The organism is Dickeya oryzae (genome assembly GCF_020406815.2).
GTDB classification, from domain to species: domain Bacteria; phylum Pseudomonadota; class Gammaproteobacteria; order Enterobacterales; family Enterobacteriaceae; genus Dickeya; species Dickeya oryzae.
In genome coordinates, this window is sequence record NZ_CP162670.1 from 980415 (window position 1) to 1211100 (window position 230686).

General features: G+C 53.3%; 197 protein-coding genes, 17 tRNA genes, 7 rRNA genes, 4 pseudogenes and 1 other annotated feature (2 of these 226 only partly in view). Of the genes and pseudogenes, 135 read left to right on the top strand and 90 right to left on the bottom strand.

The annotated features are described in order from the left end of the window. On the top strand, positions 1-971 hold the 3' portion of the coding sequence (locus LF929_RS04115; RefSeq protein WP_110371370.1) for an MFS transporter. It extends 604 nt beyond the left edge of the window; only the last 971 of its 1575 coding nucleotides appear in the window; its start codon lies off the left edge, out of view; the stop codon is at positions 969-971. Between the two features lie 93 nt (positions 972-1064). Beyond that, on the top strand, positions 1065-2204 hold the full coding sequence (locus LF929_RS04120; RefSeq protein WP_019846161.1) for a glycoside hydrolase family 105 protein: 1140 nt from the start codon (positions 1065-1067) through the stop codon (positions 2202-2204). Positions 2205-2658: 454 nt separating this feature from the next. On the opposite strand, the gene LF929_RS04125 is transcribed toward LF929_RS04120, so the two are convergent. Beyond that, complete coding sequence (locus LF929_RS04125; protein WP_038908891.1) at positions 2659-3633, bottom strand: MBL fold metallo-hydrolase; 975 nt, start codon at positions 3631-3633, stop codon at positions 2659-2661. A 254-nt stretch (positions 3634-3887) separates the two neighbouring features. Between LF929_RS04125 and queE the strand changes: the two genes are divergently transcribed. Further along, positions 3888-4559 (top strand): 7-carboxy-7-deazaguanine synthase QueE, encoded by a 672-nt coding sequence (queE, locus tag LF929_RS04130; RefSeq protein ID WP_038905467.1) that lies wholly within the window; start codon positions 3888-3890, stop codon positions 4557-4559. A gap of 36 nt (positions 4560-4595) precedes the next feature. On the opposite strand, the gene queD is transcribed toward queE, so the two are convergent. Beyond that, complete coding sequence (gene queD, locus LF929_RS04135; protein ID WP_012885957.1) at positions 4596-4964, bottom strand: 6-carboxytetrahydropterin synthase QueD; 369 nt, start codon at positions 4962-4964, stop codon at positions 4596-4598. 233 nt (positions 4965-5197) lie between these two features. Beyond that, on the bottom strand, positions 5198-6532 hold the full coding sequence (locus LF929_RS04140) for a glycoside hydrolase family 28 protein (protein ID WP_210174513.1): 1335 nt from the start codon (positions 6530-6532) through the stop codon (positions 5198-5200). Positions 6533-7066: 534 nt separating this feature from the next. On the opposite strand from LF929_RS04140, the gene LF929_RS04145 reads away from it, so the two are divergent. Continuing rightward, positions 7067-8368: an ABC transporter substrate-binding protein gene (locus LF929_RS04145; RefSeq protein ID WP_210174512.1), complete on the top strand. Its 1302-nt coding sequence runs from the start codon at positions 7067-7069 to the stop codon at positions 8366-8368. A gap of 17 nt (positions 8369-8385) precedes the next feature. Here LF929_RS04145 and LF929_RS04150 read toward each other — a convergent pair whose 3' ends face one another. After that, a complete protein-coding gene (locus tag LF929_RS04150; protein WP_226092479.1) occupies positions 8386-10098 on the bottom strand; it encodes a hypothetical protein in 1713 nt (570 codons plus the stop codon). 313 nt (positions 10099-10411) lie between these two features. Between LF929_RS04150 and cysJ the strand changes: the two genes are divergently transcribed. From cysJ to rpoS, 15 genes are all read left to right on the top strand, one after another. Continuing rightward, a complete protein-coding gene (gene cysJ, locus LF929_RS04155) occupies positions 10412-12232 on the top strand; it encodes an NADPH-dependent assimilatory sulfite reductase flavoprotein subunit (protein WP_226092478.1) in 1821 nt (606 codons plus the stop codon). After that, positions 12232-13947, top strand: a complete 1716-nt coding sequence (cysI, locus tag LF929_RS04160) for an assimilatory sulfite reductase (NADPH) hemoprotein subunit (protein ID WP_038905461.1) — start codon at positions 12232-12234, stop codon at positions 13945-13947. Before cysJ ends, cysI begins: the two co-directional genes overlap by 1 nt. A 12-nt stretch (positions 13948-13959) precedes the next feature. Next, positions 13960-14694 carry a phosphoadenylyl-sulfate reductase gene (locus tag LF929_RS04165; RefSeq protein ID WP_226092477.1) on the top strand — a complete coding sequence of 245 codons (735 nt, stop codon included), beginning with the start codon at positions 13960-13962 and terminating at the stop codon, positions 14692-14694. 313 nt (positions 14695-15007) lie between these two features. Further along, positions 15008-16429, top strand: coding sequence for a siroheme synthase CysG (gene cysG / locus LF929_RS04170; RefSeq protein ID WP_226092476.1), 1422 nt, complete (start codon positions 15008-15010; stop codon positions 16427-16429). Positions 16430-16439: 10 nt separating this feature from the next. Continuing rightward, the gene (gene cysD / locus LF929_RS04175; RefSeq protein ID WP_016940408.1) at positions 16440-17348 is read left to right on the top strand and encodes a sulfate adenylyltransferase subunit CysD; all 909 of its coding nucleotides are present in this window, start codon (positions 16440-16442) and stop codon (positions 17346-17348) included. Between the two features lie 11 nt (positions 17349-17359). Then, entirely contained in the window at positions 17360-18787 is a 1428-nt protein-coding gene (cysN, locus tag LF929_RS04180; RefSeq protein ID WP_226092475.1) for a sulfate adenylyltransferase subunit CysN, read from the top strand. A 1-nt stretch (position 18788) separates the two neighbouring features. Next, a complete protein-coding gene (gene cysC / locus LF929_RS04185; RefSeq protein WP_226092474.1) occupies positions 18789-19421 on the top strand; it encodes an adenylyl-sulfate kinase in 633 nt (210 codons plus the stop codon). Between the two features lie 136 nt (positions 19422-19557). Next, positions 19558-19956 carry a DUF3561 family protein gene (locus LF929_RS04190; RefSeq protein WP_226092529.1) on the top strand — a complete coding sequence of 133 codons (399 nt, stop codon included), beginning with the start codon at positions 19558-19560 and terminating at the stop codon, positions 19954-19956. Positions 19957-20154: 198 nt separating this feature from the next. After that, positions 20155-20508 (top strand): cell division protein FtsB, encoded by a 354-nt coding sequence (gene ftsB / locus LF929_RS04195; RefSeq protein WP_016940404.1) that lies wholly within the window; start codon positions 20155-20157, stop codon positions 20506-20508. A 2-nt stretch (positions 20509-20510) separates the two neighbouring features. After that, on the top strand, positions 20511-21218 hold the full coding sequence (gene ispD, locus LF929_RS04200; RefSeq protein WP_038905453.1) for a 2-C-methyl-D-erythritol 4-phosphate cytidylyltransferase: 708 nt from the start codon (positions 20511-20513) through the stop codon (positions 21216-21218). Positions 21219-21242: 24 nt separating this feature from the next. Beyond that, positions 21243-21740, top strand: coding sequence for a 2-C-methyl-D-erythritol 2,4-cyclodiphosphate synthase (gene ispF / locus LF929_RS04205; RefSeq protein WP_012885943.1), 498 nt, complete (start codon positions 21243-21245; stop codon positions 21738-21740). Beyond that, positions 21734-22795: a tRNA pseudouridine(13) synthase TruD gene (truD, locus tag LF929_RS04210; protein ID WP_226092473.1), complete on the top strand. Its 1062-nt coding sequence runs from the start codon at positions 21734-21736 to the stop codon at positions 22793-22795. The genes ispF and truD overlap by 7 nt, the downstream gene beginning before the upstream one ends. Positions 22796-22923: 128 nt before the next feature. Continuing rightward, entirely contained in the window at positions 22924-23550 is a 627-nt protein-coding gene (locus LF929_RS04215) for a protein-L-isoaspartate(D-aspartate) O-methyltransferase (RefSeq protein ID WP_226092472.1), read from the top strand. 405 nt (positions 23551-23955) lie between these two features. Then, complete coding sequence (gene nlpD / locus LF929_RS04220) at positions 23956-25182, top strand: murein hydrolase activator NlpD (RefSeq protein ID WP_226092471.1); 1227 nt, start codon at positions 23956-23958, stop codon at positions 25180-25182. Between the two features lie 53 nt (positions 25183-25235). Further along, positions 25236-26228, top strand: coding sequence for an RNA polymerase sigma factor RpoS (gene rpoS, locus LF929_RS04225; RefSeq protein ID WP_012885939.1), 993 nt, complete (start codon positions 25236-25238; stop codon positions 26226-26228). Positions 26229-26321: 93 nt separating this feature from the next. On the opposite strand, the gene proS is transcribed toward rpoS, so the two are convergent. The 6 genes from proS to metN form a co-directional block, all read right to left on the bottom strand. After that, complete coding sequence (gene proS, locus LF929_RS04230) at positions 26322-28040, bottom strand: proline--tRNA ligase (protein ID WP_210176169.1); 1719 nt, start codon at positions 28038-28040, stop codon at positions 26322-26324. Positions 28041-28155: 115 nt separating this feature from the next. Then, entirely contained in the window at positions 28156-28863 is a 708-nt protein-coding gene (gene tsaA, locus LF929_RS04235) for a tRNA (N6-threonylcarbamoyladenosine(37)-N6)-methyltransferase TrmO (RefSeq protein ID WP_038905446.1), read from the bottom strand. Positions 28864-28876: 13 nt separating this feature from the next. After that, on the bottom strand, positions 28877-29284 hold the full coding sequence (rcsF, locus tag LF929_RS04240) for an Rcs stress response system protein RcsF (RefSeq protein WP_012885936.1): 408 nt from the start codon (positions 29282-29284) through the stop codon (positions 28877-28879). Positions 29285-29398: 114 nt separating this feature from the next. Next, positions 29399-30214 carry a MetQ/NlpA family lipoprotein gene (locus LF929_RS04245; protein WP_038905445.1) on the bottom strand — a complete coding sequence of 272 codons (816 nt, stop codon included), beginning with the start codon at positions 30212-30214 and terminating at the stop codon, positions 29399-29401. Between the two features lie 64 nt (positions 30215-30278). Next, positions 30279-30932: a methionine ABC transporter permease MetI gene (locus LF929_RS04250; RefSeq protein ID WP_012885934.1), complete on the bottom strand. Its 654-nt coding sequence runs from the start codon at positions 30930-30932 to the stop codon at positions 30279-30281. Beyond that, positions 30925-31956 carry a methionine ABC transporter ATP-binding protein MetN gene (gene metN, locus LF929_RS04255; protein ID WP_038908876.1) on the bottom strand — a complete coding sequence of 344 codons (1032 nt, stop codon included), beginning with the start codon at positions 31954-31956 and terminating at the stop codon, positions 30925-30927. Before metN ends, LF929_RS04250 begins: the two co-directional genes overlap by 8 nt. 179 nt (positions 31957-32135) lie before the next feature. Between metN and gmhB the strand changes: the two genes are divergently transcribed. The 9 genes from gmhB (at position 32136) to LF929_RS04300 (ending at position 40146) form a co-directional block, all read left to right on the top strand. Beyond that, a complete protein-coding gene (gmhB, locus tag LF929_RS04260; protein ID WP_038908875.1) occupies positions 32136-32702 on the top strand; it encodes a D-glycero-beta-D-manno-heptose 1,7-bisphosphate 7-phosphatase in 567 nt (188 codons plus the stop codon). Positions 32703-33069: 367 nt separating this feature from the next. Continuing rightward, positions 33070-34611, top strand: a 16S ribosomal RNA gene (locus tag LF929_RS04265). Between the two features lie 69 nt (positions 34612-34680). Next, a tRNA-Ile gene (locus LF929_RS04270) sits at positions 34681-34757 on the top strand. Between the two features lie 117 nt (positions 34758-34874). Further along, positions 34875-34950: transfer RNA gene (locus LF929_RS04275), tRNA-Ala, on the top strand. 167 nt (positions 34951-35117) lie between these two features. Next, a 23S ribosomal RNA gene (locus LF929_RS04280) occupies positions 35118-38024 on the top strand. A 131-nt stretch (positions 38025-38155) separates the two neighbouring features. Beyond that, positions 38156-38271, top strand: a 5S ribosomal RNA gene (gene rrf / locus LF929_RS04285). 14 nt (positions 38272-38285) lie between these two features. Beyond that, positions 38286-38361: transfer RNA gene (locus LF929_RS04290), tRNA-Thr, on the top strand. Between the two features lie 42 nt (positions 38362-38403). Beyond that, positions 38404-38519: ribosomal RNA gene (gene rrf / locus LF929_RS04295) — 5S ribosomal RNA — on the top strand. Together the 16S, 23S and 5S rRNA genes with 3 tRNA genes alongside form the textbook arrangement of a ribosomal RNA operon. Before the next feature lie 328 nt (positions 38520-38847). After that, positions 38848-40146, top strand: coding sequence for an MFS transporter (locus LF929_RS04300; RefSeq protein WP_038905440.1), 1299 nt, complete (start codon positions 38848-38850; stop codon positions 40144-40146). 161 nt (positions 40147-40307) lie between these two features. Here LF929_RS04300 and pssA read toward each other — a convergent pair whose 3' ends face one another. The 4 genes from pssA to trxC all read right to left on the bottom strand — a co-directional run bounded on the left by pssA (position 40308) and on the right by trxC (position 45763). Continuing rightward, complete coding sequence (gene pssA / locus LF929_RS04305; RefSeq protein WP_210175500.1) at positions 40308-41663, bottom strand: CDP-diacylglycerol--serine O-phosphatidyltransferase; 1356 nt, start codon at positions 41661-41663, stop codon at positions 40308-40310. A 154-nt stretch (positions 41664-41817) separates the two neighbouring features. Then, on the bottom strand, positions 41818-44484 hold the full coding sequence (locus LF929_RS04310; protein ID WP_038905436.1) for a bifunctional acetate--CoA ligase family protein/GNAT family N-acetyltransferase: 2667 nt from the start codon (positions 44482-44484) through the stop codon (positions 41818-41820). Positions 44485-44517: 33 nt separating this feature from the next. Further along, a complete protein-coding gene (locus LF929_RS04315; RefSeq protein ID WP_038905434.1) occupies positions 44518-45234 on the bottom strand; it encodes a tRNA-uridine aminocarboxypropyltransferase in 717 nt (238 codons plus the stop codon). Positions 45235-45337: 103 nt separating this feature from the next. After that, complete coding sequence (gene trxC, locus LF929_RS04320; RefSeq protein ID WP_226093609.1) at positions 45338-45763, bottom strand: thioredoxin TrxC; 426 nt, start codon at positions 45761-45763, stop codon at positions 45338-45340. Positions 45764-46005: 242 nt separating this feature from the next. On the opposite strand from trxC, the gene LF929_RS04325 reads away from it, so the two are divergent. Continuing rightward, positions 46006-47121 carry a tRNA/rRNA methyltransferase gene (locus LF929_RS04325; protein WP_038905432.1) on the top strand — a complete coding sequence of 372 codons (1116 nt, stop codon included), beginning with the start codon at positions 46006-46008 and terminating at the stop codon, positions 47119-47121. A 105-nt stretch (positions 47122-47226) separates the two neighbouring features. Here LF929_RS04325 and emrB read toward each other — a convergent pair whose 3' ends face one another. From emrB to LF929_RS04385, 12 genes are all read right to left on the bottom strand, one after another. Continuing rightward, a complete protein-coding gene (emrB, locus tag LF929_RS04330) occupies positions 47227-48759 on the bottom strand; it encodes a multidrug efflux MFS transporter permease subunit EmrB (RefSeq protein WP_038905429.1) in 1533 nt (510 codons plus the stop codon). 18 nt (positions 48760-48777) lie between these two features. After that, positions 48778-49953 carry a multidrug efflux MFS transporter periplasmic adaptor subunit EmrA gene (emrA, locus tag LF929_RS04335; protein WP_038905428.1) on the bottom strand — a complete coding sequence of 392 codons (1176 nt, stop codon included), beginning with the start codon at positions 49951-49953 and terminating at the stop codon, positions 48778-48780. A 170-nt stretch (positions 49954-50123) separates the two neighbouring features. Next, positions 50124-50636: a transcriptional repressor MprA gene (gene mprA, locus LF929_RS04340; protein ID WP_038905426.1), complete on the bottom strand. Its 513-nt coding sequence runs from the start codon at positions 50634-50636 to the stop codon at positions 50124-50126. Between the two features lie 174 nt (positions 50637-50810). Next, complete coding sequence (ygaH, locus tag LF929_RS04345) at positions 50811-51152, bottom strand: L-valine transporter subunit YgaH (RefSeq protein WP_038905425.1); 342 nt, start codon at positions 51150-51152, stop codon at positions 50811-50813. Further along, positions 51149-51934, bottom strand: coding sequence for an AzlC family ABC transporter permease (locus LF929_RS04350; protein WP_226093608.1), 786 nt, complete (start codon positions 51932-51934; stop codon positions 51149-51151). Before LF929_RS04350 ends, ygaH begins: the two co-directional genes overlap by 4 nt. A gap of 58 nt (positions 51935-51992) precedes the next feature. Then, a complete protein-coding gene (locus LF929_RS04355; RefSeq protein WP_226093607.1) occupies positions 51993-53195 on the bottom strand; it encodes an MFS transporter in 1203 nt (400 codons plus the stop codon). Positions 53196-53475: 280 nt separating this feature from the next. Beyond that, positions 53476-54486, bottom strand: coding sequence for a glycine betaine/L-proline ABC transporter substrate-binding protein ProX (gene proX, locus LF929_RS04360; protein WP_210175494.1), 1011 nt, complete (start codon positions 54484-54486; stop codon positions 53476-53478). Between the two features lie 146 nt (positions 54487-54632). Continuing rightward, positions 54633-55823 (bottom strand): glycine betaine/L-proline ABC transporter permease ProW, encoded by a 1191-nt coding sequence (proW, locus tag LF929_RS04365; protein WP_038908866.1) that lies wholly within the window; start codon positions 55821-55823, stop codon positions 54633-54635. Beyond that, entirely contained in the window at positions 55816-57018 is a 1203-nt protein-coding gene (gene proV / locus LF929_RS04370) for a glycine betaine/L-proline ABC transporter ATP-binding protein ProV (protein WP_226093606.1), read from the bottom strand. The genes proW and proV overlap by 8 nt, the downstream gene beginning before the upstream one ends. Before the next feature lie 652 nt (positions 57019-57670). Further along, on the bottom strand, positions 57671-58387 hold the full coding sequence (locus tag LF929_RS04375) for a GntR family transcriptional regulator (RefSeq protein WP_210175492.1): 717 nt from the start codon (positions 58385-58387) through the stop codon (positions 57671-57673). A gap of 17 nt (positions 58388-58404) precedes the next feature. Then, on the bottom strand, positions 58405-60246 hold the full coding sequence (atzF, locus tag LF929_RS04380; protein WP_226093605.1) for an allophanate hydrolase: 1842 nt from the start codon (positions 60244-60246) through the stop codon (positions 58405-58407). Positions 60247-60428: 182 nt separating this feature from the next. After that, positions 60429-61913 (bottom strand): NCS1 family nucleobase:cation symporter-1, encoded by a 1485-nt coding sequence (locus tag LF929_RS04385; protein ID WP_102802243.1) that lies wholly within the window; start codon positions 61911-61913, stop codon positions 60429-60431. A 154-nt stretch (positions 61914-62067) separates the two neighbouring features. Here LF929_RS04385 and LF929_RS04390 point away from each other — a divergent pair, with 154 nt between their 5' ends. The 3 genes from LF929_RS04390 to puuE all read left to right on the top strand — a co-directional run bounded on the left by LF929_RS04390 (position 62068) and on the right by puuE (position 64569). Further along, the gene (locus tag LF929_RS04390; protein WP_038905412.1) at positions 62068-62811 is read left to right on the top strand and encodes a GntR family transcriptional regulator; all 744 of its coding nucleotides are present in this window, start codon (positions 62068-62070) and stop codon (positions 62809-62811) included. Beyond that, entirely contained in the window at positions 62808-63545 is a 738-nt protein-coding gene (gene hpxA, locus LF929_RS04395) for an allantoin racemase (protein WP_023640595.1), read from the top strand. The genes LF929_RS04390 and hpxA overlap by 4 nt, the downstream gene beginning before the upstream one ends. A 76-nt stretch (positions 63546-63621) precedes the next feature. Further along, the gene (gene puuE, locus LF929_RS04400; RefSeq protein WP_226093604.1) at positions 63622-64569 is read left to right on the top strand and encodes an allantoinase PuuE; all 948 of its coding nucleotides are present in this window, start codon (positions 63622-63624) and stop codon (positions 64567-64569) included. A 210-nt stretch (positions 64570-64779) separates the two neighbouring features. On the opposite strand, the gene hpxZ is transcribed toward puuE, so the two are convergent. From hpxZ to LF929_RS04420, 4 genes are read right to left on the bottom strand one after another with little or no spacing between them, the layout of a single operon-like run. Next, positions 64780-65175, bottom strand: a complete 396-nt coding sequence (hpxZ, locus tag LF929_RS04405; RefSeq protein WP_226093603.1) for an oxalurate catabolism protein HpxZ — start codon at positions 65173-65175, stop codon at positions 64780-64782. Beyond that, on the bottom strand, positions 65172-66584 hold the full coding sequence (locus LF929_RS04410) for an AtzE family amidohydrolase (RefSeq protein ID WP_210177454.1): 1413 nt from the start codon (positions 66582-66584) through the stop codon (positions 65172-65174). Before LF929_RS04410 ends, hpxZ begins: the two co-directional genes overlap by 4 nt. Further along, the gene (gene hpxX, locus LF929_RS04415; RefSeq protein ID WP_210177455.1) at positions 66581-66778 is read right to left on the bottom strand and encodes an oxalurate catabolism protein HpxX; all 198 of its coding nucleotides are present in this window, start codon (positions 66776-66778) and stop codon (positions 66581-66583) included. Before hpxX ends, LF929_RS04410 begins: the two co-directional genes overlap by 4 nt. A gap of 27 nt (positions 66779-66805) precedes the next feature. Next, complete coding sequence (locus LF929_RS04420; RefSeq protein WP_226093602.1) at positions 66806-68395, bottom strand: gamma-glutamyltransferase family protein; 1590 nt, start codon at positions 68393-68395, stop codon at positions 66806-66808. Positions 68396-68621: 226 nt separating this feature from the next. On the opposite strand from LF929_RS04420, the gene LF929_RS04425 reads away from it, so the two are divergent. The 8 genes from LF929_RS04425 (at position 68622) to LF929_RS04460 (ending at position 76821) form a co-directional block, all read left to right on the top strand. After that, on the top strand, positions 68622-69461 hold the full coding sequence (locus LF929_RS04425) for a MurR/RpiR family transcriptional regulator (RefSeq protein ID WP_038905406.1): 840 nt from the start codon (positions 68622-68624) through the stop codon (positions 69459-69461). Between the two features lie 275 nt (positions 69462-69736). Beyond that, the gene (locus LF929_RS04430; protein ID WP_019845236.1) at positions 69737-70528 is read left to right on the top strand and encodes a transporter substrate-binding domain-containing protein; all 792 of its coding nucleotides are present in this window, start codon (positions 69737-69739) and stop codon (positions 70526-70528) included. Between the two features lie 9 nt (positions 70529-70537). Further along, positions 70538-71203, top strand: coding sequence for an amino acid ABC transporter permease (locus tag LF929_RS04435; RefSeq protein WP_168366313.1), 666 nt, complete (start codon positions 70538-70540; stop codon positions 71201-71203). 2 nt (positions 71204-71205) lie between these two features. Next, entirely contained in the window at positions 71206-71859 is a 654-nt protein-coding gene (locus LF929_RS04440) for an amino acid ABC transporter permease (protein WP_306763233.1), read from the top strand. After that, entirely contained in the window at positions 71840-72571 is a 732-nt protein-coding gene (locus tag LF929_RS04445; RefSeq protein ID WP_016941697.1) for an amino acid ABC transporter ATP-binding protein, read from the top strand. The genes LF929_RS04440 and LF929_RS04445 overlap by 20 nt, the downstream gene beginning before the upstream one ends. A gap of 62 nt (positions 72572-72633) precedes the next feature. After that, positions 72634-73878, top strand: coding sequence for an alanine--glyoxylate aminotransferase family protein (locus tag LF929_RS04450; RefSeq protein WP_038905404.1), 1245 nt, complete (start codon positions 72634-72636; stop codon positions 73876-73878). Next, the gene (gene hpxK, locus LF929_RS04455; protein ID WP_226093601.1) at positions 73875-75140 is read left to right on the top strand and encodes an allantoate amidohydrolase; all 1266 of its coding nucleotides are present in this window, start codon (positions 73875-73877) and stop codon (positions 75138-75140) included. The genes LF929_RS04450 and hpxK overlap by 4 nt, the downstream gene beginning before the upstream one ends. Before the next feature lie 532 nt (positions 75141-75672). Then, positions 75673-76821: a glycerophosphodiester phosphodiesterase family protein gene (locus LF929_RS04460; protein ID WP_226093600.1), complete on the top strand. Its 1149-nt coding sequence runs from the start codon at positions 75673-75675 to the stop codon at positions 76819-76821. Between the two features lie 113 nt (positions 76822-76934). Here LF929_RS04460 and LF929_RS04465 read toward each other — a convergent pair whose 3' ends face one another. Both LF929_RS04465 and LF929_RS04470 read right to left on the bottom strand, forming a co-directional pair. Next, on the bottom strand, positions 76935-77702 hold the full coding sequence (locus tag LF929_RS04465) for an amidohydrolase (protein ID WP_210177461.1): 768 nt from the start codon (positions 77700-77702) through the stop codon (positions 76935-76937). Continuing rightward, the gene (locus LF929_RS04470) at positions 77690-78847 is read right to left on the bottom strand and encodes a pyridoxal phosphate-dependent aminotransferase (protein ID WP_226093599.1); all 1158 of its coding nucleotides are present in this window, start codon (positions 78845-78847) and stop codon (positions 77690-77692) included. The genes LF929_RS04465 and LF929_RS04470 overlap by 13 nt, the downstream gene beginning before the upstream one ends. Positions 78848-79048: 201 nt before the next feature. Here LF929_RS04470 and LF929_RS04475 point away from each other — a divergent pair, with 201 nt between their 5' ends. Genes LF929_RS04475 through LF929_RS04485 form a run of 3 tightly spaced genes read left to right on the top strand, consistent with a single transcriptional unit; the run spans position 79049 to position 80909 of the window. Next, entirely contained in the window at positions 79049-79663 is a 615-nt protein-coding gene (locus tag LF929_RS04475; protein ID WP_210177463.1) for a methylthioribulose 1-phosphate dehydratase, read from the top strand. After that, complete coding sequence (mtnC, locus tag LF929_RS04480; protein WP_210177464.1) at positions 79660-80370, top strand: acireductone synthase; 711 nt, start codon at positions 79660-79662, stop codon at positions 80368-80370. Before LF929_RS04475 ends, mtnC begins: the two co-directional genes overlap by 4 nt. Beyond that, complete coding sequence (locus tag LF929_RS04485; RefSeq protein WP_038908843.1) at positions 80367-80909, top strand: acireductone dioxygenase; 543 nt, start codon at positions 80367-80369, stop codon at positions 80907-80909. The genes mtnC and LF929_RS04485 overlap by 4 nt, the downstream gene beginning before the upstream one ends. Before the next feature lie 81 nt (positions 80910-80990). Here the strand turns inward: LF929_RS04485 and mtnA are convergent, their stop codons facing one another. Further along, positions 80991-82022, bottom strand: a complete 1032-nt coding sequence (gene mtnA / locus LF929_RS04490; protein WP_210177465.1) for an S-methyl-5-thioribose-1-phosphate isomerase — start codon at positions 82020-82022, stop codon at positions 80991-80993. Between the two features lie 185 nt (positions 82023-82207). On the opposite strand from mtnA, the gene mtnK reads away from it, so the two are divergent. After that, entirely contained in the window at positions 82208-83410 is a 1203-nt protein-coding gene (gene mtnK / locus LF929_RS04495; RefSeq protein WP_038908842.1) for an S-methyl-5-thioribose kinase, read from the top strand. A gap of 61 nt (positions 83411-83471) precedes the next feature. On the opposite strand, the gene fadE is transcribed toward mtnK, so the two are convergent. Continuing rightward, a complete protein-coding gene (fadE, locus tag LF929_RS04500) occupies positions 83472-85922 on the bottom strand; it encodes an acyl-CoA dehydrogenase FadE (RefSeq protein WP_210177466.1) in 2451 nt (816 codons plus the stop codon). Between the two features lie 355 nt (positions 85923-86277). Between fadE and lpcA the strand changes: the two genes are divergently transcribed. Together lpcA and LF929_RS04510 are read left to right on the top strand one after the other, a co-directional pair. Continuing rightward, positions 86278-86859, top strand: a complete 582-nt coding sequence (lpcA, locus tag LF929_RS04505) for a D-sedoheptulose 7-phosphate isomerase (RefSeq protein WP_012885889.1) — start codon at positions 86278-86280, stop codon at positions 86857-86859. 75 nt (positions 86860-86934) lie between these two features. After that, positions 86935-87702 (top strand): class II glutamine amidotransferase, encoded by a 768-nt coding sequence (locus LF929_RS04510; protein ID WP_016941707.1) that lies wholly within the window; start codon positions 86935-86937, stop codon positions 87700-87702. Here LF929_RS04510 and dpaA read toward each other — a convergent pair. After that, positions 87673-88398 carry a peptidoglycan meso-diaminopimelic acid protein amidase gene (gene dpaA, locus LF929_RS04515; RefSeq protein WP_016941708.1) on the bottom strand — a complete coding sequence of 242 codons (726 nt, stop codon included), beginning with the start codon at positions 88396-88398 and terminating at the stop codon, positions 87673-87675. The two genes, LF929_RS04510 and dpaA, sit on opposite strands and share 30 nt — an antisense overlap. 322 nt (positions 88399-88720) lie before the next feature. Between dpaA and dinB the strand changes: the two genes are divergently transcribed. After that, positions 88721-89779: a DNA polymerase IV gene (gene dinB / locus LF929_RS04520; RefSeq protein WP_210175477.1), complete on the top strand. Its 1059-nt coding sequence runs from the start codon at positions 88721-88723 to the stop codon at positions 89777-89779. Positions 89780-89851: 72 nt separating this feature from the next. Here the strand turns inward: dinB and pepD are convergent, their stop codons facing one another. Next, positions 89852-91312 carry a beta-Ala-His dipeptidase gene (gene pepD, locus LF929_RS04525; protein ID WP_226093598.1) on the bottom strand — a complete coding sequence of 487 codons (1461 nt, stop codon included), beginning with the start codon at positions 91310-91312 and terminating at the stop codon, positions 89852-89854. Between the two features lie 270 nt (positions 91313-91582). Continuing rightward, the gene (locus LF929_RS04530) at positions 91583-91777 is read right to left on the bottom strand and encodes a hypothetical protein (protein ID WP_038908838.1); all 195 of its coding nucleotides are present in this window, start codon (positions 91775-91777) and stop codon (positions 91583-91585) included. 230 nt (positions 91778-92007) lie between these two features. On the opposite strand from LF929_RS04530, the gene gpt reads away from it, so the two are divergent. The 6 genes from gpt (at position 92008) to LF929_RS04560 (ending at position 97294) form a co-directional block, all read left to right on the top strand. Beyond that, positions 92008-92466 carry a xanthine phosphoribosyltransferase gene (gpt, locus tag LF929_RS04535; protein ID WP_013319164.1) on the top strand — a complete coding sequence of 153 codons (459 nt, stop codon included), beginning with the start codon at positions 92008-92010 and terminating at the stop codon, positions 92464-92466. Positions 92467-92694: 228 nt separating this feature from the next. Then, entirely contained in the window at positions 92695-93945 is a 1251-nt protein-coding gene (gene frsA, locus LF929_RS04540) for an esterase FrsA (protein ID WP_038906445.1), read from the top strand. Positions 93946-94209: 264 nt separating this feature from the next. Next, entirely contained in the window at positions 94210-94569 is a 360-nt protein-coding gene (crl, locus tag LF929_RS04545) for a sigma factor-binding protein Crl (RefSeq protein WP_038908836.1), read from the top strand. A gap of 127 nt (positions 94570-94696) precedes the next feature. After that, on the top strand, positions 94697-95800 hold the full coding sequence (gene proB, locus LF929_RS04550; protein WP_012885880.1) for a glutamate 5-kinase: 1104 nt from the start codon (positions 94697-94699) through the stop codon (positions 95798-95800). Between the two features lie 10 nt (positions 95801-95810). Beyond that, complete coding sequence (proA, locus tag LF929_RS04555) at positions 95811-97064, top strand: glutamate-5-semialdehyde dehydrogenase (protein WP_038926498.1); 1254 nt, start codon at positions 95811-95813, stop codon at positions 97062-97064. Positions 97065-97218: 154 nt separating this feature from the next. Continuing rightward, positions 97219-97294, top strand: a tRNA-Thr gene (locus tag LF929_RS04560). Between the two features lie 107 nt (positions 97295-97401). Here LF929_RS04560 and LF929_RS04565 read toward each other — a convergent pair. Continuing rightward, positions 97402-97590, bottom strand: coding sequence for a DUF2213 domain-containing protein (locus tag LF929_RS04565; RefSeq protein WP_268906130.1), 189 nt, complete (start codon positions 97588-97590; stop codon positions 97402-97404). 469 nt (positions 97591-98059) lie between these two features. Here LF929_RS04565 and LF929_RS04570 point away from each other — a divergent pair. From LF929_RS04570 to LF929_RS04580, 3 genes and pseudogenes are all read left to right on the top strand, one after another. After that, positions 98060-98346, top strand: a pseudogene (locus LF929_RS04570) (hypothetical protein). A 90-nt stretch (positions 98347-98436) separates the two neighbouring features. Beyond that, positions 98437-99666: a GIY-YIG nuclease family protein gene (locus tag LF929_RS04575; RefSeq protein WP_226093597.1), complete on the top strand. Its 1230-nt coding sequence runs from the start codon at positions 98437-98439 to the stop codon at positions 99664-99666. A 242-nt stretch (positions 99667-99908) separates the two neighbouring features. Further along, positions 99909-101062, top strand: a pseudogene (locus LF929_RS04580) (IS256 family transposase). A gap of 137 nt (positions 101063-101199) precedes the next feature. Here LF929_RS04580 and LF929_RS04585 read toward each other — a convergent pair. Then, complete coding sequence (locus LF929_RS04585; protein ID WP_226093596.1) at positions 101200-101667, bottom strand: hypothetical protein; 468 nt, start codon at positions 101665-101667, stop codon at positions 101200-101202. 300 nt (positions 101668-101967) lie between these two features. On the opposite strand from LF929_RS04585, the pseudogene LF929_RS04590 reads away from it, so the two are divergent. Both LF929_RS04590 and LF929_RS04595 read left to right on the top strand, forming a co-directional pair. Continuing rightward, positions 101968-102187 (top strand): annotated as a pseudogene (locus LF929_RS04590) (antitoxin of toxin-antitoxin stability system). 429 nt (positions 102188-102616) lie between these two features. Then, positions 102617-103824, top strand: a pseudogene (locus LF929_RS04595) (MFS transporter). Positions 103825-103838: 14 nt separating this feature from the next. Here the strand turns inward: LF929_RS04595 and LF929_RS04600 are convergent. Together LF929_RS04600 and LF929_RS04605 are read right to left on the bottom strand one after the other, a co-directional pair. Continuing rightward, the gene (locus tag LF929_RS04600) at positions 103839-104720 is read right to left on the bottom strand and encodes a bifunctional transcriptional activator/DNA repair enzyme AdaA (protein WP_226093595.1); all 882 of its coding nucleotides are present in this window, start codon (positions 104718-104720) and stop codon (positions 103839-103841) included. A gap of 31 nt (positions 104721-104751) precedes the next feature. Beyond that, positions 104752-105516 carry an SDR family oxidoreductase gene (locus LF929_RS04605; RefSeq protein ID WP_226093594.1) on the bottom strand — a complete coding sequence of 255 codons (765 nt, stop codon included), beginning with the start codon at positions 105514-105516 and terminating at the stop codon, positions 104752-104754. A 732-nt stretch (positions 105517-106248) separates the two neighbouring features. Here LF929_RS04605 and LF929_RS04610 point away from each other — a divergent pair. The 4 genes from LF929_RS04610 to LF929_RS04625 all read left to right on the top strand — a co-directional run bounded on the left by LF929_RS04610 (position 106249) and on the right by LF929_RS04625 (position 110309). Continuing rightward, complete coding sequence (locus LF929_RS04610) at positions 106249-107388, top strand: D-alanyl-lipoteichoic acid biosynthesis protein DltD (RefSeq protein ID WP_226093593.1); 1140 nt, start codon at positions 106249-106251, stop codon at positions 107386-107388. Positions 107389-107517: 129 nt separating this feature from the next. Then, positions 107518-108636, top strand: coding sequence for a cytochrome c552 (locus LF929_RS04615; protein WP_023640562.1), 1119 nt, complete (start codon positions 107518-107520; stop codon positions 108634-108636). Beyond that, positions 108633-110069, top strand: a complete 1437-nt coding sequence (locus LF929_RS04620) for an AMP-binding protein (RefSeq protein ID WP_038908827.1) — start codon at positions 108633-108635, stop codon at positions 110067-110069. Before LF929_RS04615 ends, LF929_RS04620 begins: the two co-directional genes overlap by 4 nt. Before the next feature lie 18 nt (positions 110070-110087). Next, positions 110088-110309, top strand: a complete 222-nt coding sequence (locus LF929_RS04625) for an acyl carrier protein (RefSeq protein ID WP_012885859.1) — start codon at positions 110088-110090, stop codon at positions 110307-110309. Between the two features lie 44 nt (positions 110310-110353). On the opposite strand, the gene LF929_RS04630 is transcribed toward LF929_RS04625, so the two are convergent. Further along, on the bottom strand, positions 110354-111418 hold the full coding sequence (locus LF929_RS04630; RefSeq protein WP_038908826.1) for a GlxA family transcriptional regulator: 1065 nt from the start codon (positions 111416-111418) through the stop codon (positions 110354-110356). Between the two features lie 175 nt (positions 111419-111593). On the opposite strand from LF929_RS04630, the gene LF929_RS04635 reads away from it, so the two are divergent. The 9 genes from LF929_RS04635 (at position 111594) to LF929_RS04675 (ending at position 120991) form a co-directional block, all read left to right on the top strand. Next, on the top strand, positions 111594-112367 hold the full coding sequence (locus LF929_RS04635) for an alpha/beta hydrolase (RefSeq protein ID WP_210177596.1): 774 nt from the start codon (positions 111594-111596) through the stop codon (positions 112365-112367). A 164-nt stretch (positions 112368-112531) separates the two neighbouring features. Next, on the top strand, positions 112532-113140 hold the full coding sequence (locus tag LF929_RS04640; RefSeq protein ID WP_226093592.1) for an FMN-dependent NADH-azoreductase: 609 nt from the start codon (positions 112532-112534) through the stop codon (positions 113138-113140). Between the two features lie 220 nt (positions 113141-113360). Continuing rightward, on the top strand, positions 113361-113669 hold the full coding sequence (locus LF929_RS04645) for a YciI family protein (RefSeq protein ID WP_038905369.1): 309 nt from the start codon (positions 113361-113363) through the stop codon (positions 113667-113669). Between the two features lie 241 nt (positions 113670-113910). Further along, positions 113911-115602 (top strand): sensor histidine kinase, encoded by a 1692-nt coding sequence (locus tag LF929_RS04650; protein ID WP_038925552.1) that lies wholly within the window; start codon positions 113911-113913, stop codon positions 115600-115602. After that, positions 115596-116321 (top strand): two-component system response regulator BtsR, encoded by a 726-nt coding sequence (gene btsR / locus LF929_RS04655; RefSeq protein WP_168366277.1) that lies wholly within the window; start codon positions 115596-115598, stop codon positions 116319-116321. Before LF929_RS04650 ends, btsR begins: the two co-directional genes overlap by 7 nt. 404 nt (positions 116322-116725) lie before the next feature. Then, complete coding sequence (locus LF929_RS04660) at positions 116726-118873, top strand: carbon starvation CstA family protein (RefSeq protein WP_038905360.1); 2148 nt, start codon at positions 116726-116728, stop codon at positions 118871-118873. A gap of 103 nt (positions 118874-118976) precedes the next feature. Continuing rightward, a complete protein-coding gene (locus LF929_RS04665) occupies positions 118977-119180 on the top strand; it encodes a YbdD/YjiX family protein (RefSeq protein ID WP_012768713.1) in 204 nt (67 codons plus the stop codon). A gap of 31 nt (positions 119181-119211) precedes the next feature. Continuing rightward, positions 119212-120264 carry a GTPase gene (gene yjiA / locus LF929_RS04670; RefSeq protein ID WP_226093591.1) on the top strand — a complete coding sequence of 351 codons (1053 nt, stop codon included), beginning with the start codon at positions 119212-119214 and terminating at the stop codon, positions 120262-120264. 280 nt (positions 120265-120544) lie between these two features. Further along, positions 120545-120991, top strand: a complete 447-nt coding sequence (locus tag LF929_RS04675; protein WP_038905358.1) for a hypothetical protein — start codon at positions 120545-120547, stop codon at positions 120989-120991. Positions 120992-121077: 86 nt separating this feature from the next. Here LF929_RS04675 and eutR read toward each other — a convergent pair whose 3' ends face one another. The 6 genes from eutR to ytfR all read right to left on the bottom strand — a co-directional run bounded on the left by eutR (position 121078) and on the right by ytfR (position 129659). Then, a complete protein-coding gene (eutR, locus tag LF929_RS04680; RefSeq protein ID WP_226093590.1) occupies positions 121078-122121 on the bottom strand; it encodes an HTH-type transcriptional regulator EutR in 1044 nt (347 codons plus the stop codon). A gap of 317 nt (positions 122122-122438) precedes the next feature. Next, on the bottom strand, positions 122439-123785 hold the full coding sequence (locus tag LF929_RS04685) for an aldehyde dehydrogenase family protein (RefSeq protein WP_050570864.1): 1347 nt from the start codon (positions 123783-123785) through the stop codon (positions 122439-122441). Positions 123786-124303: 518 nt separating this feature from the next. Next, entirely contained in the window at positions 124304-125725 is a 1422-nt protein-coding gene (locus LF929_RS04690; protein WP_226093589.1) for a phosphatidylserine decarboxylase family protein, read from the bottom strand. Between the two features lie 401 nt (positions 125726-126126). Beyond that, the gene (gene yjfF / locus LF929_RS04695) at positions 126127-127119 is read right to left on the bottom strand and encodes a galactofuranose ABC transporter, permease protein YjfF (RefSeq protein ID WP_038905351.1); all 993 of its coding nucleotides are present in this window, start codon (positions 127117-127119) and stop codon (positions 126127-126129) included. Continuing rightward, the gene (gene ytfT, locus LF929_RS04700; RefSeq protein ID WP_029456429.1) at positions 127106-128143 is read right to left on the bottom strand and encodes a galactofuranose ABC transporter, ATP-binding protein YtfT; all 1038 of its coding nucleotides are present in this window, start codon (positions 128141-128143) and stop codon (positions 127106-127108) included. The genes yjfF and ytfT overlap by 14 nt, the downstream gene beginning before the upstream one ends. 13 nt (positions 128144-128156) lie before the next feature. Continuing rightward, positions 128157-129659, bottom strand: a complete 1503-nt coding sequence (ytfR, locus tag LF929_RS04705; RefSeq protein ID WP_016942209.1) for a galactofuranose ABC transporter, ATP-binding protein YtfR — start codon at positions 129657-129659, stop codon at positions 128157-128159. 35 nt (positions 129660-129694) lie between these two features. On the opposite strand from ytfR, the gene LF929_RS04710 reads away from it, so the two are divergent. Next, positions 129695-129880 (top strand): hypothetical protein, encoded by a 186-nt coding sequence (locus tag LF929_RS04710; protein ID WP_226093588.1) that lies wholly within the window; start codon positions 129695-129697, stop codon positions 129878-129880. 4 nt (positions 129881-129884) lie between these two features. Here LF929_RS04710 and ytfQ read toward each other — a convergent pair whose 3' ends face one another. Then, positions 129885-130841: a galactofuranose ABC transporter, galactofuranose-binding protein YtfQ gene (gene ytfQ / locus LF929_RS04715; protein WP_016942208.1), complete on the bottom strand. Its 957-nt coding sequence runs from the start codon at positions 130839-130841 to the stop codon at positions 129885-129887. 1022 nt (positions 130842-131863) lie between these two features. Between ytfQ and mgtS the strand changes: the two genes are divergently transcribed. Next, on the top strand, positions 131864-131959 hold the full coding sequence (gene mgtS, locus LF929_RS04720; RefSeq protein WP_012885835.1) for a protein MgtS: 96 nt from the start codon (positions 131864-131866) through the stop codon (positions 131957-131959). A gap of 87 nt (positions 131960-132046) precedes the next feature. Here mgtS and LF929_RS04725 read toward each other — a convergent pair whose 3' ends face one another. From LF929_RS04725 to LF929_RS04735, 3 genes are all read right to left on the bottom strand, one after another. Further along, complete coding sequence (locus LF929_RS04725; RefSeq protein ID WP_210175858.1) at positions 132047-132640, bottom strand: ankyrin repeat domain-containing protein; 594 nt, start codon at positions 132638-132640, stop codon at positions 132047-132049. 58 nt (positions 132641-132698) lie between these two features. After that, positions 132699-134198 carry a catalase KatB gene (gene katB, locus LF929_RS04730; protein WP_210175859.1) on the bottom strand — a complete coding sequence of 500 codons (1500 nt, stop codon included), beginning with the start codon at positions 134196-134198 and terminating at the stop codon, positions 132699-132701. 561 nt (positions 134199-134759) lie between these two features. After that, entirely contained in the window at positions 134760-135533 is a 774-nt protein-coding gene (locus tag LF929_RS04735) for a (S)-acetoin forming diacetyl reductase (RefSeq protein ID WP_038908814.1), read from the bottom strand. A 336-nt stretch (positions 135534-135869) separates the two neighbouring features. Between LF929_RS04735 and LF929_RS04740 the strand changes: the two genes are divergently transcribed. From LF929_RS04740 to cybB, 3 genes are all read left to right on the top strand, one after another. After that, the gene (locus tag LF929_RS04740) at positions 135870-136523 is read left to right on the top strand and encodes a hypothetical protein (RefSeq protein WP_038905347.1); all 654 of its coding nucleotides are present in this window, start codon (positions 135870-135872) and stop codon (positions 136521-136523) included. 123 nt (positions 136524-136646) lie between these two features. Next, the gene (locus LF929_RS04745; protein ID WP_038905346.1) at positions 136647-137276 is read left to right on the top strand and encodes a LysE family translocator; all 630 of its coding nucleotides are present in this window, start codon (positions 136647-136649) and stop codon (positions 137274-137276) included. Positions 137277-137688: 412 nt separating this feature from the next. Next, positions 137689-138222: a cytochrome b561 gene (gene cybB, locus LF929_RS04750; protein ID WP_038905345.1), complete on the top strand. Its 534-nt coding sequence runs from the start codon at positions 137689-137691 to the stop codon at positions 138220-138222. Positions 138223-138276: 54 nt separating this feature from the next. Here the strand turns inward: cybB and LF929_RS04755 are convergent, their stop codons facing one another. Together LF929_RS04755 and LF929_RS04760 are read right to left on the bottom strand one after the other, a co-directional pair. After that, on the bottom strand, positions 138277-138786 hold the full coding sequence (locus tag LF929_RS04755) for an SRPBCC family protein (RefSeq protein ID WP_210177579.1): 510 nt from the start codon (positions 138784-138786) through the stop codon (positions 138277-138279). Between the two features lie 701 nt (positions 138787-139487). Beyond that, entirely contained in the window at positions 139488-139688 is a 201-nt protein-coding gene (locus LF929_RS04760) for a hypothetical protein (RefSeq protein WP_038908811.1), read from the bottom strand. A gap of 1232 nt (positions 139689-140920) precedes the next feature. Between LF929_RS04760 and pncC the strand changes: the two genes are divergently transcribed. The 13 genes from pncC (at position 140921) to luxS (ending at position 150665) form a co-directional block, all read left to right on the top strand. Further along, positions 140921-141409 carry a nicotinamide-nucleotide amidase gene (gene pncC, locus LF929_RS04765; protein WP_038905341.1) on the top strand — a complete coding sequence of 163 codons (489 nt, stop codon included), beginning with the start codon at positions 140921-140923 and terminating at the stop codon, positions 141407-141409. 109 nt (positions 141410-141518) lie between these two features. After that, a complete protein-coding gene (gene recA, locus LF929_RS04770) occupies positions 141519-142601 on the top strand; it encodes a recombinase RecA (protein WP_038908810.1) in 1083 nt (360 codons plus the stop codon). Positions 142602-142643: 42 nt separating this feature from the next. Then, complete coding sequence (gene recX, locus LF929_RS04775; RefSeq protein WP_038905339.1) at positions 142644-143132, top strand: recombination regulator RecX; 489 nt, start codon at positions 142644-142646, stop codon at positions 143130-143132. A 136-nt stretch (positions 143133-143268) separates the two neighbouring features. Further along, positions 143269-145896 (top strand): alanine--tRNA ligase, encoded by a 2628-nt coding sequence (gene alaS, locus LF929_RS04780; RefSeq protein WP_210175908.1) that lies wholly within the window; start codon positions 143269-143271, stop codon positions 145894-145896. Positions 145897-146218: 322 nt separating this feature from the next. Continuing rightward, the gene (gene csrA / locus LF929_RS04785; RefSeq protein ID WP_005972168.1) at positions 146219-146404 is read left to right on the top strand and encodes a carbon storage regulator CsrA; all 186 of its coding nucleotides are present in this window, start codon (positions 146219-146221) and stop codon (positions 146402-146404) included. Positions 146405-146715: 311 nt separating this feature from the next. Further along, positions 146716-146808: transfer RNA gene (locus LF929_RS04790), tRNA-Ser, on the top strand. Between the two features lie 7 nt (positions 146809-146815). After that, positions 146816-146892: transfer RNA gene (locus LF929_RS04795), tRNA-Arg, on the top strand. Between the two features lie 73 nt (positions 146893-146965). Continuing rightward, positions 146966-147042, top strand: a tRNA-Arg gene (locus LF929_RS04800). Between the two features lie 58 nt (positions 147043-147100). Continuing rightward, positions 147101-147177, top strand: a tRNA-Arg gene (locus LF929_RS04805). A 183-nt stretch (positions 147178-147360) separates the two neighbouring features. Next, positions 147361-147927, top strand: coding sequence for a fructose-1-phosphate/6-phosphogluconate phosphatase (gene yqaB, locus LF929_RS04810; RefSeq protein ID WP_210175788.1), 567 nt, complete (start codon positions 147361-147363; stop codon positions 147925-147927). Next, on the top strand, positions 147924-148352 hold the full coding sequence (locus LF929_RS04815; protein WP_038905334.1) for a YqaA family protein: 429 nt from the start codon (positions 147924-147926) through the stop codon (positions 148350-148352). Before yqaB ends, LF929_RS04815 begins: the two co-directional genes overlap by 4 nt. An 80-nt stretch (positions 148353-148432) precedes the next feature. Then, complete coding sequence (gene gshA / locus LF929_RS04820) at positions 148433-149983, top strand: glutamate--cysteine ligase (protein WP_226093587.1); 1551 nt, start codon at positions 148433-148435, stop codon at positions 149981-149983. A gap of 166 nt (positions 149984-150149) precedes the next feature. Then, positions 150150-150665: an S-ribosylhomocysteine lyase gene (gene luxS, locus LF929_RS04825; protein WP_038908806.1), complete on the top strand. Its 516-nt coding sequence runs from the start codon at positions 150150-150152 to the stop codon at positions 150663-150665. 108 nt (positions 150666-150773) lie between these two features. Here the strand turns inward: luxS and LF929_RS04830 are convergent, their stop codons facing one another. Continuing rightward, on the bottom strand, positions 150774-151568 hold the full coding sequence (locus LF929_RS04830; protein WP_012885819.1) for an inner membrane protein YpjD: 795 nt from the start codon (positions 151566-151568) through the stop codon (positions 150774-150776). A 172-nt stretch (positions 151569-151740) separates the two neighbouring features. Here LF929_RS04830 and ffh point away from each other — a divergent pair, with 172 nt between their 5' ends. The 5 genes from ffh to rplS all read left to right on the top strand — a co-directional run bounded on the left by ffh (position 151741) and on the right by rplS (position 155282). Then, positions 151741-153102: a signal recognition particle protein gene (ffh, locus tag LF929_RS04835; protein WP_038905329.1), complete on the top strand. Its 1362-nt coding sequence runs from the start codon at positions 151741-151743 to the stop codon at positions 153100-153102. 158 nt (positions 153103-153260) lie between these two features. Beyond that, positions 153261-153509, top strand: coding sequence for a 30S ribosomal protein S16 (gene rpsP, locus LF929_RS04840; protein ID WP_012885817.1), 249 nt, complete (start codon positions 153261-153263; stop codon positions 153507-153509). Between the two features lie 18 nt (positions 153510-153527). After that, positions 153528-154076 carry a ribosome maturation factor RimM gene (rimM, locus tag LF929_RS04845; RefSeq protein WP_016942120.1) on the top strand — a complete coding sequence of 183 codons (549 nt, stop codon included), beginning with the start codon at positions 153528-153530 and terminating at the stop codon, positions 154074-154076. 38 nt (positions 154077-154114) lie between these two features. Then, positions 154115-154864: a tRNA (guanosine(37)-N1)-methyltransferase TrmD gene (gene trmD / locus LF929_RS04850; RefSeq protein WP_038905327.1), complete on the top strand. Its 750-nt coding sequence runs from the start codon at positions 154115-154117 to the stop codon at positions 154862-154864. Positions 154865-154934: 70 nt separating this feature from the next. Continuing rightward, positions 154935-155282, top strand: a complete 348-nt coding sequence (gene rplS / locus LF929_RS04855) for a 50S ribosomal protein L19 (protein ID WP_012768745.1) — start codon at positions 154935-154937, stop codon at positions 155280-155282. Between the two features lie 76 nt (positions 155283-155358). On the opposite strand, the gene LF929_RS04860 is transcribed toward rplS, so the two are convergent. Both LF929_RS04860 and LF929_RS04865 read right to left on the bottom strand, forming a co-directional pair. Then, the gene (locus LF929_RS04860) at positions 155359-156309 is read right to left on the bottom strand and encodes a cyclopropane-fatty-acyl-phospholipid synthase family protein (RefSeq protein WP_038908804.1); all 951 of its coding nucleotides are present in this window, start codon (positions 156307-156309) and stop codon (positions 155359-155361) included. A gap of 309 nt (positions 156310-156618) precedes the next feature. Next, a complete protein-coding gene (locus LF929_RS04865; RefSeq protein ID WP_226093586.1) occupies positions 156619-157098 on the bottom strand; it encodes a DUF2799 domain-containing protein in 480 nt (159 codons plus the stop codon). Between the two features lie 501 nt (positions 157099-157599). Between LF929_RS04865 and LF929_RS04870 the strand changes: the two genes are divergently transcribed. Together LF929_RS04870 and tyrA are read left to right on the top strand one after the other, a co-directional pair. Continuing rightward, positions 157600-158664, top strand: coding sequence for a 3-deoxy-7-phosphoheptulonate synthase (locus LF929_RS04870; RefSeq protein WP_019845307.1), 1065 nt, complete (start codon positions 157600-157602; stop codon positions 158662-158664). A gap of 13 nt (positions 158665-158677) precedes the next feature. Beyond that, positions 158678-159799, top strand: coding sequence for a bifunctional chorismate mutase/prephenate dehydrogenase (tyrA, locus tag LF929_RS04875; RefSeq protein WP_038905324.1), 1122 nt, complete (start codon positions 158678-158680; stop codon positions 159797-159799). A gap of 89 nt (positions 159800-159888) precedes the next feature. On the opposite strand, the gene pheA is transcribed toward tyrA, so the two are convergent. From pheA to bamD, 3 genes are all read right to left on the bottom strand, one after another. Then, complete coding sequence (gene pheA / locus LF929_RS04880; RefSeq protein ID WP_038909650.1) at positions 159889-161046, bottom strand: bifunctional chorismate mutase/prephenate dehydratase; 1158 nt, start codon at positions 161044-161046, stop codon at positions 159889-159891. A 22-nt stretch (positions 161047-161068) separates the two neighbouring features. Then, positions 161069-161195 (bottom strand) — a sequence feature (Phe leader region). 211 nt (positions 161196-161406) lie between these two features. Then, positions 161407-161742, bottom strand: a complete 336-nt coding sequence (raiA, locus tag LF929_RS04885) for a ribosome-associated translation inhibitor RaiA (protein WP_012885808.1) — start codon at positions 161740-161742, stop codon at positions 161407-161409. Positions 161743-162029: 287 nt separating this feature from the next. Further along, positions 162030-162761, bottom strand: a complete 732-nt coding sequence (gene bamD / locus LF929_RS04890; RefSeq protein WP_012885807.1) for an outer membrane protein assembly factor BamD — start codon at positions 162759-162761, stop codon at positions 162030-162032. Positions 162762-162894: 133 nt separating this feature from the next. On the opposite strand from bamD, the gene rluD reads away from it, so the two are divergent. The 9 genes from rluD to LF929_RS04935 all read left to right on the top strand — a co-directional run bounded on the left by rluD (position 162895) and on the right by LF929_RS04935 (position 173990). Further along, positions 162895-163872 carry a 23S rRNA pseudouridine(1911/1915/1917) synthase RluD gene (gene rluD, locus LF929_RS04895; protein WP_210175786.1) on the top strand — a complete coding sequence of 326 codons (978 nt, stop codon included), beginning with the start codon at positions 162895-162897 and terminating at the stop codon, positions 163870-163872. Positions 163873-163891: 19 nt separating this feature from the next. After that, complete coding sequence (yfiH, locus tag LF929_RS04900) at positions 163892-164617, top strand: purine nucleoside phosphorylase YfiH (RefSeq protein ID WP_210175787.1); 726 nt, start codon at positions 163892-163894, stop codon at positions 164615-164617. Between the two features lie 134 nt (positions 164618-164751). Beyond that, positions 164752-167325, top strand: a complete 2574-nt coding sequence (clpB, locus tag LF929_RS04905) for an ATP-dependent chaperone ClpB (RefSeq protein WP_038908802.1) — start codon at positions 164752-164754, stop codon at positions 167323-167325. 486 nt (positions 167326-167811) lie between these two features. Further along, a 16S ribosomal RNA gene (locus LF929_RS04910) occupies positions 167812-169353 on the top strand. 86 nt (positions 169354-169439) lie between these two features. Then, positions 169440-169515, top strand: a tRNA-Glu gene (locus LF929_RS04915). Positions 169516-169708: 193 nt separating this feature from the next. After that, a 23S ribosomal RNA gene (locus tag LF929_RS04920) occupies positions 169709-172615 on the top strand. A gap of 131 nt (positions 172616-172746) precedes the next feature. Then, positions 172747-172862, top strand: a 5S ribosomal RNA gene (gene rrf / locus LF929_RS04925). A gap of 67 nt (positions 172863-172929) precedes the next feature. Next, positions 172930-173006, top strand: a tRNA-Asp gene (locus LF929_RS04930). 192 nt (positions 173007-173198) lie between these two features. Next, complete coding sequence (locus LF929_RS04935) at positions 173199-173990, top strand: endonuclease/exonuclease/phosphatase family protein (protein ID WP_038908801.1); 792 nt, start codon at positions 173199-173201, stop codon at positions 173988-173990. Positions 173991-174043: 53 nt separating this feature from the next. On the opposite strand, the gene mltD is transcribed toward LF929_RS04935, so the two are convergent. Together mltD and gloB are read right to left on the bottom strand one after the other, a co-directional pair. Then, a complete protein-coding gene (mltD, locus tag LF929_RS04940; protein ID WP_038908800.1) occupies positions 174044-175441 on the bottom strand; it encodes a murein transglycosylase D in 1398 nt (465 codons plus the stop codon). Positions 175442-175511: 70 nt separating this feature from the next. Then, complete coding sequence (gloB, locus tag LF929_RS04945; RefSeq protein ID WP_210175601.1) at positions 175512-176267, bottom strand: hydroxyacylglutathione hydrolase; 756 nt, start codon at positions 176265-176267, stop codon at positions 175512-175514. Positions 176268-176313: 46 nt separating this feature from the next. On the opposite strand from gloB, the gene LF929_RS04950 reads away from it, so the two are divergent. Then, positions 176314-177033, top strand: a complete 720-nt coding sequence (locus LF929_RS04950; RefSeq protein WP_038905317.1) for a class I SAM-dependent methyltransferase — start codon at positions 176314-176316, stop codon at positions 177031-177033. 28 nt (positions 177034-177061) lie between these two features. Here the strand turns inward: LF929_RS04950 and rnhA are convergent, their stop codons facing one another. Continuing rightward, positions 177062-177628 carry a ribonuclease HI gene (gene rnhA / locus LF929_RS04955; RefSeq protein ID WP_193744478.1) on the bottom strand — a complete coding sequence of 189 codons (567 nt, stop codon included), beginning with the start codon at positions 177626-177628 and terminating at the stop codon, positions 177062-177064. On the opposite strand from rnhA, the gene dnaQ reads away from it, so the two are divergent. After that, positions 177582-178316: a DNA polymerase III subunit epsilon gene (gene dnaQ, locus LF929_RS04960; protein WP_038908796.1), complete on the top strand. Its 735-nt coding sequence runs from the start codon at positions 177582-177584 to the stop codon at positions 178314-178316. The genes rnhA and dnaQ overlap by 47 nt on opposite strands. 130 nt (positions 178317-178446) lie before the next feature. Further along, positions 178447-178523, top strand: a tRNA-Asp gene (locus LF929_RS04965). A 157-nt stretch (positions 178524-178680) separates the two neighbouring features. On the opposite strand, the gene speD is transcribed toward LF929_RS04965, so the two are convergent. The 3 genes from speD to LF929_RS04980 form a co-directional block, all read right to left on the bottom strand. Next, positions 178681-179475, bottom strand: a complete 795-nt coding sequence (gene speD, locus LF929_RS04970; RefSeq protein ID WP_016942103.1) for an adenosylmethionine decarboxylase — start codon at positions 179473-179475, stop codon at positions 178681-178683. 30 nt (positions 179476-179505) lie between these two features. Next, on the bottom strand, positions 179506-180369 hold the full coding sequence (gene speE / locus LF929_RS04975; RefSeq protein WP_038908795.1) for a polyamine aminopropyltransferase: 864 nt from the start codon (positions 180367-180369) through the stop codon (positions 179506-179508). A gap of 108 nt (positions 180370-180477) precedes the next feature. Then, complete coding sequence (locus LF929_RS04980; RefSeq protein WP_012885795.1) at positions 180478-180825, bottom strand: YacC family pilotin-like protein; 348 nt, start codon at positions 180823-180825, stop codon at positions 180478-180480. Between the two features lie 232 nt (positions 180826-181057). Between LF929_RS04980 and LF929_RS04985 the strand changes: the two genes are divergently transcribed. Further along, positions 181058-182665 carry an iron ABC transporter permease gene (locus LF929_RS04985; protein ID WP_210175602.1) on the top strand — a complete coding sequence of 536 codons (1608 nt, stop codon included), beginning with the start codon at positions 181058-181060 and terminating at the stop codon, positions 182663-182665. A gap of 7 nt (positions 182666-182672) precedes the next feature. Beyond that, positions 182673-183740 carry an ABC transporter ATP-binding protein gene (locus tag LF929_RS04990; RefSeq protein ID WP_210175603.1) on the top strand — a complete coding sequence of 356 codons (1068 nt, stop codon included), beginning with the start codon at positions 182673-182675 and terminating at the stop codon, positions 183738-183740. A gap of 121 nt (positions 183741-183861) precedes the next feature. On the opposite strand, the gene LF929_RS04995 is transcribed toward LF929_RS04990, so the two are convergent. Together LF929_RS04995 and LF929_RS05000 are read right to left on the bottom strand one after the other, a co-directional pair. After that, a complete protein-coding gene (locus tag LF929_RS04995; protein ID WP_210175604.1) occupies positions 183862-184215 on the bottom strand; it encodes a hypothetical protein in 354 nt (117 codons plus the stop codon). A gap of 153 nt (positions 184216-184368) precedes the next feature. Next, the gene (locus LF929_RS05000) at positions 184369-184839 is read right to left on the bottom strand and encodes a GNAT family N-acetyltransferase (RefSeq protein WP_016942098.1); all 471 of its coding nucleotides are present in this window, start codon (positions 184837-184839) and stop codon (positions 184369-184371) included. 142 nt (positions 184840-184981) lie between these two features. On the opposite strand from LF929_RS05000, the gene hpt reads away from it, so the two are divergent. Next, on the top strand, positions 184982-185515 hold the full coding sequence (gene hpt, locus LF929_RS05005; RefSeq protein WP_038905307.1) for a hypoxanthine phosphoribosyltransferase: 534 nt from the start codon (positions 184982-184984) through the stop codon (positions 185513-185515). A gap of 42 nt (positions 185516-185557) precedes the next feature. Here hpt and can read toward each other — a convergent pair whose 3' ends face one another. Next, the gene (gene can, locus LF929_RS05010) at positions 185558-186199 is read right to left on the bottom strand and encodes a carbonate dehydratase (RefSeq protein WP_012885789.1); all 642 of its coding nucleotides are present in this window, start codon (positions 186197-186199) and stop codon (positions 185558-185560) included. Positions 186200-186326: 127 nt separating this feature from the next. On the opposite strand from can, the gene LF929_RS05015 reads away from it, so the two are divergent. Further along, entirely contained in the window at positions 186327-187250 is a 924-nt protein-coding gene (locus LF929_RS05015; protein WP_038905306.1) for an ABC transporter ATP-binding protein, read from the top strand. Continuing rightward, complete coding sequence (locus LF929_RS05020) at positions 187247-188017, top strand: ABC transporter permease (RefSeq protein WP_038905304.1); 771 nt, start codon at positions 187247-187249, stop codon at positions 188015-188017. Before LF929_RS05015 ends, LF929_RS05020 begins: the two co-directional genes overlap by 4 nt. A gap of 72 nt (positions 188018-188089) precedes the next feature. Here LF929_RS05020 and panD read toward each other — a convergent pair whose 3' ends face one another. The 9 genes from panD to thpR form a co-directional block, all read right to left on the bottom strand. Continuing rightward, positions 188090-188470 carry an aspartate 1-decarboxylase gene (gene panD, locus LF929_RS05025; RefSeq protein WP_012768777.1) on the bottom strand — a complete coding sequence of 127 codons (381 nt, stop codon included), beginning with the start codon at positions 188468-188470 and terminating at the stop codon, positions 188090-188092. 25 nt (positions 188471-188495) lie between these two features. Continuing rightward, entirely contained in the window at positions 188496-189350 is an 855-nt protein-coding gene (gene panC, locus LF929_RS05030) for a pantoate--beta-alanine ligase (protein ID WP_226093507.1), read from the bottom strand. Between the two features lie 15 nt (positions 189351-189365). Continuing rightward, positions 189366-190160 carry a 3-methyl-2-oxobutanoate hydroxymethyltransferase gene (gene panB / locus LF929_RS05035; RefSeq protein ID WP_168366248.1) on the bottom strand — a complete coding sequence of 265 codons (795 nt, stop codon included), beginning with the start codon at positions 190158-190160 and terminating at the stop codon, positions 189366-189368. A gap of 169 nt (positions 190161-190329) precedes the next feature. Next, positions 190330-190818 carry a 2-amino-4-hydroxy-6-hydroxymethyldihydropteridine diphosphokinase gene (gene folK / locus LF929_RS05040; protein ID WP_210175605.1) on the bottom strand — a complete coding sequence of 163 codons (489 nt, stop codon included), beginning with the start codon at positions 190816-190818 and terminating at the stop codon, positions 190330-190332. Next, positions 190815-192218 carry a polynucleotide adenylyltransferase PcnB gene (gene pcnB, locus LF929_RS05045; protein ID WP_071526209.1) on the bottom strand — a complete coding sequence of 468 codons (1404 nt, stop codon included), beginning with the start codon at positions 192216-192218 and terminating at the stop codon, positions 190815-190817. The genes folK and pcnB overlap by 4 nt, the downstream gene beginning before the upstream one ends. A gap of 68 nt (positions 192219-192286) precedes the next feature. Next, positions 192287-193195, bottom strand: a complete 909-nt coding sequence (gene gluQRS, locus LF929_RS05050) for a tRNA glutamyl-Q(34) synthetase GluQRS (RefSeq protein WP_210175606.1) — start codon at positions 193193-193195, stop codon at positions 192287-192289. Positions 193196-193287: 92 nt separating this feature from the next. After that, positions 193288-193743 (bottom strand): RNA polymerase-binding protein DksA, encoded by a 456-nt coding sequence (gene dksA, locus LF929_RS05055; RefSeq protein WP_012768782.1) that lies wholly within the window; start codon positions 193741-193743, stop codon positions 193288-193290. Positions 193744-193911: 168 nt separating this feature from the next. Next, positions 193912-194631: a DNA/RNA nuclease SfsA gene (gene sfsA / locus LF929_RS05060; RefSeq protein ID WP_038908784.1), complete on the bottom strand. Its 720-nt coding sequence runs from the start codon at positions 194629-194631 to the stop codon at positions 193912-193914. Between the two features lie 10 nt (positions 194632-194641). Then, positions 194642-195175: an RNA 2',3'-cyclic phosphodiesterase gene (gene thpR, locus LF929_RS05065; RefSeq protein WP_210175607.1), complete on the bottom strand. Its 534-nt coding sequence runs from the start codon at positions 195173-195175 to the stop codon at positions 194642-194644. A gap of 222 nt (positions 195176-195397) precedes the next feature. Here thpR and hrpB point away from each other — a divergent pair, with 222 nt between their 5' ends. Continuing rightward, positions 195398-197866 carry an ATP-dependent helicase HrpB gene (gene hrpB / locus LF929_RS05070; protein ID WP_210175608.1) on the top strand — a complete coding sequence of 823 codons (2469 nt, stop codon included), beginning with the start codon at positions 195398-195400 and terminating at the stop codon, positions 197864-197866. 103 nt (positions 197867-197969) lie between these two features. Further along, a complete protein-coding gene (gene mrcB, locus LF929_RS05075; protein WP_210175609.1) occupies positions 197970-200507 on the top strand; it encodes a bifunctional glycosyl transferase/transpeptidase in 2538 nt (845 codons plus the stop codon). 65 nt (positions 200508-200572) lie between these two features. On the opposite strand, the gene hemL is transcribed toward mrcB, so the two are convergent. Further along, positions 200573-201853 carry a glutamate-1-semialdehyde 2,1-aminomutase gene (gene hemL, locus LF929_RS05080; protein ID WP_210175610.1) on the bottom strand — a complete coding sequence of 427 codons (1281 nt, stop codon included), beginning with the start codon at positions 201851-201853 and terminating at the stop codon, positions 200573-200575. 177 nt (positions 201854-202030) lie between these two features. On the opposite strand from hemL, the gene clcA reads away from it, so the two are divergent. Continuing rightward, positions 202031-203428 (top strand): H(+)/Cl(-) exchange transporter ClcA, encoded by a 1398-nt coding sequence (clcA, locus tag LF929_RS05085; RefSeq protein ID WP_210175611.1) that lies wholly within the window; start codon positions 202031-202033, stop codon positions 203426-203428. 80 nt (positions 203429-203508) lie between these two features. Beyond that, positions 203509-203853: an iron-sulfur cluster insertion protein ErpA gene (erpA, locus tag LF929_RS05090; RefSeq protein ID WP_012885775.1), complete on the top strand. Its 345-nt coding sequence runs from the start codon at positions 203509-203511 to the stop codon at positions 203851-203853. A gap of 134 nt (positions 203854-203987) precedes the next feature. On the opposite strand, the gene btuF is transcribed toward erpA, so the two are convergent. Further along, complete coding sequence (btuF, locus tag LF929_RS05095; protein WP_226093506.1) at positions 203988-204821, bottom strand: vitamin B12 ABC transporter substrate-binding protein BtuF; 834 nt, start codon at positions 204819-204821, stop codon at positions 203988-203990. 55 nt (positions 204822-204876) lie between these two features. Next, positions 204877-205578, bottom strand: coding sequence for a 5'-methylthioadenosine/S-adenosylhomocysteine nucleosidase (mtnN, locus tag LF929_RS05100; RefSeq protein ID WP_038926526.1), 702 nt, complete (start codon positions 205576-205578; stop codon positions 204877-204879). 182 nt (positions 205579-205760) lie between these two features. On the opposite strand from mtnN, the gene dgt reads away from it, so the two are divergent. The 8 genes from dgt to LF929_RS05140 all read left to right on the top strand — a co-directional run bounded on the left by dgt (position 205761) and on the right by LF929_RS05140 (position 215784). Further along, entirely contained in the window at positions 205761-207278 is a 1518-nt protein-coding gene (gene dgt / locus LF929_RS05105) for a dGTPase (protein WP_038908777.1), read from the top strand. Between the two features lie 164 nt (positions 207279-207442). Further along, positions 207443-208894, top strand: a complete 1452-nt coding sequence (gene degP / locus LF929_RS05110; protein WP_038905290.1) for a serine endoprotease DegP — start codon at positions 207443-207445, stop codon at positions 208892-208894. A 204-nt stretch (positions 208895-209098) separates the two neighbouring features. After that, complete coding sequence (locus tag LF929_RS05115; RefSeq protein ID WP_016941782.1) at positions 209099-210256, top strand: CdaR family transcriptional regulator; 1158 nt, start codon at positions 209099-209101, stop codon at positions 210254-210256. 296 nt (positions 210257-210552) lie between these two features. Beyond that, positions 210553-211563, top strand: coding sequence for a sulfate ABC transporter substrate-binding protein (locus LF929_RS05120; RefSeq protein WP_029456390.1), 1011 nt, complete (start codon positions 210553-210555; stop codon positions 211561-211563). Positions 211564-211660: 97 nt separating this feature from the next. Beyond that, positions 211661-212473 carry a sulfate ABC transporter permease subunit CysT gene (gene cysT, locus LF929_RS05125; protein ID WP_226093505.1) on the top strand — a complete coding sequence of 271 codons (813 nt, stop codon included), beginning with the start codon at positions 211661-211663 and terminating at the stop codon, positions 212471-212473. A gap of 17 nt (positions 212474-212490) precedes the next feature. Then, positions 212491-213375 (top strand): sulfate ABC transporter permease subunit CysW, encoded by an 885-nt coding sequence (cysW, locus tag LF929_RS05130; RefSeq protein ID WP_080649106.1) that lies wholly within the window; start codon positions 212491-212493, stop codon positions 213373-213375. Beyond that, entirely contained in the window at positions 213365-214357 is a 993-nt protein-coding gene (locus tag LF929_RS05135; RefSeq protein WP_016941786.1) for a sulfate/molybdate ABC transporter ATP-binding protein, read from the top strand. The genes cysW and LF929_RS05135 overlap by 11 nt, the downstream gene beginning before the upstream one ends. Before the next feature lie 104 nt (positions 214358-214461). Continuing rightward, a complete protein-coding gene (locus LF929_RS05140; protein WP_102800868.1) occupies positions 214462-215784 on the top strand; it encodes an IS4 family transposase in 1323 nt (440 codons plus the stop codon). A 44-nt stretch (positions 215785-215828) separates the two neighbouring features. Here LF929_RS05140 and LF929_RS05145 read toward each other — a convergent pair whose 3' ends face one another. From LF929_RS05145 to LF929_RS05165, 5 genes are all read right to left on the bottom strand, one after another. After that, on the bottom strand, positions 215829-216263 hold the full coding sequence (locus LF929_RS05145) for a DoxX family protein (protein ID WP_038908771.1): 435 nt from the start codon (positions 216261-216263) through the stop codon (positions 215829-215831). Between the two features lie 354 nt (positions 216264-216617). After that, a tRNA-Lys gene (locus LF929_RS05150) sits at positions 216618-216693 on the bottom strand. Between the two features lie 7 nt (positions 216694-216700). Next, positions 216701-216776 (bottom strand) — tRNA-Val (locus LF929_RS05155). Between the two features lie 40 nt (positions 216777-216816). Beyond that, positions 216817-216892, bottom strand: a tRNA-Val gene (locus LF929_RS05160). Between the two features lie 44 nt (positions 216893-216936). Beyond that, positions 216937-217012: transfer RNA gene (locus tag LF929_RS05165), tRNA-Val, on the bottom strand. 318 nt (positions 217013-217330) lie between these two features. On the opposite strand from LF929_RS05165, the gene gltX reads away from it, so the two are divergent. After that, complete coding sequence (gene gltX, locus LF929_RS05170; protein WP_016941787.1) at positions 217331-218746, top strand: glutamate--tRNA ligase; 1416 nt, start codon at positions 217331-217333, stop codon at positions 218744-218746. 131 nt (positions 218747-218877) lie between these two features. Here gltX and LF929_RS05175 read toward each other — a convergent pair whose 3' ends face one another. Then, positions 218878-220146: an O-acetylhomoserine aminocarboxypropyltransferase/cysteine synthase family protein gene (locus LF929_RS05175; RefSeq protein ID WP_038905281.1), complete on the bottom strand. Its 1269-nt coding sequence runs from the start codon at positions 220144-220146 to the stop codon at positions 218878-218880. A 268-nt stretch (positions 220147-220414) separates the two neighbouring features. On the opposite strand from LF929_RS05175, the gene LF929_RS05180 reads away from it, so the two are divergent. Both LF929_RS05180 and LF929_RS05185 read left to right on the top strand, forming a co-directional pair. Further along, a tRNA-Ala gene (locus LF929_RS05180) sits at positions 220415-220490 on the top strand. 46 nt (positions 220491-220536) lie between these two features. After that, a tRNA-Ala gene (locus tag LF929_RS05185) sits at positions 220537-220612 on the top strand. A 122-nt stretch (positions 220613-220734) separates the two neighbouring features. On the opposite strand, the gene ung is transcribed toward LF929_RS05185, so the two are convergent. Beyond that, on the bottom strand, positions 220735-221424 hold the full coding sequence (gene ung, locus LF929_RS05190; RefSeq protein ID WP_038905280.1) for a uracil-DNA glycosylase: 690 nt from the start codon (positions 221422-221424) through the stop codon (positions 220735-220737). Positions 221425-221829: 405 nt separating this feature from the next. On the opposite strand from ung, the gene grcA reads away from it, so the two are divergent. Continuing rightward, positions 221830-222213 (top strand): autonomous glycyl radical cofactor GrcA, encoded by a 384-nt coding sequence (grcA, locus tag LF929_RS05195; protein ID WP_012885760.1) that lies wholly within the window; start codon positions 221830-221832, stop codon positions 222211-222213. Between the two features lie 254 nt (positions 222214-222467). Here grcA and srmB read toward each other — a convergent pair whose 3' ends face one another. Continuing rightward, entirely contained in the window at positions 222468-223820 is a 1353-nt protein-coding gene (gene srmB / locus LF929_RS05200; RefSeq protein WP_038905279.1) for an ATP-dependent RNA helicase SrmB, read from the bottom strand. A gap of 146 nt (positions 223821-223966) precedes the next feature. Here srmB and LF929_RS05205 point away from each other — a divergent pair, with 146 nt between their 5' ends. Next, positions 223967-224728, top strand: coding sequence for a tRNA1(Val) (adenine(37)-N6)-methyltransferase (locus LF929_RS05205; RefSeq protein WP_226092662.1), 762 nt, complete (start codon positions 223967-223969; stop codon positions 224726-224728). A gap of 104 nt (positions 224729-224832) precedes the next feature. On the opposite strand, the gene nadB is transcribed toward LF929_RS05205, so the two are convergent. Further along, positions 224833-226434 (bottom strand): L-aspartate oxidase, encoded by a 1602-nt coding sequence (gene nadB / locus LF929_RS05210; RefSeq protein WP_038906436.1) that lies wholly within the window; start codon positions 226432-226434, stop codon positions 224833-224835. A gap of 358 nt (positions 226435-226792) precedes the next feature. On the opposite strand from nadB, the gene rpoE reads away from it, so the two are divergent. The 5 genes from rpoE to lepA all read left to right on the top strand — a co-directional run. Next, positions 226793-227368 carry an RNA polymerase sigma factor RpoE gene (gene rpoE, locus LF929_RS05215; protein WP_016941793.1) on the top strand — a complete coding sequence of 192 codons (576 nt, stop codon included), beginning with the start codon at positions 226793-226795 and terminating at the stop codon, positions 227366-227368. A gap of 49 nt (positions 227369-227417) precedes the next feature. Beyond that, positions 227418-228083 carry an anti-sigma-E factor RseA gene (gene rseA, locus LF929_RS05220; protein ID WP_016941794.1) on the top strand — a complete coding sequence of 222 codons (666 nt, stop codon included), beginning with the start codon at positions 227418-227420 and terminating at the stop codon, positions 228081-228083. After that, entirely contained in the window at positions 228083-229033 is a 951-nt protein-coding gene (gene rseB / locus LF929_RS05225) for a sigma-E factor regulatory protein RseB (protein WP_038908768.1), read from the top strand. The genes rseA and rseB overlap by 1 nt, the downstream gene beginning before the upstream one ends. Then, positions 229030-229500, top strand: a complete 471-nt coding sequence (gene rseC, locus LF929_RS05230) for a SoxR-reducing system protein RseC (RefSeq protein ID WP_226092663.1) — start codon at positions 229030-229032, stop codon at positions 229498-229500. The genes rseB and rseC overlap by 4 nt, the downstream gene beginning before the upstream one ends. A 261-nt stretch (positions 229501-229761) precedes the next feature. Continuing rightward, on the top strand, positions 229762-230686 hold the 5' portion of the coding sequence (lepA, locus tag LF929_RS05235) for a translation elongation factor 4 (protein WP_016941797.1). The gene runs 875 nt beyond the window's last position; the window shows 925 of its 1800 coding nt (coding positions 1-925); it begins with the start codon at positions 229762-229764; its stop codon lies off the right edge, out of view.

Sequence of the window (230686 nt, forward strand, 5' to 3'; positions counted from 1 at the left end):
CCTGGGAGCGGTCACGCGACCAGATGTCTGAAGCTTCATTACGGGCGGAAAAAGAACGTCAGTCACTGACGCTCGGACAGAGCCTCAAGCGCCTCAATATTGAACTGCTGTCGACGCTGCGTATTCGCATCTTCCGCCAGCATTTAGGGATGTATCTGGGCGGTTACATCGCGCAGGACGTATTTAATGCTGTGTTCACGTATTACGTAGTGTTCGTGTTGATGCAAAGCCCGACGGTGGCGTCAAACCTGATGGGGACGATGGCTATCCTGCAATTTATCGCGGTGATCGCGATGATCCCGTTGTGCATCAAGTTTGGTCCGGCACCGTCTTACCGCATGGTGGTATGCCTGTTTGGTGTGAGCGCACTCTCGTATGGCTTCCTGTATTACAGCGGGATGCATTCGGCATTTTCGCTGTTGTTGCTGGTATCTGGCCTGGCCGGTCTGGGACGTGGCGGCATCAACTATGTTCCATGGAATACCTATACCTACATTGCGGATGTGGACGAGGTGATCACCGCACAACGTCGTGAAGGGATCTTCGCCGGGATTATGACCTTGACCCGTAAAGCCTCTCAGGCGGGTGCGGTGATGCTGGTGGGGATCGTTTTACAGCTATCCGGCTTTGTTTCTGGCCAGAGCGTGCAGGCACCGGGCGTCAGCCACACCATTCTGACGGTGCTGTGCTTTGGGACTGTCGCCGTACTGGCATTGGGTTTTCTGGTGTCCTTGCGCTTTAAACTGAATCTGCAAACCCATGAAGTCTTGCGGCAGGAAACAGCGAAAATGCGCGAAGCTGGCCGTATCGTACCGGAAAAAATCACGCCCGAAGCGCGTGAGACAGTGGAGATGCTGGCGGGTATGCCTTATGAGTCGCTGTGGGGGAACAACAACATTGGTTACCTCAATCGCCATAAAGCGCCAGCCCGGTCGATAGCCCGCGGAACGCCTCACCACGGCGTCCACTGAGCCTGCCGTTAACGCTGACGCGCTATTGGCGCGATGTGATTGACTGTTAAGCCATCGATTGATGGGTAATAAAACTGGAACTGGATATCTGTTATGACCATTTTTCCTGTAAAGCATAGTGCGCTGTTGCGCCAGCCCGAATACGTTATCTCACGGGACGAGTTAAAGGCATTGATTTGTCGGGTGACCGACAATCTTGTCAATATCGAAGATAAAACCGGTGAATTCCTGCTACGTCTGGATGACGGCCGGGTCATCGACACCAAAGGGTGGGCTGGTTGGGAATGGACACACGGCATCGGGCTGTATGGCATCTACCAGTATTATCGCCAGACCGGCGATGAGCGGATGCGCGCTATCATCGATGACTGGTTTACCGCTCGACTGGAAGAGGGGACGCCGACCAAAAACGTCAACACGGTATGCCCGTTTTTGACGCTGGCCTATCGCTATGAAGAAACCGGCGACAGTCGTTGGGTGCCGTATCTTGAACGCTGGGCAGAATGGGTGATGTACGATATGCCGCGTACCCACAAGAACGGGTTGCAACATATCGTCTATAACAGCGAAAACACCGATCAACTGTGGGACGATACCTTGATGATGAGCGTGTTGCCGCTGGCGAAGATTGGCAAGCTGCTTAATCGTCCTGAATTTGTGGAGGAAGCGACCTACCAGTTCCTGCTGCATGTGCAGTACCTGATGGATCGTCAAAGCGGCTTGTGGTTCCACGGTTGGACGTTTGACGGCAACCACAGTTTTGCCCAGGCGCGTTGGGCTCGCGGCAACAGTTGGCTGACCATCGTGATTCCGGAGTTTATCGAACTGCTGGATTTACCCGAAGGTAACGCCACCCGCCGTTTTCTGATTCAGGTGCTGGAGAGTCAGGTCGATGCTCTGGCGAAGTATCAGGATGATAGCGGTCTGTGGCATACCCTGCTCGATGACCCTAATTCTTATCTGGAAAGCTCCGCAACCGCCGGGTTTGCCTATGGCATCTTGAAAGCGGTACGCAAACGCTACATTGACCGTCGCTACGCCGAGGTGGCGGAAAAGGCGATGCGTGGCGTACTGGCGAATATCAGCGAGAGCGGCGAGCTGCTCAACGTCTCCTTCGGGACGGCGATGGGGAAAGATCTGGATTACTATCGCCAGATTCCGCTGACCTCTATGCCATACGGTCAGGCGATGGCGATTTTGTGTCTGTCAGAGTACTTGCGTGTTTATCTGTAAAACGGCAGGAGATGAGAGGAAGAATGGGAAGCCCACCAGATTGTTTATAAATCCTTCTGGTTACTGGTTATGGGGTTTTACAGTGTCAAAAACTGTGCTGAGGTGTGGGACTTCGCCGGATGCGCGGCAGGGAAGCCGCGCAAGCCCGTGCCGTGTTGGACAAAAACGTCGGGAACGTTTTTGAACAGCGTTTACGCTGGCCCGAAGGGTGAGCCCCAGGGATGGGGCGAGTAATCGCGTCACGGGCGGTCCGAACAGCGAAGGCTAACGCCGAAGGGACCGCGCAGCGGCACAGTTTAGCCACCAGCCAGTGGTCAAGGAGAGGCGGCGTTTGAGCCTCTCATTGTCGTGCGTGCGATGACGCGGTAAATATATGACATCGTTTATCCCGCACGAAATCATTCACTGTTCTGACATAAATTCTCCAATAACAGCACAACAGGGCTTATATGACTCACAATCCCGACAGGCTGTAATTTACCGGTAACCAGCGATAACCGTTGGTTTTACCGCTGGCGTCATGCTGTGCTGCGACGTGACCAATACCGGGGAATGGCAGGTGTGCGCCAGCCACCCAATAGCCCTGTTTCACCGTCTCTTTCAGTAATGCATCGCGGGTGCGAACCGCCTGATCGCTATCGGAGTCAAAGGTGATAGCGGTATCCGGTAGTGGCATTTGCACCGCTTCGGCATGGACGATATCTCCCCACAGCAGGATTTTCTGCCCGTCGCTGTTGACCAAAAATGCAGTATGGCCGGGGGTATGGCCTGGTGTCGGTACGGCAATGATATTGGCTGGCAGCGACTGGTGATCGGTAAATGTTCTGAGTTTGCCAGCCTCACGGATATGGCGGAACACTTCCTGCACGCGTTCAAATCCGGCTTTTTTATCTTTGGGCGCTTTTTTCAGATTATCCTGACTCAACCAGAAATCCGTGTCTTTCTGGTTCACATAAATGACGGCGTTGGGATAAACCAGCTTGCCGTCGCTAACCAGCCCGCCGAAGTGATCGGCGTGCAGGTGGGTGACCAGCACGGTATCAACCTGCTCCGGTTTATAACCTGCTGCTTTCAGGTTGGTCAGGGTTTTACCGGTGGTTTTACCCCCCAGAGCCCCGGTGCCACTGTCGACCAGAATCAGGTTTTTGCCGGTGTTGATGAGAAAGGCATTGATGGAGGTTTCCACCTGTGGCTTCAGGTAACTGGCGTCCAGCAGGCTGACAATTTTCTCCCGTGGGGTGCGGGTGAGTAGCTTGTCCATGGGCATGGTATTGGTGCCATCAGACAAAGCAGTAATTTCATATTGCCCGACCATGATACGGTAATAACCGGGTTGGGTTTTGACTTGCGCGACGGCTTCTGCATGGGCGAATGTCGACACCAGAGAAAGTGATAAACAGAAAACAGCCAGAGGCTTTAATAACGTCATCTTGCATTTCCTTATTTGAAGAAGTTCGGCCGATATATGCTGCCTGTTGATTATTAACCGGGAAGCGGGAAGGTACAAATTTCCGACAATCGTCTTTTCTCTGTAACTGCCTTTTTCTGACAACCGTTTTCAGGTAACCGTATGCAGGTCACCGTTTCATTCAGCCGTTCGGTTGGGAAGCGCACCCGGCGGTTTGGCATGACATCCACTATCGGCGATAATAGTGGTTTAGCCAGAAGGAATACTCAAACACGATGCGTTACCCGATTAACGAAATGTTCCAGACCCTGCAGGGCGAAGGTTTTTTTACCGGCGTCCCGGCGGTGTTTATCCGTCTGCAAGGGTGCCCGGTAGGGTGCAGTTGGTGTGATACCAAACACACCTGGGACACACTGCCAGAGCGGCAGATCTCACTGGCGGAGGTTCTGGTTAAGCGCGGTGAAAGTGATGCCTGGAGCAGTTCCAGTGTCGAGGAGCTGTTGCAACAGATAACGCAGCAGGGGTACAGCGCCAGACATGTGGTGATTACCGGCGGCGAGCCTTGTATTCATGACTTAACGCCGTTGACGCAGGCGCTGGAACAGCAGGGATTCAGTACCCAGATTGAAACCAGCGGCACCCATGAGGTGCGTTGCTCATCAGCTTGTTGGGTGACGGTGTCTCCCAAAGTGAATATGCGTGGCGGTCTGGCTGTGTTGGATCAGGCGTTGCAACGGGCGGATGAAATCAAACACCCGGTGGCGCGTGAGCGGGATATCGAGGCATTGGAAGGGTTACTGGCGCGACTGGATGACGATAAGGCGCGGGTTGTGGCCTTACAACCCGTCAGCCAGAAAGAGGATGCCACCCGGCTGTGTATTGAAACCTGCATCGCCCGCAACTGGCGTTTATCGATGCAGACTCACAAATACCTGAATATCGCCTGACGAGCTGGAAAATAGCGCGCGGCGTTGGGTGTGGGGTTAGTCCTCTTCGCCGCGGTAGATGCACCCGGCGGTGCAGGTTTCCTTGACGGTCACGGCGCTGAGTAACGGCAGTGTCGGTTTAAGCTGCTGCCAAATCCAACGGGCCAGCACCTCGCTGGTTGGGTTTTCAAGCCCTGGGATCTCGTTGAGGTAGTGGTGATCCAACCGCTCCCAGGTCGGCTTGAACGCCGCCTTCAATTCGGCGAAATCCATCACCCAGCCGGTATAAGGATCGACCTCACCGGTAATTTCCAGACGAACCATGAACGAATGACCATGCAGGCGGCCGCATTTATGGCCGTCCGGCACATGGGGAAGCCGGTGTGCGGCTTCAAACTGGAAGTCTTTAAACAGTGTGGTTGGCATGGTGATGCTCTCGTGTCATTCAAAAAACCGTCGCATACTACCGGAAAGTACGGTGTGAAGCACGTTTCCTGACAACCCGACTATACCTTGTGTGAGGTCTATGCCTTGTGTAAGGTCGCTATCCCTTGTGCAGTCACTGTCGCTTGTGTCTGTTGCGCCAGTCCGAAGGGAACGGCGCAATCAGGCGGTCAGGTTACGTGGTCAGTTCAATCATTACGCTGTCAGCCTAAGAGCTACTCTGCCAGTTCAATAATCGCATCGTGGTTCCAGCCGACAGGCAACGGGGAGGGGCGTTGTAGCGTCATGTTGTGCAATGTCAGCCCGTTAATGCCGCGAGCAAACAGCGCGGGCATTCCCCCCGGATAAGCCTCCACGCCATAAGCGCGCCCGGTATCGGGATTAACCAGATACGCGTTATCCAGTCCCATGCCGGTGGGGCGAGCCGGGTTACAGGGCGGGCGAACGTCGTACAGACCTTGTTCCGTACTATCGCCTGGTTGTTGTGTCAGCGTTATGTCCTCGAAATGAATATCGCGGACATAACCTGCTGGCGTACTGTGCAGATTGATAGCCCCTTCACTGACACCGGTTATCCGCACAAAGCGAACCTGCTCAATAACCCCCGGTTCGATGGTTGGATCGCGGTAGCGCACCGAGATGAATATCGGGTCTGCTTTCCCCCAATGGCACGGCGGCGCAGTGACGCATTCGACCGTGATATCACTAAAACAAATTCGACGAAACGCGCCGCCATCGCGTGAAATAAGGCCGATCCCCCGGTTGGAGTCGTAGAGAGTGCAGTGGCTGACGTTCAGGTCTTCGATATCGGCAAAGGTTTCGGTACCAATTTTTAGTGCACAGCTGCGTGAGCGTAACCGGCAGTGGCTGACGCTCATACGCTGTGCTTTATATTGCATGGCAGGGGGCTTGGCCGTGGTTTTGATGCACAAGGCGTCATCGGCAGCGCTCAAATGGCAATCGTGGACGATGACATCCTGGCAGCTGTCGAGATTGAGCGCATCGGTGTTGGCCATCGTCATGTCGTTATCCACTGTCAGGCGTTCAACGTTGACCTGACGGCAACTCACCAGATGGACGGTCCACATCGGCGCGTGTTCGATAGTGATATCCTGTATCGTAATCTGCTCACAGTCCTCCAGCACCACAATACGCGGCCGATGCTGTGCGGGTAACCGATAGCCTTGCTCATCGGGCTGTGCCGAAAAATAGGCATCGGCGCTGCCGGTGATTTTTCCTTTTCCACACAAGGTGATGTTGCGCTGCTGGCGTGCATACAAAAATGCACGATCGGAAAGCTCTGCCACGCTGAGCGTCGTAGTGTGGGCAAAATCGTCATAACAGGCGCTGGCGATAAGCTCCGCGCCTTCATCCAGTTGCAGGCAACAGTTCGAAGGAAGCCGCAGGCCCCCTAGCAAATAACGTCCCGACTCGACCACCAGCGTGCCGCCGCCCTGTGCGTCCAGGTCGTCGAGTGCTTGCTGGAGGCGTGCGGTATCCGGGGTAATGCCATCGGCGGCGGGCTGATAGGTACGAAAAGATAGCGTCATGGTGGTGATCCTGTATCGGGCAGATGATGGGCTATTCCAGCACGGCTGTTTCTCGTCAGCAGCCGTAGCGCGACGGGAAATCATTGAAGGTTAGAGCGCCTTCACAGCCTGTCTGACGCCATCAGCCGGAATGTGATCGTGATAACGTCATACCCGCCACCGCCCGAGCGTAATGTGTGTTTCATCACACTTTAATCCCTTCCGATGTCGGGCTACCGCATCAGTAACAGCGTGTGTTTTATTTTTGTTAAATAAGTGTGAAGCAGATCGCGCAAGATGTTTACTGCAGGCGATGGGCTGTGAAGTAGCAGAAGTGCCGAGCGATGAAGAGGGCACCCATGTCCATGAAATGAATGTTGTCAGGGCTGACGGTACACATTTTTTCAGCCTGCCCCGCATAACGCGTATCAGAGGCTCCCCCGGCACTGGTGAAGACAACAGCAATCTGCCTATCTTGTTTGCCAGCGGGAGGTGCTCTGTACCTGCCTGATTACCCTTCCGCCCTAAAATAACAACACCAAGAGGATCGGGGACATGATGAGATTACTGACAGGATTACTGACAGGATTACTGCTGTTGGCATTGACCTTGCTGGGCCAGGTTCAGGCTGCGGAACAGGTGACGTTACGCATGGCCTGGTGGGGAGGAAACAGCCGTCATCAGGCTACGCTGGCAGCGATTGACGCATTCCAGAAGAAATACCCGGGAATTACTGTTAAAGCAGAATATACCGGTTGGGACGGCTATCTTTCACGCCTGACAACGCAAATCGCCAGTGGTCAGGAGCCGGACGTTATGCAGATCAACTGGAACTGGATCCCGATTTTTTCCCGCACCGGTACTGGCTTTTATGACCTCAATACACTGAAAGATACCCTGAAATTGCAGGATTTCCCCGCCGATGCGCTAACGACGGTAGATGGCAAGGTGAACGCTATCTCGACCTCACTGAACGGGCTGGTGATGTACTACAACGTCGATACCTGGAAAAAAGCCGGTCTGGCGTATCCCACCACCTGGGAAGAACTATTTCAGGCTGGCAAAGTGTTTAAAGAAAAGCTCGGTGATAACTACTTCCCATTAGCGTCCCCGGCGCAAGACAGCGGGGAAGGGCTGCTGGAACTGCTCAACACCTATATGACGCAGAAATTCAATATCGGCATGATTGACGAGCAGAACAAGCGCTTTAATTACACCGAAGCACAGTGGCTGGAAGCGTTCCGTTTCTATAAACGGTTGGTGGATGAGCATGTTATTCCATCGACGAAGTACTACAACGCCTTTGGCAAGGCGGGAGTATTTGAAACCCGTCCGTGGATTAATGGTGAGTACGGCGGGGCACAATTGTGGGCCTCGGTGGTGAAAAAATATGCCGAACCGTTAGCACCGCCAGCCAAACTGGAACTGGGGCCGTACATCATGACGCCTGGCTCGGATAACCCGGGGCAGTTCTTCAAGCCCTCCATGCTGTTTGCCATCAGCAAAAACAGCGCGCACCCGAAAGAGGCGGCACTGTTGCTCAATTTCCTGATGAATGAACCGGAAGGCAGCCTCCTGATGGGGACCGAGCGCGGCGTACCGCTTAGCCGGGTGGCACGACAGACGCTACAGGATAACCAGAAGCTGGACACGCAGGATCTGGCGGTGAAAGGGTTGATGCAGGCGCTGGAAAAACCGATGCAAACCCCGGTGTCTTCGTATATTGAAGACCCGCAACTGTCCAGCCTGATTCTGCAAACGGTCGAGCAACTGGATTACGGCAACAAGACCGTGGAAGTCTCCGCCAGAACGTTTAGCGAGGCCGGTAATCGCATTCTCAAGCGCGTGATCCGCTAATTGTCGGCCCGATAGCGCTACGCTTCATGGCGTGGTGCTGTCGGGTGGTGACCAGCAATATCTTGCGTGAGCGCAGTCAGCTGCTGTTGCAGACTGTCTGCCAGCGAGCGTGGGCGATCAGCATCAAACATGACATGCATGCTGACCGGGTAATCCCGGTGTTGCAGGCTGAAATCATCCATTTCATGGGCTACGCCATAAAGCGCCTGAATATTGGTTTTGGCTATCTCACGTAGCGTCCAGTTATTTTCCACACGCTGGCAATAGTGCAACGTGAAAAAAGCTTTCTGTGCATGGACGAAAGCCCGGCAATAGAGCGCAAGCCCTCGCCATTCTTGCAGCCAGCGTTGACGTAGCGGCTCCGGCAACGGGTGGTCACGGGCAAACTGCATGGCTGCCTGTTGGCTTTGCTCGGCTAACTGCCAGGCGGTGTCTTTCTCCCGCACGATTTGGTACAGATTGTGAGAGGCCAGTTCCGGTTCCTGACGTTCAAAGGTGATATCGCGTCCGGAACCGGGGAGCCAGTGATTGCGGTTAAGCTGACCGTACAGGCTCCACACCGCCTGACCATAACTGGACGGTAACAGGCTATGGCGATGGAACACGTGGTGGCGTGCGTACAGTGATAACGACAGCGCCTGTTGTGCCTGTTCCAGCAAGGTTCGCATGGTGTGACAAACCTCATCATCCGGTTGCCATTGCCAGCATTCCGCCAGCCAGCGGCGAAAAAGGTCGCTTTCGTTCATCGGTGGCGCGTTGTCATTTAGCAGGTGCGCGCAAGCAAACAGGGTGAATTCGCTCAGCGAGCCTAATACGCTGTGGTTATCGACGCCGTCCCAACTGATGCGACAAGCTGCGCTGACGATGGCCGGATTTTTCTCCCGACACCATAACAACCGCCCTTGTACTTCGGTGTAGCGCAAAAATGGCAAATTGCCCCAGCCGACTTCTTCGCCAGCCAGATCTAACTCCACCCAGACTTCCCGATCCCCCAGTTCCAGCAGTGCCGGATTATTGGGAAATTCCGGCCAGAAGCGTTCCGGCGTCATTTTGATAGCAGCGGATACGCTAGTCGGCAGGCTGCGGATAGCGTCCAGTACACGGGACATATCCTGATGATTAGCCGGAAAGGCGCGTAATACCAGGTGGCGCTGGTGGGCGTGGATAACGCGGGCAACGGCCGCGAACAATTGCCGGTAGACCGGTTCGCTGTCTGTGGCTGGGGGGACTGTGCCGCCGCGTTGTATCTCTTCGCCGGGTGGTGGAGCGAAACGTATCAGGCTGTCGCTGTTGGAGATAGCCAGCATCAGTCCATGTAATCGCGGAATTTGCTGCATCAGTTGTTCGACTTTGGCAGCCAGATAATCACACCAGAAGTGGGTATCAATGCGGAACTGACGTGCATCGTCCAGTAAATGGGGATACTGCAATAGCAAGTCGGTGGGGAACGTCAGTTCTTTGCATTGCAGGTATAACGCTAACCCTTGCTCGCGACAATAAGCGGCAACCTGATTGAGGTAGACGCAGCGCGATCGCTGTTGACTGCTGATACGATCGTCAAAGCGGGTTGACTGATAAGCCACGGGCGTCACCAGCTTGTCCAGCAAGTCCGCCTGACCTAGCACCAGCGTATTGAAACCGTAACGACGGGCATATTCCACCAACGTGATGACCCGCTGCCAGTGCCAGATATCCTGGGTATTGAGTTCCAGTGCGCGACGCTGCCACATTATCGGTATGCTCCCTGGGTCACGAAATAGGGTTCTGCCCCCGAATTATTTAGGGTTTCACGTCTGCGCGATAGCGGAAAATAAACATCCCAATAATCAATGCAATAAATTGTGATCAATAACACTTAAAGCAATAAGTGTTATCAAAAAAACTATTTAGTCATTTTGGTTATTAAATATTGCCATCCTGTCTTTAATTGTTCAGGTAGGGATGGTTACCTTATATCCTATCTGACTTTCTATTTCATGATATTGGCTATGGCGGCAACCCGGCATTCGCGCCCGCAGCCAGAACAAGGATACCGACACCATAATGAGCATTCCGGCTTCTCCGACTCCGCAGCTCCCGTTGAGCGCGGAGCAACTTTCGCGTCTTCAGGCGGCGACCGGTGATCTTTCACCGGCGCAACTGGCCTGGCTGGCTGGCTATTTCTGGGGCGTGATTCAGCAGCAACCCGGTGCGCTCGCCGCACCGACCAGCGCGCTAGCCTCGTCAAACGCGGTACCACCTGCCGCCATTACGCTGATTTCAGCCTCCCAGACTGGCAACGCGCGCCGTGTGGCGGAGCAGGTTCGCGACGAGCTGCTCGCGGCCAACCTGCCCGTGACGCTGGTGAATGCCGGTGATTACAAGTTCAAGCAGATAGCACAGGAAAAACTGTTGCTGATAGTCACCTCGACGCAGGGCGAGGGCGAGCCACCAGAAGAAGCGGTGGCACTACACAAGTTCCTGTTCTCGAAAAAAGCGCCATCGCTGGCGGGGCTGACATTCGCGGTATTTGGTCTGGGTGATACCTCTTACGAATTCTTCAGCAAGGCCGGTAAAGATTTTGACAGCCGTCTGGCAGAATTGGGCGCTGAGCGCCTCTTGGATCGTGTCGATGCTGATGTGGAGTTCCAGCCGTTGGCGGAGCAGTGGCGACATCAGGTGGCTGAGGCATTGAAAGCGCGTTTCGCCAGCCAGACGGCAGCGGCGGTACAAACCGCTGTCACTGGTCAGGTTAACGCTGTGACCACCAGCCCGTACCACAAGGAAGCGCCTTATACCGCTTCGTTGGTAACTAATCAGAAGATTACCGGCCGTCACTCAGAGAAAGATGTCCGCCATATCGAAATCGACTTAGGGGATTCCGGCCTGCGTTATCAGCCCGGTGATGCGTTAGGGGTGTGGTATGAAAACTCCCCAGCGCTGGTGCAGGAACTACTGGGTCTGTTGTGGTTAAAAGGTGATGAACCGGTCAATGTTGGCGGCAACACCCTGCCGCTGGCCGAAGCACTACAACGCCATTTTGAGCTGACGCAGAATACCGCTCCGATCGTTGCCAGCTATGCGGCGTTGTCCCGCAACGACACCTTGTTGGGATTGGTGGCGGATAAGTCTGCCCTGCAGCAGTACGCGCAACGTACTCCGCTGGTGGATATGGTGCGCGAAGCACCGGTGGAACTGACGCCGGAACAGCTTATCGGGTTGCTGCGTCCGTTGACGCCGCGTCTCTACTCGATTGCATCGTCACAGGAAGATGTGGGCAGTGAAGTGCACATCACCGTCGGTGTCGTGCGCTATGAATATGAAGGTCGTGCGCGTAGTGGCGGCGCGTCAGGTTATCTGGCTGACCAGTTGGACGAAGAGGGCGACGTTCGTGTGTTCATTGAACACAATGATAATTTCCGTCTGCCTGCCAACCCAGACACGCCGGTTATCATGATTGGGCCCGGCACTGGCATTGCTCCGTTCCGCGCGTTTATGCAACAGCGTGAGGCCGAGGGAGCAGGCGGCAAAAACTGGCTGTTTTTCGGCAACCCCCACTTCACTGAAGATTTCCTTTATCAGGTGGAATGGCAGCGTTACGTCAAAGAGGGGCTGCTGACCCACATTGATCTGGCCTGGTCACGCGATCAAGCCCACAAAGTTTATGTGCAGGACAAGATTCGTGAAAAAGGCGCGCAGGTGTGGCGCTGGATTCAGGATGGTGCCCATATTTATGTGTGCGGCGATGCCAATCGCATGGCAAAAGATGTGGAGCACGCGCTGCTGGACGTGGTGGCTGAGCAAGGTGGGATGGACGCCGAACAGGCGGATGAGTTTTTAAGCGAGCTGCGTCTTGAGCGGCGTTATCAGAGAGATGTGTACTAATGAGCGAAAGATATTCTGGTCCGCTGGTGGTCGAGGGTACGCTGGCTGACGCCGAACGTATGAAGCGGGAAAGCAATTACCTGCGCGGTACGATTACACAAGATTTAAACGACGGTCTGACTGGTGGTTTTAACGGCGATAATTTTCTGCTGATCCGCTTTCACGGCATGTACCAGCAAGACGATCGCGATATTCGTGCTGAACGCGCCGAGCAGAAACTGGAGCCGCGTCATGCCATGATGTTGCGCTGCCGTCTGCCGGGTGGGGTGATGACGCCGCAGCAGTGGCTCGCTATCGACAAGTTTGCGGGTGAAAAAACGCTGTACGGCAGTATCCGTATCACGAACCGTCAAACCTTCCAGTTTCACGGTATTTTGAAAAATGATCTGAAATCCGCTCATCAGTTGCTGCATGACGTTGGGCTGGATTCGCTGGCAACCGCCAATGACGTCAACCGTAACGTGCTCTGTACCTCCAATCCGGTCGAGTCGGTGCTGCATCAGCAGGCCTACGAGTGGGCGAAGAAAATTTCCGAACATCTGCTGCCGCGTACTCGCGCTTACGCCGAAGTGTGGCTGGATAAGGAAAAGGTCGCCACCACCGATGAAGAGCCGATTCTGGGGCCGACCTATCTGCCGCGTAAATTCAAGACCACGGTGGTGATCCCGCCGCAGAATGATGTGGATCTGCACGCCAATGATCTGAACTTTGTCGCTATTTCAGATAACGGCCAACTGGTGGGCTTTAACGTGCTGGTCGGCGGCGGCCTGTCTATCGCTCATGGCGACAAGACCACTTATCCGCGTACGGCCAGTGAGTTGGGGTACATTCCGTTGGCGCAGACACTGGCGATAGCCGAAGCCGTGGTCACCACCCAACGTGACTGGGGCAACCGTACCAACCGTAAAAATGCCAAGACTAAATATACGCTGGAGCGAGTAGGCGTCGACACCTTTAAACAGGAAGTCGAACGTCGTGCCGGTATTGCGTTTGAAGCGGTTCGGCCGTACGAGTTTACCGGTCGTGGCGATCGCATCGGTTGGGTGAAGGGGATAGATAATCACTGGCACCTGACCCTGTTCATTGAAAATGGCCGTATTCTGGATTATCCGGGGCGTCCGTTAAAAACCGGCATGGCGGAAATCGCCAAAATCCACAAAGGCGATTTCCGACTGACCGCGAATCAGAACCTGATCGTGGCGGGGGTGGCGGCTAAGGATAAAGCGAAAATTGAGGCGCTGGCACGCCAGCATGGCCTGATCGACGATAGCCTCACCGAGCAACGGCAGAACTCGATGGCCTGTGTTTCGCTGCCAACCTGCCCGCTGGCGATGGCGGAAGCAGAGCGCTTCCTGCCGGAGTTTGTCACGCAGGTAGAAGGCATTATGCAGAAACACGGCGTGGGTGATGACCATATCGTGTTGCGCGTAACGGGTTGCCCTAACGGCTGTGGCCGCGCCATGCTGGCGGAAATCGGCCTGGTGGGGAAAGCTATCGGTCGTTACAACCTGCATATCGGTGGTAATCGCGAAGGTACGCGCATTCCGCGTATGTACCGGGAGAACATCACCGAAAAAGAGATCCTGACGGAGATTGACCAACTGGTCGCGCGTTGGGCCAGCGAACGCGAAAGCGGCGAAGGGTTTGGCGATTTTGCCATCCGTGTCGGCATCATTAAACCGGTGCTGGATCCCGCTGTTGATTTTTACGACTGACAGGAGAACCTGATGTCCAGTCTGAATCTGGAGGCGCTGCGCGCCTTGTCTCAAACGGAGCAGACCGCCGCTTTGGCGGATGTCAATCAATTGCTGGAAGGGTTGTCTGCTGAAGCCCGTGTGGGCTGGGCACTGGAAAACCTGCCGGGTGAGTTCGCGCTGTCTTCCAGTTTCGGCATTCAGGCCGCGGTGAGTTTGCATCTGGTGACCCGGCAACGGCCGGATATCCCGGTTGTGCTCACCGATACCGGTTATTTGTTCCCGGAAACCTATCAATTCATCGATCAATTAACCGAACAGTTGAACCTTAACCTGCACGTTTACCGTGCGGCGCAGTCTCCTGCCTGGCAGGAGGCTCGCTACGGCAAATTGTGGGAGCAGGGGCTGGAAGGGCTTGAACAGTACAACCAGATCAATAAAATCGAACCGATGAACCGGGCGCTGCAGGAGTTACAGGTCGGCACCTGGTTTGCTGGCTTGCGTCGTGAACAGTCAGGGAGTCGTGAAGGCTTGCCGGTATTGGCTATCCGGCGTGGGGTATTCAAGTTTTTGCCGATCATCGATTGGGATAACCGCACGGTGTATCAGTACCTGAAAGCCAATGGGCTGAGTTACCATCCGCTCTGGGAGCAAGGGTATCTGTCCGTCGGCGATACCCACACCACCCGTAAATGGGAGCCGGGCATGAGTGAGGAAGAAACCCGTTTCTTCGGCCTGAAACGCGAATGCGGGCTGCATGAGGGGTGATTCTTCCTACTGGTTCAAATGGTTTGTCACTCCTCTTCTTGTCCATGAGCGTTGTCACCAGTGGCTATTCCGGCGGCAGGTGCACAACGCTATCGCATCATCTCCGTGCTGATGTTCTCGCCTGCTTTTAGCAGGCTCAGGTGAACGTGAAGTGTAAAAATAGTCATGAAAAACCGTTATTAAGCGTTTTTATTCTTTCACGCATAGTTTGTTATTCCATTACGGAACTAATCATACTAATTCGGCATTTCATAACCCTTCTCTTCACGTTTTATAGTCGCTTTATAGAATTTTTAGCTTAGTAAAGGCATCTGTGAACTATCTCCCTATATTCGCCGATCTCCGGCAACGCCCCGTGTTGGTGGTGGGGGGCGGTGAGGTGGCAACCCGCAAAATTGACTTGTTGCAACGTGCCGGGGCGGATGTCCGGGTCGTGGCGCGGTCATTGTGTGAGCCGCTTCAGGCTTTGCATCAGGCGGGACAACTGGCCTGGGTCGCGCAGGATTTTTCCCCTGCGCTGCTGGATAATGTGTTTCTGGTGATTGCCGCTACGGATGACGGGGCGCTCAATGCCACGGTGTTTGAGCAGGCCAATCAACGCCAGCTACTGGTTAACGTGGTAGACGATCAACCCAAATGCTCGTTCATTTTCCCGTCGCTGATTGACCGCTCACCATTGGTGGTGGCGATTTCATCCGGCGGTCAGGCACCGGTGCTGGCTCGGTTATTGCGAGAGAAGCTCGAGGCGCTATTGCCAGCTCGTCTGGGACAGATGGCGGAACTGGCCGGAAAATGGCGGGGTCGCATCAAGCAGCAGTTGGCATCAATAACGGAACGCCGTCGGTTTTGGGAGCGTGTGTTTACCGGCCGTTTTTCCAGTCTGGTAGCGGCCGGTCAACTGGCTCAGGCCGAGCAGGAACTGGAACAGCAACTGTCGCAGCCTGGGGGGCAACAGGGCGAAGTCGCGTTGGTGGGGGCAGGTCCCGGCGATGCCGGTTTGCTGACACTGCGCGGCTTGCAGGTCATCCAGCAGGCGGATGTGGTGCTTTACGATCATCTGGTCAGTAACGACGTGCTGGACCTGGTGCGCCGTGATGCCGAGCGAATTTGTGTCGGTAAACGCGCCAGCGCGCACCTGCTACCACAAGAAGAGATTAATGCGCTGTTGGTGAAACTGGCGCAAGAAGGGAAACGGGTCGTGCGGCTCAAAGGCGGTGATCCCTTTATTTTTGGCCGTGGTGGCGAAGAACTGCAACAGGTGGCGCAGGCAGGCATTCCGTTTCAGGTGGTGCCGGGAATTACGGCGGCAGCGGGGGCTACAGCCTACGCTGGCATTCCGTTGACACACCGGGATTACGCGCAGAGCGTGACATTCATCACCGGACATTGTCGACCGGATGGTGATGCGCTGGACTGGTCGACGCTGGCGCGTGGCAGGCAGACATTGGCTATCTATATGGGCACGGTCAAATCGGCGGAAATCAGCCAGCAACTGATGGCGCATGGCCGGGCTGCGCAGACGCCGGTGGCGGTCATCGGCCGTGGTACCCGGCAGGATCAGGTCGTGCTGACGGGAACACTGGCGGAATTAGAAACGCTGGCGCAACAGGCTCCGACGCCTGCATTGCTGGTTATCGGCGAAGTGGTGGATTTGCATCAACACATCGCCTGGTTTGGTGAACAAGCGCGGATGACGCCCACTGATGGGCGCACGGCCGTGGTGAATCTGGCTTAAGGTTAAGGTTATGGACGAGAAAAGACTCACGCATTTAAAACAGCTTGAAGCAGAAAGTATTCATATCATTCGTGAGGTGGCGGCCGAATTCAGCAATCCGGTGATGCTGTACTCCATCGGCAAGGACTCCTCCGTGATGCTGCATCTGGCTCGCAAGGCGTTCTTTCCGGGCACGTTGCCGTTTCCGCTCTTGCATGTGGATACTGGCTGGAAATTTCGCGAAATGTACACGTTTCGCGATCGTACCGCCAAAGCCTACGGCTGTGAGTTGCTGGTGCATCGTAACCCGGAAGGGGTGGCAATGGGGATCAATCCCTTTGTGCACGGTAGCGCCAAGCACACCGACATCATGAAAACCGAAGGGTTAAAACAGGCATTGGATAAGTACGGTTTTGATGCCGCATTTGGTGGCGCTCGCCGTGACGAGGAAAAGTCCCGTGCTAAAGAGCGTATCTACTCTTTCCGTGATCGTGCCCACCGTTGGGATCCTAAAAATCAGCGGCCGGAATTGTGGAACAACTACAACGGCCAGATTAACAAAGGTGAAAGCATCCGCGTATTCCCACTTTCCAACTGGACTGAACTGGACATCTGGCAATACATCTATCTGGAAAATATCGATATTGTGCCGCTGTATCTGGCTGCGGAACGTCCAGTGCTGGAGCGCGATGGCATGCTGTTGATGGTGGATGATGACCGTATCGATCTGCAGCCGGGTGAGGTTGTCGCTAAACGTATGGTGCGCTTTCGCACACTGGGTTGCTGGCCACTGACCGGCGCGGTGGAGTCACAGGCGCAGACGTTACCGGAAATCATTGAAGAGATGTTGGTGTCCACCACCAGTGAACGTCAGGGACGGGTCATTGACCGCGATCAGGCTGGCTCGATGGAGCTTAAAAAGCGTCAAGGGTACTTCTGAGGAATCGTCAAATGAATCATAGCATTGCAAAACAGATTGCCGAGCAGGGCGGGGTTGAGGCTTACCTTCATGCACAGCAGAACAAAAGTCTGCTGCGTTTTTTGACCTGCGGCAGCGTTGACGATGGCAAAAGTACCCTGATTGGCCGATTGCTGCACGATACGCGTCAGATTTATGAAGATCAGCTCTCTACGTTGCACAATGACAGCAAACGTCTTGGTACACAGGGTGAAAAGCTGGATCTGGCGTTGCTGGTGGATGGCTTACAAGCTGAACGCGAACAGGGCATCACCATTGATGTGGCCTACCGCTATTTTTCTACTGAAAAGCGCAAATTTATTATTGCCGATACGCCGGGGCATGAGCAGTACACCCGCAATATGGCGACTGGCGCGTCTACCTGCGAACTGGCGATTTTGTTGATTGATGCGCGTAAAGGCGTACTGGATCAGACCCGGCGTCACAGCTTCATCGCTACGCTATTGGGGATTCGCCATCTGGTGGTGGCGGTTAACAAGATGGATTTGGTGGATTATCAGCAGGCGGTCTTTGAGCAGTTCAAACGCGATTATCTGGATTTCGCTGGTCAGTTACCGGCGGATTTGGATATCACCTTTGTGCCGATTTCCGCGCTGGATGGCGATAATGTGGCAACGCCCAGTTCGTCTATGAGCTGGTATCACGGCCCGACGCTGCTGGACGTGCTGGAAACCGTTAATGTTTCTGCCCGTAGCCTGAGTCAACCGATGCGTTTCCCGGTGCAGTATGTCAACCGCCCGAATCTTGATTTCCGTGGTTATGCCGGTACGGTCGCCTCAGGCACAGTGCGGGTTGGGCAGCGGGTGAAAGTCTTGCCCTCTGGTGTGGAGTCCAGCATCAGCCGAATCGTGACTTTCGATGGTGACCTACAGCAGGCGCAGGCGGGTGAAGCGGTGACGCTGGTGCTAGCCAGTGAAGTTGATATCAGCCGGGGCGATTTGCTGGTCAGCAGCGAAGAAACACTGCAGGCGGTTCGCAGTGCCAATGTGGATGTGGTGTGGATGGCTGAGCAACCCTTGGTACCGGGCCAAAGCTACGATATCAAAATTGCCGGTAAGAAAACCCGCGCACGGGTGGAAAAGATTCACTATCAGGTGGACATCAACACCTTGACGCAGCGGGTTACCGAATCGCTGCCGCTTAACGGTATTGGTCTGGTGGAGCTCACCTTTGATGAACCGTTGGTGCTGGATAAGTACCAGCACAATCCGGTTACCGGCGGCATGATTTTTATCGATCGTCTAAGTAATGTGACGGTCGGTGCCGGGTTGGTGCGTGAGCCGGTGGCACAGACTGTCATGCAGACTGGTGATTACAGCGCGTTTGAGCTGGAGTTGAACGCCTTGATTCGCCGCCACTTCCCGCACTGGGGTGCGCGTGATCTGCTGGGAGGAAAATAAGGTGGCGCAAACGCATTCCAGGCCGGTTGACGATAATAGACCGGTTGATGCCAATGTGGTGTGGCATGACCATGCAGTGGCACGTGAGGACCGGGAACGGCAACATGGTCACCGTGGTGTTGTGGTGTGGTTTACCGGGTTGTCCGGTTCCGGTAAGTCGACGTTAGCCGGGGCGCTGGAGCAGTCGCTGTTTGCCCGTGGCGTCAGTACTTATTTACTTGATGGCGATAATGTTCGGCATGGCCTCTGCCGGGATCTGGGATTCAGCGACGATGACCGGCGGGAGAATATCCGCCGGGTGGGCGAGGTCGCCCGGTTGATGGTTGATGCGGGGCTGGTTGTATTAACCGCGTTTATCTCTCCGCATCGTGCTGAACGACAGATGGTACGCGAACTGCTTGAGCAGGGGCAGTTTCTTGAAGTGTTCGTGGATACACCGCTGGCGATTTGTGAAGCCCGTGACCCCAAAGGTCTGTACAAGAAAGCCCGCGCCGGTGAACTGCGTAATTTCACCGGTATTGATGCCATTTATGAGGCACCGGAGCAGCCTGAATTGCATCTGGATGGCCAACAATTGGTAACAAATTTAGTCGACGAATTATTAGATATGCTGCATGGTCGAGCTATCATCTAAGCCTCAGATGGCCCTTCACGAGGCTGTTCACCGCCGTGGCGTAGGTGTGTTTACGTTGTTGCGCTACGGGGTGTGCGAGTGAAGGGGCAGTCTTCAGGCCAACGGTTACCCGGTGATGGGGTAAGCAGGAACGATGATGCAGAGTGTGACGCCATTACCTGATAGCAGTACGCAAACCTGTAGTAGTGCGCAAACCTATGGTAGTTCGCAAAGCTATAGCAGCACGCAGATCTTTCAAGGCGATGAGGATGTGCCTCTTGGGGCGTCCTACAGTCCGCTGATGGGCGCACTGGCCGGTTTTTGTTTCTACTGGCTGGCTTTTTCCCTGCCATTCGTGTTCTATGGCCTGAATTCCACGCTGCTGTTGATGCTGTATACCTGGCCTTTCTTCCTGGCGTTGATGCCCCTGTCGGTTCTGATCGGTATGTTGTTCCGCGTATTGTTGCCGAATCATGTGGGGTGGATGATGCTCTGCTGTGCGGTCAGCATCCCGGGTGTATTCTGGCTGGTGTTCGTATTAATCACCGGATGGTAGCCCTTCAGGCGTTATTCCCGCCACGAGACCGATTTCAGACTATTTATTTCTTTGTTAAAACTATGTCCATGAGTGAGTAACTTTATCCGTCACCGACCGGTTACGCCTGACTTTTCCCTGCCAGAAACGAATGCTGCTGGCGGAGGTGGAGTCCTGACAAAAGTTATGGGATGATTAGGCGGCTTTTCAGGGGGCTGGATGGGAAAACTTTCGCTATTATTGTTGATTCTTCTCGGTTGGTTGCAATATTCGCTCTGGCTGGGGAAAAACGGTGTTCATGATTATGTGCGGGTGAAGGATGACGTGGCGGTGCAGCAGGCCAACAACGTTAAACTGAAATCCCGTAACGAACAGCTGTTCGCCGAAATCGACGACCTCAACGGCGGTCAGGAGGCCATTGAGGAGCGTGCGCGCAACGAGCTGGGCATGACTAAACCGGGTGAAAGTTTTTATCGTTTAGTAGCAGACCAGGCTGATCGCCGTGCTGGCGGCAGCGCGTCACCTGCGCCATCCTCCCCGACGTCTTCCACTTCATCATCGATGTCTCGCTAGGTATGTCTACTCCGAATCACGCTGTGGCTGAGGTGGTCGCTGTTTTACCAGCGGCTGGTAACGGCAGCCGGATGCACAGTGATCGCCCCAAGCAGTATCTCTCCATCGGCACGAAAACCATTCTTGAACACACTGTCGCGGCGTTGTTACGCCAGCCGCGAATTCAACGGATAATTATCGCTATTAGCGCCGATGACCCTTATTTTTCTGCGCTGCCACTGGCTTCGGATCCCCGCATTCAGGTGGTGAACGGTGGTCGCCAGCGTGCCGACTCGGTGCTGGCTGGGCTGCAACAGGTACAGCAAGCCGATTGGGTGCTGGTGCATGATGCCGCTCGCCCTTGTTTGCATCAGGATGATTTATCAAGACTATTGCTCCTGACCGGGCAGAGTGAAGTCGGTGGCATTTTGGCGGCCCCGGTACGTGATACCATGAAGCGCAGCCGCGATGGACGCATTGACCACACGGTAGAGCGCGAAGCACTGTGGCATGCACTTACACCGCAACTGTTCCCGCTGGCGCTGCTGCGCTCGTGTCTGGAGCGAGCGTTGCGCGAAGGGGCAACCATAACCGATGAAGCCTCGGCGCTGGAATATTGCGGTTATCAGCCACAGATAGTTCCGGGGCGCGCAGACAATATCAAAGTCACACGCCCGGAGGATCTGGCTCTGGCGGAGTTTTATTTGACGCGCAGTCTGGATAATGATTAACACGATAATAAAGGAGCCTGAGTAATGCGTATCGGTCACGGTTTTGATGTGCATAAATTTGGCGGGGAAGGTCCGTTGGTGATCGGTGGGGTGCGTATTCCCTATGAGCGCGGTTTACTGGCGCATTCCGATGGTGATGTTGTGTTGCATGCCGTTACCGACGCATTGCTGGGCGCGGCGGCAATGGGGGATATCGGCAAATTGTTTCCCGATACCGACCCAGCGTATCGCGGTATCGACAGCCGTGAATTATTGCGTGAGGCCTGGCGTCGTATTACTGATAAAGGTTACGAGTTGGGTAACCTGGATGTCACTATCATTGCACAGGCCCCGAAAATGGCGCCGCACATCCCGCAAATGCGTGTCAATATTGCCGAAGATCTGCAATCGCATATGGATGACGTCAATGTGAAGGCTACCACCACGGAGCAACTGGGTTTTACCGGGCGTGGCGAAGGGATTGCCTGTGAAGCGGTCGTATTACTGGTCAGAAGCGATGCGGCGGGAGTCGTGGCATGGTGATGGTTCGTGAATCACTGTTTTGGCTGCATGGTGAACCTGTCGCAACAGGGGCACTCAAGGCGTCGCCAGATGATTTCTTCGTTGCCGAGGATTTGGGGTTTAGCGCAGATGGTGATGGCGAACATGTGCTGGTACGCCTTCGTAAACGAGAGTGTAATACCATTTTTGTGGCGGAAGCGCTGGCCAGATTTGCAGGTATCCCGGCGCGTTCTGTCAGCTATGCGGGACTAAAAGATCGTCATGCGGTAACCGAACAGTGGTTCTGTCTTCATTTGCCGGGCAAAGAGGACCCAGAGTGGTCCGCATTTGCGCTCGATGGGTGTGAAATTCTTGAAGCACATCGCCATCGCCGTAAACTACGTATTGGCGCGCTGCGTGGCAATGCGTTCCGATTAGTGCTGCGTGAAATTAGCGACCGTGCCGAGGTTGAGACCCGTTTGCAACAGATCGCCGCTGGGGGTGTCCCTAATTATTTCGGCAGTCAGCGGTTTGGCCGCGATGGCAATAATCTTGAGCAGGCTCGCCGTTGGGCGAATGACGAGATTCGGGTCAAGGATCGCAGCAAGCGTAGCTTCTACCTGTCGGCGGTTCGCAGTGAATTATTTAATCAGATTGCCAGCGTGCGGTTGGCGACGTATGGCCCAACACAAGTCTTGGTGGGTGATGCGCTGCAACTGACCGGTCGCGGTAGCTGGTTTGTGGTGAAGCCGGAAGAGTTGGACGACGCGCAGTCACGAGTGAATGTTGGCGACGTACAAATTACTGCGGCCTTACCGGGACAAGGCGACCCTGGCGTTCAAGCGCTGGCGCTGTCGTTTGAGCAGCAATGTTTGCAGGAGCATACTCAGCTCCTATCATTGTTGACGCGTGAACGGGTGGAGAGTGCTCGTCGCGCTATCATGTTGTATCCGCAAGAGATGCGCTGGTCGTGGCAAGATGATGCCACGCTGGAGTTACACTTTTGGTTGTCTGCGGGGTGCTTTGCCACCAGCGTGGTGCGGGAACTGCTGCTTCCTGTGCAACAGGAACAACAGGAACAACAGGAAAATAGGTAATCGGTCTGATCCGCGGTGGATTTTTCGGTCGCAGATGCCTGTGCTATGCCGGGACGGGCAGTCGGTTTCTTTGCTATCGGGAGACGGAGCGAGTTGATGAGGTGGGCTAACGCTGGAGCGGGCTGGGAATGGTGAACAAACGCGTGCAGACGCTGCTGGAACAGCTTTGCCAGCAGGGAATTCAGGATGAACGCCTGTTGCAGGCGATGGCTTCGGTTCCCCGTGAGCGCTTTGTTGACGAGGCGTTCGAGCATAAAGCCTATGATAATGTCGCCCTGCCGATAGGCTCCGGACAAACCATTTCTCAGCCATACACCGTCGCCAGAATGACGGAGTTGTTACGGCTGACGCCGGTATCTCGTGTGCTGGAAATTGGCACGGGTTCCGGTTATCAAACGGCTATCCTGGCACACCTGGTGCAACATGTATTCTCAGTTGAGCGTATTAAAGGCCTGCAGTGGCAGGCGAAAAGGCGTCTGAAGCAACTGGATTTGCATAATATTTCCACCCGCCATAGTGATGGCTGGCAAGGCTGGGCTTCTAAAGGGCCATTCGATGCCATTATTGTCACGGCGGCACCGCCAGAAATTCCCTCGGCGTTGATGGAACAACTCGATGAAGGCGGCATTATGGTGTTGCCGGTAGGGGAGCAACAGCAAACGTTGCAGGTGGTTGTGCACCGTCATGGTGAATTTATCGTCCAGACGGTGGAAACAGTTCGGTTTGTTCCGCTGGTCAAAGGGGAACTGGCTTGATACCGTGGCACCCGCGGTCATCATCTTCAATGAGATCGTCTTGATCGGCAAACCAGTACTGACTGGTAAATAATATCTATTGGTAAACAGTATCTATTGGTAAACAGTATTCATCGGTAAAACATCCGTATTTAAAATTTCAATACAACTGTCTTATGGTGATAACGGATTGATATTGATAGGCTGTGTGCCGTCGTTGTCCGTGTCTTAGCCCTGTTGGTACGGTATGACTGTCAGGCAGCACTGTGTGGTTATTGCCTGTTTGTATCGACGAAGACGATGAATGGTGGCTGCGGTTTGCGTTGCTTGGCATGCTCACTACCTTTCATCAGGGTACCCCGGACAGGAGTAAACGCCGGGGCCGGGCAGATTTCGTCATTTTTGGTTATAGGGGGAGTTTGGCGCATGGGAAGCCAAATTGTTAGCTGGCGTCAGATCGCTGTGTGTTCGATTATTACTCTGGGATTGGCTGGTTGTGCAAATGACAATAATCAGGCGGCCCCGATCAGCAGCGTAGGAGGTAACGACGCAGGAAGCCGTTCGGGCAACACGACCACCTATTCACCACCGCCGCGTATTTCGAGCGTCGGCAGCAGCATGAGCAATAATTCGCAGCCTCTTCCTTCCGCGAGTATCAGCCGTCCTTCTTCTGGCGAGGCATCGTCGGCATCCGTCACCACGCGGGAAGGGAAGATTGTCTATAACCGTAGCTATAACAGTATTCCGAAAGGCAGCTATACCGGCAATAACTACACCGTCAAACGTGGGGATACCCTGTTTTATATTGCCTGGATCACCGGTAATGATTACCGCGAGCTGGCCCAGCGCAACAATATTCAGGAACCTTATAGTCTGAATGTCGGCCAGACGCTGAGTCTTGGCAGTAACATGAATGCTTCTGGCGGTTCTCAGGGTATGGCGGTTGCTGGTTTACCTACCATGACAACGACCCCAGCACCTGTCGCCAGCAGCCCGTCTGACAGCGGCCATATGTTGCCAGAGAATGCGGCTAAAGCTTCTGGCGGTAGTCGTATGTTGTCGGGAAATAATACCGCCAACAGCAGCGGTCATATGCTGCCAGCGAACGCTGCTGCGGCCTCGCCATCGTCAACACAAATGCAAACTGCACAGGTTGATTCTCAACCAACTAATGCGTATTCTGAGGGTTCGGGTAAACAGAATGCGGGCGGTAAGATGCTGCCTGCGGCAGGGGCTGCAGCTACGTTGCCTGCTACCGAACCGACGCAAACAAACACGGCAATTGCCAGTTGGCGTTGGCCTACAGATGGGAAAGTCATAGATAATTTCTCAGCCTCAGAGGGGGGAAATAAAGGGATTGATATCGCCGGCTCACGTGGGCAATCCGTTGTCGCTACCGCTTCAGGGCGCGTAGTGTATGCGGGTAACGCGTTACGCGGTTACGGTAATCTGATAATCATCAAACATAATGATGACTACCTGAGCGCCTATGCCCATAACGAAACCATGCTGGTCCGGGAACAACAAGAGGTAAAGGCGGGTCAACAAATTGCTACCATGGGTAGCACCGGAACCAGTTCAGTACGCTTGCACTTTGAAATTCGTTACAAGGGGAAATCCGTAAACCCGCTGCGTTTTCTTCCGCAGCGATAAATCGGGCAGGGTATGTTGGTATCCTGCCATGGGATCACGGGTAGGAGCCACTTATGAGCCAAAATACGCTGAAAGTTAACGAGTTGCATGAAGATGCTGAATTTGATGAGAACGGAGTCGATGTTTTTGACGACAAAGCGCTTGCGGAGGAAGAAACCAGCGATAGCGATCTACTCGATGAGGAATTGCTCTCGCAAGGAACTGCACAGCGCGTGCTGGACGCAACTCAGCTCTATCTGGGAGAAATCGGCTACTCACCTCTTCTGACGGCTGAGGAAGAAGTTTACTTTGCCCGTCGGGCATTACGCGGCGATGTTTCTTCTCGCCGCCGTATGATCGAGAGTAACCTGCGGCTGGTGGTGAAAATCGCCCGCCGCTACAACAATCGGGGCCTGGCATTGCTGGACCTGATTGAAGAAGGAAACCTCGGTCTTATCCGCGCTGTTGAGAAATTTGACCCTGAACGCGGGTTCCGTTTTTCAACTTACGCCACCTGGTGGATCCGTCAAACGATTGAACGGGCCATCATGAATCAAACCCGAACTATCCGTTTACCTATCCATATCGTCAAAGAACTCAACGTTTATCTGCGTACTGCTCGTGAGCTTTCCCACAAGTTGGATCATGAGCCGAGTGCAGAAGAGATTGCTGAACGCCTGGATAAGCCTGTGGACGACGTAAACCGCATGCTGCGCCTCAATGAGCGCATCACGTCGGTTGATACCCCATTGGGCGGGGATTCGGAAAAAGCGCTGCTGGATATTCTGGCCGATGAGAAAGATAACGGTCCGGAAGATACCACTCAGGATAACGATATGAAGCAGAATATCGTTAAGTGGTTGTTTGAACTGAACGCAAAACAGCGTGAGGTACTGGCTCGTCGTTTCGGTCTGCTGGGATACGAAGCTGCTACACTGGAGGATGTCGGTCGTGAAATCGGTCTGACACGTGAACGGGTTCGTCAGATTCAGGTAGAAGGGTTGCGCCGTCTGCGTGAAATCCTGCAGGTGCAGGGCCTGGACATCGAAGAGTTGTTCCGCGAATAACTTCCACAATAATTAACATGGCACAAAAAATGGTGGGTTTCCCCACCATTTTTTATGTCCGACAGAGGTTTGATGTCTGAGAGATGACTTGCCTTATCGGGCACACTGAGACAACAAAAACTCAACGATATCGCCAGCTTTGATCATCTCTTTCTCGCCTTTACGACGGTGCTTATATTCGATCTCATCATTGTCGAGGTTACGATCACCAATCACGATAGTATGCGGAATCCCGATCAATTCCATATCGGCAAACATAACACCAGGACGCTCTTTACGGTCATCCAGCAGCACATCAATACCGTTTGCACGTAACTGCTGATAGATGCCTTCGGCCACTTCCTGCACACGGAAGGATTTATGCATGTTCATCGGCAGAATAGCGACCTGGAACGGCGCGATAGCGTCAGGCCAGATAATACCGCGATCGTCGTGGTTCTGTTCAATGGCGGCGGCGATCACACGAGTAACACCAATGCCGTAGCATCCCATGGTCAGCGTCTGGTTACGACCGTCTTCACCTTGTACCGTGGCTTTCAACGCTTCGGAATATTTTTTACCCAACTGGAAGATGTGGCCTACTTCGATACCACGCTTGATAAGCAGCGTGCCTTTACCGTCCGGGCTGCGATCACCTTCGACTACATTGCGGATATCAGCAACCTGCGGCAGCGCGACATCGCGTTCCCAGTTGATACCGAAGTAATGCTTACCATCAATGTTGGCACCCGCACTGAAGTCGCTCATGACGGCGACAGTCCGGTCAACGACAACCGGTACCGGCATATTGACTGGCCCCAGAGAACCTGGGCCTGCTTTTACAATCGCACGGATTTCATCTTCGGTAGCAAATGTCAGCGGGCTGGCAACCAGTTCCAGTTTTTCTGCTTTGACTTCGTTCAGTTCGTGATCGCCACGAACCAGCAGGGCAACCAGTTTATGGCCGCTTTCTTCCGTCGCTTTCACCAGCAGGGTCTTAACGGTTTTCTCTATTGGCAGAGTAAACTGTTCGACCAGCTCGGCGATGGTTTTAGCGTTCGGCGTATCTACCAGCGTCATCGGTTGAGTCGGCGCGTCCAGACCATGTTCCGGTGCAACGGCTTCTGCCAGTTCAATATTGGCGGCGTAATCCGATTCTGTAGAGAAGACGATATCGTCTTCACCGCTGCTGGCCAGCACCTGGAATTCATGGGATGCATTGCCGCCGATAGAACCGGTGTCAGCCTGTACCGGGCGGAAATCGAGGTCCATGCGACTGAAAATCTTGCTGTAGGCGGCATACATGGCGTCGTAAGTAACCTGCAAGGATTCCTGGGTGGTATGGAACGAATACGCATCCTTCATCAGGAATTCACGTGCACGCATGACGCCAAAACGCGGACGGACTTCATCACGGAATTTGGTCTGGATCTGGTAGAAGTTCAGCGGCAACTGCTTGTAGGAGCTGATTTCGTTACGGATCAAATCCGTAATCACTTCTTCATGCGTTGGGCCGAGTACAAACGGGCGGTCGCCGCGGTCAACGAAGCGCAACAGTTCTGGGCCATACTGCTCCCAACGGCCACTTTCCTGCCACAAGTCGGCGGGTTGAACCACTGGCATTGAAATCTCGATGGCACCGGCGTTATTCATTTCTTCACGCACGATGTTTTCGACTTTTTTCAGCACCCGCAAACCGGTCGGCAACCAGGTGTAAAGGCCGGATGCCAGTTTACGAATCATCCCGGCACGCAGCATTAACTGATGGCTGATGACTTCGGCATCGGCAGGCGTCTCCTTCAGCGTGGAGAGCATGTATTGACTTGTACGCATGATGTTTGAGTTCCGTCAGAACAAATAAATAGCATTAACCACAGTGTGGTTCAGGCAGAAAAAGTGGTTTAGTTTACCAGTGCAGGCGGTTCCCCAAAAGTCGCCGCCGCGTTTTTTAACTGGCATCAAGGCTGATAACTTCCGTTTGGCCGTCAACAACCTGCCATTTGACATTAAATTCCAACAACTGAGCGGCATACACTTTGGTGTCATCTTCCCCTTTGCGATACGCCGGGCGAGGGTCTTGTGCCAGCACCTGGGTAATGAAACGCCGCAAATTGGGATGAGCGTGTTGTCGCGTAATCAGTTGCTGTTCCGCCTGGGCGGAAAAGCGAACGGGCATATCGGCGTCGGGTGCCAATTGTGCAAAACCGGCACGCGCCTGAGGCTGGCTTTCGGCGAAGGGCAAATACGGTTTGATATCGACAATGGGCGTGCCATCAACCAGATCCAGACTGCCCAGCTCCAGTATGACGCCATCCCGACCTGTGCGAATGGCTTTTAGCTCAACCAGTGACATGCCGATTGGGTTAGGACGAAAGGTTGAACGGGTAGCGAATACGCCCATACGGGCATTGCCGCCCAGACGTGGGGGCCTGACCGTCGGGCGCCAGCCAGCGGAGGCTGTCTGGTGGAAAATAAACAGTAGCCACAGATGACTGAAATCTTCGAGCCCGCGAACGGCCTCGGGTTGATCATAAGGCGACAGGAGATGTAACTCCCCACCGCCATCCTTAATCAGACCGGGTTGCCGGGGTACGGCGAATTTTTCTTTGTAAGGAGAGCGGATAACGCCGATCTGATTAAAGCAAAATTGGTTCATTGCGCGGAAACTTTCATTGCGCGGAAACTTTCAATGCGGTGCCTTGGCAAACGGCCTGACGGTAGCATCCTGCGACATTGCTGATTATCTGGCAGTCATGCAGCAATACCGCGTTAGCTTTCATGGCGGTAGCGCGGTTTTGCATCTTTCTGCGGGCAGAGGGAATGCTAGGAGGCGTATCTTGCGCACTTGACTGGCAGGACGAACCCGATACTTCGCCCATATCACGGAATGGTTTACCTACCAATTCTTCGGCACTTTTATACAGCACGGCAGGTGCAGTATGTACGACCGGCTTCGGCTTCGGCGGCGGTTCTACTGCCGCAGGGGGCTGAGGTTGTGGCGTAGGCGCAGCGGGTTTGTGCAGCAGGGAACACCCTGTTAGCGAAAGTGCCAACAACAGAACAGGTACAGCACGCATAAATTTTCCTCTGGCTTGGATAAAGTGCGGTTATTGAAGCAAGCTATACAGAAAATAACAAGACGGGCTGGCGCCCGTCTTTCATCTCTTTTATGCAAGAAAGTAAGTATTAACTTACCAGCCTTTCACTGCACCACCATTAAAGACTTTCAACGCCGCCTGATTCACTTCCTCAGACTGATAGGCTTTGACAAATTTTTTCACGTTTTCTGCGTCTTTGTTGTCTTCACGAGCAACCAGCAGGTTAACGTATGGTGAGTTTTTGTCTTCTACAAACAGGCCATCTTTAGCTGGGGTCAGATTGATTTGGCTGGCATAGGTGGTGTTGATGATAGCCAGCGCAATCTGGTCGTCATCCAAAGAACGCGGCAATTGCGGCGCTTCCAGCTCAACCAGTTTCAGGTTTTTCGGGTTTTCAACCACATCCAGCGCGGTCGGTAACAAACCTACATTATCTTTGAGTTTGATTAAACCGACTTTCTGCAGCAGCAACAACGAACGACCCAGATTTGTCGGGTCGTTAGGCAGTGCTATCTGAGCGCCATTTTGCAGTTCACTCAGCGATTTAATTTTTTTGGAATAACCTGCGATCGGGTACACAAAGGTGTTGCCGACGGAAACCAGCTTGTAACCGCGGTCTTTAATTTGCTGGTCGAGGTACGGTTTGTGCTGGAAGGCGTTCAGGTCGATATCGCCTTTGCTCAGCGCTTCGTTCGGCAGCACGTAATCATTAAAGGTCACCAGCTCAACGTCCAGGCCGTATTTTTCTTTGGCGACTTTCTGTGCCACTTCCGCTACCTGCTGCTCTGCACCGACGATAACGCCCACTTTAATGTGGTTCGGGTTCTTCTGCTCCTGACCGCATCCGGCCAGCGCCAGTGCACCAATCAACGCACCCACTGCGGCGATAGATTTCAATTTAATTGCCATTTTTTACCCCTATGTAATGTTTTTAACCTGCACTGAAGAAGATAAACGCGATGCTAAAACTCAATTATTTATGAGTAACCGCGCGAACTGTTCTTTCACCAAAAAACTGAATGAGATAAACCAGCACCACCAGTAGAACCAGTACGGTATTCATCACGGTGGCGTTATAACCGACATAGCCATACTGATAGCCAATTTGCCCCAGCCCCCCCGCGCCGACTGCGCCGCCCATCGCTGAGTAGCCTACCAAGGTAATCAGGGTAATCGTCGCCGCGTTGATCAACCCAGGGAGCGCTTCAGGGAGCAAAATTTTACGGATAATCTGCATCGGCGTTGCGCCCATAGCACGTGCCGCTTCAATCAACCCGGTTGGGATTTCCAGCAAGGCATTTTCCACCATGCGGGCGATAAACGGTGCGGCACCTACCGTCAACGGCACGATAGCCGCCTGTAAGCCAATCGCGGTTCCGACAATGATTCGGGTAAATGGGATCATCCACACCAATAAAATAATGAAGGGAATTGAGCGGAAGATGTTTACCAGCGCGGAAATACTGCTGTAGAGCTTGGGATTGGCGATAATTTGCCCCGGCCGGGTGATATACAGCAGCACACCGATAGGCAAACCCAGTACAAAGCCGAAGAAACCGGACACAAATGTCATTACCACGGTTTCCCATACACCGCGGGCAAGCAACCAGATCATGGCTTCAGACATAACCCAATACCTCAATATTTACATGGTGTTGCTGCAGAAATGCGATAGCTGCCTGAGTATCAGTATCTTGTCCGTGCATTTCTGCCAGCATGATGCCGAATTTAACGCCACCGGCGTAATCCATCTGCGCACTGATAATGTTGTTGTTGACGTTGAACGTGCGAGCCACTTCGGACAGCAACGGCGCATCAACCGACTGACCAGTAAATTCCATTCTCAGCAGCGGTACGCTTCCCTGGCGAGGTGTTAGTGACAGTCGTTGCTGGTAATCATCCGGAATATCCAGATGAAGGGTAGACTGAATAAATTTCTGTGCCAGCGGCGTTTTCGGGTGTGAGAACACCTCGCTGACCGTGTCCTGCTCAATCAGTTTGCCGTCACTGATCACCGCCACCTGATCACAAATACGTTTAACGACATCCATTTCATGCGTAATTAGCAGAATGGTCAGACCCAGCCGACGATTAATGTCTTTTAGCAATTCAAGAATAGAGCGGGTAGTGGCAGGGTCCAGTGCGCTGGTGGCTTCATCACACAGCAGTACTTTGGGATTACTTGCCAACGCACGGGCGATGGCTACACGCTGCTTTTGACCGCCAGACAGGTTAGCCGGATAAGCATCATGTTTGTCCGACAGGCCGACCAAATCCAGAAGTTGATGTACCCGTTGCTTGATATCGGATGAGGGAGAGTTGTCCAGTTCTAACGGTAACGCCACGTTGCCAAATACGGTACGTGAGGACAGCAAATTGAAGTGCTGGAAAATCATGCCGATTTGACGGCGGGTGCGTGTCAGTTGGCTTTCCGACAGGCTCATCAAATCTTTCCCGTCGATCAGCACTTTCCCTTGAGTCGGTCTTTCCAACAGATTCACGCAACGAATCAGTGTGCTTTTACCCGCACCCGATGCGCCGATTACGCCATAAATCTGGCCAGCGGGTACGCGTAATGTGACGTCGTCAAGTGCAGTGACGGCGCGCCCCTTTTGCTGAAAAATCTTTGTAATATTAATTAGTTCAATCATAAGTTTTATCAAAGATGCCGATAGCTGGATTAGAAATCATGATAATCCGGCCCAATGTGGAAGGGATGTTAAGGCGTCTAGACGTCCAAGTCAATCGAGATCCTATTGGGGAGGTACTCTCTCTGATAATGAAAACATGCGATACTACGCGCAATTTACGCCATCAGGAGCAAAGGTAAGTGGCAAATAGCGTTCCAGCAATTTTTCTCGACCGTGACGGTACTATTAATGTTGATCATGGTTATGTCCATGAAATCGATCAGTTTCAATTTATCGATGGGGTCATCGAGGCCTTGCATGAACTCAAAAAAATGGGGTTTGCCTTGGTGTTGGTGACCAATCAGTCGGGGATTGCCAGAGGCAAGTTTACTGAAGACCAGTTCATGCAGCTTACCGAATGGATGGACTGGTCACTGGCCGATCGCGGTGTTGACTTGGATGGTATCTATTATTGTCCGCATCACCCTGATGCCGGTGAAGGAGAGTACCGCCAACAATGTGATTGTCGTAAGCCTCAGCCTGGCATGTTCCTCTCCGCGCAGCGTCATCTGCATATTGATATGGCTGCTTCCTATATGGTGGGTGACAAAATGGAAGATATGCAGGCGGCACAGGCGGCAGGAGTGGGAACCAAAGTCCTGGTGAAAACGGGTAAGCCGCTCACTGAAGAGGGCGAAAAATTGGCTAATTGGGTAATTAATAGTCTGGCAGACCTGCCTAAAACGATAAAACAGCATGGAAAATAGCCGTAAGGGTGGAAAAATGCGCGAACGGAAAAAAAGATTGAAAAAGTGGTTGTGTAACCCGTTCGGATCCCTATAATGCGCTTCCACTGACACGGCAACAGCGGCAACGCAGCGCGGTGTCAGGAAGTGGAAACGAAAATAATCGTTGACACTTCATGAGGAAAGCGTAGTATACGCCACCTCGCGACAGCAGGCTCAGGCCGGTCGCACTGCTCTTTAACAATCAATCAGACAATCTGTGTGGGCACTCGCAGGACACTTCACTAAAAAATTAGTGAAAGTCTTGAAGAGTGACAACAGTTAATTCATTACGAATAAACAGTAAATTCTTTGAGCACCGTTTTCTTCGGAAAACACATCAAACTTTAAATTGAAGAGTTTGATCATGGCTCAGATTGAACGCTGGCGGCAGGCCTAACACATGCAAGTCGGGCGGTAGCACAAAGGAGCTTGCTCCTTGGGTGACGAGCGGCGGACGGGTGAGTAATGTCTGGGAAACTGCCTGATGGAGGGGGATAACTACTGGAAACGGTAGCTAATACCGCATAACGTCGCAAGACCAAAGAGGGGGACCTTAGGGCCTCTTGCCATCGGATGTGCCCAGATGGGATTAGCTAGTAGGTGAGGTAAAGGCTCACCTAGGCGACGATCCCTAGCTGGTCTGAGAGGATGACCAGCCACACTGGAACTGAGACACGGTCCAGACTCCTACGGGAGGCAGCAGTGGGGAATATTGCACAATGGGCGCAAGCCTGATGCAGCCATGCCGCGTGTGTGAAGAAGGCCTTCGGGTTGTAAAGCACTTTCAGCGGGGAGGAAGGGAGCAGACTTAATACGTCTGTTCATTGACGTTACCCGCAGAAGAAGCACCGGCTAACTCCGTGCCAGCAGCCGCGGTAATACGGAGGGTGCAAGCGTTAATCGGAATGACTGGGCGTAAAGCGCACGCAGGCGGTCTGTTAAGTTGGATGTGAAATCCCCGGGCTTAACCTGGGAACTGCATTCAAAACTGACAGGCTAGAGTCTCGTAGAGGGGGGTAGAATTCCAGGTGTAGCGGTGAAATGCGTAGAGATCTGGAGGAATACCGGTGGCGAAGGCGGCCCCCTGGACGAAGACTGACGCTCAGGTGCGAAAGCGTGGGGAGCAAACAGGATTAGATACCCTGGTAGTCCACGCTGTAAACGATGTCGATTTGGAGGTTGTGGTCTTGAACCGTGGCTTCCGGAGCTAACGCGTTAAATCGACCGCCTGGGGAGTACGGCCGCAAGGTTAAAACTCAAATGAATTGACGGGGGCCCGCACAAGCGGTGGAGCATGTGGTTTAATTCGATGCAACGCGAAGAACCTTACCTACTCTTGACATCCAGCGAACCTTGTAGAGATACGAGGGTGCCTTCGGGAGCGCTGAGACAGGTGCTGCATGGCTGTCGTCAGCTCGTGTTGTGAAATGTTGGGTTAAGTCCCGCAACGAGCGCAACCCTTATCCTTTGTTGCCAGCACTTCGGGTGGGAACTCAAGGGAGACTGCCGGTGATAAACCGGAGGAAGGTGGGGATGACGTCAAGTCATCATGGCCCTTACGAGTAGGGCTACACACGTGCTACAATGGCGTATACAAAGAGAAGCGACCTCGCGAGAGCAAGCGGACCTCATAAAGTACGTCGTAGTCCGGATTGGAGTCTGCAACTCGACTCCATGAAGTCGGAATCGCTAGTAATCGTAGATCAGAATGCTACGGTGAATACGTTCCCGGGCCTTGTACACACCGCCCGTCACACCATGGGAGTGGGTTGCAAAAGAAGTAGGTAGCTTAACCTTCGGGAGGGCGCTTACCACTTTGTGATTCATGACTGGGGTGAAGTCGTAACAAGGTAACCGTAGGGGAACCTGCGGTTGGATCACCTCCTTACCGAGTAGAAGTGCCTGCGTGGTGTCCACACAGATTGTCTGATGAAGAAGATGAGCAGTAAAACCTTATAGGCTTGTAGCTCAGGTGGTTAGAGCGCACCCCTGATAAGGGTGAGGTCGGTGGTTCAAGTCCACTCAGGCCTACCAACTCTACTTGTCCTTGAAACGTTCACGAACTGCGTTGGCGATGTGCTTTTGCACGGAGCACGACAGGGTATGGAGTGTTTCTGTGGCTAAGCGGGTTGAAAAGGTTGATGCATCTATGGGGCTATAGCTCAGCTGGGAGAGCGCCTGCTTTGCACGCAGGAGGTCTGCGGTTCGATCCCGCATAGCTCCACCATTTACGAATGACTTCAGAGTGTACTGGCAACAGTATGCTGCGAAGTATTCTGCTCTTTAACAATCCGGAACAAGCTGAAAAATTGAAACGACAGCATGTGAGTGAGAATTCATGTGTTGTTCGAGTCTCTCAAAATACTCATATCCCGAGACACTTTCGGGTTGTGAGGTTAAGCGACTAAGCGTACACGGTGGATGCCTAGGCAGTCAGAGGCGATGAAGGGCGTGCTAATCTGCGAAAAGCGTCGGCAAGGTGATATGAACCGTTATACCCGACGATACCCGAATGGGGAAACCCAGTGTGACTCGTCACACTATCATTAACTGAATCCATAGGTTAATGAGGCGAACCGGGGGAACTGAAACATCTCAGTACCCCGAGGAAAAGAAATCAACCGAGATTCCCCCAGTAGCGGCGAGCGAACGGGGAGGAGCCCAGAACCTGAATCGGCTTGTGTGTCAGTGGAAGCGTCTGGAAAGGCGCACGATACAGGGTGACAGTCCCGTACACGAAGATGCACAGGTTGTGAGTTCGATGAGTAGGGCGGGACACGTGGTATCCTGTCTGAACATGGGGGGACCATCCTCCAAGGCTAAATACTCCTGACTGACCGATAGTGAACCAGTACCGTGAGGGAAAGGCGAAAAGAACCCCGGCGAGGGGAGTGAAATAGAACCTGAAACCGTGTACGTACAAGCAGTGGGAGCACCTTTAGGGTGTGACTGCGTACCTTTTGTATAATGGGTCAGCGACTTATATTCTGTAGCAAGGTTAACCGAATAGGGGAGCCGCAGGGAAACCGAGTCTTAACTGGGCGTCTAGTTGCAGGGTATAGACCCGAAACCCGGTGATCTAGCCATGGGCAGGTTGAAGGTTGGGTAACACTAACTGGAGGACCGAACCGACTAATGTTGAAAAATTAGCGGATGACTTGTGGCTGGGGGTGAAAGGCCAATCAAACCGGGAGATAGCTGGTTCTCCCCGAAAGCTATTTAGGTAGCGCCTCGTGAATTCATCTTCGGGGGTAGAGCACTGTTTCGGCTAGGGGGCCATCCCGGCTTACCAACCCGATGCAAACTGCGAATACCGAAGAATGTTATCACGGGAGACACACGGCGGGTGCTAACGTCCGTCGTGAAGAGGGAAACAACCCAGACCGCCAGCTAAGGTCCCAAAGTCATGGTTAAGTGGGAAACGATGTGGGAAGGCCCAGACAGCCAGGATGTTGGCTTAGAAGCAGCCATCATTTAAAGAAAGCGTAATAGCTCACTGGTCGAGTCGGCCTGCGCGGAAGATGTAACGGGGCTAAAACCATGCACCGAAGCTGCGGCAGCGACACTTAGGTGTTGTTGGGTAGGGGAGCGTTCTGTAAGCCTGTGAAGGTGGCCTGTGAGGGCTGCTGGAGGTATCAGAAGTGCGAATGCTGACATAAGTAACGATAATGCGGGTGAAAAACCCGCACGCCGGAAGACCAAGGGTTCCTGTCCAACGTTAATCGGGGCAGGGTGAGTCGACCCCTAAGGCGAGGCTGAAAAGCGTAGTCGATGGGAAACAGGTTAATATTCCTGTACTTGGTGTTACTGCGAAGGGGGGACGGAGAAGGCTATGTCATCCGGGCGACGGTTGTCCCGGTTTAAGCGTGCAGGTGGGTGGACCAGGTAAATCCGGTCTGCTGTTAACACTGAGGCGTGATGACGAGGCACTACGGTGCTGAAGTGACAGATGCCCGGCTTCCAGGAAAAGCCTCTAAGCATCAGGTAACATTGAATCGTACCCCAAACCGACACAGGTGGTCAGGTAGAGAATACTCAGGCGCTTGAGAGAACTCGGGTGAAGGAACTAGGCAAAATGGTGCCGTAACTTCGGGAGAAGGCACGCTCCTGTTGGTGAAGTCCCTTGCGGATGGAGCTGAGGGGAGTCGCAGATACCAGCTGGCTGCAACTGTTTAATAAAAACACAGCACTGTGCAAACACGAAAGTGGACGTATACGGTGTGACGCCTGCCCGGTGCCGGAAGGTTAATTGATGGGGTTATCCGTAAGGAGAAGCTCTTGATCGAAGCCCCGGTAAACGGCGGCCGTAACTATAACGGTCCTAAGGTAGCGAAATTCCTTGTCGGGTAAGTTCCGACCTGCACGAATGGCGTAATGATGGCCAGGCTGTCTCCACCCGAGACTCAGTGAAATTGAACTCGCTGTGAAGATGCAGTGTACCCGCGGCAAGACGGAAAGACCCCGTGAACCTTTACTATAGCTTGACACTGAACCTTGAGCCTTGATGTGTAGGATAGGTGGGAGGCTTTGAAGTGTGGACGCCAGTCTGCATGGAGCCAACCTTGAAATACCACCCTTTAATGTTTGATGTTCTAACCTGGGCCCGTAATCCGGGCTGGGGACAGTGTCTGGTGGGTAGTTTGACTGGGGCGGTCTCCTCCCAAAGAGTAACGGAGGAGCACGAAGGTTAGCTAATCCTGGTCGGACATCAGGAGGTTAGTGCAAAGGCATAAGCTAGCTTGACTGCGAGAGTGACGGCTCGAGCAGGTGCGAAAGCAGGTCTTAGTGATCCGGTGGTTCTGAATGGAAGGGCCATCGCTCAACGGATAAAAGGTACTCCGGGGATAACAGGCTGATACCGCCCAAGAGTTCATATCGACGGCGGTGTTTGGCACCTCGATGTCGGCTCATCACATCCTGGGGCTGAAGTAGGTCCCAAGGGTATGGCTGTTCGCCATTTAAAGTGGTACGCGAGCTGGGTTTAGAACGTCGTGAGACAGTTCGGTCCCTATCTGCCGTGGGCGTTGGAAGATTGAGGGGGGTTGCTCCTAGTACGAGAGGACCGGAGTGAACGCACCGCTGGTGTTCGGGTTGTCATGCCAATGGCACTGCCCGGTAGCTACGTGCGGAAGAGATAACCGCTGAAAGCATCTAAGCGGGAAACTTGCCCCGAGATGAGTCTTCCCTGGGAACTAGATTCCCCTGAAGGGACGTTCGAGACGAGGACGTTGATAGGCTGGGTGTGTAAGCGTAGCGATACGTTGAGCTAACCAGTACTAATGACCCGAGAGGCTTAACCTTACAACACCGAAGGTGTTTTGGTGAGAGAGACAGAGACGAGATTTTAGCTTGTTCGAGGATTGGATGGCGTGGTGTAGCGATACACGGCGACATGAAGAATCAGGACGTTGAACAGACGTCAAAAGAATTTGCCTGGCGGCGAGAGCGCGGTGGTCCCACCTGACCCCATGCCGAACTCAGAAGTGAAACGCCGTAGCGCCGATGGTAGTGTGGGGTCTCCCCATGCGAGAGTAGGGAACTGCCAGGCATCAAATTTTGTGTGCTGATATGGCTCAGTTGGTAGAGCGCACCCTTGGTAAGGGTGAGGTCCCCAGTTCGACTCTGGGTATCAGCACCAGTTGTTTTAAGTGATGTTCGGCAAACTGAATAAAAGAATTTGTCTGGCGGCGAGAGCGCGGTGGTCCCACCTGACCCCATGCCGAACTCAGAAGTGAAACGCCGTAGCGCCGATGGTAGTGTGGGGTCTCCCCATGCGAGAGTAGGGAACTGCCAGGCATCAAACAAAGCAAAAGGCCCGTTCGAAAGAGCGGGCCTTCTGCTTTATTCGTTATTTGTCGTCTGTTGTTTGTCGACTTTCGTTCCCGAAAGCAAGACCCATGGATCGGTATTTTGTGGATCCTTTTCGTTTACTCTCTATGTGTCACGTATTTAGCCTGCTTCAGCCATTTAGTTTTACTTCTATTGGATATAACGATCACTCCTGTTTCCGGCTTAAATAATTACATGAGCTGATTAGTCTTTGCCTGAATCCTCAAGCCTGTTTTATTGTGTCTGCTATATATAAAAGAATAATGAAATAACAGACAGAAAGGGTGAATCATACATGGTGAATACAATAAAGCCACAGGATGGAATAATGGTCAGTAGCACGCGTCAACGCATTTGGGCAATTGTCGGCGCATCCTCGGGTAATTTGGTTGAGTGGTTTGATTTTTACGTCTATTCGTTTTGCTCTCTTTATTTTGCCCATATCTTCTTTCCAACCGGTAATACGACTACGCAACTGTTACAAACGGCCGGTGTCTTTGCTGCCGGATTTCTGATGCGCCCCATCGGCGGTTGGTTGTTTGGCTACATCGCTGATAAATACGGTCGCAAAAAATCGATGCTGATATCAGTGTGCATGATGTGTCTGGGATCGTTGGTGATTGCCTGCTTACCCGGTTATGCCACGATTGGGGTGTGGGCACCATTATTACTGCTGATAGCGCGTTTATTTCAAGGGCTATCCGTGGGGGGCGAATACGGGACCAGCGCGACTTACATGAGTGAAGTGGCGCTGGAAGGGCGTAAGGGATTTTATGCATCTTTCCAGTATGTCACGCTGATTGGTGGCCAATTGCTGGCGTTACTGGTGGTGGTTATCCTGCAACATCTGCTTTCTGATGTGGAGTTGCGCGCATGGGGATGGCGTATCCCCTTTGCTCTGGGAGCGGCGTTGGCGGTGGTGGCACTGTTTTTGCGTCGTTCACTCAATGAAACATCAAATAGCGAAACCCGAGCACGTAAAGATGCCGGATCGCTGCGTGGGCTGTGGCACAACCGCAAGGCGTTTATCATGGTGCTGGGGTTTACTGCGGGCGGTTCGCTGAGCTTTTATACCTACACGACTTACATGCAGAAATATCTGGTGAATACCGCTGGAATGAATGCCAAGTCGGCCAGCGGATTGATGACTCTGGCACTGTTTGTCTTCATGTTACTGCAACCGTTGTTTGGTGCTCTGTCTGACAAAATTGGTCGCCGTAGTTCCATGCTGTTTTTTGGGTCGCTATCGGCATTGTTGACGGTACCGATTCTGTCTACTTTGCAGGGGGTGACCAACCCGGTTATCGCCTTCTCTCTGGTTATGCTGGCGTTGGTGATAGTGAGCTTTTATACCTCTATCAGTGGTATTTTGAAGGCGGAAATGTTTCCTCCGGAGGTCAGGGCGCTGGGTGTCGGGTTATCTTACGCTGTAGCGAATGCCCTGTTTGGCGGTTCTGCTGAGTATGTCGCTTTGTCGTTGAAGTCGCTGGGGACGGAGGAGTCCTTCTTTTGGTATGTATCATTAATGGGAGCATTGGCGTTTCTGGTATCGCTGGGGTTACACCATAAAGGGAAAGGCGAAAAGCTCTCATGATGTGCCAGCATCTACTATAGACAGTAGCCGACTGCAGTGGCGGCTACGCTCCAGCAGCAATATTTCCTGCCTCTAGTGAGTCTCAGTCAGACGAGGGTGAATTAAACAGATACATGCAGCGCCATTCCGGAGTGGTGAACGCCCCGGAATGGCGCGAAGGGCTACAGAATTCGACTAATCAGGCGGTCAATACGGATTCGGCGCAAGCGACGGATAAGTTTGCGCACTTTTACCGGATATTGTGCAATGCTCTGCAACTGCTGATAGTGTGTGATGACCTGGGTATGCGCGCGAATGCATTCCAGCTCCTGCTGACGCTGTGATTGCAACACCTGTTCCGGGTCATGAATCAGGATGGCGTTTTCCAGATCCAACCGCCAGGCACGAGGATTGAGGTTATTGCCCGTCAGTAATTGCCAATGATCATCTACCCACATGCCTTTAAGGTGGAAACTGTTGTCTCCATCCTTCCACAGGCGAACCACTAACTGGTTGCTGTCGATATATTTCTGCAGGCGGCTCAGGAAGCGACGCAGGTTGATTTCATACAGGTAAGGTAGCGCACCGATAATCCGAAATGGTTGATCTTCCGGGATGAAAAAGTCGTTTGCCGTTTTATCGCCAATAATAATCTCAATCTTTTTGCCGTCACGTAGCAGGCGAATAATGTTGCGCACCAGCAAGGCGGGTAGATTGAAATACGGCGTACACATCACCAGATGCTGATCGGTGCAGTACATCAAATGGTGGATGGTCTGATTCAGTGGACTCTGTTTACCCAGCCCAACCAGCGGCGTGACCGTCAACCGATTGTTGTTGTCGCCGACACCTGGTAGCAGATACGTTGCTGAACGCAGCGACTGACGGAACTGACGGATATCATTTTTAATGTCGATGGTTTTGGGACGAGAAGAGGTGTCCAGCCGTTGTACGGCAGATGACACCAGCAGGTCTTGTACATAACGCGCCATGACATCAGCCAGCACCGGGTTATGAATTAACTGATAGCGGTCATACCGGTACTTTTCATGCTGATGGAGATAGACATCATTCAGACTGGCACCGCTATAGAGTACGGTGTCATCGATAATAAACCCTTTCAGGTGCAAGACACCCAATGCCTCACGGGTATTGACCGGAATGCCATAAATCGGGAATGCGGCGTCATCGAATCGCTGCGCCATCTCGTAGTACCAGTCGGCGTTTGTGCTATCTGCCGCGACGCCGATACGACCGCGTTGAGCACGATGCCAGTCGACCAGTACATTGATCTCAAGTTCCGGGCATTGACGTTTGGCTTGATAGAGTGCGGACAAAATACCTTCGCCGCCATCATCGTGTTCCAGATACAAGGCCACCAGATAGATGCGTTTCCTGGCCTGCAGAATCAGCTCTGTCAGCGTGGTACGGAAATGCGCTGGGCTGTGAAGCGTCTGGACGTCATCGGCAGACTGAGGAATTTTAGGCAATTGTGCAAGGTGTTGTTGATATTTAGTCCGCTTTAATTTTGACAACATCACAGTGCGATTCTTCTCTCATCGTGGGATGACCACATGGTCATGAAATACATGTTAAGGCATAGCCGAATCGGGCGATGATACCACTACTTGGCAGGCGTGTGAGCAAGTTTTACTGCCGGTAGCGAGATCTCAGCCACATCTACGCACGGGGTTATGGCTGCACAGGCGTACCCAACGGCAGTTCCAGTGTGACAATGCCGTCTTCCAGTTGTACGTCAACGTTAAAGCCCAGTTTCTTCGCCAGCGAGACCATTCCCTGATTATTCGGCATCGTAATCCCGCTAAGGCGATTGAGTCCGTGGAGGCTGGCGTAGTGGATCAATTTCTCCAGCAGCTTTCTGCCTAACCCCAGTCCTTTCAGATCAGAACGCACCAGTACCGCGAATTCTGCGCTGATGTTGTCAGGGTCGGCAATCGCGCGTGTGACCCCGATAATTTCCGGCTCACCGGTGATATCAGCCCGGACAGCAATAAACGCCATTTCACGATCGTAGTCAATCTGGGTCATATTGGCTAAATCTTCATGGGTAAATTCACTGATTTCACTGAAATAGCGGTAGTACAGATCTTCACGCGTCACTTTGCCGATAAAATGAGCCAGCAGCGGTTCGTCTTCAGGCAGAATAGGGCGGAACAGGCAGGATGAGCCATCCTTGAGCAAAACGGTCTCTTCCAGTTCCTGCGGATACGGACGAATCGATAAGCGTGATTGTGGGTCGCCGCTGAAGGGGGCCAAATGTAAGGTCACATCCAGCAACGTAAACTCCTCGCCGGAAGCCAGCAGTGGGTGAATATCCAGACGCACAATCTCTGGGCAATCCAGAATCAGGTTGGAAACCTGCACCAGTAACCGGCTGAAGGCGGCAATATCTAATGGCTTGAGGGCATTTTGGCTACGGATCTTACCGCTTTTTAATGCCTGAACGATCAGGTAGCGCGCCAGTGCCATGTTGAGCGGCGGCAAGGCTACCGCGGCCTGTGTTTCCCGGTTCCATTCCGTACCGCCTTCTCCCAGCATAATGATCGGGCCGAAGATAGCATCCTGCTCGACGGCGATGCGTAGCTCCTGCGCACCGGTACGGTTGGCCATGCCCTGCACCAACAAACCGTGAACGCGTGCCTGTGGGTTGGTATGCCTGACCCGTTCCAGCATCGCTTCTGCCGCCAGTTGTACCTCTTGGGCATTTTGCAGATACAGCATAACGCCCTGAATTTCCGACTTGTGGGGAATATCTGGCGAGCGCAGTTTAAGTGCCACGGGATAGCCAATTTTTTCCGCGATGTACACCGCCTCAGTGCTATCGCTGGCAATCCAGGTCGGCAGCGTATTCAGGCCGTAGGCCTGCAGAATCGGCTGCACTTCATGGGTATCGAGCCGGGTGGCACCTTCCTGCAGCGCTTGGCTGATCAACTGGTGTGCCTGTGCGGTATTGGCGGTGAGGTCGGAAGGCAGAGCTGGGGTTTCTTTTAGCTGCTTCTGGTTGCGGCGGTATTCAACGATATGCATGAATGCCGTGACCGAACCTTCCGGCGTTCGATAGGTTGGGATACCTGCCTCGTTGAACAGACGACGCGCTTCTTGCGAGGAGAACTCGCCGCACCAGTTGGTCAGCAATGTAATACGCTTGCCGCGTGGGTGTTGCTGCAACAACTGAATCAGGCTTTCCGCGCTTTCCGTCCCCGGAGCGGCGGCACTGGGGGCGTGAATGATCAGCAGCGCATCATAATCGTCGCTATCGAGTAGTGCCGACAGCGTGGCCTGATAGCGTTGCGGGGTCGCGTCATCGCGCAAATCGAGCGGATTACCGATAGTGACATCGTCAGGCAATACGGCGCGTAACGCCTGTTGCGTTGCTTCACTTAATTTTGCCAGTTTACCCTGGCGTGCAATCAACTGGTCCAGCGCCTGGGCGGCAGGGGAGGCGCCATTGCTGACAATCAGCAAGCGCTCACCACGCAACGGGCGCAAGTGACTGAGGGTTTCCACTGCCGAAAACAGTTCGTGGGTGTCTTGCACCCGTAGCAGCCCGGCACGCTGGATAGCGGCGTCATAGGCGGCATCCAGCCCATGCTGACCGTCATACAGCAGTTGCTGCGCCTGTTGGCTGCGACCACTTTTGATAACCAGAATCGGTTTATTACGGGAAGCACTGCGTGCGGCAGAAAGAAAACGTCGGGCGTCGCTGATGTGCTCCAGATGCAGCAAAATGGCGCTGGTTTTACCGTCTCGCGCCAGAAAATCCAGCAGGTCATCAACGTCAATATCCAGGCTGTCACCCAGCGCGATAAAGTAAGAGAAGCCAATGCCGCGTTGTTGCGCCCAGTCCAGGATGGTATTGGAGACCGCCGCCGACTGGGAAATAAACGCCAGTTTGCCTTTTAAAATCGGTACTGGTGAAAAGCTGGCGTTAAGCCCCTGCCAGGGGGCTAACAGCCCGAGGCTATTCGGGCCTAACAGGCGCATCGCGTAGCGGGCGGCACAGCTTTTCAACTCGGTGAATTGCGATGGCGGAGCGGAAAGCACGATGACGGTTTTACAGCCTCGTTGTCCCAGCGCCTCCAGCAGCGATAGATTACGATCAGCACGTGTGCAGATAACCGCAAGGTCAGGCGTCATTGGCAGGCTGGCGACGTCGCGGTACGCCAGAACACCACACACTGCCTTGTATTTAGGCGTGACCGGCAGCACCGGCCCGTTGAATCCGCCGTCAAGCAGATTGCGCATCATCAGAAAACCCGCCCGTCCCGGTTTTTCCGATGCCCCGAGCACCGCGATTGAACGCGGTCGCAGCAGTGCTTCTAATCCACGCTGGCTCATCAGTTACTCCTGTTGGAATACACCTGATTGATCTTAAACGTCAGTTGCCGATTTTGCTGTGACAGTAGATGAAATTTTCTTTTTCGCATGATGGGCTTTGCCTGCCAGATAGTGGCGGCGAAAACGATCAAAATGCGCGCCCAGCGCGTTGGCGGCATCGTGGTCACCAGCCTGACGCAACAAGGCGATGGCGATTTCCGCTGTGCAGTGCTGTCCGGCGCTACTGGCTTCCCGCAGTTGATAACAGGATAACGCGTCCACACTGAGCGACAGGATCGGTAATGAATCGAGGTACGGGCTTTTGCGGAACATCTTGCGCGCTTCCGGCCAGGTGCCGTCGAGCATCACAAACAATGGCGGTTTGCCACTGTCGGGTAACTGATGACAAACCTGACGCCCTTCTTCGTCGGCGTCAGCCAGAAATACCAGCCAGGGTTGATAGTCTGGGGTTTGCAACGCATCAAGCAAGGCCGGGTCAGGTTCGGTACGAGACCACAAAAAGGCATCTGTTTGCGGCAGAATGTCGGCAATCAGACGACCGGTATTACTGGGTTTTAGCGGTTCAGTATCGAACATGACCAGACAGAAACGACTGCGAGCGGTGCTGGGTGAGAGGGTATCGCACAGACAGTGAATTTCCGGCAGCAGACAGCGCTGGCAGCGCGTCACGCGGCAACCGCGGGCGCGAAATGGGCGCGTGGAGAGAGCAAGGCGTTGCTGGCGCAGACGCAGAACAGCGTTACCGGTCATGATTTTCCGTTAAAAGCGTCATTCTAAACGACCGGGCTGCTGACCTAAAGCCCCGTGTGGCGAACGGGGCCGATTGTTGGTGATGATGCGGGTCTCGGCGTACTTAGAGCGATTCGTTGAGCCAGCTCTCAAAAGGGGCTTTAGGCATCGCGCCGTTAAGCATATCGACCATTTTCCCTTGCTTGAAGAGCATGATAGTCGGGATACTGCGGATACAAAAACGGGCACTCAGAGCCGGTTCTGCCTCAGTGTTCACTTTCACAAAGCGGATCTTGTCGGCATTTTCGTCGGCGACGCTTTCAAATACGGGTGCAAAGTTGACGCACGGGCCGCACCAAGGGGCCCAGAAGTCCACCACCACCGGCAGATCGTCCAGTAGTAATTTATCCAGCGTCTTTTCCGTGGCGTTAATCACCTCCCCATTAAACAGGGGATGACCGCAACGACCGCATTTGGCGCTCTGGTTTTCATTAATACGTTCTTCTGGCAGTCGATTCGTGGCGTTGCAGAATGCACATACCGTATTCATAAACGGGCCTCTGATAGAAAAAGGGCTGTAATCAAGTGTATTGTTGATGAAGATGCGTCCATCTGGTGCAAAAGGATCAACAACTGTGATGCGAAAACAGGATAAGTATGGATAGCCTGTGGAACACCAACAAGGCGTTTTACCCAATAGTTACAATAGTTAGTGACTTTTATGATCGGGCTGGTGGCTAACCCGGTGTACATAGGGTAATCTTCGCGCCCAGCGCGTAGGTGGAGAAGATCATGAGCGATACATTGAGTGGAAAGGGCGGCAAAGTCCGTGTCATGTACGTCCGTAGCGAGGATGGCGACGAGAAAAGCAAGTCAAAACGGACATCGGATAAGCGTCGTGGTGACGGAGATAGCCATCGTAGCGACAGCAACCGTGGTGCTCGTAAAGGGCGTGATGGTGCGCCGCGTAGCGGACGCGATCGGGATAATAAAGACAGCGCCGGGCGTGGCGGAAAATGGCGTGGTGAGTCAGCAGGACGTGAGCGTCCGGTGCGAAGTGAATCGCCGGAATATGCTGATTCTCCCTGGAAAACGGTGTCGCGTGCGCCAGGAGAAACGCCGGATCACGGCGGAATTAGCGGCAAGAGCCAGGTCGACCCAGAGCAGATCCGCCGTCAGCGTGCGGAAGAAACCCGGGTTTACGGAGAAAATGCCTGTCAGGCTCTGTTCTTAAGCCGTCCGGAAGCCATTGTGCGTGGCTGGTTTTTGCAGGAAGTCACACCGCGCTTTCGTGATGCATTGCGCTGGATGGCGGCTAACCGCAAGGCTTATCACGTGGTGGAAGACGAAGAGCTTGTTCGTGCATCCGGTACGGAACATCACGGCGGCGTGTGTTTTCTGATCAAGAAACGCCGTGGTCTGGATGTTACGGCTTACCTGCGTGAGGCGGGGGACACTGACTGTGTGCTGGCGCTGGAAGATGTGGGTAATCCACATAATCTGGGCGGGATCATGCGTAGTTGCGCGCACTTTGGTGTGAAAGGCGTTCTGGTCAATGATGCATCGCAGTTGGAGTCTGGTGCTGCGGTGCGTACTGCAGAAGGCGGTGCTGAGCACGTGAAAGCAATCAGTGCCGAGGGTCTGGTTGATGCGCTGGCGCAGTTCCGTGCTGCGGGTTACACCATCGTGACGACGTCCAGTCATAAGGGCACAACCTTATCGAAAGTCTCGCTACCCGCGAAGACGGTGATCGTGCTGGGTCAGGAAGGCGATGGCTTGTCAGACAGTGCCTGGCAGCAGGGCGATGTCAAAGTGTCGATTAATGGCACCGGCAATGTGGAAAGCCTGAATATCTCGGTGGCTACCGGGATCCTGCTGGCAGAATGGTGGCGGCAGCATCACGGTTAAGTGATGTTCGGTTCGCCGATTGAGTGAATAAAAAAAGGTGGCCTGGCCACCTTTTTTTATTCCGGTTTTTATTCCGTTTTTGATTCAGTGTCGTGTGGCATGCGATCAGTGCGCGCCACCTGCCGAGTGGCTGCCAAATGGAGGTTTGGTAAACCAGACCAGCACGATTAGCGCGACAAACACTCCCGCCGACAGCCAGAAGATTTCGTTGGCGCTAATAATCAGTCCCTGTGCGGTAATTTGCTGGGCCAGATAGCTGGACACCTGCTGTTGGCTCATCCCCATCGCTTCCAGCTGTTGGTAGGTTTGCTGTGCCAGCGGATTGTAGGGGTTGATCGCTTCCGTCAACTGTGCGTGATGCAATGCTTCCCGACGTTCCCACAATGTGGTGGTGATCGACGTGCCGATAGAACCCGCCAGTGTACGGGCGAAGTTCGACAGGCTGGATGCCGCCGCCATACGTTCCGGCGGCAGGCCGGAGAGCGTGATGGTGGTTAACGGCATAAAGAAGCAGGCGACGGCAAATCCTTGTACGAACTGCGGCCAGGCGGAAGCACCGAAATCCATGGCGGGTTCGAAAGTGTAAGCTCGCCAGTAGAAACAGATCGCATACATGATGAAGCTGAACGTCACCAGACGACGCATATCCAGCTTATGCATGAATTTGCCGATGATCGGCGAAAGGATGACTGGCATCAGCCCCACGGGGGCGGAAGCAAGACCGGCCCAGGTGGCGGTATAGCCAAACACCTCTTGTAATAACTGCGGTAACAGTACAATGGCACCGAAATAGAGCATGAATGCCAGACTGGTACACAGGCACCCGAGAGTGAAGTTCCGCATTTTAAACAACGACAGGTCAACCACCGGATGCTCGTCGGTAAGCTCCCACACGACCAGTATCGTTAGCGATACGACGGCAACGACCGTCAGCGTCACGATTTCTGTCGAGTTAAACCAGTCCAGTTCTTTTCCGCGGTCCAGCATCATCTGCAGGCTGCCGATACCGGCTGCCAGTAAAACCAACCCGACCGTATCAATCGGGCGGATCTCGGTTTGGGTCTCTCGCCCGCGCAAAATCTGCAGGGTAATCAACACGACGATAATACCCAGCGGTACGTTGATAAAGAAGATCCACCCCCAGTGGTAGTTATCACTGATCCAGCCGCCAAGGATCGGGCCGAAGATCGGAGCAACAACCACTGTCATTGACCACATGGCCAGTGCGATACCCCGTTTGGCCTGCGGGTAGTTGTTCAGCAACAGGCTTTGGGACAATGGAATAATTGGACCTGCGACCAGCCCCTGAAGCATACGACAGACGATCAACATTTCGAGGCTGGTGGATATGCCACACAGCCAGGAGGCTAAGGTAAACAGGGCGGTGGCCCAGACGAACAAGCGCACCTCGCCGAATCGTTTTGCCAGCCAACCGGTGATCGGAATGGAAATGGCGTTGGCGACCCCGAAAGACGTGATGACCCAGGTACCCTGTGAGTTAGACGCCCCCAAATTCCCGGCGATAGTCGGGATAGCGACGTTGGCAATGGTTGAATCCAGCACCTGCATGAACGTTGCCAGCGACAGGGCGAACGTCATCAGAGCCAGCGTCATGCCCTCAAGCGGTTTTCTTGTCACGCTGCTCTCCTTCTGAGGTTAGCTCGCGTTAGCGCTGATGATCTGATCGATCATCTGGTTTACTGGCGTCAGGTCGAGATCCAGTGCGTCACTCTGGTAGGCCGGTGTTGTACGGCTCGCGTCGGAAAGCACTCTACCATCGGTATTCGCGGTATCCACACTCACCAACGTCGACAAACCAATGCGTAGCGGGTTATCAGCCAGCTGTTTCGGGTCTAACTCGATCCGGACCGGCAAACGCTGTACGACCTTGATCCAGTTACCGGTGGCATTCTGGGCAGGCAGCAGCGAGAACGCACTACCGGTTCCCATATCCAGACCGACCACCTTGCCTTTGTACACCACGCTATCACCGTAAAGGTCACTGGTGACGGTTGCAGGCTGGCCGATGCGCATATTGGCTAACTGGGTTTCCTTAAAGTTAGCGTCAACCCACAGTGGTGCTGCCGGTACGACTGCCATCAGGGCCGATGACGGGGTAATGCGGGCACCCAACTGCACGCTGCGACGAGACACGTAGCCATCAACAGGACTGACGATATGTGTGCGTTTCAGCGCCAGCCAGGCGTTACGCAAGTCGGTCGCAGCTTGTGCGATAGCCGGTTGCTGCTCCAACGACGTGTTAAGTACCAGCGCCTGGGCGGCGGCATATTGCTGTTTAGTGGCTTCCAGCGAGGCTTTGGCGCTGGCGACCTGATCGCGGGCATGTTGCAAATCTTCCCGTCCGATAGCATTCGCCCGCCCCAGCACTTCACGGCGGTTCAAGTCACTGATGGCTTGATCCAGCGTAATCTGTTGCAACTCGATATTGGCTTTATACTGACGAACGTTGATCATCTGCTGATGAACCTGACGCACGCTGTTCGCCAGCGTAGTCTGAGCACGCTCAAAGGCTTGCTCGGAATCGGTTGGGTCAAGTTCAATCAGCACATCACCTTTTTTAACGAAGTCAGTGTTGTCGACGTTGACTCGAGTGACGCTGCCGTTGACCTGCGACATAATTTGAACCTGGTTGCCGGCGACATAGGCGTCATCGGTTTCCTGATGGTGCCGTAATACCAGATACCAATAAGCGAACCACACACAACCAATAAAGAAAAACAGGATCATCAGCAGGGTGAGAATTCCTTTACGCGTCTTTCCGGGCTCTGATGGCACTGTAGGTGGACTCTGCTTTTCCACGTTGGCACTCATAATTCTCTCCTAGTTAAATTTCTTTTTTTCGGCCTTTCATGGCCTTTGATTGCCGTTCATGGCGGTATTATTGCGATGGCGATTTTTTTGAAACGTACGACACCATCTGCAAACCCTGGGGTTTGCATAGCAACGAAGATGATGGTCTCTGTCAGGAATAGCGACGGAGGTTAGAAACCGTCCTGCTCCATTTCGTCAAGACGCAGTAACAACTTACGCATCAGCACTTCCAACTGATCTCTCTCACTGTCTTCAAGGGCAGAGCAGAGCGTATGCAGGTTGCGGTGCTGAGGCGGCAGCAATTCGTCCAGAAAGGTTTTGCCTTTCTCGGTCATGTACAGGTACAGACACCGGCGATCACTGTCGCTTTCGCGGCGCTCGATCCAGCCACGTTTTTCCAGTTCATCCGCGATGCGGGTGGCGTTGGTGCGCGAAGATCCTAGCGCAGCACTCAACTCAGAAGGCTGGATACAGTAGTTTTCCTGTGATTCCAGCGTAATCAGCGCCATGAACAGGGTCTCGTTGATGTCCTGCTCTTTCAGCATGTGATTGCGGTGTTCCAGTATTTTAGTTTGCATATGCATAAATAAACGCAGCAGCAAGACCTCCCGGTAAGGGAAATCCGGGCGGCGTGATGCCCGCATACGCAGCATGTCTTCGATTGGAGCAAACGAACTTTCCATAGATGTAAACCTCATTAATCACGACCTGCATAGTAACTAATGTTACTAATTAGGTAAATGCGAGAAACTTGTCGATTAGTGCTTATTTTATCACTGCTCGAACGGTGTGCAGGTGAGGCGGTCTGCCGCCGCCTGATTTTTGCTGATAAAGGGCACGATATGAGCCGGTGATACTCAGGCTATTGTCTGAACCCATTTAAATACGACGCCATAGCATAGCGCACCCAGCAGTGTCGACAGCACGATACTGCGGGTTTTGTAAAAACAAAGTGTTAGCAGGGCAAACCCCACCAGTGTCGGTAACTGTCTTTCCGGGTACTGCATGATGTCCGGCAGGGTAGAAACCACCAGCAGCGCGCAAATGGAGGCAATACCGATACTGTCGAGCAACAGGGCGGTTTTGCCCCGCCGTAAATGACCTGGAGCCCGGCCAGCTCCCAGTCGTAACGGCAGGTACCGGAATAGGAAATTAACGGTTCCCACCAGCAGACCAATCAATAATACTGATGTATTCATGGCGTCTCTTCTTTTAATCGTGCGGGTTGGTACAGTGATGCCAGGCATCCGCCGACAATACCGACCAGAATGGCGGCAGGAATAGACGATACCAGTAACCCCAGGCTGGCACCGCCTAGCGCGGTGGCGACCACCAGGCTCTGACGACGCTTGAACGACGCAAGCAGGAAGCTCAAAAACAGGGCCGGTAGCATGAAGGATAACGCTGCCTCAACCGCAGGGTATTCGTTTAGCGGGCCGTTGCCGAAGAGGGCACCGAGTATTGTCCCGGTGACCCACGACAACCAGGCGCTTATCGCCACGCCCAGCATCCATGACTCACTCCAGCGCCGGTTATCCCGTGACAACCGCACTGTGGCGGCGGCAAACACTTCGTCGGTGAGTCCAAAGGCCCACCAGACGGTCTTGCCGGTGGGGAGCCGTTGCCGGATGCGGTGACGTAATGACGGGCCGTATAAGACATGGCGCACGTCCATCGCCATGACAGTCAGTGCTGCCACCCAGATAGATGCCCCTGCACTCAGTAGCGCTGTGATGACAAACTGGCTGGCGCCAGCGTAGATAACGCAGGAAAGAAAAATGGCTTCCAGCGGCGTGAAACCCAGTTTGACCGCGTTCAGACCAAACGCAAATGCGACCGGCACGTAGCCGATGACAATCGGCAGGCTGTCGAACAGGCCTCTGACAAACGAGGCCTCGGTGGCGGTGTGTTCAGGCGTGCGCTCATCAGTCACGGTATTCACAGTATTGAGGTTATCCACGTGTTGAAAGCATAGACTCATTGAAAAATAACATCATTGACGTAAAGCAGCGCCAGCAATGGTTCTGGCTGAGCGGTATCTAGCCTGCTTCGGGTAACGATGATTCGTGATGATGGCTGCGCCACCACACCAGTAATCCTAGCAAGCTCAGTAGCCCTCCGGCGCTCGATACACCCAACCAGCCGAAATGCTGGTAAGCGTAGGCAGAGATCAGCGAACCGAGTGCGCCGCCGATAAAATAGCTGGTCATGTACCCGGCGGTGAGACGGTTACGTGCTTCTGGGTGTATACGGTAAATCACACTCTGATTGGTGACATGGGTGCCCTGAGCCGCCATATCCAGCACCACGATGCCGATGAGCAATGGCACTACGGCGGTGACGCCTGCGGCAATCGGCAACCATGACAGCACCAGCATCAACCAGCCGACGGTGGTGGTGAGCTTGGCTTTGCCTTTATCAACCAGTCGGCCTGCCCGACTGGCGGACAGTGCACCCGCGGCACCTGCCAGACCAAAAAGGCCGATAACGCCTTCGCTATAGTGATAAGGGCTGGCGGCCAGCAGAAACGCCATGGACGTCCACATGATGCTGAAGTTGGAAAATGAAATCGCACCCAGTATCGCTCGGGTACGTAGTACACGAGAGCGACGGAAGAGCTGGAAGATGGATGCCAGCAGTTGCAGGTAATTCAGATCGGTGGAGGAGTGATACTGTGGCAGTAACCGCCACATCAGTAGCGCCATCCCGGTCATTAACGCGCTGGCGACCCAATACACTGTACGCCAGTCTCCCAGTGAAGCCAGTGCGCCTGCCAGTGTTCTTGCCAGCAGGATCCCCAGCAACAGGCCGCTCATGATAGTCCCAACGACCTTCCCCCGGTTTTCCGGTGAGGCCAGTGTTGCTGCCAGCGGCACCAGAATTTGTGCGACCACCGAAAACAGTCCGGTAATAGCGGTACCTGCCACCATCAGCCATAGCGAGGGTGCAGACGCTGTGATCAGCATGCCGCCTGCGGCCAGCAGTGTCATGATGACAATTAAGCTGCGGCGTTCGAACCGGTCGCCCAACGGCACCAGAAACATCAGGCCGCAGGCATAGCCCAACTGGGCGGCGGTCACAATAAAACCGGCCTGATTGACCGATAAACGAAATGCATGGGCGATAGCGTCCAGCAAAGGTTGGGCATAATAGTTGCTGGCGACCGCCAGGCCGGTGGCGGCGGACATTAATAACGTCATTGCCGGACTCAGGCCGACGGGCTTGGTAGAAGATACAGACATGAGGCGTGTTAACTTGATGTTGCATTAAGTGATGGTTCAGTATTGAACAGTCACACCTGAGAATCCAGCAATTTGTCTTATAAATTTCCCTGAGAATAATAAGGTGTTTTATCAGCCTTTCTTGAAAGGTTCGATGATGTTTGGCTACCGGGGAAACGAAAGGTGGCAGGATGGCGAGTGAGGAAAGTGGCGCATATTTGGATGTGGTGGTGAAAGAACAGAGGATACCGGTGCGGGTATCCTCTGGGCACTAAATCCTCTGGGCGCTAAACGGGGTGACTTACTGCGCGGCAGCGCGGGCCGAATTAATCCAACCGTCAAACTGTGCCTGATGCGCTTTAATCCAGCCGTTGACGTGGCGCTCGATATCTTCCTGAGAGGCTTCACCCTGATGCATCCGCAGGTTTTGGGCGTTAATGTCGGCCAGTGGTAACGTCATGATGGCGAACAGTTTTGCCGCTGCCGGGTTTTTCTGCGCCCACGACTTATTGGCGACAATGCGCATATTATTGACGGGGAAGCCATAATTCGCGCCGTTAGGCAGTTTGGTATCGGTATCTTTTTGTTTGCCCGGCAACGATGAGAACGGGACCTGCAACCAGACAACGTCGCGCCCTGGCACCAGTACGTCGCTCACCCAGTACGGGGTCCAGGTAAAATACAGAATCGGTTTCCCCTGTTTGTAGCGGGCGATGGTGTCAGCGATCAGCGCCGCGTAGTTGCCCTGATTGTGGCTAACGGTTCCACTCAGTCCATAGGCCTGAATCTGGTGATTAATCACGCTTTCGCAGCCCCAACCGGGGTTACAGCCAGTCAGGTCCGCTTTGCCGTCGCCATTGGTGTCGAACAGTTTGGCCAGTTTCGGATCTTTTAGCTGATCAATACGGGTAATGTGGTACTGGTCGGCGGTTTTTTTATCGATCAGATACCCTTGCGCAGCACCTGAAACATAGGTTCCCTGACGGTAGAAGGCGGTGTCACCTCCGGCGGCTTGATACATGTCGTCGTGCAGCGGTTGCCAGTTGACGGCGGTAAAGGTGGCGTCGCCGTTGGCGATTGAGGTGTAACCGACGTTGTAATCGACTTCACTGGGTTTATCGACGGTATAGCCCAGTTTTTCCAGTGCTTTACTGACTAACAGTGTCTGGAAGGTCTCTTCAGAGAGTGTGCTTTGCACCGGTTTAACGGTGATGCCTTTGCCGGGAAGGTTATCGGCGGCAAACAGGCTGGTACTGAGTACCGTCGTCACGGCAAGCGTTGCCATACCGGTGACGAAGCGACGTGTACGCATACGGATGGTCCTCATGTGGATAGTCTTCATGTGGATAGTCCTCATGTTGTCATTCAATACATGGTCTGGTGCGCGCGGGCGCTGATAGCCGTGTGTGCGGCGGGCCGATGCCAGCCGCAATGTCAGGCGCTATCGTCCGAGTGGAGTCAGGCCCGAGGGGCGATGAAGGGGCGAAGCAATAGCCCCAGCGGCCCACGGTGGGACCAGTGGTGGTTGCCGCGACTGCGGGCATCCTGCCCCAGTGACTGGGTCAGCCGGTCCAGTATGATAGCCAGTATCACGATGCCGACCCCGCCGATGGACGCCAGCCCCATGTCGAGACGGCCAATACCGCGCAGTACCATTTGTCCGAGCCCACCGACGGCGATCATCGATGCGATCACCACCATGGAGAGCGCCAGCATCAGTGTCTGGTTGATACCCGCCATGATGGTGGGCATCGCCAGCGGCAACTGGACCTTAAATAGCATTTGGCGCGGGCTGGCGCCGAAGGATTGCGCCGCCTCGACCAAATCAGCCGGTACCTGACGGATACCGAGCAGGGTCAGACGGACAATCGGTGGCAGGGCGAAAATAATGGTGACCACAACGCCCGGCACATTACCAATGCCAAACAGCATCACTATCGGTACCAGATAAACGAACGCGGGTGTGGTCTGCATCGCATCCAGCAGGGGGCGCACAACACGGGCTGCCCTGTCGCTGTGCGCCAGCCAGATACCCAGTGGTAACCCGATGATGACGCAGAAGAACAAGGCGGTCAGTACCAGTGCCAGCGTCACCATCGCCTGCGACCAGGCTCCAATAGCGCCGATGGCGATGAGCGACAGCAGTGTCGCTACCCCCATGCCGAAGCTGGCGATCTGCCAGGCCAGCAGTGAGAACACCAGAATAGCGATGGGCGCGGGCACACTGATCAGCAGTTGCTGGAAACCGGTCAGGATCACATCCACCGGTACCCGAATCCCCTGAAACAGCGGGCGAAAATGCAGTACCAGCCAGTTGATACCTTCTGTCACCCAGCGATCGAGCGGGATCCAGGTATGCTGGAACGGGTCCATCAGGTTAATGTGTTCCTGCGCCGGTGCTGGGGTGTTCAGCCAGTCGCTGGCATTCTGATGTACATCACTGGCAGCAGGCGGCGGTGCCGTATTCCAGGGATCGGCGCTGGTGTCCGGTGCAGGGGAGTTACCCGCTGATGAAGCGTCTGCTGGCGAGGATGCCGCCGCCCAAGGGTCGGTAGAGGCCGGGTGGCTCGATGTATGTGGTGTGGACGTATTGGCCACCGTATCGGGTTTTTGGGGTTCTTCCAGTGAATCGAGTGTGGTATCAGCCATTGAGCGTGTTCTCCTTATCCAGTGCCTGCAGCAACATCCCTTTAGAGATAATGCCGAGGTATTCATGGTGTTCACCGACAACCGGTACGGCGCAGGGGGCTTGTGCCACCTGAGATATCAGCTCGTTAAGTGGCATATCCGCCGGAACCGGTACTGGCGCCGACAGCAAGGCCTGCTCCAGTGACAACTGCTCACGCAGTGCCTGTTTGAGTGAATCAATGGAGACTACGCCGATAAATTGGCGGCCCCGCTCCAGCACATAGCCATACTCACGATCCTCCTCTTGCAGGATCTTCAACGCTGATCGCGGGCCGACGCCCGGCGTCTTACGGATGATCGTCACCGGACGACGACGGGCGATGTCTTTGGCGCTGAATACCTGACTGATATCCACGCCTCGAAAGAAGGTGCGTACATAGTCATTCGCCGGGTTATTGAGAATTTCATCCGGGGTGCCAACCTGGATCACTTCGCCGCTGTGCATGATGGCGATGCGATCGCCGATGCGCATCGCCTCATCCAAATCGTGTGAGATGAACACGATAGTACGTTGCTGACGGGCCTGTAGCTTAATCAGCTCATCTTGCATCTCGGTACGGATCAACGGGTCGAGAGCGGAAAACGCTTCGTCCATCAGCAGGATATCGGGATCATTTGCCAACGCTCGGGCCAGGCCGACACGCTGACGCATCCCGCCGGAGAGTTCGTCCGGATAGGCATTGGCGTAAGCCTCCAGACCAACCTGTTGCAGGGCGTTGTGCGCTTTTTGCTCGCGCTCCTCACGCGGAACCCCGGCGAGATCCAGGCCGAATGCGGTGTTGTCGAGAATATTCAGATGTGGCATCAGTGCGAAAGACTGAAACACCATGCTGAGTTTCTTGCGACGTACCGCACGCAATGCGCTGTCCGGCAGGCAGGAAATATCCTCGCCATCGATCAGCACCTGGCCACGAGTGGGTTCAATCAGGCGATTGAGAAGGCGTACCAGAGTGGATTTACCGGAACCGGATAATCCCATGATCACAAAAATCTCGCCTTCTTCAATGGCCAGACTGGCGTCTTTTACGCCAACCGTCAGACCGGTTTTCTCAAATATCTGGTCTTTGTTCATCCCTTGATCCAGCAGTTTGAATGCCCGGCTGGGATGCTCGCCAAATATTTTATACAGATGTCTTATTTCAATTTTAATTGCCATGTAATTAAGGGTTTCCTGTATGGTTTGATTTTCTTATTTCTGCCTCATGGTGAACGAACCTTTTTTATACCCTAACCAGAAATGAATGGTATGACAACCCTTTGGTTATACAGTGTGTGATGCCATGGTTCATGATTTCGCTATTTTATTGTTAATGTCTTACTGATTTTTTAGGTTTTATTGTTTCGCATAACTGTCTTTTTGGTGATTTAATTATCGTTAAATTCAATGTCTTGATTATATTTATTGTTTGTTTTTACTGGTGTTTTTGTAAGGTGGGGTTTTATGTTTATAACAATGGTTTCTGTGAGGTTTTTAAGGCGATGAAATGTGTTGATTTAATCATGTTTTCATATTTATGTGAGTGGTGATAATTGCAGTGAATAGATTGTGTCTGTAGCCGGTTACCCGCTGATAGTAGAGGGATTCAGGCGGGGAAGCTATCAGGACTTTGATTGCCATTAATGCGGAATAATAGTAAATGGCGAAGCGGAATAGATGAGGGAAATAATCGGACGATTCTGATTATTTATGAAAGAAATAAGTCATGGGTGGTGGGGGAATTATCAATGCAATCGTACTCATCAAATAGCGTCTACTGCCGGGCATTACCCGGCAGTAGACACTCTCTATATAGATATCAAAAGAGGTATCAAATCACCGTCTGATCTCTGGCCTGTTGTAGCAGATGCAACGTAATGTTGCGCACCTCCGCTTTGCTATCAGCAATATGCTGCGTAAGGCGCTGACAGGCCTGCTCTGTATCCTGAATGAAGATAGCTTGCAGGATGGCGCTATGCTCCTGATACGTTGCCTGAATACGGTCCTGACGGGTGAAATCCAGCCGACGGATAATGCGGATTTTCTCCGTAACATCGCGGTGGACGCGCGCCATTTCACGGTTGCCGACGGCAGCGACCAATGCCAGGTGAAAGGCTTCATCCTGCTGTGAAACCTGCTTGCCGTCTTCCTGTTGCGGTTCGTCTATCCAGTACTGGCGCAGAGGCTGAAGCAGCGTGGTACACGCCTCTGACGGCAGCGCGCACAACCGTTGTACTGCTTCGCGCTCCAGTACGATGCGCAGGTCATATAACTCTTCGAAGTACGCGAAGTCGAACGGCTTAACCTGCCAGCCACTGCGGTAGTAAACACGCACAAACCCTTCGGTTTCCAGCCGAAACAGTGCCTGACGGATCGGTGTACGGCTGACTGACAGGCGTTCAACCAATTCGTGTTCCGTAAAGCGATCTCCCGGCAGTAACCGGAAATCGAAGATATCCTGTTTCAGCTGTAAATAAACCTGCTCTGCCAATACCAATGGCTTACTTTGGCGACGCGTTGTCGGTGTGTCAGGCGCGGCGAATTGCATGGGGTTTCCTCCCAGAGTCAGTTCGATGAACGCTGAGCGATAAAGGCACGCCAGCCGCCGAATGCGGTAATGTCCTCGGCACCGTCCAGCGCCGCGGGTTCACAGATGAACCCCTTGACCTGGCGTCCGTCTGCCAGTGTCAGCGTGCCGATGCCGAGCGGCGGCGGGATCTCGGCAACGAATTCACCGAAACGCGCCAGCGGAATATCCCACAGTTCTACCGCAATGGGTTGCCCTTGCCCGGTGTTGACCAGCCCCGGTTTGGGGGGATGGGTATTTGCCAGTGCGTACAGACGGTAGTCGGCGCTGGTGACGGTCTCTTCCACTTTGACGGCATCGCGGGTAGTCAATTGAAAATTAAGCGGCATCCCTGTTAAGTGAGCGCCCACTACAGCCAGCCGTACATGGTGGGGCGACGACACCTGTGGTGCAGACATTGGCGGCAGAGGGTGACCGGTGGCACCCAACGGCAGCGCCGTGGCAGATTGCCAGCGTTGACCAAACGCCGCCAACGCCGTGTCATGCCAGGCCGGTGCAATCAGCGTAATACCAGCGGGCAGGCCGTCTTCACGAAACGGTGCCGGTAATGCCAGCCCACACAAATCCGCCAGATTGGTGAAGTTGGTGTAGAAACCGAATTGTGAGTTGTAGAGCACGGGTTGCTGTTTCATCTCTTCTTGCGTGCGAATGGTGGGCGTGGTGGGGACCACCAGTGCATCAAACCCGTTCAGCGTGGCCGCAATGTGTCGGGCCAGTTCCGCACGCAGGTATTCTGCGGCAAACACCTCACCCGCACTGTAGTCGGAACCTTTAGCGATAATACCGCGTACCACTGGATCCATGGCTTCTGGCTGCTCATGCAGTAACGCGCCAACGGCCACGGTACGTTCTGCCACCCATGGCCCTTCATAGAGCTGGCGTGCCAGTTGTGTGAACGGGGTGAAGTCCACCGGCTCCAGCGTCGCGCCCATCGCCTGCAAACCGGATAGTGCTTGCTGGAATGCGTGCTCTGCGTGCTTGTCGCCAAAAAACTCCAGTGGATGCGGTACCGCCAGTCGTAACCGGGCGGAGACATTCGCTGGCGTGGTGCGTGGGTGGTGGCGCGAATACGCGTCATCCTCGTCATAACCGCCCGCCAGTGTGGCGACCAGCCAGGCATCCTGTACGGATAATGCAAACACTGACACACAATCGTTCAGGCGGCAGGCAGGGACGACCCCACGCGTTGACTGCCAGCCTTTGGTGGGTTTCAGCCCGACGATATTATTGAAACCAGCGGGAACGCGGCCGGAACCTGCGGTGTCGGTACCCAGCGCGAACGGTACCAGCCCGCGAGCGACCACCGAGGCGGAACCGGAACTGGAGCCACCGCTGACATACTCAGGCTTGATGCTGTTAGGCACCGCGCCAAACGGTGAGCGGGTGCCCACCAACCCGGTAGCGAACTGGTCAAGGTTGGTTTTGCCAACCACGATAGCACCGGCGGCTTTCAGGCGTGCCACCACGGTAGCGTCTTGTGTCGCGGTGTAGGTAAACGCCGTGCAGGCCGCGCTGGTGGGCCAGCCTGCAACATCGATATTGTCTTTGACCGCAAACGGAACGCCATACAGCGGCAGGTGTTTCGCGTCGGGTCGGCTGAGTAGGTCGGTGATTTGTTCGCGGACGCCGGCTTCGTCTGGCAGATAAATCCACGCCGGGTCTTCGGCGCGCAGTGAGCGCCAGACAGTCAGCAGCGTTTCAGTCACCTCGTCAGAAGCGTGCTGGTAGTGATGTTGCCACTGGGGGAGTGTCAGGCCGATATAAGGGGTGTGTGATGTCATCAATGCATTCCAGTTTGTATACAAGATGGCGTACAACATTCAAACCTTATGCCAGTTTTTTAACTGTCTGTTTCTTTGAGGTTTATGGCTAAAGGAAGAGGGGCTGTCTGTATGACACGCACCGTCGTGGCACAACCGAATGCAAGACGAGGGCGAAAGTGGGGCAAGCGGCAGGATAAAACGCCGGATCGCGATGACGCGTTGCGATCCGGCGCGGTGACTTATTCTTTACCCAGCACTAAGCCTGACAGGCTGGCCGCGGCTGGCGTACGGGCTTTTTCCCGGCGAGCCAGATAACGGTAGCTGCCTGCACCTAAGCCAACGCCGATGAACCAACTGAAATTGGCAACCTCATGCCAGGCGGGCACAAAACTGATCACCAGCCCGATCGCGACCGATGGCAGCAGCGCCAGCACCGCATTGGGGTTAATACCGTTACGGTACCAGTAGCGGCCGTTCGGGGTATCGTTGAACAGCGCGTCGACATCGATCTTGCCGCCTTTGATCAGATAAAAGTCAGCCAGCAGAATGCCGAACAATGGGCCGATAAATGCCCCCAGTACGTCGAGTGTGTAGTGGATCAGTTCCGGTGAATTGAACAGGTTCCACGGCGTCAGCAGCACTGAGCCGACGGCGGCAATCATCCCACCGGTGCGGAAACTGATGCGTTGCGGCGCACAGTTGGAGAAGTCGAACGCCGGGGAAACGAAGTTGGCGACAATATTGATGCCGATGGTCGCGACAATCATAGTCAGCAGGCCCAACGCGACCGCCACACTGTTGCCGACGCGGCTGACGGTTTCAATCGGGTCAGTAATCATTTGACCGAACAGGGACTGGGTGCCGGAGACAATCACCACGGTGACGATGGAGAACAGCAGGAAGTTGAACGGCAGCCCCCAGCGGTTACCACGGTGGATTTCCTGCATGCTTTTAGCGTAGCGGGAAAAGTCGCCAAAGTTCAGCAAGGGGCCAGAGAAATAGGACACCACCAACGCGGTCGCGGTGATCATCTGCCAGATCTGCTCGCCGCCGCTAAGCGATTTGCTGCTCAGGGTGAAAGAGATATTCTCCAGTCCGGTTTTGTATACAATCCACCCGGCCAGTGCCAGCATGACCACGTAAACCGCCGGACCGGCGACATCGATAAAGCGCTTGATGGCGCTCATGCCGTGCCAGAACACCATGGCCTGCAACAGCCACATCACGCCAAAGCACAGCCAGCCCAGCGTCGACAAGCCCAGCCAGTGACTGGTGGTCAGCGAGGTAAGAGAAGGGGCGAATTTCAGCAACACCAGCATCAACGCATTGGCTGCCAGATACGTCTGGATGCCGTACCAGGCGAAGGCGATCAATCCACGGATGACCGCTGGAATGTTGGCACCGAACACCCCGAAGGACTGACGACAAATCACCGCATAGGGCACGCCACTGAGCTGGCTGGGTTTAGCCACTAAATTGGCACACAACTGCACGATGCAAATACCGGCCAGCAAACACAGCAGCACCTGCCAACTGGCCAGGCCCAGTGTAAAGAAGCTGGCTGCTACCACGTAGCCGCCCATACTGTGAACATCCGACATCCAGAAGGAAAAGATGTTGTACCAGGACCAGTTCTGCTCGCGTGTCGGCGCCAGGTCTTCGTTGCACAGTCTCGGGCTGTAGTGTGCCGGAGCGCTTCCGGCGGGCGTCATATTTTCTGGCATGGAATCTGCTCCTTTTTTGATGACGATGAAAAATAGAGGTGAATAACCTGTCCTGTGAGGTGTTGCAGGATTTGGGCCAGATCGGTGAATTTTGTATACAATAATTTTATTTTTTGTGTACGATCTGGTGGTGACGTGATGACGGAAGAAGCCAATGAACGATATTTATGGTCTCGGACAAGAGACATTTTTCGAGCAAAAAGATGACGTTATCTATCAGGCGCTGCTAAACGCGATTGTTGAGCATCAATTATTGCCTGGGGCTCGTCTGCCGGAAGAAGCGTTGGCAGACGCGTTTGGGGTGAGCCGGACCGGGATCCGAAAGGTGTTACAGCGTCTGGCAACGGTGCAAATGATCACACTGTTGCCCAAACGTGGTGCACAGGTAGCGACACCGACGGTAGAAGAAGCGCGTGAGATCTTTCAAACCCGTAGCCTGATGGAGTGCGCTAACCTGCCTGCCGTGCTGGCTCACTGCCAGCCACCGCACCTGGCGGCGCTGGAGAAACTGATGGAGGCAGAAGAAAAAGCCCATCAGGATCGTAATGGGCCGGAGGCGATCCGCCTGTCGGCCGCTTTTCATATACAGTTGCAGGCGATTTCCGGTAACACAGTACTGACCGGCATGGTGTCGCAATTAACGCTCCGATCGTCGCTGGTGATCGCCGCGTATGGTGCGCCCTGGCAGCAAGGCTGCCGTTGTCATGATCATCAGGATTTACTGGCTCTGCTGCGTAAGGGTGACCTGCAAGCGCTGACTGCCGCCATGCAACAGCATTTCGACGACATCGTCGCCAGCCTGCGCTTTGGCGGCGACAGTGTGACCACACCGGATTTTTCACGGCTGTTTAGCCATTTCAAAGCGTCCGAACACCCTAACAAGGAGCAGGCCGAATGAGCCGATGCGTGATTCAGGTAATCAACCCTAATACCAGCCTGGCGATGACGGAAACCATCGGTGAGGCGGCACGGCGAGTTGCCTCGGCCGGTACTGAGATTCTGGCGGTGTGCCCGTCGCAGGGCGTGCCATCAATTGAAGGGCATTTTGATGAAGCGGTGGCGACGCTGGGTGTGCTGGAGCAGGTTCGGCTGGGGCGTGAGCAAGGGGTCAGCGGTCATGTCATCGCCTGTTTCGGCGATCCCGGTCTGCTGGCGGCACGAGAGCTGGCAAGCGCGCCGGTGGTGGGAATAGCGGAGGCGGCGATGCATCTGGCAACGCTGGTGGCAACGCGTTTTTCCATTGTCACCACGCTGCCGCGCACGCTCATCATCGCCCGTCATCTGTTACAGCGTTACGGTTTCGAGCACCACTGCGCCGCGCTGCACGCGATCGATTTGCCGGTGCTGGCACTGGAGGACGGGCAAGGTCTGGCACAACATAAAGTGCGGGAAATGTGTATACAAGCGAAACGGCAGGATGGATCCGGTGCGATAGTGCTGGGTTGTGGCGGCATGGCCGATCTGGCACAGGCGCTGACGCAGGAGTTGGGGATCCCGGTGATCGATGGCGTTGGTGCGGCGGTGAAAATGGTGGAGTCGCTGGTTGGGCTGGGACTGACCACCAGTAAACACGGCGATCTCGACTACCCACTCGACAAGCCGTTAACCGGCGCATGTGCACCGTTGCGCTAAGCATTGATCATGATAAGCAATGATCGCGCTAAGTAATGAGCGCGCCGTTGCCGTCATCCTTATAAGGAAAGAGACCATGACACTTTCTCAGCTCTGGGGTACAGACCCGGACTACCCGCGCGATTTGATTGGTTATGCCGGAAAACCGCCGCATGCCCGCTGGCCCGGGCAGGCACGTATCGCAGTGCAATTTGTTCTGAATTATGAAGAAGGGTCCGAAAATCACGTGCTGCACGGTGATGCCGGTTCCGAGCAATTTCTGTCCGATATTATCGGGGCAGCCAGTTACCCGGCGCGGCATATGTCGATGGATTCGCTCTATGAATACGGTTCTCGTACCGGTTTCTGGCGTATTTATCAGGAGTTTCAACGCCGTGGCTTGCCGATGACGGTGTTTGGCGTGGCGATGGCGCTGGCGCGAAACCCGGCGGTGGTCGAGGCTATCAAAGCGGCGGACTACGACGTGGTCAGCCACGGCTGGCGCTGGATCCACTACCAGAATATGGATATCGATACCGAACGGGCGCATTTACAACAGGCCATCGCCGTGCACACCGATTTATTCGGTCAGCCGCCGTTAGGCTGGTATACCGGCCGCGACAGCCCCCACACCCGACAGCTGGTGCTGGAGCAGGGCGGCTTCCTGTACGACAGCGACTATTATGGTGATGACCTGCCGTTTTGGTTGCCAGTGCGGCGTGTCGACGGCGAGGTGAAACCGCATCTGATTGTTCCCTACACGCTGGATGCTAACGACATGCGCTTTGCCTCACCACAGGGTTTTAACAGTGGCGAGCAGTTTTTCAATTACCTGAAGGACAGTTTTGACGTGCTGTATGCCGAAGGGGATGACGCGCCAAAAATGCTGTCGATTGGTATGCACTGTCGTTTGCTGGGGCGACCGGGACGCTTCCGGGCGTTACAACGCTTCCTCGATTATATCCAACAGCATGAGCGGGTATGGGTCTGTCGCCGTCAGGATATCGCCGAGCATTGGTATCGGGTCCACCCTTATCAGGGCTGATGCGATAAGGCATTCATCGTACCGGCGGCGTTACCCGTATGAGCCAGGCAATGTGACCTGTAGGTTTCATTGCCTGGTTTTTTGTCTGTGATAGCGCCTGGCTGTGTCACGACTGGGCTTGCTGGGGGCTGTGTTTCGGCTCCCACCTCTGCAGGGAAGTCGGATAGCCGGTAACCGCTACCGTCGCTATCCGACACGGATGCGCAGGGGTTACACCATCAGGCTCACATGGGCTGCTACGATGCGCCAGCCTTGGTTGGTACGCCGCCAGGTTTGCATCTGACGGCCGATTTTCTCGCTGCCTTCACGACGAAATTCGGTACTGGCGACCGCCGTATCACGGCCGTAGGTGGTGATCACAGTGTTTTGCAACTGCCTGTCCAACCCGGCGGAGGGGCGCGCTGCTCGAAATTCGCGGATCTGCTCGATGCCGTACAGATTTTCAGACGCGCCGTAACGCACTGTGCGCTCATCGTGCCAGAACAACTGGTCCAGCACGTCAACATCGTTGCCGGTCAGTGCCTTTTCGTAACGGTAAAAGGCGTCGGTGACCTCAGCCAGTACCTCGGGAATATTAATGTCAGACGGTGTGTTCTCGGATGTCATGCGGAAAGTCCTTGTGGGTAAAACGTCATCGGTGGCAGCGCCTGTGCGATGCCCTGTTGTTCAAGATGCCAGGCGGCGCGTAGCGCCACGTCTTCCCGCCAGGGGGCGGCGATCAACTGCACACCGATCGGCAGCCCGCTGGCGGTTGCTAGCGGCACGGTGACGACCGGCAGGCCGACGAACGAAATAGGCTGGGTTAACATGCCCATGCTGGCGCGGATCGGTAAATCGGTGTGATTGATGCGCATGGTTTCCTGACCGATCGGGGTGGCCGGGCACGGGGTCGCTGGCGCAATCAGCAGATCGGTGTCGTTGAATAACGCCAGCACTTCACGGCGGAAATGATCGCGAAAGCGCTGAGCCTGTACATACCAGGCCGCCGGGATCATCGCGCCAGCCAACAGCCGTTCACGGGAAAGTGGCTCAAATTGCTCCGGTGTGGCCTGCAGCGCTGGCAGGTATTGATTACCGCCTTCGCTGGCGGAAAGAATAAATGCCGCAGTACGCGCCAGCGCGGCGTTATCCAGTGTCACATCGCTGTCGGCGTTCAAGGCGTCTGCGACTTGTCGCACAGCGGCGGCGGCCTGCTCATCGCACCATTGCGCGAAGTAGCCCCCCAATACCCGACTGCGTAGCGGGGCGGTGTCAGACAATGACGGCACTGTGGATCGCAGCGGTTGATCTGCCTGAAAACGATCAGCCGGATCGCGGCCTTGCAGCACGTCATAGACCAGCGCCAGATCGTCTACGCTGCGTGCCAGCGGACCGATGTGATCGAGGCTGCCGACAAACGGCTGCGTTCCCTGACGTGATAACCGTCCGAATGTCGGCTTCAGCCCGAAAATACCGCACAACGAGGCCGGAACCCGGATCGAACCGTTGGTATCACTACCCAGAGAAAAATTCACCAGACCGGCGGCGACTGCGGCGGCGGAACCACCGGATGATCCCCCCGCGATACGGGTCAGGTCGTGCGGGTTGCAGGTCGCCCCATAGTGCGTGTTTTCGGTGGTAAAGCCGTAAGCGTAGGCATCCATATTCAGCAGGCCGGACAGCAGCGCGCCTTGTGCCTGTAGCTGGCGCACCGCGAACGCATCCTGAGTGGCAGGAGCACGCTGGCTAAATAATCTGGCCCCGGCCAGGGTGGTTTCACCGGCGACATCAAACAGATTCTTCACCGCATAGGGCACCCCGGCCAGTGCAGGCAGCGGCTCGCCTAAGCGGCGTTTCAGGTCCACACCGTTGGCTTCTGTCAGCATACGCTGTGCTGTGACGGCGGTGTACGCGTTGACAGCCGGGTTATGTTGCTCGATGCGCGCCAGCGTGTCGCGGGCAATGTCGGTGGCGGACAGGTGGCCTGCCACCAGTTCAGCCTGCAATGTGCGAATAGACAGTTGAGCAGGATTCATGGCTGATAGACTCCCGCCACTTCCTGACGCTCATCCAACGTAAACGCCATCAGCGGTTGCGCCATGGCGGCGATGCGGCTGAACTGGACGTGCAATTCCTGACGGCGAGTCTCGTCCAGCTCCAGCCCCATCAGGGTTTCCATTTGTTGCAGGTACGCGGCCAGCGTGTCCTGATCGATATCCCTGTTTTTCATAATCAGCACCTTCATCGGGTTGAAAGATTAATAACCGGCTGCGCTGCCGTTGCTGCGCGGGTCGCTGGCACCTTCCAGCATGCCGTTGACGTGGCGGACAATCGCACCGGCGTGACCGACGGTTTCGCTAAATCCGGTAAGCAGTTCCACATCGTGACCGAGGGTACGCAGCGCATCAATGGTAGCGGGCATGAACCGATCCTCCAGCTTGAGCGTATCGGTCGACTGCCCCCAGGTGCGCCCCAGCAACCAGCGCGGTGCCGTAATCGCCTGTTGCAACGGCACTCCTTGCATCACATGACGAATAAACAACGCGGCTTGTGTCTGCGGCTGGCCGTCACCGCCCATCGAACCATAAACCATCGTGCGCCCGTCAGACAGGCGCGCCGCCGCCGGGTTCAGTGTGTGAAAGGGTTGTTTACCCGGTTCCAGCGCCAGTAAGTGGTTCGGGTCCAGGCTGAAAGATGCCCCACGGTTTTGCCACAACACGCCAGTACCCGGCAGCACCATGCCGCTGCCGAATTCGTGATAAACGCTCTGAATGAACGAGACCGATACTCCGTGGCGATCGCACACGCCCATCCAGACGGTATCGCCCGGCCCTTTGCCTTCGCCCCAGGGCGCGGCGGCGCGGGTGTTGACGGTTTCCGCAAGCGCTTTCAGGTGGCTATCGGACAGCAATGCCTGAATATCCTGGGTGATCAGTGTCGGATCGGTGATGTAGGTATCGCGTAGCCCAAACGCCAGTTTGGTGGCTTCCACCACCCGGTGAATGGTCTGGCTGTCGCTGAGATCGGCCATCCCCAGCCTGTCGGTAATGCCGAGAATCGCCAGCGAGACCAACCCTTGTGTTGGCGGTGCGAGGTTGAAGACCTCGCCGTGGCTGTGTTTCAACACCAATGGCACGGTACGGCGGGCACGGTAATTCGCCAGATCTTCCTGCGTGACCGGCATGCCCAGCGCGGCCATCTGTTTTGTCATGCGTGCGGCCAGCGCACCACGATAAAAGCTGTCCAGCCCATCTTGTGCCAGTTGTTGCAGCGTATCGGCCAGATCCGGCTGGGTGAAACGGCTGCCGGTACGGGGGATCGCACCCTGTGGCATAAAGACCCGGCAGAATTCGGAGAAATCGCGCAGTTCGTGCTGGCGACTGGTGAGAGCATCTTCCTGTGACTGGGTAACCGGGATACCGTGGCGCGCATAGTGTATGGCATCGTCCAGTAACTGTGTCAGTGGCAGGGGAGCACCCAGATCCAGTTCTGCCGCGTAATTCAGTGCTTCCTGCCAGCCGCCTACCGTCCCGGCGACGGTCAGCGCGGCGTTGGGACCACGGTGCGGAATGCGGCTTTCACCGGCGTAGCGTGCGCGGGTCGCCAGCGAACCGGCGGCACCACTGGCGTCAATGGCGATAGGCTGGCCTTGCGGTGGCACTATCAGCCAGAAACCATCGCCGCCTAAGCTGTTCATATGGGGATACACCACGGCAATAGCCGCCGCCGCGGCGACCATCGCTTCGATGGCATTACCTCCGGCGCGTAACACACGTTGTGCGCTGGCGCTGGCAAGATGATGCGGTGTGACCGCCATGCCCGACGGGGCGATATTACTTTGCATCATGAGGGTAAGACTCTTGGTGGACAGTAGGGTGGTCGATGCTAAGCAAAAGCCGTTCCATCTTTTCTGCTTGCTGCCGACCGACGGTTGTATGCTATGTTCATCATAGCGTCGAAAAGATGAAACAAAAGTTACAGCGCTCAAACTTACCGCGCTCAAACTTAATGTGCTCAAACCCGACGCGCTCAAACTTATAGCGTTTAGATGTTAGATAATGACAAGGGCAGGCATGAAGCAGATTGATGAACGGTTGCGCAGCCAGTACAGCGAACTGTCGCCGCAAGAGCAGCGTGTGGCGGAGTTTATCTTTGACCACCTGGATGACCTCATCAGCTATAACAGCGCTGAACTGGCGCGGCTGAGTGGCGTTTCCAAAGCGACGGTCAGCCGCCTGTTCCGCCGCCTCGGCTACCCCAGTTACCGCGAGATGCGCGATGAACTGCGCACCTTGCGCCAGAGCGGGATGCCGTTGACCGATAACCGTGACGCGGTGCAGGGCAATACGCTGCTGGCGCGCCATTACAAGCAGGAGATGGCTAACCTGACGCAATGGGTCAACCAGATAGACCCGCAGCAGTTCGGTGCAGTGATCGGCGCGTTGCAGCAGGCCCGGCGCGTCTGCATTCTTGGGCTACGCAACAGCTACCCGGTGGCGTTACACCTGCGTCAGCAACTGCTGCAAATCCGTCCGCAGGTACCGTTACTGGCGCAGCCCGGCCAGACGCTGGCGGAGGAACTGGCGGATCTCGACGAGCAGGATGTGGTGATTGTGGTGGCGTTCCGTCGCCGTCCACGCCTGATTCAGCCTTTGCTGCAACAATTGCATACCCGACAGATTCCGGTGTTGCTGCTGTGTGAGCCGCAAGTCCATGCGTTGCCGCCGTTGGCTTCCTGGGTGTTGAGCGCACCGCTGGATAGCGTGTCGGCGTTTGACAGCTATGCTGGGGCCATGAGCCTGGTTAACCTCATCAGCAACGCGTTGCTGCACCATATGCTGGCGGAAGGGCGTCAACGTATCCACGATATTGCCGATCTTTACCTGCAACTGGACGAGCTGGAACAGCGGTAGTTGCGCGCTTCACTGGTGCAAATGTTCTGTTTTGGTGCAATTAATTCCCGTTTTAATGCCCTGTCATTGTGCGCTTCAGGTTGAAAGCCGGGCGCGTTTCCTGACGATGAAACTTGCCGTTATTCCCTGAGTCTGCCTGTACTGCTCTCTTCATATCGCCGTGTCATGCCGGTTGATTATCTGGCATGCATTTTGCTTTTTAATCTGCAACAAAGGTTTCAATATTTTTATTGAAGAATCTTTGGTTTCAAATTAACTTAACCGGGGGCACAGCAATGAAGATCGGAAAACGTGTTTTGGCAGTAGTCGGTGCAGCGCTGTTGATGGTTCAGGCTGGACAAGCGATGGCGGATCAACTGCAGGATATCCAGAAGCGCGGCGTATTGCGTGTCGCGGTGCCGCAGGATTTCCCGCCGTTTGGCTCGGTCGGTACCGATTTGCAGCCGCAGGGTTACGACATCGACATGGCCCGTTATCTGGCCAGCGAGATGAAACTAAAGTTGCAGCTGGTGCCGGTAAGCAGCGCCAACCGCGTGCCGTATTTGCAAACCGACAAGGTGGATCTGGTGATTTCCAGCCTGGGTAAAAATGCGGAACGTGAAAAAGTGATCGACTTTAGCAGCGCTTACGCACCGTTCTTCCTGGGCGTGTTTGGTCCGAAAGACACGACGGTCACGGCGCCTGACGCCTTGCAAGGTAAAACCGTCGGGGTAACCCGTGGTGCGGTGGAAGACATGGTGCTGACCGATATCGCGCCTAAAACCGCTGATATCAAGCGCTACGAAGACAACAACACCACGCTGTCGGCTTATATGTCCGGTCAGGTGCAGTATATCGCTACCGGTAACCTGGTAGTGGCGGCGATTGCCGAGAAGAACCCGGAGAAAGCGCCTGTCGCCAAATTCATGTTGAAAGACTCGCCCTGCTATATCGGTCTGAAAAAGGACGAGCCTGCGCTGAAGGCGAAAGTCAACGAACTGATTGAAAAAGCGCTCAAGGACAACACGCTTAACGGCCTGTCCGAAAAATGGCTGAAAGCGCCGCTGCCAGCCAATCTGGGTGCCTAAGGATACGCCATGACTTATCAGCTTCATTTCGCGGCGCTGTGGCCATACTGGCCGGAGTTACTGGCCGGTTTATGGGTCACCGTGCAATTGACGGTGATGGCAACACTGGGCGGGATTGCCATCGGCATTTGCGGTGCGGCATTACGCAGCGGTAAGCCAACCTTCGTCAGCCGCCTGTGGGGCCTGTACGTCGAAGTGATCCGCAACACGCCATTTGTGGTGCAACTGTTTTTCATCGTGTTCGGTCTGCCGGGGTTGGGGCTCAAACTCACCGCCGGGCAGGCCGCCCTACTGGCGATGCTGGTGAACCTGGGCGCTTACAGCACGGAGATTATTCGTGCGGGTATCCAGGTGACACCGAAGGGCCAGTGGGAAGCCGCGAGGGTACTGGGATTATCACGTACCCAGACCTTTACGCGGGTGATTTTGCCGCCCGCGCTGCAACGGATTTATCCGGCGCTGGTCAGTCAGTGCATCATCGTGATGCTCGGTTCCTCCGTGGTATCGCAGGTGTCGTACGAGGAACTGACCTTTGCCGCTAACTTAATTCAGTCACGGACGTTCCTCAGTTTTGAGGTGTATCTGGTGACCACGCTCTGCTATCTGGTGCTGTCGATGCTGATGCGTCAACTGCTGTTGCTGGTCGGGCGACGTTTTCTGGGGACAGCGCGCTGATGATGACATTTACTGACTGGGATATTGTGCGCAACCTGCTGCTGGCCGGGCGCTGGACGGTGTTGCTGTCGCTGGTGGCGTTTTTTGGCGGTGCGGTGGTGACGTTACCACTGTTGTTGCTGCGCCTGACGAAACGCCGCTGGCCGATGCGTCTGACCCGGCTGTACGCCGATGTGTTTCAGGGCACACCACTGCTGATGCAACTGTTTCTGGCGTTTTTCGGGCTGGGGTTGTTCGGTATCGATGTCAGCCCATGGACGGCGGCTTCACTGGCACTGACGCTGTTTACCAGCGCGTTCTTGCTGGATATCTGGCACGGCAGCGTACAGGCGTTGCCGAAAGGGCAGTGGGAAGCCTGTCGTTGTCTGGGGTTGACCTTCACACAGACGTTGACCCGGGTGATCGCGCCTCAGGCGATGCGTATCGCCATTGCACCGACGGTGGGGTTTTCGGTACAGGTGATTAAAGGCACCGCACTGGCGTCAATTATTGGTTTTGTTGACCTGACGAAAGCCGGCACCATGCTCAACAACGTCACGTATCAGCCGTTTAAGGTGTTCGGGCTGGTGGCGCTGGGGTATTTCCTGCTGTGTTATCCGTTGTCGTACTACAGCCGTTATCTGGAGAAGAAATTCAATGCCGCTCATCACCATTAATCAGGTTCATAAATATTACGGCCAGAACCACGTGCTGAAAGGGGTGGATCTGGATATTGATGCGGGCGAGGTTATCTCCATCATCGGCCGTAGCGGTTCCGGCAAAAGTACCCTGCTGCGTTGTATCAACGGGCTGGAAGGCTATCAGGACGGCAGTATCAAGCTGGGCGGAATGACCGTCACCGACCGCGACTCGCAAGCGCGGGAGATCAGCCGTTCTATCGGCATGATTTTCCAGAACTTCAACCTGTTCCCGCATATGACTGCGTTGGAAAACGTGATGCTGGCACCCAAGCTGGTGCTGGGGAAAAGCGCCGCCGAGTGCCGGGAACTGGGGGTGAAGATGCTGGAGAAGGTCGGGCTGGGTGAGCGTATCGATTACTACCCGTCGAATTTGTCCGGCGGCCAACAGCAGCGTGTGGCGATCGCCCGTGCGCTGGCGATGAATCCGAAAGTGCTGCTGTGCGATGAAATTACGTCCGCACTGGACCCGGAACTGGTGGGTGAAGTGCTGAAGGTGCTGGAGCAACTGGCGGCTGAAGGCATGACACTGATTCTGGTCACCCACGAGATGAATTTTGCCCGCGAAGTGGGCGATCGGGTGGTGTTTATGCATCAGGGCACCGTGTGGGAACAAGGGAGCGGCGATGCGCTGTTTGCCAACCCACAGACCGCCGAACTGAAACAGTTTATCGCCTCGGTACGGCTATAGCGCCGTGAGCGGTATCGGCTATTACGATTTTCATGTTACCAAGGACATCAGGAGTTCATCACATGCCTAACGACCTGTTTGCGCAGATCAATCCGCCCCATCGTTTGCTCATGGGACCTGGCCCGATCAATGCCGACCCGCGTGTATTGCGCGCGATGGCCAGCCAACTGGTCGGGCAGTATGACCCGGCGATGACCGGGTACATGAATCAGGTGATGGCGCTGTACCGCCAACTGTTCCGTACCGACAACCGCTGGACCATGCTGGTAGACGGTACCTCCCGTGCGGGCATTGAGGCTATTCTGGTCTCGGCGATCCGCCCCGGTGACCGGGTGCTGGTGCCGGTGTTTGGCCGTTTCGGCCACTTGCTGTGCGAGATTGCCCGCCGTTGCCGCGCCGATGTTCACACCATCGAGGTGCCGTGGGGTGAAGTATTCACGCCCGATCAGATAGAAGACGCCATCAAGCGGGTAAAACCGCGCCTGCTGCTTACCGTACAAGGCGATACCTCCACGACGATGCTGCAACCGCTGGCGGAACTCGGGGAGATCTGCCGTCGTCATGACGTCCTGTTTTACTCCGATGCCACCGCCTCGTTCGGCGGTAATCCGTTGGAAACCGATGCCTGGGGGCTGGATGCGGTCTCTGCCGGGTTGCAGAAATGCCTGGGTGGCCCGTCCGGCAGCTCGCCGGTGACGCTCAGTTCACGTATGGAAGCGGTGATCCGCCAGCGTAAATGCGTAGAGCAGGGGATCCGTACCACCGACCATCAGGACGGTGACGACGAGATGATTTATTCCAACTATTTCGACCTCGGCATGATCATGGATTACTGGGGGCCGGAGCGGTTGAACCACCACACGGAAGCTACCAGCATGCTGTTCGCCGCCCGTGAATGCGCCCGCATTATTCTGGAAGAGGGGTTGGATGCCTGTATCGCCCGTCACCAACTGCACGGTAAGGCGCTGCTGGCTGGTATTGAAGGCATGGGGTTACAGCCCTACGGTGACATCGCCAACAAAATGAGTAACGTACTGGGCGTGGTTATTCCGTCGGGTATTCACGGTGAGCAGGTGCGTAAGCTGCTGCTGGAAGATTTCGCCATCGAAATCGGCACCTCGTTCGGGCCGTTGCAGGGCAAAATCTGGCGTATCGGCACCATGGGCTACAACGCACGCAAAGACTGTGTGATGCAAACGCTGACCGCGCTGGAAGCGGTATTGAACCGTCTTGGTTTCCGTTCTGTGCAAGGGGCGGCGTTGCAGGCGGCCTGGAATGTGTACGACGCCACGCAGGCGTCGACATGAGCGAGGTGCTGATGGAAGGCATGATGACGGATTTTGATGCGCAGGCGGCCGCCCGACGGGTAATGACGCGCTGCGATCAACTGGCGGCCATCAGTGAAACCCCTGACCAGCTCACCCGCGTTTATCTGTCGGCGCAGCATATGCAGGCCAACCAGCAAACCGGCGAGTGGATGCGTGACGCCGGGATGCAGGTGTGGCAGGACAGTGTGGGTAACATCTGCGGTCGCTATGAAGGCAGTACGCCGGGCGCACCGGCGCTGCTGATGGGTTCACACCTGGACACCGTGCGTAACGCCGGGCGTTACGACGGTATGCTGGGGGTGCTGGCGGCGATTGAAACGGTGTCATTCCTGCATCAGCACGGTATTCGACTGCCGGTGGCGCTGGAGGTGGTAGGCTTTGGCGACGAAGAAGGCACCCGTTTTGATGTCACGCTGCTGGGCAGTCGTGGGTTAACCGGCACCTGGCCTGATGGCTGGCTGTCACGCCCGGATGCCAACGGCGTTACCGTGGCGCAGGCGCTGACACAGGTTGGGCTGGGCCCGGACGCTATCGCTCAGGCGGCACGACCGGTGACGGACATTCTGGCCTATCTGGAATTGCATATCGAACAAGGTCCGTGTCTGGAACAGGCTGGACTGGCGCTGGGCGTGGTCACGGCTATTAACGGTGCACGGCGGCTGAACTGCACGTTTACCGGTCACGCCGGTCATGCGGGAACCGTGCCGATGTCGCAACGCCAGGATGCCCTGGCCGCTGCGGCGAGCTGGATGACGCAGGCAGAGCAGGTGACACGCGAGAGCGACCCTTATTTGGTGGCGACCTTTGGTACATTGCAGTGCCTGCCCGGTGCCGCCAATGTGATTCCCGGTGAGGTACGCCTGACGCTGGACATTCGCGGGCCGGACGATACGCCGCTGGATGCGCTACTGCAACGGCTGCTGACACTGGCGCAGGATATCGCCATGCAACGCGGGTGTACCTTTGATGCGCAAGAGTACTACCGCATTGCTGCCACCCGCTGCGATGAGACGCTGCAACAGCGGTTGTCGGCGTCGGTGATGCAGGTACAAGGTGAGAACCTGCTGCTGCCAAGCGGTGCCGGACATGATGCCATCGCCATCGCCGAACGTTGGCCGGTGGGTATGCTGTTTATGCGTTGCAAGGGCGGTATCAGCCATCATCCTGACGAGGCAGTGTTGACCGAGGATGTGGCGCAGGCGTTGCAGGCGCTGCTACAAACGGTATGGGGATACCGCTGAGAAGTCGGTAGTACCGGAATAACCACGAGCGCTACAGCGGGCGCATTCAGTAGGGCGGGTTCATCCCGCCTTGTTTCACTCGTTATCATGCAGTCTGACATCACACCATTTTGTTCGTCGCTCGTATGGTTGCACGTCTTTTTCGAATTTATCGTCCGGGTACTATTCCATCGCTTGGGGACTATTCCATCGCTTGAGGGCTATGTATCTAAATGCATTAATTCGTATCTCATTTCATCGATATTCTTTTTTTTATTTCCCCGTTTTTAAATAAGTGTTCCTTTTCTACTTTTATAAGACTAATGCTATTGATTTTTATTTTTTTAATAAATCTGCCTCAATAGGATCATTTGATTATTATTTTCGTGACATGAATCTGTTGCCTGTTGGCCAATAAGATTGGCTGGCGTGAACAGCTATGAGTGCTGTTCATGATTTTTGTCAGTTGTTTAAATAAACGATTTTTATTTTTAGATTATGGGATGGCTTGGTTAAAGAGAGCTAACACGGTTTCTTCTTGAGGAAATACACTATGCGTTCTATTCAGTCCGTGTTTTTTGTTATCGTCACCAGTCTGTTATTTTTGTCCGGTCATGTACAGGCGGCCGAGAACTGGAACCCCGCACATATTCTGGAAGCCTTTCAATATCCTTATGCCAACGGACAAACCACTGTGGGTGTTATTGCGCACCGTGGTGTGGTTTCTGATGGCTGCCCTGAAAATTCGCAATGTTCGATTGATGCCACGGTGAATAATAATATTGAAGCCATTGAGCTGGATGTAAAACAGTCGTCTCAGGGGACGCCGTGGCTGTTTCATGATCAGAATGCCGGGAGAATGATTTACCATCTTCCTCTCTTTGATATCTTTCAGGATAGAACCCCACCGGTAGGATGGGACCCGGATTTTCGCACCATGACAGATAATCAACTCGCACACAGTTATCTGCGTGACCGGAATTTCAGTGGTACTCGTTTTCATCCCCTGAGCGTACTGGAAGCATTACGCTATATAAAAGTAAAAGCGCCACAGTTATTGGTGGTACTTGATATAAAAACAGCTGAGGCGGTTTCGCGTTGTGCTTCAATAGTCAAAGACCTGGGTATGGAAAATCAGGTGGTATTGAAAGCCAGTTCTTCTTTATATTCCAGCTATCCGCCACGATCTGGGGGGGCGCTGGCAGGCGTTCATTTTGTGCCGACAGTGTATGCAGGCAACCTTGACGATATCGCAGTGAATTTCACCAATGTTTATTGTGACATTAGTGTCGAAGTACACCATTGCCGGGTGGAGGAGTGGCTAAAGGTGGCATATGACAATCCTGATATTCCCTGGGTCGAAATTGGCAACAAAAGCCCTGATTATCCTGACCCGACTTCCAGCTTTGTGGCGCAGGCAAAACGTTATAAACATGCCATCGGCGCATTCGTGCCGGTGCCGGAATATAATTTGTCGCGGGGTAATGGTGCGTATTATGTGCGCTCCAATGCGACCTGTTGCGCCAGGCTGTCGGATTATCTGACCAAAACCCGTTATTTCGGTAATGAAACGGTGGATCGACGGGAATCGCTCGATTTACAGTTAACGAGTGGTTTTACCAATATCATTACCGACAATCCACAGCAGGCTATCAGGCTGACGTCAGATCGGGGAATGCGACACACGGAACGTTATGAATAACGTGATGAATAATAAGGTGTAGCGGGTAGTCACGTTGAAATGAGATTGCAACGATAGTGAGGCTGTTTTACCTATCCCGCCCTACGCATAAGGCTGTCGGGCGGGATAGTGAGTTACACACTGAATTTATCGGCATCAAGCCAGGCAGGGAAGGCTTCACGGTAGCTTTGCAACGCTTCCAGCGACAGCTCGGCGTCAAGACGCGCGGGTTGGTGTTCAGGCGCTGAGGCCAGAATCGCGCCTTGTGCGTCGATAATCAGGCTATCGCCCTGATAATTGTGGTCGTTGCCGTCGGTGCCGACGCGGTTGCAACCTGCGACATACGCCTGATTTTCAATTGCTCGGGCCGCCAGCAGGGTTTTCCAGTGCAGCGCGCGCGGGGCTGGCCAGTTGGCGACGTACAGCGCCAGGTCGTAATCCTGACGATTGCGGGACCACACTGGAAAGCGTAGGTCATAGCAGATCAGCGGCAGAATGCGCCAGCCGCGCCATTCCACGACTTCTCGCGTCTGACCAGACTGGTAATATTCATGCTCGCCCGCCATGCGGAACAGATGGCGTTTATCGTACTGGTATACCCGGCCCTGCGGGTCAGCCAATAGAAAACGGTTAACCGCGCCTTTGCCGGTTTGTACCGCCACGCTGCCGCCGACCAGTGCATTGCTGCGCTGTGCCCACTGTTTCAGCCAGTCTTCTACCACCGCTTGCTCCAGACTGCTTTTAGCGGCTTCCATCGCAAAGCCGGTGGTGAACATTTCCGGCAGTACAATCAGGTCACGGTCGGTAATGTCGCCTAACAGGCTGTCAAAATGGCTGAGGTTAGCGGGGCCATCCATCCAGACCAGCGGTTGTTGTAGCAGGGTTATCTTTAAAGTTGACATAAACGCTCCGCAGCAGCATCCAGGGTTGATTCCTGTTTGGCAAAGCATAACCGAATCAGCGTGTGAGGGAAGGGGGCGTCACAGAAAACGGACAGCGGGATCGCCGCCACGCCGACATGCTCGGTGAGCCAGCGACAGAAACTGACGTCATCCTGACTGGAAATGGCACGGTAGTCCGCCAGCAGGAAATAGGTGCCTTCGCAGGGCAGAATCTCCAGCCGACTGGCTGCCAGCGCGTTAACAAACCGGTCGCGTTTGGCGCGGTAAAAATCGGGCAGTTCGCGCCAGTGCTGCGGTTGGTGTTGCAGCATATCGGCCAACGCCAGTTGCGCTGGCGTGTTGACGGAAAACGTCAGGTACTGATGCACTTTACGCAATTCGGCGCTGATCGGTGCCGGGGCAACGCAATAGCCGACCTTCCAGCCGGTCATGTGGTAGGTTTTACCAAACGAGGACACCGCGATAGCCCGCTGCCGCAGCTCCGGGTGCGCCAGCACACTGGCGTGGCCGTCAGCGGCAAAGCAGATATGCTCGTACACTTCATCGCTCAGCACGTAAATAGCGCGACTGGCGATGGCCTGCCAGAGCTGGCGGAAGTCCTCCTGCTGCCAGACCGTGGCGGACGGATTATGCGGCGTGTTGACGATCACCAACCGGGTGCGCTCGTTCAGTAAGTCGCCAAACGCTGCCCAGTCGATGCGAAACGCCGGTGGTTGCAGCGCCATGCGCTTCAGCGTCCCGCCTGCCAACTGCACCGCCGGTGCGTAGCTGTCATAGCTGGGATCAAAGCAGATAACTTCATCGCCCGGGCGCACCAGCGCGCTGATGGCGGCAAACAACGCTTCAGTGGCACCAGCGGTGACGGTCACTTCACTGTCGGCGTCCGGCTGCCAGCCGTAGATCGCGGCGGTTTTTTCCGCAATCGCCTGACGCAACGGCGCCACGCCGGTCATCGGTGCGTATTGGTTCGCCCCCTGACTGACATGATAGGCCAGACGCTGTTTCAGGTAGTCGGGGCCGTCAAAATCCGGGAAGCCTTGCGACAGGTTAATCGCCTGATGTTGCTGCGCCAGGGCGCTCATCTGGGTAAAAATGGTGGTACCGAGAGAGGGGAGTTTACTGTCTGGGATCAGTGCGGCGCTCATGGCTGAAAAAGGACTCCTGCAAGGCTGTTATTGCTGCCACTATATACAGGATGCTAGTATTTGGCAATCAAGACGCTTGGACGTTTAAACGGCTAAATTCCGTAATTTGATAAGCTAGAACTAAATATAATAAGCAGGCTCATTACCCGGTTTTATCCCTGGAAATCACCGGGTGGCGCCTTCACCTGTACAGGATGAGTTATGAGTGAGATTCCACAACTGGCCGCACTGGTGGCGGCCTGCCACTGGATCGGCGAGAAAGGCTGGTGCCCGGCGACGGGCGGCAATATGTCCGTGCGTCTGGATGAACAGCAATGCCTGATTACCGAATCCGGTAAAGACAAAGGCAGCCTGAGCACGGAAGACTTCCTGTTGGTCGATATCGCCACCAACCATGTCCCGAGCGGTCGCACACCGTCGGCGGAAACCGGGTTGCATACGTTGCTTTATCGCCTGTTTCCGACGGTAGGGGCGGTGCTGCATACCCATTCGGTCAACGCGACGGTGTTGTCGCGGGTGGAGAAAAGTGAAGCGCTGGTGTTGCAGGGGTACGAAATGCAGAAGTCGCTGAGCGGCCAGCGTACTCATCTGGATGCGGTCGCCATTCCAATTTTCGATAACTCTCAGGATATTCCGGCGCTGGCGGAGCAGGTTGCCGCCCACCATGCGAACTCGTCATTGCATTACGGTTTTCTGGTGCGTGGGCACGGTCTGTACTGCTGGGGACATGATGTCAAAGACGCTCGCCGTCATCTGGAAGGGTTAGAGTTCCTGTTCCAGTGTGAATTACAACGACGTTTATTGGAGGCCAAGTGATCAAGGCGATTGTCACGGATATTGAAGGCACGACCAGCGATATTCGCTTTGTGCACAACGTGTTGTTCCCGTATGCCCGCGCGCGTCTGGCCGAAGCGGTGGCACAGGCCGGGCATGACCCGGAGATCGCTGCCGCGCTGACGCTGGCGCGTCAGGAACTGGGGCAACCGGAAGCCTCGCCCGTGCAACTGCTGGGCGCATTCAATCAGTTTATGGATGAGGACCGCAAATCACCGGCGCTGAAGCTGTTGCAGGGCATTATCTGGCGCAGTGGTTACCACAACGGTGATTTTCGCGGCCATGTTTATGAGGATGTCGCCCCGCAATTACAGGCCTGGCGTGAGCAGGGCATCGCGCTGTACGTCTATTCATCCGGGTCGGTGGAAGCGCAGCGTCTGTTGTTTGGACATAGCGACGCGGGGGATTTGACCACACTGTTTTCCGGCTATTTCGATACCGGCGTCGGTGCCAAGCGAGAGGTCGCGTCCTACCAGACTATTGCCGCTTCAATCGGCCTGACCGCGGACAAGGTGCTGTTTCTGTCCGATATTCGTCAGGAACTGGATGCGGCTGCACAAGCGGGCTGGCACACCTGCCAGTTGATCCGCGATGACGCCGATGTTGAAAGTCAGCATCGGCAGGTAAACCGTTTTGATCAGGTAGACCTGAATGCCTGTCAGAGCAACCAAACAGGAGAACCGTCATGAGTGCCTTAACTATCTTCAGTGATACGGATGCCCATCAGCCCGTCTGGCAAAGTCGCGACGCCGAGGCTATCGCCCGACAGCTGAGCGCTATCAATGTGCGGTTTGAACGCTGGCAGGCGGACAGGGATTTGGGGGCCACCCCTTCCTCTGAAGACGTGCTGGCGGCGTATCAGCATGAGATTGATAAACTGGTGGCGGAGAAGGGCTACCAGAGCTGGGATGTGGTCAGCATCCGCGCTGACAACCCACAGAAAGAGGCGATGCGCAGCAAATTCCTGTCGGAGCATACCCACGGTGAAGATGAAGTGCGTTTCTTTGTGGAAGGCGCCGGGTTGTTCTGCCTGCACGTAAACGGCCAGATTTTCCAGATACTGTGCGAAAAGAACGACTTACTGTCGGTGCCTGCCGGGGTGCCGCATTGGTTTGATATGGGCTCTGAGCCGCATTTCACCGCCATTCGCCTGTTTAATAACCCGGATGGCTGGATTGCGCAGTTCACTGGCGATGCCATCGCCGACGCCTACCCGAAACTGGCGTAATGCTGTTACAGGCCGTGGCGGAATATACCCGCGCACGGCCTGTTCTCGGTGCTGCGTTTATTACCCGCGCCCTGTCTCGCCTTATCCCGCCAGCGGTTGCTGAAAAATACCGGCGTTAACCTGCTCAGGGGTGACAACACCACTATCCAGTACCCAACCGCTGATAAGCGCAGCCGGGGTGACATCGAACGCCGGGTTGTACACCGGGGCGTTGTGCGGTGCCCACTGGCACTGGCCGAAGCTACCGGCTACCCCAGTGACTTCGCTGGCGGCACGCTGCTCGATGGGAATCGCGCTGCCATCCGGGCAGTGAGGGTCGTGGGTGGTGTGGGGTGCGGCGACGTAAAACGGAATACCGTGATAGTGTGCCAGCACCGCCAGGCTGTAGGTGCCGATTTTATTGGCGACATCGCCGTTAGCGGCGATGCGATCCGCACCGACCCAGATAGCATCAACCTGGCCTTGTGCCATCAGCGACGCAGCCATCGAGTCGCAAATCAGGTGATAGGGGATACCCAGCTCACCCAGTTCCCAGGCGGTCAAACGCCCGCCCTGCAACAACGGACGGGTTTCATCCACCCAGACGTTCTCCACCTTGCCTTGCTGGTGAGCGCGCAGGATGACGCCGATCGCCGTACCCACGCCCGCCGTCGCCAGCCCGCCGGTATTGCAGTGGGTCAGCAGACGGCTGCCCGGTTTTACCAGCCCGGCTCCGTTATCCGCGATGCGTTCGCACAGCGCTTTATCTTCTTCTATCAGTCGCAACGCTTCCTGCGCCATGGTGTTGACGAAATCGTCACTCGCCAGTGCCTGCTTCATACGGTCCAGATTGTTCATCAGGTTAACGGCGGTCGGGCGGGATGCGCGTAACGTTTCCAGCGCCTGTGCCAACTGCGGCCGCGACAAACCTTGCTCTGCCAGTAACGCCAGCAACAGGCTGGCGGACAGCCCGATTAACGGTGCGCCACGTACCCGCAGAGCGCGAATGTGCTCGACCAGTGCGTCGACATCCGGGCAGGGGCACCAGATTTTTTCCTGCGGCAGTGCCTGCTGGTCAAGGATCCACAACTGATTATCAACGAGGTTGAGGCTGGTGGTGTTAACAGTCTGCATGGGTGGTTAAATCCGTGTTGCGTTATTGCATCAGAATTCTTATTCTGCCAATATGCTTTACAGAAGTATAGACGTCCAAACGCTTTTATGTCTATACCCGCCATACTTCAAAAGATATGGCGCTGATAACACAACAAGAAATAGCAAACACATTCATCACACTAGGTAGATAAACGAGGTTGGCCATGTCACTTTACCGTACTTTTAACGCGGACGATGCCGTGCAGTACGCCCGTCAGTATGGCGGGGTTGCGGATCCGCAGTCGTTGATAACAGCCGATGAGATAGGCGACGGTAACCTGAATCTGGTGTTCAAGATCCGTGATACACAAGGCGTCAGCCGGGTGATCGTCAAGCAGGCGTTGCCCTACGTTCGCTGTGTCGGTGAGTCCTGGCCGTTAACGCTGGATCGCGCCCGTATTGAAGCGGAAACGCTGCTGGCACACGCACAGCACTGCCCGCAGCACACGGTTGCGGTGTTGCATCATGACCCGGTACTGGCGGTGATGGTGCAAGAAGACTTGTCTGATCACGAGATCTGGCGGCGTGAACTGGTGAAAGGGCAGGATTATCCGCAGGCGGCGGCACAACTGGGTGAGTACCTGGCGCAGGCGTTGTTCCACCATAGCGATTTCTACCAGTCTCCCCACGAGAAAAAGGCGGCGGTCAGTCGCTTCACCAACCCGGAGTTATGCCAGATAACCGAAGATCTGTTCTTCACCGACCCGTACAGGGAACATGAACGTAATCAGTTTGACCCGGCGCTGCTGGCCGATGTGCTGGCATTACGGGATGATCGCCCGCTGCTGTGCGCCGTTGCGGCGCTTAAGCATGCTTTCCTCAGTAAGGCGGAAGCCTTGTTGCACGGCGATATTCACAGCGGTTCTATTTTCGTGGCGGAAAACCGCCTGAAGGTGATCGATGCGGAGTTCGGTTTTTACGGCCCGATAGGGTTTGATGTTGGTACGGTGCTGGGTAACCTGCTGCTGAATTACTGCGGGCTGCCGGGATTGCTGCCGCCACGTGAAGCTGTCGATGCACGGGAACGCCGTCTGGCGGATATCGTGACGGTATGGCAGACCTTCGCTACGCGTTTTACGGCGTTGGCTCATGAAAAGAGCCGTGACCCGGCGCTGGCGGTGGATGGCTACGTTGAACAGTTTTTGCGACAGGTATGGCAGGACACGGTCGGTTATTGCGGCACCGAGTTGATTCGCCGTACCATCGGGCTGGCGCATGTCGCTGATCTCGATACCATTGCTGATGAGGCCGCCCGTCAGGCCTGCCAGCGCCATGCGATTCAGCTTGGCAAGACGCTGGTTTTGGCCGCCGCGCATATCGATGGCCCTGAAGCCTTGCTGGCGCGCGTGCGTCAGAGTGGTGCCTGAGTAGCGCACATCAATCCAGCGCCTTTTCCCGATATTTCAGTCAGAAAAGGCGCCAGACTTGTCAGGCGACGGTATCAGCATCAACCGGTAATCGTTGCCTGCTCTCTACCTTGTGTGCGCTTAGCGCGTCCGGGGCAAAGTCATCGACGTTGATAGAACGCAGCCGACTGGCTTCTGCCTGCATCAAGAGGTTGGCTTCTTCCGGCGTAATCACCCCTTCCGCCAGCCCGTGTTCCGCCAGTTTATCCAATTGCATAAACGGCAGGGGCGACGGTGCGGACTGCGAGAGCCGCTGATGAATCGGCTCGGCCGCCAGAATATCTCGCAGTGCGTGTTCCAGTTGTGCTGCCGGGTGACTGGCTCCGGTATGCAGATACAGGCCACGGCCCAACCGGCTGCGGGTCGCTGACGGCACCTGCAACAGTCGAGCCAGTTGATGGTCTAACTGGTCGCTCGGGGCCTTGCTGACCGCTCCTAGCGGGAAAATCATCACACGCAGTAACCGTGCCACCAGTTGGTTGGGGAAATTGCGCAGCAGGTCGACGATGGCGTGTTCAGCCTGATGCAGACAATCCTGCACGCCCCAATGCACCAACGGTAAGTCAGCTTGTTGGCGACCTTCCTCGTCATAACGCTTGAGCGTGGCAGACGCCAGATAGAGCTGGCTTAACACATCGCCCAGCCGGGCAGAAAGGCGTTCGCGTCGTTTCAGACTGCCCCCCAGAACTCCCATCGACACATCGGCCAGTAGTGCCAGATTGGCGCTCAGCCGGTTCAGGCGCTGGTAATAGCGACGGGTGACGTCGCTAACCGGGGCGCGACTGGTTCGCCCGTTGGTCAGGCCCAGCCACAGGCTACGCATGGCGTTGCTGGCGATGTGGCCCAGATGGCCGAACAGCGCCTGATCGAAGGCTTTCAGGTCATTGCTCTGCGCCGCGTTCATCTCTTTGAGGATGTAGGGATGGCAGCGAATCGCGCCCTGCCCAAAGATGATCATGCTGCGGGTGAGAATATTGGCACCTTCGACGGTAATGGCGATCGGTGCCCCCTGATAGTGACGGGCGACAAAATTAGACGGGCCCAGGCAAATACCCTTACCACCGGTGATATCCATCGCATCGATGATGCCGCGCTGGCCGCGATGGGTACAGTGGTACTTGACGATAGCAGACAGCACCGATGGCCGTGCGCCTTGCATGATGCCGCTGGTAATGAGGGTCGCGGCGGCATCCATCACGTAGGCATTACCCGCTATGCGGGCCAGCGGTTCTTCAATCCCTTCCATTTTGCCGATCGGCAATTTGAACTGACGGCGGATACGGGCGTAAGCCCCGGTCGCCAGCGCCACGCTTTTCATGCTGCCGGTCGAGTTGGATGGCAGGGTGATGCCTCGGCCAACGGACAGGCACTCCATCAGCATCCGCCAGCCCTGGCCTGCCATGCCCGGTCCGCCAATGATGTAATCCAGCGGAACAAAAATGTTTTCGCCCTGTGTCGGCCCATTCTGGAATGGGATGTTAATGGGGAAGTGACGACGCCCGATTTTGACGCCGTCGGTCTGCGTGGGGATCAACGCGCAGGTAATGCCGACATCGTCCTGGGAGCCCAGCAGGTGATCCGGATCGTACAGCCGGAACGCCAGCCCCAGCACGGTAGCGACCGGTGCCAGCGTGATATAACGTTTGTTCCAGGTCAGCCGCATCCCCAGCACCTGTTGCCCCTGCCAGTGGCCGTAGCACACCACGCCCAGGTCAGGGATAGCACCGGCATCGGACCCGGCTTCCGGGCTGGTCAGTGCGAAACAAGGGATTTCATCGCCACGCGCCAGTCGTGGAAGGTAGTGGTTTTTCTGCTCGTCGGTGCCGTAGTGTTGCAGCAACTCTCCGGGGCCGAGCGAGTTGGGAACGCCGACTGTAATCGCCAGAATGCCGGAGACACTCGCCAGTTTTTGCAGCACCATTGCCTGCGCGTAAGCGGAAAATTCCAGCCCGCCGTACTCTTTTTTGATGATCAGTGCGAAGAAACGATGTTGTTTCAGGAGCGCCCACAATTCTGGCGGTAAATCGGCGCGCTCATGGGTGATTTCAAAGTCGTTTGCCATGCGGCAGGCTTCTTCTACCGGCCCGTCCAGAAACGCCTGTTCTTCTGGCGTGAGCACCGGTCGGGGGTAGGCATGCAGGGTGCGCCAGTCTGGCGTGCCGCGAAACAATTCGCCTTCCCACCAGGTGGTACCGGCATCAATCGCCTCTTTTTCCGTTTTCGACATCGGCGGCATAACGCGGCGGAACGCCGCCAGCGCCGGTGCGGCTAACCATCGCCGCCGCCACGGCGTTGCCAGCAACGGCACGAGTACAAGAGCAAGCGGGAGCAGCAACCAGGCTGACCACACATGCAACGACGCCATGACGACAACCCAGAGTACAAGCGCCGCACTGCTCAGCCACAGTGAAACCCGGTGGTAGAGCAGAGCGCCGATAAGCAGCAAGACGATCAGGACACTGACTGCAACCATGATTTATTCTCCAGTCCGTTTAATCCGTTTACGTTTGTGGTCTGACCTGTTGGTATAGTGTGGTTTTAGTTCAGTGCGCTGTTTTTATCAATTCATTTACAACGCAATTACAACTTAACTCACAAACTCGCTGCCGGATGGAACCTCTGGTGCGCGATGTCGGCGTTTGGCAATTGTCTGCTTCTCGTCGTTTGGGCGATCCGCTACACTGCACGGCAACACAGGTTGCGTCTCTTTATGGCGTGGAATGGCGGGCATCGCCCGGTAACAGGGTTCATCATGGCCCGATGTTTCACCCCATGCCTCACCAGAGGCTCCGCCTACATATCATGATGTCATTGAATGAGAGGATTCCATGTACCAGGACTTAATCCGTAATGAGCTGAAAGAAGCGGCATCCACACTGAATACGTTTTTAAGTGATGATGCCAACATTCAGGCGATTCAGGATGCGGCGGTTTTGCTGGCGGATGCCTTCAAGGCAGGCGGAAAGGTGCTCTCCTGCGGTAACGGCGGTTCTCATTGTGACGCTATGCATTTCGCTGAAGAACTCACCGGCCGCTACCGTGAAAACCGCCCTGGTTACCCGGCTATCGCCATTTCTGACCCCAGCCATCTGTCCTGTGTCAGTAACGATTTTGGCTATGATTTCGTGTTCTCCCGTTATGTCGAATCGCTGGGACGTGAAGGGGATGTCCTGCTGGGGATTTCCACTTCCGGTAATTCCGGCAACATCATCAAAGCTATCAGCGCGGCCCGTGCCAAGCGTATGAAGGTGATTACACTGACCGGCAAGGACGGCGGCAAAATGGCCGGTACCGCCGATGTGGAAATTCGCGTACCGCATTTCGGTTACGCCGACCGGATTCAGGAAGTGCACATCAAGGCTATCCACATTCTGATCCAGTTGATTGAAAAGGAAATGGCGGGCAACTGATTGCCTGCCATGAGGCGCCGTCATCATACGCGCAGCAGTAACAGCAGTAGTAGTAAGTAGTAAAAGGAATCAGACATGTGTGAACTGCTTGGGATGAGTGCCAACGTCCCAACGGATATCTGTTTCAGTTTTACCGGCCTGATGCAGCGGGGCGGCCGTACCGGGCCGCACCGTGATGGCTGGGGGATTACGTTCTACGAAGGAAACGGCTGCCGTACCTTTAAAGATCCACTACCCAGCTTTACCTCGCCGATTGCCGAATTGGTGCAGAATTATCCCATTAAATCCTGCGCGGTGGTTTCTCACATCCGTCAGGCCAACCGTGGCGCGGTCGCGCTGGAAAATACCCACCCGTTTACCCGCGAGTTGTGGGGCCGGAACTGGACGTTCGCCCATAATGGTCAGCTTAAGGGGTATCGGCGTTTGAAGACCGGCCATTTTCGTCCGGTTGGGGAAACGGATAGCGAGTACGCGTTTTGCTGGCTGTTGTACCAGTTGTCGCAACGCTACCCGCGTACGCCGTCTAACTGGCCTGCCGTGTTTCGCTACATCGCCACACTGGCCGAGCAGCTACGCAAAAAAGGCGTGTTTAACATGTTGCTGTCGGACGGGCAGTTCGTGATGGGATTTTGCTCGACGCACTTGCATTGGATCACCCGGCGAGCACCGTTTGGCAAAGCGACCTTACTGGATGACGATGTCGAGATAGACTTTCAGCAGCAGACCACACCTAACGATGTGGTCACTGTGCTGGCGACGCAACCGCTGACCGGCAACGAAACCTGGCATCGGATTCTGCCAGGCGAGTTCGTGTTATTTTGTTTTGGCGAGCGCGTAATGTGATTCTGGCTGACCAACGGGCGCGGACTGGTTAACCACGTACTGCCCGTTGAGCACCGACACCGCTGGTGGCTGATGCATGCGGTTGAAGTAAGCGTAGCCCGGCTGCAACTGACTCCAGAATTTATAGTAGTTGGAGCGGCTGTGGCGCTTCATATTCTGCTCGGTCATGCGGAACGGATAAATCGCCAGCTCGACTTTCTGCTGCCCGTTGCGCAGTGCTTTCTCCACGTAAGTGTAAATCTCTTCGATGTATTTGTTGGTCATGGCGTAGCAGCCGATAGACACACACTCACCGTGAATCATCAGGTAACGACCGGAATAACCGTGCGCGCGGTCGTACTCGTTCGGAAAGCCGACATTAATGGCGCGATAATAGTGGCTGTCCGGTTTAAGCTGTTTTAAATCAACCTGATAAAACCCTTCCGGGCTTTTGAAGTCGCCTTCGGTCATTTTAGGACCCAGACCGCCGGAGTATTTACAAATCGGGTAACTCTGTACCAGTTTGTATTCGCCGCCAATCATGGCATAAAGCTCCAGCACCCGTTCTTCCTTGAAGATCTGAATATAAACCGGTGACCCGGCGACCTGCTGTTTGGTTTCTGTCGCCGCCGGAGCGACTTGATTGGCATAGCTATTGCTGATGGCGACGGAAGGTAAAAGAAACAACATCGCAAGCGAAAACGCGACTTTGTGCATTGTTAATCCTGATTATTGGCACTGTGATTCTGTCTGATACGGTGTGTGGCGGTGATGCCCCCGTATTCCCTTATCTGTCAGGCTTGGTCCTGCCATTAGGCTATGCCCCATAGCGAGGGATAGCCTGATGTCAAGTCGCGCCACCACATTATCACCGTATCTGTTTTATTCAGGAAGGAAAAAAGAATAAAAAATCGGACTATTCCGGCTGATAGCGTCAGGCTAATCGCGTTGCCGCGTTGACTGGGTGGCATCAAGTCAAACGAAGAGATTGCCTGCCCCTCCGATTAACTGTATATTTATCCAGTTAATCGGAGGGGCGATGCGAAAAATCATTCATGTCGATATGGATTGCTTTTACGCCGCAATAGAGATGCGGGATAACCCGCGCCTGCGTGATATCCCGCTGGCGATTGGCGGCAGTGCCGATCGTCGCGGTGTGATTTGCACCGCCAATTACCCAGCGCGCCGTTATGGCGTCCGCAGTGCGATGGCGACGGCTACCGCGTTGAGACTGTGCCCGCATCTGACCTTGTTGCCCGGCCGTATGGAGGTTTACAAAGCCACCTCCCTGCAGATTCGCACGATATTTTCCCGCTATACCTCGCTGATTGAACCGCTGTCGCTGGATGAAGCCTATCTTGATGTGACGGATAGCCCGCACTGCGGTGGCTCCGCCACCCTGATGGCACAAGAAATTCGCCAGACGATTTTTGATGAACTGCATCTGACGGCATCGGCAGGTGTTGCACCCATCAAATTTCTCGCCAAGGTTGCCTCTGAACAGAACAAACCCAATGGGCAGTGTGTCATTGCCCCCACGCAGATGGAGGCGTTTCTGCTGGCGTTGCCGCTGGAAAAAATTCCCGGTGTCGGCAACGTGACCGCCCGACGGCTGGCTGAGTGCGGTTTGCATACCTGTGCGGATGTCCGTCGTTACCCTCTGAGCGAATTGTTGCGGGAATTCGGTAAATTCGGTCGGGTGCTATGGGAGCGCTGCCACGGTATTGATGAGCGCCAGATCTCGCCGGATCGCCTGCGAAAATCCGTTGGCGTTGAAAAGACCCTGGCACGGGATATTCACGATTGGACTGCCTGCGAAGCGCTGATTGAACGATTGTACGACGAACTGGAGCTACGTCTGCGACGTGTTCGCCCGGATCTGCATATCGCCCGTCAGGGGGTCAAACTGAAATTTGATGATTTTCGTCAGACCACGCAGGAGCATGTCTGGCCGGTACTCAATAAGCCGGATTTACTGAGGCTGGCGCGTGAAAGTTGGGAGCAGCGGCGTGATGCACGGGGCGTGCGGCTGGTGGGGTTGCATGTGTCGTTGATGGACCCACAACTTGAGCGGCAACTGGTCTTACCGTGGGATTGACGTTTGGCTGTAAACGAACGCGTTTTGGTCTCTGGCGGTGATGCCCGCATTAGCAGGCATCACCGGCGCAGATTAGGCGCGTTCCGGAATGGCTTTCAGCAATGCTGTCAGCAGCGTCCAGTATTGACCGACGCTGGCGATATGAACCCGCTCATCCGGTGAATGTGGGCCGGTGATGGTTGGCCCAATAGAAACCATATCCATATCCGGATACGGTTTCTTGAACAAACCACACTCCAGACCGGCATGGATCACCATGATGTTGGGGGTTTTACCGAACAGCTTCTGGTACGTTTCGCGAACCAGATGCATCACAGGTGACTGCGCATCTGGCTGCCAGCCAGGGTAGCCGCCTTTGGCCTCGGTATCTGCACCCGCCAGTTCGCCCAGTGAAGTCAGCATGCTGACCACGTAGTCTTTGCCGCTATCGACCAGCGATCGTATCAGGCAGTGAATGTCTGCCTGCGTCTCAGTCATGCTGACGACGCCTACGTTCAGCGACGTTTCCACCACACCTTTGATGTCGTCACTCATACGGATAACGCCATTGGGTGTGCTGTTCAACAGCGCGATGAAACGATCCCGGCTGGCGGTAGTCAGCGCTGCCGTGGCGCTGTCTGAGGTTTCCAGCAACAAGGTGATATTTTTTTCTACGGCAGCGAGCTCGTGTTTGAGGACCGCCAGATAGGCTTGCGCGGCCTCTTTCAGGGCATCGACGTGATGAGCGGATACCGCCAGGGTCACCGCACCTTCACGTGGGATCGCGTTGCGCAGTGTGCCGCCGTGCAGGTCGATAACCCGCAGATCCAGCTCGGTGGCGTAGTGCGCCAGAAAACGCGCCAGCAGTTTATTGACGTTGCCAAGCCCCAGGTGAATGTCGCAACCGGAGTGGCCGCCTTTCAGCCCTTTGATGACCAGTTTCAGCGTCTGGTAACCAGCTGGAACGGCTTCGCGCTGTAATGGCAGACGGGTCATAAAATCGATACCACCCGCACACCCCATGTAAACTTCGCCTTCTTCTTCCGAATCGGTATTGATCAGAATATCGCCCTGAAGCCAGTTGGGTTGCAGGCCGAACGCACCGTCCATACCGGCTTCTTCCGTCATGGTCAGCAGCACTTCCAGCGGCCCGTGCTCTACGCTGTCGTCAGACAACACCGCCAGCGCCGAAGCCATGCCGATACCGTTATCTGCGCCAAGCGTCGTACCGCGCGCTTTGATCCACTCGCCATCGACATAAGGCTGGATGGGGTCGGTGGTGAAATCGTGTACCGTGTCGTTGTTTTTCTGCGGCACCATGTCCAGATGTGCCTGGATCACTACCGGTTTACGATTTTCCATGCCGGGTGTCGCCGGTTTACGCAGCAGAATATTGCCAACCTGATCGCGTTCCGTGTGAAGGCCGCGCTCCTTTGCCCATGACAGAATATACGCAGCCAGTGCTTCTTCATGGTAAGACGGATGTGGAATAGAGCAGATTTTGGCAAAAATATCCCACAGCGGCTGTGGGGAGAGTTGAGACAAAGCAGACACTATTGAACCTCTCCAGTTAGGCATTCACGCGACAAACGGCGTGTGATGCCAGAGCAACATGGTTATTGATCGCCTGAAGACGCAGGCACGTCAGTACAGAATACCACTTTCCCACGGCGGGAGAGAATGTCCACGGTATAAGGATTATGCATGGCTGACGGGGAAGAAGGCGGAATACGTGGGCGCGAATTCAGAGAATACAATTCCGGTAAGAAAGTCCCGATAAGAAAGTCCCGGGAAAAGAGTTGGCTCTTTTCCCGGTCTGCGTGATTAGTCGGTGTGGCGTGGCGAATCGGACGTAGCGTCATGCCGATGTATTACAATCGGGGTTAAGGCTGGTTGGCGTTGGCGCAACAGGCGTAAGCTGATGCTCAGTTCGAAGCAAATCACCATCAGTATGGTGATAACAAAGAAAGGGGCGAACACATCCAGTTGTGCAAGGAGGAAACTGTCAAACATCGTCATGGCTATTCTCCTGGCTATTTTCTGTTCTCCTTGTTTGTAACGCATCTGTAACATCACGTCTAATAACTTTTTCACATTACGAACGGTTAATTAATTACGGTGAGTTACCAATTGCCAGCGTGTGCATAAATACTGGTTTTTGTCTTCTCAGCTATCTATAATCTCGCGCAACCTTTTTTCCCCTTCTGACTCTGATTAAGCCGACCTCATCGTTGGCTGGGATATGTTTTATGAGTGAAAAGTACATCGTCACCTGGGATATGTTGCAAATCCATGCCCGTAAACTGGCTCAGCGCTTGCTGCCGGCCGAACAATGGAAAGGCATTATTGCCGTGAGCCGTGGCGGTCTGGTCCCGGGGGCGTTACTGGCCCGCGAACTGGGTATTCGCAATGTCGATACCGTGTGTATCTCCAGCTACGATCATGACAACCAGCGTGAGCTGAAAGTGCTTAAACGCGCTGAAGGTGACGGTGAGGGTTACATCGTAATCGATGATTTGGTGGACACTGGCGGTACTGCCAAGGCGATCCGCGACATGTACCCGAAAGCTCACTTCATCACTATTTTCGCCAAACCGGCTGGTAAACCGCTGGTAGACGATTATGAAGTTGATATCCCTCAGGATACCTGGATTGAACAGCCGTGGGACATGGGCGTGGTATTCGTACCGCCTTTGGTTGGCCGTTAATTCCATACCGCTGTTATCGTCGACGCGCCCGGTTATGCCGGGCGTGTTTGTTTTTGTAGGTTGATGGTTTTTGCTGGTTGACTGTTTTTGCCGGTTGATAGATTTTGTCGGCAAGATAATTTTTGTCGGCTGAATAGCGCGGTACTGCTATAGCCCGGTGCACGTTTGTTCGGTACACTTTTCCCACACCCTCATCGTTCTGTCGTTGATTCGTCCATGGAGGCAGCTGTGGTTCAGGCCAACCTGTCCGAAACGCTATTTAAACCATCGGTAAGACATCAGGAAACCTCTACGCTTATTCAGCGCTCCCGCAATACGCCCGGCTCGGCCGAGATGCAGTCGGCGCTGGAAGGTGAAACCACCAACAACTGGTATCGGATGCTTAACCGGTTATTGTGGATCTGGCGCGGTGTGCACCCGTGGGAAATTGAAGAGGTGCTGTCACGCATTGCCGCCAGCCAGGCGAAACGCAGCGATGAGCAGCGACTGGATACGGTGATTGGCTATCGTGGCGGTAACTGGATCTACGAGTGGGTATCACAGGGGATGCGCTGGCAACAACAGGCCAGCCAGCATTCGCAGAGCGAACAGGCCGGGCAATGCTGGCTGAACGCCGCCAACCTGTACAGTATCGCCGCCTATCCCCATCTTAAAGGGGATGAACTGGCCGAGCAGGCGCAGACGCTGGCGAATCGGGCTTATGAAGAAGCCGCTATTCATCTCTCCTACGAACTGAAAACCCTGACCTTTCCGGTAGAAGGCGGCGGGCAGTTGACCGCCTTTTTGCACCTGCCCGCGCAGGGGAAGGCACCGTTTCCCACCGTACTGATCTGCGGCAGTCTGGACATGCTGCAATGTGATTATCACCGCCTGTTTCAGGATTATCTCGCCCCGGCGGGGTTCGCGATGCTGACGGTGGATATGCCGTCGGTCGGGTTCTCTTCACGCTGGAAACTGGATCAGGATTCCAGTTTTCTCCACCAACAGGTGCTGCGGGCGTTACCGGATGTGCCGTGGATTGATCACACCCGCGTCGGTGCCTTTGGTTTTCGCTTTGGGGCTAATATCGCGGTGCGACTGGCGTATCTGGAAGCCAACCGGCTACGGGCGGTCGCCTGTTTGGGGCCGATTGTGCATCACCTGCTATCTGATGCTCAGCGTCAGCGGCAGGTGCCTGACATGTTTATGGATGTGCTCGCCAGTCGCCTTGGCATGACCTATTCCTCCGATGCGGCGTTGCTGGTGGAGATGGGGCGTTACTCCCTCAAAATGCAGGGGTTGCTGGGACGACGCTGCCCGACGCCAATGCTTTCTGGCTACTGGAAAGATGACCTGATTAGCCCGCCGGAAGAGTCGATGCTGATAGTCAATTCATCGCAACAGGGGAAATTGCTGGCACTGAATTTCTCGCCGGTGTACCAGACGTTCCATCTGGCGCTACAACAGATGACCGACTGGCTACAGCGCCAGTTGCGCTAAGCTCTCGCATCTGTAGTGCTGTCACCCCGTGGCTGGGTGTAAAGGGCGACGGGGTGCGGCGATGAATAAAAAACAACTGCAATTGATTAATTTTTCTTATAAATGTAGTCTGCATTTACCCGTATAGTGGGTGTTGGTGTGACACGGCTCGCGCCCTGAAACGACGGACGCAAAAAAACTTGAACCCGTGTCAGCAGTTCTGGCAGGTTGATTGACTCCGTCGCTGTGAATGCTTGGAAGTCTTCTGATTTAAAGGAGGGTGTCATGGCAGTGAAAAGCAGGCTCATCAAGAAATTTGCCTCATTGGGGCCGTATTTGCGTGAAGATCAGTGCGAAGAAAAGCATTTTTTCTTTGATTGCCTGGCGGTTTGTGTCAATGTAAAACCTGCGCCGGAAAAGCGAGAGTTTTGGGGTTGGTGGCTTAATCTGGAATGGCAGGAGCAAACCCTGTTTTATACCTACCGTATCGGTCTGTTTGATAAGGCAGGCGACTGGCGCGAAGAAACCATCAAAGATACTGAGGTACATGAGAAAGTGCTGGCTACCCGTGAAAATTTCCACACCCGCCTGCAGGCGCTGGTAGAACAACTCGACCCACCTTTTTCCCTCTCCGCACGACCATGATGCTCTCCGGCATCACGCCGGAGTCAGGGGTTTTCGCGTTGTGCTGGTTGGCATAGCGCGGTTCTCCTGTTACAACGTTTTTTTCATCCTTTTATTGTTTATTGTTCAACGCAACGGCAGAAAAATTATGAGTGGCAGCCAGACTTTGGTTGTAAAACTGGGTACCAGCGTGCTGACTGGCGGTTCACGCCGTCTCAACCGCGCCCATATCGTCGAACTGGTGCGCCAGTGCGCCCAGCAGCATGCCGCAGGGCATCGCATTGTGATTGTGACTTCCGGGGCGATTGCCGCCGGCCGCGAGCATCTGGGATACCCGGAACTGCCACCGACCATCGCGACCAAGCAGTTGCTGGCAGCCGTAGGGCAAAGCCGGTTGATTCAACTGTGGGAACAACTGTTTTCCATTTATGGCATCCATGTGGGGCAGATGCTGCTGACACGTGCCGATCTGGAAGACCGGGAACGCTTCCTTAATGCCCGCGATACCATGCGTGCGCTGCTGGATAACCGTATCGTACCGGTGATTAACGAGAACGATGCGGTGGCGACAGCGGAAATCAAAGTCGGGGATAACGACAATCTGTCGGCGTTGGCCGCCATGCTGGCGGATGCCGATAAGCTGCTGCTGCTGACCGACCAGACGGGGCTGTTTACCGCCGACCCGCGCACTAACCCGGACGCCGAGCTTATCCGTGAAGTGCAGGGCGTGACCGACGAACTGCGCCAGATTGCCGGTGGCAGCGTTTCCGGCCTGGGGACGGGCGGTATGTCCACCAAATTGCAGGCCGCCGACGTGGCGTGCCGTTCCGGTATCGAGGTGGTGATTGCCGCAGGCAATCGTGCTGGCGTTATCGGTGATGTGATTAACGATGTCTCGGTCGGCACCCGTTTCCACGCCATGGAAACCCCGCTGGAAAGCCGCAAACGCTGGATCTTCGGCGCTCCGCCTGCCGGTGAAATTACCGTGGATGACGGTGCGCTGGCCGCCATGCTGGAACGCGGCAGTTCTCTGTTGCCCAAAGGCATTCGCGAGGTGGCGGGTAATTTCTCCCGTGGCGAGGTCATTCGCATCCGCAGCCTGAACGGCCGTGACCTGGCCCATGCCGTTACCCGTTACAACAGTGACGCTCTGCGCATGATAGCCGGGCATCACTCCCAGGAGATTGCGGAAATCCTGGGGTACGAATACGGCCCGGTTGCTGTCCACCGCGATGACATGATCATTATTTAAGGAGCAGGCGATGCTTGAGCAAATGGGTAAAGCGGCTAAAAAAGCCTCTTATCAGCTGGCGGCGCTGAGCACCAGCCAGAAAAACAAGGCGTTGATGACGATAGCAGATCTGCTGGAAGCCCAGCATGACGCTATTCTGACCGCCAACGAGCAGGACCTGGCGCAGGCCAGAGAAAACGGCATGAGCGAAGCATTGCTGGATCGCTTGCAACTGACCCCGGCGCGCCTGAAAGCGATTGCCGACGATGTGCGCCAGGTGTGCCGCCTGAATGACCCGGTCGGTGAAATCATCGACGGTCGTATTCTGGACAATGGCCTGAAACTGGAACGTCGCCGGGTGCCGCTCGGTGTCGTCGGGGTGATTTATGAAGCCCGTCCGAACGTGACGGTGGATGTCGCCAGCCTGTGCCTGAAAACCGGCAACGCGGTGATATTGCGTGGCGGTAAAGAGACCTATCGCACCAACGCCGCCACGGTAAAGGTTATCCAGCAGGCGCTCACCGAATGCGGTTTACCTGCCGCCGCGATTCAGGCGATTGAAAGCCCGGATCGTGAGCTGGTCAACCAACTGCTGAAGCTCGATCGCTACGTGGATATGCTGATCCCGCGCGGTGGTGCCGGGTTGCACAAACTGTGCCGCGAGCAGTCCACCATTCCGGTGATCACCGGTGGTATCGGGGTGTGCCATATTTACGTTGATGAGTCGATGGAGTTTGAACCGGCGCTGAACGTGATCGTTAACGCGAAAACCCAACGCCCCAGCACCTGTAACACGGTGGAAACCCTGCTGGTGCATCAGGGTATAGCGGCGACGTTCCTGCCTGCGCTGAGCGAGCGTATGAAACAGGCAGGCGTCAGCCTGCATGCCTGCCCGGCGTCGCTGCCGTTGCTAAGCGGTGGCCCGGCCAACGTCACGGCGGTAGAGGCCGCGAACTATGACGACGAGTGGCTTTCGCTGGACCTGAACGTCAAGCTGGTGACCGATATCGATGATGCTATCGACCACATCCGTGAGCATGGCACCCAACACTCCGACGCCATCCTGACCCGTTCATTAAGCCGTGCTGAACAGTTCGTGCGCGAAGTGGATTCCTCAGCGGTGTACGTCAACGCAACCACCCGCTTTACCGACGGCGGCCAGTTTGGTCTTGGCGCAGAAGTGGCGGTCAGCACCCAGAAACTGCACGCCCGTGGCCCCATGGGGCTGGAAGCGCTCACCACCTACAAATGGATTGGTTATGGCGACGATCTGGTTCGTGCGTGATTTCCTTCCATGCCCGACAGCCGCGAGAGCGTGCCTGTCGGGCAAGACGCTTAGAAAACCATCAGACGATACGTGTAAGTATTGACTTGCCGTAATGATTTGACTAGTTTGTCACCCCGTAGTTCACGTCACGCACTCGCGGGACGATCTCAGGGCCGATATAGCTCAGTTGGTAGAGCAGCGCATTCGTAATGCGAAGGTCGTAGGTTCGACTCCTATTATCGGCACCATCATTTCATCCAATACCATCCTTAATTATCCATTTTCCCTTAAATTTCTATGGGTTGGCGTTTTTGTTCATCCAGTGCTATCCGCTTTTAGCCGTTGCAATCCAAATTTAAAACGGGTACATAGTCGGGTATCTGAGTTTGAGGCGGGTGCCGCTGGCGTCAGGCTCAAGGTCGATTTCATCCGGCAGATAAACCTGTGTACCGGTTCGCGCGATCGGCACGTCTTTGCACAGCAAGGAGCCATCAGCCTGGAGAAACCGCGTCTCACCCAGGCGGGTAGTGAAAAAATATTGCATGGGGTTACCTGCTAAATTGCGGGCCTTTTTCAGACAGTGAATCCACGTCGCCTTAACTCATCAAGAATTGAGTCAATGGCATCATGAACGATGTCGGTGTTGTAATACTGAGAATTGCCTGACTGGCATATCTCATCAAGTAATTTTCGGTTATGCCTTAAGCTGTCGATAAGGCGTTCGTTTGTTAGTGCCATAATTGGCCTCCTTTGTTTGAGTACGAGCGTTCTCGCTCACTCTTATTTATCAATCAGCAGAGGCTAAATTGCTCATTTGTTGTTTTTTTAACCAAATTTTTTGACGAAAAGTGCTATTTAGCTTACCGTCTCGGCTCAGGTATATGAACCTCTGGCCAGCAGTCACAATTAGGTAGGCATCCGGTGTGCCCGGTCATGCCATCAAGCGTTGGCGGAGCATCCCATCAAACGAATTTATCTTTCATCTTCTCGTGTGATGAGCGCGCGCCAGCACCATTACCATGCAGTGCGGTAACTTCAGGATGGGGGTCATTCCTGATTTTCTATTTAAAATCAATGGTGAAACGGTAACATCCCAAAAAATCAAGATACTTGGGGGGATAGCACTGGAATGAATATCGACATGATCCTTGTTCCAACCAGGAATGGCAGAAACTACGGTTTCCAGTACATCAACCAACCCGGTAGCGACTCGCGCTTTTTGAAGGTTGAGCTTCTGCAGGCTAGCATGGACGCTCCGCGCATCATAGGGTCGTTTCCGTGTAAGAAGTTAGAAAACTAATTCAGTAACCCCAGAACTCGTATGGTGTTCAGAAGATGAAATCATGTATATTTCGGATGATTCTCATCTTTAACTCTGGGGTAACTGTAAATGGAAGCGCTGTATCCAATATTCATCATTGCAGGTATAGGGGCCGCAATTGGCTTTTACATTACATATAGATATTTAAGCAATAAGCACAAAAAAATTATTGAGTATCTTGAACTGAGAAATCAAAGTTCTCTTGAGGCTGAGATTAACGAAAAGAAAGAGGTAATTGAAAAATACAAAAATAGGGATATTGCTCGTGAGGTGGAACACAATAATCTGAAAAATGAGCTTAGACAAGTTATTGAGTTAAATAGATTAAAAAGTAAAGAGATTCTCGGTAAAGCTGTTGATTTTGCTTTTGATTTTGAGCATATATTCCGTGAGCAGCACCATTCTGCACAGGAAGAAATACAGCGAGTTTTAGACGATACTTATCGCTATAAACGTAAAACCTTGCTGGCATCTGTGACATTAAAAAACTTTGAGAAAAAACTCGAAGATATCAGAAGAGAAAAGGCGATTTATCAGACGTTGATTACAAAATATGATTTCTTTGAACTCCGCGATCATTCTGACTGGAAGTCTGTAGAAAAAGAGTTTAGAAATAAGGTGCTGGAGCTTCAGGCCGCTCAGGATGAGCGGGATGCTCAAAACGAAATCAAACGACAGATGCGAGAAGAACGTCAGAGGGCAGAGGAGCTTGAAAGGCAGCAACAGGAAGCAGAAGCAAGAGAACAGGAACTTGAGGCTCGTCGTAAAGCTGTCGAAGAAGCTTTACTGGCCGCCGACGAAGAGCACCGGCAAGAGCTTGAGGAAACTCGCCGTCAGTTAGAACAAGAAATTGAAGATGTTCATAAGCAGTATGAGCGAGCAAAATCGATGGCTCAAATGACTAAGCAAGGGCATGTATATGTCATTTCTAATATCGGATCTTTTGGCGAAAATGTTTATAAGATTGGTATGACTCGCCGCCTTGAGCCGCTAGACCGCGTTAGTGAATTAAGCGGTGCAAGTGTACCCTTTGAGTTTGATGTACATGCAATGATTAGTTGTGATGATGCTCCTGCTCTTGAATACGCATTACATAATAAGCTGAATAGTGAGCGCATGAATAAGGTCAACCTGCGCAAAGAGTTTTTTAAAACCGATTTGAGAAAAATAATCCAATGCGTAGAGGAGCATCACGGCAAGATCGAATATGTTGCAAACCCTGCAGCACTGCAATATTACCGCTCACTAGAGCTAGCTGAAGAAACTCAAAAAAATAAAGAATCCTTAGTGGTATCTTGATTTCCCCTCATGACATAGACCCGCCTAACGCGCTGAGGAATCCCCAGTAATGGGCGGGTGAAAAAGACAGGCATAGAGTTTTGTGATCTACTGATTGTGCGACCAATTCAGCGAGATCACCTCTATGCCTGCCTATCAAGTATGTCAGAAGTTTTTCCGAAGCGCTTTAGCTAGACTGTAATTAAAATTGTGTAATTGCCTGTTTTTGATATGTTCATTCCAACACCGGAGACAGGCAAACGATGGACGAAAAGAAACTCAAAGCACTGGCTGCTGAATTGGCTAAAGGCTTTAAAACCGAAGCCGACCTCAATGCGTTTTCCCGCATGCTGACGAAGTTAACCGTCGAAACCGCGCTCAATGCAGAACTGACCGAGCATCTCGGACACGAGAAAAATGCCCCGAAATCAGGCTCTAATACCCGAAACGGTTACTCGTCTAAAACCGTGTTATGCGACGACGGTGAGATTGAACTGAGCACGCCACGTGACCGCGAAAACACCTTCGAGCCGCAACTGATAAAGAAAAATCAGACGCGTATCACGCAGATGGACAGCCAGATTTTGACCCTGTACGCCAAAGGTATGACGACCTGTGAAATCGTTTCTACATTCAAAGAGATGTACGATGCTGATGTGTCTCCCACGCTGATATCCAAAGTGACCGATGCGGTTAAAGAGCAGGTGACAGAATGGCAAAATCGTCCACTAAATTCGCTGTATCCCATTGTTTATCTTGATTGTATCGTAGTGAAAGTCCGTCATAGCGGCAGTGTCATCAACAAAGCGGTGTTCCTTGCTCTGGGTATTAACACCGAAGGCCAGAAAGAGCTGCTGGGCATGTGGCTGGCCGAAAACGAAGGCGCGAAGTTCTGGCTCAATGTGCTGACGGAGCTTAAAAACCGGGGGCTTCAGGATATCCTGATTGCCTGCGTGGACGGTCTGAAGGGCTTCCCTGATGCCATCAACAGCGTCTATCCGCAGACACATATCCAGCTGTGCATCATCCACATGGTGCGAAACAGCCTGAAATACGTCTCGTGGAAGGATTACAAGGGCGTCACCAGCCGGCTGAAAGCGGTGTATCAGGCCCCAACCGAGGAGGCGGCGTTGATGCGCTGGACAAGTTCTCCGACATCTGGGATGAGAAATACCCCCAAATCAGCAAAAGCTGGCGTGCGCACTGGGAAAATCTCAACACGTTCTTTGGCTACCCGCCGGATATCCGCAAGGCTATCTACACCACCAATGCCATCGAGTCGCTGAACAGTGTGATCCGCCAGACGATAAAGAAACGCAAAGTATTCCCAACGGATGACTCAGTTCGGAAAGTGATTTATCTGGCGATGAGCCGTTTCATTATCGAATTCGGTGACCGCCTGAGCGATCACTTTTAATACTGTATCATTTACACCGAGTTATTTATAGATCGCCGCGACAATACAATTCGGTATTAAACTGACTCATTTTGCATTCTTTTAAGTGTGTAATATTTTGTATTGATGTTTATTATATTAACATTCTAAGATGAAATTTAACTTATTGTTTTTATTGATTTTCTTTGCTCCGAGATTATTTTATTCTCTGCCTTGCCGTGGAATGTCGACATGCCCACCATTGTATTACCATCATTATAAACAGTAAATACATAGGTTCCGGTATCAAAACCAATTCCTCGTGCATCTTCGAAAATCAACGTTATCTGATTGCCACTGATTGAACCGTGGTAATTGAATTTTCTATCTGATTCTTTACCATCACGAGTTTTTGTTCTGGTACTTGTACCGTTTAGACGGCATCCTTGCTGTTTTAGGTTGAGCCGACCTACTGTTACACTATCGCCATTACGTTCTTCTATTACATCCCATGCTCCTTCAACACGAATACCCCTGTACAGGCACCTATCACTAAGGTTTGGCCAGACCCACTTGGTAATAAGGGTTATCACTGCTGCTGCGATAATGCTCCCGAGAATCCCTACAAAAAGACTCATTATATCCATCTGACATTCCTGTTATGAAGTATATAAACCCAAAATTGTAGCTTTCAAAACATCGTGTGCTTTGTCATTATATTATCAGTTTGTATCTGCTATCAAAAATACAATGAAGCCAACACGTTCTTATTTTGAGGTTTGATTGCTTTTCAACGAAAAATGCATTCATGACAATAAATGTAGTTTCTTCTTCCTGAGTTTTTGTAAGAGTGAATAGTCAAGTGTTCACTAATGGTGGGTAAGATCAATTCACTATAACAGACATTTTTTAGGTGATTTATGGAACACATTCTTGCTTAAAAATATATCAAAATCAACTAGTTAATAGAAAGCGATGAAGTATTTTATTGATGAACCTGTCGCTGTGCTGTCGAATAATCGTCCTGCTGGCTATATGATCAGGGCTAGGATGCATACCGCTGCGCGTTTTCGCCCAACCGCTGAACGGTTAAACGGGATTGCGCAGAGCGGGCAGACACTGCTGCAAAATGCTTCTGACAAGGATCTGTCCGAGTTCTCTGAATGAGTATTAGGATTTTTCCAGTCAGTACGTATTCATAGATCGTGCTGATGGCCGAAGCATTCAGAATGAAATATTGAAATAAGCACCAAGTGACTTAACACCCCCAAATAATGGCGATGAGCGAAGAGCGCGTAAAGCAAAGCGCCATTTCCACCCCATCCCAAAACACGCAGCCTACGCATACACAGCACCTCGCCGAACACATCATCCAATACAACCACAGCCTCTGCCTAATGTTACCGTTGTGTATTATACAACTGACTTGAAAGCCGATTACTTTCATTTCTCGAGGGCGGTGAGTGATGCCTGTTCTCATTATCCAGCGGGGCTTACCCCAGTGACAGGTTGGGGTGGTGCGTTTTCGGCTATGGCACAGGCCTCCCATCTCAGGCAGGCTGAACCATGATGGTTAGCAACGTAAAAAGGGTTCCGATGCCTTTACGATCACTTCAGGCGCTGTGTTTAGTGAGTTTTTTCATGGCCGATGTCAGAGATGGCCTTGGCCCTTTTTTGGGGATTTTTCTCACCGAGCATCACTGGAAAGCCGATGACATCGGCTGGATCATGACCGTCGGTGGTTTGGCGGGCCTGGTTGCCACTATGCCTTGCGGGCTGGCCGCAGATGCGTCGCGCAACAAACGGGCGGTGCTCGTTGCCTGCTGTGTGCTCATCACCGCCGCGACCTTGTTGCTTTGGTTTTTCCCGAATCGGTATGTTGTGGGGTTCTCTCAGGTGATAACTGGGGTATCCGCTACCTTTATTGCGCCCTTGTTGACCGGGATTACGCTGGGGCTGACGGGCCCGTCTGGCTTTAACCATCAGATGGGAAGGAACGAGGCGTTTAATCACGGCGGGAACATGAGCGCGGCGATGCTAGCGGGCGCGCTGGTGATCTACTGGGGAACCGATGTCGTCTTTATCCTGATGACCGGTATGGCGATATGCGCCACGCTGGCGGTTTTGGCTATCCGACATGGTGATATCGATAACCGTGTGGCCCGAGGGTTAAGCGGCGCTGACGATGCTGCCTCGGCTCCCAGGCTTTCTGTCATTATCACGCACCCGGCAGTGGTGACGACCGGGGCAACACTGATGCTCTTTCACCTCGCCAACGCCGCCTTGCTGCCGATGCTCAGCATGCGGGTGGCCGCGATGCATGATGGCGAAATGAGTGCGGCGTGTATGCGGCCGCGACCGTCATTATTTCCCAGTTGGTGATGATCCCGGTGGCGTTATTTGCCGCCGCCAAAGCAGGTAAATACGGTTACGCGGCGCTGATTACGTTGGCGTTAATCGTGTTGCCGCTGCGTGCCGCGCTGGCATCGGTATCCGCCGGGCCATTTTTTATGATACCGGTTCAGGTATTAGATGGTGTGGCGGCGGGGCTTCTGGGGGTGGCGGTCCCCGGTTATATCGTCAGGTTGCTGGAAGGCAGCGGGCATACCAATGCCGGGCTGAGTGTTGTCATGTTACTGCAAGGCATCGGGGCATCATTCAGCCCCGCGCTTGCAGGGAATATTGCTGCGGCCTACTCCTACCGCACCGCGTTTGCGGTACTTGGTGGCATCGCCATACTGGCACTGCTCCTCTGGTGGCTTCGGCGTCTGTTGGCCTGGGACCGACAACGGCAGTACGATTAACGCCGCTGCGCTGGCTACTCATACCTTTCATACCTTGCGGATTCCCAGGCGTGTATCGCGTGTTTTCGGGTTTCTCCCCAGTGGTAGCCGCCGATTTTTCCACTCTGTTGGATGACGCGGTGGCAGGGGATCAGGAAGGCGACCGGATTGGCACCGACCGCCAGTCCCACCGCTCTTGCCGCGTTGTGATGGCCGATGGCATCGGCCACCTGAGAATAGCTGACGACAGCGGCCGGGGGGATCTGTAACAGCGCTTTCCAGACGCTAATCTGAAAGTTGGTGCCGGTCACATGCAATGAAATCGGGCGATCCGCTGGTGTTTTCATGGCAAACAGGGTGTCTATCACCGTTTGTGTCCGTTGCGGATTGTTATGCATCACGGCATGTGGCCAGGTGTGATGCAATGCTGCCAGTGGTTCTCCGGCATCGTTGTTGTCCAGAAAGGAAAGGCTGCAAATGCCTCGGGGTGTCACGGCAATAAAGGCGTTACCGAACGGCGTAGCGTGAACGGCGTATTCGATGATAAGGCCCGCACCTTGTTGTTTGTATTCCCCCGGCGTTACCGCTTCGAGATGAACGAAATGGTCGTACAACCGCGAGCTACTGCTTAACCCCACGGCGTCGGCCACATCAAGCAGCGGTCTTGACTCGCGCAGTAGCGTTTTGGCCCGTTCGAGGGTCAGCACCTGTAAGAATCGTTTCGGTGTAACGCCAGCCCAGCGGCTAAACAGCCGCTGAAAGTGGAAAGGGCTCAGGTGAACGTGCGCGGCAATCTCATCGAGTGTGGGCTGGCTGTTCACACGGTTAGCGATGAACGTGATGGCATCGGCGATGCGCGCATAGTCTGAATGTGCAGCGTCTGAATGTGCGTCTTCTGAATGTGTGTGGTCTGGCATCGTCATCTTCCATCCCCGTAGTGGTCGTTATTCAGGTGCGGCAGATGGAGGCACCGCCGTCAGCCAGAAGTGCAATGCCGGTGGTGAAACTGGCGGCATCAGATGCAAGATAAAGGGCTGATGCGGCAATCTCTTCCGGCTGCGCCAGACGTTTTAAGGCATGAAGGCCCTGAACAAACGCCAGTGACTCCGGGTCGCGGGTAAAGGCCTGCCCCATCGGTGTGTCCGTTCCGCCCGGTAGCAGTGCGTTTACCCGAATCCCCTGAGCGCCAAACTCTGCTGCAAGCACCCGCGTCAGGCCGATTAACCCAGACTTGCTCGCGGCATAAGCCGCCATACCCGGCAAGCCGAGGGTATAACCCACGAAGGTTGACGTAAAAATGACCGATCCGCCACCCCGGCGGAGCATGGCCGGAATTTGGTGTTTAGCGCCAACAAAGGCGCTCGTCAAATTCGTGTGCACGGTGTCTTCCCACTCCGCAAGACTCATGTCCAGTAGGCTGCCGGTTTCTCCGGTGGTTCCGGCATTATTAACGGCGATATCCAGCCCGCCATAGCAATCCATCGCCAGCTCAACCAGCGCTTTTGCAAAACCCTCGCTTTTAACATCACCGGCTAAGGCTACCGCGTGACCGCCAGCCTGGGTTATCTCCTCAACCAGCCTGTTGAGCGCTTGCTGACGTCGGGCACCTACGATAACGCGAGCGCCTTCCTGAGCAAACCGTTTGGCCGTTGCATACCCGATGCCAGAGCTGGCACCGGTGATAATGGCTATTTTGTCAGACAAGTCAGGCATGGTGAAAACCTCCGAATGTGTCATGTTCACGTTGATGGTGTGTGGCAGGTGTAGGCGAAGTATGGGGAGTGCAGCGCCTCCCGGCGACCCGGATCTTGCTGTCTTTACATCAGGCCAGAAGGAGGGGGATGTCTTAGCGTCGACATGGTCGGATTTCGTGCGTTTGTTGATGCAGGATAATTCTGTCAGAGAAGGTGTGCACTTATCATAGGCGCGCAAATTCATCGGCGTGGTGAGGTGGCAGTTACCACAATGAATGTGCGGTGATGTCAGTTCCCGAATGCTGCGGTCGATGCTTTTTTTGCGAAAATGAAAGAGTCGGGATTATAAGGTTTTGGTGGTTATTTTCTGAGATGGTGGCTGTGATGCGTTTATTTTTATTGAAGTTCCTTTTTTATCATGATGTTAGTTAATGTTTTTCTGCGGTTTGACAACGATTCGGTTTATTCAACAATGCCTTTCAGGCCCTGATATTACCGTGCTGAATCAAAAGAAGGTCGTGCAAGTGCGAATGATAATGGTGCCTCTTCTTTCGCGTTTTAGCGTTCATTTCTGTGTGATATCAGTCTTGCCCGTTCAACCGCCTGCACACTGTACATACCGTTACACAGCAACACTCATCATCGAAGATTAGCCTGGTATATAGTGTCGTAAAAAAACAGTAATCGATGTCGTGTGAAGATAAAGAATTAACAAATTTCAAACAAATTGAAGTCATATAGTTTTACTTTTATGAAGAAACTTAAAAATACTATCTGCCTACATCTCCTGATGGCGCTGCTCGCCATTCTGGTTCTTAGCGTTCCCCCGTTGGTGACGAGCTTCGATCCGCCACTGAATTTCCAGCCATTGATTACAAGCCTGGACGGTACGCCCAAAGAACTCAAAGAGAAAATGGCGACTATTTCTCATGCATTACAAGGGAATGCGATTTTCTTTATCGGCGCGTCGGAAGTCTCTACATCCGACGATGAGCATTACGCTGTTTATAATTACTTTAATAATCAGTTGCGCCGTCCGGTAGTCGCCTATGGTGATGCGTATATCGATAATGTTGCGCATTTTCTACTGCTCTCGCGTTTTAAAAACGATCTGAACGCGAACAGTAAGGTGGTGTTGCAACTGGCACCCGATAGTTTTTACGGTGATGGTGTCCCGGGGGCGGTGTTTGCCGATAATTTCCCGCCCTCGATGTTTAATCCCCTGATGGACGATCCCGAACCGCGCCGCTTTTTGGTGAGTTATTTACAGAATCTCAACATCGACGAGGTCAGCCATTTAACCTTCGCTCAGATGCGCGTTTATGGCTGGCATCCGCAAATTATCTGGCAGGAAGTGAGCTATCAGTTTGCGATTTTCTGCGAAATGATAAAAAAAGACTGGCTGGCAAGACTGGGTATTGAGCCTCAACCTGTACGGCCGTGGCCGGTTAAGCCCTCGCCTGAAATGGTTCCCAACTGGGATAATGAATTGGCTCACGCCCATGAACTGAATAAATCTCGCCAGCAAAGTGCGGCGACATTCTGGATGGATAAGTCTGTCTATGATGACGATCCGACACAGGATGTATGGGACGACGCACCACTATTTCCCGCACAAATGGACGCGTTCCAGGCAACAATTAAGCTGCTCAAAGCGCGCCACGTTCAGGTGGTAGTGATTGTGGATGCGATTAATCCGTGGGCGATTAAAAACTCCGAGAAATTCCAGTCGATTGATAAACAAATCAGGTCAATGCTGGATGAGAATCAGGTTCCTTATCTTGATATGTACGCCATGCCTTATCAGAACGGCTGGAACTGGGACCGCCTGCATCCAACAGACCCAGCATGGGTGGTGATGGACCGTTTTATTGCTGAGAGTTTTAAATGATGAAATACGCGATTCGCCTTTTTTTTATTTATCTCTTGCTGGCGGTGACCATCGTGGCGTGGACCTCTGTTGATGACAGCATGAGTTTACAAGTGCATTTTGAATATCAAAAGTTCTGAAGGATGAATGATGTATAGCTCCGGAACATTTTTTTTCTGCCTGTTTGGATTAGCACTGTTGTTTGTGCTGATTAATCGGCTATGGCATTACCGGCTGACCTATTTATCCGCCATTTCTGCACTGGTGTTGTTAGGCTGGGGATATATTTTCCAGGGTGATTATATTGTCCCTGTGGCAGTTTTCCTGAGCTTTTATATTATTGTCACGTTGAAAGAAAAAGGCTGGTTAAAGACCTGGCAGGCGGTAACGTTGACGCTGCTGCCGTTGTTTTTGGTGAAATTACACCTGAACAACCACTGGGGGATGATCGGCTTGTCGTTTATGACATTTCGCGCCGTTGACGTATTACTGTATCGCACCAAAAAAGACGGCCAGAATTTCCTGCACTATTTCGGCTATCTCTTTATGCCGCTGGTTATTTCTGCCGGGCCGATGTATCGCTGGCGCGCCTGGGTAACGGATATTAATAAGCCGTCCTTCGTTATCACTCGCGAGCAGTTTTTACCTGCCATGGAGCAGATTTTCATCGGTATTATCCAGAAATTCCTGTTCGCTACGCTGATTGATAGCCTGGTCATTCAGTCGTGGAGTCATCGTCCGTTTACCTTAAGTGTCGGCGTTGTGATGTCGGTGGCTTACAGCGCGTACCTTTACTTTGATTTTGCCGGTTACAGCAATATGGCTATTGGGGCAGGGCGCTTATTTGGCCTTAACATCCCGGCGAACTTCAATATGCCGATCCTGGCTAAAAATCCGCAAGATTTCTGGCGTCGCTTCCACATTAGCTTGTCCGAATGGCTAAGGGATGTGGTTTTTATGCCGATTTATATGAATCTGATGAAGATCGATTTTTTCCGACAAAATAAAACGCTGGCACAAAACATTGGTATTTTTTGCACCCTGTTTTGTATGGGTGCATGGAACGGGCTTGAACGACACTATATCATCAGCGGCGCGCTGTTTGGCGCCATTTCTGTTGCACACAATATGTTGCAGTGGTCAGCCAAACGTAGTCCAACGCTCAGCAACTGGTTACAACGTCCAGTCATTGCGTTCCTGGGGCGAATTCTGACGCTGGCAAGCGCCGCTGTATCTCTTTACATCTTTAGCGGAATGTCACCTCTATGAACTATCACTCCGAGCTTAAGGAACTGCAAGATTTCTTGCATGCGGTACTACTCAAGCCCGCGAACCCACACCAGTTGGCGATTAGCGGTAGCGATGAGGCAATGACCTGGCAACAGCTCTCGGTCGCCGTTAGCGATTGGCAGCAGCGTTATCAGGATTGCCAGCAGCCTGCTGGTACACCGGTCGTGTTATACGGGCATCAACAGGCAGAATTTGCCGTGGCGATTTATAGCTGCCTGTTGCATAACATTCCCTACGTGCCGGTGGATTGCATCTACCCGCAGGAACGACTGCGGGAAATCTGCCAGCAGGCGAAAGCGCCTTACTACTACGATGTGGCCACGAAGCAGTTCATCGCCACCGGTGAGGAAGGGCAGGTGCTGGCCGAGCCGGACCTTGCCTACATCATGTTCACGTCCGGCAGTACCGGCAAACCGAAAGGTGTGCAGATTGGGCGTGAGAGCCTGTGGCACTTCATGAAATGGGTGCGTCAGGACTTTTCCCTGCCTGACGTGCCGGTATTGATGAACCATGCGGTATTCAGCTTTGATCTCTCGTTGATCCCGTTGCTGGCGAACCTGGCGACCGGCGGGCACATCGTCCTGAATGCGAAAGAGGATATCGCGGCGGAGAACTGGCTGGAACGACTGAAAAACAACGCGGTGTCTGTTTGGGTTTCCACGCCGTCTTTTGCCTATCAACGTTTGCTCTCCCCGCAGTTCAACAGTGACTATTTACCGAGTCTGAACGTTTTTGTGTTTATTGGCGAAGTGTTAAACAAGGCGCTGGTAAAACAGCTACGCCGTCGTTTCCCGCATGCCAAAATTCTCAACTCCTATGGCCCCACCGAAGCGACCATCGCCACCACGGTTATCGAAATTACCGATGAGATCCTGTGCAGTGAAAACGATGTCCTGCCGGTTGGGGCGATGATGCCGGACTCCCACATGGAAATTACCGCCGAAGGTGAGCTGATTATCTGGGGTAAGAACGTGATGCGCGGCTACCTTGGGTTAGCGCAGGAGAACGCGGCGAAATTGTTACATCGGGAGAGCGAGCAGTTCCGCGGTTATCGCACCGGCGATCTGGGCTATGAAGAAAACGGTGTCCTGTATTGCCAGGGCCGTAACGACAGCCAGATCAAGCTGAACGGCTACCGTATCGAAATCAACGAGATTGAAAATCGCCTGCTGGCGATGCCTGATATTAGTGAAGCGGTGGTGCTGCCGTTAATGAAGTCAGGCGGTGGGGTGTTGCGTATTGCCGCGTTCTGCGTCACGAAACTGGCGCCTGATGCGATCAAAACCTCGCTTTCGAAGGTGATTCCACCCTATATGGTGCCTTCCCAGATTATTATTAAAGATGCATTGCCGCTGAATCCTAACGGCAAAATAGATCGTAAACTGCTGGATACTCATGCCCGCACTAATTGATTACACCAGGAAATGATGATGGAACAAGAGATACTCGCCCTGTTTGAAAAGGTCTTATCCCGCAAAGTGGGGTTTAATGATGAACTGATTGAGTCTGATATCCTCGACTCGATTCTGGCCGTCGATCTGGTGTTGGAAGTGCAGGACGTTTACGGCTGCATGATCCCGCCAACCGAAGTCGCCACTGTTCTGAAGACCCCGGCTGATTTGGCTCGTTACATTGAAGAGCATCGCGGTTAAGAAGGACATTGCGGTTAAGCCTGGATAAACGGCGAATACTCGTCTCATTTCAAGACCCCGGATGCTGTCATTCGGGGTCTTTTTTTTTCAGCCAGATCGGGTGTTGCGGTTTTATCGTTTCTTAACATCGCCCATTTGCGGTATTGCACGGGCGTCATCCCCATCAATTGTGAAAACGCGCGTCTGAATGCCGTATCTTCACTGTAACCGCACGCCTGAGCGACCCGCTTGATGTTGGCTGCCGGGTTTTCGAGCAGCAGGCAGGCCGTTTCTATCCGCACGCGCGTAATAAAATTTTTAGGGCTTTCGTTGGTCAGCTCCTTAATCTTTCGGTGCAGCGTCCGGTCGCTGAAATTTAGCGCACGGGCTAGCTCTTCTGCTGTCATGGCCGGGTTTTCGTATCGAACCAGATGTTCAGCGCGCAGCAATAACGGGTCCACCGTATTCATAAATCCCTGTGGTGCATAAATACGTTGTGACAGCGGCTGGCTATCGGCAACGGCAATGTCTGCCGCCATCCTGGCGATGTCGGGGCCTGCCTGATGGCGAATAATATGCAGGGCAAGTTCAACCCAGGATAAGGGGCCACCGGTTGTAATGATGCCATCCTGCTCTTCCAGTGCTTTGCCCCATACCGGTTTTGCCTTCGGGTACTTTTGCTTGAAGGTGTGATAGAGCCACCAGGTGGTGCTGCAAAAGCGCCCATCCAGCAGTCCTGCTTCGCCTAAAATAAAACTGCCTGCACAGGCACCGCCTATCAGGGAACCGTGCAGGTATTGCTGTTTTAGCCAGGCTGCTGATTCTCCAACGGATGTCGCGGCCAGTGGCAGTTTATCCGGGCCGAGCATCATGCCTGTGGCCAGCACAATGTCTGACTTGCCAACCGCCTCAAACGAACTGTCGACATAGATGAGGCGGCCCTGAGCGTCGCGCACGGGGTTGCCATCAGCACTGACAATCGCGGTTTCAAATGTCACGCCAGGGGCACTGGTCGCGGCATTTCCTTGCGGGCGCGAGATCAGCGCCTGATTGACCATCCAGAACATATCGGCCAGCCCTGCGATGGCGGACGACATACTGCCCGGTAACGCCAGAATCGAGATACGCATGGGGGTGTTTTCCTGTCGGAGAAGATTGGCGAATTTTGCATGAACTATGTCAACTTTGCCATCTTACTACAAGCGCCCAGGCTGATTACACTTTAATCATCCCGTATCGCAGGGGTAACCACGCCAGGGAAAGCCCAGCGATCATCATTCATGCATATCTGCCAAAGGAGCGTCTATGACGAATTCCCGCACCGCCTGGCTACGCACACTGGCTATTGGGCTGGGGCTGCTTCTCTTTACCAGTGTTCACTCTATTGCGGAGGCCGCGAAAATTAAAAATATTGTGTTGGTTCATGGCGCATTCGCCGATGGTTCCAGTTGGTCGGCTGTCACGAGCCGGTTGCAAGGCATGGGCTACCATGTCACCGCCGTGCAAAACCCCCTGACCTCGTTGGCCGATGATGTCGGTGCTACCGAGCGTGTGTTGCAAAGGCAACAGGGTGATGTCCTGTTGGTGGGCCACTCGTGGGCAGGCGCTGTCGTTACCCAGGCGGGTAATGCGCCAAATGTGCGAGGGCTGGTCTATTTATCTGCTCTGGTGCCAGACAGTGGAGAATCCGTTGCTGATTTATTGCAGCGTCTGCATGCACCGATGGAAGGGATGTCGGCGGATTCAAACGGGTTAATCTGGCTGGATAATCCTGACCAGTATCAGGCGGTGATGGCGGGGGATGTGCCGTTAAAAAAAGTGCAGGCATTAACCGCGGTTCAACAGCCGATGGCAGCAAAAGCGTTTGGCGATAACGTGCAGCACGCTGCATGGAAAGACAAACCGTCGTGGTATTTATTAACTGAAAATGACAACGCGTTACCGCATGTTGTTCAGGAAAAAATAGCCGGGCAGATTGGCGCAAACGTGCTGTCAATAGCATCCAGCCATATGTCTCTTATTTCACACCCTGATGCTGTCGCAAATTTTATTGATAAGGCAGCCAAAGCCATTAAATGATGATGTCAGTCCTGTATTCAGGGTGATAGACGATAGCTGTCCTAATTCGCCTGTAGTGATGTATGGATACATATTACAGCGCGTAATTCGATTGCCGATGTTCTGATGCCTGAATGATTTAACGTATGAATGATGGTCGCGTTTAAATATAAAGAGAGGTTGTCGTGAATATATTACATATAGATTCCAGTATTCTTGCGGATGGTTCAGTAACACGGCAGCTTTCCGCTGAGGTTATTGAACAACTAACCCTCCGTTATCCGGATGCCGCATTGTCTTACCGTGATGTGGTGGCACAGGAAATACGCCACCTTACTGGCCCGATTGTTGCCGGTTTCCGCCAGGTAGACACCGCAACGTTGCAGGAGCACCAACTGTCTGAACAGCTCGTGTCAGAGTTTCTGGCGAGTGATGTCATCGTTATTGGTGCGCCGATGTATAACTTTTCTGTTTCCAGTCAGCTGAAAGCCTGGCTGGATAGAATTGCGCAGGCAGGAAGGACATTTAAATATACTGAAACCGGGCCTGTCGGATTATCCGCAGGAAGAAAAGTGATTATCGTTTCTGCCCGTGGCGGTTTTTATGGCAAGCCCCCTTTTGCCAGTCTGGATTTTCAGGAACGCTATCTTCAGGCATTTTTCGGGTTTCTCGGTATTCATGATGTGTATTTTATTCGTGCTGAAGGAGCATCAAAAGGCGATGAAATAAAAAATCGTGAAATTGAGAATGCCAGGTCATCCATCCAGTCAGTGATTAATACTCTCGCTGTTTAATCCATTATATACCCAAAATAATTCGAGTTGCAGGAAGGCGGCAATCGAGCGAATCCCCAGGAGCTTACACAAGTAAGTGACTGGGGTGAGTGACAAATTGGCGAAGCCGATTTGAACGCTGCTGGCAGCGGCCCCGAAGGGGCGAGGCCCATAAAATGGGCCGAGTAACGCAGCCAACACACCTGCAACTTGAAGTATGAAGGGGATAGAGGTAACTGCTATGCTATATGCCATTACTCTTGAGTATTCCAGCCCGAAAGACGAACTTGAACAGCATATTGATGCACACAAAAAATGGCTTGTGGATAATATCAAGCTCGGGAATATCATTTTTGCCGGTCCATTAGAGAACGGACTCGGTGGATTTATTCTGGCCTACGGGACGGACTCATCGGCGGTCAATGTCGCGTTGTCAGATGATCCGTTCGTCAAACTGGGGTTGGTACGGGTACTCATCAGCGCCATTGAACCGGCGATTTGCTCTGGTCACTTCCATGCTGGCTGGGCCGGGAACGCGAAAGCGTTGTAATACCCGTGTCGATTGAGGGCGGGACTTCCCATCCTTCTCCCGATGCAGTCGAGTGTGAATCCCCGCCGCTTAACGAAATAAACGGCGGGGATAGTGTGTTGATGGATTCAGATTTCGTCAACTCGTGCGCCAGTATGCAAATCAGTGAAACGCGTCAAGGTAACGCCGCGAGTTTGTGTTAGGGTATGCTCCTCGGGGGATCGTCCGATTCCCGGTTTTTTTGCCCGTCTGAGTTTTTATCATGTATGAGTTCAAACTGGTTTTACTGTTGCTCCAGCAGATGTGCGTCTATCTGGTGATCGCCTATCTGCTCAGTAAAACGCCGCTGTTTATCCCGTTGATGCAGGTAACGGTCCGTTTACCGCATAAGCTGCTGTGTTACGCCATGTTTTCCATGTTCTGCATTATGGGCACCTATTTCGGGCTACATGTGCAGGATTCGATTGCCAATACACGCGCGATTGGCGCGGTGCTCGGCGGGCTGCTGGGTGGCCCCGGTGTTGGCATTCTGGTGGGAATGACCGGTGGGTTGCACCGCTATTCGCTGGGGGGGATGACAGCATTCAGTTGTATGGTCTCGACCATTGTCGAGGGGCTTCTGGGGGGCATGGCGCACCGGTTGCTGATGCGTCGCGGCCGGGTTGACCGGTTGTTTAACCCTTTTACCGTGGCAGGGGTGACGTTTATCGCGGAACTGCTGCAAATGGCGATCATTTTGTTGCTGGCACGGCCGTTTGATGATGCGCTGAAGCTGGTAAAAGATATTGCGGCACCGATGATCGTCACCAACAGTATTGGCGCGGCGATGTTCATGCGTATCCTGCTGGACCGGCGCGCCATGTTTGAACGATATACCTCGGCGTTTTCCGCCCGGGCGTTAAAAATCGCCGCCTGCACCGAAGGTATCCTGCATCAGGGGTTTAATGAAGAAAACAGTATGCGGGTGGCGCAGGTTATCTATCAGGAGATGGATATCGGTGCGGTGGCGATCACCGATCGTGAGAAACTGCTGGCTTTTATCGGCATCGGCGATGACCACCATCTTCCGGGGACGCCTATCGCTTCGGGTCATACCCGGCGCGCTATCGAACATAACGAGGTGGTCTACGCCGACGGTAACGAAACGCCGTACCAATGCTCGCTGCAATCTACCTGTCGGCTAGGGTCGACGCTGGTGATCCCGCTGTGTGGTGAAAATCAGCAGGTGATCGGCACCATCAAATTGTACGAAGCTAAAAACCGTCTGTTCAGTTCCATCAACCGCACGTTTGGCGAGGGGATCGCCAGCCTGCTGGCGGCTCAGATCCTGGCGGGGCAGTATGAGCGCAGCAAGCAGTTGCTGACGCAATCGGAAATCAAACTGCTGCATGCGCAGGTTAATCCACATTTTCTGTTTAACGCCCTCAACACCTTACTGGCGGTGATCCGCCGTGATAGTGAACAGGCTGGCCAATTGGTGCAGTCGTTGTCGACGTTTTTTCGCAAAAATCTCAAACGCTCAGAGGAAGTTGTTACACTGGCCGACGAGATAGAGCATGTGAATGCCTATCTGCAAATTGAAAAAGCGCGCTTTCAGGAGCGTTTGCAGATCCGTTTTGACCTGCCGTCGGCGTTGATGTCGATGCGGCTGCCTGCGTTTTCGTTGCAACCGCTGGTGGAAAACGCGATTAAACACGGTACGGCGCATCTGCTGGGAACCGGGATTGTCACCATCAGCGCCAGTCGGCAGGGGGATCGACTGTTGCTGAGTATTGAAGATAATGCCGGTTTGTACCAGCCACGAACGAACTGCACCGGGCTTGGTATGAATCTGGTGGATAAGCGTATCCGCAGTCGCTACGGCAATGATTATGGCCTGAGCGTGGAATGTGAGCCGGACCGTTACACCCATATCCATCTGACGCTGCCCTGTGAGGAAAGCCAGTCATGCTAAGCGTGCTGATTGTTGATGATGAACCGCTGGCGCGGGATAACCTGCGCTGCCTGCTGGAACAGGATGACGGCCTTGAGCTGGCCGGTGAGTGTGCGAACGCGGTGGAAGCGATTAGCGCTATTCACCGCTTACGCCCCGACGTAGTGTTTCTGGATATTCAGATGCCGCGCATTAGCGGGCTGGAAATGATCGGCATGATCGATCCAGACAACATGCCCTACATCGTGTTCATTACCGCTTACGATGAGTATGCGATTAAAGCGTTTGAAGAGCAGGCGTTTGATTACCTGCTCAAGCCGATAGACCCGCAGCGGCTGGCGAAGACCTTACGCAATCTGCACCGGGAACGCCCGGCGCAGAATATCGACAAACTGTCCGACCATCAGTCACTTCTGGACTACATTCCCTGTACCGGGCACAGCCGTATCTACCTGATGAAAAGTGACGACGTGCAGTTTGCCAGTTCGCGCCAGAGCGGTGTGTATGTCACCGGGCCGCAAGGGGAAGAGTGCTTTACCGAGTTAACCCTGAAAACGCTGGAAAGCCGTACCCCGTTGGTGCGTTGTCACCGTCAGTATCTGGTCAATATGGCGCATCTGCGCGAAATCCGGCTGGAAGAGAGCGGGCACGCGGAGATCCTGCTGAAAAGCGGTCAGGCGTTGCCGGTCAGCCGCCGCTACCTGAAAACCCTCAAGCAACTGCTTGGCCTTAAGGGTTAATGCCGACCCGCATGCGTGCGGGCGGCGTGTTTCCTGTTCCTTTCATCCTGCCTCTTGCGTTGTTGATGACACGGCAACGGCATTATTACTGCGGCTGCAACGTTGGCCGCAGGGCGCATTTTCGTCAATTTAAGTAAACATCTGTCACCGCTTATTCCGGTATGCGACCGGTCATCCGCTTATCCGACCGCTGACCCAAATTCAACTATCACCTGACGAATAGCCTGACTACAGTAACCATACGTGACTACATCATAAGTAATTATACCCGTCATATTTCATGTTGCAGGTGTGTTGGCTGTGCGCGTTCATCCGGCTGGGTAAGCTCACCGGGGTTCACCCGCTTGCCGCTGTCCTGCCACTCGAATGATTGAGGGTATACACAAATAAGAAGAGTGAACGCTATGAAAGATAAACTTCTCAGGCATCTTCCCTGGGCGTTACTGGGGGTCATCGGGGCATGCTGCCTTGGCGTGGTCGCACTGCGTCGCGGCGAGCACGTCAGCGCCATGTGGATCGTGGTAGCGTCGGTGGCGGTCTATCTGGTCGCTTACCGTTACTACAGCTTGTACATCGCTCGCCAGGTGATGCAGCTTGACGCCAACCGCGCGACACCCGCGGTGGTTAACAACGACGGGCTGAATTACGTGCCGACCAACCGCAATGTGCTGTTCGGCCACCATTTTGCCGCTATCGCCGGTGCAGGCCCGCTGGTAGGGCCGGTACTGGCCGCTCAGATGGGCTATCTGCCCGGCACCCTGTGGCTGCTGGCCGGTGTTGTGCTGGCGGGCGCAGTACAGGACTTTATGGTGCTGTTCATGTCGACCCGCCGCAATGGTGTGTCGCTGGGTGAAATGATCAAAGAGGAAATGGGGCCGGTACCCGGCACTATCGCGCTGTTTGGCTGCTTCCTGATTATGATCATCATCCTGGCGGTACTGGCGTTGATCGTGGTGAAAGCACTGGCGGAAAGCCCGTGGGGCGTATTCACCGTATGCTCTACCGTGCCGATCGCGCTGTTCATGGGCATCTATATGCGCTTCCTGCGCCCCGGTCGGGTGGGGGAAGTGTCTGTCATCGGTATCGTGCTGTTGCTGCTGGCTATCTGGTTTGGCGGTGTTATCGCTCATGACCCTTACTGGGGCCCGGCGTTGACGTTCAAAGATACCACCATCACCTTTGCGCTGATCGGTTATGCGTTCATCTCGGCGCTGTTGCCGGTGTGGCTGATTCTGGCTCCGCGCGACTATCTGGCGACGTTCCTGAAAATCGGGGTGATCGTCGGTCTGGCGATCGGCATCGTCATCATCAACCCTGAGCTGAAAATGCCGTCCATGACGCAGTTTATCGACGGTACTGGCCCGGTGTGGAAAGGCGCATTGTTCCCGTTCCTGTTTATTACCATCGCCTGTGGCGCGGTATCCGGCTTCCATGCGCTGATTGCGTCCGGCACCACGCCGAAGCTGCTGGCGAACGAAACCGATGCCCGCTTTATCGGTTACGGTGCGATGTTGATGGAATCGTTTGTCGCCATCATGGCACTGGTTGCGGCGTCGATTATCGAACCGGGTTTGTATTTCGCCATGAACACCCCGCCGGTCGGTCTGGGCGTCACCATGCCGAACCTGCATGAGCTTGGCGGTGCCAATGCACCAGCGATCATGGCGCAGTTGCAGGGGGTTACCGCACAGGCGGCGGCAACGGTCAGTTCCTGGGGCTTTGTGATTTCGCCGGAGCAGATCCTGCAAACCGCGAAAGATATCGGCGAACCGTCGGTACTGAACCGCGCAGGGGGTGCACCGACGCTGGCGGTAGGTATTGCTCATGTGTTCCATCAGATTATCCCAAGCGCCAACATGGGCTTCTGGTACCACTTCGGTATTCTGTTTGAAGCGCTGTTTATTCTGACTGCGCTGGATGCTGGCACGCGTTCTGGTCGCTTTATGCTGCAGGACCTGCTGGGTAACTTCGTCCCGTTCCTGAAGAAAACCGATTCGTTGATTGCGGGTATGGTCGGTACTGCGGGTTGCGTTGGCTTGTGGGGCTACTTGTTGTATCAGGGCGTGGTGGATCCACTGGGTGGCGTCAAGAGCTTGTGGCCACTGTTCGGTATCTCCAACCAGATGTTGGCTGCGGTCGCGCTGGTGCTGGGTACGGTCGTGCTGATCAAGATGAAACGCACCCGTTATATTTGGGTCACGATGTTACCGGCAGTCTGGTTGCTGATCTGTACCACCTGGGCGCTGGGGCTGAAGCTGTTTAGTAATAATCCGCAGATGGAAGGTTTCCTGTATCTGGCTCGTGTTTACAAACAGCGGATTGCTGAAGGCACGGAGTTGAGTGCGCAGCAGATTGCCAACATGCATCACATCGTGGTGAACAATTACACCAATGCCGTGCTGAGCGTTTTGTTCCTGGTGGTGGTGTATAGCATAATCTTCTATGGTATTCGTACAGCATTGCGGGAACGTAACCAGTCAGAACGCTCTGACCGTGAAACCCCGTATGTGCCGGTACCAGAAGGCGGCGTGAAGATCTCCTCCCATCATTAACCGACGGTGAGGACGATACCGCCGACAGGTGCCAGTATGGGCCTGTCGGCGTTCATATCTGTCGGCTCATGCGCCATCGGCGCTGATATCAAGAGAGGGCGATATGTTCGGAAACCTTGGGAAAGCAGGAAAATATCTGGGTCAGGCCGCCAGAATGCTGGTCGGCATCCCGGATTATGATAACTACGTGCAGCACATGCAGACCAACCACCCAGACCAGGACGTGATGAGCTACGAGGAATTTTTCCGCGAACGCCAGCAGGCACGTTATGGCGGTAGTGGTAAAGGGGGCTTTCGGTGCTGTTGAGTCGTCAGCGCGACAAGGAGTTTTTTCGAGTATGACTCATTCATTACCCGCAGAGGAATTACCCGCAGACGTATTACCGACGGATGCATTAACTGACAATGCATTAACCGAGAATGTATTACCCGACAAGGTATTACCCGCGACGATCCTCACCGGTTTTCTGGGGGCGGGGAAAACCACCTTACTGCGGCATTTGCTGTATGCCGATCACGGCGAGAAAATTGCCGTCATTGAAAATGAATTTGGCGCGGTGGCGATTGATGACTCGTTACTGGGCGATCGCGCGACCCGTATCACCACACTGAGTAACGGTTGCATTTGCTGTAGCAGTGCCAATGAATTGTCGGATGCGCTGCATGACTTGCTGGACGGTATTGACCGCGGCGAACTGGCGTTTGACCGGCTGGTGATCGAGTGCACCGGTATGGCCGATCCGGGGCCGGTGATTCAAACCTTTTTTTCTGACGAGCGCCTGAGCCAGCGCTTCCTGCTCGACGGCGTGATTGCGCTGGTTGATGCGGTACATGCCGATGAGCAACTGAGCCGACATACCGTGGCGCAGGCGCAGGTCGGTTATGCCGACCGCATTCTGCTGACCAAAACCGAGCTGGCCGGTGAGACGCAGGCACTCGAAGAGAGACTGGCGCGTATCAACGCCCGTGCCAGCCTGTATCGGGTGGTGAATGGTCAGATAGACCACCGCCAGATCTTCGGCGTCGATGGTTTTATGCTAGACGATCGGCTACAGGTGTCGTTACCGCGTTTTCGACCGCTGATCGAACAGGATAACGCCATCACCTCGCTGGTGGTGCAACTGGCAAGGCCGGTAGACATGGCCGCGGTATCGGCAGTTATGGAGCAACTGTTGGTAGACTGTGCTGATAACCTGTTGCGCTACAAAGGGGTGCTGGCAATCGAAGGTGATGATCGTCGGTTGTTATTCCAGGGGGTACAACGGCTCTACAGTGCTGACTGGGATCGTCCATGGAACGACGATGAACCACGCGAGAGTGTTATGGTGTTTATCGGTATTCGTCTGCCACAAGACGATATCCGCCGCGCGTTTGCTGCGCTGAATGTGTGAGCCAGGCTTGCCGGGTGAAAATCCGGCAATACCTACCTTTCTTGTTTCAGCTTACTGCCGTTTACGTCTCTCCCTGCCAGCGTAGTGATATACAAGAAAAAATACTCGTTGCCATCAGGGACGGTGCCTCTTGCTGCTCTGGCGCTAATCGCTAATCACCAGTATTGCTTACCAATAATGTTTGGTTAAAACGAATCGTTATATCCAGTGATTTGATTTTAAATGGTATTTAGATAATTATCTGATGGCTATTTAATCTTATTCATAAGGATGTTGAATCGTGAAGAACGTGACAAGAATTTTAGTGGCTACGGCCTCGTTATTAGCCTCTTACTCAGTGATGGCGGGCTGGCAGCCGTATAAAACGGTGACACTGGATGGATATAACAATACTGTCCCCGGGGGAAGCGCTTACAATGAAACAACGATTGCATCGGGAGTGTACCGTTTCCGCATTGATCCGACTTCCGATGGTGTTGACTATGCAACAGGGCAGGGCGGCAATACACGTTCAAAATCTGCGGCACTGATGGTGTATGATCGCACGAGTACCGCTGATAAGACGGCAGCAGTCAGCTACTACGGCTTGAATGATGACGGTATGCATGCCGCCGCGATCATTCACGCATTTCCTCAAACCGGGGGCTTCGATTTGTATCTTCAGGACTGGCAACGCTCTGACAATTCGGGCACGGTGAAAGTCATCATTGAAAAATGGAAAGACTAATTACGTGAAATAAAGGGCCGACGCACATCGGCCCATCGTATTCATCAGCCTGATATTCATCACCTCTGCGCATCTGCGTCTCTTTTTTATCCTGCTAATCGAGCTTTGAGTGTCACCGATGGCTTTTCGTTAAACAGCCGTTGGTAATCACTGGCGAACTGGCTCAGATGCCAGAAGCCCCATTGCATGGCAGCATCCTGTACGGTGTTATGATGGGAGTAGGGGCTGACTAACTCACGGCGTACTGCGTTGAGGCGGATCATCTTCAGCCAGGCGTTGGGACCGCATCCCATAACATCACAAAAGGCATTTTGCAGCGTGCGGCGGCTGACATGCAGGCGACGGCACAGGTCAAGCACCGTGACCGGTTCCGACTGCTGACTGAGCACATATTCTCTGGCGCGACCGATCAGGCTACGATAACCGATGCGTTTGCTGGTATGGGATGGGTTGACATCGGCGGGCTGGGCGCTTTCCAGAAACGAAATCACGGTGGTCAGCAAGTTATGTTTCAGTACCTTGGCCGCGTTACTGTGTTGCAAACGTTGCGGTTCGTTGCAGCCATACCACAGCGCTTCACGTACAAACGACCAGAGGATTTCCCGCCTGTGGGGTTCTACCAGCAACGTGGTGCTTTGTGCCAGCAAGCGCGTCAGTTGTTCCGGCTCTTCCAGCACATCGGTGTACTGCAACAGTTCGTCACGTGAGATAGCGACACCCAAGATGGCATAGTCATCTGGCGTATTCAGTTCGAACTCCTTCCCCCCAGGGCTGACCGCGATGGCGTTGTCGCTGATGGGGTGAGAGCCGATAAAGCCAGTCCCGGCATGGCGGGCCGGAATACCAAACCAGAAGGCGTCGGGCCATATCATGCAGGACTGGCGCAATGCCAGATTGGTGTATTCGTGGCAAATCTGGATGCCGTCGAGCAGGATCTCGCGTAATTCCCCTTTGAAATGTCCCGGCGATACCTGATCGTAAATCTGCTGCCAGTCTGTGATGGTGCGGGATTGGGCGTAAACATCCTGTGTCTGGCGCTGGTGCACACTGTCATCCGGCGGCATCAGCGCTGTGGCCGGGAGCCGGTGCTCTGTATCCAGATGATGCAGGTTAACTGGATTGTGTTTCATCGTCAGCTCACCTCCTTGACAATGTCGGGCGGGGTCTGCCAGCGCGTGATGGTCACACCGTATCGAGGGATGAGGTGTAGACAGACCAAAGCATTCCCCGTTATACGGTATTCAGCCGGGGAGGAACAGGCGCTAAAGCACACTTTTCCTTCTCTCTGGTACGACCTAATTTCAGGCTTCTCCCATCGCGGTACGGTTTACGACTTCATCCCCTGACCCCTGTTTCTCTCCTTAAGCGGCCGTTGCGTTGTGGTATTGCCGCTGGTCATCAACCAACGGCAACCGCGCGGCAAACCTGTTTGGGTCATTCGCCATCGTCAGGCAATACGGAACATATCCACCAGCACACAGCGTCGCAGGCGCACAAAGGTGCGAGCAGAGGTGACACCTTCACCGGTCGGCGTCGAAATGGTCATTGATGTCCAACCTTCGCCACCCAGCCCCAACCCGGCGATACAAGGGCCATTTTTGACGAAAATACTGGTGTTGATGGCGTTAGCCATGCGATTTAAGTTCCTGATATTGGTGGAGTGCATCGCGGCGGTGTGGCGGCAGCCATTTTCCAGTTTGAGTGCCAGCGCAATAGCGTCATCCACGTTTTTCACCCGCACCACGGGCAGTACCGGCATCATCAGCTCGGTGACGGCAAACGGGTGGCTGGCGTCGGTTTCAGCCAGCAGTAAGCGCGTATATTCGTTGACCTCAAGCCCGATGGCTTCAGCCAGTTTCGTGGCATCACGGCCGACATAGTCGCGGTTGACGCGACCTTTACCCTGCTCGTCGATGTCGCTGAGCAGTGCTGGCAGCAGTTGTTCGGTTTGTGCCGGCGTGAGCAGCACGGCATGATTGCGTTGCATTTCTGCCAGTAGGGCATCGGCCACACTGTCCACCACGATCAGCACCTTCTCATCGGCACAGATAATGTTGTTGTCGAATGAGGCACCTTTAACAATCGCGCGGGCGGCTTTCGGAATATCCGCCGTTTCATCCACCACCACTGGCGGGTTACCTGCTCCGGCGGCGATCAGCCGTTTGTCGGTATGTTTGCGCGCCGCTTCCACCACCGCTTCGCCGCCGGTGACCACCAACAGCCCGATACCGGGGTAGCGAAACAGACGTTGCGCGGTTTCGATGTTAGGGTCGGAAACGCTGACCAACAGGTTCTCCGGGCCGCCGGTGGCGACGATGGCTTTATTGAGCAGGCTGATGGTACGCAGCGAGACGTTTTTCGCTGACGGATGAGGGGCGAACACCACGCTGTTACCGGCAGCTATCATACTGATAGCGTTATTGATAACGGTCGCCGCCGGGTTGGTTGAGGGGGTAACCGACGCAACGACACCCCAGGGCGCGTTTTCAATCAGCGTCAGCCCATTATCGCCGGTCAGTACTTCCGCCGACAGGCATTCGATCCCTGGTGTATGGCGCGCCTGTGACACGTTTTTGATGTACTTATCGACCACGCGGCCCATGCCGGTTTCGGCCACGGCCATTTCCGCCAGCACCTGTGCATAACGCTCGCCAGCGACCCGAATGGCTTTAATCACCTGTTGACGCAGCTCGACGCTGTTCAACTGTTGTTGCGCATACGTTGCGGCCTGAACGGCGTCGTCAAGCGAGTCGAAAATGCCGCTGGGTGCGTCAAACATTGCAGGCATCGGCATCGGTACAGTCGGTTCGATCACGGAGTGTTCCATAGGGTTTATCCTCTAGTTATGTCACCTGTTTAAACCACGTTGATCACCGTCTTCAATCAGGTGAGCAGGCAGGTTGTGACAAAAAGCCATGTTGTGGTTAAAAGTACGGATGCGAATTCGGTGTCTTGTTCCGGTCGGGCTGGGGTCGGCTCGGTATGCACGAAGGCGACTATCCCAGCATGAGACGCGAGACGGATTGCCTGTGTCGCGTCTGGGGGAAATCTCATCCTTGAGAGAACCCTTCCATTCTTTCATGCCGCGCCTGTTCTGATGGCGGCGGCCCGGTGTTTCCTGTGTTGACTTGTGGTTATTGTGGCAATGGCGGGTCAAAGCGAATAACAAAATTCGGCAACTCGGCATAAAGGTTGAAATCGATCACGAAAAAAGAACCGTTGATTAACAGAAAAGACATGGTCGGGAGGGAGGAGGGAACCTAAACGGAGAAACAGGCCCCGATCGTAGCCGGAGCCCGGTGCGGGTGTTTATTAGCCTTTGTTGTGCAGCGCGGTGGCGATCACGCTGCCCAGCGGGACAGGATTTTTATCGTTGCGGTGACTGACGGCATCGATAGCCCATTTTTCCAACGCGACCCGATCTTTTTGGAAGATCATCATGTGAGTCGAACCGCCGAACTCGAAGTGACCGATTTCGACGCCGCGGGTGATACTGACCGGTTCGGCACTCTCTTCAACGATAAACGTGCTGGGTTCGATCACGCAGCTGGACACTTCCACCATGCCGATGCAGATGAGCGCCACGTAGCCACAGGTCTTGTGCCGGAAGATAAACACCGCGCGCGCGGCCACATGGCCGAGGTAGGGTTGTGACTCGGTGCCTTCCCAGGTGCCCTGATTTTCGCCCTGTCCGGGACGCTGAGCAAAGTAAGTACCCGGTTCAACCCAGGAACGTACCAGAAAACCGTCCAGCGGCGCGTTCCAGCGATGATAGTGCGTCGCAGAAAGGAACCCTTGATAGAGCTGTCCGCCCTCGAACAGCTTGGCCCATTGCCGCTGACCACCGAACAGATCAAGCAGCGAATAGGGGATGTCTTTGACCCAAAACCGGCTTTCCAGTTGCAACTGATTGGCATAGCGCCACGGTGTGGTTTCACAACCGATGTCTATCTGGGTGTTCGGGTCGCCTTTAAAGGGGCGTGCGCCGGGAACGAACTGACGGATAAAGAAATCGTTCCAACTGGCGAAGCCGTAACCCTGCAGGTTGGGGTCGTGCTGCATCTGGTTCCAGACACCGGCCTGATACGCGGCTTTGGAAATCCAGGAGCCGGGTTTTTCCGGTTGTGCGATATCGAGTTTATCGAGTGAGGCGCTGCTTTTCAGGAAACTGTTCCAGGCATCCAGCACCTGACGGAACTGCTGATTGAACGTCGCGTCGTGGAACAGTGCCACGCCCGCTTCTGTTCCCATCGCCACGGCCAAAAACGCATTCATCGGTGTTCCGACTTGTGCGGTGGTGTTGAATGACGGCGAGGTGGTAATGATTTCGTTGAGGATCTCAAAGAAGCTGTCGTAGCTGTCTATCCAGGTCGCGTCGCCATCGTCGCTGATCTCCTTGCGGGTGGATTCAGGCAGCGAAGCCACATAGGCGTTGGATTGTTCGATCATGCTATTGAGCCACATGCGGTAGACACTGTTGTTGGTCACCCAGTTTTTAAAATTCTGGAGCACCGGCTGCATGGGGGCCAGGGTATTGGTCTGCTTCTTGTTGGCGATATGCTCGCGCAGTGGCATCAGGAATTTGGCGGTGGCCCATACCCGGTTGGGCACCCAAAATCCCATTTGGATTGGCCCGGCGTTATCCAGCGTCAGCAGGCTGTGCCCGCTGCTTTCGTAATGTGGCGACTGTTCTGTTTCAGGCGTACTTGCTGTGTGGCTTTTGGTGTGAGTCATAGCATTTCCTCTCGATAGAACGTGTCAATTCAATAGAACGTGTCAATGTCGAACTCGAACAATCAATGTGTCACCACCCGGAAAAACCGTTGCACAGGCTAACTGCCGTGCTGACGGTAGCCTCATCTCGTTATGTGCGAACAACGTGCAACCTGGTGGTGTGGAGAAAGGAAAGCGAAGGGTGGCAAAGGGGAAACGCGCTATGGGTATGCATGTCGGATCGTTGCCCGATGACAACTATGCGCGCCCCCTGTATTCAAACATAGGCGTATTCTGGCCGATGGCAAGTTTGCTTACGACAATGCATCGCGTTCGTTTCAATGGTGCGAGAGGGGGTGTCAGACGAGTAAAAACGTAGGGTGAGCGTTAGAGACCTCTCACACCTACGTTTTGGGCTGTTGTTATCCGTGTGGGGCGACACGTTTAACCGGGGCGTTCTGTCGGTTTTCCCACAGTGCGGTCAGGCCGCGTTGCAAGGCGATGAACACAAACAGCAATATGCCGATGGCTATCTTGGTCCACCAGGAACTTAGCGTACCGTCAAAGTTGATGTAGGTTTGGATCAAGCCTTGGATCGCCACGCCGAACAGGGTACCGAGTACGGTACCGACACCGCCGCTCAATAGCGTACCGCCGATCACCACCGAGGCGATAGCATCCAGCTCGACGCCGACCCCTGCCAGCGCATAACCCGCCGAGGTGTAAATGGAAAATACGATCCCGGCGAGGGTCGCCAGCCCGGTCGACAACATATAAATACGAAGGGTGGTACTGCGGGTTGATATGCCCATCAGGTTAGCGGAGGTACTGTTGCCACCAATCGCATAGACCTGATTACCGAAACGGGTATAGCGTGCCAGCACGATGCCGACAGCAACCACCATCAGCATCAGTAGTCCCATGGCGCTAAGCCGACCGTTACCGGGAATTGTCCATGCCAGGCTGGAGAGCGTTTCATAGATAGGATGGTTGATAGGCAGCGATTCTTTCGACACCAGATAACTGGCACCACGCAGGAAGAACATCCCCGCCAGCGTGATGATAAACGCCGGGATTTTTAGTGCGTCGATGAGCAAGCCCATAAACGCGCCAAAGGCACACCCCATCACTAAAATCAGCGGGAACGCCACCAGGGGGGACAGCCCCCAAACGCCGATAGCTTTAGCGAGAAACACACCGGTAAATGCAATCACCGATCCGACGGACAGGTCGATACCGCCGGAGAGAATCACAAAAGTCATGCCGACGGCGACAATACCCAGAAAGGCGTTATCGGTAAGGATGTTGCAGATGACACGCGTGGAGGCGAAACCTGGAAATTGCGTCAGGCAGTACAGGTATCCGAGCACGAATACCGCCAGGGTGATCATCAGCGGCAAGTTACGCTTTATCATGGCGGCGAACTCCTTTCAGCAAGGTCACAAAACGTGGCGACTGGACTATCAGTACGCACAATACCACGACGGCTTTCACCACCTGATTGAGCTCCGGTGGAAAACCGGACAGCAGAATACCGGTGTTCATGCCCTGAATAATCAGCGCACCTAACACGGAAAGTACCATGTTGAAGCGGCCACCCATCAGCGAACCGCCACCGATCACCACCGCGAGAATGGCGTCCATCTCCAGCCACAAACCGGCATTGTTGGCATCCGCCCCCCGAATATCGGCGGTGACGATGACCCCGGCGATGGCGGCACACAGCCCGCTCAGGATATATGTCATGGTCACCATCGCGCGGGTACTGACCCCGGCGTTTTTCGCCGCCCGGATGTTGATCCCCACTGATTCAATAAATAACCCCAATGCGGTGCGCCGCACCAGCAGCCAGAACAGAATCAACGTGACCAACGCGATGATGATAGGCGTTGGGAAGTAGAACAGCGCACCGCTACCGAGCCAGGCCAGTGGCGGCGAATTGAAGGTGACGATTTGCCCGGCAGTAATCAGCTGCGCGATACCCCGCCCGGCCACCATGAGAATGAGGGTAGCGACAAACGGCTGGATCTTCAGAATCGCAACCAGAATACCGTTCCACAGGCCCGCCAGCATGCCGACACCGAGTGCGGCCAGCAGTACCACCGTCAGGCTGTAGCCCTGCACGGTCAGCGAGGCGGCCACGGCACCGGCAATCGCCATAATGGCCCCGACGGACAGATCGATGCCGCCGGTGGCAATCACCAGCGTCATGCCGATCGCCAGTAAGGCCACCGGTGCGGCACGGTTAAGGATATCGATGGGACTACCGAACAGGCGGCCATCCTGCACCACTATCTGGAAAAAGTGGCTGGATACCAGACTGTCTACCAGCAACACCAGCACCAGCGCGGTTATCTGCGGCATGCCTTGTGAAAATCGCAGCGACGGCCAACGGAATGGGCGCTTATCGGAGCCCGGTTTGCTCAGTGATCGAGGCATCACTATGCCCTCCTTATGCCGCGATGGCATTCATGATGGCGGAAACGGATAGCTGGTCGAGCGGGATTTCCGCCACCTGCTGCCGGTCACGCATAATCAACACCCGGTCGGCGTATCCCACCAGTTCCTCCAGTTCCGACGAGATGACCAGCAACGCCAGCCCGTTGGCGCACAGGCTTTCGATCAAACGGATGATCTCGGCGTGGGCACCGACGTCGATGCCACGTGTGGGTTCATCCAGGATCAGGAATTGTGGTTTGGTCAGTAGCCAGCGAGACAACAGCACTTTCTGTTGATTCCCGCCGGACAGCAATTCGATAGGTTGCTCGGTACTGGGGGTGCGGATACCCAACTGACGGATGAATCGCTCGGCAATCGCCATCTGCTCTTTACGGGGGATCGGGCGCAGCCAGCCGCGTTGGGCCTGCAACGCCAGAATAATATTTTCCCGTACCGAGGCGGCAGAGATAATACCGTCGGTTTTGCGATCTTCCGGGCAAAAGCCGATGCCAAGGCAGGAGGCCTGATGTGGCGAGCGCAGCGTCTGGGATTTACCTTTGATCACCGCTTCGCCGCGATCGGCCGGTTTGATACCAAAAATCACCTCGGCGGTTTCTGTCCGCCCGGAGCCTAACAATCCGGCGAGACCGACGATTTCGCCAGGCCGTACCGCCAGTTCGAATGGCTCAATCACGCCTTTTTTCGCGTACCCTTTGAATTCCACCACCGGCTTGTCGCTCAGTAGCGTACGTCCGGCACGTTGCAGCGCATTCTGCTCCAGCTCGCGGCCCAGCATCATTTTTACCAGTTCTATCTGTGGCAGCGAGGCGGTTTCACAGGTGCCGACGAAAGCGCCGTTGCGCAGAACCGTGATGCGATCGGTCACCTGATAAACCTGGTCGAGAAAGTGGGTCACGAAGATAAGGCTGACGCCCTGATCGCGCAGCTGGCGCATCAGGGTAAAGAGCATTTCCACTTCCTGAGTATCAAGACTGGCGGTCGGCTCATCAAGGATCAACACCTTGGCAGACAGGTCGATGGCGCGACAAATGGCGACGATTTGCTGCATCGCGACGGAAAAGCGGTTCAGTGGTTCGCGCACATCCAGCTCAAAACCGTAGGAAGACATCAACGCCGCCGCACGTTTTTCCATCTCGGTGCGTTGTAATAATCCGAAGCGTCTGGGTTCGCGGCCGATAAACAGGTTATCCGCCACCGATAAATTGGGTAGTAGGTTGACTTCCTGGTACACCGTGCCGATGCCAAGTTGTTGGGCGTGAGCCGTATTTTTAGGCGAGATAGACTGCCCTTCGAGATAAATAGCGCCCTCGTCACGTTGATACACCCCAGTGAGCGTTTTAATCAGCGTGGATTTTCCTGCACCATTTTCTCCCAGCAGCGCCATGATTTCCCCGCGCCTCAGGCTGAAATCGACCTTATCCAGCGCTTTAACCCCGGGAAAAATTTTGCTCAGCCCTTCCGTACGCAAGATTTCCTGGTTGTCGAAATCGTTCATGCGATTCTTCCTTACAAAACAGGTGATGTCCTGCCATGGCAGTGGTAGCTAGCCATGGCAGTGGTAGTGCCATGGCAGGACGTGGGCTGACGACATACCCGTCATACTTCAAGTTGCAGGTGCGTTGGCTGCGTTCATTCACCCGAATCACTTACCTGAGTAAGCTCATCGGGATTCACTCACTTGCCGCCTTCCTGCAACTCGAATTATTTAGGGTATAAACAATCAATATCCCATGTTCTTTTTCTTATCGAGCTCGGCCTGTGCGCTGTCTGGTTTAAACAGGGTGGACGGTGTCAGAATCAGTTTGGCGGGCAGCGTGCCATCCTTTTTATATTTCTCCAGTGCGTCAAACGCAGGACCAGCCATATTTGGCGTCAGTTCAACCGAGACATTCGCCTCGCCTGCCAGCATGGCACGGAAAATATCCGGTACACCGTCAATCGACCCGGTCAGAATATCTTTGCCCGGTTTTAGCCCCGCTTCTTTAATAGCCTGAATCGCGCCGATCACCATGTCATCGTTATGGGCGAAAACCATACAGATATTTTTGCCGTTATTTTCTGACTTGATAAAACTTTCCATAACCTGCTTGCCGCCGCTACGGGTAAAGTCGCCGGACTGGGAACGGATAATTTTAATACTCGGTGTTTTGGCGATAGCGTCTTCAAACCCTTTTTTACGGTCAATTGCAACGCTTGCGCCGACGGTGCCTTCTAACTGAACGACATTACAATTCTTGCCGTTTTCGGTTTTAATCAGCCATTCGCCAATTAATGCCCCTTCCTTAATATTATCAGCGCGTACCGTGGTGAGATACAGTGAGTCATCTTTGACGTCAATGCCGCGGTCTAGCAGAATAACCGGGATCTTGGCTTCTTTGGCTTCCTTCAATACCGGCTCCCAGCCGGTCGCTACCACTGGGGCGATGAAAATAGCGTCCACCCCTTGTGCGATGAAAGAGCGCACCGCTTTGATTTGGTTTTCCTGTTTTTGCTGGGCGTCGGCAATTTTCAGGTTAATACCGCGCGCTTTGGCCTGTTCTTTGGCTACGGTCGTTTCAGCTGCGCGCCAGCCTGATTCCGAGCCGACTTGAGAAAACCCCACCGTTAATGGTGCGGCCAGCGCGACCGATGACAGGGACGCACACACAGCTGAAGCTAAAATGACGCGTTTCCACATAAAAGTGTCCTCTCTGGTAATCATTGGCTATCGGTTTTTCATTTTTAGGGACAATGTTGTTATTCGGTATTCAGTATTGCCCCTGTACTTGGGGTACGGCAGGCGTGATTATTTTTCCTCTTCCGGCGACTCATAACAAAACAGTAGTTTTTGCCGAGGGAAGAGGGTCAGGCCGTATTCGCTGATCTTATGGATAAAATCGCCATCAGCGGGGAATCTGTGACCCCACGCAAATATTGTTTTAGGTCATTTTTTCGGTATGGGTTAGATGAGTGCTGTATTCTGCTAGCGGCGTCATGTTTTTTTTAAATCGTGATATTTACCGGTTCTGGCGAGAGGTGGCGGGTTTGAGTGTCCTGCCAGTGGGCTCGTTTTCTCCTCCGGGTATACCGTCGGGATATGGATATTTAAGGTGCCTTTTAGTGATGTGATACTGCGCTTAATTAAGAAGGATAATTATGAATTAACGCTATACGAATTGTTGGGGTATAACGGTTATTCATCATTAATCAACGTTAGTTTTTACTTTCAGCTCTGTGAACTAATGACATGAAGAATGAATGCCGACTATTTGAAAAGTATTGTCAGTCCATCACTGAAAAAATGACACTCTTTTTCTTCAGCAGGTATCGCTGACAATAAACATAGGTTTTTATTATTATCAATAAGATTCATTACACCAATAATATATATTCACACGTATAATTCTGGACGTGATAAATCAAACGGTGTGTGATGGTAATGCATTAAAAACAATGTGTTAGGGCGGCTTTCTGTACCCGGGCGGCGGCTGGTGGCTTAATCGGGGGCTGGAAAAAGTGAACGAGGCCGTTTTGTTTGAGTGCTTTCGTCCTGATCCGATTTCTTATCTATTAAAGAGACGTTAATGTTTGCTTAACGTTCGGCCGATAGAATAAGTGTGTAGTGAGCAAACTTGCCGTCGAATGGTAAGTTGAATCGTAGTTGAATGAATCTGTAGTGGAACCATGAGGTCGTTTTACATGCTGACGTAGGAGGTTGTTATGTTCGAACAAGTAACTGTCTATTTGGCGATACTGGCCGTTATCGTTGTACCGGGATTTCTGGCCGCGTTTCTGAGCCCCAAATGGGATGACTGAATAATGCTAACCCAGTCTGATATCACACGCCCCGCCTGAAGGTAGTATATTCGTGCGGGGCGTGTCATTTTCGCTGATACGTGTCGATTATTGCCCTTTCACTTCACCCTTGCCTAATGCCTGCACACTGTTGCCCAGTGCATCGGTAGCATTCATATCCGCCCCTTTTTCCTGTAATGCCTTGAGAATTTCTGTGCGCTGAAACAGCGAAGCATACATCGCTGCAGTCTGTCCGGCGTTATTACGGGTATCCGGGCTACATTTTGCGTTCAGCAACACGTGGGCAATTTTCAGTTCACCTTTAAACACCGCTCCCATCAGTGCGGTATTGCCACGACTATCCTGCAAGCAAGGGTCAGCACCGTGGTTGAGCAACAGTGAAACCGTGTCGTAGTGGCCGTGGTAAGCCGCCAGAATGATTGCCGTATAGCCTTTTTCATCACGGGCGTTGAGGTTATAACCCGCGCTGATGAACTCCTTGAGTACGGCATCGTTACCCGTACGGGCTGCATCCCACAGGTACTGATTAAGCTGGTTCTGTACTTGTCTTTCATCAGTTGACTGCACAACAGGCATTGTGGCGACTGAATTCGACTGCTCTGTAATAGACACGGGCGGTTGTGCCTGGGCGGTGGCATGAATGAGTGCCAACAGGCAAATAAAGAGGCGAAATGATTTCATGATGACGATTCCCTGGTCGTTGGCGTCGCCCGTAGAGCAACCGGGCGACGGCATTCCGTTAATCAGCCAGTTTGCTGGCCAGTGACTGTACTTTGCTCAGATCGCCTTTGGCGACACTGGTCAGGCGGGTACCGTAGGTGGCATCAGCTTTATAGAAGTAGGAAAGCATGATGGTTTTACTGTCGGTATCCGCCATCGCCAGCGCAGAGCCCAGACTTTGAACCAGATCATCCTGATCTTTCTTACTGTAAGAGCGATACAGCTCGCCAGTCTGTTTGAAGTTCTGCTCTTTCTGGATTTTACGCTGCTGGGTCGTGCCGCTCAGCGGTGTCTGACTGTAGCGAGCAGAAACCAGCTCTTCACGTGGATACAACCGGCTTGGTTGGTAGTTCACCCCGTTGTCTTGCGTGTGGCCGCTATTCAAACTGCCATCCTGATTGATGTTGTTGACCTTTTTCAGTGGAGCATTGATTGGCAGGCTCAGGCCATTCGCACCCAGTCGATACATCTGGGTGTCGGCATACGAGAACAGCCGGCCTTGTAGCAGACGGTCTTCAGACGGCTCGATACCCGGAACCAGATTCGCCGGTGCCATGGCGACCTGCTCGGTTTCCTGGAAGTAGTTATCCGGGTTTTTGTTCAGAACCATCTGGCCAATTTTACGTTCGGGAACGCCAGGCCAGATTTTGGTGGCATCCAGCGGGTCGAAATCAAACTTAGCCAGGTCGCCCGGGGTCAGCACCTGAATGTAAAGATCCCATTTCGGGTAGTCGCCACGGTTGATAGCGGCGACCAGATCGTTAGTCAGGTGGCTGTAATCCTTAGCCTGAACTTCCTCAACCTGTTTGGGGTCGAGATTTTTTATACCCTGTAGTGTCTTCCAGTGGAATTTGACGTAATGCACTTCGCCTTTGGCGTTGACCAACTTATAAGCATGAACGCTGTTGCCGTCCATGTTGCGGTAACTGGCCGGTGTGCCTTCGTTGGAATAGAGCAGGGTCAGCGTGCGGATCGATTCCGGGACGTGAGAAAAGAAGTCAAACCGGCGCCCATCGTTATCCTGGTTGGTACGCGGATCGGGTTTGAACGCATGTACCATGTCCGGGAATTTGATCGCATCGCGGATAAAGAAGGTAGGGAAGTTGTTACCGACCAGATCCCAGTTACCTTGTGTGGTATAGAACTTGGTCGCGAAACCACGCGGATCTCGTAAGGTCTCTGGGGAGTGGTTACCGTGCACAACACTTGAAAAGCGTACAAATACCGGCGTTTGACTGCCTTTTTTGAATACCTCGGCGATAGTCAGGTCCGAAATGTCTTCGGTGGCGGTAAATGTGCCGTGTGCACCGGTACCGCGGGCGTGCACGACGCGTTCTGGAATGCGTTCACGGTCAAAGCGTTGCAATTTCTGCAGTAACTGAACATCCTGCAATAAAACCGGGCCATTGGGGCCTGCTGTCTGCGAGTTTTGGTTATCACCCACTGCCGCGCCATTATCACGGGTCAGTGTGGCTGACAGTGCCGGGTAGGCTATCAACAGTGAAGAGATGATGGCCAGTGGTGTTTTCCAGCCGGGAATACGATGTGTGGCGGTATGATTGCTCATAACTTTCCTCATTTTCCGTATGATTATTATCAACAATAGGTTTTGATTATTGCTGTGATTCCATTGCACTGCTTTAAGCTCTCAGCAGAGAAAGTTCTCCATCAGAGGCACTGATAAGGCTCATGCTCTGTTGGTGATTGCGGCTTATCTGTTTTCCCTGTTCCTGACCTGTCGTCATGACGAGTAAGAAATGGGGTTGTACTTATGGCCGACGGTGTGAATAACCGCCGTTGTTGCCGGGCATGTCAATAACCTGCGGCTACCTGGCTACTTTACCTTTTTTGACAAAACGGATAATGGCAGTTGTTTCTATCGAATTAATAGGTATGCCCTGAGTAGGGATTTGTGAAAAGAGTGAAAGCGACCACAGACAAGAGCAGGAATACAGATAGCGTCAGGGGATAGCGAGAAACGTGTTCTGTACGTTTGGGGCTTGTCTCTGTGGGATAGCGGATATCGGTGATGAGAAGAACACGCCTCGTCGTGTGACGAGGCGTAGTGGCGCTGAGTCAATCAGTTGAAGACCATACCACCATCAATCAACAGCGCCTGACCCGTCATATAGTCAGAATCAGGGCTGGCGAGATAGGCGACGCAGGCGGCCACGTCTTCCGGTTCGGACAAACGACCCAACGTGATGCGTTTGGCGAACTCAGCTGTACCGTAACCGAGTGGCTTACCTGCTGCTTCGGAAATTTGGCGGTCAATCTCTGCCCACATCGGCGTTTTGACGATACCTGGGCAATACGCGTTAACGGTAATGCCGAGCGGTGCTAAATCGCGGGCGGCGGTCTGGGTCAGGCCGCGTACGGCGAATTTACTGGAACTGTAAACCGCTAATTCTGGATTACCGACATGACCTGCCTGAGAGGCGGCATTGATGATTTTGCCTCCCTGTCCCTGGGCTTTGAAGGCTTCTACCGCAGCCTGTATTCCCCAGATAACGCCTTTCACATTGATGTTGTAGACCTTATCAACGATTTCCGGCGTGATGTCTTCAATTAGCGTGGTAGGCGCGATACCGGCGTTATTGACAATAACGTGAAAACCACCCAATTGTTTGTGTGCGGTACGAACCGCATTAAATACCTGGTCACGGTCTGAGACATCCGCGGTGAGTGCGATAGCGTTGCCACCGTGCTGCTTGATTTCATGCGCTACCTGGCCTGCGGTATCGCCGTTGTAATCCACGACCGCTACGGCAAAACCATCTTTTGCCAGACGGATAGCGATGGCCCGGCCGATTCCCTGGCCCGCGCCAGTGACCAATGCGACTTTCTGTTTCATGGGTCTTTTCCTGTGTTGTGAATAAAAATACAGCCATGACAGGCAGGCTAGCGCGTGGTAATTGGAATGAAAACTTATAGTAAATATCGATAACTATCATTTTAATGGATTAACTTTTTTACTTTTACTCTAACCCTATGCGTTTACGTCCTGATTTTTTCTTTTTTCTGATTTTTTATTCTGATGTTTTTGCGTGGGGTGTCGGTGTGGGTTGCCTGTTGGGGGGGTAAAGATTGGTGTGGAGAAGGCGATAAACACAGTGTACTCTGCGAAGAGCATCACCTGGGCCGTGCCCCGCTGATATCTGTCTTGATGACTGTTTAAAAGCCGGTAACCATGAGCTACATCGATACCATCAAACACGAACTGGTTGGTTTCCTGAACGGGCTGCCAATCTACCATCCGCTGGAAGAAGTGGCGGATTCGCCTTGGGGTGAGGATGATTTTTCATGCACACCCGACAATTTGATTATTGGCGGCGGGGCAGGTGAGCATCCGGCGCTGGTTATCCATGAGCTGGGGGCGCTGGTGGCGTCCTACCTATTGTTATGCCTGCAAAAGCACAATGAATTTTTTCCTGAGCAGCCAGACCCGCTACCGATAGTCTCGGTCGATCGCTTGTACGAAATGGCGGAGCGACCTCGCGCGCTGGAGTTTTGTGGCTGGTCGATGAATCACGTCAGAGAGTTTGTCGATTTGGCTCACTCGCCGTTGCACCCTAACCCGTTATCGGAAATGGGGAGTGCTGAAGAATGGATTGAACACTCTATTGGCGAGTTTGTTTACTACTCGTTGCCGGAATTGAATCCGTTCGACACGGCGATGGCGCTGTTGCCCGGTATGGAGGCGTGGTTTCCGGGATATTGGATGTGCAATGTCACCTGTCCGCCGCCAAATTATGTCAAAACACGAAAGCAGTCGTTACTGTCAGGCTCATTTCAGGATCACGGCTTTTTCCGGTGGGATTACCGTTATCCACCGGAGGAGTGATCGTGGCGGCGGTGTACTGGCAGAGCGGAGCGGGCGTTAGGCTGCACTGACGTGGGTTCAAATAGACAGGGGATTTAACTAATCGTTTTATCCGACATTCTGTGCGATTGATTGAGGTGAGTGATGGTGAGTGTGTCCCAATGGTTACCGTTTGCTGCTATTGCGTTAGGGTTGGTGTTAACGCCGGGTCCTAATATGATTTACCTGCTTTCTCGCACTGTGTGTCAGGGGCGTCGGGCTGGGCTGGTGTCGTTATCTGGCGTGGCGCTGGGTTTTTTGTTCTATATGACCGCGGCGGCACTCGGTATTACTGCGATCGTGATGGCGGTGCCATTAGCTTACGATGCGTTGCGAATTGCCGGGGCGCTATATTTGTTATGGCTGGCCTGGCAGGCTATACGGGGTGGCGCATCGCCTTTCCAGTTACGCCAACTTAAACCTGACAGTAATCGTCGCTTGTTCGTGATGGGGCTGGTCACCAACCTGCTTAATCCTAAAGCTGCCGTACTTTATCTCTCCCTTCTGCCGCAGTTTATCCGCCCGGAGCAGGGTAATGTCCTGGGGCAGTCGTTAACGCTTGGTATCACCCAGATATTTATCAGCATGACGGTTAATGCCTCGCTTATCATGGTCGCGGGCTATATCGCTGCTTTTCTGGCTGAGCGCCCGTTGTGGCAACGAGTGCAACGCTGGCTGATGGGAACGGTACTGGCAGGGCTGGCGGTGAGAATGTTGGTAGACAGTCGGCGCTAATGAGTCGCAGGTAGTCAGGCATGCGGCTGGCAAGCGTCAGCCGTTTTTCATGTATCTCATACGTCTCCTGTGCCTTGCTCCGATATACCCGGCAAAATGATGCTATCCCCGCCAAATTCGACTTACATCCTACCAATCAACCTTACTGACCGATGACAGTTCTATACACTGAAGCTGGTAATGTTTGTCTCAACCCTTGTTGATGTTGTGTTATTCATCCCTGTCAGAGAGTAGTAGTTTTTTTCCCGCCTTCCATCAAGGCGGGATTTTTTTGCCCGTAAGATTTTTGGGGTTATCAAAAAGTCTTGCTACAGTGAGCGAAAAACTAATGTTGGCTTAATAGAGTGAAGCTAGGCTATATGCGTCCTATATTCACACACTGATTGTATGCTCAATACAGAGAAGGAATTCCATGAAGACTAAGTATCATTCATCTCAGATTCTGTTGCACTGGCTGGCGTTTCTGTTGGTGGTGGCAACCTATGCAGCGATGGAGCTGCGAGGTTTTGCTCCGCGTGGAAGCAGTGCACGGGCGCTAATGTCGACGATCCATTACAGTTGCGGTGTATCCGTTTGGGTGTTGATGATCCTGCGGGTAGTGCAACGTTTCCGTCATGCTACACCGCCTATTACGCCGCAACCTGATCGCCTGATGATGATTGCTTCCCATGCGGTGCATGGCTTTTTGTATCTGATGTTTCTGGCGCTGCCGGTATTAGGCGTAGTGGGGATGTATTATCGCGGCGATGCCTGGTCAGTCTTTGGTATTGCGATGCCGTTTGCTGCTGACCCGAATGACGACATCAGGCACACACTGCTGAGCATTCATGAACTGATTGCTAACGCAGGGTATTTCCTGGTGGGGCTGCATGCCGTTGCTGCCCTGTATCATCACTATGTGGTGCGTGACAATACACTGCTGAGAATGATGCCCAACAAGAAATAATGTTGTGGGTGTAAAAGACGACGGGCGGCTGAGGATTCCTCGCCGCCCGTTTTTTTATGCATTCTGGTTAGAGGAGGTCGTGGTGCCAGGGTGCTCTGCCATCTGCTTAAAGCGCAGTAAGGTCTTGTGCAGCATTTCTTTAGGTAACAGCTGAAACACCTGACTGAGAGCCCTTCCCAGAAAGCCGCCTGGTGGGTCAAACCGGATGCTGAGTGTGACTTCAGTATTCTCGCTGTTTGGTATAGGGCGAAAGACCAGGCATCCTTCATTAGGAATTTTGGCACCAGGGAGTGAACGCCAGTAGATAAACTGGCCGGGTTGTTCATCCTCAATACGTGCACGCCACTCGATGTACTGGCCGAAGGGGGCCTTCATGCGCCACAGTGAGTCTGTGTGATTAATGATGTCGATATGAGCGACATGGTTCATCAATACCGGAAGTGTTTCGGGGTTGCGCCACAAATCAAACAACACATCAGCCGATTGGCGAATAATCAGCGAACTGCTGAGCTGATCGGCATGGTTGTCCATCATGCCGGGTCTGCGTGGGAATGTTGATGGCATAGTGTCTTCTCCCTTCAATGCCGCCCGAATGCTGCCCAAAACAGGCAATGTCCCGTGATTATTATGTCGACACAGTCATGAACATTGCGGCAAACGCGGGCTGTAGAATACGGTGCAATTATCTCTTTTGGCGAGTGTACGTGATGGCTGGGCAAACCTGCAAATCCGGTAAAATAAAAGCCCGATTTTGCGATGTGGCTGTCCCGATACCATCGGTTATCTCGGGGCTATTGGTTATCGAGGGATTATGGCCGTGATTGGGTACCGGTCACTCAGTTGTGTTGCCTGGGGGCAGGGCATGATGTTTTGCAGTGAGCGCAGAAAATGCGTGTACTCACAAAACACGAAGAATGGTGGTCGATTTTTAGGCAAAGTTGCCGGTATCTGTTACACTTTACTTAGTGTTAATTGACTGCTGTGCCATGTTAGAAAGTAAGAATTTTATTTTCGATGTTCATTCTTATTTAGCCCATCGCCTGATGGGCTTTTTGTTTTCTGATAATAACGGTAAGTATTATTGGCTGCGTGTTCTTCTTTTTCATGTTTACCCCCTTCATACTTCAGGTATTCGGCGTGTTTGTCTGCAGCTGTAATCATCTGGAATAAATGTTGCCATTGTCACAGAAAAAATGGTTTTTATTTTTATTGTTAAGGTTGATTTAATCTCCTCGGTGTAATGTTGTTTTCAGTTAAGAACGTTCTTAGCGCCAAAACACCAGGGTTTTACTCATAATAATATAGCCTCTTTGCCCACCGTCAGGTGGGCTTTCCTTTTTGTTCTCGCCATCCGTCGACATGCGAGTGTGTAGGCTGAATTCATTCTTTTTCTTCCTTTCTATACCTAAGTGGTTTTGGGTGTGCATTTGTTGTGTTGGTTGCCGGGAAATAAGAGAGGTTTTCATTGTGTACATTTTCCTGATTGTTGAGAGGTGTGGGGGAATAATGGAACTGAAAAATGATATCTAAAAAAATCTGTTTTTTTTGTTTTCCTAATGTTGGCTTAATCTTAATCCCATAGGATAGCTTTCAGGCGGAGGAAAACCGCCAACCTGTGTCTTCAGGATGCTTCATGCCAGAGAATAGTGTCATTTGCCCACCCTCGCGGTGGGCTTTTTTTTGGTTCGATAACAGTGAGTTTTATTTTCGATTTTTTATTAATTCTTGATGATTTCAGGATAAAACTAAGGTTATTTTAAGGATGGTCGGGTAGATTCATAAACAGACAGTGGATGGATAGCTGTCGTGCCAGTACTACGAAATCCTTGCTGTTGAAAAACCCAATAGCTTTGCCCACCTTTATGGTGGGCTTTTTTTTATCTATTATCGATGTTTTTTTAAGGTAATATGGTTTAGTAAGGAATAATCATGATGGGAATTAAAAATATTTTTTTGTTGGTGTCATGTTGGCATTTTTTCTTCCGATAAATAAAATAGGTGAGAGAGTAAGTCAGTTTTTTAATACGCACTGCATGTAAAAAAGTGTGAAAAGGGAAAATGGGAGAGTGAATGTATCGCGCTAACTACCCGCCAGGGATGAAAAAACAAGAATAAATAAGGTTTCTATTATTGATTGCCAGCCACGTTGTCGCCCTGTCGCAAGCTCTGTTTCTGGTATAAAGACCATCAGAAATAAACGGGGATAAGCGATGTTCCTGCAACCGGCAGGTAACGGTAATAGCATACGTAGTCTGCTCGCTTGATGCGTTAATCCACCATGTAGCTCACGGTATTGCGTAGCAAGAGTGTTTATACCTTCCGGGATGCCATTCCCACCAGGCCTGTCAGCTGACAGGCCTGCATTATTTTAGCGTCAGAGACCGTGTGGCTTATGTGCTTATACATTCAATTCGGCGCAGACATTGCGGTGCGATGTTCGGCTGTACGTCGGCGATGCCCTGTTATACCAATAAAAAAGCCCCGAGGCGGGGCATGCATGTCATAAAACGCTATCGCCGTTATTATTGTATGTAGAGCATATACCGAGACAGTGACAATACTACGACAGTCTGCCAGACGATGTTGCGCGCTGCTTCGCATTCCTGTTACGTAAAAAGGTTTTCAAAGGAAAAATGCTACCCTGAAAAAGAAGGGGCACCTTACTATTGGGCCGCGATGGATAAAACGGGATACCGTGATGACAGAAAAAGATGTATTGCAACTGAGCGTGCAGCTTGGAGAGCGGCTGAAAGCGCGTCAGGCGAAGATAACCTGTGCTGAGTCCTGTACCGGTGGGTGGTTGGCGAAAGCGATCACGGATGTGGCTGGTAGTTCCGCATGGTTTGATTATGGCTTTGTGACTTACAGCAATCAGGCTAAGCAGTCGCTCATCGGCGTACAGGAAAATACGCTGACACAGTATGGCGCAGTAAGTCATGAAGTCGTGACGGAAATGGCCCGTGGGGCGCTGAGCCGTTCTGGAGCCGATTTTGCGGTATCCATCAGCGGTGTTGCGGGTCCTGATGGTGGAACGCCAGATAAACCGGTAGGGACCGTATGGTTCGGTTTTAGCGATAAAGCGGGCAACATCATCACCCAGCGGATGCAGTTTGACGGCGATCGTCACGATGTTCGCTTGCAGGCCGTGGCTTTTGCTCTGCAAACGTTGCAGGAGAGATTTTTATAAAATAGGCTTGATGCTGTATGAGTATACAGTATAATGCGGCCATCGGTTCGGTGAATCATGAATAAGCAACAGCGTAGAAGCAGCGGCAAGCTGCGCGACAGGAGTAAAAATGGCTATTGATGAGAACAAACAAAAGGCACTGGCGGCAGCGCTGGGTCAGATCGAAAAACAATTCGGTAAAGGTTCTATCATGCGTTTGGGCGAGGATCGCTCAATGGATGTTGAAACGATCTCCACAGGTTCCTTGTCGCTTGATATCGCACTGGGTGTTGGTGGTTTGCCAATGGGCCGTATTGTTGAGATTTACGGTCCGGAATCCTCTGGTAAAACGACGCTGACATTGCAGGTGATTGCTGCCGCACAGCGTGAAGGTAAAACCTGTGCGTTCATTGATGCCGAACACGCGCTGGATCCGATCTACGCTAAAAAGTTGGGTGTTGATATCGATAATCTGCTGTGTTCCCAGCCGGATACCGGCGAGCAGGCACTGGAGATTTGTGATGCGCTGGCACGTTCTGGTGCAGTTGATGTCATTATCGTCGACTCCGTTGCTGCACTGACGCCGAAAGCAGAAATTGAAGGGGAAATCGGCGATTCCCACATGGGGCTTGCGGCTCGTATGATGAGTCAGGCTATGCGTAAGCTGGCCGGTAACCTCAAGCAATCCAATACACTGCTGATCTTTATCAACCAGATCCGTATGAAGATTGGTGTGATGTTCGGTAACCCCGAAACCACGACCGGTGGTAACGCGCTGAAATTCTATGCTTCTGTCCGTCTGGATATTCGCCGTATTGGCTCTATCAAAGAAGGTGACGAAGTTGTCGGGAGTGAAACCCGCGTTAAAGTTGTGAAGAACAAAGTTGCAGCGCCATTCAAGCAAGCTGAATTCCAGATTCTGTATGGCGAGGGGATTAATACCTTCGGTGAGCTGGTTGATCTTGGCGTGAAGTTTAAGCTGATTGAAAAAGCCGGTGCCTGGTACAGCTACAATGGTGACAAAATTGGCCAGGGTAAGGCTAACGCCTGTAATTTCCTGAAAGAAAATCCAGCCATCTCTGCTGAACTCGACAAGAAGCTGCGCGAATTGTTGCTGCATAAAGGTAACGAAGCGGTATCAGGTGGCGTCAGCAGTAGTGAACGTGCCGAGTACAATGAAGAGGCTGCTGGCGAACTGAACGACGACTTTTAATGGACGTCGTTACACAGACAGCATGTTTTCAGAGTAATCGGTATGCCTAACGTACTCCGCTATGCAATAAATGTGCTGGCTGTGCGAGATCACAGTGAAATGGAATTACGCCGCAAGATTGCGGCGTATTTACAATCAAATATTGAATGTGAGAGTACGGAGCGCTGCGCTGTACTTTCTGAATTTGATACCCAGGTCGAACAGGCAGTCATCAGCTGTCGGCAGCAAGGCTGGCTGGATGACGAGCGTTATGCAGAGCGTTATATCAGCAGCCGCAGCCGCAAAGGATACGGTACACAGCGTATCTGCGCCGAGCTCAGTCAGCGGGGCATCGACAAATCAGTCCAGCGTGTGGCTCTGCAGTCCTGCGACATTGACTGGTATTTACAAGCTCAAGCAGTCGCGAACCGTAAATTTGGATCACCATTGCCAACAAGCTGGCAGGAGCGAGCCAAAGTTCAACGCTATTTGCTGTATCGCGGCTTTTCCCACGATGAAATTCAGTCGATATATATGAATTTTTCCGATTGAACGCATACGGGATTTTACTTCCCTCCTAAGAAAATTTATCTTATTCCCACTTTTTGTTCGCGTTTGGCTCGGTCACGTCAGTATGTTGCACCCACCTTGCCCGCGACTGTTCTTTTAGCTTGATTTCAGGACAATTATGAGCAAGAGCACCGCTGAGATCCGTCAAGCGTTTCTCGACTTTTTCCATAGTAAAGGACATCAGATTGTCGCCAGCAGTTCGCTGGTGCCGAACAATGATCCCACACTGTTGTTTACCAATGCCGGGATGAACCAGTTCAAGGATGTTTTCCTTGGGTTGGACAAACGCAACTATGTGCGAGCCACGACGTCTCAGCGTTGTGTCCGTGCTGGTGGTAAACATAACGATTTGGAGAACGTGGGCTATACGGCGCGTCATCACACGTTCTTCGAAATGCTGGGTAACTTTAGCTTCGGTGATTATTTCAAACGCGACGCCATTACTTATGCCTGGGAGTTGTTGACCAGTTCTCAGTGGTTTGGCTTACCCAAGGAAAAACTGTGGGTTACGGTTTACGCCTCCGATGATGAAGCCTATGACATTTGGGCCAACGAGGTAGGTGTCCCGCGTGAGCGTATTATCCGTATCGGTGATAATAAAGGCGCACCGTACGCATCAGATAACTTCTGGCAAATGGGTGATACCGGCCCTTGCGGCCCATGCTCTGAAATTTTCTACGATCACGGCGATCACATCTGGGGGGGACCGCCGGGAAGTCCTGAAGAAGATGGCGATCGTTACATCGAAATTTGGAACCTGGTATTCATGCAGTTCAACCGACAGGCTGACGGTACGATGCTGCCGTTGCCGAAACCATCGGTAGATACCGGCATGGGGCTGGAGCGTATTTCCGCTGTTCTGCAACATGTGAACTCTAACTACGATATCGATTTGTTCAAAACGTTGATCGCCGAGGCGGCCCGTGTGGTGGGAACCGACGATTTGAACAATAAATCGCTGCGCGTTATTGCCGACCATATCCGTTCCTGTGCATTTTTGATTGCCGATGGTGTCATGCCATCGAATGAAAACCGTGGTTATGTGCTGCGCCGTATTATTCGCCGTGCGATCCGCCACGGGAATATGCTGGGAGCGAAAGAAACATTCTTCTACAAGCTGGTCGGTACCCTGATTGAAGTGATGGGGGCAGCAGGTGAAGAGCTTAAACGTCAGCAAAGCCTGGTTGAACAAGCGCTGAAGAATGAAGAAGAACAGTTTGCCCGCACACTGGAACGTGGTCTGCTGCTGCTGGATGAAGAAATTAAGCAGCTTAAAGGCGATACGCTGAGCGGTGAAGCGGCGTTCCGTCTTTATGACACCTACGGTTTCCCTGTTGATTTGACGGCGGATGTGTGCCGTGAACGTAACCTGAAAGTAGACGAAGCTGGGTTTGAACGTGCCATGGAGGCGCAACGCCAACGGGCGCGTGATGCCAGCGGCTTTGGTGCTGACTATAACAGCCTGATCCGTGTGGATGCGTCTACCGCGTTTTGTGGCTATGAACGTACCGAGCAGCAATCGACTGTCGTCGCTATCTACCGTCAGGGTGAATCAGTGCAGGAAATTCAGGCGGGTGACGATGCGGTTGTGATTCTGAGCGAAACGCCATTCTACGGTGAGTCTGGCGGTCAGGTGGGTGATCAGGGTGAGTTGATATCTGCTACTGCCCGTTTCTCCGTTGCCGACGCACAGAAATACGGTCAGGCAATCGGTCACATTGGTTCGTTGGCCCAGGGTGTCTTGCGGGTCAATGACAAGGTGAATGCGGTAGTTGATCAGGTTCGTCGTGACCGCATTCGTCTGAACCATTCCGCGACTCACTTACTGCATGCAGCTTTGCGTCAGGTCTTGGGTGAACATGTCGCGCAGAAAGGTTCGTTGGTCAATGACAGCTACCTGCGCTTTGACTTCTCTCATCCAGAAGCGATGAAACCTGAGCAAATTCGTCAGGTAGAAGATATCGTCAATACCCAGATTCGTCGTAATCTGTTGATTGATACGGATGTGATGGCGTTGGATGCTGCCAGAGCGAAAGGCGCGATGGCGCTGTTTGGCGAGAAATATGATGAGCATGTCCGCGTGCTGTCGATGGGGGATTTTTCCATTGAATTGTGCGGTGGTACACACGCTCGTCGTACTGGTGATATCGGTTTGTTCCGGATTGTATCTGAGTCTGGTACCGCAGCAGGTATCCGCCGCATTGAAGCCGTTACCGGTGAAAATGCAATAGTTGCCCTACATGAGCAGAGTGATGTGTTGCATGAAGTCACGCAGTTGGTGAAGGGGGATAGCAACAATCTGGCTGACAAAGTGCGTTCGTTGCTGGAACGTAACCGCGGGCTGGAAAAAGAGTTGCAGCAGTTGAAGGAACAGCAGGCCGCTCAGGAGAGTTCTTCACTGTCCAGTAAGGCGAAAGAGATCAACGGTGTGAAGTTACTTGTCACGCAATTGAACAACGTTGAGCCTAAGTTGCTACGGACTATGGTAGATGATCTGAAGAATCAACTGGGTTCTGCGGTGATCGTGCTGTCGACAGTCGCGGATGGTAAAGTCAGCCTGATCGCGGGTGTGACCAAAGAATTGACTGACCGTGTCAAAGCGGGTGAGCTGGTTGGCTTTGTGGCAAATCAGGTCGGCGGTAAGGGCGGTGGTCGTCCGGATATGGCCCAGGCAGGTGGTAGTGATGTGGATGCGTTGCCATCAGCGTTGACCAGCGTTGAAGCCTGGGTGGTTGATAAGCTATAAATACTAAATACGTGTTATCCCGGCAAAAACGCCATGACTTTGAGTGGTTTTGGCGTTTTTGGCTTGCGGTAAGGATGGCCGTAAACAAGACTGATAAACAGGTCGTCTGTGGGGTTCCCGAGACGGCCAGTGAGGCCAGTTTTGGTTGTGATAACAAAAAGCGCAAGCTGTCTTATATCGACTAAACTGAACACTAGTAACAAACAATGAGTGCGATGATGAGACATTTTCGTCATCCAGGTTTACGTCTTCCCCAACCATGATGGATAATGACGGGAGAACGGAGAGACCTGACTCTTTATAATCTTTCAAGGAGCAAAGAATGCTTATTTTAACTCGTCGAGTTGGCGAAACCCTCATGATCGGCGATGAGGTTACGGTTACCGTACTAGGAGTAAAGGGCAATCAGGTTCGTATCGGCGTTAATGCGCCGAAAGAAGTGTCTGTACACCGTGAAGAGATCTACCAGCGTATTCAGGCAGAGAAATCTCAGCCTACCTCCTACTGATTTGAATAGCGTCTCGTGTTGACGAGGCGCTGTTGTTGTTCGAATGTTTTTTCGTCTGCTCCCTGTGTTTCCTTATTTCCGTCAATAAATGGTTACCCGGTATTTGCTTTTGTGAATCTGAATAACTGGTTGTTTTATTGGCGATAAAACATGCTTTTTGTTGTTAATCTGTTCTTGTTGGGTGCGAAGTGTTCAAACGGAACTGATATCGGAAAAATTGTTTGACTTATAAGACCGGGAAAGTAATATGTGCGCCACGCAGACAGGTGAGCGCTGAATGAAAACGAAATTCAGCGGTTATGTGTCGGTACGGTGAGGTGGCCGAGAGGCTGAAGGCGCTCCCCTGCTAAGGGAGTATGCGGTCAAAAGCTGCATCGAGGGTTCGAATCCCTCCCTCACCGCCATTAAATTGCATCCGTAGCTCAGCTGGATAGAGTACTCGGCTACGAACCGAGCGGTCGGAGGTTCGAATCCTCCCGGATGCACCATTTAATGGATGCGTTATGACAACAGTGTTGTCGGCAATACAATTTAAGAGAAGTTTTCAGTAATTCTTGAAATGCATCCGTAGCTCAGCTGGATAGAGTACTCGGCTACGAACCGAGCGGTCGGAGGTTCGAATCCTCCCGGATGCACCATTCTCCTGATGCTGTTTCCTCTTGTTGTAAAATGCACAATCTAATTAGTTTCCGAAATGCATCCGTAGCTCAGCTGGATAGAGTACTCGGCTACGAACCGAGCGGTCGGAGGTTCGAATCCTCCCGGATGCACCATCTCTTGATTTACCTCCTTTATTCTTCCTGACATTGCTCCTTTTACATCGCGTATCAAACGTATGTGGCTTTCTGTCCTTAGTCATGGCCATTTCACTGTTTTTAATGGGGTTATTGAGTAAGCGACAATATTTTTACTTTGCGTTAAAGTAGTCCTCTCTTTTCGATAGGTACGGAATCATGATGTACGATCGCTATCAGGGCCTCATATTCGACATGGATGGCACCATCCTTGATACAGAGTCCACCCATAGCCGCGCATGGCAACAGGTGTTGGCGAAGTACGGTATGAGCTATGACGACGATGCGATGACGGCACTGAATGGTGCGCCGACCTGGCGTATTGCTGAGGTTATTCTCCATCATCATCAATCAGACCTTGATCCGCATGTACTGGCGGCTGAGAAGGCGTCAGTGATTGAAACCATGTTGATGGATACGGTGCAACCGTTACCACTCATTGAGGTTGTCAAGGCATATCATGGTCGCCGTCCGATGGCGGTGGGGACCGGCAGTACGCATGGTCTGGCTGAGCGTTTATTACGCCACCTGGGATTGCGCGATTATTTTACTGCGCTGGTAGGTGCTGACGATGTGCAACGACACAAGCCTTTTCCGGATACGTTTTTGCGTTGTGCGGCATTGATTCAGGTTGCTCCTGAGCATTGTGTGGTGTTTGAGGATGCTGACTTTGGCGTACAGGCAGCAATCAGCGCAGGTATGGCTGTTGTTGACGTAAGAACGTTGTGAGTGAGTACTGGGCAGTATTTTCCCTGTTCTGGAGTAGCTTTCTGAGTGCAACGCTGTTGCCGGGCAGCTCAGAAGTCGTATTGATCTCGTTGTTATCGAGCCACAGCGCTAGCCCGTTGTGGCTCATTCTGATTGCTTCTATTGGTAATACGCTCGGTGGCATCACCAATATTGTTATCGGGCGTCTGGCCCCTGAGCTTAAACCGCAAAAAGGGCTGGAGACGGCGCGCCGCTGGCTGCTGCGTTATGGCACGGCAGCACTATTATTTAGCTGGGTACCGATAGTCGGCGATATATTGTGTGTACTGGCAGGTTGGCTGAGGATGCCCTGGGTGGGTTCAGTCATGTGTATTTTTATCGGAAAAACGTTGCGCTACCTGATCATCGCTGGTGTAACGCTGCAATGGACGATGGGGGCAGGGTGAGTTGTAATCATGATTGTTGTCCCCATATACCATCCATTATTCTTATTAACACAACTACATCTTCATAGCGGGAGGTCAATTTGATCCCGGACGTATCAAAAGCGCTGTCCTGGCTGGAAAAACATCCTCAGTCGATAACAGGGATCCAGCGTGGTATTGAGCGTGAAACACTGCGTGTGATGGCAAATGGGCATCTTGCGACGACAGGGCATCCAGAGACTCTCGGGGCGGCGTTGACTCATCCCTGGATTACGACGGATTTTGCTGAGGCGCTGCTGGAGTTCATAACGCCAGTTGACAAGGATATTGATCACCTACTGACCTTTTTGCGTGATATTCATCGGTATGTTGCCCGTCATCTGGATGATGAGCGTATGTGGCCGTTGAGCATGCCTTGCTTTATTGAAGCAGGGCAGGATATTGAACTGGCGCAATATGGATCATCGAATATTGGTCGCTTCAAAACCCTATATCGTGAAGGGCTCAAGAATCGCTATGGCGCGTTGATGCAGACCATTTCCGGTGTGCATTATAATTTTTCGCTGCCGTTAGCATTCTGGCAGGCTCGGGCTGGGATTGCCGATGCCGACAGCGGTAAGGAAGCGATTTCTGCCGGGTATTTCCAACTGATCCGTAATTACTACCGTTTCGGTTGGGTTATCCCTTATCTGTTTGGGGCCTCTCCGGCTATTTGTTCCTCTTTCTTGCAAGGTAAAGAAACCCATCTGCCGTTTGAGCGTTCAAAAGGCATGCTCTATCTGCCCTATGCGACATCATTGCGATTGAGTGACCTGGGGTATACCAATAAGTCACAGAGCAATCTCGGTATTACCTTTAATAGCCTCGAAGGCTATGTGTCGGCACTGAAAAAAACTATCCAAACGCCCTCGCAAGAGTACGCCAGGATTGGTCTTAAGAAAGATGGGCGTTATCTGCAACTGAATACCAATGTGTTGCAGATTGAAAACGAACTGTACGCCCCGATTCGCCCCAAACGCGTCACTCGTCCTGGCGAGTCACCTTCCGACGCATTGCTGCGTGGCGGTATTGAGTATATTGAAGTGCGTTCGTTGGATATCAACCCGTTCTCGGCGACAGGTGTCAGCGAAGAACAGGTACGGTTCCTCGATCTATTCCTGATCTGGTGTGCACTGGCGGATGCGCCGGAAATGAGTGAAGCAGAATTGCTCTGTACACGCAAAAACTGGAATCAGGTCATTCTGGAAGGACGTAAGCCTGGACAAACAATAGGGATGGGATGTGACACAGCCCGTCAGCCTATCGCAGAGGTTGGGCGCGCGTTGTTTGCTGATTTACGTCGTGTGGCGGAACTGTTGGATCAAGATCAGACTACGCCGTACTATCGACAGGTCTGTGACCAACTGGTAGAAGGGTTCGATGATCCCGACAAGACTTTCTCTGCACGCATATTGGCGATGATGCTGGAGCAGGGGAGCGGTGGTGTGGGCCTTCAACTGTCCGCTCAATACCGTGAGCAATTATTGCAAGAACCGTTGGAAATTTTGTCTGAAACCCAGTTTGCCTCAGAGTGTGAGCGTTCGTGGCAGCACCAGCGTCAACTGGAGTCGGAAGATATGCTAAGCTTTGACGCTTATCTGGCCGGTCAGTAAGGTCTATAAAAGAAAACGCCACCCGATTGTCATCGGGTGGCCAAAGAAACATCTCTGATAATAGGGATGATGATAATAAATGCGCGTCTTTCATATGTTATGACCGGTATCGGTAAGAAAAGTTTCCTGGAAACGAGAAATAAATTTTTCATGAGGAGGTGGCAACATGCCATTACTAGATAGTTTTACTGTCGATCATACTCGTATGGCTGCACCTGCCGTTCGCGTAGCCAAAACCATGACAACCCCTCATGGTGATACGATTACCGTGTTTGATTTGCGTTTCTGTCGCCCGAACTATGAGATCATGCCAGAGCGCGGTATCCATACTCTGGAGCATCTGTTCGCTGGATTTATGCGTGATCATCTGAACGGTGATGGTGTGGAAATTATCGATATCTCTCCAATGGGATGTCGCACCGGTTTCTACATGAGCCTGATTGGTACGCCGCAAGAGCAGCGTGTGGCTGATGCCTGGAAAGCGGCGATGGCGGATGTGCTCACGGTTACGGATCAACGTAAGATCCCTGAGTTGAACGAATACCAATGCGGTACCTATGAGATGCATTCTCTGACCGAGGCACAGGATATTGCGCGTCATATTTTGGATCAGGGGGTTCTTGTCAATAAGAACGACGATCTGGCGCTGCCGAAAGACAAGCTGGCCGAGTTGCATATCTGAGCGATGTGAATCCTTCGCGTTGTAAAAACTCGTGTTGTAAAAAAAAGAGAGCATTGCTCTCTTTTTTTATGCCTCATTACGCCCACCGTTTTCGGCAGGTCACAAGCGTCAGTGCGCCAGAAAGTTCTGGATGACCCGGCTGCCAAAGTAGGAAAGCGTCAGGAGTAATGCGCCAATAAGATTGAACCATACAACCCGGCGTCCGCGCCAACCTTCGTGGTAGTGACCCCAAAGCAGCAGAATATAGACAAACCATGCCAGCAAGGAGAACAGCGCTTTATGCAGGTTCTCTTTATTGCTGAGCAGATCATTCATGTAGATAAGCCCGGTACACAACGTGAGCGTCAGCAGAATGACGCCGATCTGGGTAATGTGGAACATTTTTCGCTCAATACCCAGCAACGGTGGCATATCAGCGGTAAATCCCAGCCTCTTGGTTTTCAGCATATAGTCCAGCAGTGCCAGTTGTAATGCATACAACGCGGCAATCATCAGCGTGGCATACGCAAACAGCGCCAGACCGATATGTACCATCAGGCCTGGTTGTGCTTCGAGATGGGTAATAAATTCACCAGGCATAAAACTGGCAAAGGCCAGATTGATGAAGGCAAAGGTGTAGACGATGGGTAACAAAAACCAGCCGCGATTACGTGACGCTACGATAGTCATCACGGTGCAGATAATCAGGCTTATTAGTGAGCCCATATTGAGCAGGCTCAGGTTTTGCCCAACCTGTACGTTAAAAATACGCTGATACAAGGCCACTGCATGGCAGATCAGGGCGATCGTGGCGGAGACGACGGCCAGACGTCGGTAGGCTCCGTTTTTCCGCACCAGGCTCGGAATAATCAATCCCAGACTGAGGAAATAGGTCGCTAAAGCTACAATGGCGAAGACAGACATAGCAATGGGTTATTCGCTATCAACTAAGTAAAATGAAAGGTCAGTATAGCCGTAGTCGACACCGCCACCAACCAGTTATCCGTGCCGTTGCACGCAGATTGGTCTGGCTTTCGTGTTATACTTATCGCCATTCGCGTCGCGGTAGCGGCCAGTTTCACATTGAGCATGAGATATGTTTGAAAATTTAACCGATCGACTATCGCGCACTCTGCGCAATATCAGCGGCCGTGGGCGGCTGACGGAAGACAATATCAAGGATACGTTGCGTGAAGTCCGTATGGCTTTGCTGGAAGCGGATGTGGCGCTGCCAGTGGTGCGTGATTTCATTAACCGTGTCAAAGAACAAGCGGTGGGCCATGAGGTCAATAAGAGCCTGACGCCGGGTCAAGAGTTCGTCAAAATTGTGCAAAACGAGCTGGTGGCGGCCATGGGCGAAGTCAACCAGGCGCTCAATTTGGCGGCCCAACCACCGGCTGTCGTGTTAATGGCTGGCCTGCAAGGGGCAGGTAAAACCACCAGTGTTGCTAAACTGGGTAAATTCCTGCGTGAAAAGCAGAAAAAGAAAGTTCTGGTTGTCTCGGCGGACGTGTATCGCCCGGCAGCTATCAAACAGTTGGAAACATTGGCACAGACTGTTGGTGTTGATTTCTTTCCTTCTGATGCGAATGAAAAACCCGTTGATATCGTTAATCACGCCCTACAGCATGCCAAACTGAAGTTCTATGATGTGCTGTTAGTGGATACCGCCGGTCGTCTGCATGTTGATGATGCGATGATGGACGAAATCAAGCAGGTGCACGCGTCGATCAACCCGGTAGAAACGCTATTCGTTGTTGACGCGATGACGGGGCAGGATGCTGCGAATACCGCGAAAGCCTTCAATGAAGCGTTGCCGTTGACTGGGGTGATTTTGACCAAGATCGATGGTGATGCTCGCGGCGGTGCGGCACTCTCCATCCGTCATATCACTGGCAAGCCTATCAAGTTCTTAGGTGTGGGCGAGAAGACCGATGCACTGGAGCCTTTTTACCCCGACCGTATCGCCTCTCGCATTCTGGGGATGGGCGACGTACTCTCGTTGATCGAAGAGTTAGAAAGCAAGGTTGATCGCTCTCAGGCAGAAAAGCTGGCCAAGAAACTGAAAAAGGGCGATGGCTTTGACCTGACCGATTTTCTGGATCAACTCAAGCAGATGCGCAACATGGGTGGCATGGCCAGCATGATGAGCAAGTTGCCGGGCATGGGGCAGATTCCAGATAACGTTAAATCGCAGATGGATGACAAAGTGCTGGTGCGTATGGAGGCTATCATCAACTCCATGACGCTACAGGAGCGCGCTAAACCAGAAATCATCAAAGGATCGCGCAAGCGTCGCATTGCAATGGGGTCTGGTATGCAGGTGCAGGACGTTAACCGGTTGCTGAAACAGTTTGACGATATGCAGCGCATGATGAAAAAGATGAAGAACGGCGGTCTGGCCAAGATGATGCGTGGCATGAAAGGAATGATGCCGCCAGGTTTTCCGGGCCGTTAAGACGTAATGTATGACCCCGAAAGAAAAGTCGATGGTGTGAACGCATGGTTTTAGATTGCTTTTTGCACCAAAATGAGTAAAATCTTTGGGCTTTTTATATGACACTGGGCCCCGTTCCTCGATGGGGCCCGGTTGTTTTATTAACTAAAGAGGATGTTATGGTAACAATTCGTTTGGCACGTGGCGGCGCTAAAAAACGCCCGTTCTATCAAGTCGTTGTGACCGATAGCCGCAATGCGCGCGACGGTCGTTTCATTGAGCGTGTAGGTTTCTTCAACCCGATCGCTACCGGTAAAGCAGAAGCTCTGCGTCTGGACCTTGATCGTATCGAGCACTGGGTTGGCCAGGGCGCTACCGTTTCTGATCGCGTTTCCGCGCTGATCAAAGACGCGAAAAAAGCAGCATAATCTGTTGCGGTGGTGGTAATGAGCAAGCAACTCAGCCCGAAAGCCCCGGTCAACCCGGTTGTATTGGGAAAATTGGGGTCGACGTACGGCATTAAAGGTTGGCTCAGAGTGTTTTCATCCACCGAAGACGCCGAAAGCATTTTTGATTATCAACCTTGGTTTATCCGGAACAAAGGGCTGTGGCAACCGATCGAGATCGAGAGCTGGCGGCACCATAATCAGGACCTGGTCATCAAGATTAAAGATATTGACGATCGGGAAGCGGCGAATTTATTGACCAATTGCGAAATTGTCGTGGATTCGGCTCAATTGCCTGACCTGGATGAGGGTGATTATTACTGGAAGGATCTTATTGGTTGCGACGTTGTCACCGTAGGTGGCTACGAACTGGGAAAAGTCATCGATATGATGGAAACCGGTTCTAATGACGTTTTGGTCGTGAGAGCCAACCTGAAAGATGCTTACGGGGTTAAGGAACGGTTGATTCCGTTTCTGACTGAACAGGTTATCAAGCATGTTGACCTGTCTACGCATCGTATTGAAGTAGACTGGGATCCTGGTTTTTGAACTCTATAGAGTCTGCAGTCAATGAGTGGAACGGTACTATGTGGATTGGGGTGATTAGCCTGTTTCCTGAGATGTTCCGCGCCATTACTGATTATGGAGTCACTGGCCGGGCAGTTAAAAATGGCCTGCTGAGCGTACAGTACTGGAGTCCTCGAGACTTCACTTACGATCGACACCGTACTGTGGACGATCGCCCTTATGGCGGCGGCCCCGGTATGTTGATGATGGTGCAACCTTTGCGGGATGCCATTCATGCAGCGAAAGCAGCGGCAGGCGAAGGGGCCCGGGTGATTTATCTGTCACCGCAGGGTCGCAAACTGGATCAGCAAGGCGTACGTCAACTCGCCGCACACCAGAAGATAATCCTGGTTTGTGGAAGGTACGAGGGCATTGATGAGCGAGTCATTCAAACCGAAATTGACGAAGAATGGTCAATCGGTGACTACGTTCTCAGTGGTGGCGAACTGCCAGCAATGACGCTGATTGATTCGGTCGCCAGGTTTATTCCCGGCGTTCTGGGTCATGAGGCATCGGCACAAGAAGATTCTTTCGCCGATGGATTGCTGGATTGTCCCCATTATACCCGTCCTGAAGTGTTGGAAGGTATGGATGTACCGGCGGTGTTGCTGTCGGGCAATCATGCTGAAATACGCCGCTGGCGTTTGAAGCAGTCGCTGGGCCGAACCTGGCTTAGAAGACCTGAACTTCTGAAAAGCCTAGCTCTGACTGACGAGCAAGCAACGTTGTTGACTGAGTTTCAGCAGGAATATCAGTCTGAACAACAATGAGTATTAGGGGGGCGTTGCGGCAGTGCCGGGCGAACCCGAATATCAGTTTACCTAGGGTAAGAGACATATTATGAGCAATATTATCAAGCAGCTTGAACAAGAGCAGATGAAGCAAGACGTACCTGCATTCCGTCCGGGTGACACCGTGGAAGTTAAGGTATGGGTCGTTGAAGGTTCTAAAAAACGTCTGCAGGCATTCGAGGGCGTGGTTATCGCAATTCGTAACCGCGGTCTGCATTCTGCATTCACTGTTCGCAAGATTTCTAACGGCGAAGGTGTAGAGCGCGTATTCCAGACGCACTCTCCGGTAGTGGATAGCATTACCGTTAAACGTCGTGGTGCTGTGCGTAAAGCCAAACTGTACTACCTGCGTGAGCGTGCTGGTAAGTCTGCTCGTATCAAAGAGCGTCTTAACTAAGCATCCGCTTTCGCAACATCCGAAAGCGATAAGGGGTGGCATTTGCCACCCCTTTTTCTTTGATACTTTCTCTGTGCTATGCCGCGCTTTCCGTTTTCCGGGCGATAACGGTAGGGTATATAGACATGCGGTCATCGATAAAGCGTATGTCGTGAAACCCGGCGTTTTCCAACTGGCGTTGTGTCTGACGGTGGGTACGAAATGCCGTCCACTTTGCTTCTAGAATGCGTGAGAACAGCAAATGTTGTAAGGGAAGTAAGCGTTGCTCTTCCTCTGTGACTTTCCAGGTCGATTCTGACGACAACACCGGGGGCGGTGTCAAAAAACTGGTGATCAGTATACCGCCTGGTTTTAGCGCATGATTGAATGCGCGATAAAGATTGGTAACTCGCTCATCATCTTGCTCATACACGTTGAGCCCGTTGCTGGTGAGAATATCTACCGGCTCAGGGAGTTGTAATGACCAGGCATCACTCTGCAACAATGTAATGTGATTATCACAATGTTGTTGTCTCGCTAGCGAATCCGCTGCTTCCAGCGCCTGATAATCCAAATCTACGCCGATTAACCGTACATTCTGATGGTGAGAATAGTCCAGCAACAGTAAATCACCCATCAGCCCACAGGGGACCGAGGCCAGAACCATTCCATCATGTAGCTGTGACTGCAACTGCTGGCGGAAAATGCTAAACCGTTCACGGGTAGCGAGTACGGCCGGTAACCGTTCATATATCAATCGTTCCAGATCACTATGAGAAGGGAGTGTTACGCTGCCGGATGAGTAAGTGACCAGATGATGAGTCCAGTAGGCATTCAATCCCCTGTGCGCCAGTAAGAAGCGACCTAAATCGAATGTCGACAGATCTTCGGCGATCGCAATTTGCTCTTCTACTGTAGCTCCGGGGAGATCCCCTGCCTCTTGTAGCCTGATTTTGACTGAATTAAGCGTTATATCGAGATCATCTTTTTTATGTAATTGATGTGAAAGCAGTTTCCCTTGTCCAGAATATAGCGACGTGTTTTTCATAATCAGATCCTGTTTGCCAGCTTATTGCGTGCATAAATGCGGTGGAGGTTCAGCCAGAGCAATGATGGCAAGACAAGGTAAACGTGTGTTTACTTCCATTTTGTGCAGGTTTTTATTTTTCTTGGTTATTATTTATAAACGTTATTATAAATATGGTTTGTTTTTGTGGGGAGGTGATTTATCTGAAAGCTTGGTGATGTGCTCATCAAACAGGTTGTATATCCAGATCCCCCTCGGTGTAACCTAAGGGGGTTATAATTCCGATGGAATAACTTTTTCTATAACAAGATGTTATGCGAGGTACGCGCGTTAGTGGGCAGAGCCGACGGCGAGTGGAAGACTATCTGCCGCACGCTGCCACACTTTTTTTAACGTTTCAGCGTCATTGGCTCCATCACAACTGGGAGGAAAGGGTTTTCCCGCTCGTCCCCAGGCCTCAATGTTACTGCTATTGCACCATGCACGCTGACCAGCCTGATATCCATCCAGATAAGCGTGGCGATCAACATCTGGGTTACCAAACCATTCTGACAGTGTTTCGTCATCTTTGACGATAAGTCCACTGCTTGCGTCGTTATACCCAGCCTCATACCAGACGCTATGCCCGTTTTTAGTCGGTGACGTTGATGGTGGCGGCTGACAGCCGACAAGAAGCAATAACCCCACGAGTACCATACCGTTTCTCATGATTGAACCTGCACTATTTGCTGCTGGATAGATGAATACCCCTAATATTACGCAATTCCCTGTTTTTCCTTTAATGATTTCAGATAGAGAACGGCTATTCACGGCTTTTGCTGCCAGATTGAACGCCTGAGCTCCCCCTTCAACCGTGATGTTGAAAGCGAGTAGGGGATGTTGATAGCGTAAAGAATGGGTTGTGTATAAAATAATTTACAGTTGTGGTTTGTGTATGCCAACTGGTTTCAAGCAGGAGTCGGTGACAAGATGTCCAATAATCAGGTTGCATTCATTTATCGTTATTGGTGAGAAATGGTGTGTTTGTCCTTTAATGTATTCATATTTATTGGTTTTTTCGTATTTTTTGGCGGGGTTTTGTAAAAAGCACACGGGGTGGGTATGTGACTTCTTTCCTGTTTTGCTGTAGTGGCAACATATTCTTTTAATCCACACAGCCAGCATCTGTGATGCAGGTACGACTTTCTACTAGTAATCTTAACTTTACACTTATGGCTTGTGGTGTTTACGGGTGGTGTGCTAAGGTGTGAACCTGTTACTGATAATGACGACCGCTCCCTTCATACCAAAGGAATAAACAGGATCACCATCATGCAAAAAGACACGCTCAATAATATCCATATCAGCGCCGAACAGATTCTCATCACGCCTGACGAACTGAAAGCCAAATTCCCGCTTAACGAGCCGGAACAGTTGGCGATAGCGCAAGCGCGTAAAACCATTGCTGACATTATTCATGGTAATGATAAGCGTCTGCTGGTGGTGTGTGGTCCCTGTTCTATTCATGATACGGATGCCGCACTGGAGTATGCCCGTCGTCTGCAGTCTTTATCAGCCGAATTGAGCGATCGGTTGTATATCGTTATGCGTGTCTATTTTGAAAAACCTCGTACTACCGTTGGCTGGAAGGGGCTTATCAATGATCCTTACATGGATGGTTCCTTTGATATGGAAGCGGGGTTACATATCGCCCGTGACCTGTTGTTGAAACTGGTCAATATGGGGTTACCACTGGCGACCGAGGCATTGGATCCCAATAGCCCGCAATACCTGGGTGATCTGTTTAGCTGGTCGGCGATTGGTGCCAGAACCACCGAATCCCAGACCCATCGCGAAATGGCTTCCGGGCTGTCTATGCCTGTAGGGTTTAAGAACGGTACAGACGGTAGTCTGGGGACGGCTATCAATGCGATGAAAGCCGCTTCAATGCCTCACCGTTTTGTGGGCATCAACCAGAGTGGGCAGGTGTGTTTGCTGCAAACACACGGGAACCCGGATGGGCATGTAATCCTGCGTGGCGGTAAAACGCCGAATTACAGTGCAGAAGACGTCGCTGAATGTGAAAAACAGATGCGCGATGCGGGACTGAATCCGGCGCTGATGATAGATTGTAGCCACGGTAACTCCAACAAAGACTACCGTCGGCAGCCGTTGGTAGTCGAGTCTGTGATTGAACAGCTCAAATCGGGCAATCGTTCTATCATCGGACTGATGCTGGAAAGTCACATCCATGAAGGTAATCAGTCATCCGAGCAACCGCGAGCGAACATGCGCTATGGTGTGTCGGTGACCGATGCCTGCATCAGTTGGGAAAGCACAGAAACATTGTTGCGCTCGGTTCATAAAGAACTGGGTGCGATAAGCGCCAATCAGTAAGGAGAAGAACAAGATGGTCGCTGAACTGACCGCATTGCGTGATCAGATAGATGAGGTAGATAAAGCATTATTGGCGTTGTTATCGCGCCGGTTGCGCCTGGTGGCGGAAGTCGGCGAGGTGAAAAGTCGTTATGGTTTGCCAATTTATGCGCCTGATCGGGAAGCAGCAATGCTGAGTTCACGACGTAAGGAAGCCGAATCGTTAGGTGTTCCTCCTGATTTGATCGAGGATGTTTTGCGTCGGGTGATGCGGGAGTCCTATGCCAGTGAGAATGACAAAGGGTTTAAAACACTTTCCCCGTCGCTACGACCGATTGTGATCGTCGGTGGACGTGGGCAGATGGGGCGTCTGTTTGACAAGATGCTGACGCTGTCTGGCTATCAGGTTCGTATTCTGGAACAAGAGGATTGGCCACAGGCACAAGCCCTGCTGGCCGATGCTGGCATGGTTATTGTGAGCGTTCCGATCCATGTGACTGAGCAGGTTATTGCTCGTCTTCCCCGACTACCTGATGACTGTATTCTGGTTGATCTGGCTTCGGTTAAAAATGGGCCTCTGCAGGCGATGTTGGCGGCACATCATGGTCCGGTTCTGGGATTGCACCCCATGTTTGGCCCAGATACAGGCAGCCTGGCTAAACAGGTTGTGGTGTATTGCGATGGGCGTCAACCTGAAGCCTATCAATGGTTGCTGGAGCAAATCCAGGTATGGGGAGCCCGCTTACATCGTACCAGTGCAGTGGAGCATGACCAGAACATGGCGTTCATTCAGGCGTTGCGCCATTTCGCGACCTTTGCCTATGGGCTTCATCTGGCAGAAGAAAATGTGCAACTGGAACAATTGCTGGCGCTCTCTTCGCCGATATATCGCCTTGAACTGGCGATGGTGGGGCGCTTGTTTGCACAAGACCCGCAACTCTACGCCGACATCATCATGTCTTCTGGCAATAATCTTGCGTTGATCAAACGCTACTACCAGCGTTTTGGTGAAGCGATTTCGTTGCTGGAAGCGGGGGACAAAGAGGCGTTTGTCCGCAGTTTTGAGAAGGTTGAACACTGGTTCGGCGATTATTCCCGGCGGTTCATGGCGGAAAGTCGCACTCTGTTGCGCCAGGCGAACGATATTCGCCAGTAGTCAGTAATAGGTCTTCATAAAAAACCACCATCCTGAGATGGTGGTTTTTTTGCTGATAAAGTCGCAGTGCATGCCTGGCATCATGCCGGTTATGACGGCTCTACTGGCACTACATTTTCACTGGGGTAGCAGCCCAGAACCTTGAGTGAACGTGTAATCGCCGCCAGTCCCTGTAGGGCCTTACGGGTTGTGTCATTACGCAGATTCGCCTGCACATCAATATAGAACATCTCTTCCCACGGGTTGCCATTTATGGGGCGTGACTCGAGTTTGGTCATCACAATACCATGTTCACGTAGCACCAACAGTGCCTCCACCAGTGCACCGGATTGCTGGCCTGTCGCCATGATCAGGGTGGTTTTAGCCGGAACTTGCTCGGTGACTTCAATAGGCTTGCGAGCCAGAACGATGAATCGGGTGATGTTTTGCGCCTGATTAGCCAGGTTATGCTCTAACACCTGCAATTGATAAAGCATTCCACCTGCCTCGCTGCCCAGCGCCGCGGCATGTGGGGAATTGAGCTCAGCGACTTTTGCCATGGCAGCCGCAGTGCTTTCACAATACTCGATTTTCCAGTGTGGAAACCGGTTAATAAAATGACTGCACTGCTGGAAAGGTTGTGGGTGGCTATAAACAGTCTGGATTTGATCCAACTGCGTATCTACTGCTACTAACACACAATGGTCAATGGGGGTGCTCAGTTCGCCGACGATGGATAATCCGGTATGTTGCAGCAGGTCGTAAACATCGTTGATTGAGCCGGAGCTGGTGTTCTCTATCGGCAGTACAGCGTAATCTGCCTGCCCGGTTTCCACCAGGTTGACGATGTCCTGAAAACGTTGACAGCCACATTCCACGATCTGGTCAAAGTGGCGTGCCGCATACTGGCGCGCAGCTAAATGGGAATAGGAGCCTTTGGGGCCGAGAAAAGCGATGCGGGCAGAGTGAGATTCGCCCGCGTTCAGATGCTGCTGCAGCAGCGCCTGCTGCGTCAGAACGGAGTCCTCGATAATCAACTGGAACAGACGGGTAATATAATGGCCGTCGAGCTGCCGTTTCTTCCCTTCATCAACTAACCGGGACAGTAAATCCCGCTCACGTTCTTTGTCGCGAATGGGACGATGAGAATGCTGTTTGGCCCTCGCCACATCGAGCGCGAGTTCTCGCCGTTGCGCTAACAGGTCGAGTAGTTGTGTATCCAGCGCGGTAATACGTTCGCGCAGCGCCAGTAATGGATTATCGGTCATGGTGTATACCTGTTTGCTGTCCAATAAAAAAGCCTCCTGGGTGAGGAGGCTTTTTTTGTTCGTCTTCGTATTCTTACTCACACGACAAATCTGCCCCCGCATTGGGGAGAGTAAAGAAGAATACGAAGAAAAACAGTTGTGGCGTCATGTGACTATATCCTTATAGGGAATGCTGTTTAAGGTAACTGTTGCCTTTTCATCCTGTCAACACAAAATCACAAGGAGCGATGAACAATGCCGCGTGCCGTTCAGCAGTACCGACGCTGCCAGCATAAAAAACGCGCCTTACGGCGCGTTTCAGACAACGGAGAGAATCTGTTACTTAACACAAGGATACGGTAGTTCCTCCACCCGCTCCTGTTATTCCGCCGAAGCCTGTAAGTTTACATCTTTGATGCCAGCGTCTGCCCTGCGAGCTTCGCCTTTGTGCTGGACTTTGTTTAGCTGCCGCTCCAGTTTGGCGATCAGTTCATTGATAGCAGCATACATATCTTCATGTTTGGCGCTGGCCACCAGTGGGCCATTTGGCGTGCTAATGGTCGCATCAGCCACAAAACCCTGAGGCTCTTTGGACAGGATTATGTGCGGATTGATCAACTGGGCCTGCCACTTATCCAGTTTGGTGAGACGGTCTTCGACATGCTGACGTATTGCGGGGGTAATATCCATCTGTTTGCTGGTAATGTTGATAGTCATAAAAACTTACCTCTCTGCCTTTTCCGTCTTGGTGATTTCAGCATACCCCTAGACGATACAAAGTGGGTGATTTTGATCACTTTTTTTGGTCACTTTTCCGTCATATGAATTGATTTGTGAGCGGCTTTGGGGAATCGGTGCGGCGGGCTTGTCGCTTCATCAGGCGTGTGCCATTATCTATTGGATGTATTGAGTGATTTTTACAGGTAAATTGGCGAAATTCGTCGATACGACGGTAAAAAAACGGCAACCTAAGTTGCCGTGATAATGCAGATTCAGGTGTTCCTTCACGCAGGATTGGCGGCAATAATCCGGGCCACCTTGTCGGCTTCTGCAGTCAGTCGCAATTCCCGATAGGCATTTTCCATCAGCGGTAGCGCAGTGCGCGTCGCCTGCGTGTCTGGATAGTCCTTCAGCATTTGCTCTACACGGTTAACCACCGCAACATAGGCGCCGCGTTTCGTGTAATACTGTGCGACAGAGAGTTCATACTTGGCCAAACGTTCTTTCAGGAATGCCAGGCGTTTACTGGTGTCCGTTGCGTACTGGCTGTTCGGGTACCCCTGGAGTAACTGATTGAACGCCTTAAATGCCGCACGGGCATACTGAGGATCACGGTCTGAACGATCGACGCCAAAGAAACCTTGCAGCGCGCTGTCATCCTGCGCCATGTTGGTCAGCCCACGCATGTAGAGGACATAGTCCACGTTTGGATGCGTTGGGTTAAGGCGAATGAAACGATCAATCGACGCCTGAGCCAACGGCAACTCGGCGGATTTGTAATAGGCGTAAATCAGGTCTAGCTGGACCTGCTGGGAGTAAGGGCCGAATGGATAACGGTTATCCAACGCTTCCAACTGCGTGATGGCTGCTTTAAAGTTGCCGTCCTGCAGTTTTTCCTGGGCGGTGGCATACAGTTCTGAAGGTGGACGGTCGGGAACCGCATCTTTGGAATTGGAGCAACCAGCCAGCGTCAGGCTCAACGTGGCAGCAGCCACCAGGTATTTCATACGCGTCATGACGATTTGATTATCCTCAGAGTGTTTTTCCGGGAAACTGTCCGTTAAGCTCCCGATTAAGACCAGCTACAATGGTACATTATTTTAAACGGCATCGCCGTTAAAACCCAACGTTAATAAGAAGCAGCATACTATGTCCCAACAAGTACAACTCACCGCGACGGTGGCCGAATCTCAACTTGGACAACGTTTAGATCAGGCTTTGGCCGAATTGTTCCCTGATTATTCGCGTTCTCGCATAAAAACATGGATTTTGGAACAGCGGGTACAGATTAACGGCAATATGGTCGATAGACCAAAAGAGAAAGTGCTTGGTGGAGAGTCCGTTGCCATTGATGCCCTTATTGAGGAAGACGCGCGCTGGGAAGCCCAGCCGATTTCGCTGGATATTGTGTACGAAGACGACGATATCCTGGTGATTAATAAACCTCGTGACCTGGTCGTACACCCGGGGGCAGGCAACCCGGATGGTACGGTGCTGAATGCGTTGTTACATCATTATCCGGAGATTGCGGATGTGCCACGTGCCGGTATTGTTCACCGCTTAGACAAAGATACCACCGGGTTGATGGTGGTAGCGAAGACGGTGCCAGCACAGACCAGATTGGTTGAATCGCTGCAGGCGCGTGAAATCACCCGTGAATACGAAGCCGTAGCCATCGGTACGATGACAGCAGGCGGTACAGTCGATGAGCCAATCGCACGCCATTCGACCAAGCGTACCCATATGGCGGTGCACCCGATGGGGAAACCCGCCGTTACTCACTATCGTATTATGGAACATTTCCGTGCGCATACTCGCTTGCGGTTGCGGTTGGAAACAGGAAGAACCCACCAGATCCGTGTCCACATGGCACACATCAATCATCCCTTGGTGGGAGACCCGTTGTATGGCGGTCGTCCGCGTCTGCCTAAAGGCGCGTCCGATGAATTTATCGAGACGCTGCGCAATTTTGATCGTCAGGCGCTGCATGCCACCATGTTGCGGCTTTATCATCCTATCAGCGGTATTCAGATGGAGTGGCATGCGCCGTTGCCCCAGGATATGGTAGATCTGATCGCTGCACTGAAAGCGGATACCGAAGCGTTCAAAGAGCAACTTGACTGGTGATGGCATGTCGTTTGACAGCATGATGTTAATACCGGACTGGCCGGCCTCGGCTCGGGTGCGGGCCTGCAGCACTACACGTTTAGATGGGGTCAGTAGCGCACCCTATGATTCACTCAATCTGGGGAATCATGTGGGAGATTCTCCGCTGCACGTTCAGGACAACCGACAGCGTCTGCTCGCCACTGCTGAATTGCCTGTCATGCCACATTGGTTACAGCAGGTGCATGGCACTCAAGTGATTAATCTTGATCAGGTGTCATCTGATTCACTGACAGGGGATGCCGCTTATACTACCCGTCAGGATCGGGTATGTGCAGTAATGACGGCAGACTGTTTACCGGTTCTGTTTTGTTCAGCTAATGGCGATGAAGTTGCAGTTGCACATGCAGGCTGGCGGGGTTTACAGGCCGGTGTACTCGAAGAGACGCTACGCCATTTTCATGCTCGCCCGGCAGATATTCTGGCGTGGATGGGGCCTGCTATTGGTCCGCAGCAATTTGAAGTCGGGGGGGAGGTTCGTGAGGCTTTTCTGCAAGTTGACCCCATTGCCGATTGCGCTTTCGTTCCCCGCAATGGTAAATTCCTTGCCGATATTTATCAGCTGGCCCGTTTGCGTTTGGCGGCTGCTGGTGTCACCCAGGTGTTTGGTGGCGAGTACTGTACGGTCAGCGATTCGGGTAGATTTTTCTCTTATCGACGCGATGGTATGACCGGACGTATGGCAACTTTGATTTGGCTGATATAACCTATTGAATTAAGACGATCCGGAGGATTAACGTTTTTCCTTCTATTATTACTGGCAAAATAATCTTGAATTTTTGAGGAATGACCTCATTTAATCTCCAGTAGCAATTTTGACCAGTATGTATGGGAGGAGTTATGCGTCTGGATCGTCTTACCAACAAATTCCAGCTTGCCCTCGCTGATGCCCAATCTCTCGCCCTCGGACGAGACCATCAATTCATTGAACCATTGCATTTGATGAGCGCCCTTCTTAATCAGGAAGGGGGGACTGTCGGCCCGTTGCTGACGGCCGCCGGTGCGAACGTCAATCGCCTTAAAAATGAAATCGAGCAGGCAATCAGTCGTTTACCACAGGTGGAAGGCACCGATGGCGATGTTCAACCGTCCAGTGAGCTGGTACGGACGCTCAATATCTGCGACAAGCTGGCGCAGAAAAAGGGCGACACTTTCATTTCTTCAGAATTATTTGTGCTGGCGGTATTTGAATCGCGCGGGACACTTGGCGATCTCTTAAAGAACGCTGGAGCGACACAACAGAACGTGACTCACGCAATCGAGCAGGTTCGTGGTGGGCAGCAAGTCAACGATCAGAGCGCTGAAGATCAACGTCAGGCGCTGAAAAAATTCACGATCGACCTTACCGAACGCGCAGAGCAAGGTAAGTTGGATCCGGTGATTGGCCGTGATGAGGAAATTCGCCGTACCATTCAAGTGCTACAACGCAGAACCAAGAACAACCCGGTTTTAATTGGTGAACCTGGTGTCGGTAAAACGGCGATTGTCGAGGGACTGGCGCAGCGTATCGTCAATGGTGAAGTCCCCGAAGGTTTGAAAAATAAACGAGTGCTGTCACTTGATATGGGCGCACTGGTTGCCGGGGCAAAATACCGTGGTGAGTTTGAAGAACGCCTGAAAGGCGTACTGAATGACCTGTCTAAACAGGAAGGTAGTGTCATTCTCTTCATCGACGAACTGCACACCATGGTCGGTGCTGGTAAGGCTGATGGTGCGATGGATGCAGGTAACATGCTGAAGCCAGCATTAGCGCGTGGCGAACTGCACTGTGTCGGTGCTACCACACTGGATGAGTACCGCCAGTTTATTGAAAAAGATGCTGCACTCGAACGTCGTTTCCAGAAGGTGTTCGTCGCTGAGCCGACGGTTGAAGACACGATCGCCATTCTGCGTGGTCTGAAAGAACGGTATGAGCTGCACCATCACGTGCAAATCACCGACCCCGCGATTGTTGCAGCGGCTATGCTGTCGCATCGGTATATCTCAGATAGAAAATTGCCGGATAAAGCTATCGACCTGATTGATGAGGCCGCTTCCAGTATCCGCATGCAGATTGACTCGAAACCAGAACCGTTGGATCGCCTTGATCGCCGAATTATTCAGTTAAAACTGGAACAACAGGCCTTAAAGAAAGAGTCGGATGAAGCCAGTCTGAAACGTTTGGAGATCCTCAATACCGAACTGGAGCAGAAAGAGCGCGAATACTCGAAACTGGAAGAAGAGTGGAAAGCGGAAAAAGCGTCGCTGACTGGCACACAAAATATTAAAGCAGCACTGGAACAAGCCAAGATTTCTCTGGAGCAGGCAAGACGCCAGGGGGATTTAGGGAGAATGTCAGAACTGCAGTACGGCAAAATCCCTGAACTGGAAAAACAGCTGGCGGCAGCCACGCAGGTTGAAGGTAAAACCATGCATCTGCTGCGCAATCGCGTAACCGATGCCGAGATTGCTGAGGTTCTGGCCCGCTGGACGGGGATTCCGGTTTCACGGATGCTGGAAAGTGAACGAGAAAAACTGCTGCGTATGGAGCAAGAGCTACACCAGCGGGTCATTGGGCAGAATGAAGCGGTAGAGGCTGTCGCTAACTCGATTCGTCGTAGCCGTGCCGGGTTGTCGGATCCCAATCGTCCTATTGGTTCATTTTTATTTCTCGGCCCGACCGGTGTGGGTAAAACCGAGTTATGCAAAACACTGGCGTCATTCTTGTTCGATAGTGATGACGCGATGGTGCGTATTGATATGTCCGAGTTTATGGAAAAACATTCGGTTTCTCGGCTGGTCGGTGCGCCTCCAGGATACGTTGGTTATGAAGAAGGCGGATATCTGACTGAAGCGGTACGTCGTCGGCCTTATTCCGTTATCTTGCTGGATGAAGTGGAAAAAGCGCATCCTGATGTGTTCAACATTCTGCTTCAGGTGCTGGATGATGGCCGCTTGACTGATGGGCAAGGCCGCACGGTGGACTTCCGTAATACGGTGGTGATCATGACGTCTAACCTCGGGTCGGATCTTATTCAGGAACGATTCGGCGAAATGAATTATGGCCAGATGCGTGACATGGTGTTAGGCGTTGTCAGCCATCATTTCCGCCCTGAGTTCATCAACCGCATCGATGAGGTCGTGGTGTTCCATCCATTGGGACAAGCTCATATTACGTCTATTGCTCAGATCCAATTGCAGCGTCTTTATAAACGCATGGAAGAGCGGGGTTATACCGTGTCTATCTCTGATGCTGCGCTGGAATTACTGGGTAAGTCAGGGTTTGACCCTGTCTACGGTGCTCGTCCGCTGAAAAGGGCTATTCAGCAGATGATTGAAAATCCGTTGGCACAGCAAATACTGTCTGGGGCTTTAGTACCAGGGAAAGCAGTGACGTTGGATGTAGAAAACGACACCATTGTTGCCCGACAGTAGTTATTCACGAGTCGTTGATCACGAATAGAAGTGTCGTGTCTTTAAAACCCGAACACCGGTTTACTGCTGGGGTTCGGGTTTTTTATCACCAATGTGTTCAAAAAATATTCTGATAATGGCGTTTTGGGTGAAAAAGTGAGCTGTCAGGTTTTTTTGTGAAAATTACGCTTGTCAGGCCGGAATAACTCCCTATAATGCGCCTCCACTGACACGGCAACAGCGGCAACGCAGCGCGGTGTCAGGAAGTGGAAACGAAAATAATCGTTGACACTTCATGAGGAAAGCGTAGTATACGCCACCTCGCGACAGCAGGCTCAGGCCGGTCGCACTGCTCTTTAACAATCAATCAGACAATCTGTGTGGGCACTCGCAGGACACTTCACTAAAAAATTAGTGAAAGTCTTGAAGAGTGACAACAGTTAATTCATTACGAATAAACAGTAAATTCTTTGAGCACCGTTTTCTTCGGAAAACACATCAAACTTTAAATTGAAGAGTTTGATCATGGCTCAGATTGAACGCTGGCGGCAGGCCTAACACATGCAAGTCGGGCGGTAGCACAAAGGAGCTTGCTCCTTGGGTGACGAGCGGCGGACGGGTGAGTAATGTCTGGGAAACTGCCTGATGGAGGGGGATAACTACTGGAAACGGTAGCTAATACCGCATAACGTCGCAAGACCAAAGAGGGGGACCTTAGGGCCTCTTGCCATCGGATGTGCCCAGATGGGATTAGCTAGTAGGTGAGGTAAAGGCTCACCTAGGCGACGATCCCTAGCTGGTCTGAGAGGATGACCAGCCACACTGGAACTGAGACACGGTCCAGACTCCTACGGGAGGCAGCAGTGGGGAATATTGCACAATGGGCGCAAGCCTGATGCAGCCATGCCGCGTGTGTGAAGAAGGCCTTCGGGTTGTAAAGCACTTTCAGCGGGGAGGAAGGGAGCAGACTTAATACGTCTGTTCATTGACGTTACCCGCAGAAGAAGCACCGGCTAACTCCGTGCCAGCAGCCGCGGTAATACGGAGGGTGCAAGCGTTAATCGGAATGACTGGGCGTAAAGCGCACGCAGGCGGTCTGTTAAGTTGGATGTGAAATCCCCGGGCTTAACCTGGGAACTGCATTCAAAACTGACAGGCTAGAGTCTCGTAGAGGGGGGTAGAATTCCAGGTGTAGCGGTGAAATGCGTAGAGATCTGGAGGAATACCGGTGGCGAAGGCGGCCCCCTGGACGAAGACTGACGCTCAGGTGCGAAAGCGTGGGGAGCAAACAGGATTAGATACCCTGGTAGTCCACGCTGTAAACGATGTCGATTTGGAGGTTGTGGTCTTGAACCGTGGCTTCCGGAGCTAACGCGTTAAATCGACCGCCTGGGGAGTACGGCCGCAAGGTTAAAACTCAAATGAATTGACGGGGGCCCGCACAAGCGGTGGAGCATGTGGTTTAATTCGATGCAACGCGAAGAACCTTACCTACTCTTGACATCCAGCGAACCTTGTAGAGATACGAGGGTGCCTTCGGGAGCGCTGAGACAGGTGCTGCATGGCTGTCGTCAGCTCGTGTTGTGAAATGTTGGGTTAAGTCCCGCAACGAGCGCAACCCTTATCCTTTGTTGCCAGCACTTCGGGTGGGAACTCAAGGGAGACTGCCGGTGATAAACCGGAGGAAGGTGGGGATGACGTCAAGTCATCATGGCCCTTACGAGTAGGGCTACACACGTGCTACAATGGCGTATACAAAGAGAAGCGACCTCGCGAGAGCAAGCGGACCTCATAAAGTACGTCGTAGTCCGGATTGGAGTCTGCAACTCGACTCCATGAAGTCGGAATCGCTAGTAATCGTAGATCAGAATGCTACGGTGAATACGTTCCCGGGCCTTGTACACACCGCCCGTCACACCATGGGAGTGGGTTGCAAAAGAAGTAGGTAGCTTAACCTTCGGGAGGGCGCTTACCACTTTGTGATTCATGACTGGGGTGAAGTCGTAACAAGGTAACCGTAGGGGAACCTGCGGTTGGATCACCTCCTTACCGAGTAGAAGTGCCTGCGTGGTGTCCACACAGATTGTCTGATGATAAGAAAGAGTCAAAAGCGTCTTGCGAAGCTGACAAGTGATGTCCCCTTCGTCTAGAGGCCCAGGACACCGCCCTTTCACGGCGGTAACAGGGGTTCGAATCCCCTAGGGGACGCCAGTATGACTGACAGTGGGTGAAAGGCACGGTCAACGCTAACCTAAAACTGATTAGAGATAGTCAGGTTTATGTTATCTGCTCTTTAACAATCCGGAACAAGCTGAAAAATTGAAACGACAGCATGTGAGTGAGAATTCATGTGTTGTTCGAGTCTCTCAAAATACTCATATCCCGAGACACTTTCGGGTTGTGAGGTTAAGCGACTAAGCGTACACGGTGGATGCCTAGGCAGTCAGAGGCGATGAAGGGCGTGCTAATCTGCGAAAAGCGTCGGCAAGGTGATATGAACCGTTATACCCGACGATACCCGAATGGGGAAACCCAGTGTGACTCGTCACACTATCATTAACTGAATCCATAGGTTAATGAGGCGAACCGGGGGAACTGAAACATCTCAGTACCCCGAGGAAAAGAAATCAACCGAGATTCCCCCAGTAGCGGCGAGCGAACGGGGAGGAGCCCAGAACCTGAATCGGCTTGTGTGTCAGTGGAAGCGTCTGGAAAGGCGCACGATACAGGGTGACAGTCCCGTACACGAAGATGCACAGGTTGTGAGTTCGATGAGTAGGGCGGGACACGTGGTATCCTGTCTGAACATGGGGGGACCATCCTCCAAGGCTAAATACTCCTGACTGACCGATAGTGAACCAGTACCGTGAGGGAAAGGCGAAAAGAACCCCGGCGAGGGGAGTGAAATAGAACCTGAAACCGTGTACGTACAAGCAGTGGGAGCACCTTTAGGGTGTGACTGCGTACCTTTTGTATAATGGGTCAGCGACTTATATTCTGTAGCAAGGTTAACCGAATAGGGGAGCCGCAGGGAAACCGAGTCTTAACTGGGCGTCTAGTTGCAGGGTATAGACCCGAAACCCGGTGATCTAGCCATGGGCAGGTTGAAGGTTGGGTAACACTAACTGGAGGACCGAACCGACTAATGTTGAAAAATTAGCGGATGACTTGTGGCTGGGGGTGAAAGGCCAATCAAACCGGGAGATAGCTGGTTCTCCCCGAAAGCTATTTAGGTAGCGCCTCGTGAATTCATCTTCGGGGGTAGAGCACTGTTTCGGCTAGGGGGCCATCCCGGCTTACCAACCCGATGCAAACTGCGAATACCGAAGAATGTTATCACGGGAGACACACGGCGGGTGCTAACGTCCGTCGTGAAGAGGGAAACAACCCAGACCGCCAGCTAAGGTCCCAAAGTCATGGTTAAGTGGGAAACGATGTGGGAAGGCCCAGACAGCCAGGATGTTGGCTTAGAAGCAGCCATCATTTAAAGAAAGCGTAATAGCTCACTGGTCGAGTCGGCCTGCGCGGAAGATGTAACGGGGCTAAAACCATGCACCGAAGCTGCGGCAGCGACACTTAGGTGTTGTTGGGTAGGGGAGCGTTCTGTAAGCCTGTGAAGGTGGCCTGTGAGGGCTGCTGGAGGTATCAGAAGTGCGAATGCTGACATAAGTAACGATAATGCGGGTGAAAAACCCGCACGCCGGAAGACCAAGGGTTCCTGTCCAACGTTAATCGGGGCAGGGTGAGTCGACCCCTAAGGCGAGGCTGAAAAGCGTAGTCGATGGGAAACAGGTTAATATTCCTGTACTTGGTGTTACTGCGAAGGGGGGACGGAGAAGGCTATGTCATCCGGGCGACGGTTGTCCCGGTTTAAGCGTGCAGGTGGGTGGACCAGGTAAATCCGGTCTGCTGTTAACACTGAGGCGTGATGACGAGGCACTACGGTGCTGAAGTGACAGATGCCCGGCTTCCAGGAAAAGCCTCTAAGCATCAGGTAACATTGAATCGTACCCCAAACCGACACAGGTGGTCAGGTAGAGAATACTCAGGCGCTTGAGAGAACTCGGGTGAAGGAACTAGGCAAAATGGTGCCGTAACTTCGGGAGAAGGCACGCTCCTGTTGGTGAAGTCCCTTGCGGATGGAGCTGAGGGGAGTCGCAGATACCAGCTGGCTGCAACTGTTTAATAAAAACACAGCACTGTGCAAACACGAAAGTGGACGTATACGGTGTGACGCCTGCCCGGTGCCGGAAGGTTAATTGATGGGGTTATCCGTAAGGAGAAGCTCTTGATCGAAGCCCCGGTAAACGGCGGCCGTAACTATAACGGTCCTAAGGTAGCGAAATTCCTTGTCGGGTAAGTTCCGACCTGCACGAATGGCGTAATGATGGCCAGGCTGTCTCCACCCGAGACTCAGTGAAATTGAACTCGCTGTGAAGATGCAGTGTACCCGCGGCAAGACGGAAAGACCCCGTGAACCTTTACTATAGCTTGACACTGAACCTTGAGCCTTGATGTGTAGGATAGGTGGGAGGCTTTGAAGTGTGGACGCCAGTCTGCATGGAGCCAACCTTGAAATACCACCCTTTAATGTTTGATGTTCTAACCTGGGCCCGTAATCCGGGCTGGGGACAGTGTCTGGTGGGTAGTTTGACTGGGGCGGTCTCCTCCCAAAGAGTAACGGAGGAGCACGAAGGTTAGCTAATCCTGGTCGGACATCAGGAGGTTAGTGCAAAGGCATAAGCTAGCTTGACTGCGAGAGTGACGGCTCGAGCAGGTGCGAAAGCAGGTCTTAGTGATCCGGTGGTTCTGAATGGAAGGGCCATCGCTCAACGGATAAAAGGTACTCCGGGGATAACAGGCTGATACCGCCCAAGAGTTCATATCGACGGCGGTGTTTGGCACCTCGATGTCGGCTCATCACATCCTGGGGCTGAAGTAGGTCCCAAGGGTATGGCTGTTCGCCATTTAAAGTGGTACGCGAGCTGGGTTTAGAACGTCGTGAGACAGTTCGGTCCCTATCTGCCGTGGGCGTTGGAAGATTGAGGGGGGTTGCTCCTAGTACGAGAGGACCGGAGTGAACGCACCGCTGGTGTTCGGGTTGTCATGCCAATGGCACTGCCCGGTAGCTACGTGCGGAAGAGATAACCGCTGAAAGCATCTAAGCGGGAAACTTGCCCCGAGATGAGTCTTCCCTGGGAACTAGATTCCCCTGAAGGGACGTTCGAGACGAGGACGTTGATAGGCTGGGTGTGTAAGCGTAGCGATACGTTGAGCTAACCAGTACTAATGACCCGAGAGGCTTAACCTTACAACACCGAAGGTGTTTTGGTGAGAGAGACAGAGACGAGATTTTAGCTTGTTCGAGGATTGGATGGCGTGGTGTAGCGATACACGGCGACATGAAGAATCAGGACGTTGAACAGACGTCAAAAGAATTTGCCTGGCGGCGAGAGCGCGGTGGTCCCACCTGACCCCATGCCGAACTCAGAAGTGAAACGCCGTAGCGCCGATGGTAGTGTGGGGTCTCCCCATGCGAGAGTAGGGAACTGCCAGGCATCAAATTGTGGTGTAAGTAAGACACCGGTTATCGGATTGACTCCTCTGATAACATACAGAATCGGTGGTGCGGTAGTTCAGTCGGTTAGAATACCGGCCTGTCACGCCGGGGGTCGCGGGTTCGAGTCCCGTCCGCACCGCCAACTTATAGAAGCCCTAAGCATAAGCTCAGGGCTTTTTACTTTTCTAAGACTCTCTCTTCGACAAAGAGAACGCCGTTCCTTTCCTATTCGCCGTTACTGTGTCGAATTTCTCATCTGACTGCTTATACCCATTGAAACGTGAAGGTAAAAACCCTATAACGATTAACAGTACACGGGTATAGCAGGAATAAAGTGCACAAGAAAACCTATGCGATGAGGTATGTCGCCGGGCAACCGGTAGAGCGTATCTTTCAGCCTTCGGCAATGCATTATTTAAAACAGCAGCCGGCATCCTCGGAACCTCTGATGGTAACGGAGGATCCTCTACGGATAATGGTATGGAATATTTTTAAACAACAACGTACGAATTGGTTGTCTGTTCTAAAGCACTTTGGTCAACGCACACAGCTCATGTTATTGCAGGAAGCACAATCGTCCCCCGAACTGATCCGTTTTGCCACAACGCACTATCTTTCTGCAGAACAGGTACCCGCTTTTGTACTTCCTACCCATCCTTCAGGTGTAATGACGTTATCTTCAGCTCTGCCTATGTATTGTTTTCCTCTGCGTGAACGAGAGCCGCTAATTCGTCTGGCCAAATCAGCATTGATCACCGTGTATTCGTTGAGTGATGGACGGTTGTTAATGGTCATTAATATCCATGCTGTCAATTTCAGCCTGGGAGTAGAGGCCTATACCAATCAGCTTGAGACCATCGGTGAGCAATTGAAACGTCACTCTGGGCCAGTGATTATGGCTGGGGATTTTAATGCATGGAGTCAGCCTAGGGTGAGCGCACTTTATCGGTTTGCCCATCGGATGGGGCTTTGTGAAGTGTCGTTTTCCAATGATCAGCGGCGCAGGGCGTTTGGCAGACCACTGGATTTCGTTTTTTATCGGGAACTGGCGGTAACTGATTCGTCGGTACTGGTTACAGATGCTTCTGATCACAACCCCTTACTGGTCGAGTTTGGTATTGCGTGAGATCTGCTATATCACTACCAATAAAAAAACCGCCTAAGTGGCGGTTTTTTGTATCAGGAGTCGGGTGATTGTCTTCTGGTGACATAAAGTGTCAGTCGATCGCCTGGCTGAAGGTTGGCATCTTTAATGACCGTATTCCAGCGCATGACGTCAGCAATGTTAACGCCATGGCGTTTGGCAATGCTTGCCAGCGAATCACCTTTACGAACCTGATAAATGATCGAGTTCGACTTATTGCTTGCTACTACACCTGCCGTCACGGATGTGGTTGCCTTAGCAACCTGCAATGTCTGACCCACTTTCAGAGCACTACCCTTAAGGTGGTTCCAGTTTTGCAGGTCCTGCGTACGGACATTCATCCGTTTAGCGATACTCGATAACGTATCGCCAGAACGAACTTTATATCCGGCAGAGCGAGTCGCCACAGTCGGCTGCACAGTTTTGGTCGGCTGGATCGCAGCAATATCACCATCAGCTAATGAGTCTTTCAACTGTCCTACATGGGACTTGGGCACCATAATGTAATGCGGACCGTTAGGTGCGGTAACATCACGTGTGTAGCCCGTGTTGTAGCTCTTAAGCTTAGTGACAGACAATCCCGCCAGCTCGGCAGCTTGTGTCAACTCCATCTGCTGGCCTAAATCAACGCGTGCCAATGCACGGTTTTCATTAGGTCTCGGCAGTTCAACTCCGTACTTTTTGCTGTGCTTGAGAATATCGCTCAGCGCCAACATTTTGGGCACATAGGTTGACGTTTCATATGGCAACGCCAGCGCCCAATAATTTGTTGGACGACCTTTCGCTTTATTCGCTTTCACCGCTTGCATGATTCGCCCTTCACCGGCGTTATAGGCGGCTACGGTCAATAACCAATCGCCGTCAAACATACGGTTCAGGCGCTGCATCATGTCCAGCGCAGCAGTCGTAGATGCAACAACATCACGACGTCCATCGTACCACTGGGTATGTTTCAACCCATAATTGCGCCCTGTGCCAGGAACAATTTGCCAAAGCCCTACGGCGTTGGATGATGATCTGGCATTTGGGTCAAAAGCGCTCTCCACTATGGGTAGCAGTACCAGTTCCATCGGCATCTTACGTTCTTTAATCTGCCCGACTATCCAGTACATGTACGGCTCTGCCCGTAATGTTACATCGTGGAGATAGCTCTTATTTTTTAAGTAACGCTGTTTTTGCTCGCGGATCCGGGTATTTTCCGGAACCTCCATCTTCAGCTCGTCGCCAATGAAGTTCCACAGGTCTTGCTGCGCGATGCTTTCATCATCCAGCCATCGCGTACCGGTCTCTCGACCATCTGTGTACTTTCCTGCTTCACCTTGACCTGCCGAAGACAGACTCTGTGCATGCTGTCTGGGTTGAGAGGTGTCATTGGGTGGCACCTGGCAACCTGTCAACACGACTGAGGCGATGAATATCGCTTTAGTCTTCATATCTGTGTCAATAGTTGCTTAAAAGACAGACAATGATACTTTGATTGGCAATTCAGTACAACAAAAACCGTCAGAATTGGTCTTTCAATGCACGTAAATGCGCAAAAATCTGCCAATCACCCTGGGTGTCCGTATTGATGGACAATTTTCTTTTTAAATCAATGTCATGGTAGCGTAAAAAAATATTTATTCTTCGTTCCCGGCCCAGTGTGGAGGGGAGGGATGATTCTCCTTTTTCACGTAATTGCCTGATTTTTACAAGGTAATCATAAATATCTACATCTTCTGGCCAAATCTGGTGGGCAAAGGCCAGATTGGACAATGTGTACTCATGCGCACAACATACTTGGGTTTCATCGGGTAAATCAGCCAACTTGATCAATGATTCGAACATTTGTTGTGCTGTACCTTCAAAAATGCGACCGCACCCAGCAGAAAACAGCGTATCGCCGCAGAACAGATATGGGTGGCTATAGTACGCGATATGTCCTGCGGTGTGTCCAGGCACGAAAAAAATAGAAAATTCCGAACCTGCGACGGTAATCTTGTCTCCCTCTTGTACTGTATGTGTCACACCACAGCGTTTAGTTTCCTGTGGGCCGTAAATGTGTATGTCGGGGTAATGAGTGGCCAGTTGCTGGACACCACCGGTATGGTCATTGTGATGATGGGTCAACAGAATCGCGGCGGGAGATAGCCCATACTGTTCCAGTGCCTGAAGTACGGGTGTGGCATCTCCTGGGTCCACAATCACACAGTGTTTTTCATCATTAGCCAGCAGCCAAATGTAGTTATCTTTGAAAGCCGGTACACTGATAAGATTCATGCTGCATCCTCGTTGTTGATGGTTAGCTTGTGGACGATTCTAAAACATGAAGCCAGCACAAACATCCCAGAAAATCGTGGCGCCTGATAGTTGGGAAGCCATTCCCTGGGGAGAAAACTATCTTCACACTCTGAATACTGCACTGGCCCCTTGGTGGAGTCGGATATTCGGATTTCATCTGCTAAAAATTGGCGGATTGAGCATCGCGATTGACAGCCAGACGTGCACTATCCCACATCAGGTGAATGTCAGTCGCGATCAGCAGGCGCATGTTATGGCTGATCCCTATCAACTTCCATTTATAGAGAAATCCGTGGATGCCTGTCTACTGACCCATGTCCTGGCGTACTCTGCCGATCCTCACCGTATCGTGCGCGAGGTAGACCGGGTTTTGATTAATGATGGATGGGTCATCATCAGTGGTTTCAACCCGGTTAGTCTGGTGGGGATGGGGCGTCTGGTACCAGGAATGCGCCGACGCCAACCCTATTGTAGCCGTATGTTTAGCCAAATGCGGATGATGGATTGGCTGAGCCTGCTGAACTACGAAATTGTGCATCATAATAGTTTGCAGGTACTACCGTGGCGTGAGCCAGGGCAGGGCAAATGGAACAATACGCTACCACTACTGGGGTGCCTGAATCTGATCGTTGCACGCAAACGTACCATCCCACTGACCATGACGCCGAGCAAAAGCTTGTTAAGAAAATCACCGATGCATCGCCCGGTAGGGGCGACGAAAAGCTACCGGTATCGGCATGATTAATCACCTGACAGGCGAGTGATAGTGCAGATTATTCAGGCTGATAGCCGGTGTCATCAAGGGTTGGTGCATTAGCCGCCTGGCGTGCCAACTCATCGCAGCGTTCGTTTTCTGGATGACCGGCATGCCCTTTGACCCACAACCAGCGCAGAGTATGGCGCTGAATTGCAACATCTAACCGTTGCCACAGGTCGATGTTCTTTACCGGCTTTTTCTCAGCGGTCTTCCAGCCGCGTTTTTTCCAGTTGTGGATCCAACTGGTAATCCCCTGGCGGACATATTGGCTATCAGTACTGAGTGTAACATCACAAGGCGAGGTCAGGCTTTCTAGTGCGACGATCGCCGCCATCAGTTCCATCCGGTTGTTAGTGGTTAGCCGGTAGCCTGCGCTCAGTGTTTTTTCGTGCTGCTTGTAGCGCAAAAGCACTCCGTAGCCACCCGGGCCAGGATTGCCGAGACAGGAGCCGTCGGTGAAAATCTCAACCTGTTTTAGCATCTCTGGTAGACTCTTATTCATGGTCAAAAGCATAAGTCTGACATAAACGAAATCGATGAGCACTGCAATTACACGACAAATCGTTCTTGATACGGAAACCACCGGTATGAATAAGCTGGGGGTTCACTATGAAGGGCACAAGATTATTGAGATTGGTGCGGTTGAGGTGGTGAATCGTCGCCTGACCGGGCGTCATTTCCATGTTTATCTTAGGCCGGACCGTCTGATAGACCCGGAAGCCTATAATGTTCATGGCATTAGCGATGAGTTTCTGGCTGATAAGCCGACTTACGCTGAGGTTGCCGATGATTTTATCGATTTTATCCGCGGTGCGGAGCTGGTGATCCATAACGCGTCGTTTGATATCGGCTTTATGGACTATGAGTTCCGGTTGCTGGGACGAGACATCCCCAAAACGGAAACCTTCTGCACTATCACCGATAGCCTGCTGATGGCTCGCCGGTTATTCCCCGGCAAGCGTAATAACCTGGATGCATTGTGCGACCGTTACCAGATAGATAACAGCAAGCGTACGCTGCACGGTGCGTTACTGGATGCCGAGATTCTGGCTGAAGTCTATCTGTCGATGACTGGCGGGCAAACGTCACTGGCTTTTTCGATGGAAGGGGAGAACCAGCAGCAGACAGTGCAAGCCGAAACCATACAGCGTATTTCACGCCCGGCATCGGCGTTGACGGTGTTGTACGCCAGTGATGACGAGTTAGTAGCGCATGAGCAACGGCTGGATTTAATTATGAAGAAAGGCGGCAACTGCCTGTGGCGCAACTGAGGTAGGGTGTCTTGATCACAAAGACACCATTGCGCTGAAAATGTAAGCAAACAGAAGCGGTTAGTGATAAAAAGCGTTGACGCAACCGGTGTCGGACCGTAGTATTCACCTCGCTCACTGAGCATAGCGCGGTGCGGTAGTTCAGTCGGTTAGAATACCGGCCTGTCACGCCGGGGGTCGCGGGTTCGAGTCCCGTCCGCACCGCCAATCATTCCGAAGCCCTGAATCATCTGGTTCAGGGCTTTTTCGTTTCTAAAGCACAAATACAATGCTTTATCTTTGCGCAGTGACGCGTACTTACCTTGTCAGGAATAACGGGCGAAGATTTGCCGGAACCTGAGGGCATATGCCCTCAGGTGGATGATCATACGGTTGCGATGTTTCTGCCGTAATAGATTTCCTGCATCTCACGATACAGCAAGTCCGTGATACGTTTACGCTCTTCGGCGCTCAGCTCTTGAGGGCTGACGTTAAACAGGTAGTGCTTCAGGTCGAAATCCTTCAGCAGCATTTTGGTGTGAAAAATATTTTCCTGGTAAACATTAACATCCATCAGATGATAGAGCGATTTCATGTCGTCAGACATGAAGTTCTGGATTGAGTTGATCTTATGGTCGATAAAATGCTTAACACCATTGATGTCGCGGGTAAAGCCACGCACACGGTAGTCAATGGTTACGATATCCGATTCCAGTTGATGGATCAGATAGTTCAGTGCCTTCAGCGGTGAAATGACACCACAGGTCGATACTTCTATATCCGCGCGGAACGTGCACAGGCCGCCACCAGGATGGCTTTCCGGATAGGTGTGCACACAGATGTGGCTTTTATCAAGGTGTGCGACGACGGAATTCGGCAAGGGGCCGGGATGTTCGGAGGTATCCACATCGCGCGGATCCATCGGCTCTTCGCTGACCAAAATGGTCACACTAGCGCCTTGCGGTTCATAATCCTGGCGAGCAATGTTCAGAATATTGGCGCCAATGATGGAACAGGTTTCACTCAGGATTTCTGTCAGACGGTTTGCGTTGTACTGCTCGTCAATATACGCGATGTAGCCATCGCGATCGGCGGGCGTTTTCGCATAACAGATATCGTAGATACAAAAACTCAGGCTCTTGGTCAGATTGTTAAAGCCATGTAGTTTCAGCTTTTGCAATTTAATTCACCCCCTTATGGATGCCAGTGATCAGCGTGCCGCTGACAGGGCATTCAGTAAATATTGTGGCAGGGCAAAGCTGCCGATATGGATGGCTGGGTTGTAATAGCGGCATTCGATTTCCGCTGCGGCAAACCGTCGTTGCAGGCTCTGTTGGTCGATAGCACGCAACGCCGGGTTATTACTGGCCCAGGCAAAGGTCATGATCCCGCCATAATATGTGGGAATGGCTGTCTGATAAAAACTGACATCACTGAAATAGTGGCTCAGTTTCTGATGGCTGTTAACAGCCTCATCCTGCTGCAGGAAACAGACGCCATTCTGTGCCACGAAGATCCCGCCGTCGTTCAAGCAACGCGCGCACCCCTGATAAAAATCCGAGGTAAACAGACTTTCACCCGGGCCGATGGGGTCGGTACAGTCGGAAATGATGATATCGAACTTTTCCTGGCAGGCATTGACGAAGTTAACACCGTCGTCAATCACCAGACGAAAACGTGGGTCATCGTAAGCGCCCGCGCTGTGGTTGGGCAGGTACTGGCGGCAGAACGACACGACACCCGCGTCGATTTCGACCATCGTTATCTGCTCGATGTGACGGTGACGACAGACTTCGCGCAGCATTCCGCCATCGCCGCCACCGATGATCAACACACGCTTGGCGTTGCCATGGGCGAGCAACGGAACGTGGGTCATCATTTCGTGGTAGATGAACTCGTCGCGTTCGGTGGTCTGCACAACCCCATCTAATGCCATTACCCGGCCTAGCGCCGCGTTTTCGAAGATGATCAGATCCTGATGGTCAGTTTTTTCATGATAGAGCACCTGGTCTATTGAAAAGTACTGACCGAAGTTGGCATGCAGGGTCTCATACCAAATTTCTTTCTGGGACATGTTAGGGCTTCCTCCGCGATAACAGCCATGAAAATTGGCGCGCTATGATAGCTAACTCTCATGGTGCTTGCACGGTCAAATTTCACGCAATGCGGAGGATTTTAAGCTTTACTGTGTAGTGGCGAGTAAACTGAGTGAGTTCCGGGCCAAAGACTGACACTTCTTCGGTGTGGGAATAGCGATACCGCTGAGATCACGGTAGCTGGCTTCGCCAAGCGCAATCATGTCGAACTGGTTGTAATTGCTGAGATCCCAGCGGTTTTGTTGGGCAAAAATAACCAGCGCCCGGCGAATCTGATCGTTGGGAAGGTCTTTATAGCCACAGTTGTTTTTCAGATAAACGAAAATGGCGGTCAGATCGGCGAGGTCTTCTGCCTCGAAATCATTCAATGCCTTACTGGCGGAGGAGAAGCCCAACAATGAGAGCAGGAGCAGCACCAGCGCGGAGTGTTTCATAATTTAACCTGTTTCATCTTTCATTAGATGACGTTATCACAGTTACCGGCCCTGATTTCAAGTTTTATTCAGATCAGCGTGATATCCGGTAATCGGCTGTTGGGCGGGGTCAAACGAGGTGCTGTTTGTTCAATGGGATAATTACCGGCCATTTATCGGCGATTGATACCATGACGCCAGCGCGCGGCTTTGATATTAATAGTGCAGTTTAAATTTATTTTACCGATTTCTCATGACTTCAGGTATCTGGCGCATTAGTAGTGTGCTGTTGGCGGTGATCCTTCTGTTCCCGCTAGTGACTATCGTCGGCATGGCCTTTTTCGCCCCCGGCAACGCGGTATTGGCGTTATGGCAAGCTCTGCCCGTTTATGGGACGAACTCGCTGATGCTGGTGATCGGTTGCGTGCTATTCAGCTTGCTGTTTGCGCTGCCTTTGGCCTGGTTGATGTCACATTACCGTTTTACCGGCCAGGTATGGCTACATCGGGCATTGCTGCTGCCGCTGGCGGTGCCTGGGTACATGTTGGCGGCTGTATATGGCGACCTGTTTGAGTACGAAGGGCCGGTTAAACAGACGCTCTACGCTCTATCATTTACTTCTGCTCGCGTACCCCAGACATTCTGGCATCAAGTCTGGATGGTGGGCTGTGCCAGTCTCTGTCTTGCGCTGGTGTTGTTTCCCTATATCTACCTGTTGGTGCGTACTGCGTTAATGTCACAGTCTGTCAACCTGCGGCAGGCTGCCTTGTTGATGAATCATACCCGTGCTCAGGTTTTCTGGCGTGTGGTGTTTCCCATGGCGCGCCCGGCGATCGCTCTTGGAATGGTACTGATGGCTTCTGAGGCGCTCGGTGATTACGGCATCTCTGCCTATTTCTCATTACGGACGGTGACGACGGCGGGTCTGGATTTGTGGCGTGACAAAGCGCAGCACGGGACGGCCGCGTTATTGATGTCGTTATTGCTGCCGTTGGTATTCCTGATATGGTTTCAGGCGCGCCGCAGTCGTGCACGTCAATTGCGTTATCAACAGTTGGGTAGCGTTTGCCCGAAAGATCTGCCGGTTTTGCGTGGGTGGGCGCGTTTTCTGACGGTACTGCTCGGCTGTGGGCTGGTGGTGATTGCGTTTGTCGTACCCGTTGGTCGCCTGGTGTGCTGGGCCGTGCTGTCTGAAGCACCGATCTGGAGCCTGCCATTCTTGCTGGCATTTACCAGTAGTGTGATGGCGGCTGCCTGCGCAACATTGCTGGTGATTGGACTGGCCGTCGTGTGTACGTTTGATTTCAAGGCAACGGGCAACCCGGCTTACCGTAACCCGCTGCGTTGGGTCAATATTAACCGCTTGTTACCCTCGACGGCGCTAGGTATGGGGCTGTTGGTGCCATTCCTCGGACTGGATGCCTGGCACGCCTCGCCCGGTGGCGTGGTGGATGACCCCTGGGCGGGGTCGGTACTGGTGCTTATCCTGGCTTACTGCATGCGCTTTAGCGGTTTATTGATCGATCGGCTACAAATTCGGATCTCCCGTTTACCGGGCGCGATGAATCATGTCAGTCAGTCGCTGGGGTATACACCTGTACAGCAAGTGTTGTGGGTCTATTTGCCGCAGTTACGCCATTGTCTGGTGGTTGGCGTGTTGTTGGTGTTTACCGAAAGCCTGCGTGAGTTGAATGCATCGCTGCTGTTGCAGCCGTTTGAGGTGGAAACCATGGCGACTTATGTGTTTCGTTTCATCATGGATGAACGGCTGCCGTTGGTCGCTACACCTGCGTTGATGCTGGTCGGTGTGGGGATGATCCCACTATTTGGGATCACCCGATTGATGCGAATGGAAGGATAGGAACGTTATGACGACTCCGGAGATTCTGACGATAACCTCGCTCAGTTGCGGCTACCCATCGGTTTCTGTATTAGAGAATGTGGGTTTTTCGGTGCATGAGGGAGAGATGGTGTGCCTGCTGGGAGCCAGTGGTGATGGTAAAACCACGCTGCTGAAATCGATAGCGGGTCTGCTGTCGCCGGAAAAAGGCCGAATAGCTATTGTCGGTCAGAAGGTCGTTCCTCCTCAAACCCAACGTGGTGAAGCCTCACCAGGCGTAGTCGGGATGGTGTTTCAGGACGATGTGTTGTTTCCTCATCTGACGGTGATGGAAAACATTACTTTTGGGCTACGTGGTAAGTCATCCGAAGAAATCAGTACGCTGGCAATGGATGTGGTGGGGGTGATGCAACTGGAAACGTTCACCCGTTGCTACCCGCATGAACTTTCTCGCGAGCAGTATCAGCGTGCCGCCATTGCCCGGGCGCTGGCGTGTCAGCCTAAACTGTTGTTGCTGGATGAACCTTTTTCCTCCATTGATAGTCAGCTTCGCTACCAATTGATCAGCGAATTGCGGCAAATCCTGCGGCAGCGGCAGATAGCCACGCTATTTGCGACCTCTGACCGGGAGGATGCGTTTGCGTTTGCCGACCATCTGATTCTGATCCATGACGGTGGTATTGTGCAGCAGGGATTTTCCGCCGATCTCTACTACCGGCCGGTTAACCGCTATGTGGCGAGTTTTATGGGTAACACCAACTACCTGCCAGTGAAGATTAGTGGTGACAGGCAATGGCAGAGTTTTCTCGGTGAGCATCAGGCAACACGGGCGTTGAAATTACCTCATGGCGCACAATATGACTGGTTGGTTCGTCCGCAAGAAATCGCACTGGCCCTTGATGAGGATGGGCCGGGGGTGATCGAGGACCGGTTATTCATGGGAAACAGCAATTTTTACCGTATTCGGGTTAATGAACTGGCGCTCCAGGTGCAAAGTGGTAACTGGTTTGAGCCCGGACAGCCGGTTCGACTCAGTATTCGCATTGATCAGCCGGTTCTGTTCCCGCCGCAATCTGCGGTAAGTGCTCAGGAATAGCGGGCCTGAGGCCCGCGCTGCCGCTAGTGTACCGGTATGTGGTTTATCACCGCTTACTACGGTAACAACTGCCATTGCGGCTCCCTTCTATCTGCTCTCCCTGTGCTGTTGCACTGCCGAGTCATTTGGCGGGGGTGGGTGCCACCGGTGCCGGATTCGGCTCTGGTGGCAGCTCTCTTACACTGATGCTGACTTCATACGTTTTACCACTACCTTGGGGCACGTTAGCGACCAGCTTGTTAGCAGCTAATACCGGGTCGGTCGCCTGTAATGACGCCTGATACAGTGCATGAACTGGTGGACGTAACGCAGGCGGTGGGGGCGGGAACCCGGGTGGCGGTGGCAGCATTTCCTGTCTGTCCGGTAACCGTGGATCCACATTTTCTGGATGCGCAGACGCTACAGACAAGCTCGAAAGCAGTGAAATACCGGCAATCCACGCTGCGGTACGGCAGGTTTTCGTGAGTACTGTCATGTTACACCTCGTTTCGGTTGGCCGACGTCCATCAGAAACCTTTCACCGATACCGTGCAATGCGCTTTACTCTGTTTTATGCCGTGATAACGTAATCTTCACATTCTTATACATGCACTGATATTCTCACTGCCATCATCGAGCCTGCCGGGCTTTACGGCTTCAGTGCCAGAAAGTCCTGCGCCAGAATGTGCCAGGCACTGGGGTGTGCCTCAAAGCCGATTTTGGGGTAATAATCCACGGCCTGCGGTGCGGCAATCAGAATCAGGCGACACAGTGGCTTGAGTTGCCGGACCGTGTGCTCGATAAGCTGGCGGCCAATGCCGCCGTGCTGGCAGGCTTCATCCACCGCCAGATCCGACATATAGCAACAATAGTGATAATCCGTCACGCTGCGAGCGACACCCACCAGTTCGTCACCACGCCATGCTGTCACCAGCAGGTCGGCTTGTGTCAGCATGCCCGCGAGGGTCTCGCGCTGTTCCAGTGGACGTCTGGGTCCTAAGGAGGTTCGGTTAAGCAGATGGATAAATTGATCGACAGTGATGGGGTCATTCACTTTGTAAGTGATGAGGCTTGGGGTGGTGATAGTGTTGTCAGACGCTGAAGACGATAACGATGTCATGTTCTCTCCTTGAGTGGGGTAAAGCCGGCTTTCTGTTATACTGCGCGCCGTGATGAATGGCGGCACAGCCTGGCTGCGTGTCTGCCCTGGAGTATGGCCACGGTGGCCGATACTGGATATCTTTTTTTGGTGAGTAGTCAGTATGATGAAACATACGGTGGAAGTCATGATCTCCGAGCTTGAGGTCAAGACGCGGGTGGCTGAGCTTGGACGCCAGATTAGTGAACATTACCGTGATAGCACCAGTGACATGGTGTTGGTGGGGTTACTGCGTGGATCCTTTGTGTTTATGGCCGACCTGTGCCGCGCCATCGACCATTCTCACGAAGTGGATTTCATGACTGCCTCCAGTTATGGCAGTGGCATGAGCTCGACCCGCGATGTGAAAATCCTCAAGGATCTGGATGAGGACATCCGTGGCAAAGATGTGCTGATTGTCGAAGACATTATTGATTCGGGTAATACGCTCAGTAAAGTGCGGGAAATTTTGCAGTTACGCGCCCCTAAATCGCTGGCGATCTGTACGCTGCTGGATAAGCCATCACGTCGCGAAGTCCCGGTTCCGGTAGAGTGGGTTGGTTTTTCCATTCCGGACGAGTTTGTGGTGGGATACGGTATTGATTATGCGCAACATTACCGTCATCTGCCATTTATCGGTAAGGTGATTCCGCAGTAAGCGTGAAATCGCGCCCATACCGCATGGGCGCGATGCGCATGATTACAGCAGCGACGAGACCGCCCGACGATAACGTTGTTCCAACGTCTCGCGGCTGGTGGCGGTGACTTCCAGGTCGCGTAAACGTCCATCCTGAATCCCATAAACCCAGCCATGAATCGTCACTTTCTGACCGCGTTTCCAGGCCGACTGCATGATGGTCGAGTGACCCAGGTTGTACACTTGTTCGACTACATTGATTTCACAAAGTTTGTCAAATCGCTGTTCCGGTGGCAATTCTCCCAGTAATGAGCTGTGCTTATACCACAGGTCTCGAACGTGGAGCAGCCAGTTGTTGATCAACCCGAGTTCCGGGTTTTCAACCGCGGCCTGTACACCACCGCAGCCATAGTGACCACAAATAATGATGTGTTCCACTTCCAGAACCTCAACCGCGTACTGAACGACAGACAGACAGTTAAGATCGGTATGGATAACCAGGTTGGCCACGTTACGGTGCACAAACAGTTCACCCGGTTCGAGACTGGTCAGGCTTTCTGCGGGAACCCGGCTGTCCGAACAGCCGATCCACAGAAAACGGGGACGTTGGGATAGTGCCAACCGCTCAAAATAATCGGGGTCTTCTTTCACGATCGTTTCAGACCATTGCTGGTTATTGGCGATAAGCGTTTCTATTGTTTTCATGAAAGTAAATGACCTGTAACGACAAAAGGGCGGTGCAAGGTAATATAGAGCAATCATAGGGGTTTTGAAATCGAAAACTGGGTCCGACCAGGGCCCGCTTAACTGATAAGAAGGCATGCATTCAGCTATGACATATGCACTTGAATTGTCGAATCTGACGAAGACATACCCTGGCGGCGTTCAGGCGCTGCGAGGTATCGATCTGCGTGTGGAAGCCGGGGATTTCTACGCCTTGCTGGGCCCGAATGGTGCAGGCAAGTCCACGACTATTGGCATCATTAGCTCTTTGGTCAATAAAACAGGTGGCAGGGTGCAGGTATTCGGCCACGACCTGGACCGGGATGTCGTGAATGCCAAACGGCAATTGGGGTTGGTACCGCAGGAGTTCAACTTCAATCCGTTTGAGACCGTGATGCAAATCGTGGTTAATCAGGCTGGTTACTACGGCGTACCGCGGCATGAAGCGGTGCAACGCGCTGAGAAGTACCTCAACCAACTTGATTTATGGGGTAAGCGTAACGAGCGGGCACGCATGCTGTCCGGGGGGATGAAACGTCGTTTGATGATCGCCCGTGCGTTGATGCATGAGCCCAAACTGCTGATTCTGGATGAACCGACCGCCGGGGTGGACATTGAATTGCGCCGCTCAATGTGGGGGTTTCTCAAAGAGCTCAACGGGCAGGGGACGACTATCATCCTGACCACCCATTATCTGGAAGAAGCGGAAATGTTGTGCCGCAATATCGGCATCATCCAGTCTGGGCAATTGGTGGAAAACACCTCGATGAAGGCGTTGCTGGCCAAGTTGCAATCAGAAACCTTCATTTTCGATTTGGCGGCGAAAAGTGCGTTGCCACGGCTGGAGGGGTATCAACACCGTCTGGTGGACACCTCGACGCTGGAAGTGGATGTCAGAAGAGAGCAGGGGCTGAACGGCATTTTCAGCCAGCTTAGCGCCCAGGGGGTTCAGGTCCTTAGCATGCGTAACAAGGCCAATCGCCTGGAAGAACTGTTTGTCGCTCTGCTCAATAACAACGGAGATAAAGCATGATGGGGCTATATTGGGTGGCGTTGCAGAGTATCTGGATCAAAGAGATCAACCGCTTCGCGAGGATCTGGATCCAGACGCTGGTGCCGCCTGTGATCACCATGTCGTTGTATTTTATTATATTCGGTAATCTGATCGGTAACCGCATCGGTGAAATGAACGGCTTTAGCTATATGCAGTTCATTGTGCCGGGGTTGATCATGATGTCGGTGATTACCAATGCGTATGCCAATGTCGCCTCGTCATTTTTCAGCGCCAAATTCCAGCGCAATATCGAAGAGCTGCTGGTCGCGCCGGTACCGACGCATATTATTATCGCCGGTTATGTGGGGGGCGGTATGGCGCGCGGTATCTGCGTCGGTGTGCTGGTGACGGCGGTATCGCTATTCTTTGTGCCGTTACAGGTTCATGCCTGGTGGATGGTGGTGGTGACCTTGCTGCTGACCGCGATGTTATTTTCGCTGGCGGGGCTGATCAACGCCGTGTTTGCCAAAACGTTTGATGACATCAGCCTGATCCCTACCTTCGTGCTGACGCCGCTCACCTATCTGGGGGGCGTATTCTATTCGTTGTCATTGCTGTCGCCATTCTGGCAGGCGGTGTCCAAACTAAACCCGATCGTATACATGATAAGCGGCTTTCGCTTTGGGTTCCTGGGCATTCATGACGTGCCGTTGCCGCTGACGTTGGTAGTACTGCTGGCCTTCATCGTGGTGTTTTATGGCGTGAGCTGGTGGCTGATTGAGCGTGGGCGCGGGCTGCGCAGTTAAGACACGTTTCTGTTGGTTAAGATGAAGCGAGGCGGTGTTTCTGCCTCGCTTTTTTTATCCGCGCTGATGCGCTCAGGCTATCTGTACGGGAATGGCTTTAGCGGTACGCTGCAGTTCGTTATTATCACCAAAATAGGCGACTTTAGGATGATGGGTACGGGCCTGTTCATCCGGCATCTGTACGTAGGAGCAGATAATCAGCTTATCGCCGACGCAGGCGCAGCGTGCCGCCGCGCCATTGACGGAAATGATGCGGGAGCCGCGCTCTGCGGCGATCGCGTAGGTGGAAAAGCGGTGGCCGTTATCCACGTTGTAGATGTCGATCGCTTCGTATTCAAGAATACCGGCGGCATCCATAAAATCCTGATCGATGGCGCAGGACCCTTCATAATGTAAATCTGCCTGGGTTACTTTTACCCGGTGCAGCTTACCTTGCAGCATGGTTCGAATCATCGGTCTGTCACTCTGGTTGGAAAAATCAGGTGGTCAAATCCACCTGTTGGTTATCAATCAGGCGCGCCTTACCCAGCCAGGCAGCCATCAGCACCACGGCAGAAGTACTGTCGATGGTGAGCGGTTGCAGCGTCACTGCGTCGCGGATAAATAGCTCGTCCGGTGTGAATCCGGCATCGCGCAGCGCTTCTGATGCTCTGGCGAGCATATCATCAATTTGTCGGTCGCCGTTGGATAATTGCGCCGTCACCTCGTTCATGATGCGATAGAGTTGCGGTGCTTGCTGGCGCTCTTCGGCGGTCAGGTAGCCATTGCGTGAACTGAGCGCCAGGCCGTCTTTAGCACGCACAATGAGGACGCCGACGATGCTGATATCGTAATCCATATCAGCCACCATCTGACGAATCAGAGCCAGCTGCTGGTAGTCTTTTTCGCCAAAGCAGGCGACGTCCGGCTGCACCAGATTAAACAGCTTGCTGACAACGGTGGCGACGCCACGAAAATGACCTGGGCGACTCGCACCTTCGAGCATCTGGGAGAGTCCCGGTACTTCGACAAACGTCTGTTGCTGCAAGCCGTTAGGGTAGAGGGTCTCGGGCGCTGGGGAAAAGACCAGGTCAACCCCACGACGAGTCAGTTTTTCGCAGTCTTCCTGCAGGGTTCGTGGGTAGCGAGCCAGGTCATCCGCCCGGTCGAACTGCAATGGGTTAACAAAAATGCTGACCACAACGATATCAGCCCGGGCTCGGGCCTCATCCACCAGTGTCAGGTGGCCATCATGCAGGTTACCCATGGTTGGTACCAGCGCGATGCGTTTCCCATCCTGACGCCAGCGGCGGAGTTCACGGCGCAGCAGCACCGGCGTTTCAATAATCAACACACGCTTACTCCTGTGTTAAATAAAACTGTATTTTTCATCAGGAAAGGTTCCCTGTTCGACTTCCTGCACGTACAGACGAATAGCCGCACGGATATCCGCCGCTTCCGCCATAAAGTTGCGGGCGAATTTCGGCGTATGCCCGCCGGTTACGCCAAGCGCGTCGTGCATGACCAGAATCTGGCCATCGGTGACATTGCCTGCACCGATGCCAATAACCGGGATACTCAGCGCCTCGGTGACCCGCTGCGCCAGCGAAACCGGTACACACTCTAGCACCAGCAGTTGAGCACCAGCTTGTTCCAGCGCCAGGGCGTCTTCCAGCAGTTGGCTGGCAGCCGCTTCATCACGACCCTGGACTTTATAACCACCAAAGATATTGACTGACTGTGGCGTCAGCCCCAGATGTCCACACACCGGGACGGCACGTTCAGTCAACATACGCACGGTGGGGGCCAGCCAGCTGCCGCCCTCGATTTTGACCATATTGGCACCGGCACGCATCAGTTCTGCGGCGTGCTGACAGGCGAGCTCTGGCGTGGTGGCACCCATAAAGGGCAGGTCGGATAACAGCAGACAATGTGGCGCGCCGCGTCGGACGCAACGGGTGTGGTACACCATGTCATCAAGGGTAACGGGCAGGGTTGAATCGTGGCCCTGTACGGTCATACCGAGAGAATCTCCCACCAGCATGACGTGGATCCCCTGTTCATAAAACAGTTGGGCAAAGCTGGCGTCGTAAGCCGTCAGGGTGGCGAACTTTTTCTGTTCCTGCTTCCACTGGCGCAGGTGGGAAATCGTCGTCGCTTTCATGGCAACCTTCCTGAGTCAACTCAATGGCAATTCAAGGGGAAATCATTCTAATGGAAGGCAGGCATCAGGAACAGCAGTCTGTTTCTATTTGTAAAACAGACGATTGGCATTCAGTCAATGCCGGACGCGCATCAAGATTGACTCTGGTGAGGGGGAGAAACGGTGAGTTTTAGTGCTCGTCCCACAGGCTTAAGCCATTACGGGGGACGTGTTGCAAACGGGTTGTCAGGGCTTCGCCGTCGGGAAACACCAGCTCTGGTGCCAGTTCTGCTAGCGGGTAGAGCATGAATTCGCGGTTTTTCATGTCATAGTGCGGCACGGTGAGCCGCTCGGTATGCAGCGTCAGGTTACCAAACAACAGGATATCCAGATCGAGGGTGCGCGGGCCCCAGCGATTTTCTTTGCGCACCCGACCTTGCTCCAGCTCAATGCGCTGGGTGTTGTCCAACAGCGCTTCTGGCGATAATCCGGTCTGTAATTCGACGACGGCGTTGAGGTAGTCGGGCTGATCCTGCGGGCCGAGCGGGCGGCTGCGATAAAATGACGAGCAACGCACCAGCCGGGTTTGCGTGATGGCGTCCAGCGCGCGCAGCGCCGCGCGAACCTGCTGCAATGGTTCGGACAGGTTGCTTCCCAACGCCAGGTACACGCAGGTCATCGGTTATTATCCCGGTGAATTGGACGTTTACGCGGACGACGAGAACGGCGATGCGGTGTTGGGCCGTCATCAAGTGTATTGAGCATCACTTGCTGGCGCGGCGGTGCCGCTACCTGAAACTCGCCCCACCACTGTGCCAGACGCTGTAATTCCTGATGGTTTTCAATTTCCGCACGCAGACACAGCAAGTCATACGCTGCGCGGAATTTCGGATGCTCCATCAGTTTAAACGCGCGTTTGCCCTGACGGCGCGACAGGCGCAATTGCAATTGCCAGATATCACGGACAAGCGAGGTAATCCGTTTAGGAATAGCGAGTGAGCGACACTGTTCGTCGAGAACGTCGTTCATGGCTAGCGCAAAGGCTTCGAAGTAAGCGAGTCCGCTTTCCTGCGTCAGCTTCTGGGCATGTTCCACCAGCGGATACCACAACATGGCGGAGAACAGAAATGCCGGGTTAACCCGCATATCGTTCTGGATGCGCTGATCGGTATTCTTCAAGACCTGTACGATCATCCGTTCCATTGTGCTTTCACCATTCGCGGTAAAATAACGGCTGATGAGCGGGAACAGGGGCTGGAACAACTGGTATTCGCACAGTAACTGGTAGGTGGGGTGACCGTGACCCGCCTGCAATAGCTTCAGTGATTCTTCAAATAACCGCGCCGGTGGGATGTCGTGCAGCAACGAGGCCAGACGAGGAATCGGCTCGGCGGTTTCAGAACTGATGCGCATACCGAGTTTGGCGGCAAAGCGTACCGCACGGAGCATACGCACCGGGTCTTCACGGTAGCGGGTTTCCGGGTCGCCAATCAGGCGAATCAGCCCCTGACGCAGATCGTTCAGGCCGTTGGTGTAATCCCGCACGGTGAAGTCAGCAATGCTGTAATAGAGGCTGTTGATGGTGAAGTCGCGCCGTTGGGCGTCTTCTTCAATGGTGCCGAAAATGTTGTCACGCAGCAGCATACCGTTGTGGCCTTGCTGGGCGGCATTCTTGGTTTCCTGCTCCTGATGCTGCTCATGGTGACCGCGGAATGTGGCGACCTCGATCACCTCCGGGCCAAACATCACATGCGCCAGACGGAAACGTCGGCCCACCAGTCGGCAATTACGGAACAATTTGCGAACCTGTTCCGGGGTGGCGTTGGTGGTAATATCGAAGTCTTTGGGCTTTTTGCCCAACAGCAGGTCGCGGACGCCGCCGCCTACCAGATAAGCCTCATAGCCCGCTTTGCTCAGGCGATACAGTACTTTCAGCGCATTCTCACTAATGTCACTGCGTGAAATGGCATGCTGGTCGCGAGGAATGACTGTCATTGCCTGCGGCGGATTGTCCACACTGACGGGCTCATTCTCACGATTCAGTACCTTGCGGCAAAAATTAGCTACCCGGGTAAAGATAATACACCTCGATAATCATTGAAAATTTAGCGGTACAACAAAAAATAGCGGCTAATCATAGCTCACCCTCAGCCCTTTGAGAATGCTGATGTTATTTCCTGCGATGTAAGAGCGGCTTTGACGGGGACCACCGCCAGTGACCAATGTGTTATGGCCCATGCGAGTAAGGCGTCCCTTTTAAGATCACGCCAGTGCGTCGGCAAAGGCTGGTGCAAAAAAGCCAGAGCCTGCACCAGTACCGCCCGAGGGTCGCCATCAGGTAACGCTGGTGCGTGATTCTGCTTAGAGAGCTTATTGCCGTCGGTATTCAGCGCCAGCGGCAGATGCACATAGTCTGGTGCCGGATAATCCAACTGTTGGTACAACGATAGCTGTCGCACCGTCGGTTCAATCAAGTCTGCGCCACGTACGATTTCAGTCACGCCCTGCTCGTGGTCATCCACCACCACTGCCAGATTATAGGCAAACAAGCCATCACGCCGATGGATGATAAAATCTTCTTTCACCAGCATCGGGTCGGCATCAATCCGTCCACGCAGGCGATCGTGAAAGTGCAGGACAGGGTGCGTCTGGCGAAGGCGTAACGCGGCGTTATCCGCAGGTAATCCGCGATCACGGCAGTGACCATCGTAGTAACCGCCGTTTTGCTGGATACGTTGTCGGGTGCAGGTACAGTAATAGCATTTCCCCTGACGCTGCAATTCAGCCAGCACCGCCCGATAACGCTCATGGCGTTGAGACTGATACACCACTTCGCCGTCCCACAGCAGACCATACTGTTCCAGTTGACGCAGAATACGGGAAGCGGCACCGGGTACTTCGCGCGGTGGGTCGATATCCTCGATACGCACCAGCCAGCGCCCCTGGCAGGCACGAGCTTGCAGGTAACTGCCCAAGGCGGCTATCAGGGAACCAAAATGGAGATCGCCAGAAGGTGAGGGCGCAAAGCGGCCGACATAAGGGAGAGATTCAGACATACGGCGATATCGTGCCGGTCAGGATGAAGGGTGACGGGCCATAATCAGTAAAGATCCGGCGGTAGGGCGGTAGGCTTTCCCGCCGGACGATATCATCCAGCCATCTGCTTTTCGCGGATTTCGGCCAGTGTTTTGCAGTCAATGCACAGATCAGCGGTGGGACGTGCTTCCAGACGGCGGATGCCGATTTCCACGCCGCAGGACTCACAATAGCCAAAGTCCTCGTCTTCGATTTTCTGCAGTGTTTTGGCAATCTTCTTGATCAGCTTACGTTCGCGATCACGGTTGCGCAGCTCAAGGCTGAATTCTTCTTCCTGAGCGGCACGGTCTACCGGGTCTGGAAAGTTAGCTGCTTCATCCTGCATGTGCGATACGGTTCTATCGACTTCATCCCTGAGTTGATTGCGCCATGCTTCAAGAATACGCCTGAAGTGAGCCAGCTGAGCGTCGTTCATGTATTCTTCGCCCGGCTTCTCCTGGTACGGCTCCACTCCGGCAATTGCGAGAATGCTCAGAGAGGATGTCTTACGGTTTTGCCCTTCTTGCATGTTGCTTCTCCTACATAACACGACACGCAGTATCGATCCCCCAAGGGGGAAAAACAGGCCGCTATAAATAACAGATGGATGTGTGGTTGGCAATGATTCCCGACACTGGCCTGACAAAGTGTGAGGAACGACATAATCCCATCAGATAATACATAACGCGTGGCAGAATTAGCTCGCTGACGTCACGTTATTGAACGGCAACAGCCCTGTTAGCGTCATGCCATCTGGGCTGATATGGGTACCGTAACACAGAATTTCAACCCCCTGCTGCTGTGAGAGTTGTAATAATTCGGCGTAATGTCGGTCAATGTGTTGCGCCGCTGAAACCTGGCTGATGCCTGAGTGCAGTACAGCGAAACACAATACGGCGCGACAACCCTGTGACGCCATCTGTTGCAGTTCCCGCAAATGCTTCTGTCCCCTGAGGGTCACCGCATCGGGAAAGTAACCACATCCATGTTGCAATAATGTGACTGATTTGACTTCAATATAGCAGTCAGTGCGTCCTTCTGCCTGTAATAACAGATCTATCCTGCTGTTTTCTGAACCATAGCGCACTTCGGTGCGGATAGTGGTGTAACCTGCTAAATCCGAAAGTTTGTTGGCGTGCAGCGCTTCAAGCACCAGTTGATTCGCCCGCAGGGTGTTAACACCAATCCAGTGGCCTTGTGCGGTTTGCGTCAATTCCCAGGTGTGAGGATACTTGCGTTTAGGGTTGTCGGAGGTGGAATACCAGATAGTATCGCCAGGCGCGCCACAGCCTGTCATCGCTCCGGTATTGGGGCAATGTAACGTCAGGGTGGTGCCGTCGGGGGTGACCACATCAGCCAGAAATCGCTTGTAGCGTTTAAGCAGCGTGGCCGGGCGCAGCGGTGGGGAAAATTGCATGCATAGTCTCTTAGGCTGTCAGCAACGGCCAGTGGGCAAGCGGGCGGTAATGAGTACGCCCAGCTTCAGTGGATGATTCATAAAGAAAGAATTGCTCGGCATGTACCGTCCAGTTGAATGTGGCGGCGGGAAGCGACAGCGGGCGGGTAGCGCCGCGCAGCAAGGTAATGTGCGGGTGGAAAGGCTGCGCTGGCTGGTAGCAGCCATTGCGCGCCGCCTGTGAACGCAACATCTCCGCCAGTTGCAATAAGCCTCGTGGTGCCTGGCGGCAGCCCAGCCATACCACGCCGGGGCGTGGCCAGTGTCCCGCATCGTTGAGATTCAGGGTGAACGCTGGCTGGCGGATGCGACCTGCCAGTGTCATTAATGCCTGCATTTTGGCCTCGCTAACTTCACCGAGAAAGGCCAGCGTCAGGTGCAAATTCGCGGCCGCCACCGGGCGTCCGGCGTCGTGAGCAAACTGCGTTGCACGCCAGTGCACGATCTGCTGGCTGACCGCGTCTGGCAGCGAAAGGGCAAAAAACAGGCGGCGGGTTAGCGTCATGGCAATCTCTCTGTTCTGCGGGGTTCCGATGCTACAATGCTTGCCGAATAAAGTTAATGCCCGCCGAATAAAGTTAAGGCGGCGTTTTGCCTCTTATCGTCATGCCCCGATGAGCGGTTGTGTGTTCTTTCTCTTTATTCATTGATGGTGTGTTGAACACTATCGATAACAAATGATGATGATTACGTCAGTGAATGGGACTGTATGGTGACGGAGCGTTATGTGAATCTACCCCCTGTCAGCGCTGTCGTGGATGAGGTTATCCAGGCGTTGCATACCGCACCACAGGTGTTGCTGCATGCGCCGACCGGCGCAGGAAAATCGACCTGGTTACCGTTGCAGTTATTACAGCGGTGTGAGTTTCCCGGCCGCATTATTATGCTCGAACCTCGTCGGCTGGCGGCTAAAAGTGTGGCTTTCCGGCTGGCAGAGTGGCTGGGTGAAACACCTGGGCAGACTGTCGGTTACCGTATGCGTTCAGAAAGCCGGGTGAGCGGCCAAACCCGACTGGAGGTAGTGACAGAGGGTATTCTGACCCGAATGCTGCAACAGGATCCGGCGCTGGAGGGGGTTTCGCTGGTCATGTTGGATGAGTTTCATGAGCGCAGTTTGCAGGCGGATATGGCGCTGGCGTTGCTATTGGATGTCCAGCAAGGGCTGCGTGATGACCTGAAGCTATTGATTATGTCCGCCACGCTCGACAATGCCCGTCTGGCTTCCTTATTACCTCAATCGCTCTGCGTATCGTCGCAAGGGCGTTCATGGCCGGTTACGCGACATTACCAGCCAGTCGGCTCGCAGGAGCGACTGGAAGAGGCCACCGCCCGACTCGTTTATCGTTTGTTGCAGGACGAAGCCGGTTCATTACTGGTATTTTTGCCGGGTGTGGCGGAAATCAAGCGGGTGCAGACACTGCTGGAAAACACACTCTCGGCCGACGTGGTGCCTGACGAAGGGGGTTGTCAGGTCGATGTGTGTCCGCTCTACGGCGCGCTGACGCTGGCGGAGCAACAAAAGGCGATTCTTCCTGCCGCCGTCGGGCGGCGCAAAGTGGTGCTGGCGACCAACATTGCTGAAACCAGTCTTACCATCGAGGGGATTCGGGTGGTCGTGGACTGCGGGCTGGAGCGGGTGGCGTTGTTTGATGTTAAAACCGGTCTGACCCGGCTGACGACACAACGCATCAGTCAGGCATCCATGGTGCAGCGGGCCGGGCGCGCCGGACGACTCGAACCGGGCGTGTGCTGGCATCTGTTCGCCCGCGAGCAGGCAGAACGCGCCGCGGCACAAAGTGAGCCGGAAATCCTGCACAGCGACCTGTCCGGTTTGTGGCTGGATCTGCTGCAATGGGGTTGTCATGATGTTGCTCAGCTCAACTGGCTGGATAGCCCGCCTCAACCGGCGTTGCTGGCGGCTGAACGTTTACTACTGCAACTGGGCGTGTGCGATACGCAACAGCGTCTGACAGTAGATGGGCGTAAGATGGCCGCGCTGGGCTGCGATCCTCGACTGGCGGCGATGCTGCATGCCGCCGCGCAGGACGACGATGCGCTGACGACGGCGGCATTATTGGCGGCGATTATCGAAGAACCGCCACGCACAGGCTCCCCCAATTTATTCGATGCACTGCATCGACCCGCTGGCCACTGGCAACGCCGGGCGCAACAACTGGCGCGCCGTGTGGGCAAGGCGTCAGGTAAGGTGAATGATGGCCTGGCGGCATGGTTACTCTCGATAGGGTTTGCGGATCGCCTCGCCCGACGACGCGGTCAGGATGGACGTTATCAACTGGCGAACGGTACCGGTGCCAGTTTGCCGGTGGATGAGGCGTTGGCGGCCTCAGAATGGTTGTTGGCTCCGGTAATGATGCAAAGTCCGAACAGCGCGGATGCGCGTGTGTTACTGGCATTGCCGGTAGATATCGACGCGTTAGTACGGCAGCGGCCGGAACTGGTGGCTGAACAGAATCTGATGCACTGGGACGAAGAAAAAGGTACCCTGCGCGCCAGCCTGCGCACGCATATTGGCAGCCTGACGTTGTCCTCCCGTCCGTTGGCAAAACCCTCAGACGAGGCATTGCAGCAGGCGATGCTTAACTGGCTGCGCGAACAAGGGCTGTCGGTGTTGAACTGGGATGAACCGGCACAACAGTTGCGCCAGCGTCTGCTGTGCGCCCGGCAGTGGTTGCCGGAGGTGGCATGGCCTGCGGTGGATGACACGGCTTTGCTGGCATCGTTGGAACAGTGGTTGTTGCCATCGTTAAACGGTGTGCGGGATCGCCGTACGCTCAACCAGGTTAACCTGAGTGAGGCACTGTGGCGGCTGCTTGACTGGCCGCAACGTCAGCGGCTGGAGAGTGCGTTGCCCAGTCATTATACCGCGCCTGGTGGCAGCCATTTACCGATCCGCTATGAAGCGGATCAAGCCCCGGTGCTGGCGGTTCGGTTGCAGGAAATGTTTGGTGAGCAGGCCAGCCCGTTACTGGCGGAGGGGCGAGTCGCGCTGGTGCTTGAATTGCTCTCTCCGGCGATGCGGCCCTTGCAGATAACCCGTGATTTAGCGGCGTTTTGGAATGGGGCTTACCGCGAGGTGCAAAAAGAAATGAAAGGGCGCTACCCCAAACATGTCTGGCCGGATGATCCGGCGAATACGGCGCCAACGCGGCGTACCAGAAAATACCAGAACACCTAATTTCAGATGTTTCCCCCTTCCTTGTGTAGCGTGGGAGACACAGAGTAGACGGCCATGGTGAGTAACCCTGAGCCGTCAGTAACCTGATGGAGATGTCACTGTAATGTCTCGGGATGACCGCGAACCTATCGGGCGCAAACGTAGTGCGTCACGACACACTCCCCCTCGCAGGCAAGCGACGCGCCGTCGCAGGGATGATGACTACGACGACGATTATGACGATGAGTATGAAGACGACTATGACGAGGATGACGAGGAAGAGGTCATGAGCAAGCGGCCACGTAAAAAGCGCCGCTGGCTGGGGTGGCTTATCCGGCTGTTCCTGATTTTCGTGGTGGTGATGTCGGTTTACGGCGTGTACCTCGACGGAGAAATCCGCAGTCGTATCGACGGCAAGGTATGGCAACTGCCAGCGGCGGTGTATGGCCGCATGGTTAGCCTTGAGCCTGGCATGCCTTATAGCAAGAAAGACATGACAACGCTGCTGGAAGGCATGCAATACCGTGAAGTGAGCCGGATTACCCGTCCGGGCGAGTTTACGGTGCAGGCCAACAGCATTGAAATTCTGCGTCGTCCGTTCGATTTCCCGGATGGCAAAGAAGGGCAGATCCACGCCAAGATGATCTTCAGCAGCGATCGGCTGTCGCAGATCCAAAACATGGACAATCAGCGTAATTTCGGCTTCTTTCGGCTCGATCCGAAGCTGATTACCATGCTGCAATCGCCAAACGGTGAACAGCGGCTGTTTGTCCAGCGTTCCGGCTTCCCCGACCTGTTGGTGCAAACGCTGATCGCCACCGAAGACCGCCATTTCTACGAGCATGACGGTATCAGCTTCTACTCCATCGGTCGTGCGTTGATAGCCAACCTGACGGCGGGCCGGGCAGTGCAGGGCGGCAGTACGCTGACCCAGCAGTTGGTGAAAAACCTGTTCCTGACCAACGAGCGCTCGTTGTGGCGTAAAGCCAACGAAGCCTACATGGCGTTGATCATGGACTACCGCTACAGCAAGGATCGCATTCTGGAGTTGTATCTGAACGAGGTGTACCTCGGTCAGAGTGGTAACGATCAAATCCGTGGTTTCCCACTGGCTAGCCTCTACTATTTTGGCCGTCCGGTAGACGAACTGAGTCTCGATCAGCAGGCGATGCTGGTGGGAATGGTCAAGGGGGCGTCGTTGTACAACCCATGGCGTAACCCACAGGTCACGCTGGAGCGCCGTAATCTGGTGCTGAAGCTGTTGCAGAACCAGCAGGTTATCGACGAAGACCTATATAACATGCTGAGCGCGCGTCCGTTAGGGGTGCAGCCGAAAGGAGGGGTGATAAGCCCACAACCGGCATTTATGCAGATGGTGCGCCAGGAGTTGCAGCAGCGGCTGGGTGACAAGGCGAACGATCTGTCCGGGGTGAAAATCTTCACCACACTGGATCCGGTGTCGCAGGATGCGGCGGAAAAAGCGGTGGAAGACGGCATCCCTGCACTGCGCGCCGCGCGTGGTGTTAAGGACCTGGAATCGGCGATGGTGATTGTCGATCGCTTCAGCGGCGAGGTTCGGGCGATGGTGGGCGGTTCCGATGCCCAGTTTGCCGGTTTTAACCGTGCCATGCAGGCGCGTCGTTCCGTTGGCTCACTGGCGAAGCCACCGACCTATCTGACCGCGCTCAGTATGCCGGATCGTTACCGTCTGAATACCATCCTGCCGGATGAGCCGATTTCACTTAAACAGCCGAACGGCACCATCTGGGAGCCGAAAAACTACGATCGCGAATTCCGTGGTCGGGTGATGTTGGTGGATGCGCTAGCGAATTCACTCAACGTACCAACGGTCAATCTGGGGATGGCCGTTGGACTGGACCAGATCAGCGATACGTTGCAGAAGCTGGGGATCCCGCAGAACCAGATTCAGACGGTACCGGCGATGCTGCTGGGTGCTATCAGCCTGACGCCGATGGAAGTCGCACAGGAGTACCAGACTATCGCCAGTGGTGGCAGCCGCGCGCCGCTTTCGGCGCTGCGCTCGGTGATTGCTGAAGACGGTAAGGTGCTGTATCAGAGCTTCCCGCAGGCTGAACGGGTGGTGCCGTCACAGGCGGCTTACCTGACCTTGTACGGTATGCAGCAGGTGGTGGAGCGTGGTACTTCGCGTTCGCTGATGGTGAAATTCGGCAATTACCATCTGGCGGGGAAAACCGGTACCACTAACGACTTGCGCGATAGCTGGTTTGCGGGCGTCGATGGCAGAGAGGTAGTGATCACCTGGGTCGGGCGTGATAACAACGGCCCGGCAAAACTCACCGGGGCCAACGGGGCGTTGACCATCTATCGTCGCTATCTGGAAAACCAGACGCCGCTACCGTTGATGCTGACACCGCCGGAAGGCATTACCACCATGACGGTGGATAGCAGCGGCAACTTTATCTGTAATGGTAGCGCCGGCCGGGCATTGCCGGTGTGGACAGATAATCCGCAGGCACTGTGTCAGGCCAGCCAGCAGCAGGTGGTGCAGTCGCCAGCCGCCTCGTCGGGCAGTCAGAGCCAGCCGCAGCCAGGTCAGCCGGGTCAGCCAAATCAACCAAGTCAGCAACAACAAGATGGTGGCAGCGTTCCTGATTGGATCAAACAGATGTTCGGGCAGTAACGACCCGCCGCAGAGAAGTGAGTAATACGCCCGGCTTGCCGGGCGTAGTTTTTTCGGGTGTTTGCTTACAGGGCGGCAAAACAGCGACGAGCGGCCGCTACCGTGTGCTCGATATCCTCTGGGCTGTGTGCCAGCGACATAAAGCCAGCTTCGAACGCCGACGGCGCCAGATAGACGCCCTCATCGAGCATCAGGTGGAAGAAGCGCTTGAATCGCTCTACATCACACTTCAGCGCATCCTGATAGCAAGTCACCTGGGCCGCATCGGTAAAGAAGATACCAAACATGGCTCCGACATGGTTTACCACCAGTGGGATGTGTTGTGCTTTCGCGGCTGCCAGCAAACCTTCTGCCAGTTGCGTTGTCCGCTCGGTCAGTGTCTGGTGAACGCCAGGTTTAGCCACTTCACTCAGGCAGGCGAAACCAGCCGCCATCGCGATCGGGTTGCCGGACAGGGTACCTGCCTGATAAACCGGGCCGGTCGGTGCCAGCGCTTGCATGACATCACGACGCCCGCCGAACGCGCCCACCGGCATCCCGCCGCCAATAATTTTGCCAAGGCAGGTCAGGTCAGGACGTACGCCGTAATGCGCCTGCGCACCGCCTAATGCCACGCGAAAACCGGTCATCACTTCGTCGATGATCAGCAGCGCGCCGAATTCGTCACACAATGCTCTCAGTCCCGGCAGGAACTCTGGCAGTGGTGGAATGCAGTTCATGTTGCCCGCGACTGGCTCGACGATAATCGTGGCGATATCTTGCGGATACTGTTCAAATGCCGCACGCACCGAGCTCAGATCGTTGTAGGTGCAGGTTAGGGTATGGCGGGCAAAATCAGCCGGTACACCGGGAGAGTTGGGTTGCCCCAGCGTCAGCGCGCCGGAACCCGCCTTCACCAGCAGGCAGTCGGCGTGGCCGTGATAGCAGCCTTCAAATTTGATGATTTTGTCGCGACCGGTGAAACCACGTGCCAGACGGATAGCACTCATGGTCGCTTCGGTGCCGGAGTTCACCATGCGCACCATTTCCATGCTTGGTACCAGCGAGGTCACCCGTTGCGCCATTTTCACTTCCATTTCGGTGGGCGCGCCAAAGCTCAGGCCGCGCTCAGCGGCTTCAATCACCGCCTGACGAATGGCCGGGTGGTTGTGGCCCAGAATCATCGGCCCCCAGGATCCCACATAGTCGATATAGGATTTGCCATCCGCGTCGTAGAGTCTTGAGCCTTCCGCCCGTTCAATGAACAAGGGAACGCCTCCAACGCCGTTAAAGGCGCGCACCGGCGAGTTAACCCCACCGGGAATCAGTTGACGGGCGGCGGCGTACAGACTTTCAGATTTATTCATTGCGGCTTCCTGATTGGATTTGCATAGCGAGTGACGCCCATTCTAATCGTCTGTTTCGCGTTGTGAAATCGTCGGACACACTTTAGCTTTACGCCATCAGTATTCCTGCTGGGCAAGTACGTCGTTACATGACTAGAATGAGGCTCTTGTCCGCTATGTTAACGTTGATTTGCTGTCATGCTTTCTTCTTTTTCTTTGCCTGCGGCGGTACGTCGCGCTGCTATCAGACAACTTGTTCGCCGTGATAAAACCCCTGTCTACATCTTGGTGATGGCCGCGTTGACCGGCACGCTGGTTGGACTGGTCGGGGTGGGGTTCAATCAGGCGGTCAATGCCGTACAGCACTGGCGATTGTCCTCGCTGTCGTCTTTGTCTGGCAGTGTCTGGGTGTGGCCGCTGAGTATCCTGATATCCGCTCTGCTGGCAGCGGCGGGTTACGGGCTGGTGCGTCGTTTTGCGCCGGAAGCCGGTGGTTCCGGTATCCCTGAAATCGAGGGGGCGCTAGAAGATTTGCGCCCGGTACGCTGGTGGCGGGTGCTGCCGGTGAAATTCGTCAGCGGGATTGGAACGCTGGGAGCCGGTATGGTGCTGGGGCGTGAAGGGCCGACGGTACAACTGGGCGGAAACATTGGCGGTATGGTGGCGGCGTTGCTCCCGGCGCGTAAAGGGGATGTCCGGCATTCACTGCTGGCGACCGGTGCGGCGGCTGGTTTGTCCGCCGCGTTCAATGCGCCACTGGCTGGGATCTTGTTCATTATTGAAGAGATGCGCCCGCAGTTTCGCTACAACCTGATTTCCATCAAAGCGGTATTTATCGGCGTGATTATGTCCAGCATCGTCTATCGGGTGCTGGAAGGCGATCACGCGGTGATCAATGTGGGTCAACTGCCGTCCGCCCCAGTGGGAACACTGGGGTTATATCTGCTGCTTGGTATTCTGTTTGGTGCTGTCGGGGTGATATTCAATGCGTTGGTGCTGGGGGCGCAGGCGCGTTTTTTACGCTTTCACGACCATTCGCTGCCGCGATTTTTGCTCACCGGTCTGGTGGCGGGGGGAATATCCGGGTTACTGACGCTGGCATTCAGCGATGCGACGGGCGGTGGTTTTACGCTGATCCCGATCGCAGCGGCGGAGCACTATGGGGTAGGGGGGCTGCTGGTGATTTTTCTGGCTCGAGTCGGGATGACCTTGCTCTGCTTTAGTTCCGGCGCGCCGGGGGGGATTTTTGCTCCCATGCTGTCGTTGGGCACGTTGCTGGGAGCCGCGTTTGGTATGGTATGCGCACATATTTTTCCCGACTGGGGACTTGGTGCAGGAACCTTTGCCGTGGCGGGGATGGGGGCGTTGTTCGCGTCATCGGTTCGCGCGCCGCTGACCGGTATCGTGCTGGTTCTGGAGATGACGGACAACTATCAGCTGATTTTGCCGATGATCATTACGTGCCTTGGCGCGACGCTGGTGGCACAGTTCCTTGGTGGTAAGCCGCTTTACTCGAGTATTCTTGCCCGCACACTGGAGCGTCAGGCGCAGCAAGAAGCACTAACGGCCGAAACCGGTGCTGGTATCAAATCTTGAACGTTGTCGGGTGCTGTTGGATAATAAAACGATAATGAGGGCTGTTGAATTCCGCCCGGTATTGATTGGGAGTAAAAAAAATGAGCGATGATGTAGCACTGCCCCTGCAGTTTACCGATGCGGCAGCTAATAAGGTGAAACTCCTGATTGCCGATGAAGAAAATCCGGAACTGAAACTTCGGGTTTACATCACTGGCGGCGGCTGTAGCGGCTTCCAGTATGGTTTCACCTTCGATGATAAGGTTAACGACGGTGATATGACCATTGAGAAACAAGGGGTCTCCCTGGTGGTCGACCCGATGAGTCTGCAATACCTGATCGGCGGCTCAGTGGATTACACCGAAGGGCTGGAAGGTTCGCGTTTTGTGGTAACGAACCCGAACGCCAAAACTACTTGTGGATGCGGTTCCTCTTTCAGTATCTGACAATAGCTCGCCTATACCCTAAGTAATTCGAGTTGTCCTGCAACCTTGAAGTATGACGGGAATATCAGAAAAACCCGTGGCCTGACTGGCACACGGGTTTTTTTATGTCGGTACTCCAGCGGGTGAGATGGTCGTCAGCCTTGCCGGGCGGCGAATTGTTGGCACAGCTGTTCTGCTGCCAACATCAGTCGTGGGCCTGTGCGACTAAACCAGTCCTCATTAACTGCGATGACGTCAGGGCTCAGTTGCGGTTGCCAGAAGGCGTTGACCTGTTCTACCGCACCGGGTGGGCCGCTGATAACGACGACCTGAGGCTGACGTCGAATCACCTGTTCGCGGCTGACCTGTGGCCAGGGTACCGGGCTGTCGGCAAATATATTACTGCCACCACACAGGCTAATAACCTGGCTTTGCAGCGTTGCCTGCGATGACGTAAACAGCGGTTGACTGCCAAACTGCAAAAACACCCGTACCGGCGTACGGTGGCTATACTGCTGTGCCAGTAACTGTTGTTGCTGACGAAACCGCTGGGCGGCTTCATGTGCTTGGTCCGGATGCGGGCTGTATTGCGCCAGCATGTCTAACTGGCGTGGAATGTCATCGAGTGTGGCGGGGTCAAGGTACAGAATGTGGATGCCGAATGACGCCAGTTGTTCAAGGGGGCGCTGGGCATTGCCTTCCCGCCATGCCAGTACCAAGTCCGGCTTTAATGCCAGAATCCGCTCCAGATTGATGCCCTGCCAGTTGGCGACCTGTTCGATGTGTTCAGCCTCTGGCGGATAATTGGACCAGGCGCTGACGCCGACCAGTTGTTCGCCAAGCCCGGCGGCAAACGCCATTTCGGTAGCATGCGGTGCCAGACTAACAACACGCTGCGCTATCGGCTCAGCCCGACAGGGTAACAGCCATAACAGGACCAACAGCCACAGGATGCGAGAATACCGTATGAGAGAATAAAAGGATGTCACGGCTTGGGTCTCGAAGATAAACGAACCGGGGCGTGGGTAGCCCCGGAGGCAGCAATTAATGGCTTTGCGCCAGTGCCTGCAGCATGGTTTCCACCATCTTGGTTGACTGCTGAGCGGCGGTAACCAAAAACTCGTCGAAACTGAGGTGTGATTCCTGATCGGCAACATCGGAAATGGCTCGTACCACCACAAAAGGTACGCCAAACTGATGGCAAACATGGCCGATGGCCGTGGCTTCCATTTCTACCGCGATAGCCTGTGGGAACGTGTGACGGATACGTTCCAGCGGCGCTTTACCGTTGATAAAGGCATCACCGCTGACGACCAGCCCGCGAACGGCGTTCAACTGTAACTGGCTGATGGCTCCCTGTGCCAGCGTGATCAGCTTTTCATCGGCGGTAAACGCGGCCGGGCAACCCGCCATCTGGCCGGGTTCGTAACCAAACGCGGTGACGTCAGCGTCGTGATAACGCACTTCGTCGGAAACCACGATATCCCCCACCTTGAGTGATGACGCCAGACCACCGGCGGAACCGGTATTAATCACCACATCCGGCTGGCAGTGTTCCAGCAACAGCGTGGTGCCCAGCGCGGCGGATACTTTACCGATACCGGATTTCAGCAAGGCCACCTCCACACCGTGTAACTGGCCGCTGTAAATTTCACAGCCCGCGCGCTGGAAGGTCTGGCGGTTTTGGATCTGCTCTCTTAACAGGGTTACTTCTTGTTCCATTGCGCCGATAATGCCAACTTTCATAGGGTTCCCCACCAATTTGTCAAAAGTCACAAAAGTTTAGTCTATCACGACTTAAGGTGGGCAGCGATTGTACACCTGCCCGGGGACGTGCTATCACTGAGGTGATACCCGTACCAACGCACGTCAGTTATACGCTGCGTGTTTGCAGGCCCCTCTGAAAAGGGCATTACATGGAGAACAGTATGTCTGCTATCGATTTCTCAACCAAACTCAGTTTCCAGCGACGCTTTGGCAGGAAAAGAGACAAAAAGGACGAGTATGCCATTGTGCAGGAGTTTGAGAGCGATCGCGGGCGGATCATTAACTCTGCGGCTATTCGTCGGCTCCAGCAAAAAACGCAGGTATTTCCGCTGGAGCGTAACGCTGCGGTGCGTTCCCGGCTGACCCATTCCATGGAGGTGCAGCAGGTCGGGCGCTATATCGCCAAAGAGATTTTCCGGCAGTTGCGTAAAAGCGGGCAACTGGATGCGCTGGGGTTGGAGCCGCTGGAAACGCCGTTCGAGAGTCTGGTGGAAATGGCGTGTCTGATGCATGACATCGGCAATCCACCGTTTGGGCATTTCGGCGAGGCAGCGATCAATAACTGGTTCCGGCAACGCTTATCACCGGGAGAAAAACCGCAAGATTCACAGCCTGATCCCTGTCTGGTGTCTTGCCTGAGATTCGATGAACAAGATAGTGCCGAACTGAACGCACTGCGTGAGCGTATCCGCCATGATCTCAGTAACTTTGAAGGCAATGCCCAAGCGATCCGGCTAGTGCATTCACTGTTGAAGCTCAATCTCACCTATGCCCAGATCGGCTGTATTTTGAAGTACACCAAACCGGCTTACTGGGCGCAGTCAACACCGCCTGCGTACAGCTACCTGATGAAAAAGGTCGGGTTTTACCTGTCGGAAGAGGCGTTCGTGCAGCAGTTACGCAGTGAACTGAATATGGCGGAGTTTCACCGTCACCCGCTGACCTACATCATGGAGGCGGCGGATGATATTTCTTACTGCATTGCCGATCTGGAAGATGCGGTAGAAAAGAAAATCATCACCTATCAGCAGCTTTATCATCGTTTGGAAGAGGCCTGGGGAGAACGGGCGGAGAAAGACGTCTTTAGCCGTACTGTCGATTTAGCCTATGAAGAGCGGCAACACTTGCCGGGGCGTAGCGAGAGTGACCAATTTTTCATGAAGTTGCGGGTCAACACCGTGAATACGATGGTGCGTTATGCCACGCGGCGTTTTATCGACAATCTGCCAGCAATTTATGAGGGGAGTTTCAACCATTCGTTGCTGGAAGAAGAGAAGGACGACTACGGGCGATTATTAAAGATCTTTAAAGATGTCGCCAGAAAGTTCGTGTTTAATCATCACGAGGTCGAGCAACTTGAACTACAGGGCGATCGCATCATCAGCGGCTTGCTGGAGATTTATAGCCCGCTGCTGAACATGCCGTACCGCGATTTTTGCCAGTTAGTCGCGGACGATACTCACAAGCGTTATCCCATCGAAACCCGGTTATACCACAAGCTCTCCAGCAAGCATTGTCATGCCTACCGCGAGGCGACCCGTCCTCTGGCGGCGCTATCCGATAAAGAGCAAGAGGTGTGGGAGTATTACTACCGCGCCCGGCTGATTCTCGATTACATCAGCGGGATGACCGATTTGTACGCTTACGATGAATATCGTCGCTTGATGGCGGTGGATTGACGCAGGTGAAGACGGTCGGAGTTTTGTAAATATGGACAATATTTCCTTACCCTTCACCGTCTTGCACAGAACAGGCGCAGCTGCGCATAGTGGACTCACTGCTCCTGACCGCTGTGAATGGCTGTCAGAGTTCTCTCGTTGACTGAATTGTGAGACATATCGCTATGAAACAAAAATCATTGATGTTGAGCGCGTTAGCGCTGAGTCTGGCGATAGCGGTGGGGACGCTGCCAGCCACTGCTACTGCCGCTGAGTCGGTGTCATCGTCCAGCGCCCAGTTGCCGAGTCTGGCCCCCATGTTGTCGAAAGTGATGCCTTCGGTGGTGAATATCTCTGTGCAAGGGCATACCACGGCCAGCCAGGGTGCCCAGGTGCCGTCGCAAATGCAGCCCTTCTTCGGTGATAATTCGCCTTTCTGTCAGGAGGGATCACCGTTCCAGTCATCGCCGATGTGTCAGGGCAGCGATGATGACGATGACGGTAGCGCAGACAATGCACCACAGCAGCAGGAGTTTCAGGCATTAGGGGCGGGGGTTATTATCAACGCGGCCAAAGGCTATGTCGTCACCAATAACCACGTGGTGGAAAACGCCGATAAAATTCAGGTTCGCCTCAATGACGGTCGTAAATACGACGCGAAAGTGATTGGTAAGGATCCACGCTCAGATGTAGCGCTGATTCAGTTGAAAGATTTCCGCAACCTGACGGAGATTAAGATGGCGGATTCTGATCAACTGCGTGTGGGGGATTATGCGGTTGCTATCGGTAACCCTTATGGTTTGGGGGAAACCGCGACATCCGGGATCATTTCCGCGTTGGGGCGCAGTGGCCTGAATATTGAAAACTATGAAGATTTTATTCAGACCGACGCGGCTATCAACCGGGGTAACTCCGGTGGTGCGCTGGTCAACCTCAATGGGGAGTTGATAGGCCTGAACACGGCTATCCTCGCCCCCGGTGGCGGCAATATCGGTATCGGTTTTGCTATCCCCAGTAATATCGTGAAGAACCTGGTTAGTCAGATCGTCGAATACGGTGAAGTGAAACGTGGCGAACTGGGCATTTTAGGCACCGAACTCAACTCCGATATTGCCAAAGCCATGAAGGTGGATGCGCAACGCGGGGCCTTCGTCAGCCAGGTGCAGCCGAATTCCGCCGCCGCCAAGGCTGGAATTAAAGCCGGGGATGTGGTCGTGTCGATGAACGGGAAGACCATCAGTAGCTTCTCCGCGCTGCGTGCCCAGATTGGTTCACTGCCGGTAGGCAGCAAACTGACGTTGGGACTGATTCGTGACGGGAAGCCGCTCTCGGTAGACGTCACACTGCAGCAGAGCACGCAGTCGCAGGTCGAGTCCGGTAATCTGAACTCCGCGATTGAAGGGGCTGAGTTGAGTAACACGCAGGTGGACGGGCAGAAAGGCGTGAAAGTCGAGAAGGTCAAACCGAATTCCGCCGCAGCGAAGATTGGCCTGAAACCTGATGACGTGATCCTCGGTGTGAACCAGCAACCGGTCGAAAATATCGGTGAATTGCGCAAGATTATCGACAGCAAGCCGCCGGTGCTGGCGCTGAATATTCGCCGCGGTGGCAGTGACCTGTATTTGTTGATTCAATAATCTGTTGATTCATTAATGTTTTAATTCAATAGCCTGACCAGAAACATGACCGGATGATCGCCGCCCGGTCATGTTTTTTTTCGCTTTTTTTGTGAGTTATTCCACAGTTCCTGTGTGATCCCCCGGTTTTTGTTCATTTGCACAATGTCTGACGCCATATCCAGCGTTATGCTGGTGCGGTTGTCTCTATCCCTTGAGGTTGATATGGCGTCATACCACCTGAATGACAAACTGGCACAGGAGATTGTCGCACGAACCATGAAAATCATTGATAGTAATATCAATGTGATGGATGCGCGTGGGCGAATTATTGGCAGTGGTGATCGCGAGCGTATTGGGGAATTGCATGAAGGTGCGCTATTGGTGCTGTCGCAAGGACGGGTGGTGGATATTGATGACGCAGTCGCGCGTCATTTACATGGCGTCCGGCCCGGTATCAACCTGCCGCTAAAAATCGACGGCGAAATCGTCGGTGTAATTGGTCTGACGGGTAACCCCGGGCAGTTACGGCATTACGGCGAACTGGTGTGCATGACGGCCGAGATGATGCTGGAGCAGGCGCGATTGCTGCACATGCTGGCGCAGGACAGCCGCTTACGGGAAGAACTGGTACTGAACCTGATTCGTACGGATGACCTCTCGCCTGCATTGATGGAGTGGGCGCAACGTCTTGGTATCGATCTGAATCAGCCGCGTGTGGCGGCCGTGGTTGAGGTGGATAGCGGTCAGTTAGGGGTGGACAGCGCCATGGCGGAGTTACAGCAATTGCAGACACTGCTGACAACGCCAGAGCGCAACAATCTGATCGCGATAGTCTCACTGACGGAAATGGTGGTGCTGAAGCCAGCGCTCAGCAACCACGGTCGCTGGGATGCTGAAGATCATCGACGTCGCGTCGATACGTTGTTGTCGCGTATGGAAGAAAGCAGCCGGTTACGGGTACGGGTGGCGTTGGGTAACTATTTTACTGGCCCCGGCAGTATTGCCCGTTCTTATCGAACCGCCCGTACCACCATGAGCGTCGGCAAACAAAGGATGCCGACCCAGCGCAGTTACTTCTATCAGGATCTGATGCTGCCAGTGCTACTTGATAGCTTGCGTGGCGGTTGGCAGGCCAACGAACTGGTTCGGCCGTTAGCCAGGCTCAAGGCGATGGACAGTAATGGTTTGCTGCGCCGCACGCTGAACGCCTGGTTTCGCAACAACGTACAGCCGGGGGCAACGGCCAAGGCGTTATTTGTACATCGCAATACGTTGGAGTACCGCCTCAATCGGATATCTGAACTGACCGGGTTGGATTTGGGTAACTTTGACGATCGGCTATTGTTGTATATTGCGCTGCAACTGGATGAAGAGCAGTAAGCTGTACCCTCGCATACCATCACGAGCGATGACAGGAGGCAGGCTACAGGCCTGCCGCTTACCTTAGATTCAAAAGCGCTGTTAAGCCCTCAATAATATAACCCGAGAGCATAAATTATCTCGAAACAGTATTTTTTCCCCTTCGCCTTATCCTCTATTGTCCCTCTCATAGATAACACTGGCCGCTGTGGTGCGGTCTGGCCGTTGTGCCGGTAGCAGGATAACCGTCAACGGGTCTCTGGGCTTTTTTGATCGCTCGCGCAAGCAACGGGCAGACTTTGAGGGGAATCATCATAATGTCAATGCGTCGTTTGGGATGGTCGCTGGCTACTGCCGCGTTGTTATTGTCGGGGGTAGCGTCGGCTGCTACGGAATTGTTGAATGTGTCTTATGACCCGACCCGTGAGTTTTATCAGCAATATAACGCAGCATTTATCAAACACTGGAAAGAGACTACCGGTGAAACGATTACCGTAAAAAATTCCCACGGCGGCTCCGGTAAGCAGGCTCGCTCGGTGATTGATGGCTTGCAGGCGGATGTTGTGACGTTGGCGCTGGCCGGTGACATTGATGCGCTCAATTTGAATCAGCCGTTGATTGACCCGAAATGGCAGGCGCGTTTGCCGGATAACAGCACGCCTTATACCTCGACCATTGTCTTTTTGGTGCGCAAAGGTAACCCGAAACATATCAAAGACTGGGATGACCTGATTAAGCCGGATGTGCAGGTGATCACGCCGAACCCGAAAACCTCTGGTGGTGCTCGCTGGAATTTCTTGGCTGCCTGGGCTTATGCCAAACACTTGCCGGGTGGAACCGATGAAAGCGCGCAAAAATTCGTGACCGAACTCTATAAGCATGCGCCGGTGCTGGATACCGGTGCGCGTGGCGCGACCATCAGTTTTGTGCAGCGTCAGTTGGGCGATGTGCTGATTGCCTGGGAAAACGAGGCGTATTTGTCGCTTAAAGAGCAGGGGGGCGACCAACTGGAAATCGTCACGCCGTCTCTGTCCATTCTGGCGGAGCCGCCGGTGGCGGTAGTCGATAAAGTGGTAGATCGCAAAGGCACGCGCAAACAGGCAGAAGCCTACCTGAACTACCTATACAGCGACGAAGGGCAGCGTATCATCGCGCAGAATTTTTACCGCCCACGCAATGCGAAAATTGCCGAGGAGTTTAAGTCCCAGTTTGCACCCGTGAAGCTGGTGACGATCGACGATGAATTTGGCGGCTGGAAAAATGCGCAGCCCAAGTTCTTCGATGATGGCGGCGTGTTTGACGCTATCTTCAAACAGATTAATAAATAAACGGTATTCTGACCGTCAAAACCGCCTCCATCGGGGCGGTTTTGCCATGTTGGTTGTCTGAGTCGGCAATTCGTGTTTTTTCATTGAAAGGCTTGTTATGTCGCGACGTATTTCACCGGTAATTCCCGGTTTTGGTCTGACTCTGGGCTTTAGCCTTACCTATCTGGGGCTGCTTGTCCTGATCCCGTTGGCCGCCATGTTCTTGTATGCCAGTCAGTTGACGCTTACCCAGTTTTGGGAGCTTATCACCAGCCGTCAGGTTCTTTTTTCTCTGCGCTTATCCTTCGGTTCTGCGCTGATAGCGGCCTTCATCAACGGTATTCTGGGCACGCTGCTGGCCTGGGTGCTGGTGCGTTATACCTTTCCTGGCCGGAAAATTATCGACGCGATGATCGATATGCCGTTTGCCTTACCTACTGCTGTCGCCGGGATTGCACTGACGTCACTGTATGCCCCACATGGTCTTATCGGTTCGCTATTTCCGTTTCGGATTGCTTATACGGGCATTGGTATTACGCTGGCGCTGATCTTCGTCACCTTGCCGTTTGTGGTGCGTACCTTACAGCCGGTACTGGCAGATATCCCCAAAGAGGTGGAAGAAGCCTCTGCCTGCCTGGGGGCAAACCCGTGGCAGACCTTCCGCCATGTTCTGGTACCGGCCATTTTACCTGCCTGGCTGACTGGTTTTGCGCTGGCATTCGCACGGGGTGTGGGGGAGTACGGATCGGTGGTGTTTATTGCCGGGAATATTCCGTTTAAGACAGAAATTCTGCCGTTATTGATCGTCTCTAAACTGGACCAGTACGACTACAAAGGCGCGACCGGTATCGGCGTGTTCATGCTGGTGGTCTCTTTTATCATGCTGTTGCTGATTAACCTGTTGCAGCGGCGCATTCAACCCTCGTTATAGAAGTATAAAGGATGAGCATGGATCACAGTATTTCTGCGCCTGTGGCGGATCGCCCGTCCACCGCTAAGCGTCCGACAACGTTTTATGTGCTGACGACGCTGGCCTGGTTGGTATTTGTTCTGATTCTGGTCTTGCCGCTGGTGATGGTGATTACGCAAGGGCTGCATAACGGCATCAGTGCGTTCTGGAATGCGATTACCGAGCCGGATGCGGTTTCTGCACTTAAGCTGACCCTGCTGGCGACGGTGATTTCGGTACCACTAAACATGGTCTTTGGGTTGGCTATCGCCTGGTGTGTGACGAAGTTTGCGTTCCGGGGGAAAGCGCTGTTGCTGGCGTTGCTGGATTTGCCCTTTTCGGTATCGCCGGTCGTGACTGGCCTGATGTATGTGTTGCTGTTTGGTGCACAGAGCAAGCTATATCCATTCCTGACGGAGCATAATCTGGAAGTTGTGTATGCCGTTCCTGGTATTGTTCTGGCCACGATGTTCGTCACCCTGCCGTATGTGGCGCGTGAATTGATCCCATTGATGGAGCAGCAGGGGAGTCAGGAAGAGGAAGCGGCCAGACTGCTGGGTGCCAATGGCTGGCAGATGTTTTGGCATATCACGTTGCCGAATGTGAAATGGGCGCTGATTTACGGTGTGGTGCTGTGTACTGCCCGAGCCATGGGAGAGTTTGGTGCGGTTTCCGTGGTATCAGGCCATATTCGCGGCCTGACCAACACCTTGCCGTTGCATATCGAGATTCTTTATAACGAGTACAACATTGTTGCTGCATTCAGCGTGGCGATTTTGCTGCTGGCGATGTCGCTGGTGGTGCTGTTGCTGCGTCAGTGGAGTGAAGCGCATTTGTCGAAACAACAAGAGAAACAACAGGAGCTGGCCGGTAATGAGCATTGAGGTTCACAACGTTAACAAGCAGTTCGGTCAGTTCCGGGCCCTTAATCAGATCAACTTGTCGATTCAGAGTGGTGAGCTGGTGGCGTTATTGGGGCCATCGGGCTGCGGTAAAACTACGTTACTGCGTATTATTGCTGGTCTGGAAACGCCGGACAGCGGCAATATTGTGTTCCACGGTGAAGACGTATCGGGGCACGACGTACGTGACCGTAATGTCGGTTTCGTCTTCCAGCATTATGCGCTGTTTCGTCATATGACGGTGTTTGACAATGTGGCGTTTGGTTTGCGCATGAAGCCGAAGGCGATACGTCCATCAAAGCGTGATATCGACACCAAAGTTCGCGAATTGCTCAATATGGTCCAACTCGAGTGGCTGGCGGATCGCTACCCGGAACAGTTATCCGGTGGGCAGCGCCAGCGCATTGCACTGGCCCGGGCGTTGATTGTGGAGCCGCGCATTTTGCTGCTGGATGAACCATTCGGGGCGCTTGATGCAAAAGTACGAAAGGAACTGCGCCGTTGGTTATCGCGCCTGCATGAAGACATCAACCTGACATCGGTATTTGTGACCCATGATCAGGAAGAAGCGATGGAAGTGGCTGACCGTATCGTACTGATGAACAAAGGCGTAATTGAACAGATTGGCACGCCTGATGAGGTGTATAACCGTCCGGCTACCGAATTTGTTTATAATTTCCTCGGGGACAGCAACCGGTTGAAACTCGCAGGTCATGACAAGGTGATTCAGTTCCGTCCGCATGAAGTGGCGTTGTCAAAACAGACGCAGACTGATTTCCAGCCGGTGGTGGTGAAAGATATTCGCCCGCTGGGGGCGTTGACGCGTCTGGTTCTGAAGGTGGATGGCAACAATGAACTGATTGAAGCGGAAGTGGCGCATGATGACGCGGTGTTGACCGATTTACACCGTGGCGATGTCGTACAGTTCAAGCCGAAGCGTTATAACTATGACTGGGAAATTTGAGTATAAAAACCAGCCTTCGGGCTAATGCCGATCGTTTAAGGATCGGTTGACCGATCCGGTGGCTGATGTAAAAAGGGTTCATGTCTTCACATGGACCCTTTTTAATGGAACTTTCACAGGCCCTCGGCATTATCAATCTTACTGCTCCCGATGAAGTTCAGAGTCTTGCCGACCTCCTTTCCCCCGACCTTATTCAGCAGGCCTTTACCCTCACGGATACCGTGACGCTACGTAAGCGTAAGCTTCCCCTCGAATCCATGGTCTGGCTGGTTATAGGTATGGCTATTTTCAACAACAAGCCTGTGTCCCATATCGTCAATCTGATGGACATCGCTGACCGGACTGGCAGACCTTTTACCGCACCCAGCTCCGTCATTGCCCGCCGCAAAACGCTGGGTGAGGATGCCATTAGAGTTCTGTTCGAACTGACACAACAGCACTGGCATGAGGAATCCCGGCATCCGCTCTGGAACGGGCTGACGCTGAACGCCGTTGATGGCGTGGTCTGGCGAACGCCCGACACACCGGAAAATGCCGCTGCCTTCGCGAAAGCGGAAAATCAGTACGGTGAAAAAGGCTTCCCGCAGGTCCGCATGGTGTGTCTGATGGAACTGAGCAGTCACCTGCTGCGCGCCAGCGTGATGGGCCGGTATGACGTTAATGAGATGCGGCTGGCGGCAGGACTGGCAAAGCAGGCACCGGATAATAGCGTGACGTTGTTTGACAGGGGCTTCTGGTCAACAGGCCTGCTGCATGACTGGCACAGGGCAGGAGAGAACCGCCACTGGTTGTTGCCGCTGAAAAAGGGCACGCAGTATGAGGTGATACGCAGACTGGGCAGGCAGGATGAACTGATAACGCTGAAGACCTCGCCACAGGCAAGAAAACAGTGGGAAGGTCTGCCGGATGAGCTCACTGTCCGGTTAATCAGCAGGAAGGTTAACGGTGTGGAACGTCAGGTTGTCACATCGATGACGGACGCGATGCGTTACCCGGCGGCAGACATAGCAGAACTCTACAAACACCGGTGGGAAATCGAACTGGGGTATCGTGAGGCGAAGCAGTTCCTGTGCGGCAACCGCTGGACGCTGAGAAGTAAATTACCGGAGATGGTGAGACAGGAGCTGTGGGGGATACTGCTGACATACAACCTGGTGCGGTATCAGATGGTGAAAATGGCGTTCAGCCTGAAAGGAGATTATCTGCCGTATCAGCTGAGCTTCAGCGGTTCGGTGGCAGAAATAATGCGGCTGTTAATCGGGCTGCCATGGTCCTCACCGGGAGCAGTACCGGGACACCTGAAACACTTCTACAGCAATGCCGCGATGCTGAAACTGCCGCCGAGACGGGAGCGGGAGTATGAAAGAGAAGTGAGGCAAAAAAAGCCCAAATACCCTTTTAAAAACAATGCCAGTCACCTTAAGTGACTGGCATTACCCGTCAGGGCGTTTTTTTCAGAGACGTGAGTCAATTAACGGTAGTCTTCATTGGAAACCACGGAGTAGCGGCCGCTGCCAAGCAGCATGATGACCAGGCTGCACAGGAAATAAAACGCTTCCCCTTCTAATCCCCACGCCCCCACATTGGTGATGGTGAACAATTTACCCAGCGTGACCAGCAGTGTCGCGACCAACAGGTTAAATGCAACCACGGCGGCAGAAAGGCGGGTCAATACGCCGAGAATAATCAGGATAGGAGCCAGTACTTCGCCGATATAGGCACCGTAGGCAATAAAGCCCGGCAGGCCATGCTGTGCCAGCATACCTGAGATCCAACCTACGCCATTTTGGATTTTGGCAACACCGTGGAATAGCAGCAGAATGCCGACGGTCAAACGCAACAACAGTTTGCCGCCGTCCTGATGGTTGGTTAAACCGGTAAAAAATTTATTGGCTTTCGCTATCATCGTCTTACCCTTAATTAGGAATAGGTTTTATTACGCCACCTAGTGTCATCTTTTGGTGGCAGAATAAAAAACCAATACATTTGACGCTCCTTATCAAAAATTTTGCCCGATGATCCGCGCAGGCTTTACCGGGGGGAGCACCTTTGAATGAGTAAAGGGGAATATTGGTTGTGAGGATGATTTTTAGTCGGGAGACAGAGGATGTTGAGCGGTATAGAAGCCGGGAGAAACGCAGGGAGTAAAATCACACAACTTAGCTCGACTCGAACCTGAACTCAGGTTCTCACCTGCACAACATGGTGTGCGTACGTAGCATTAACGTGAATAAGTGGGGGAAGGTGACACATTTAGCGGTGGTGGGTCGTGCAGGATTCGAACCTGCGACCAATTGATTAAAAGTCAACTGCTCTACCGACTGAGCTAACGACCCGCAGAAGTGGTGGGTGATGACGGGATCGAACCGCCGACCCCCTCCTTGTAAGGGAGGTGCTCTCCCAGCTGAGCTAATCACCCACTTCTGTACTTCATCGTAAGAAGACAGCTGGTATGAGATTGGTGGGTGATGACGGGATCGAACCGCCGACCCCCTCCTTGTAAGGGAGGTGCTCTCCCAGCTGAGCTAATCACCCAATCTCAAATCTTCTTACTTTACACAGCGCGGCACTCTAATGAGTGGTGGGTGATGACGGGATCGAACCGCCGACCCCCTCCTTGTAAGGGAGGTGCTCTCCCAGCTGAGCTAATCACCCCCGCCGTGTGGAGTCGCATTATAGGGATAGTTGACTATGAGTCAACGCTTTTTAAAACGAAAATGGTCGTTCGTTGTAAAATTAGTCGATATGCCGTATTTCTGGGCGTTATCGTTGAATCCCTGCGCATTTTAGCGCGAAGAGACTGGCCTCGACGTGGTTATGGCGTTGAGGAATCGAGGGGGAGTGATAGAATATTGCCCACTTTAAGCAGGCTGTGTCTCGCGCTGACAGCGCGCACCCTTGATGGCGGGGCGCAGTCCGGAATCCTGGTTGGTGTTAGCCGACCGTTGCTGTCTAATTAAGGCCGTAATCCCAATGAAAATCAAAACCCGCTTTGCGCCCAGCCCGACTGGTTATCTTCATGTTGGCGGTGCCCGCACCGCACTGTATTCCTGGTTGTTTGCCCGTCATCATGGCGGTGAATTTGTTTTGCGTATTGAAGATACCGATCTGGAGCGTTCGACCAAAGAGGCGATTGACGCCATTATGGATGGCATGAACTGGTTGAATCTGGACTGGGATGAAGGCCCGTACTATCAGACCAAGCGTTTTGATCGCTATAACGCGGTCATCGATCAGATGCTGGAAAACGGTACGGCTTACAAATGCTACTGCTCTAAAGAACGTCTGGAAACGCTGCGTGAACAGCAGATGGCTAACGGTGATAAGCCGCGCTATGACGGCTGCTGTCGTGATTCTCATGAACACCATGCTGATGATGAACCGCATGTGGTGCGTTTTCGCAACCCCCAGGATGGTTCGGTGATCTTCGATGACCGCATTCGCGGGCCGATTGAATTCAGCAACCTTGAGCTCGATGATCTGATCATCCGCCGTACCGACGGTTCACCGACCTATAACTTCTGTGTGGTTATCGACGACTGGGATATGGGGATCACCCACGTTATTCGTGGTGAAGACCATATTAATAACACGCCGCGTCAGATCAATATCCTCAAAGCGCTGGGTGCACCAGTGCCGGAATACGCGCACGTTTCCATGATTTTGGGCGACGACGGTAAGAAGCTGTCCAAGCGCCACGGTGCCGTCGGTGTGATGCAGTACCGTGATGATGGCTATCTGCCGGAAGCATTGCTCAACTATCTGGTGCGTTTGGGATGGGCTCACGGCGATCAGGAAATTTTCTCTATTGATGAGATGAAGCAGTTGTTCTCACTGGATGCTGTCAGCAAATCCGCCAGTGCATTTAATACAGAAAAGCTGCAGTGGCTGAATCACCACTATATTAACCATCTGCCGCCGGAATACGTGGCGACCCATCTGTCGTGGCATATCGAGCAGGCTGGTATTGATACCCGTACTGGTCCTCAGTTAAGCGAACTGGTGACATTGTTGGGCGAGCGCTGCAAGACGCTGAAAGAGATTGCCGAGTCCTGCCGCTACTTCTATGAAGAGTTTGCTGAGTTCGATGCTGATGCCGCGAAGAAACACTTGCGCCCGGTAGCGCGTCAGCCGCTGGAATTGGTTCGCAGCAAGCTGGCTGCCATCACTGACTGGACACCAGAAAATATTCACCATGCTATTCAGGGCACTGCCGACGAATTGCAGCAGGGGATGGGTAAAGTAGGGATGCCGTTGCGTGTGGCGGTAACCGGTGCAGGCCAGTCTCCGGGCGTGGATGTGACGGTGCATGCCATCGGTCAGTCACGTACACTGGCGCGTATCGATCGGGCACTGGCGTTCATCAGTGAGCGCGAAGCTCAACAGTAATCGTCTATCGTCGGGATAGTGATTCATCAAAACCCTGGCTTGCCAGGGTTTTTTTACGTCCAGTATTCACTCTTGCAATCGCCATCATTTTGAAAATGATGGCGATTGATTACCGTGACGTAACCAGAATATCAGGCATTGAGTGCCTGATTCAGGTCATCCAGTAAATCTTCTATTGCTTCGATGCCGACTGACAGGCGAATCATTTCCGGTTTAACGCCGGCCTTAGCCTGTTCTTCTGGTGTCATTTGGCGATGAGTGGTCGATGCCGGGTGGCAGGCTAACGATTTGGCATCACCAATATTGACCAGCCGTTTAAAAATCTTCAGGGCGTCATAGAAGCGTACTCCCGCGTCGTAACCGTCTTTGAGGCCGAACGACAGAATAGCGGACGGGGTACCTTTCATGTATTTCTGTGCCAGAGCGTAATGCGGGTGATCCGGCAGGCCAGCATAGCTGACCCAGGCTACGCTGGGGTGCGACTGCAGGTATTCCGCCACTTTTTTGGCATTTTCCACATGCCGCTCCATGCGCAGCGACAGTGTTTCCAACCCCTGCAGTAATAAGAAGGCATTCATGGGGGCGAGCGCTGAACCGGTGTTGCGCAGTGGAACGGTGCGGGCGCGGGCAATAAAAGCGGCTGGGCCGAATGTCTCGGTATAGACCACGCCATGATAGGCCGGTTCGGGGAGATTCAGACCCGGGTATTTTTCAGGGTATTGCGACCAGGGGAATGTCCCGGCATCCACAATGGCACCACCGAGAGAGTTACCGTGACCACCAACGTATTTCGTGATCGAATGCACGACGATGTCTGCACCGAATGCAATCGGTTTGCACAGTACTGGCGAGGCCACGGTGTTATCCACCACCAGCGGTACACCATGCTGGTGAGCAACTTGTGCCAGCGCTTCAATATCGACAATGTTGCCCGCTGGATTGCCGATACTTTCGCAGTAGACCAACCGGGTTTTCTCATCAATCAGTTCTGCGATAGCTTGCGGCGAGTCATCCGCTGCGAAACGGACCTCTACCCCGAAACTCGGCAGCATGTGAGCAAACAGGGTATAGGTGCCACCGTATAACTGAGGGGTCGACACAATATTGTCACCCTGACGGGTCAGCGTTTGAATCGCATAAGTTATGGCGGCGCTACCGGCAGAAACCACCAGCGCCGCAATACCACCTTCCAATGCCGCCAGACGTTGTTCCAGCACATCATTGGTAGGGTTCATAATCCGCGTATAGATATTGCCTGGGACGGCAAGGTTGAACAGATCTGCGCCGTGCTGTGCATTCTCGAATTCAAAGGCGACATTTTGATAAATCGGCACGGCCACGGCTTTGGTGACGGGATCGGAGGTAAAACCATGGTGTAGAGCGAGTGTGGCATCTTTCATGTCTGGAAAACTCCGGTAGATGAAATAATGACGCATTGTTAAGGTTTTTGTGAAAAGTAAGAAAAACTTTTTTGTCATAAGCTAATAGCAAACGCGCTTGATTTGCAGCGTTTTTTGCCTTTCGGATAAAACGTGTGTTGCTGCATGACACCTGGCGTCCTGCGTTGACGGCTTTTTCAGCGGTTGATCGGAGAAATGGATTTTGGCGTTGACAGGGGTAGGGGCGTTGCATATCATGCGACCCGTTCACACGATACTGTGTCGATACGGGGCTATAGCTCAGCTGGGAGAGCGCTTGCATGGCATGCAAGAGGTCAGCGGTTCGATCCCGCTTAGCTCCACCAAACCTTCATCCCAAAAGGTCTGGTTATCGATAGTATCATCAGGTGTGGGGCTATAGCTCAGCTGGGAGAGCGCTTGCATGGCATGCAAGAGGTCAGCGGTTCGATCCCGCTTAGCTCCACCATATTTCTTCGCAGTGCTTCCCTTATTACTTCCTTTTATTTCCTTACGATTCAATCAATTTTTGCTTTTGTGCTTCTGATGATGTGTCATTGCCTCTGACCAGCAAAGGCAATGACAAACCCGCTATTGGACGTTTTCTGGTAAACGGGGCGTCCAGTCGATGGGCGAATCTCCCTGTTGCTCCAGCAACTGATTGGTTTTCGAGAAATGATGGCATCCTAAAAAACCACGATGCGCGGATAACGGCGACGGATGCGGTGCTTTTAGAACATGGTGCCGTTGTGTATCAATAATGCTGCCTTTCTTCTGCGCATGTGATCCCCACAACAGAAATACGATCCCTTCCCGGTGTGCGTTCAGATTCTCTATCACTTTGTCGGTGAACGTTTCCCAACCCAGATTTGCGTGTGAATGTGCTTTCCCGGCTTCCACCGTCAGTACGGTATTCAGCAGCATCACACCTTGCTGCGCCCAGCTTTGTAAAAAACCGTGGGAGGGAATTTCAAATCCAGAAATATCGTTAGCTAGCTCTTTGTAGATATTGACTAAAGAAGGGGGAGCCGGCACGCCCGGGCGTACTGAAAACGATAACCCATGCGCCTGATTCGGGCCGTGGTACGGATCCTGCCCCAGAATCACGACTTTGACGTCGTGAAACTCAGTAAAGCGGAAGGCGTTAAAGACATCTTTTTGTGGCGGATAGATAACCTTGCCTGCCGCACGTTCCTGATGGACAAACGACAAGGTGTTAACAAAGTAAGGCTGTTCTTTCTCTTGGGCCAGCACATCGTGCCAGGTCAGGGAAGTGGTCATGGCAAGGCTCTTTGCTCAATCGGGTAAATGGCGACAACCTGGGTGCGCAGGTTCAGCCTGATTCATCAGTTCAGGTGACTAAGATTACCGTCAAACACGGCAGAGGGAAAATTATTCGCTGCCTTTTATTGCTGGTAAATGGTGGATTGCGAATTTTTTTTAAAATTTACAAAAATAATTGTATCACGGATTTATGGGTAAATTGATATAAAACAATTAATTATGCGTCAACTCTCAAGTGGTTGGTGGTTAAAATTGACTTACATCAAAGAGTGAGAGGGGAAGGGCTGGTATACAGAGTATCAGATTCGATTGGTTTTGCGCTGGCGTTAACGTTGCTGGCAGTTTGTTATCAATCGTGGATTTTGTATTCGGTTCAATAGACGCCGCTTAACGGAGGCAATAATGGTTACAGGTATTCAAATCACCAAAGCAAATAACAATGCCCTGGTTAACTCTTTCTGGCTGCTGGATGAAGAGAAATCTCAGGCGCGTTGTGTCTGTGCCAAATCGGAGTTTAACGAAGATCAAATTGTGGCTATCAGCGATCTGGGGCAGTTCGAATATCGCGAAGTACCGCTGGAAATCAAACCGGAAGTGCGCGTTGAGGGTGGCCAGCATCTGAACGTGAACGTATTGCGTCGTGAAACACTGGAAGATGCAGTGAAGAACCCGGAAAAATATCCGCAGTTGACCATTCGTGTGTCGGGTTATGCCGTTCGTTTCAACTCGCTGACGCCTGAACAACAGCGTGATGTCATCGCCCGTACCTTTACTGAAAGCTTGTAAGTACGTCGGCAAGACAGAGCGTCAGGCGAAGAACGATAGCTTTACCTGAACATGCGTTATACAAGCTATCGTCATGCAAACATGCCGGTCACATAATGTGTCCGGCATGTTTTTTTATGGCATGGTTTTTATGAGACGGTTTTTATGGCGTGGGATTAGCAGGTATCGATAGCCTGACGCTGATTTCCAGTTGTCCCTAAAAACACAAGGAGCCATTTGGCTCCTTGTGTGGTTTAACGGTCAACACATTTGCTTTAGGTATTATCTGCGGGTTTTTCTTTCGGTTGTTCCGCTGACGCGGTGGCGCTGGGCTGACGACGTTTACCGATATTTTTGCTATCGCGGTGGCGCACCTTGACCTTCGCCTTCTGCTTTTCTTTCTCTTTTTCTTTCTGCTCTTTGCGCTTAGCCAGCACTTTCTTCGATGGCTTACCCGTAGATTTGGGGCTTGGCGCACGGGTACTCGGGCGTAATTCATCAATGACGCGCGCTTTCAATGGCTCGTTCAGATAACGACCAATTTTATCGAGCAGCAGATAGTCATGCGCCTCGACCAGCGAGATAGCGCAGCCTTTACGGCCCGCTCGTCCGGTACGGCCAATGCGATGCAGATAAACGTCAGACGTGCGAGGCAAATCGAAGTTGAACACGTGGCTGACATCCTGAATATCCAGACCGCGTGCGGCGACGTCGGTAGCAACCAGCACTTTCACTCGGCCTTCACTCAACCGTTTGATGGCTTCATTGCGTTTGGCCTGCACCATTTCTCCTTCCAGGTAACAGGATTCGATGCCAGCAGATCGCAACCAGTCTACCAGTTCATGCACTCGCTCACGTTTGCGCACAAATACGATGGAACGCGTGACGTCTGGCTGTTTGAGCAGGTTGCTGAGTAGCGCGGTCTTGTGCTGAATATCGTCGGCACGGTAGTACCATTGCAGGATTTTTTTACGCTCACGCCGCGACGGTTCGGCTTCCACTTCTATAGGGTCATTTAGCAGTCGCTCAGCAAAATCCTGAATAGCATCCCCTTCAAGCGTTGCAGAGAACAACATGGTCTGCTTACGCCAGCGGGTTTCACCGGCAATATGCTCGATGTCCTGCGCAAACCCCATGTCCAGCATGCGGTCTGCTTCATCCAGAATCAGGGTTTCTACTGCCCGACAGTCAAAATTCTCTTCTTTGATGTATTGCAATAAACGACCCGTCGTGGCGACAACCACATCCTGATTTTCACTAAACACCTCGGCGTGGTTCATATAAGCCACCCCGCCGGTGATGGTCGCAATGTCCAGATGAGTATGAGCCGCCAACGCCCGAGCCTGATCGGCCACCTGCATCGCCAGTTCCCGGGTCGGTGTCAGTATCAGGATCCGCGGCGGGCCGGATTTTTTACGTGGAAAATCCAGCAAGTGTTGTAAAACCGGCAGCAGATAGGCTGCGGTTTTGCCGGTTCCGGTCGGCGCGGAGCCTAGTACATCACGCCCTTCCATCGCCGGAGGAATTGCCTCGGCCTGAATGGCGGTCGGACGGCTGAAGCCCATGTCGCGCAAGGCGTCAAGCAGGCTGTCATCAAGATCAAACTCGGAAAAATTGGTCGCAGTCATGGTCTACCTCTGTTCGGGGCGCTGATTATAGACGCATTGGCGGGGTTGTTCATCTGTTTAAGCGGCATTCGCTACTTTTCCCGGGCGGGCGTTTCTCCTATGCTAACCGCGGTTTGACAACAATACGGCATAAATACGGCATAGCAATGACCTTCCAGCAGCATACACCGGCTCCGCGCGCCGGAGGATTTACTTTTAAACAGTTTTTTGTCGCGCATGACCGTTGCGCGATGAAAGTGGGAACCGATGGCGTGTTGCTGGGCGCATGGGCATCACTGCATCAGGAAACGCGGATACTCGATATCGGCTGTGGTTCCGGCCTGCTGGCCTTGATGCTGGCGCAACGCAGTGGCGGGTTGGTACCTATCGACGGTGTAGAGCTGGATGCCGCCGCCAGTGCGCAGGCGGCAGACAATGTGGCATTGTCGCCCTGGGCTGACGCTATACGAATTTATCAGGCCGATATTCTGGCCTACGCTCGGGATACTGCTTCGCGTTACTCGTTGATCGTGAGTAATCCGCCCTATTTTTCCCCCGGTGTGGATTGCGCATCGACCCAGCGTGCACAGGCGCGTTATACCACCACGTTGACGCACGACGCGTTATTGGATTGCGCCAGTCGGCTACTGACGCCTGAGGGACGATTTTGTGTCGTCTTGCCGGTAAGTGGGGCGGAAGATTTCTTAACGCTGGCACAGCAGTTGGCATGGCATGCTGATATCCGCGTCGATGTGGCGGACAGTGCGAGTCGGCCGATCAATCGGGTGCTGCTGTCTCTGCGGCGTGCAGGCGAGTCAGAGATAAGCGCGATAGCGGTGAATCGAACGTCGTTAATCATTCGTGATGACGACCGCCAATATTCGTCGTCTTTTCAGGCCTTGACGCGGGATTTTTATTTGTCGATGTGAAAGGCAATTCAGGAAGGGATGCGCTCTCCTGAGCAGCCCGTTTTTTGCCCAGTAGGTGGAGGGATGCTGCCGGGGGAGACCCGGCAGCGGCACTGAGTTATGCATTAAGGATGAAGTATCGTGGGGTGTGGGTTTGGCGAACGTTCTGGATAATCGAGCGTATAGTGCAACCCCCGACTCTCTTTACGCTCCAGCGCACAGCGCACAATCAATTCCGCGACCTGAACCAGATTGCGTAGCTCCAGCAGATTGTTAGAGAGACGGAAGTGGGCGTAATACTCACTGATTTCCTGCTGTAGCAGCGTGATGCGCCGCAGTGCACGCTCCAGTCTTTTGGTGGTGCGCACAATGCCGACGTAATCCCACATGAATAGCCGTAGTTCGTGCCAGTTATGTTGAATCACGACCCTTTCATCCGAGTTCTCTACCTGGCTTTCATCCCAACGAGGCAGCGATTCCACCAGTGTTTTTTCGGGTAAGTGCTGCAAAATGTCTTCGGCAGCAGACCAGCCATATACCAGACATTCCAGCAGTGAGTTCGATGCCATACGGTTGGCACCATGCAACCCGGTATAGCTGACTTCGCCAATGGCATACAGGCCGTCCAGATCGGTACGCCCTTGCTGGTCAACCACGACACCGCCACAGGTATAATGCGCGGCGGGAACAACAGGAATAGGTTCCCGGGTCAGATCAATGCCCAGTGACAGTAACTTTTCGTAGATAGTTGGGAAGTGCTGCGTGATAAAGTCCGCGGGTTTATGACTGATATCCAGATACATGCAGTCTACGCCCAGACGTTTCATTTCATGATCGATAGCCCGGGCGACAATATCACGTGGTGCCAGTTCCGCTCGTTTGTCAAAATCAGGCATGAAGCGGCTGCCATCTGGCCGGGTTAACCAGGCACCTTCACCTCGCAGCGCTTCGGTCAGCAAAAAATTGCGGGCCTGTGGGTGATACAAACACGTCGGGTGGAACTGGTTAAACTCCATATTGGCTACCCGACAGCCCGCCCGCCAGGCCATAGCGATACCGTCCCCGGAGGAAATATCAGGATTGGTGGTGTACTGGTAAACTTTGGCAGCACCGCCGGTGGCGAGTACCACGGCTTTGGCGCGGCAGGATTCAACGTGCTCTTTTTCGCGGTTCCACAAATAAGCGCCGACAATCCGTTTGTGGCCCGGCAAGCCGAGTTTGCTGGAGGTGATCAAATCCACCGCATTGCAACGTTCCAGCAAGACAATATTGGGGTGTTGTTTCGCCTGGCTCACCAGCGTGGTTTCTACCGCTTTGCCTGTGGCGTCTGCCGCATGCAGGATACGGCGATGACTATGGCCGCCTTCGCGTGTCAGGTGGTAGCGAGCTTCGCCATGCGGTGCGGGTTCGGTGTCGAATAACACGCCTTGATCGATAAGCCACTGCACGCAGTGACGCGCGTTACGGGCAATAAACGAGACCGCTTCCCTGTCGCATAAACCGTCGCCAGCAATCAGGGTATCGTTGATATGGGCGTCAATGCTGTCGGTTTCATCAAAGACGGCGGCTATCCCGCCTTGTGCGTAGAACGTAGCGCTTTCGCTAAGCGGGCCTTTACTCAGCACCATGACACGTGCATGGGGTGCCAGACGTAGCGCCAGTGATAATCCAGCGGCTCCGCTGCCGATAATTAGCACATCACAGTGGTAGTCTGTAACTGAAGACATCATGATCGTTGTTTAATTTATAAAACGGTATTTTTGAATCTAGCACAATATTTATCTTAAATGCACGCGGGTGTTTAGTGTATTAAACATTGTAGGTGTAAAAAGGTGGAACGGGGTGCCAGCAACGGGCTTTTGACGTATGATTTGCCAATTGGTTGGGGAACGTCATGAGAATAAAACCCCACAGAGCAGCACGGTGACACGCAGTAGGTATCCGACAGGATGCAAAAAAAGCGTCGTCTGGTGGAACTTTATGACATTAAAAGACTCCAAGCCGATGCTTGCTCGATTTCAGATATATGGCTGGCAGTACATGACTTAGGCGTGGCGACACGGTTTTGGGGAGACATGATCTCGGATGAGCGAGCAGTTAGCGGATCAGGTGCTGGTTGAGCGGGTCCAGAAAGGCGACAGAAAAGCGTTTAATTTACTGGTCGTTCGTTATCAGCATAAAGTGGCGAGTCTGGTATCGCGTTACGTTCCCTCTGGGGATGTACCCGATGTAGTGCAGGAGTCGTTTATCAAAGCCTATCGCGCGCTGGAGTCGTTTCGTGGCGAGAGTGCCTTTTACACCTGGTTGTACCGCATTGCCGTGAACACGGCGAAGAATTATTTGGTGGCTCAGGGGCGACGTCCTCCCTCCAGCGATGTGGATGCGAACGACGCTGAAAATTACGAAAGTGCCAGCGCGTTGAAAGAAATATCGAACCCTGAGAATTTAATGTTGTCTGAAGAGTTACGACGGATCGTTTTCCATACTATCGAGTCATTGCCCGAAGATTTACGTCTGGCAATTACGTTGCGTGAACTGGATGGGCTGAGTTATGAGGAGATCGCCGACATCATGGATTGCCCGGTCGGTACAGTTCGCTCGCGCATATTCCGCGCACGGGAAGCGATTGATAATAAAGTGCAACCGCTTATTCAGCGTTAGCTTGTTCTTAACGTTACTCATGACGGGTTTGACAAGGTAAGGTGAAGTTATGCAGAAAGAAAAACTTTCCGCTTTAATGGATGGTGAGGCAGTGGATAATGCGCTGCTAGGCGCCTTGTCCAAAGACGATGCATTGCAGCAAAGCTGGCAGCGTTACCATCTGGTACGTGACACGTTACGAGGGGATATCAGTGAAACGCTGATGCAGGTTGATATCGCTTCGCGTGTGGCTGCCGCCCTCGAACAGGAACCGGTTCCGTTTAAAACGAAAGCCGAGCCGGAATCTCAGCCGCATCCTCAGTCCTGGCAGGCGTTGCCGTTCTGGCACAAAGTCCGTCCACTCGCTAGTCATCTGACACAAATTGGTGTGGCCGCGTGCGTTTCGCTGGCAGTGATTGTTGGCGTTCAGCACTACCAGCAAAGCAACGTCGTTAGCGATACTATGGCGGAAAACACGCCGGTATTGAGCACGTTACCGGTGATGGGGGGCTCCGCTTCTCCAGTGAGTCTGAGTGTGCCTGCAGAAAATAGCGTAGCGCATGCCGGACAGCGTCAGATGCAGGCGCAGCATGAGCGTATTAATGCGCTGCTGCAGGATTACGAACTGCAGCGCCGTGTGCATTCTGATCAGCTCCAGTTGCAGCAGCAAGGGAGCCAGCAACAGGCCGCCGTACAGGTGCCTGGTACTCAGTCATTAGGAATTCAACCGCAGTAATGAAGCGCTTCTGGTTTGCCGCATGTGTATTGCTGGGCAGCCTGTCTTATTCCTCCCTCGCCCCGGCAAGTGATTCCGGGGCGTTGTTGCAGCAGATGAGCAGCGCCGGCCGATCATTAAATTACGAAATTTACTACATCAATGTTTCCCGTCAGGGCATTGAGTCATTGCGCTACCGGCATTCGGTACAAAATGGCGAAACGCTGGCTGAACTTATTCATCTGGATGGTCCGAAGCGCGAAGTGATTCAGCGTGGTGGCGATATAAGCTATTTCGAAGCGGATGCCGAACCTTTCACGTTATCTGGCGATCACATCGTCGATTCGTTGCCAGCACTGATTTTTGCCAACATTGAGCGTTTGTCTGCTTATTACGACTTTATTCCTACTGGTCGTATCCGTTTGGCTGATCGCCAGGGCGATGTCGTGAGGATAGTCTCGCGGGATGGCACGCGTTTCAGTTATATCGTCTGCCTTGATGCGGAATCTCGCCTGCCATTGCGGGTCGATCTGCTCGATCAGAATGGCGAGTTGCTAGAGCAGTTCCGGGCGATTTCTGTCACGGTGGATAAAAATGTGCAGCTAGCCATGAAACCGCTCGATAAAGTCAGTCAGCCGCCATCTCTCGGTATTGCTACGACGTCTGTTGCCGATTTTAACTGGACGCCGGAATGGCTGCCGGTTGGTGTTGAAGAAGTGTCGCGCAGCCAGCGTCCTCTGCCGGGCGTGACTGGTCTGACAGAGTCGCGTCTTTATAGCGATGGTTTGTTCAGCTTTTCCGTTAATATCAGCCCTGTAGGGGAAAACCACCCTGACCAGAATGCCTCGTTGGGGCGCAGAACTATCCATACCGAAGTACGGAATAACCGTGAAATCACCGTGATTGGTGAGTTGCCGTTGGCAACCGCCAAACGTATTGCGGATAACGTGCTCTTCAAGGCGCAGCCATGATTAAAGAATGGGCGACGGTGGTATCGTGGCAGGCGGGTATCGCCGTGTTGCATTGCGAACAACGCTCCGGGTGTCAGAGTTGCCAGTCCCGTACATCATGCGGTACTGGCTTATTGAATCAGATGGGTGGTGCGCCAACGCACCAACTGAGCGTTGCGTATCCGCAGCCTTTGTCACCCGGTCAACGGGTGGAAATCGGTCTGGCGGAGTCCAGCCTGCTGCGATCGGCAATGCTGGTTTATCTGCTGCCGTTGCTGGGGCTGATGCTGGGGGCCACGCTGATGCAATACTGGCTGGAGAACGAACCGGCAACAGTCATCGGCGCCTTTGTCGGCGTGGCGGTGAGTTTCGCTCTGGTAAAGCGTTTATCCGCGAAAATTAGCAATAATCAGCGTTATCAGCCGGTGATTCTGCAGGTTTCTTTGCCTGAAAATCTACTGCGAACCGATATGACGCCGGAACGTTGAAACGCAGGCAGCCAGCAGGGTAGCAGGCTGGTGGTCGGTTTGCGTTTTTCCCTTTAATGACTTTTTACCTCTGCTTTCATCTTCTCATCCATAACCTTGCCATAATCAAGAAATTGATTCGATGCGCCATGACTAGGTTTTCCTCCGCATGGCATGTAGAATGCTGCGATTCAGGTATATGACAGTAGCTATGGCTGTCATCACATTGCGCATGCCGTTCGGCAAGAATTTCAGAAATACCAAGGTAGAAAAACTTTTATAATGAAGCACATACGAAATTTCTCCATTATTGCTCACATCGACCACGGTAAGTCGACGCTCTCTGATCGCATCATCCAAATTTGTGGTGGCTTGTCCGAACGTGAAATGGAGGCGCAAGTGCTGGACTCCATGGATCTGGAGCGTGAGCGTGGTATTACCATCAAAGCTCAGAGTGTGACGCTGGATTACAAGGCTTCCGACGGCCAGACTTATCAGCTCAACTTTATCGATACCCCCGGACATGTCGACTTCTCCTATGAGGTTTCCCGCTCACTGGCGGCCTGTGAAGGCGCATTGCTGGTCGTGGACGCCGGGCAAGGGGTTGAAGCGCAAACGTTGGCTAACTGCTACACCGCGATCGAAATGGATCTGGAAGTGGTGCCCGTGCTGAACAAGATTGACCTGCCTGCGGCGGATCCTGATCGCGTCAGTCAGGAAATTGAAGATATCGTGGGTATCGATGCGACCGATGCGGTGCGCTGTTCTGCCAAAACTGGCGTCGGTGTGCCGGATGTGCTGGAGCGTCTGGTGCGTGATATTCCGCCGCCGGAAGGCGACCCGGAAGCACCGTTGCAGGCACTGATTATCGATTCCTGGTTTGATAACTATCTGGGCGTGGTATCGCTGATCCGTATTAAAAACGGTACGTTGCGTAAAGGCGATAAAGTCAAAGTCATGAGCACCGGCCAGGTGTATAACGCCGAGCGTTTAGGGATTTTCACCCCTAAACAGGTGGATCGTGATGCCTTGCAGTGCGGCGAAGTTGGCTGGCTGGTCTGCGCCATCAAAGATATTTTGGGTGCCCCGGTGGGTGATACCCTGACGTTGGCGCGTAAGCCTGCAGACAAACCACTGCCGGGCTTTAAAAAGGTCAAACCGCAGGTTTATGCCGGTTTGTTCCCGGTCAGTTCCGACGATTATGAAG

Coding starts and splice junctions, on each gene's coding strand:
- rplS (WP_012768745.1), top strand. CDS start 154,935: ATGAGCAATATTATCAAGCAGCTTGAACAAGAGCAGATGAAGCAAGAC.
- LF929_RS04150 (WP_226092479.1), bottom strand. CDS start 10,098: ATGTGGCAGCGTCGCGCACTGGAACTCAATACCCAGGATATCTGGCAC.
- pheA (WP_038909650.1), bottom strand. CDS start 161,046: ATGACCGATAATCCATTACTGGCGCTGCGCGAACGTATTACCGCGCTG.
- speE (WP_038908795.1), bottom strand. CDS start 180,369: ATGTCCCAGAAAGAAATTTGGTATGAGACCCTGCATGCCAACTTCGGT.
- lpcA (WP_012885889.1), top strand. CDS start 86,278: ATGTACCAGGACTTAATCCGTAATGAGCTGAAAGAAGCGGCATCCACA.
- proX (WP_210175494.1), bottom strand. CDS start 54,486: ATGCGTACACGTCGCTTCGTCACCGGTATGGCAACGCTTGCCGTGACG.
- grcA (WP_012885760.1), top strand. CDS start 221,830: ATGGTTACAGGTATTCAAATCACCAAAGCAAATAACAATGCCCTGGTT.
- LF929_RS04950 (WP_038905317.1), top strand. CDS start 176,314: ATGAAGCCAGCACAAACATCCCAGAAAATCGTGGCGCCTGATAGTTGG.
- gpt (WP_013319164.1), top strand. CDS start 92,008: ATGAGTGAAAAGTACATCGTCACCTGGGATATGTTGCAAATCCATGCC.
- erpA (WP_012885775.1), top strand. CDS start 203,509: ATGAGCGATGATGTAGCACTGCCCCTGCAGTTTACCGATGCGGCAGCT.
- hpxK (WP_226093601.1), top strand. CDS start 73,875: ATGAGCGAGGTGCTGATGGAAGGCATGATGACGGATTTTGATGCGCAG.
- mtnN (WP_038926526.1), bottom strand. CDS start 205,578: ATGAAAGTTGGCATTATCGGCGCAATGGAACAAGAAGTAACCCTGTTA.
- LF929_RS04690 (WP_226093589.1), bottom strand. CDS start 125,725: ATGACTCACACCAAAAGCCACACAGCAAGTACGCCTGAAACAGAACAG.
- nadB (WP_038906436.1), bottom strand. CDS start 226,434: ATGTCTTCAGTTACAGACTACCACTGTGATGTGCTAATTATCGGCAGC.
- tsaA (WP_038905446.1), bottom strand. CDS start 28,863: ATGAACCAATTTTGCTTTAATCAGATCGGCGTTATCCGCTCTCCTTAC.
- cybB (WP_038905345.1), top strand. CDS start 137,689: ATGAAGACTAAGTATCATTCATCTCAGATTCTGTTGCACTGGCTGGCG.
- LF929_RS04870 (WP_019845307.1), top strand. CDS start 157,600: ATGCAAAAAGACACGCTCAATAATATCCATATCAGCGCCGAACAGATT.
- trxC (WP_226093609.1), bottom strand. CDS start 45,763: ATGAATACGGTATGTGCATTCTGCAACGCCACGAATCGACTGCCAGAA.
- LF929_RS05000 (WP_016942098.1), bottom strand. CDS start 184,839: ATGACATCGTTATCGTCTTCAGCGTCTGACAACACTATCACCACCCCA.
- mtnA (WP_210177465.1), bottom strand. CDS start 82,022: ATGCAGACTGTTAACACCACCAGCCTCAACCTCGTTGATAATCAGTTG.
- LF929_RS04630 (WP_038908826.1), bottom strand. CDS start 111,418: ATGCGTATCTCGATTCTGGCGTTACCGGGCAGTATGTCGTCCGCCATC.
- LF929_RS04450 (WP_038905404.1), top strand. CDS start 72,634: ATGCCTAACGACCTGTTTGCGCAGATCAATCCGCCCCATCGTTTGCTC.
- mprA (WP_038905426.1), bottom strand. CDS start 50,636: ATGGAAAGTTCGTTTGCTCCAATCGAAGACATGCTGCGTATGCGGGCA.
- proS (WP_210176169.1), bottom strand. CDS start 28,040: ATGCGTACAAGTCAATACATGCTCTCCACGCTGAAGGAGACGCCTGCC.
- LF929_RS04735 (WP_038908814.1), bottom strand. CDS start 135,533: ATGAAACAGAAAGTCGCATTGGTCACTGGCGCGGGCCAGGGAATCGGC.
- LF929_RS04710 (WP_226093588.1), top strand. CDS start 129,695: ATGGCAGTGGTAGCTAGCCATGGCAGTGGTAGTGCCATGGCAGGACGT.
- csrA (WP_005972168.1), top strand. CDS start 146,219: ATGCTTATTTTAACTCGTCGAGTTGGCGAAACCCTCATGATCGGCGAT.
- crl (WP_038908836.1), top strand. CDS start 94,210: ATGGCAGTGAAAAGCAGGCTCATCAAGAAATTTGCCTCATTGGGGCCG.
- LF929_RS04355 (WP_226093607.1), bottom strand. CDS start 53,195: ATGTCTGTATCTTCTACCAAGCCCGTCGGCCTGAGTCCGGCAATGACG.
- gltX (WP_016941787.1), top strand. CDS start 217,331: ATGAAAATCAAAACCCGCTTTGCGCCCAGCCCGACTGGTTATCTTCAT.
- LF929_RS04140 (WP_210174513.1), bottom strand. CDS start 6,532: ATGACGCTATCTTTTCGTACCTATCAGCCCGCCGCCGATGGCATTACC.
- LF929_RS04425 (WP_038905406.1), top strand. CDS start 68,622: ATGAAGCAGATTGATGAACGGTTGCGCAGCCAGTACAGCGAACTGTCG.
- dinB (WP_210175477.1), top strand. CDS start 88,721: ATGCGAAAAATCATTCATGTCGATATGGATTGCTTTTACGCCGCAATA.
- bamD (WP_012885807.1), bottom strand. CDS start 162,761: ATGACGCGTATGAAATACCTGGTGGCTGCTGCCACGTTGAGCCTGACG.
- nlpD (WP_226092471.1), top strand. CDS start 23,956: ATGGGAAGCCAAATTGTTAGCTGGCGTCAGATCGCTGTGTGTTCGATT.
- LF929_RS04375 (WP_210175492.1), bottom strand. CDS start 58,387: ATGCAATTCGCCGCGCCTGACACACCGACAACGCGTCGCCAAAGTAAG.
- LF929_RS04410 (WP_210177454.1), bottom strand. CDS start 66,584: ATGAATCCTGCTCAACTGTCTATTCGCACATTGCAGGCTGAACTGGTG.
- yfiH (WP_210175787.1), top strand. CDS start 163,892: ATGATGTTAATACCGGACTGGCCGGCCTCGGCTCGGGTGCGGGCCTGC.
- dnaQ (WP_038908796.1), top strand. CDS start 177,582: ATGAGCACTGCAATTACACGACAAATCGTTCTTGATACGGAAACCACC.
- LF929_RS04465 (WP_210177461.1), bottom strand. CDS start 77,702: ATGTCAACTTTAAAGATAACCCTGCTACAACAACCGCTGGTCTGGATG.
- LF929_RS05145 (WP_038908771.1), bottom strand. CDS start 216,263: ATGATAGCGAAAGCCAATAAATTTTTTACCGGTTTAACCAACCATCAG.
- proA (WP_038926498.1), top strand. CDS start 95,811: ATGCTTGAGCAAATGGGTAAAGCGGCTAAAAAAGCCTCTTATCAGCTG.
- LF929_RS04660 (WP_038905360.1), top strand. CDS start 116,726: ATGAAAGATAAACTTCTCAGGCATCTTCCCTGGGCGTTACTGGGGGTC.
- ytfT (WP_029456429.1), bottom strand. CDS start 128,143: ATGCCTCGATCACTGAGCAAACCGGGCTCCGATAAGCGCCCATTCCGT.
- metN (WP_038908876.1), bottom strand. CDS start 31,956: ATGATTGAACTAATTAATATTACAAAGATTTTTCAGCAAAAGGGGCGC.
- LF929_RS04435 (WP_168366313.1), top strand. CDS start 70,538: ATGACTTATCAGCTTCATTTCGCGGCGCTGTGGCCATACTGGCCGGAG.
- gluQRS (WP_210175606.1), bottom strand. CDS start 193,195: ATGTCTGAATCTCTCCCTTATGTCGGCCGCTTTGCGCCCTCACCTTCT.
- LF929_RS05140 (WP_102800868.1), top strand. CDS start 214,462: ATGGAACTTTCACAGGCCCTCGGCATTATCAATCTTACTGCTCCCGAT.
- dksA (WP_012768782.1), bottom strand. CDS start 193,743: ATGCAAGAAGGGCAAAACCGTAAGACATCCTCTCTGAGCATTCTCGCA.
- hpxA (WP_023640595.1), top strand. CDS start 62,808: ATGAGCCGATGCGTGATTCAGGTAATCAACCCTAATACCAGCCTGGCG.
- cysT (WP_226093505.1), top strand. CDS start 211,661: ATGTCGCGACGTATTTCACCGGTAATTCCCGGTTTTGGTCTGACTCTG.
- dpaA (WP_016941708.1), bottom strand. CDS start 88,398: ATGCACAAAGTCGCGTTTTCGCTTGCGATGTTGTTTCTTTTACCTTCC.
- LF929_RS04645 (WP_038905369.1), top strand. CDS start 113,361: ATGCTATATGCCATTACTCTTGAGTATTCCAGCCCGAAAGACGAACTT.
- queD (WP_012885957.1), bottom strand. CDS start 4,964: ATGCCAACCACACTGTTTAAAGACTTCCAGTTTGAAGCCGCACACCGG.
- LF929_RS04120 (WP_019846161.1), top strand. CDS start 1,065: ATGACCATTTTTCCTGTAAAGCATAGTGCGCTGTTGCGCCAGCCCGAA.
- LF929_RS04250 (WP_012885934.1), bottom strand. CDS start 30,932: ATGTCTGAAGCCATGATCTGGTTGCTTGCCCGCGGTGTATGGGAAACC.
- LF929_RS04615 (WP_023640562.1), top strand. CDS start 107,518: ATGTATAGCTCCGGAACATTTTTTTTCTGCCTGTTTGGATTAGCACTG.
- cysD (WP_016940408.1), top strand. CDS start 16,440: ATGGACGAGAAAAGACTCACGCATTTAAAACAGCTTGAAGCAGAAAGT.
- LF929_RS05175 (WP_038905281.1), bottom strand. CDS start 220,146: ATGAAAGATGCCACACTCGCTCTACACCATGGTTTTACCTCCGATCCC.
- LF929_RS04300 (WP_038905440.1), top strand. CDS start 38,848: ATGGTGAATACAATAAAGCCACAGGATGGAATAATGGTCAGTAGCACG.
- srmB (WP_038905279.1), bottom strand. CDS start 223,820: ATGACTGCGACCAATTTTTCCGAGTTTGATCTTGATGACAGCCTGCTT.
- hpxX (WP_210177455.1), bottom strand. CDS start 66,778: ATGAAAAACAGGGATATCGATCAGGACACGCTGGCCGCGTACCTGCAA.
- mrcB (WP_210175609.1), top strand. CDS start 197,970: ATGTCTCGGGATGACCGCGAACCTATCGGGCGCAAACGTAGTGCGTCA.
- LF929_RS04390 (WP_038905412.1), top strand. CDS start 62,068: ATGAACGATATTTATGGTCTCGGACAAGAGACATTTTTCGAGCAAAAA.
- LF929_RS04740 (WP_038905347.1), top strand. CDS start 135,870: ATGAGCTACATCGATACCATCAAACACGAACTGGTTGGTTTCCTGAAC.
- LF929_RS04310 (WP_038905436.1), bottom strand. CDS start 44,484: ATGAGCCAGCGTGGATTAGAAGCACTGCTGCGACCGCGTTCAATCGCG.
- LF929_RS04485 (WP_038908843.1), top strand. CDS start 80,367: ATGAGTGCCTTAACTATCTTCAGTGATACGGATGCCCATCAGCCCGTC.
- proV (WP_226093606.1), bottom strand. CDS start 57,018: ATGGCAATTAAAATTGAAATAAGACATCTGTATAAAATATTTGGCGAG.
- LF929_RS04610 (WP_226093593.1), top strand. CDS start 106,249: ATGAAGAAACTTAAAAATACTATCTGCCTACATCTCCTGATGGCGCTG.
- alaS (WP_210175908.1), top strand. CDS start 143,269: ATGAGCAAGAGCACCGCTGAGATCCGTCAAGCGTTTCTCGACTTTTTC.
- ung (WP_038905280.1), bottom strand. CDS start 221,424: ATGACCACTTCCCTGACCTGGCACGATGTGCTGGCCCAAGAGAAAGAA.
- mltD (WP_038908800.1), bottom strand. CDS start 175,441: ATGAAGACTAAAGCGATATTCATCGCCTCAGTCGTGTTGACAGGTTGC.
- can (WP_012885789.1), bottom strand. CDS start 186,199: ATGAAAACAATAGAAACGCTTATCGCCAATAACCAGCAATGGTCTGAA.
- LF929_RS04350 (WP_226093608.1), bottom strand. CDS start 51,934: ATGAGTCTATGCTTTCAACACGTGGATAACCTCAATACTGTGAATACC.
- LF929_RS04625 (WP_012885859.1), top strand. CDS start 110,088: ATGGAACAAGAGATACTCGCCCTGTTTGAAAAGGTCTTATCCCGCAAA.
- rseB (WP_038908768.1), top strand. CDS start 228,083: ATGAAGCGCTTCTGGTTTGCCGCATGTGTATTGCTGGGCAGCCTGTCT.
- yqaB (WP_210175788.1), top strand. CDS start 147,361: ATGTACGATCGCTATCAGGGCCTCATATTCGACATGGATGGCACCATC.
- rpoS (WP_012885939.1), top strand. CDS start 25,236: ATGAGCCAAAATACGCTGAAAGTTAACGAGTTGCATGAAGATGCTGAA.
- rseA (WP_016941794.1), top strand. CDS start 227,418: ATGCAGAAAGAAAAACTTTCCGCTTTAATGGATGGTGAGGCAGTGGAT.
- LF929_RS04650 (WP_038925552.1), top strand. CDS start 113,911: ATGTATGAGTTCAAACTGGTTTTACTGTTGCTCCAGCAGATGTGCGTC.
- LF929_RS04440 (WP_306763233.1), top strand. CDS start 71,206: ATGACATTTACTGACTGGGATATTGTGCGCAACCTGCTGCTGGCCGGG.
- emrA (WP_038905428.1), bottom strand. CDS start 49,953: ATGAGTGCCAACGTGGAAAAGCAGAGTCCACCTACAGTGCCATCAGAG.
- recA (WP_038908810.1), top strand. CDS start 141,519: ATGGCTATTGATGAGAACAAACAAAAGGCACTGGCGGCAGCGCTGGGT.
- ftsB (WP_016940404.1), top strand. CDS start 20,155: ATGGGAAAACTTTCGCTATTATTGTTGATTCTTCTCGGTTGGTTGCAA.
- thpR (WP_210175607.1), bottom strand. CDS start 195,175: ATGACGCTAACCCGCCGCCTGTTTTTTGCCCTTTCGCTGCCAGACGCG.
- cysW (WP_080649106.1), top strand. CDS start 212,491: ATGGATCACAGTATTTCTGCGCCTGTGGCGGATCGCCCGTCCACCGCT.
- pncC (WP_038905341.1), top strand. CDS start 140,921: ATGACAGAAAAAGATGTATTGCAACTGAGCGTGCAGCTTGGAGAGCGG.
- puuE (WP_226093604.1), top strand. CDS start 63,622: ATGACACTTTCTCAGCTCTGGGGTACAGACCCGGACTACCCGCGCGAT.
- ytfQ (WP_016942208.1), bottom strand. CDS start 130,841: ATGTGGAAACGCGTCATTTTAGCTTCAGCTGTGTGTGCGTCCCTGTCA.
- LF929_RS04830 (WP_012885819.1), bottom strand. CDS start 151,568: ATGTCTGTCTTCGCCATTGTAGCTTTAGCGACCTATTTCCTCAGTCTG.
- LF929_RS04315 (WP_038905434.1), bottom strand. CDS start 45,234: ATGACCGGTAACGCTGTTCTGCGTCTGCGCCAGCAACGCCTTGCTCTC.
- rcsF (WP_012885936.1), bottom strand. CDS start 29,284: ATGCGTGCTGTACCTGTTCTGTTGTTGGCACTTTCGCTAACAGGGTGT.
- panD (WP_012768777.1), bottom strand. CDS start 188,470: ATGATTCGAACCATGCTGCAAGGTAAGCTGCACCGGGTAAAAGTAACC.
- dgt (WP_038908777.1), top strand. CDS start 205,761: ATGTCTGCTATCGATTTCTCAACCAAACTCAGTTTCCAGCGACGCTTT.
- clcA (WP_210175611.1), top strand. CDS start 202,031: ATGCTTTCTTCTTTTTCTTTGCCTGCGGCGGTACGTCGCGCTGCTATC.
- folK (WP_210175605.1), bottom strand. CDS start 190,818: ATGACCTGCGTGTACCTGGCGTTGGGAAGCAACCTGTCCGAACCATTG.
- LF929_RS04245 (WP_038905445.1), bottom strand. CDS start 30,214: ATGGCAATTAAATTGAAATCTATCGCCGCAGTGGGTGCGTTGATTGGT.
- rseC (WP_226092663.1), top strand. CDS start 229,030: ATGATTAAAGAATGGGCGACGGTGGTATCGTGGCAGGCGGGTATCGCC.
- LF929_RS05115 (WP_016941782.1), top strand. CDS start 209,099: ATGGCGTCATACCACCTGAATGACAAACTGGCACAGGAGATTGTCGCA.
- LF929_RS04215 (WP_226092472.1), top strand. CDS start 22,924: ATGGTGAACAAACGCGTGCAGACGCTGCTGGAACAGCTTTGCCAGCAG.
- LF929_RS04755 (WP_210177579.1), bottom strand. CDS start 138,786: ATGCCATCAACATTCCCACGCAGACCCGGCATGATGGACAACCATGCC.
- cysI (WP_038905461.1), top strand. CDS start 12,232: ATGAGCGAAAGATATTCTGGTCCGCTGGTGGTCGAGGGTACGCTGGCT.
- LF929_RS04145 (WP_210174512.1), top strand. CDS start 7,067: ATGATGAGATTACTGACAGGATTACTGACAGGATTACTGCTGTTGGCA.
- ffh (WP_038905329.1), top strand. CDS start 151,741: ATGTTTGAAAATTTAACCGATCGACTATCGCGCACTCTGCGCAATATC.
- rpsP (WP_012885817.1), top strand. CDS start 153,261: ATGGTAACAATTCGTTTGGCACGTGGCGGCGCTAAAAAACGCCCGTTC.
- LF929_RS04430 (WP_019845236.1), top strand. CDS start 69,737: ATGAAGATCGGAAAACGTGTTTTGGCAGTAGTCGGTGCAGCGCTGTTG.
- recX (WP_038905339.1), top strand. CDS start 142,644: ATGCCTAACGTACTCCGCTATGCAATAAATGTGCTGGCTGTGCGAGAT.
- LF929_RS05120 (WP_029456390.1), top strand. CDS start 210,553: ATGTCAATGCGTCGTTTGGGATGGTCGCTGGCTACTGCCGCGTTGTTA.
- mtnK (WP_038908842.1), top strand. CDS start 82,208: ATGTCACTTTACCGTACTTTTAACGCGGACGATGCCGTGCAGTACGCC.
- LF929_RS04620 (WP_038908827.1), top strand. CDS start 108,633: ATGAACTATCACTCCGAGCTTAAGGAACTGCAAGATTTCTTGCATGCG.
- atzF (WP_226093605.1), bottom strand. CDS start 60,246: ATGTTGTACGCCATCTTGTATACAAACTGGAATGCATTGATGACATCA.
- LF929_RS04980 (WP_012885795.1), bottom strand. CDS start 180,825: ATGAAACACTCCGCGCTGGTGCTGCTCCTGCTCTCATTGTTGGGCTTC.
- cysJ (WP_226092478.1), top strand. CDS start 10,412: ATGAGCATTCCGGCTTCTCCGACTCCGCAGCTCCCGTTGAGCGCGGAG.
- hpxZ (WP_226093603.1), bottom strand. CDS start 65,175: ATGACATCCGAGAACACACCGTCTGACATTAATATTCCCGAGGTACTG.
- tyrA (WP_038905324.1), top strand. CDS start 158,678: ATGGTCGCTGAACTGACCGCATTGCGTGATCAGATAGATGAGGTAGAT.
- LF929_RS04445 (WP_016941697.1), top strand. CDS start 71,840: ATGCCGCTCATCACCATTAATCAGGTTCATAAATATTACGGCCAGAAC.
- rluD (WP_210175786.1), top strand. CDS start 162,895: ATGTCCCAACAAGTACAACTCACCGCGACGGTGGCCGAATCTCAACTT.
- LF929_RS04165 (WP_226092477.1), top strand. CDS start 13,960: ATGTCCAGTCTGAATCTGGAGGCGCTGCGCGCCTTGTCTCAAACGGAG.
- LF929_RS04600 (WP_226093595.1), bottom strand. CDS start 104,720: ATGCCAGACCACACACATTCAGAAGACGCACATTCAGACGCTGCACAT.
- clpB (WP_038908802.1), top strand. CDS start 164,752: ATGCGTCTGGATCGTCTTACCAACAAATTCCAGCTTGCCCTCGCTGAT.
- gloB (WP_210175601.1), bottom strand. CDS start 176,267: ATGAATCTTATCAGTGTACCGGCTTTCAAAGATAACTACATTTGGCTG.
- LF929_RS04995 (WP_210175604.1), bottom strand. CDS start 184,215: ATGACAGTACTCACGAAAACCTGCCGTACCGCAGCGTGGATTGCCGGT.
- LF929_RS04635 (WP_210177596.1), top strand. CDS start 111,594: ATGACGAATTCCCGCACCGCCTGGCTACGCACACTGGCTATTGGGCTG.
- hemL (WP_210175610.1), bottom strand. CDS start 201,853: ATGAATAAATCTGAAAGTCTGTACGCCGCCGCCCGTCAACTGATTCCC.
- LF929_RS04985 (WP_210175602.1), top strand. CDS start 181,058: ATGACTTCAGGTATCTGGCGCATTAGTAGTGTGCTGTTGGCGGTGATC.
- raiA (WP_012885808.1), bottom strand. CDS start 161,742: ATGACTATCAACATTACCAGCAAACAGATGGATATTACCCCCGCAATA.
- LF929_RS04990 (WP_210175603.1), top strand. CDS start 182,673: ATGACGACTCCGGAGATTCTGACGATAACCTCGCTCAGTTGCGGCTAC.
- ispF (WP_012885943.1), top strand. CDS start 21,243: ATGCGTATCGGTCACGGTTTTGATGTGCATAAATTTGGCGGGGAAGGT.
- LF929_RS04190 (WP_226092529.1), top strand. CDS start 19,558: ATGCAGAGTGTGACGCCATTACCTGATAGCAGTACGCAAACCTGTAGT.
- LF929_RS04745 (WP_038905346.1), top strand. CDS start 136,647: ATGGTGAGTGTGTCCCAATGGTTACCGTTTGCTGCTATTGCGTTAGGG.
- rpoE (WP_016941793.1), top strand. CDS start 226,793: ATGAGCGAGCAGTTAGCGGATCAGGTGCTGGTTGAGCGGGTCCAGAAA.
- LF929_RS04860 (WP_038908804.1), bottom strand. CDS start 156,309: ATGAAAAACACGTCGCTATATTCTGGACAAGGGAAACTGCTTTCACAT.
- LF929_RS04385 (WP_102802243.1), bottom strand. CDS start 61,913: ATGCCAGAAAATATGACGCCCGCCGGAAGCGCTCCGGCACACTACAGC.
- proW (WP_038908866.1), bottom strand. CDS start 55,823: ATGGCTGATACCACACTCGATTCACTGGAAGAACCCCAAAAACCCGAT.
- yjfF (WP_038905351.1), bottom strand. CDS start 127,119: ATGATAAAGCGTAACTTGCCGCTGATGATCACCCTGGCGGTATTCGTG.
- hpt (WP_038905307.1), top strand. CDS start 184,982: ATGATGAAACATACGGTGGAAGTCATGATCTCCGAGCTTGAGGTCAAG.
- ytfR (WP_016942209.1), bottom strand. CDS start 129,659: ATGAACGATTTCGACAACCAGGAAATCTTGCGTACGGAAGGGCTGAGC.
- LF929_RS04665 (WP_012768713.1), top strand. CDS start 118,977: ATGTTCGGAAACCTTGGGAAAGCAGGAAAATATCTGGGTCAGGCCGCC.
- truD (WP_226092473.1), top strand. CDS start 21,734: ATGGTGATGGTTCGTGAATCACTGTTTTGGCTGCATGGTGAACCTGTC.
- LF929_RS04460 (WP_226093600.1), top strand. CDS start 75,673: ATGCGTTCTATTCAGTCCGTGTTTTTTGTTATCGTCACCAGTCTGTTA.
- proB (WP_012885880.1), top strand. CDS start 94,697: ATGAGTGGCAGCCAGACTTTGGTTGTAAAACTGGGTACCAGCGTGCTG.
- pssA (WP_210175500.1), bottom strand. CDS start 41,663: ATGTTGTCAAAATTAAAGCGGACTAAATATCAACAACACCTTGCACAA.
- LF929_RS04725 (WP_210175858.1), bottom strand. CDS start 132,640: ATGAAATCATTTCGCCTCTTTATTTGCCTGTTGGCACTCATTCATGCC.
- trmD (WP_038905327.1), top strand. CDS start 154,115: ATGTGGATTGGGGTGATTAGCCTGTTTCCTGAGATGTTCCGCGCCATT.
- LF929_RS05205 (WP_226092662.1), top strand. CDS start 223,967: ATGACCTTCCAGCAGCATACACCGGCTCCGCGCGCCGGAGGATTTACT.
- ispD (WP_038905453.1), top strand. CDS start 20,511: ATGTCTACTCCGAATCACGCTGTGGCTGAGGTGGTCGCTGTTTTACCA.
- LF929_RS04760 (WP_038908811.1), bottom strand. CDS start 139,688: ATGAAAACCTCTCTTATTTCCCGGCAACCAACACAACAAATGCACACC.
- LF929_RS04685 (WP_050570864.1), bottom strand. CDS start 123,785: ATGCCGATGCCTGCAATGTTTGACGCACCCAGCGGCATTTTCGACTCG.
- LF929_RS04420 (WP_226093602.1), bottom strand. CDS start 68,395: ATGATGCAAAGTAATATCGCCCCGTCGGGCATGGCGGTCACACCGCAT.
- LF929_RS04585 (WP_226093596.1), bottom strand. CDS start 101,667: ATGGATATAATGAGTCTTTTTGTAGGGATTCTCGGGAGCATTATCGCA.
- panB (WP_168366248.1), bottom strand. CDS start 190,160: ATGAAAGCGACGACGATTTCCCACCTGCGCCAGTGGAAGCAGGAACAG.
- LF929_RS04510 (WP_016941707.1), top strand. CDS start 86,935: ATGTGTGAACTGCTTGGGATGAGTGCCAACGTCCCAACGGATATCTGT.
- LF929_RS05015 (WP_038905306.1), top strand. CDS start 186,327: ATGACATATGCACTTGAATTGTCGAATCTGACGAAGACATACCCTGGC.
- yjiA (WP_226093591.1), top strand. CDS start 119,212: ATGACTCATTCATTACCCGCAGAGGAATTACCCGCAGACGTATTACCG.
- luxS (WP_038908806.1), top strand. CDS start 150,150: ATGCCATTACTAGATAGTTTTACTGTCGATCATACTCGTATGGCTGCA.
- ygaH (WP_038905425.1), bottom strand. CDS start 51,152: ATGAATACATCAGTATTATTGATTGGTCTGCTGGTGGGAACCGTTAAT.
- rimM (WP_016942120.1), top strand. CDS start 153,528: ATGAGCAAGCAACTCAGCCCGAAAGCCCCGGTCAACCCGGTTGTATTG.
- LF929_RS04605 (WP_226093594.1), bottom strand. CDS start 105,516: ATGCCTGACTTGTCTGACAAAATAGCCATTATCACCGGTGCCAGCTCT.
- LF929_RS04470 (WP_226093599.1), bottom strand. CDS start 78,847: ATGAGCGCCGCACTGATCCCAGACAGTAAACTCCCCTCTCTCGGTACC.
- mgtS (WP_012885835.1), top strand. CDS start 131,864: ATGTTCGAACAAGTAACTGTCTATTTGGCGATACTGGCCGTTATCGTT.
- cysN (WP_226092475.1), top strand. CDS start 17,360: ATGAATCATAGCATTGCAAAACAGATTGCCGAGCAGGGCGGGGTTGAG.
- LF929_RS04565 (WP_268906130.1), bottom strand. CDS start 97,590: ATGCAATATTTTTTCACTACCCGCCTGGGTGAGACGCGGTTTCTCCAG.
- LF929_RS04475 (WP_210177463.1), top strand. CDS start 79,049: ATGAGTGAGATTCCACAACTGGCCGCACTGGTGGCGGCCTGCCACTGG.
- LF929_RS04530 (WP_038908838.1), bottom strand. CDS start 91,777: ATGACGATGTTTGACAGTTTCCTCCTTGCACAACTGGATGTGTTCGCC.
- LF929_RS05135 (WP_016941786.1), top strand. CDS start 213,365: ATGAGCATTGAGGTTCACAACGTTAACAAGCAGTTCGGTCAGTTCCGG.
- LF929_RS05020 (WP_038905304.1), top strand. CDS start 187,247: ATGATGGGGCTATATTGGGTGGCGTTGCAGAGTATCTGGATCAAAGAG.
- LF929_RS04575 (WP_226093597.1), top strand. CDS start 98,437: ATGGAAGCGCTGTATCCAATATTCATCATTGCAGGTATAGGGGCCGCA.
- LF929_RS04125 (WP_038908891.1), bottom strand. CDS start 3,633: ATGACGTTATTAAAGCCTCTGGCTGTTTTCTGTTTATCACTTTCTCTG.
- fadE (WP_210177466.1), bottom strand. CDS start 85,922: ATGGTTGCAGTCAGTGTCCTGATCGTCTTGCTGCTTATCGGCGCTCTG.
- queE (WP_038905467.1), top strand. CDS start 3,888: ATGCGTTACCCGATTAACGAAATGTTCCAGACCCTGCAGGGCGAAGGT.
- LF929_RS04325 (WP_038905432.1), top strand. CDS start 46,006: ATGAGCGATACATTGAGTGGAAAGGGCGGCAAAGTCCGTGTCATGTAC.
- btsR (WP_168366277.1), top strand. CDS start 115,596: ATGCTAAGCGTGCTGATTGTTGATGATGAACCGCTGGCGCGGGATAAC.
- sfsA (WP_038908784.1), bottom strand. CDS start 194,631: ATGCAATTTTCCCCACCGCTGCGCCCGGCCACGCTGCTTAAACGCTAC.
- eutR (WP_226093590.1), bottom strand. CDS start 122,121: ATGAAACACAATCCAGTTAACCTGCATCATCTGGATACAGAGCACCGG.
- degP (WP_038905290.1), top strand. CDS start 207,443: ATGAAACAAAAATCATTGATGTTGAGCGCGTTAGCGCTGAGTCTGGCG.